Source organism: Streptomyces sp. S.PNR 29 (genome assembly GCF_030386795.1).
In the GTDB taxonomy this organism is placed as follows: domain Bacteria; phylum Actinomycetota; class Actinomycetes; order Streptomycetales; family Streptomycetaceae; genus Streptomyces.
Genome location: NZ_JANUQM010000017.1, coordinates 57,672 through 221,092, shown reverse-complemented (window position 1 = coordinate 221,092; position 163,421 = coordinate 57,672). Strand labels below are relative to the sequence as shown.

At 71.5% G+C, this 163,421-nt stretch carries 158 protein-coding genes, 1 rRNA gene, 7 pseudogenes and 2 riboswitches (1 of these 168 only partly in view); of the genes and pseudogenes, 80 read left to right on the top strand and 86 right to left on the bottom strand.

Annotated elements, in window-relative coordinates; genetic code table 11:
• The 11 genes from rrf to NW895_RS36120 all read left to right on the top strand — a co-directional run.
• Positions 1 to 93, top strand: a 5S ribosomal RNA gene (rrf, locus tag NW895_RS36170); the annotation flags it as partial.
• Positions 94 to 202: 109 nt separating this feature from the next.
• Positions 203 to 811, top strand: coding sequence for a CDP-alcohol phosphatidyltransferase family protein (locus NW895_RS36165; protein WP_289941110.1), 609 nt, complete (start codon positions 203 to 205; stop codon positions 809 to 811).
• Positions 812 to 926: 115 nt separating this feature from the next.
• Positions 927 to 3,422: a mannose-1-phosphate guanyltransferase gene (locus tag NW895_RS36160; RefSeq protein ID WP_289941109.1), complete on the top strand. Its 2,496-nt coding sequence runs from the start codon at positions 927 to 929 to the stop codon at positions 3,420 to 3,422.
• Positions 3,423 to 3,589: 167 nt separating this feature from the next.
• Positions 3,590 to 4,426 carry a DUF881 domain-containing protein gene (locus NW895_RS36155; protein ID WP_289941108.1) on the top strand — a complete coding sequence of 279 codons (837 nt, stop codon included), beginning with the start codon at positions 3,590 to 3,592 and terminating at the stop codon, positions 4,424 to 4,426.
• Entirely contained in the window at positions 4,423 to 4,755 is a 333-nt protein-coding gene (locus tag NW895_RS36150) for a small basic family protein (protein WP_003977440.1), read from the top strand. Before NW895_RS36155 ends, NW895_RS36150 begins: the two co-directional genes overlap by 4 nt.
• 5 nt (positions 4,756 to 4,760) lie before the next feature.
• Complete coding sequence (locus NW895_RS36145) at positions 4,761 to 5,606, top strand: DUF881 domain-containing protein (RefSeq protein ID WP_289941107.1); 846 nt, start codon at positions 4,761 to 4,763, stop codon at positions 5,604 to 5,606.
• Between the two features lie 454 nt (positions 5,607 to 6,060).
• The gene (locus NW895_RS36140; protein ID WP_289941106.1) at positions 6,061 to 6,597 is read left to right on the top strand and encodes an FHA domain-containing protein; all 537 of its coding nucleotides are present in this window, start codon (positions 6,061 to 6,063) and stop codon (positions 6,595 to 6,597) included.
• Positions 6,598 to 6,639: 42 nt separating this feature from the next.
• On the top strand, positions 6,640 to 7,377 hold the full coding sequence (locus NW895_RS36135) for a MerR family transcriptional regulator (RefSeq protein ID WP_289941105.1): 738 nt from the start codon (positions 6,640 to 6,642) through the stop codon (positions 7,375 to 7,377).
• Positions 7,378 to 7,461: 84 nt separating this feature from the next.
• Complete coding sequence (locus NW895_RS36130) at positions 7,462 to 7,935, top strand: bifunctional nuclease family protein (protein WP_003988851.1); 474 nt, start codon at positions 7,462 to 7,464, stop codon at positions 7,933 to 7,935.
• Positions 7,936 to 8,206: 271 nt separating this feature from the next.
• Complete coding sequence (locus NW895_RS36125) at positions 8,207 to 8,890, top strand: MerR family transcriptional regulator (RefSeq protein ID WP_289941104.1); 684 nt, start codon at positions 8,207 to 8,209, stop codon at positions 8,888 to 8,890.
• A 131-nt stretch (positions 8,891 to 9,021) separates the two neighbouring features.
• Positions 9,022 to 10,461 carry a DNA polymerase IV gene (locus NW895_RS36120; protein ID WP_289941103.1) on the top strand — a complete coding sequence of 480 codons (1,440 nt, stop codon included), beginning with the start codon at positions 9,022 to 9,024 and terminating at the stop codon, positions 10,459 to 10,461.
• Positions 10,462 to 10,513: 52 nt separating this feature from the next.
• Here the strand turns inward: NW895_RS36120 and NW895_RS36115 are convergent, their stop codons facing one another.
• The gene (locus NW895_RS36115; protein WP_289941102.1) at positions 10,514 to 10,885 is read right to left on the bottom strand and encodes a PRC-barrel domain-containing protein; all 372 of its coding nucleotides are present in this window, start codon (positions 10,883 to 10,885) and stop codon (positions 10,514 to 10,516) included.
• Between the two features lie 114 nt (positions 10,886 to 10,999).
• Positions 11,000 to 11,095, top strand: a riboswitch (glycine riboswitch).
• A 175-nt stretch (positions 11,096 to 11,270) separates the two neighbouring features.
• Here NW895_RS36115 and gcvP point away from each other — a divergent pair.
• Positions 11,271 to 14,156, top strand: a complete 2,886-nt coding sequence (gcvP, locus tag NW895_RS36110; protein WP_289941101.1) for an aminomethyl-transferring glycine dehydrogenase — start codon at positions 11,271 to 11,273, stop codon at positions 14,154 to 14,156.
• A gap of 53 nt (positions 14,157 to 14,209) precedes the next feature.
• Here gcvP and NW895_RS36105 read toward each other — a convergent pair whose 3' ends face one another.
• The 5 genes from NW895_RS36105 to NW895_RS36085 form a co-directional block, all read right to left on the bottom strand.
• Positions 14,210 to 14,629 carry a TOBE domain-containing protein gene (locus NW895_RS36105; protein ID WP_289941100.1) on the bottom strand — a complete coding sequence of 140 codons (420 nt, stop codon included), beginning with the start codon at positions 14,627 to 14,629 and terminating at the stop codon, positions 14,210 to 14,212.
• A gap of 62 nt (positions 14,630 to 14,691) precedes the next feature.
• A complete protein-coding gene (locus tag NW895_RS36100; protein ID WP_289941099.1) occupies positions 14,692 to 15,789 on the bottom strand; it encodes an ABC transporter ATP-binding protein in 1,098 nt (365 codons plus the stop codon).
• A 127-nt stretch (positions 15,790 to 15,916) separates the two neighbouring features.
• Positions 15,917 to 16,738: an ABC transporter permease gene (locus NW895_RS36095; protein ID WP_289941121.1), complete on the bottom strand. Its 822-nt coding sequence runs from the start codon at positions 16,736 to 16,738 to the stop codon at positions 15,917 to 15,919.
• 35 nt (positions 16,739 to 16,773) lie between these two features.
• Positions 16,774 to 17,598, bottom strand: coding sequence for a molybdate ABC transporter substrate-binding protein (gene modA / locus NW895_RS36090; RefSeq protein WP_289941098.1), 825 nt, complete (start codon positions 17,596 to 17,598; stop codon positions 16,774 to 16,776).
• 166 nt (positions 17,599 to 17,764) lie between these two features.
• Positions 17,765 to 18,160 carry a helix-turn-helix transcriptional regulator gene (locus NW895_RS36085; protein WP_289941097.1) on the bottom strand — a complete coding sequence of 132 codons (396 nt, stop codon included), beginning with the start codon at positions 18,158 to 18,160 and terminating at the stop codon, positions 17,765 to 17,767.
• A gap of 131 nt (positions 18,161 to 18,291) precedes the next feature.
• Between NW895_RS36085 and NW895_RS36080 the strand changes: the two genes are divergently transcribed.
• A complete protein-coding gene (locus tag NW895_RS36080; RefSeq protein WP_289941096.1) occupies positions 18,292 to 18,888 on the top strand; it encodes a DUF1707 domain-containing protein in 597 nt (198 codons plus the stop codon).
• A gap of 289 nt (positions 18,889 to 19,177) precedes the next feature.
• On the opposite strand, the gene NW895_RS36075 is transcribed toward NW895_RS36080, so the two are convergent.
• Both NW895_RS36075 and NW895_RS36070 read right to left on the bottom strand, forming a co-directional pair.
• Positions 19,178 to 21,130, bottom strand: coding sequence for an amino acid transporter (locus tag NW895_RS36075; RefSeq protein ID WP_289941095.1), 1,953 nt, complete (start codon positions 21,128 to 21,130; stop codon positions 19,178 to 19,180).
• 308 nt (positions 21,131 to 21,438) lie between these two features.
• Positions 21,439 to 21,996, bottom strand: a complete 558-nt coding sequence (locus tag NW895_RS36070; protein ID WP_289941094.1) for a hypothetical protein — start codon at positions 21,994 to 21,996, stop codon at positions 21,439 to 21,441.
• Between the two features lie 414 nt (positions 21,997 to 22,410).
• On the opposite strand from NW895_RS36070, the gene NW895_RS36065 reads away from it, so the two are divergent.
• The 4 genes from NW895_RS36065 to NW895_RS36050 are packed head-to-tail and all read left to right on the top strand — an operon-like array spanning position 22,411 to position 26,663.
• Positions 22,411 to 23,703, top strand: a complete 1,293-nt coding sequence (locus tag NW895_RS36065; RefSeq protein ID WP_289941093.1) for an extracellular solute-binding protein — start codon at positions 22,411 to 22,413, stop codon at positions 23,701 to 23,703.
• A gap of 6 nt (positions 23,704 to 23,709) precedes the next feature.
• Positions 23,710 to 24,708 (top strand): sugar ABC transporter permease, encoded by a 999-nt coding sequence (locus tag NW895_RS36060; RefSeq protein ID WP_289941092.1) that lies wholly within the window; start codon positions 23,710 to 23,712, stop codon positions 24,706 to 24,708.
• On the top strand, positions 24,705 to 25,535 hold the full coding sequence (locus tag NW895_RS36055) for a carbohydrate ABC transporter permease (protein ID WP_289941091.1): 831 nt from the start codon (positions 24,705 to 24,707) through the stop codon (positions 25,533 to 25,535). Before NW895_RS36060 ends, NW895_RS36055 begins: the two co-directional genes overlap by 4 nt.
• A gap of 54 nt (positions 25,536 to 25,589) precedes the next feature.
• Complete coding sequence (locus tag NW895_RS36050; RefSeq protein ID WP_289941090.1) at positions 25,590 to 26,663, top strand: endo-1,4-beta-xylanase; 1,074 nt, start codon at positions 25,590 to 25,592, stop codon at positions 26,661 to 26,663.
• Positions 26,664 to 27,119: 456 nt separating this feature from the next.
• On the opposite strand, the gene NW895_RS36045 is transcribed toward NW895_RS36050, so the two are convergent.
• From NW895_RS36045 to NW895_RS36035, 3 genes are all read right to left on the bottom strand, one after another.
• Entirely contained in the window at positions 27,120 to 28,166 is a 1,047-nt protein-coding gene (locus NW895_RS36045; RefSeq protein WP_289941089.1) for a LacI family DNA-binding transcriptional regulator, read from the bottom strand.
• Positions 28,167 to 28,399: 233 nt separating this feature from the next.
• Positions 28,400 to 28,606: a DUF5999 family protein gene (locus tag NW895_RS36040; RefSeq protein WP_289941088.1), complete on the bottom strand. Its 207-nt coding sequence runs from the start codon at positions 28,604 to 28,606 to the stop codon at positions 28,400 to 28,402.
• Positions 28,607 to 28,993: 387 nt separating this feature from the next.
• The gene (locus NW895_RS36035) at positions 28,994 to 29,578 is read right to left on the bottom strand and encodes a hypothetical protein (RefSeq protein WP_289941087.1); all 585 of its coding nucleotides are present in this window, start codon (positions 29,576 to 29,578) and stop codon (positions 28,994 to 28,996) included.
• Between the two features lie 577 nt (positions 29,579 to 30,155).
• On the opposite strand from NW895_RS36035, the gene NW895_RS36030 reads away from it, so the two are divergent.
• A complete protein-coding gene (locus NW895_RS36030; protein WP_289941086.1) occupies positions 30,156 to 31,673 on the top strand; it encodes a glutamate-cysteine ligase family protein in 1,518 nt (505 codons plus the stop codon).
• Positions 31,674 to 31,790: 117 nt separating this feature from the next.
• Entirely contained in the window at positions 31,791 to 32,591 is an 801-nt protein-coding gene (locus tag NW895_RS36025) for a type II CAAX endopeptidase family protein (protein ID WP_289941085.1), read from the top strand.
• A 49-nt stretch (positions 32,592 to 32,640) separates the two neighbouring features.
• Here NW895_RS36025 and NW895_RS36020 read toward each other — a convergent pair whose 3' ends face one another.
• Entirely contained in the window at positions 32,641 to 33,450 is an 810-nt protein-coding gene (locus tag NW895_RS36020; RefSeq protein ID WP_289941084.1) for a PhzF family phenazine biosynthesis protein, read from the bottom strand.
• A 203-nt stretch (positions 33,451 to 33,653) separates the two neighbouring features.
• Between NW895_RS36020 and NW895_RS36015 the strand changes: the two genes are divergently transcribed.
• A complete protein-coding gene (locus tag NW895_RS36015) occupies positions 33,654 to 34,301 on the top strand; it encodes a TetR/AcrR family transcriptional regulator (protein ID WP_289941083.1) in 648 nt (215 codons plus the stop codon).
• 111 nt (positions 34,302 to 34,412) lie between these two features.
• Here the strand turns inward: NW895_RS36015 and NW895_RS36010 are convergent, their stop codons facing one another.
• Positions 34,413 to 35,057, bottom strand: coding sequence for a TetR/AcrR family transcriptional regulator (locus NW895_RS36010; protein ID WP_289941082.1), 645 nt, complete (start codon positions 35,055 to 35,057; stop codon positions 34,413 to 34,415).
• 129 nt (positions 35,058 to 35,186) lie between these two features.
• Here NW895_RS36010 and NW895_RS36005 point away from each other — a divergent pair, with 129 nt between their 5' ends.
• Positions 35,187 to 36,809 (top strand): MFS transporter, encoded by a 1,623-nt coding sequence (locus NW895_RS36005; protein WP_289941081.1) that lies wholly within the window; start codon positions 35,187 to 35,189, stop codon positions 36,807 to 36,809.
• 278 nt (positions 36,810 to 37,087) lie between these two features.
• On the opposite strand, the gene NW895_RS36000 is transcribed toward NW895_RS36005, so the two are convergent.
• Positions 37,088 to 37,723: a TetR/AcrR family transcriptional regulator gene (locus NW895_RS36000; RefSeq protein ID WP_289941080.1), complete on the bottom strand. Its 636-nt coding sequence runs from the start codon at positions 37,721 to 37,723 to the stop codon at positions 37,088 to 37,090.
• A gap of 134 nt (positions 37,724 to 37,857) precedes the next feature.
• Here NW895_RS36000 and NW895_RS35995 point away from each other — a divergent pair, with 134 nt between their 5' ends.
• Genes NW895_RS35995 through NW895_RS35980 form a run of 4 tightly spaced genes read left to right on the top strand, consistent with a single transcriptional unit; the run spans position 37,858 to position 43,557 of the window.
• The gene (locus tag NW895_RS35995) at positions 37,858 to 38,982 is read left to right on the top strand and encodes a VOC family protein (protein WP_289941079.1); all 1,125 of its coding nucleotides are present in this window, start codon (positions 37,858 to 37,860) and stop codon (positions 38,980 to 38,982) included.
• Positions 38,979 to 39,938 (top strand): fumarylacetoacetate hydrolase family protein, encoded by a 960-nt coding sequence (locus NW895_RS35990; protein WP_289941078.1) that lies wholly within the window; start codon positions 38,979 to 38,981, stop codon positions 39,936 to 39,938. Before NW895_RS35995 ends, NW895_RS35990 begins: the two co-directional genes overlap by 4 nt.
• The gene (locus NW895_RS35985) at positions 39,935 to 41,530 is read left to right on the top strand and encodes a bifunctional 3-(3-hydroxy-phenyl)propionate/3-hydroxycinnamic acid hydroxylase (RefSeq protein ID WP_289941077.1); all 1,596 of its coding nucleotides are present in this window, start codon (positions 39,935 to 39,937) and stop codon (positions 41,528 to 41,530) included. The genes NW895_RS35990 and NW895_RS35985 overlap by 4 nt, the downstream gene beginning before the upstream one ends.
• Positions 41,527 to 43,557, top strand: a complete 2,031-nt coding sequence (locus NW895_RS35980) for an acetoacetate--CoA ligase (protein WP_289941076.1) — start codon at positions 41,527 to 41,529, stop codon at positions 43,555 to 43,557. Before NW895_RS35985 ends, NW895_RS35980 begins: the two co-directional genes overlap by 4 nt.
• Here the strand turns inward: NW895_RS35980 and NW895_RS35975 are convergent.
• A pseudogene (locus NW895_RS35975) lies at positions 43,463 to 43,853 on the bottom strand (class I SAM-dependent methyltransferase); the annotation flags it as partial. The gene NW895_RS35980 and the pseudogene NW895_RS35975 sit on opposite strands and share 95 nt — an antisense overlap.
• A gap of 101 nt (positions 43,854 to 43,954) precedes the next feature.
• Positions 43,955 to 44,734 carry an SDR family oxidoreductase gene (locus NW895_RS35970; RefSeq protein WP_289941075.1) on the bottom strand — a complete coding sequence of 260 codons (780 nt, stop codon included), beginning with the start codon at positions 44,732 to 44,734 and terminating at the stop codon, positions 43,955 to 43,957.
• Positions 44,735 to 45,041: 307 nt separating this feature from the next.
• Between NW895_RS35970 and NW895_RS35965 the strand changes: the two genes are divergently transcribed.
• Positions 45,042 to 45,677: a PadR family transcriptional regulator gene (locus NW895_RS35965; RefSeq protein WP_289941074.1), complete on the top strand. Its 636-nt coding sequence runs from the start codon at positions 45,042 to 45,044 to the stop codon at positions 45,675 to 45,677.
• Positions 45,678 to 45,760: 83 nt separating this feature from the next.
• Here the strand turns inward: NW895_RS35965 and NW895_RS35960 are convergent, their stop codons facing one another.
• The gene (locus tag NW895_RS35960; protein ID WP_289941073.1) at positions 45,761 to 46,189 is read right to left on the bottom strand and encodes an SRPBCC family protein; all 429 of its coding nucleotides are present in this window, start codon (positions 46,187 to 46,189) and stop codon (positions 45,761 to 45,763) included.
• 260 nt (positions 46,190 to 46,449) lie between these two features.
• On the opposite strand from NW895_RS35960, the gene NW895_RS35955 reads away from it, so the two are divergent.
• Together NW895_RS35955 and NW895_RS35950 are read left to right on the top strand one after the other, a co-directional pair.
• Positions 46,450 to 46,989 (top strand): Clp protease N-terminal domain-containing protein, encoded by a 540-nt coding sequence (locus NW895_RS35955; protein WP_289941072.1) that lies wholly within the window; start codon positions 46,450 to 46,452, stop codon positions 46,987 to 46,989.
• Positions 46,990 to 47,067: 78 nt separating this feature from the next.
• The gene (locus tag NW895_RS35950) at positions 47,068 to 48,096 is read left to right on the top strand and encodes an EamA family transporter (protein ID WP_289941120.1); all 1,029 of its coding nucleotides are present in this window, start codon (positions 47,068 to 47,070) and stop codon (positions 48,094 to 48,096) included.
• An 82-nt stretch (positions 48,097 to 48,178) separates the two neighbouring features.
• On the opposite strand, the gene NW895_RS35945 is transcribed toward NW895_RS35950, so the two are convergent.
• Both NW895_RS35945 and NW895_RS35940 read right to left on the bottom strand, forming a co-directional pair.
• Positions 48,179 to 48,811, bottom strand: a complete 633-nt coding sequence (locus NW895_RS35945; RefSeq protein ID WP_289941071.1) for an FMN-binding negative transcriptional regulator — start codon at positions 48,809 to 48,811, stop codon at positions 48,179 to 48,181.
• Positions 48,811 to 49,497 (bottom strand): pyridoxamine 5'-phosphate oxidase family protein, encoded by a 687-nt coding sequence (locus tag NW895_RS35940; RefSeq protein WP_289941070.1) that lies wholly within the window; start codon positions 49,495 to 49,497, stop codon positions 48,811 to 48,813. The genes NW895_RS35945 and NW895_RS35940 overlap by 1 nt, the downstream gene beginning before the upstream one ends.
• Before the next feature lie 35 nt (positions 49,498 to 49,532).
• Between NW895_RS35940 and NW895_RS35935 the strand changes: the two genes are divergently transcribed.
• Positions 49,533 to 50,864 carry an aminotransferase class I/II-fold pyridoxal phosphate-dependent enzyme gene (locus tag NW895_RS35935; RefSeq protein WP_289941069.1) on the top strand — a complete coding sequence of 444 codons (1,332 nt, stop codon included), beginning with the start codon at positions 49,533 to 49,535 and terminating at the stop codon, positions 50,862 to 50,864.
• Between the two features lie 188 nt (positions 50,865 to 51,052).
• Here the strand turns inward: NW895_RS35935 and NW895_RS35930 are convergent, their stop codons facing one another.
• Positions 51,053 to 52,063, bottom strand: coding sequence for a DMT family transporter (locus NW895_RS35930; protein WP_289941068.1), 1,011 nt, complete (start codon positions 52,061 to 52,063; stop codon positions 51,053 to 51,055).
• Between the two features lie 74 nt (positions 52,064 to 52,137).
• Between NW895_RS35930 and NW895_RS35925 the strand changes: the two genes are divergently transcribed.
• Entirely contained in the window at positions 52,138 to 53,058 is a 921-nt protein-coding gene (locus NW895_RS35925) for a LysR family transcriptional regulator (RefSeq protein WP_289941067.1), read from the top strand.
• Here the strand turns inward: NW895_RS35925 and NW895_RS35920 are convergent.
• Positions 53,045 to 53,512, bottom strand: a complete 468-nt coding sequence (locus NW895_RS35920) for a pyridoxamine 5'-phosphate oxidase family protein (RefSeq protein ID WP_289941066.1) — start codon at positions 53,510 to 53,512, stop codon at positions 53,045 to 53,047. The two genes, NW895_RS35925 and NW895_RS35920, sit on opposite strands and share 14 nt — an antisense overlap.
• Positions 53,513 to 53,650: 138 nt before the next feature.
• Here NW895_RS35920 and NW895_RS35915 point away from each other — a divergent pair, with 138 nt between their 5' ends.
• Entirely contained in the window at positions 53,651 to 54,301 is a 651-nt protein-coding gene (locus tag NW895_RS35915) for a cysteine hydrolase (RefSeq protein ID WP_289941065.1), read from the top strand.
• Between the two features lie 3 nt (positions 54,302 to 54,304).
• Here the strand turns inward: NW895_RS35915 and NW895_RS35910 are convergent, their stop codons facing one another.
• The gene (locus tag NW895_RS35910; RefSeq protein ID WP_289941064.1) at positions 54,305 to 54,808 is read right to left on the bottom strand and encodes a Rieske (2Fe-2S) protein; all 504 of its coding nucleotides are present in this window, start codon (positions 54,806 to 54,808) and stop codon (positions 54,305 to 54,307) included.
• Between the two features lie 213 nt (positions 54,809 to 55,021).
• Here NW895_RS35910 and NW895_RS35905 point away from each other — a divergent pair, with 213 nt between their 5' ends.
• The 7 genes from NW895_RS35905 (at position 55,022) to NW895_RS35875 (ending at position 61,124) form a co-directional block, all read left to right on the top strand.
• A complete protein-coding gene (locus NW895_RS35905; protein WP_289941063.1) occupies positions 55,022 to 55,786 on the top strand; it encodes a HipA family kinase in 765 nt (254 codons plus the stop codon).
• Positions 55,783 to 56,199 (top strand): DUF3037 domain-containing protein, encoded by a 417-nt coding sequence (locus NW895_RS35900; RefSeq protein ID WP_289941062.1) that lies wholly within the window; start codon positions 55,783 to 55,785, stop codon positions 56,197 to 56,199. Before NW895_RS35905 ends, NW895_RS35900 begins: the two co-directional genes overlap by 4 nt.
• A 175-nt stretch (positions 56,200 to 56,374) precedes the next feature.
• On the top strand, positions 56,375 to 57,136 hold the full coding sequence (gene fabG, locus NW895_RS35895; RefSeq protein ID WP_289941061.1) for a 3-oxoacyl-ACP reductase FabG: 762 nt from the start codon (positions 56,375 to 56,377) through the stop codon (positions 57,134 to 57,136).
• A 12-nt stretch (positions 57,137 to 57,148) separates the two neighbouring features.
• The gene (locus tag NW895_RS35890) at positions 57,149 to 57,907 is read left to right on the top strand and encodes an SDR family oxidoreductase (protein ID WP_289941060.1); all 759 of its coding nucleotides are present in this window, start codon (positions 57,149 to 57,151) and stop codon (positions 57,905 to 57,907) included.
• Positions 57,908 to 58,120: 213 nt separating this feature from the next.
• On the top strand, positions 58,121 to 59,707 hold the full coding sequence (locus NW895_RS35885; protein WP_289941059.1) for an ABC transporter substrate-binding protein: 1,587 nt from the start codon (positions 58,121 to 58,123) through the stop codon (positions 59,705 to 59,707).
• Positions 59,708 to 59,812: 105 nt separating this feature from the next.
• Positions 59,813 to 60,496, top strand: coding sequence for a uracil-DNA glycosylase (gene ung / locus NW895_RS35880; RefSeq protein WP_289941058.1), 684 nt, complete (start codon positions 59,813 to 59,815; stop codon positions 60,494 to 60,496).
• A gap of 118 nt (positions 60,497 to 60,614) precedes the next feature.
• Entirely contained in the window at positions 60,615 to 61,124 is a 510-nt protein-coding gene (locus NW895_RS35875; RefSeq protein WP_289941057.1) for a hypothetical protein, read from the top strand.
• A gap of 15 nt (positions 61,125 to 61,139) precedes the next feature.
• Here NW895_RS35875 and NW895_RS41370 read toward each other — a convergent pair whose 3' ends face one another.
• From NW895_RS41370 to NW895_RS35860, 3 genes are all read right to left on the bottom strand, one after another.
• Complete coding sequence (locus tag NW895_RS41370) at positions 61,140 to 61,274, bottom strand: hypothetical protein (protein ID WP_354670153.1); 135 nt, start codon at positions 61,272 to 61,274, stop codon at positions 61,140 to 61,142.
• 512 nt (positions 61,275 to 61,786) lie between these two features.
• Positions 61,787 to 62,299: a DinB family protein gene (locus tag NW895_RS35865; protein WP_289941055.1), complete on the bottom strand. Its 513-nt coding sequence runs from the start codon at positions 62,297 to 62,299 to the stop codon at positions 61,787 to 61,789.
• Positions 62,300 to 62,342: 43 nt separating this feature from the next.
• Positions 62,343 to 62,933: a TetR/AcrR family transcriptional regulator gene (locus NW895_RS35860; RefSeq protein WP_289941054.1), complete on the bottom strand. Its 591-nt coding sequence runs from the start codon at positions 62,931 to 62,933 to the stop codon at positions 62,343 to 62,345.
• Between the two features lie 87 nt (positions 62,934 to 63,020).
• Here NW895_RS35860 and NW895_RS35855 point away from each other — a divergent pair, with 87 nt between their 5' ends.
• Both NW895_RS35855 and NW895_RS35850 read left to right on the top strand, forming a co-directional pair.
• Entirely contained in the window at positions 63,021 to 64,205 is a 1,185-nt protein-coding gene (locus NW895_RS35855) for an FAD-dependent oxidoreductase (protein WP_289941053.1), read from the top strand.
• A gap of 9 nt (positions 64,206 to 64,214) precedes the next feature.
• Positions 64,215 to 65,120, top strand: a complete 906-nt coding sequence (locus NW895_RS35850; protein WP_289941052.1) for a Gfo/Idh/MocA family oxidoreductase — start codon at positions 64,215 to 64,217, stop codon at positions 65,118 to 65,120.
• On the opposite strand, the gene lnt is transcribed toward NW895_RS35850, so the two are convergent.
• The gene (gene lnt, locus NW895_RS35845) at positions 65,044 to 66,609 is read right to left on the bottom strand and encodes an apolipoprotein N-acyltransferase (RefSeq protein WP_289941051.1); all 1,566 of its coding nucleotides are present in this window, start codon (positions 66,607 to 66,609) and stop codon (positions 65,044 to 65,046) included. The two genes, NW895_RS35850 and lnt, sit on opposite strands and share 77 nt — an antisense overlap.
• Positions 66,610 to 66,677: 68 nt before the next feature.
• A complete protein-coding gene (locus NW895_RS35840) occupies positions 66,678 to 67,166 on the bottom strand; it encodes a nuclear transport factor 2 family protein (protein ID WP_289941050.1) in 489 nt (162 codons plus the stop codon).
• 89 nt (positions 67,167 to 67,255) lie between these two features.
• Between NW895_RS35840 and NW895_RS35835 the strand changes: the two genes are divergently transcribed.
• Positions 67,256 to 67,858 carry a DUF4291 domain-containing protein gene (locus tag NW895_RS35835; protein WP_289941049.1) on the top strand — a complete coding sequence of 201 codons (603 nt, stop codon included), beginning with the start codon at positions 67,256 to 67,258 and terminating at the stop codon, positions 67,856 to 67,858.
• A 41-nt stretch (positions 67,859 to 67,899) separates the two neighbouring features.
• Here NW895_RS35835 and NW895_RS35830 read toward each other — a convergent pair whose 3' ends face one another.
• The 3 genes from NW895_RS35830 to NW895_RS35820 all read right to left on the bottom strand — a co-directional run bounded on the left by NW895_RS35830 (position 67,900) and on the right by NW895_RS35820 (position 69,688).
• On the bottom strand, positions 67,900 to 68,079 hold the full coding sequence (locus NW895_RS35830; protein WP_289941048.1) for a hypothetical protein: 180 nt from the start codon (positions 68,077 to 68,079) through the stop codon (positions 67,900 to 67,902).
• Positions 68,080 to 68,176: 97 nt separating this feature from the next.
• Positions 68,177 to 69,052, bottom strand: coding sequence for an undecaprenyl-diphosphate phosphatase (locus tag NW895_RS35825; RefSeq protein WP_289941047.1), 876 nt, complete (start codon positions 69,050 to 69,052; stop codon positions 68,177 to 68,179).
• A 165-nt stretch (positions 69,053 to 69,217) separates the two neighbouring features.
• On the bottom strand, positions 69,218 to 69,688 hold the full coding sequence (locus NW895_RS35820) for a helix-turn-helix domain-containing protein (protein WP_289941046.1): 471 nt from the start codon (positions 69,686 to 69,688) through the stop codon (positions 69,218 to 69,220).
• Between the two features lie 176 nt (positions 69,689 to 69,864).
• Here NW895_RS35820 and NW895_RS35815 point away from each other — a divergent pair, with 176 nt between their 5' ends.
• The gene (locus NW895_RS35815) at positions 69,865 to 71,034 is read left to right on the top strand and encodes a thiolase family protein (protein ID WP_289941045.1); all 1,170 of its coding nucleotides are present in this window, start codon (positions 69,865 to 69,867) and stop codon (positions 71,032 to 71,034) included.
• A 7-nt stretch (positions 71,035 to 71,041) separates the two neighbouring features.
• Here NW895_RS35815 and NW895_RS35810 read toward each other — a convergent pair whose 3' ends face one another.
• Positions 71,042 to 71,809: a TVP38/TMEM64 family protein gene (locus NW895_RS35810; RefSeq protein WP_289941044.1), complete on the bottom strand. Its 768-nt coding sequence runs from the start codon at positions 71,807 to 71,809 to the stop codon at positions 71,042 to 71,044.
• Between the two features lie 312 nt (positions 71,810 to 72,121).
• Between NW895_RS35810 and tuf the strand changes: the two genes are divergently transcribed.
• Entirely contained in the window at positions 72,122 to 73,291 is a 1,170-nt protein-coding gene (gene tuf / locus NW895_RS35805; RefSeq protein ID WP_289941043.1) for an elongation factor Tu, read from the top strand.
• Positions 73,292 to 73,405: 114 nt separating this feature from the next.
• Positions 73,406 to 74,251 carry a fused MFS/spermidine synthase gene (locus NW895_RS35800; RefSeq protein WP_289941042.1) on the top strand — a complete coding sequence of 282 codons (846 nt, stop codon included), beginning with the start codon at positions 73,406 to 73,408 and terminating at the stop codon, positions 74,249 to 74,251.
• Here NW895_RS35800 and NW895_RS35795 read toward each other — a convergent pair.
• Both NW895_RS35795 and NW895_RS35790 read right to left on the bottom strand, forming a co-directional pair.
• Positions 74,213 to 75,514, bottom strand: coding sequence for an MFS transporter (locus tag NW895_RS35795; protein WP_289941041.1), 1,302 nt, complete (start codon positions 75,512 to 75,514; stop codon positions 74,213 to 74,215). The genes NW895_RS35800 and NW895_RS35795 overlap by 39 nt on opposite strands.
• A 97-nt stretch (positions 75,515 to 75,611) precedes the next feature.
• Complete coding sequence (locus tag NW895_RS35790) at positions 75,612 to 76,649, bottom strand: hypothetical protein (protein ID WP_289941040.1); 1,038 nt, start codon at positions 76,647 to 76,649, stop codon at positions 75,612 to 75,614.
• A 150-nt stretch (positions 76,650 to 76,799) separates the two neighbouring features.
• Here NW895_RS35790 and NW895_RS35785 point away from each other — a divergent pair, with 150 nt between their 5' ends.
• Entirely contained in the window at positions 76,800 to 77,237 is a 438-nt protein-coding gene (locus tag NW895_RS35785; protein WP_289941119.1) for a DUF4442 domain-containing protein, read from the top strand.
• A 68-nt stretch (positions 77,238 to 77,305) separates the two neighbouring features.
• On the opposite strand, the gene galU is transcribed toward NW895_RS35785, so the two are convergent.
• Both galU and NW895_RS35775 read right to left on the bottom strand, forming a co-directional pair.
• The gene (gene galU, locus NW895_RS35780) at positions 77,306 to 78,265 is read right to left on the bottom strand and encodes a UTP--glucose-1-phosphate uridylyltransferase GalU (RefSeq protein ID WP_289941039.1); all 960 of its coding nucleotides are present in this window, start codon (positions 78,263 to 78,265) and stop codon (positions 77,306 to 77,308) included.
• Between the two features lie 428 nt (positions 78,266 to 78,693).
• Positions 78,694 to 79,497, bottom strand: coding sequence for an SDR family oxidoreductase (locus NW895_RS35775; protein WP_289941038.1), 804 nt, complete (start codon positions 79,495 to 79,497; stop codon positions 78,694 to 78,696).
• Positions 79,498 to 79,651: 154 nt separating this feature from the next.
• Between NW895_RS35775 and NW895_RS35770 the strand changes: the two genes are divergently transcribed.
• Positions 79,652 to 80,302, top strand: a complete 651-nt coding sequence (locus NW895_RS35770) for a DedA family protein (RefSeq protein ID WP_289941037.1) — start codon at positions 79,652 to 79,654, stop codon at positions 80,300 to 80,302.
• 6 nt (positions 80,303 to 80,308) lie between these two features.
• Here the strand turns inward: NW895_RS35770 and NW895_RS35765 are convergent, their stop codons facing one another.
• Positions 80,309 to 80,848: a gamma carbonic anhydrase family protein gene (locus NW895_RS35765; protein ID WP_289941036.1), complete on the bottom strand. Its 540-nt coding sequence runs from the start codon at positions 80,846 to 80,848 to the stop codon at positions 80,309 to 80,311.
• A gap of 108 nt (positions 80,849 to 80,956) precedes the next feature.
• Here NW895_RS35765 and NW895_RS35760 point away from each other — a divergent pair, with 108 nt between their 5' ends.
• The 3 genes from NW895_RS35760 to NW895_RS35750 all read left to right on the top strand — a co-directional run bounded on the left by NW895_RS35760 (position 80,957) and on the right by NW895_RS35750 (position 83,028).
• The gene (locus tag NW895_RS35760; protein WP_289941118.1) at positions 80,957 to 81,721 is read left to right on the top strand and encodes an acyltransferase; all 765 of its coding nucleotides are present in this window, start codon (positions 80,957 to 80,959) and stop codon (positions 81,719 to 81,721) included.
• Positions 81,722 to 81,859: 138 nt separating this feature from the next.
• Positions 81,860 to 82,432 carry an XRE family transcriptional regulator gene (locus tag NW895_RS35755; RefSeq protein ID WP_289941035.1) on the top strand — a complete coding sequence of 191 codons (573 nt, stop codon included), beginning with the start codon at positions 81,860 to 81,862 and terminating at the stop codon, positions 82,430 to 82,432.
• 32 nt (positions 82,433 to 82,464) lie between these two features.
• Positions 82,465 to 83,028 (top strand): YbaK/EbsC family protein, encoded by a 564-nt coding sequence (locus tag NW895_RS35750; protein WP_289941034.1) that lies wholly within the window; start codon positions 82,465 to 82,467, stop codon positions 83,026 to 83,028.
• Positions 83,029 to 83,109: 81 nt separating this feature from the next.
• On the opposite strand, the gene NW895_RS35745 is transcribed toward NW895_RS35750, so the two are convergent.
• Positions 83,110 to 84,144, bottom strand: coding sequence for a cation diffusion facilitator family transporter (locus NW895_RS35745; RefSeq protein ID WP_289941033.1), 1,035 nt, complete (start codon positions 84,142 to 84,144; stop codon positions 83,110 to 83,112).
• A 61-nt stretch (positions 84,145 to 84,205) separates the two neighbouring features.
• Here NW895_RS35745 and NW895_RS35740 point away from each other — a divergent pair, with 61 nt between their 5' ends.
• Positions 84,206 to 84,565, top strand: coding sequence for a metalloregulator ArsR/SmtB family transcription factor (locus tag NW895_RS35740; protein WP_289941032.1), 360 nt, complete (start codon positions 84,206 to 84,208; stop codon positions 84,563 to 84,565).
• A 3-nt stretch (positions 84,566 to 84,568) separates the two neighbouring features.
• On the opposite strand, the gene NW895_RS35735 is transcribed toward NW895_RS35740, so the two are convergent.
• The 3 genes from NW895_RS35735 to NW895_RS35725 all read right to left on the bottom strand — a co-directional run bounded on the left by NW895_RS35735 (position 84,569) and on the right by NW895_RS35725 (position 88,087).
• Complete coding sequence (locus NW895_RS35735; RefSeq protein ID WP_289941031.1) at positions 84,569 to 85,792, bottom strand: 4-hydroxybenzoate 3-monooxygenase; 1,224 nt, start codon at positions 85,790 to 85,792, stop codon at positions 84,569 to 84,571.
• A 21-nt stretch (positions 85,793 to 85,813) separates the two neighbouring features.
• Positions 85,814 to 87,454 (bottom strand): APC family permease, encoded by a 1,641-nt coding sequence (locus NW895_RS35730; protein ID WP_289941029.1) that lies wholly within the window; start codon positions 87,452 to 87,454, stop codon positions 85,814 to 85,816.
• A gap of 225 nt (positions 87,455 to 87,679) precedes the next feature.
• Positions 87,680 to 88,087, bottom strand: a complete 408-nt coding sequence (locus NW895_RS35725) for a CoA-binding protein (protein WP_289941028.1) — start codon at positions 88,085 to 88,087, stop codon at positions 87,680 to 87,682.
• 165 nt (positions 88,088 to 88,252) lie between these two features.
• On the opposite strand from NW895_RS35725, the gene NW895_RS35720 reads away from it, so the two are divergent.
• The 6 genes from NW895_RS35720 (at position 88,253) to NW895_RS35695 (ending at position 95,165) form a co-directional block, all read left to right on the top strand.
• Positions 88,253 to 88,975 carry a hypothetical protein gene (locus tag NW895_RS35720; RefSeq protein ID WP_289941027.1) on the top strand — a complete coding sequence of 241 codons (723 nt, stop codon included), beginning with the start codon at positions 88,253 to 88,255 and terminating at the stop codon, positions 88,973 to 88,975.
• A gap of 34 nt (positions 88,976 to 89,009) precedes the next feature.
• On the top strand, positions 89,010 to 89,552 hold the full coding sequence (locus tag NW895_RS35715) for a histidine phosphatase family protein (RefSeq protein WP_289941026.1): 543 nt from the start codon (positions 89,010 to 89,012) through the stop codon (positions 89,550 to 89,552).
• Positions 89,553 to 89,569: 17 nt separating this feature from the next.
• The gene (locus tag NW895_RS35710) at positions 89,570 to 90,196 is read left to right on the top strand and encodes a YigZ family protein (RefSeq protein ID WP_289941025.1); all 627 of its coding nucleotides are present in this window, start codon (positions 89,570 to 89,572) and stop codon (positions 90,194 to 90,196) included.
• Positions 90,197 to 90,323: 127 nt separating this feature from the next.
• The gene (locus NW895_RS35705) at positions 90,324 to 91,487 is read left to right on the top strand and encodes an exonuclease SbcCD subunit D (protein ID WP_289941024.1); all 1,164 of its coding nucleotides are present in this window, start codon (positions 90,324 to 90,326) and stop codon (positions 91,485 to 91,487) included.
• Positions 91,484 to 94,477 (top strand): SMC family ATPase, encoded by a 2,994-nt coding sequence (locus tag NW895_RS35700; protein ID WP_289941023.1) that lies wholly within the window; start codon positions 91,484 to 91,486, stop codon positions 94,475 to 94,477. Before NW895_RS35705 ends, NW895_RS35700 begins: the two co-directional genes overlap by 4 nt.
• A 169-nt stretch (positions 94,478 to 94,646) precedes the next feature.
• On the top strand, positions 94,647 to 95,165 hold the full coding sequence (locus tag NW895_RS35695; protein WP_289941022.1) for an immunity 21 family protein: 519 nt from the start codon (positions 94,647 to 94,649) through the stop codon (positions 95,163 to 95,165).
• 51 nt (positions 95,166 to 95,216) lie between these two features.
• Here NW895_RS35695 and NW895_RS35690 read toward each other — a convergent pair whose 3' ends face one another.
• Together NW895_RS35690 and NW895_RS35685 are read right to left on the bottom strand one after the other, a co-directional pair.
• On the bottom strand, positions 95,217 to 96,905 hold the full coding sequence (locus tag NW895_RS35690) for a DUF885 domain-containing protein (protein WP_289941021.1): 1,689 nt from the start codon (positions 96,903 to 96,905) through the stop codon (positions 95,217 to 95,219).
• A 63-nt stretch (positions 96,906 to 96,968) separates the two neighbouring features.
• Positions 96,969 to 97,463 carry an Lrp/AsnC family transcriptional regulator gene (locus tag NW895_RS35685; protein WP_289941020.1) on the bottom strand — a complete coding sequence of 165 codons (495 nt, stop codon included), beginning with the start codon at positions 97,461 to 97,463 and terminating at the stop codon, positions 96,969 to 96,971.
• A 60-nt stretch (positions 97,464 to 97,523) separates the two neighbouring features.
• Between NW895_RS35685 and NW895_RS35680 the strand changes: the two genes are divergently transcribed.
• Positions 97,524 to 98,801 carry a PLP-dependent transferase gene (locus NW895_RS35680; RefSeq protein ID WP_289941019.1) on the top strand — a complete coding sequence of 426 codons (1,278 nt, stop codon included), beginning with the start codon at positions 97,524 to 97,526 and terminating at the stop codon, positions 98,799 to 98,801.
• On the opposite strand, the gene NW895_RS35675 is transcribed toward NW895_RS35680, so the two are convergent.
• The 6 genes and pseudogenes from NW895_RS35675 to NW895_RS35650 all read right to left on the bottom strand — a co-directional run bounded on the left by NW895_RS35675 (position 98,749) and on the right by NW895_RS35650 (position 108,000).
• A complete protein-coding gene (locus NW895_RS35675) occupies positions 98,749 to 100,215 on the bottom strand; it encodes a GNAT family N-acetyltransferase (protein ID WP_289941018.1) in 1,467 nt (488 codons plus the stop codon). The two genes, NW895_RS35680 and NW895_RS35675, sit on opposite strands and share 53 nt — an antisense overlap.
• Before the next feature lie 210 nt (positions 100,216 to 100,425).
• On the bottom strand, positions 100,426 to 103,101 hold the full coding sequence (locus NW895_RS35670) for a DUF6493 family protein (RefSeq protein WP_289941017.1): 2,676 nt from the start codon (positions 103,099 to 103,101) through the stop codon (positions 100,426 to 100,428).
• A complete protein-coding gene (locus NW895_RS35665) occupies positions 103,098 to 104,504 on the bottom strand; it encodes an SWIM zinc finger family protein (RefSeq protein WP_289941016.1) in 1,407 nt (468 codons plus the stop codon). The genes NW895_RS35670 and NW895_RS35665 overlap by 4 nt, the downstream gene beginning before the upstream one ends.
• 142 nt (positions 104,505 to 104,646) lie before the next feature.
• Positions 104,647 to 106,233: an alkaline phosphatase D family protein gene (locus tag NW895_RS35660; RefSeq protein WP_289941014.1), complete on the bottom strand. Its 1,587-nt coding sequence runs from the start codon at positions 106,231 to 106,233 to the stop codon at positions 104,647 to 104,649.
• Positions 106,234 to 106,657: 424 nt separating this feature from the next.
• Positions 106,658 to 107,047, bottom strand: a pseudogene (locus NW895_RS35655) (GntR family transcriptional regulator); the annotation flags it as partial.
• A 74-nt stretch (positions 107,048 to 107,121) separates the two neighbouring features.
• Positions 107,122 to 108,000 carry an alpha/beta fold hydrolase gene (locus NW895_RS35650; protein WP_289941012.1) on the bottom strand — a complete coding sequence of 293 codons (879 nt, stop codon included), beginning with the start codon at positions 107,998 to 108,000 and terminating at the stop codon, positions 107,122 to 107,124.
• Positions 108,001 to 108,217: 217 nt separating this feature from the next.
• On the opposite strand from NW895_RS35650, the gene NW895_RS35645 reads away from it, so the two are divergent.
• Positions 108,218 to 109,102 carry an RNA polymerase sigma-70 factor gene (locus NW895_RS35645; RefSeq protein WP_289941011.1) on the top strand — a complete coding sequence of 295 codons (885 nt, stop codon included), beginning with the start codon at positions 108,218 to 108,220 and terminating at the stop codon, positions 109,100 to 109,102.
• A 246-nt stretch (positions 109,103 to 109,348) separates the two neighbouring features.
• Complete coding sequence (locus NW895_RS35640) at positions 109,349 to 110,110, top strand: GntR family transcriptional regulator (RefSeq protein ID WP_289941010.1); 762 nt, start codon at positions 109,349 to 109,351, stop codon at positions 110,108 to 110,110.
• Positions 110,111 to 110,143: 33 nt separating this feature from the next.
• On the opposite strand, the gene NW895_RS35635 is transcribed toward NW895_RS35640, so the two are convergent.
• Together NW895_RS35635 and NW895_RS35630 are read right to left on the bottom strand one after the other, a co-directional pair.
• The gene (locus NW895_RS35635; protein WP_289941009.1) at positions 110,144 to 111,298 is read right to left on the bottom strand and encodes an ROK family transcriptional regulator; all 1,155 of its coding nucleotides are present in this window, start codon (positions 111,296 to 111,298) and stop codon (positions 110,144 to 110,146) included.
• 285 nt (positions 111,299 to 111,583) lie between these two features.
• Positions 111,584 to 111,772 (bottom strand): annotated as a pseudogene (locus NW895_RS35630) (LuxR C-terminal-related transcriptional regulator); the annotation flags it as partial.
• A gap of 102 nt (positions 111,773 to 111,874) precedes the next feature.
• Between NW895_RS35630 and NW895_RS35625 the strand changes: the two are divergent.
• The 3 genes and pseudogenes from NW895_RS35625 to NW895_RS35615 all read left to right on the top strand — a co-directional run.
• A pseudogene (locus NW895_RS35625) lies at positions 111,875 to 112,233 on the top strand (ABC transporter ATP-binding protein); the annotation flags it as partial.
• Between the two features lie 34 nt (positions 112,234 to 112,267).
• Positions 112,268 to 112,769, top strand: a pseudogene (locus tag NW895_RS35620) (ABC transporter permease); the annotation flags it as partial.
• Positions 112,770 to 112,810: 41 nt separating this feature from the next.
• Positions 112,811 to 113,254, top strand: a complete 444-nt coding sequence (locus NW895_RS35615) for a hypothetical protein (RefSeq protein ID WP_289941008.1) — start codon at positions 112,811 to 112,813, stop codon at positions 113,252 to 113,254.
• A 97-nt stretch (positions 113,255 to 113,351) separates the two neighbouring features.
• Here NW895_RS35615 and mug read toward each other — a convergent pair whose 3' ends face one another.
• The 11 genes from mug to NW895_RS35560 all read right to left on the bottom strand — a co-directional run bounded on the left by mug (position 113,352) and on the right by NW895_RS35560 (position 125,065).
• Entirely contained in the window at positions 113,352 to 113,900 is a 549-nt protein-coding gene (gene mug / locus NW895_RS35610; RefSeq protein ID WP_289941117.1) for a G/U mismatch-specific DNA glycosylase, read from the bottom strand.
• Positions 113,897 to 115,339, bottom strand: coding sequence for an adenylosuccinate lyase (gene purB / locus NW895_RS35605; RefSeq protein ID WP_289941007.1), 1,443 nt, complete (start codon positions 115,337 to 115,339; stop codon positions 113,897 to 113,899). The genes mug and purB overlap by 4 nt, the downstream gene beginning before the upstream one ends.
• Before the next feature lie 250 nt (positions 115,340 to 115,589).
• A complete protein-coding gene (locus NW895_RS35600; protein WP_289941006.1) occupies positions 115,590 to 116,369 on the bottom strand; it encodes an SGNH/GDSL hydrolase family protein in 780 nt (259 codons plus the stop codon).
• Between the two features lie 67 nt (positions 116,370 to 116,436).
• A complete protein-coding gene (locus NW895_RS35595) occupies positions 116,437 to 117,450 on the bottom strand; it encodes a hemolysin family protein (RefSeq protein WP_289941005.1) in 1,014 nt (337 codons plus the stop codon).
• Positions 117,447 to 118,775 (bottom strand): hemolysin family protein, encoded by a 1,329-nt coding sequence (locus NW895_RS35590; protein WP_289941003.1) that lies wholly within the window; start codon positions 118,773 to 118,775, stop codon positions 117,447 to 117,449. The genes NW895_RS35595 and NW895_RS35590 overlap by 4 nt, the downstream gene beginning before the upstream one ends.
• A gap of 239 nt (positions 118,776 to 119,014) precedes the next feature.
• Positions 119,015 to 119,434: a GNAT family N-acetyltransferase gene (locus tag NW895_RS35585; protein ID WP_289941002.1), complete on the bottom strand. Its 420-nt coding sequence runs from the start codon at positions 119,432 to 119,434 to the stop codon at positions 119,015 to 119,017.
• 177 nt (positions 119,435 to 119,611) lie between these two features.
• Positions 119,612 to 120,364, bottom strand: a complete 753-nt coding sequence (locus NW895_RS35580; RefSeq protein ID WP_289941001.1) for an SDR family NAD(P)-dependent oxidoreductase — start codon at positions 120,362 to 120,364, stop codon at positions 119,612 to 119,614.
• Between the two features lie 23 nt (positions 120,365 to 120,387).
• Positions 120,388 to 121,704, bottom strand: coding sequence for an MFS transporter (locus NW895_RS35575; protein WP_289941000.1), 1,317 nt, complete (start codon positions 121,702 to 121,704; stop codon positions 120,388 to 120,390).
• 3 nt (positions 121,705 to 121,707) lie between these two features.
• On the bottom strand, positions 121,708 to 122,295 hold the full coding sequence (locus NW895_RS35570; RefSeq protein WP_289940998.1) for a DUF5825 family protein: 588 nt from the start codon (positions 122,293 to 122,295) through the stop codon (positions 121,708 to 121,710).
• Positions 122,295 to 124,190 carry a RiPP maturation radical SAM C-methyltransferase gene (locus NW895_RS35565; RefSeq protein ID WP_289940997.1) on the bottom strand — a complete coding sequence of 632 codons (1,896 nt, stop codon included), beginning with the start codon at positions 124,188 to 124,190 and terminating at the stop codon, positions 122,295 to 122,297. Before NW895_RS35565 ends, NW895_RS35570 begins: the two co-directional genes overlap by 1 nt.
• Positions 124,191 to 124,351: 161 nt before the next feature.
• A complete protein-coding gene (locus NW895_RS35560; RefSeq protein ID WP_289940995.1) occupies positions 124,352 to 125,065 on the bottom strand; it encodes a hypothetical protein in 714 nt (237 codons plus the stop codon).
• A 496-nt stretch (positions 125,066 to 125,561) separates the two neighbouring features.
• Between NW895_RS35560 and NW895_RS35555 the strand changes: the two genes are divergently transcribed.
• On the top strand, positions 125,562 to 126,941 hold the full coding sequence (locus NW895_RS35555) for an FAD-binding oxidoreductase (RefSeq protein WP_289940994.1): 1,380 nt from the start codon (positions 125,562 to 125,564) through the stop codon (positions 126,939 to 126,941).
• Positions 126,942 to 127,157: 216 nt separating this feature from the next.
• Here NW895_RS35555 and NW895_RS35550 read toward each other — a convergent pair whose 3' ends face one another.
• Genes NW895_RS35550 through NW895_RS35540 form a run of 3 tightly spaced genes read right to left on the bottom strand, consistent with a single transcriptional unit; the run spans position 127,158 to position 131,487 of the window.
• Positions 127,158 to 128,045, bottom strand: a complete 888-nt coding sequence (locus NW895_RS35550) for an LLM class F420-dependent oxidoreductase (RefSeq protein WP_289940992.1) — start codon at positions 128,043 to 128,045, stop codon at positions 127,158 to 127,160.
• A 45-nt stretch (positions 128,046 to 128,090) separates the two neighbouring features.
• Complete coding sequence (locus tag NW895_RS35545) at positions 128,091 to 130,658, bottom strand: FtsX-like permease family protein (protein WP_289940991.1); 2,568 nt, start codon at positions 130,656 to 130,658, stop codon at positions 128,091 to 128,093.
• Positions 130,659 to 130,662: 4 nt separating this feature from the next.
• Positions 130,663 to 131,487: an ABC transporter ATP-binding protein gene (locus NW895_RS35540; protein WP_289940989.1), complete on the bottom strand. Its 825-nt coding sequence runs from the start codon at positions 131,485 to 131,487 to the stop codon at positions 130,663 to 130,665.
• A gap of 216 nt (positions 131,488 to 131,703) precedes the next feature.
• On the opposite strand from NW895_RS35540, the gene NW895_RS35535 reads away from it, so the two are divergent.
• Positions 131,704 to 131,922 (top strand): toxin-antitoxin system HicB family antitoxin, encoded by a 219-nt coding sequence (locus tag NW895_RS35535; RefSeq protein ID WP_289940987.1) that lies wholly within the window; start codon positions 131,704 to 131,706, stop codon positions 131,920 to 131,922.
• A gap of 4 nt (positions 131,923 to 131,926) precedes the next feature.
• Positions 131,927 to 132,301 (top strand): fic family toxin-antitoxin system, toxin component, encoded by a 375-nt coding sequence (locus tag NW895_RS35530; RefSeq protein WP_289940986.1) that lies wholly within the window; start codon positions 131,927 to 131,929, stop codon positions 132,299 to 132,301.
• A gap of 101 nt (positions 132,302 to 132,402) precedes the next feature.
• Here NW895_RS35530 and NW895_RS35525 read toward each other — a convergent pair.
• From NW895_RS35525 to bioB, 4 genes and pseudogenes are all read right to left on the bottom strand, one after another.
• A pseudogene (locus tag NW895_RS35525) lies at positions 132,403 to 132,495 on the bottom strand (SAM-dependent methyltransferase); the annotation flags it as partial.
• An 86-nt stretch (positions 132,496 to 132,581) separates the two neighbouring features.
• Positions 132,582 to 133,298 (bottom strand): dethiobiotin synthase, encoded by a 717-nt coding sequence (bioD, locus tag NW895_RS35520; RefSeq protein ID WP_289940982.1) that lies wholly within the window; start codon positions 133,296 to 133,298, stop codon positions 132,582 to 132,584.
• A 1-nt stretch (position 133,299) separates the two neighbouring features.
• Positions 133,300 to 134,580 carry an adenosylmethionine--8-amino-7-oxononanoate transaminase gene (locus tag NW895_RS35515; protein WP_289940981.1) on the bottom strand — a complete coding sequence of 427 codons (1,281 nt, stop codon included), beginning with the start codon at positions 134,578 to 134,580 and terminating at the stop codon, positions 133,300 to 133,302.
• Positions 134,573 to 135,733, bottom strand: a complete 1,161-nt coding sequence (bioB, locus tag NW895_RS35510; RefSeq protein ID WP_289940980.1) for a biotin synthase BioB — start codon at positions 135,731 to 135,733, stop codon at positions 134,573 to 134,575. Before bioB ends, NW895_RS35515 begins: the two co-directional genes overlap by 8 nt.
• 146 nt (positions 135,734 to 135,879) lie before the next feature.
• On the opposite strand from bioB, the gene NW895_RS35505 reads away from it, so the two are divergent.
• On the top strand, positions 135,880 to 137,007 hold the full coding sequence (locus tag NW895_RS35505) for an 8-amino-7-oxononanoate synthase (RefSeq protein WP_289940979.1): 1,128 nt from the start codon (positions 135,880 to 135,882) through the stop codon (positions 137,005 to 137,007).
• Between the two features lie 41 nt (positions 137,008 to 137,048).
• Here NW895_RS35505 and NW895_RS35500 read toward each other — a convergent pair whose 3' ends face one another.
• Both NW895_RS35500 and NW895_RS35495 read right to left on the bottom strand, forming a co-directional pair.
• Positions 137,049 to 137,279: a DUF397 domain-containing protein gene (locus NW895_RS35500; protein WP_289940977.1), complete on the bottom strand. Its 231-nt coding sequence runs from the start codon at positions 137,277 to 137,279 to the stop codon at positions 137,049 to 137,051.
• A gap of 15 nt (positions 137,280 to 137,294) precedes the next feature.
• Entirely contained in the window at positions 137,295 to 138,155 is an 861-nt protein-coding gene (locus tag NW895_RS35495) for a helix-turn-helix transcriptional regulator (protein ID WP_289940976.1), read from the bottom strand.
• Positions 138,156 to 138,370: 215 nt separating this feature from the next.
• On the opposite strand from NW895_RS35495, the gene NW895_RS35490 reads away from it, so the two are divergent.
• Positions 138,371 to 138,829 carry an ATP-binding protein gene (locus NW895_RS35490; RefSeq protein ID WP_289940974.1) on the top strand — a complete coding sequence of 153 codons (459 nt, stop codon included), beginning with the start codon at positions 138,371 to 138,373 and terminating at the stop codon, positions 138,827 to 138,829.
• Positions 138,830 to 138,832: 3 nt separating this feature from the next.
• Here NW895_RS35490 and NW895_RS35485 read toward each other — a convergent pair whose 3' ends face one another.
• The 4 genes from NW895_RS35485 to NW895_RS35470 all read right to left on the bottom strand — a co-directional run bounded on the left by NW895_RS35485 (position 138,833) and on the right by NW895_RS35470 (position 141,517).
• Positions 138,833 to 139,426: a DUF6328 family protein gene (locus NW895_RS35485; protein ID WP_289940972.1), complete on the bottom strand. Its 594-nt coding sequence runs from the start codon at positions 139,424 to 139,426 to the stop codon at positions 138,833 to 138,835.
• A gap of 102 nt (positions 139,427 to 139,528) precedes the next feature.
• Positions 139,529 to 140,002: a C40 family peptidase gene (locus NW895_RS35480; protein ID WP_289940970.1), complete on the bottom strand. Its 474-nt coding sequence runs from the start codon at positions 140,000 to 140,002 to the stop codon at positions 139,529 to 139,531.
• 3 nt (positions 140,003 to 140,005) lie between these two features.
• A riboswitch (cyclic di-AMP (ydaO/yuaA leader) is annotated at positions 140,006 to 140,139 on the bottom strand.
• Between the two features lie 426 nt (positions 140,140 to 140,565).
• Entirely contained in the window at positions 140,566 to 140,874 is a 309-nt protein-coding gene (locus tag NW895_RS35475) for a hypothetical protein (protein ID WP_289940969.1), read from the bottom strand.
• A gap of 7 nt (positions 140,875 to 140,881) precedes the next feature.
• Positions 140,882 to 141,517 (bottom strand): ATP-dependent Clp protease proteolytic subunit, encoded by a 636-nt coding sequence (locus NW895_RS35470; protein WP_289941116.1) that lies wholly within the window; start codon positions 141,515 to 141,517, stop codon positions 140,882 to 140,884.
• A 78-nt stretch (positions 141,518 to 141,595) separates the two neighbouring features.
• Between NW895_RS35470 and NW895_RS35465 the strand changes: the two genes are divergently transcribed.
• Positions 141,596 to 141,883, top strand: a complete 288-nt coding sequence (locus NW895_RS35465) for a type II toxin-antitoxin system Phd/YefM family antitoxin (RefSeq protein WP_289940967.1) — start codon at positions 141,596 to 141,598, stop codon at positions 141,881 to 141,883.
• An 81-nt stretch (positions 141,884 to 141,964) separates the two neighbouring features.
• On the opposite strand, the gene NW895_RS35460 is transcribed toward NW895_RS35465, so the two are convergent.
• A complete protein-coding gene (locus tag NW895_RS35460) occupies positions 141,965 to 142,681 on the bottom strand; it encodes a hypothetical protein (RefSeq protein WP_289940966.1) in 717 nt (238 codons plus the stop codon).
• A 208-nt stretch (positions 142,682 to 142,889) separates the two neighbouring features.
• On the opposite strand from NW895_RS35460, the gene NW895_RS35455 reads away from it, so the two are divergent.
• From NW895_RS35455 to NW895_RS35425, 7 genes are all read left to right on the top strand, one after another.
• The gene (locus NW895_RS35455; protein ID WP_103838990.1) at positions 142,890 to 143,192 is read left to right on the top strand and encodes an urease subunit gamma; all 303 of its coding nucleotides are present in this window, start codon (positions 142,890 to 142,892) and stop codon (positions 143,190 to 143,192) included.
• 9 nt (positions 143,193 to 143,201) lie between these two features.
• Positions 143,202 to 143,513: an urease subunit beta gene (locus NW895_RS35450; RefSeq protein ID WP_289940963.1), complete on the top strand. Its 312-nt coding sequence runs from the start codon at positions 143,202 to 143,204 to the stop codon at positions 143,511 to 143,513.
• The gene (locus NW895_RS35445; RefSeq protein WP_289940961.1) at positions 143,506 to 145,227 is read left to right on the top strand and encodes an urease subunit alpha; all 1,722 of its coding nucleotides are present in this window, start codon (positions 143,506 to 143,508) and stop codon (positions 145,225 to 145,227) included. Before NW895_RS35450 ends, NW895_RS35445 begins: the two co-directional genes overlap by 8 nt.
• A gap of 13 nt (positions 145,228 to 145,240) precedes the next feature.
• Positions 145,241 to 145,915 carry an urease accessory UreF family protein gene (locus NW895_RS35440; protein WP_289940960.1) on the top strand — a complete coding sequence of 225 codons (675 nt, stop codon included), beginning with the start codon at positions 145,241 to 145,243 and terminating at the stop codon, positions 145,913 to 145,915.
• Positions 145,916 to 146,678: 763 nt separating this feature from the next.
• A complete protein-coding gene (gene ureG / locus NW895_RS35435) occupies positions 146,679 to 147,356 on the top strand; it encodes an urease accessory protein UreG (protein ID WP_289940959.1) in 678 nt (225 codons plus the stop codon).
• On the top strand, positions 147,353 to 148,111 hold the full coding sequence (locus tag NW895_RS35430) for an urease accessory protein UreD (protein ID WP_289941115.1): 759 nt from the start codon (positions 147,353 to 147,355) through the stop codon (positions 148,109 to 148,111). The genes ureG and NW895_RS35430 overlap by 4 nt, the downstream gene beginning before the upstream one ends.
• A gap of 133 nt (positions 148,112 to 148,244) precedes the next feature.
• Positions 148,245 to 149,849, top strand: coding sequence for an alpha/beta hydrolase (locus NW895_RS35425; RefSeq protein WP_289940958.1), 1,605 nt, complete (start codon positions 148,245 to 148,247; stop codon positions 149,847 to 149,849).
• A gap of 41 nt (positions 149,850 to 149,890) precedes the next feature.
• Here NW895_RS35425 and NW895_RS35420 read toward each other — a convergent pair whose 3' ends face one another.
• A complete protein-coding gene (locus tag NW895_RS35420) occupies positions 149,891 to 150,925 on the bottom strand; it encodes an NAD-dependent epimerase/dehydratase family protein (RefSeq protein ID WP_289940956.1) in 1,035 nt (344 codons plus the stop codon).
• A 58-nt stretch (positions 150,926 to 150,983) separates the two neighbouring features.
• Positions 150,984 to 151,700, bottom strand: coding sequence for a lysophospholipid acyltransferase family protein (locus tag NW895_RS35415; protein WP_289940955.1), 717 nt, complete (start codon positions 151,698 to 151,700; stop codon positions 150,984 to 150,986).
• A gap of 172 nt (positions 151,701 to 151,872) precedes the next feature.
• Between NW895_RS35415 and NW895_RS35410 the strand changes: the two genes are divergently transcribed.
• Complete coding sequence (locus tag NW895_RS35410) at positions 151,873 to 152,328, top strand: RpiB/LacA/LacB family sugar-phosphate isomerase (protein ID WP_289940954.1); 456 nt, start codon at positions 151,873 to 151,875, stop codon at positions 152,326 to 152,328.
• Positions 152,329 to 152,432: 104 nt separating this feature from the next.
• On the opposite strand, the gene rocD is transcribed toward NW895_RS35410, so the two are convergent.
• From rocD to NW895_RS35395, 3 genes are all read right to left on the bottom strand, one after another.
• Positions 152,433 to 153,653: an ornithine--oxo-acid transaminase gene (gene rocD / locus NW895_RS35405; protein ID WP_289940952.1), complete on the bottom strand. Its 1,221-nt coding sequence runs from the start codon at positions 153,651 to 153,653 to the stop codon at positions 152,433 to 152,435.
• Positions 153,650 to 154,462, bottom strand: coding sequence for a dimethylargininase (ddaH, locus tag NW895_RS35400; protein ID WP_289940951.1), 813 nt, complete (start codon positions 154,460 to 154,462; stop codon positions 153,650 to 153,652). The genes rocD and ddaH overlap by 4 nt, the downstream gene beginning before the upstream one ends.
• A 146-nt stretch (positions 154,463 to 154,608) precedes the next feature.
• Positions 154,609 to 155,091 (bottom strand): Lrp/AsnC family transcriptional regulator, encoded by a 483-nt coding sequence (locus NW895_RS35395; RefSeq protein ID WP_289940950.1) that lies wholly within the window; start codon positions 155,089 to 155,091, stop codon positions 154,609 to 154,611.
• A 78-nt stretch (positions 155,092 to 155,169) separates the two neighbouring features.
• Here NW895_RS35395 and NW895_RS35390 point away from each other — a divergent pair, with 78 nt between their 5' ends.
• Genes NW895_RS35390 through NW895_RS35375 form a run of 4 tightly spaced genes read left to right on the top strand, consistent with a single transcriptional unit; the run spans position 155,170 to position 159,224 of the window.
• On the top strand, positions 155,170 to 155,919 hold the full coding sequence (locus NW895_RS35390) for a LytTR family DNA-binding domain-containing protein (protein ID WP_289940949.1): 750 nt from the start codon (positions 155,170 to 155,172) through the stop codon (positions 155,917 to 155,919).
• 3 nt (positions 155,920 to 155,922) lie between these two features.
• Positions 155,923 to 156,285 carry a hypothetical protein gene (locus NW895_RS35385; RefSeq protein ID WP_289940948.1) on the top strand — a complete coding sequence of 121 codons (363 nt, stop codon included), beginning with the start codon at positions 155,923 to 155,925 and terminating at the stop codon, positions 156,283 to 156,285.
• A gap of 15 nt (positions 156,286 to 156,300) precedes the next feature.
• Positions 156,301 to 158,013 (top strand): cation acetate symporter, encoded by a 1,713-nt coding sequence (locus tag NW895_RS35380; RefSeq protein ID WP_289940947.1) that lies wholly within the window; start codon positions 156,301 to 156,303, stop codon positions 158,011 to 158,013.
• Positions 158,010 to 159,224, top strand: a complete 1,215-nt coding sequence (locus NW895_RS35375; protein ID WP_289940946.1) for a histidine kinase — start codon at positions 158,010 to 158,012, stop codon at positions 159,222 to 159,224. The genes NW895_RS35380 and NW895_RS35375 overlap by 4 nt, the downstream gene beginning before the upstream one ends.
• A gap of 3 nt (positions 159,225 to 159,227) precedes the next feature.
• Here NW895_RS35375 and NW895_RS35370 read toward each other — a convergent pair whose 3' ends face one another.
• The 6 genes and pseudogenes from NW895_RS35370 to NW895_RS35345 all read right to left on the bottom strand — a co-directional run.
• Positions 159,228 to 159,401, bottom strand: coding sequence for a hypothetical protein (locus NW895_RS35370; RefSeq protein ID WP_289940945.1), 174 nt, complete (start codon positions 159,399 to 159,401; stop codon positions 159,228 to 159,230).
• A gap of 13 nt (positions 159,402 to 159,414) precedes the next feature.
• Positions 159,415 to 159,597, bottom strand: a pseudogene (locus NW895_RS35365) (serine/threonine protein phosphatase); the annotation flags it as partial.
• A gap of 175 nt (positions 159,598 to 159,772) precedes the next feature.
• The gene (locus NW895_RS35360) at positions 159,773 to 160,723 is read right to left on the bottom strand and encodes a cytochrome c oxidase assembly protein (protein ID WP_289940944.1); all 951 of its coding nucleotides are present in this window, start codon (positions 160,721 to 160,723) and stop codon (positions 159,773 to 159,775) included.
• A gap of 124 nt (positions 160,724 to 160,847) precedes the next feature.
• Positions 160,848 to 161,873 carry a 6-phosphofructokinase gene (locus NW895_RS35355; protein WP_289940942.1) on the bottom strand — a complete coding sequence of 342 codons (1,026 nt, stop codon included), beginning with the start codon at positions 161,871 to 161,873 and terminating at the stop codon, positions 160,848 to 160,850.
• Positions 161,874 to 162,167: 294 nt separating this feature from the next.
• Positions 162,168 to 162,896: a glutamine amidotransferase gene (locus NW895_RS35350; RefSeq protein ID WP_289940940.1), complete on the bottom strand. Its 729-nt coding sequence runs from the start codon at positions 162,894 to 162,896 to the stop codon at positions 162,168 to 162,170.
• Between the two features lie 23 nt (positions 162,897 to 162,919).
• A protein-coding gene (locus tag NW895_RS35345) for a MurT ligase domain-containing protein (protein WP_289940938.1) crosses the window boundary here: on the bottom strand, positions 162,920 to 163,421 show its final stretch. It continues 737 nt past the right edge of the window; the window shows 502 of its 1,239 coding nt (coding positions 738–1,239); its start codon lies beyond the right edge, outside the window; the stop codon is at positions 162,920 to 162,922.

Below are 163,421 nucleotides of genomic sequence, written 5' to 3'. Positions count from 1 at the left end.
ACGCCCGGTTACATTCCGAACCCGGAAGCTAAGCCTTACAGCGCCGATGGTACTGCAGGGGGGACCCTGTGGGAGAGTAGGACGCCGCCGAACTCCTTTTAGAGCTCTGGCTCTTGGGCACACAGCCCAGGGGCCAGAGCTTTTTTGCGTTGAGGTAAGGTCAGGAGGCATCGTTGGCTCGTTTCCCACAGGAGGCTCCCGGGTGGAGGTCCAGGAGACCCGCGTCCAGACTGACCGGGTCCTCACCATCCCCAACATCCTCAGCATGGCGCGTCTCGTCGGCGTGCCCGTCTTCCTGTGGCTGATCCTCAGGCCCGAGTTCGGTGGCCCGCAGAGCGACGGCTGGGCGCTGTTGGTGCTGGCCCTGAGCGGAATCAGTGACTACCTGGACGGCAAGCTCGCGCGGCGGTGGAACCAGATCAGCAGCCTTGGCCGGCTGCTTGATCCCGCAGCCGACCGGCTCTACATCCTGTCGACTTTGGTGGGCCTCACCTGGCGCGAGATTCTGCCTCTCTGGCTGACGATTGTGCTGCTGGCGCGAGAGTTGGTTCTGCTGGTGATGGTGGGCATCCTCAGGCGGCACGGCTATCCGCCGCCGCAGGTGAACTTCCTGGGGAAGGCCGCCACCTTCAACTTGATGTATGCCTTCCCGCTGCTCTTGCTCAGTGACGGAAGTGGATGGATCTCGTCACTCGCTGCTATTTTCGGATGGGCGTTCGCCGGATGGGGTACAACGCTGTACTGGTGGGCAGGAGTCCTCTACGTGGTACAAGTCCGCCGCCTGGTCCGTGCGGACGCCATGGCCGATTGAACTCGCCGCTCGGTGCGGCCGTAGCGCCGCGATGGCCCGCGGTGGAAAAGTGCGGGACAATCTTGGCGGGTGAAGTCGGCTAGACCGTCGTCTCTTAGAGGAGGACGCTTCCGACATGAAGGCCGTCGTGATGGCCGGAGGCGAAGGCACACGCCTTCGTCCCATGACCTCAAGCATGCCCAAGCCGCTCCTGCCTGTGGCCAACCGCCCGATCATGGAGCACGTGCTGAGGCTGCTCAAAAGGCATGGGCTCAACGAAACCGTCGTGACCGTCCAGTTCCTGGCCTCCCTGGTCAAGAACTACTTCGGTGACGGGGAAGAGCTCGGGATGGAGCTCACCTATGCCAACGAGGAGAAGCCACTCGGTACCGCCGGAAGTGTCAAGAACGCCGAAGAGGCGTTGAAGGACGATGCTTTCCTCGTCATCTCCGGTGATGCCCTGACGGACTTCGACCTCACCGAGCTGATCAATTTCCACAAGGAAAAGGGCGCGCTGGTCACGGTCTGTCTGACCCGTGTGCCCAACCCGCTGGAATTTGGCATCACCATTGTCGACGAAGAGGGCAAGGTCGAACGCTTCCTTGAGAAGCCGACCTGGGGACAGGTCTTCTCGGACACCGTGAACACCGGTATCTATGTCATGGAGCCCGAAGTCTTCGACTATGTCGAGCCCGATGTGCCCGTCGACTGGTCCGGCGACGTCTTCCCGCAGTTGATGAAGGAAGGCAAGCCGATCTACGGCTATGTTGCCGAGGGCTACTGGGAGGATGTCGGCACCCACGAGAGTTATGTGAAGGCGCAGGCCGATGTCCTGGAGGGCAAGGTCGACGTCGACATCGACGGCTTCGAGATCTCCCCCGGTGTATGGGTGGCGGAGGGCGCCGAGGTGCATCCGGATGCCGTTCTGCGTGGACCCCTCTACATCGGGGACTATGCAAAGGTCGAAGCCGGTGCCGAAATCCGCGAGCACTCCGTCGTGGGCTCGAACGTCGTCGTCAAGAGCGGGGCGTTCCTGCACAAGGCCGTGGTGCACGACAACGTGTACGTGGGGCCGCACAGCAACCTTCGGGGCTGTGTCGTCGGAAAGAACACGGACATCATGCGCGCGGCCCGCATCGAGGACGGCGCGGTCATCGGCGATGAGTGCCTGATCGGCGAAGAATCGATCGTCCAGGGCAATGTGCGGGTCTACCCGTTCAAGACCATCGAGGCCGGCGCCTTCGTCAATACCTCGGTCATCTGGGAGTCCCGGGGACAGGCGCATCTCTTCGGCGCCCGCGGTGTGTCCGGAATCCTGAACGTGGAGATCACTCCGGAACTGGCGGTGCGTCTCGCCGGCGCGTATGCGACGACGCTGAAGAAGGGCTCCACCGTCACCACGGCCCGCGACCACTCCCGCGGTGCCCGAGCGTTGAAGCGCGCGGTCATCTCCGCACTGCAGGCCAGCGCCATCGACGTACGGGACCTGGAGAACGTACCGCTGCCCGTGGCCAGGCAGCAGACCGCGCGGGGGAGTGCCGGCGGGATCATGATCCGGACGACGCCCGGGGTTCCGGACTCGGTGGACATCATGTTCTTCGACAGTCAGGGCGCCGACCTGTCGCAGGGCAGTCAGCGGAAGCTGGACCGGGTGTTCGCGCGGCAGGAGTATCGGCGTGCGTTCCCCGGCGAGATCGGTGACCTGCATTTTCCGGCCAGTGTCTTCGACTCGTACACCGGATCCCTGCTGCGGAACGTCGACACGACCGGGATCGCCGAGTCGGGGCTCAAGGTCGTCGTGGACGCGTCCAACGGCAGTGCCGGGCTCGTGCTGCCGAGTCTGCTCGGGAAGCTCGGGGTCGACTCGCTGACCATCAATCCCGGTCTGGACGAGTCCCGGCCGACGGAGTCGGCCGACATGCGGCGGTCGGGGCTGGTGCGGCTCGGGGAGATCGTGGCGTCCTCGAGGGCCGCTTTCGGTGTGCGGTTCGACCCGGTGGGTGAGCGGCTGTCTCTGGTCGACGAGAAGGGCCGCATCATCGAGGACGACCGGGCGCTGCTGGTGATGCTGGACCTGGTCGCCGCGGAGCGGCGCAGCGGGCGGGTGGCGCTGCCCGTGACCACCACCAGGATCGCCGAGCAGGTGGCGGCCTACCATGGCACGCAGGTCGAGTGGACGACCACCTCTCCCGACGATCTGACGCGTGTCGGGCGTGAGGAAGGGACCATCTTCGGCGGCGATGGCAAGGGCGGGTTCATCGTTCCCGAGTTCAGCGGCGTCTACGACGGTACGGCCGCCTTCGTACGGCTGATCGGGCTGGTGGCGCGGACGCAGCTCACCCTGAGCCAGATCGACGCGCGGATCCCGCGGGCGCACGTCCTCAAGCGGGATCTGGCGACTCCGTGGGCCGTCAAGGGGCTCGTGATGCGGCGGGTCGTCGAAGCGGCCGGAGATCGCTTCGTGGACACCACGGACGGCGTGCGAGTCGTGGAGACCGACGGGCGCTGGGTGATGGTGCTGCCCGACCCTGCCGAGGCGGTCACCCACCTGTGGGCCGAGGGGCCCGACGACGCCTCCGCGCAGGCGCTGCTCGACGAGTGGTCGGCGGTCGTGGACAGCGCGGGTCGGTAAAACGCGCTGCACGCGTGCGTGCCGGACAAGTGTCCCCAAGGGGGCCTGTCCGGCACGCCGGTGGGGCCGTTCGTGGGTAGTGGTCGCGACGTGCGACGATGTGCGGCATGCCGCAGCAACCCCCCGTTCGGAGCAGTCCTACGCGGCCCGCACGCCCGGACGCGTCCATGTCATTGATCACCAACGTCATGGACCACAGCCTCGACGACGGATACGCCGAGGCCGCCGCGCGGAAGAAGGCCGACGGCTCCGGTGGCATGCCGAAGACCCTCAGGGCCAAGCTCGGACTGGCCGCCGGCCTGGTGCTCGCGGCCCTCGTCGTGACCGTCGGAGCGGCACAGGCGCGGGTCGCGGCCCCCGTCGTCGCCCATGAACGCGAGGAGCTCGTCGACCGCATCGACCGGGAGACGGAGACGGCGGACAAGCTGGAGGAGAGCGTCGACAAGCTGCGTGAGGACGTGAGCGCGCGGCAGCGGGAGGCGCTGGAGAAGAGCGGCGGCAGCGACCAGTCCCAGCTGGTGGGCATCCTCTCGGGGGCCACAGAGGTGCACGGTCCCGGGGTGAAGCTGGTCGTGAACGACGCGAAGGAAGCCACCGCGGGCGGTGAGGGCGATCCGCGGGAGACCTCCGGGTTCTCCGACACCGGCCGGGTGCGGGACCGGGACATGCAGCGCGTGGTCAACGGGCTGTGGGAGTCGGGTGCCGAGGCCGTCTCCATCAACGGGCAGCGGCTGACGGCGCTGTCCGCGATCAGGGCCGCGGGTGACGCCATACTGGTCGACAACAGGCCGCTGGTGCCGCCGTACACGGTGCTGGCGGTGGGGGACGGCGAGCGGCTGAGCACCAGGTTCCAGAACAGCCCCGACGGGCTGTATCTGCACGCCTTGCAGGAGAGCTATGGAATCCGGACCGGCATCTCGGTGGAGGACGACCTCCGGCTTCCTGCCGCGCCGAGTGTGATCGTACGTACAGCACAGCCGAGAACTGAGAAAGGCACATCGTGATCGCCGTACTGGGCCTCGTCGTGGGAGTCGTGGCCGGCCTGTTGGTCCGGCCCGAGGTTCCGGCGGCCGTCGAGCCTTATCTGCCGATCGCCGTCGTGGCGGCGCTCGACGCCGTCTTCGGCGGTCTGCGGGCCATGCTCGACGGCATCTTCGACGACAAGGTCTTCGTGGTGTCGTTCCTGTCGAACGTGGTCGTGGCCGCACTGATCGTGTTCCTGGGCGACAAGCTGGGTGTGGGGGCTCAGCTGTCCACCGGTGTCGTGGTCGTGCTCGGCATCCGCATCTTCTCCAACGCCGCGGCGATCCGACGGCACGTCTTCCGGGCGTGAGGCCGATGAGCGAGCACGAGAAGGCGGACGAGAAGCCCCAGAACCGGCTCCGTGAAGAGCTGCCCGAGGAGGTGCCCGGAACGGCTTCCGCGGCCGCGGAAGCCGTTCCGGAGGAGAGGCAGCCCGAGCTGACCGGCAGGGAGCGGCTGGTGAAGGGACTGTGGCCGCCGCGCGTCACCCGGGCCCAACTCATCGTCGCGGTGCTGCTGTTCGGTCTCGGTTTCGGTCTGGCCGTCCAGGTGGCGTCGAACAGCGACAGCGACAGTGCCCTGCGGGGCGCGCGGCAGGAAGATCTTGTGCGCATCCTCGATGAACTGGACGACCGTACTCAGCGTCTTGAGGACGAGAAGCAGGGGCTCGAGAAGCAGCGGGACGAGCTGGAGAACAGCTCGGACCAGGCCGAGGAGGCTCGCAGGCAGACGGTCGAGAAGGAGCGGCAACTCGGGATCCTGGCGGGCACTGTGGCCGCGCAGGGCCCTGGCATCACGATGACGATCGAGGACACGAAGGGGACGGTTGAGGCGGACATGCTGCTCGACGCGGTCCAGGAGCTGCGCGCGGCCGGCGCCGAGGCGATCCAGGTGAACGGCGTGCGGGTCGTGGCGGGCACCTATCTCACGGACTCGGGCAAGAGCGTGAGCGTCGACGGGAACAAGATCAACGCGCCCTATCGTTTCAAGGTCATCGGCAAGCCGCAGGACCTGGAACCGGCGCTCAACATCCCTGGAGGCGTGGTGCAGACTCTGGAGAAGGAACAGGCCACCGTTACGGTTGAGCGGTCGAGCAAGATCGTCGTGGACGCCTTGCGGGCGGTGAAGCGGCCTGACTACGCTCGGTCGTCCTCCCAGTGAACCGGGGGTGCATGGGGGCCGTCCGGCGGGGGCATGAGGTTGCGGGGGGTCGGCGCACCGAATGGGTGGTGCGTGGTGGAAACTGTCTGGTGGAGACGGACGTTGTCAGGATGTCCGGGTCGGCCAGTAGGTTCAGTCAGGGTTCGTCCTGCCCCACGGGCGGGTCTGTTTCGGTCAAGGGGAATCGCCCGTGAAGTTGTTTGCGAAGTTGTTCGGCAAGAGCGCGCGAGAGGGCAGCGACAACGCGACCGCCCGGCACCGCGCACAGCCTGACGCGGAGGGCCAGCGTCCGCTGTTCCGGGACCAGGTGGCTGGTCAGGGCGCGCCGTCGGTTGACCCTGCGCAGTCCAGCGGCATAGGTTTCGGACAACCGTCAACCTCAGGTACGGGTGGAGGGTTTTCCGGCCCGTATGCGTCGAACGCCCCGGAGGGGCAGCCGCGGCAGGAGGATCCGATGTCGGCCCTGGTGTGTACGAGGTGCGGTAACCGCAACGCGGAGAACAGCCGCTTCTGCTCCAACTGCGGCGCGCCGCTGCGGGCGGGGGCTGCGGCGGAGCGTTCCTCCGAGACGACCTCCACGATCTCCATCTCCGGTCTGGAGGCCTACGACGCCGAGGCCACAGGGCAGACGCAGATGCCGATGCTCTCTCCGGAGGCGCAGGCGGCCGTCGACGCGCTGCCGCAGGGCTCCGCGCTCCTGGTCGTGCGCCGCGGTCCGAACTCGGGCAGCCGCTTCCTGCTGGACAGCGACCTGACCACGGCCGGGCGCCACCCGCAGAGCGACATCTTCCTGGACGACGTGACGGTCTCCCGCCGGCACGTGGAGTTCCGCCGTAGTGCGGAGGGCACGTTCACGGTCGCCGACGTGGGCAGCCTGAACGGCACGTACGTCAACCGCGAGCGGATCGACCAGGTCGCTCTGTCCAACGGTGACGAGGTGCAGATCGGCAAGTACCGGCTGGTCTTCTACGCGAGCCAGCGGGGCTACTGACCGGCCCCCGGGCTCCGTCCGGGGGGACCCCAGGGAAGGTCCATGCGTCAAACACCGAGCGGCGGTGCCGGGCACGGCACCGCCGCCACGGACAGTGGGCTGATGAGCATCGGCACGGTGCTGAACGTGCTGCGCGACGAGTTCCCGGAAGTGACCGTCTCCAAGATCCGTTTCCTGGAGTCGGAGGGGCTCATCGAGCCGCAGCGGACTCCCTCGGGGTATCGAAAGTTCAGCAAGGGCGATGTCGAGCGTCTCGGCCATGTCCTGAGGATGCAGCGGGACCACTATCTGCCGCTCAAGGTGATCCGTGAGCACCTGGACGCCATGGAGCGCGGCGAGGCCGTGCAGCTTCCGGCGCTGAGCCGCCAGCGGGACGGCGAGACCGCGCCGGAGCCCTCCGACGGGCCGGCGGCGGCGCGGATCGGGCGGGCCGAGCTGCTCGCGGCCGCCGGGATCGGTGAGCAGGAGCTCGAAGAGTGGGAGTCGTACGGGCTGATCGCTCCGCTGCCCGACGGGGCGTATGAAGCCGAGGCGGCGACCGTGGCCTCGCTTATCGCCGAGCTGGGGCGGTTCGGGATCGAGCCGCGGCACCTGAGGGTGATGAAGGCCGCAGCCGACCGCGAGGCCGGGTTGGTCGACCAGGTGGTCGCCCCGCTGAAGCGTCACCGGAATCCGCAGACCAGGGCGCATGCGGAGGCCCGGGCCAAGGAACTGGCGGGGCTGACGGTGAAGCTGCACACGGCTCTGGTGCAGATGGCCCTCGGGGTGCGGCTGCCCTGAAACGGGTCGTATCGCGAGGCCGGATCGGCCACCCGTTCCCGGCCCGACTACCCAAACGTCCCGAGCACAGCCTAGGGTTGCTGTGTGAACGAGCTCGATGTCGTAGGTGTCCGGGTCGAAATGCCCTCCAACCAACCGATCGTGCTGCTGCGTGAAGTGGGAGGCGACCGTTACCTCCCCATCTGGATCGGACCGGGGGAGGCGACGGCGATCGCCTTCGCCCAGCAGGGCATGGCTCCTGCGCGACCGCTGACCCACGACCTGTTCAAGGACGTGCTGGAAGCCGTCGGTCAGGAGCTCACCGAGGTACGCATCACGGACCTGCGTGAGGGGGTCTTCTACGCGGAGCTGGTCTTCGCCAGCGGGGTCGAGGTGAGCGCCCGGCCGTCCGATGCCATAGCGCTGGCCCTGCGCACCGGAACGCCGATCTACGGCAGTGACACGGTGCTCGACGACGCCGGTATCGCGATCCCGGACGAGCAGGAGGACGAGGTGGAGAAGTTCCGCGAGTTCCTCGACCAGATCTCGCCGGAGGACTTCGGCAGCAGCAGTCAGTGAGGCGCGTGGGCGGCCGGCGGACGCTGCAGAAGGCACGGTCCGTGCGGGACGCGCCCACAGCCGGTGAGAAAGGACACGTCGGCCTGGGCCGGCGTCGAGTGAGAGCGTCCTGCGCCCTGCTCTGAGCGCATTCGGCTAGCCTTTCCCCGCGGTTGGGCATGGAAAACCACCCCTAGGGTGATTATCACTCGGCGTGCCGAGTGTGGCGGTCGTTGACGCACCCCTGGTGGCTGCCTACCGTCGAGAAGGCAGGTCAAGGACGGAGGTCGGCGTGAGAAGCAGCGGCGACGGTACGGCTGGGGGCGCCTCCGGGCCCAGTCTCGGGGCGAGCAGCGCTTACCCTCCCCCAAGCTCTCGGCTCCGTTCGAGCAGGGGGTACCCCCATCACAGCAGCGCCGCCGATCACGCTCCGCAGCGACCGACGGCCGTGCCGAGCAGCGGAGGGGCGACGTCCATGGCGTCCGAGCAGATCGGCTATCGCGGCCCGACGGCCTGTGCGGCTGCCGGTATCACCTACCGGCAGCTGGACTACTGGGCCCGCACCGGGCTTGTCGAGCCGAGTGTGCGGCCTGCCTACGGGTCCGGCACCCAGCGCCTGTACAGCTTCCGCGACGTCGTCGTCCTGAAGATCGTCAAGCGGTTCCTGGACACCGGGGTCTCCCTGCAGAACATCCGGACCGCTGTCCAGCATCTGAGGGAACGCGGTTTCCGTGACCTGGAGCGCATGACGCTGATGAGCGACGGCGCCACGGTCTACGAGTGCACCTCGCCGGACGAGGTCCACGCCCTGCTTCAGGGCGGTCAGGGGATCTTCGGTATCGCCGTCGGGGTGGTGTGGCGGGACGTCGAGAGCGCCCTGTCGCAGCTGCACGGGGAGCGGATCGACACCGGTGAGACTCTCGTCGGTCACAATCCGGCGGACGAGCTGGCGCGGCGGCGGAACCGGGCCGGCTGAGGCGTCCGGCCGGCTGGGGGTGTGGGGCTTCGTGTCCCGGGAGGCTCCTCGGTCTGTGCAAGCGGTTTCAGCAGCGGGGCTCCGGTCGGTGCGACAGGGCATTGTCAGTGGCGTAGGGCAGCATCGGAGATGTGAGAAACGCGCCCACGATCCTGCATCTCGACATGGATGCCTTCTTCGCCTCGGTGGAGCAGGCGTCCAAGCCGAGCCTGCGCGGGAAGGCCGTCATCGTGGGCGGGCTCGGGCCACGCGGGGTGGTCGCCACCGCGTCATATGAGGCGCGGGTCTTCGGCGTCCACTCGGCGATGCCCATGGCGCAGGCCCGGCGGCTCGCGCCGAACGCCGCGTATCTCGTGCCGCGCTTCGGGTTCTACCGGTCGATAAGCGAGCAGGTGATGGCGCTGCTGCGGGCGCTGTCGCCGCTGGTGGAACCGTTGAGCCTCGATGAGGCGTTCGTCGATCTGGAGGCGGGTGGGGCGGCCTGGGACGCGGAGTCGGCGCGGCTGGCCGGGACGAAGCTGCGTGCGGACATCCGGGAGGTCACCGGGCTCACGGGGTCGGTGGGGCTCGCCGCCTCCAAGATGCTTGCCAAGATCGCCTCCGAGCAGGCCAAGCCCGACGGGCTGGTACTGATCGAGCCGGGGACCGAGCGGGCGCTGCTGGGTCCCCTGTCCGTGCGGACGCTGCCCGGTGTGGGGCCGGCGACGGGTGACCATCTGCGGAGGGTGGGGATCCACACGATCGACGAGCTCGCCGAGGCGGGCGAGGACGAACTCGTACGGCTGCTGGGGAGGGCCCACGGGCACGCGCTGTACGCGATGGCGCTGGCGCGGGACGAGCGGCCCGTGGTGGCCGAGCGGGAGGCCAAGTCGGTGTCGGTCGAGGACACGTACGACGTGGACATCCATGACCGGGTGCGTATCGGTCTGGAGGTGCAGCGGCTGGCCGATCGCTGTGTGCGGCGGCTGCGTGGGTCCGGTCTGTCCGGGCGGACCATCGTGCTGAAGGTACGGCGGTACGACTTCTCCACGCTGACCCGGTCCGAGACGCTGCGCGGGCCCACGGACGACCCGGCGGTGGTGCGGGAAGCGGCCGCCCGGCTGCTGGACGCGGTGGACACGACGGGCGGGGTGCGGCTGCTCGGGGTGGGGGTGAGCGGACTCGCGGACTACACACAGGAGGACCTGTTCGCTCAGGCGGCCGGGGAGGCGGCTGCCGCTGCCGCGGACCATCGGGCCGAGGAGTCCGGCGACGAGCCCGCCGAGCAGCAGGCGCCGGCCGAGCGCCGGTGGTCGGCGGGGCATGACGTACGGCACGTCGAGTACGGGCATGGGTGGGTGCAGGGCAGCGGGCTGGGGCGGGTCACCGTGCGGTTCGAGACGCCCCAGTCGGGCCCCGGGCGGGTGCGGACCTTTCGGGTGGACGACCAGGACCTGGAGCCGGCGGATCCGTTGCCGTTGGTCCGGCGAAGACCCGGGGAGGCCGACTCATCGGCCAGGGGGCAAGGACCTGCGGAGGTGACGCCTGTGGCGCCGGGGCGGGCGGAGGTGGAGAGCGGGGGGTATCTGTAGGGCTTCTCGGTGGCTGTTCGGGGGCGGCAGGGCGGGGTGTCGAGCACGCCCGTCAGGTCTCCTCCTTGCCCGCCAGCTTGCCGACGTGGTGGTCCGGGGGCTGGGGAGGAGAGGCCACGTCGAGGCCGTAGTGGTGGTAGAGCTGGAGTTCCTGCTCGGGCGAGAGGTGGCGGCCGACGCCGAAGTCGGGGGCGTCCTTGATCAGGGCTCGGTCGAAGGGGACGCGGAGGGTGCCGTCGACCAGTTCGCTGGGCTCCAGGGGGACGAACGCGTCCCTGGAGAACAGGCCGGTGCGTATGGCCGCCCACTCCGGCACGCCGGTCGCGTCGTCGAGGTAGACCTCGTCGATGGTGCCGATCTTGTTGCCGTTTCGGTCGAACGCCTTGCGGCCGATCAGGTTGCGCGGATCGATGTCGGTCTGCACGGGCCCTCCACTAGGTCGCAATACATCCGTAAGCACTACCAAAGAGCACAATCAGGAAGGCGGCCACTCGAAGACTCTGGCGTTGCCCTCGCTGGTACGCTGACAAACGGCTGCTGACCCCGTGCGGGAGAGTCCTCCGGACACCATCGGAGGCGCCGAAGGAGCAAATCCTCCCCGGAATCTCTCAGGCACACGTACCGCACGGACGAGGTCACTCTGGAAAGCAGAGCGGGTGTCGACGGCTTCCGCTCTCACCGACGGTGCAAGCCGGCGGCCCTCGGGCGGTCCGGTGAAGCTCTCAGGTTGAGATGACAGAGGGGGAGGCCGTCCGGGTACCCGTCCGTGGTGCCCCTCGAAGGTCGTGTCAGACCAGGAGGCCTCCGCAATGACCGCCCACCGCATTCCGCTCTCCGAGCTCGAAAAGGGCATCCCCTTCGAGCAGCGTCACATCGGGCCCGACCAGGAGGCGTGGGCCAAGATGCTCGCGCAGGTCGGTTACGGCTCACTGGACGAGCTGACGGCCGCCGCGGTGCCGGAGGTGATCAAGAACACCGACGCGCTGGACCTGCCGGGCGCGCGCACCGAGGCCGAGGTGCTGGCCGAGCTGCGTTCGCTGGCCGATCGCAACCAGGTGCTCGACTCCATGATCGGTCTGGGGTACTACGGGACGTTCACCCCGCCTGTCATCCTGCGCAACGTCATGGAGAACCCGGCCTGGTACACGGCCTACACGCCCTACCAGCCGGAGATCTCCCAGGGGCGGCTCGAAGCCCTGCTGAACTTCCAGACGATGGTCGCCGACCTCACCGGGCTGCCGACCTCCGGCGCCTCGCTGCTCGACGAGGGCACCGCCGCCGCCGAGGCCATGGCGCTGTCCCGGCGCATGGGCAAGAACAAGAAGGGCCTGTTCCTGGTCGACGCGGACGCGCTGCCGCAGACCATCGCCGTGATCGAGACGCGTGCCGAGCCGACCGGTGTGGAGGTCGTGGTCGCCGACCTGAGCGAGGGCATTCCGGCCGAGGTCGCCGAGCGGGAGATCAACGGCGTGCTCGTCCAGTACCCGGGCGGCTCCGGTGCCGTACGGGACATCAAGCCCGTCATCGACCAGGCGCACGAGCTCGGCGCGCTCGTCACCGTCGCCGCCGATCTGCTCGCGCTGACGTTGCTGAAGTCGCCGGGTGAGCTCGGTGCGGACATCGCGGTCGGTACGACGCAGCGGTTCGGTGTGCCGATGGGCTTCGGTGGGCCGCACGCCGGTTACATGGCGGTGCGCGAGAAGTTCGCGCGCAGCCTGCCCGGGCGGCTCGTGGGGGTGTCGGTCGATGCCGACGGGAACAAGGCGTACCGGCTCGCCCTGCAGACGCGCGAGCAGCACATCCGCCGGGAGAAGGCCACCAGCAACATCTGCACCGCGCAGGTGCTGCTCGCGGTGATGGCCGGGATGTACGCCGTCTACCACGGCCCCGACGGGCTGACGGGCATCGCGCGGCGCACCCACCGGTACGCCGCGATCCTCGCCGAGGGGCTCAGGGCCGGTGGGGTCGAGGTCGTGCACGGCGCCTTCTTCGACACGCTGACCGTGCGGGTCGAAGGGCGGGCCGCCGAGATCGTCGCCGCCGCGCGCGAGAACGGCGTCAACCTGCGGCACGTCGACGCCGACCACGTCTCGATCGCCTGCGACGAGACCACCACGCGGGCCCAGGTGGGCGCCGTATGGACCGCCTTCGGGACCGACGGGGACGTCGAGGCGCTGGACGCGGCCACGGAGGACTCCCTGCCGGCCGCGCTGCTGCGCACCGACGAGTTCCTGACCCACCCCGTCTTCCACCAGCACCGCTCCGAGACCGCGATGCTGCGCTACCTGCGCAGGCTGGCCGACCGCGACTACGCGCTCGACCGCGGCATGATCCCGCTGGGCTCCTGCACCATGAAGCTCAACGCGACCACCGAGATGGAGCCGGTGACCTGGCCCGAGTTCGGGCAGCTGCACCCCTTCGCGCCGGCCGAGCAGGCGCAGGGCTACCTCACGCTCATCCGTGAGCTGGAGGAACGTCTCGCCGAGGTGACCGGGTACGACAAGGTGTCGCTGCAGCCCAACGCCGGGTCGCAGGGTGAGCTGGCCGGTCTGCTCGCCGTACGCGGATACCACCGGGCAGGCGGTGACGAGCAGCGGACCGTGTGCCTCATCCCGTCCTCCGCGCACGGCACCAACGCCGCCAGCGCGGTGATGGCGGGCATGAAGGTCGTCGTCGTGAAGACCGCCGAGGACGGCGAGATCGACGTCGAGGACCTGCGGGCGAAGATCGAGCAGTACCGTGACGAGCTGGCGGTGCTGATGATCACGTACCCCTCGACGCACGGCGTGTTCGAGGAGCACGTCGCCGACATCTGCGCGCAGGTGCACGAGGCCGGCGGGCAGGTGTACGTCGACGGAGCCAACCTGAACGCACTGGTGGGGCTGGCCGCGCCGGGGCACTTCGGCGGTGACGTCTCCCATCTGAACCTGCACAAGACGTTCTGCATCCCGCACGGCGGCGGTGGTCCCGGCGTCGGTCCGGTGGCGGTGCGTGAGCACCTCGCGCCGTACCTGCCGAACCATCCGTTGCAGCCCGCCGCCGGGCCGGAGACGGGTGTGGGCCCGATCTCGGCGGCGCCCTGGGGGTCGGCGGGCATCCTGCCGATCTCGTGGGCGTACGTCCGGCTCATGGGCGGTGAGGGGCTGAAGCGGGCCACTCAGGTGGCGGTGCTCAGCGCCAACTACATCGCCAAGCGGCTGGAGCCGCACTACCCGGTGCTGTACACCGGCCCCGGCGGGCTGGTCGCGCACGAGTGCATCATCGACCTGCGGCCGCTGACCAAGGCGACCGGAGTGAGTGTCGACGATGTGGCCAAGAGGCTCATCGACTACGGGTTCCACGCGCCGACGATGTCGTTCCCGGTGGCCGGGACGCTGATGATCGAGCCGACCGAGTCGGAGGACCTGGCCGAACTCGACCGGTTCTGCGAGGCGATGATCGCCATCCGCGCGGAAATCGAGAAGGTCGGTTCCGGCGAGTGGCCCGCGGACGACAACCCGCTGCGGGGCGCCCCGCACACGGCCGCCACGCTGGGCGGCCAGTGGGAGCACGCGTACAGCCGCGAGGAGGCCGTGTTCCCGGCCGGGGTGTCGGCCGCGGACAAGTACTGGCCGCCGGTGCGCCGCATCGACCAGGCCTTCGGCGACCGGAACCTGGTCTGCTCCTGCCCGCCGCTGGACGCGTACGAGGACTGAGCCGGCGTAGCCGGGCGGAAAGGGCTCCGCTTCCGGGCGGAGCCCTTTCTGTGTCACGGCGTCGCCAGGGAGACCTCCGTCGACTTGATCAGTGCGACGACGGGTGAGCCGGCTGTCAGAGCGAGGTCGGTGACGGCCTCCTTGGTGATCGCCGCCGTCAGGTCGCCGCCGTCCACCGAGATCTTGACCGATGCCATGGCGCCGCCGGTGGTGACGTCGGTGACCGTGCCGGGGAGCTGGTTGCGGATGGAGAGGCCGTCGGTCCGGCCTGTGGCGAGGGACACCTCCGTCGACTTCACCAGGGCGCGTACGGCGGTGCCGGTGGTGAGGGCGAGGTCCTGGGCGGCCTCCAGGGTGATCACCGCGGTGAGGTGCCGGCCGCCGGTCAGACGGACCTTGACCGTGGCCATGACCTCGCCGGTGGTGACGTCGGTGACCGTGCCGGGGAGCTGGTTGCGGATGCTCAGGCTCATGGAGGGCGCCTCGCAGACAGTGGGGGGCGTGGTCTCGACCCACCGTAGCCCTGAGAGGCGCTTCAGGCCGGGTATGCGTGGGTCTGCGCCGCTTTGACTGTCGCCCAGACCTGGGCGCCCGGGTGCAGGTCCAGCTCGGCCGCGGCGACCGTGGTGAGGTCGGCGGCGAGGGGGATGTCGCCGGTGAGGCCGGCGCGGATCTGGTCGCCGTGGGTCTCCAGACCGGCGACCTCGCAGTGCCAGAGGTTACGGGCGCTGGAGCCGGTGGGCCGGTCCCGGTGAAGGGTGACCGCGCCTGGGGGGAACGCCACGAAGACCGGCCCGGAGAGGCGCTCGGTGGTGGTGATGGCGGGGCCCGTGTCGAGGTGGACGGTGTGGCCGTCGGCCTGTCCCCGGTAGAGGTTCAGGCCGACGAGTTGCGCGATGTAGTCCGTGCGCGGGTGGCGGGCGATGTCGGACGGGGTCCCCTCCTGGACGACCCGGCCGTGCTCGACGACGACCAGGCGGTCCGCCAGCACCATGGCGTCGAGCGGGTCGTGCGTCACCAGGACGGCGACGGCCTCGAAGTCGGACAGGTGGCGGCGGAGCTGGGCGCGTACCTCCAGACGGGTGCGGGCGTCGAGAGCGGCGAGGGGTTCGTCGAGGAGCAGCAGCCGCGGGTGGGTGGCGAGGGCGCGGGCCAGGGCGACGCGCTGGGCCTGTCCGCCGGAGAGGCGTCGGGGCTTGGCGCCGGCGTGGTCGGCCAGGCCCATGCGGTCCAGCCACGTGGCGGCCTGAGCGCGGGCCTCGGCCTTGGTGGCGCCATGGCAGCGCGGGCCGAAGGCCACGTTGTCCAGGGCGGACAGGTGGGGGAAGAGCAGGTAGTCCTGGAAGACGACGCCGACCGGGCGGGACTCCGGGGGCGTACGTTCCAGTCTCGCTCCGTCGAGTCGGAGGTGGCCGCCGGTGAGCGGGGCGAGGCCGGCGAGCGCGCGCAGGGCGGTGGTCTTGCCGGCGCCGTTGGGGCCGAGCAGGGCGACGACGTCGCCGGGGGCGGCGGTGAGGGTGACGTCGAGGCGGAAGGCGCCGCGGTCGATGACGAGGTGGGCGTCGAGGCCCTCACCGCGGGAGCCGTTGGAGGGTGGGGCGGCGGTTGTTGTCGTGGCGGCGGGGTCGGTCATGAGGGGGTGTCCTGGGACGCGGGGGACGCGGGGGCGAACGTGTGGGTGTGGGTGCGGGAAGGGAGGGGGCGCCCGGCCTCCGGCCGGGGTGGTTCGGCGCCGTCGGCGAGTGCGGGTGGTGCGGGGGTCATGATGGTGTCATCCAGCGGTCTCGCAGGCCTGCCAGTACGGCGATCGAGACCGCCAGCAGTACCAGGCTGAGGGCGATCGCCGCCGCCGGGTCGTTCTGCAGGGCCAGGTAGACGGCCAGCGGCATGGTCTGCGTACGGCCGGGGAAGTTGCCCGCGAAGGTGATCGTCGCCCCGAACTCGCCGAGGGCCCGGGCCCACGCCAGGACGGAGCCCGCGGCGACGCCCGGGGCGATCAGCGGCAGGGTGACCCGGCGGAACGCGGTGAAGCGGGAGGCGCCCAGGGTCGTGGCCGCCTCCTCGTAGCGCGGGTCGGCGGCCCGTAGCGTGCCCTCCACGCTGATGACCAGGAACGGCATCGCCACGAAGGTCTCGGCGAGGACGACGCCGGTTGTCGTGAACGGCAGCGTGATCCCGAACCAGGAGTCCAGCCACTGCCCGACCACGCCGTTGCGGCCGAAGGCGAGCAGGAGGGCCACGCCGCCGACCACCGGGGGCAGGACGAGCGGCAGCGTCACCAGGGCGCGGACGAAGCCGCGGCCGGGGAAGTCGGTGCGGGCCAGCAGCCAGGCCAGCGGGACGCCGATGACCAGGCTCAGCGCGGTCGCCGCCGTGGCGCAGACGAGGGAGAGGCGGAGTGCCTCCCAGACCTCGGCGCTGGTCAGCTGCTCCGGGAGGCTGCGCCAGGGGGCTCTTACGAGCAGGGAGATCAGGGGGAGCAGGAGGAACGCCAGGCCCACGAGGGCGGGCACCAGCAGGGGCAGCGGGACTCCGCGGGCACCGCCTGCCCGGGCACGGCCGCGCCGCGATCCGCCCTCCAGCGTGTCGGGAGGCGGCACGGCTTCGGCGGGGCGGCTCACGGCTTGAGGAACCCGGCTTCGGTCAGCACCTTCTGGCCTTCTGCGGACTTCACCAGCTCGATGAAGGCCTTCGCCGCATCGGCGTTGGGCGCGTCCTTGAGCAGGGCGATCGGGTAGTCGTTGACGGCCTTGGCCGACTCGGGGAACTCCACGCCCCGCACCCTGCCGCCCGCCGCCCTCACGTCGGTCCTGTAGACGACGGCCGCGTCGGCCTCGTTCAGCTCGACCTTCGTCAGCGCGCTCTTGACGTCCTGCTCGTACGACACCGGCGTGAGCCTGAGGCCGCCGGCCTTCAGGGCGGTCTGCGCGGCGGCGCCGCAGGGCACCGTCCTGTCGCACAGGACGGCCTTCAGACCCGACCTGGTGAGGTCCTTGAGGGAGGAGATCTTGTCGGGGTTGCCCGGCAGCGTGGCGATCTCCAGCTGGTTGCGGACGAAGGTGGCGGGCGGGCCGACCGCGTCGCCCCGGCCCGTGACGATCTTCATCGTCTTGGCGCTGGCGGCGGCGAACACGTCCGCCGGGGCGCCGTTCGTGATGCTCGCTGCGAGGGTGTCACTGCCACCGAAGTTGAAGGTGACCTTGGTGCCCGGGTGCTCCTTCTCGAACTGCTTGCCGAGCGTAGTGAAGCTCTCCTTGAGCGAGGCGGCGGCGAAGACGGTGACCGTGCCGGAGAGTCGCGGTGACGCCGAGGACGAGGGACCGGTCTTCGCGGAGTCGGAACCCGGGTCGGAGGAGGAGCAGGCGCTCAGGGTCAGCAACGCGGCGGCTCCCGCGCCGGCCATCTGCAGGGTCCGGCGGGTCCGGCGTGCGGAACGGGTCATCACGAGGCCACTCCTCTGGGGTCCGGTGGAAGAGCGTGACGGACTTCTCCCATGCGCCGATCATACTTCCGCAGGTGCGAGGTGTAAGTGTGCTGTTGCATCGCATGAGCCCGCTCACATGGCGAGTGAGCTGGCATGTGCGTGTCGACGGAATGGGTGGCGCGTGTCAGACCCTGTCGATGTGTACGTTTGTCGACTTCACGCGGGCGGTGGCCTCCATGCCGACCTCCAGGCCCAGCTCCTCGACGGCCTCGCGGGTCAGCAGGGAGACCAGCCGGTGCGGGCCGGCCTGGATCTCGACCTGGGCGGCGACGTCGCCGAGTTTGATCGCGGTGACGATTCCAGGGAAGGCGTTGCGGGCCGAGGTGTACGGGGCGGCGCCCTCCTCGCCGCCGGACCGCGCGAGCTGCACCGAGAAGGCGGCCAGGTCCCGTCCGTCGATGAGGCGCCGCCCGTTCTCGTCGCGGTGGGTGGTGATCCGGCCCGCGTCCGCCCAGCGTCGGGCGGTGTCCGGGCTGACGCCGAGCAGCCGCGCCGCCTGGCCGATCGTGTAGGACTGCATGCCGGTCACGATAGGGGGACGACCGGGGAACTGTGGACGTGGGGTTGGCCGTTGGGTATAACGCGATATAGCGTTAGTTTTGTCGAGCGGGTGAGCCCGGGAGAGATCGCCCGGGGGGATCGGGGTGGAGCATGTCCGGGGACTTCTTTCGCACCGCTGAGCCGACCGAGCTGCGGGCCTCTCACGCGGACCGGGACCGCGTCGTCGATGTGCTCAGCGCTGCGGCGGCAGATGGCCGGCTGACCGCCGAGGAACTCGACGGACGGGTGGAGGCCGCCCTGTCCGCGCGCACGATGGGGGAGCTGGCCGTGCTGACGGCGGACCTGCCGACGGTGCTCGGTGGGGACCCGGTCGAGGCCAAGGAAGTCGTCCGGATCGAGCAGGAGGGCGCATCGACGCGGCGTGACGGGGACTGGGTGGTGCCGCGGCGGATGGAGATCCAGTCCGCGTGGGGCGAGGTGACGCTCGACTTCACACGGGCGGTGATCGTGTGCGACACCCTCCACCTCGATCTCGACATACGGGGCGGCGCGCTGAAGCTGGTGACCAGGCCCGGCATCGTGGTGGACACCGACTCCCTGGTGACGCACTACGCCACGACCAAGACGCGTCACACCGGCGGTGCTGATGTGCCGGTGGTGCTGCGCGTGGAGATCACGGGGGAGATCAGCTTCGGGAAGGTCGTGGTGCGGCAGCCGTCGCGGCGCGTGTTCGGCAGGAAGGCGTAGGGGGAAAGCGAGGGCCGGGCACGGCGAGCTGGTGCTCACGGTGCGAGGCCTGTGCCCTGTGCCGCCGAGTCTGCTCCGGGCGTTCAGGTGCTCGCCGGGTGTGGATGTGATGCCCGTTCACGGCTTGTGCCCCACGGCCCGTGCTCGACCGGTGTGTCCGGCCGGCCGCTGGGCCCCGGTAGGCCGCCGGGTCCCGACCGGCTCACGCCCGGTGTGCCCGGTGTGTCCTGCCGGTCCTCAGCCGCTGTGCCCGCCCCGCTCTCACCCGGTGCGCCTGGAAGACCCGCTCTCACCCGGTATGGACCCGAGGCCGTCGCTCCCGGTCTGGTTCTGCCTCGCGCAGTACCTCTCGGGTGACCGGGGCGACCTCGCCCTGACCGAACAGGAAGAAGCGCAGGAAGTTGGAGAAGGGGTTGCCCTCGGTCCACTCGAAGTAGATGTGCGGGATGCGGCCGGTCGTGTCACGGACGTGGAGCAGCAGGGCGGCCAGGGCGTTCGGTATCGAGGAGGACTCCAGCGTCAGGACGCGGTAGCGGTCGTGCAGGACCTCGCCGCGCACCGTCAGGCCCGCCTCGAACTCGGAGGGGTCGACGACCGTGACTTCGAGGAAGACGAAGTCCTCGCCGGGGAGGTCGTTGTCGTTCTGTATCTGCTCGATCTTGTCGCGGTACTCGGCCTTGTCCCGCTGGTCGGGTTCGTTGGCGATGAACCGCATCTTCCGGCTGGCCATGTCCCGGATGAACCGCTCCGCCATGTCGTCCAGCGTCACGCTGGTCACGCGCAGCTCGAAGGCGCGGGCCAGCCGGGACAGCAGGGAGACCAGAATGATGCCGGCGATGAAGCAGGCGCCGATCTTCACACCGTCCGGACGCTCGATGACGTTCACGACCGTCGTGTAGAGGAACACCGCCGATATCACGGCGAATCCGATGGTCCAGTTCCGCTGCCGCGCCTTGCGGGCGGCGATGGTCACCGCGATCGCGGCGGAGCTGATCAGCACCAGCACACCGGTGGCGTACGCGCCGCCCTGGGCGTCGACGTCCGCGTCGAAGATCCAGGTGACCAGAAAAGCGATCAGGGTGAAGACGATGACCATGGGCCGTACCGCGCGCGCCCAGTGCGGGGCCATGCCGTAGCGGGGGAGGTAACGCGGCATCAGGTTGAGCAGGCCGGCCATCGCGGAGGCGCCGGCGAACCACAGGATGGCGATCGTCGAGATGTCGTACACCGTGCCGAAGACACTGCCCAGGTAGTCGTGCGCCAGATATGCCAGCGCGCGCCCGTTGGCATTGCCTCCCGACTCGAACTCCTTCTCGGGAATGAGGAGCGTGGTGATGAAGCTGGTGGTGATCAGGAACACGCTCATGATCACGGCGGCCGCGGTCAGCAGCTTCTTCGTGTCCCGGATGCGGCCGACCGGCCGCTCGTCGGTGTCGCCCGGGTCGCCCTTGACGTGCGGCATCACGGCGACGCCGGTCTCGAAGCCGGAAAGGCCGAGGGCGAGCTTGGGGAAGACGACCAGGGCCACACCGATCATGACGAAGACGTTGCCGTGTTCCGTGGTCAGGGCGCTCGACCAGTCGGTGACGACGTGGCCCGCGGTGACGACGTGCCACAGGCCGACCACCACGACTACGGCGTTCAGCGCGAGATAGCCGCCCACCAGGGCGACCGCCACGCCGATCGCCTCCAGGAAGCCCTTGAGGAACACCGCGCCGAGCAGGGCGACGAGGAGCAGGGTGATGAGCATCTGCTTGTCGTGCAGGGCGCCGGTCAGATGGGGGTTCTCGATGAGATGGGTCGAGGCGTCCGCCGCCGACAGGGTGATGGTGATCAGGAAGTCGGTGGCGGCGAAGCCGAGCAGGGTCAGCACGAACAGCTTGCCCTGCCAGAAGGAGAGCAGTCGTTCCAGCATCGCGATCGAGCCCTCACCGTGGGGGCTCTCCTCCGCCACCCGCCGGTACACGGGCAGGGCGCCCGCCAGAGTGACGAGCACCAGCACGATCGTCGCGATGGGTGACAGCAGACCGGCGGCGAGGGCCGCGATGCCCGGCTGGTAGCCGAGCGTCGAGAAGTAGTCGACGCCGGTGAGACACATGACCCGCCACCAAGGCTGGCCCTTGTGGGCGGGCTCGGGCTCGGCGTGCGGCCCCTGATGGCCGCCGCTCCTGCCCATGTCGGACAGCCCCTCCAGCATCCAGGCGCGCAGTCGGCCGGCTGGCTGCTGCTCTGTGGTGGCCATCGGTGTGCTCCTGATGTGCGGCTCAGCTTGCGGTTCCGGCCATCACGCGGACGGCGGGTTCAGCGTAAGCGGAGAGTGACGCGTGGGCCCACGGATGAGGGGGGTGAGCGCGTCAAGCTTCCGTTAAGACTGGGCCGACGGACGTCGACGGACCATCGAGAGCCGAGATGGAGGCCCGGTCGAGCACCCGATCGGGGCGTACGGAGGGGGTGGCGCATGTCGGCCAGGGGTGGGTACCCAGCGTCATGGCGTATGGCGTGGCCCTCGGCTCCCGGGACCGGCGCGGCGCCGAATCACCGCCGCTGTTTTCACTCCATCCCCGACAGCCTGAGCACGGTCAACGCGGTCTCGCGCTCGATCCGCTCCGAGACGCGGCGCAACTCCGGCGTACCGCAGGTGAGCGAACCGCGGGCCGCGGAGCTGCGGGCGTCCTCGGCCAGGCGGTGCCACAAGTCCGGGTTGTCCAGAAGGACCTGAGGGTCGATCTCGACCCGACCGCCGAACACGTCCCGCAGCACCAGCCGTTGCTCCACCCCGTCCAGGCAGTGCACGGACTCCAGCAGGTCGGTACGGACCCGTCGTTCGCGCAGCAGTCCACGGGAGGCCAGCCAGCCCCGGCCGGCGCGGATCCGGGGCGGACAGAGGACGCCGAAGAGCAGTGCCGCGAGGCCCAGCCAGAGCGCGCTGTGCCAGGCGGCGAACTCGCCCCCGCCCCAGTCGGTGACCAGGAGCAGTACGAGGAGAGCGGCCGCGCAGCGGGCGGAACTGCGCACGTCCTTCACCCAGCGGCGGTCGTACACCGCCACGCCCGGTTGCCACGGCCAGGTGCCGGCCGGCTCGCGTCGCACGTCGTCGGGGCGCCCCATGGTGCTGACGGTAGGGACTTCGGGCACCGGGGCAAGACCTCTTGACGCAACTCTGCGGGTATTCGGCGGTTGTTGACGCAGTCCCGGCTCCCCGGCACGGCCGTTGCCGCCCTGCGGGAGGCCGGTCCGCACGGAACTGCTGCCGGCGTGCGGGGTGCGGCGGCGTAACGTTCGGCCGGAGATCCGAATGTTTCGCGCACCCTACCCTCGCCGACTGCCGATCAGGAGGCGTGCGGCGACCCATTATCCCGAGTGCGGCGGACGATGGCTAGAGATTCACCGCGTACAGGGGGTTGCCACCGTTCGGAAAGTGTCTCTAGGGTGCGGCAGCAACGCAGCTTTCATAAAGAATTACGAAACTTTCGGTCCATCGGACGGGCGTGGACGCGCCGTCCTGTACCCAAGGAGCGCATGATGGGCGACCCGGCACTGTCCCGCCGCGGCTTCCTGGCGGCCTCCGCCGCGGCCGGTCTGGGCATGACGGCACTGAGCGGATGCGGCGGAGATTCGGACGGAGGGTCGTCGGGGACGACCACGATCGAATGGTGGAACATCTCCACCACCGAGCCGGCGAAGACTGTCTGGGCGGCTCTCGCGAAGAAGTTCGAAGCCCAGAACCCCAAGGTCAAGGTAAAGATCGTCCAGCTGGAGAACGACGCCTACAAGTCGAAGATGACCGCGCTGACCGCCTCCGGGAAGCTGCCGGACGTCTTCCACACCTGGGGCGGCGGCGTACTCAAGCAGCAGGTCGACGCCGGGCTCGTCGAGGATCTCACGGAGAGAACCAAGGAGTGGTCCGGGGGTCTGCTGTCGGTCGCGAAGGAGCCGTACCTCCTCGACGACAAGGTGTACGGCATCCCGTTCGACATCGGCATGATCGGCTTCTGGTACAACAAGGCGCTCTTCCGGCAGGCCGGCATCAGCACGCCCCCGACCACCTGGAGCGGCTTCCTCGACGCCGTACGCAAGCTGAAGGCCGAGAGCATCACGCCGCTCGCCCTGGCCGGCAAGGAGAAGTGGCCCGGCATGTACTACTGGGCCTACCTCGCGATGCGCACCGCCGGTGCCGAGGCCCTGCAGAAGGCTTACGACGCCAAGGACTTCACGGGGGCCGCCTTCGTGGAGGCGGGGGAGCACCTCAAGGAACTGGTCGATCTCCAGCCCTTCCAGAAGGGGTTCCTCGGCGCCGCCTACTCCACCCCCACCGGCCAGGCCGCCGCCGTCGGCAACGGCAAGGCCGCGATGGAACTCATGGGCCAGTGGGCGCCGGTCGTGGAAGCCGACGCGGGCAAGGGCCTCGGCAAGGACCTCGGCTTCTTCCCGTTCCCGGCGGTCGAGGGCGGCAAGGGCGCCATCACCGAGGTGTTCGGCGGGGGCGGCGGGCACGCCGTGCGCAGCGGCGCCCCGCAGGCGGCCGTCGACTTCCTGAAGTTCTTCGCCTCCGAGACCACGGACGTCGAACTCGTCAAGAAGACCGGCGTCCTGCCGGTGGTCCCGGCCGCCGAGAGCGCCCTCACCGACCCCAACCTCAAGGCCGTACAGAAGCAGTTGAGGGCCGCCACCGGCTTCCAGCTCTACCTCGACCAGGCCTACGCGCCCGCCGTCGGCCAGGAGATCAACGACAGCGTCGCCGCGCTGATCGCCGGCTCCAAGTCTCCCGAGCAGGTCACCACGTCGATCACGCAGACCACCAAGGAAGAGCAGTAGCCCGCGATGACCTCGACGTTCCTGCCGGACAAGCGGACCGGCCCCGACACCGACCTCGCGCCCCCGCCCGCCGCGGCGGGCCGGGGGCGGTCCCGGCGGCGCGTGCTGCACTGGCTCACCGCGGTCGGCTTCCAGGTGCCCGCCCTGGTGCTGTTCATCGGGCTGGTCCTGCTGCCGATGCTGTTCGCGCTGTACGCCGCCTTCTTCCGCTGGGGCGGCTTCGGCATGCCCTCCGACTACATCGGCGGCGACAACTTCACCCGGCTGCTGAAGGACCCGGTCTTCCTCGGCGACCTGTGGCGCTGCCTGGTCCTGGTCGTCCTCTCCCTCGCACTCCAGCTGCCGTTCGCGCTCGCCATGGCCGTCCTGCTCAACCAGAAGCTGCGCGGGCGGGCGGTCTACCGGATGCTGTTCTTCGCGCCGTACGTGCTGTCCGAGGCCATCACCGGCGTGCTGTTCAGCATGATCTTCGCCCCGGACGACGGACTCGCCGACCATGTCCTGGGCAGCGTCGGGCTGGACGGGCTGGGCGGGGAGTGGTTCGCCGACCCCTCCACCGTCATGGCGACCCTGTTCCTGGTCATGACGTGGAAGTACTTCGGCTTCCACATGATGCTCTACCTGGCCGGACTGCAGTCCATCCCGGCCGAGTTGACCGAGGCGGCGCTGATCGACGGCGCCGGGCCCTGGCAGCGCTTCCGCAGCGTGACCCTGCCGCTGCTCGCGCCCACCCTGCGCATCAGCGTCTTCCTGTCCGTCATCGGGGCCATCCAGCTGTTCGACCTGGTGTGGGTGGTCACCCAGGGCGGTCCCGACCACCACTCCGAGACCATGGCCGTGACCATGTTCCAGTACGGCTTCAAGCGCTACCAGGTCGGCTACGCCAGCGCGATCAGCGTGGCCATGTTCGGCATCAGCCTCGTCTTCGCCCTCGCCTACCAGCGGTTCGTGCTCCGCCGTGACCTCGAAGGAGCCACCACGACGATGAGGGGAGACGCCAAGTGACGGCCAAGTCCAGCAAGAGGACCCTGCCCCTGCATGTGGTCCTCGTCGTCGTCGGCGCCGTGATGGCCGTGCCGCTGCTGTACGCCGTGCTGTCCGGCTTCAAGTCCACCGACCAGCTCTCCCGCAACCCCGTCGGGCTGCCCGACCCGTGGGTGTTCGGCAACTACTCCGGAGTCCTCGGCTCGGGGGACTTCTGGCGGATGGTCGGCAACAGCACGCTGATCGCGGTGGTGACCACCGTCCTCGTCGTCGCGGTCTCCGCGCTCGCCGCGTTCTCCTTCGCGCGGTTCGCCTTCCGCGGGCGGGAGTTGCTCTTCACCCTCTTCACGATGGGGCTGATGTTCCCCTTCGCGGTGGCCGCGCTTCCGTTGTTCCTGCTGCTGCGCTCCATGGGCCTGCTGGACAACCCGCTCGGCGTGATCCTTCCGCAGGCCGCCTTCGGACTGCCGATGACGATCATCATCCTGCGCGGCTTCTTCCGGGAGATCCCCGGCGAGCTGGAGGAGGCGGCCACCCTCGACGGCTGCGGCCCCTTCGGCTTCTTCTGGCGGGTACTGCTGCCCATGGCGCGGCCCGCGCTCGGGACGGTGTCGGTCCTCGCCGTCGTCACCAGCTGGAACAACTTCTTCCTGCCGCTGCTGGTCTTCACCGAATCCACCTGGTGGACCATCCCCATCGGCGTCCAGCAGTACCAGGGCCAGTACTCCACGGACACCGCCCGGGTCTTCGCCTACCTGGTCCTCGCCATGGTCCCCGCACTCGCCTTCTACTCGGTCGCCGAGCGCCAGCTCGTCGGCGGCCTCACAGCCGGCGCCACCAAGGGATGACACGCGCCCGCGGACGTACGGCTCACCCCCTTCCCGACCGTGAGGAGTCGCACCATGCGCACCATCCGTACGACCATCCGCTCCCGCACCCGGCTCAGACTCGCCGGCGCGCTCGCCTGCGTCCTGGTGGCCGCCGGTGTCGCCACGGGACCGGCCGCCCAGGCGGGTGAGAAGCCGACGACGCTGGCCGACCTCGCCCAGCGTCACGGCCGCTACTTCGGCAGCGCCACCGACAACCCCGAGCTCACCGACGCCCCGTACACGGCACTGCTCGGCAGCGAGTTCGACCAGATCACCCCCGGCAACGGAATGAAGTGGTACGCCACCGAGCCCCAGCAGGGCGTCTTCGACTGGTCCAAGGGCGACGAGATCGTCGACCTCGCCCGCGCCAACCACCAGAAGGTGCGCGGTCACACCCTGGTCTGGCACAGCCAGCTGCCCGACTGGCTCACGAGCCGCCAGTGGACCGCCGCCGAGCTCAGGGCCGTACTGAAGAAGCACATCCAGGCGGAGGTACGGCACTACCGCGGCAAGGTCTTCGCCTGGGACGTCGTCAACGAGGCGTTCAACGAGGACGGCACCTACCGGGAGACGATCTTCTACAACACGCTCGGCCCCGGCTACATCGCCGACGCGCTGCGCTGGGCGCACCAGGCCGACCCGCGAGTGAAGCTGTACCTCAACGACTACAACATCGAGGCGATCGGCCCGAAGAGCGACGCCTACTACCGGCTGGCCAAGGAGCTCAAGGCGCAGGGCGTCCCGCTCCACGGCATCGGGCTCCAGGCCCACCTGGCCCTGCAGTACGGCTATCCGGCCACCCTTGAGGACAACCTCCGCCGCTTCTCCCGGCTCGGCCTGGACACGGCCCTCACCGAGGTCGACATCCGCATGCAACTGCCCGCGGACGAGGCGAAGCTGGCCACGCAGGCCGAGTGGTACCGCGACCTGACGGAGGCCTGCCTCGCGGTGCGCCGGTGCGTGGGCATCACGCTGTGGGACTACACCGACAAGTACTCCTGGATCCCGGCGTTCTTCCCCGGCGAGGGCGCGGCCCTCCCGTGGGACGAGCAACTGCGCCCGAAGCCGGCGTACTTCGCGATCCGTGAGGCGCTCGGCGGGAAGTAGCGGCGCGCTGAGCGGGGCGGCCTCCTCGGGTGATGGGGGCAGATGTGGCCGGGTCGGGTGACGGTGTCGCGTGCTCGGGCCGGTGGCGGGCGGCGTGCGTATGCCGGGGCCGCCCGACAACGGGCTGCCGTCCACTGTGCTCGTCGGGCGCCGCGCTCGGCGTCGGTGCCGCCCTCGGCGCTGCGTGTGTGGTGGTCGGCCTCGCGGTCGGCGGCCGAGTGGGGCCCGCCTTCGCCGACCGGACGGCCGGCCACGATCGTCGCGCGGCCCAGCGCAGTGCCGAGGGCCCGAGGGGCCGTGGCGAAAACGGCCGTACGAGTGCGTCCGCGGCGTCCGGCGCCGGGCAGTCGTCTGCTCCGCCCCGAGGCGCGTCGCCCCGCATCAGAGGCGGGGCGCCCCCATCACCCGTCCCGCCTCCCTCAGCTCGCGTCGGCCCGCCCCCTTCCCTGCCCCCTCCTACGCCTGGGCCGGGGGCGCCGTGCTGGCCCGGACCACCAGTTCCGTGCCCAGCTCCACCCGTGCCGCGTCCGGCTGTTCGTCGCGGGTCAGGCGGAGGACCGTGCGGGCGGCGAGCTTGCCCATGTCGGCGAGGGGCTGGCGGACGGTGGTGAGCGGCGGAGCCGACCAGCGGACTTCCGGAAGGTCGTCGAAACCGACCACGCTCATGTCCTCCGGCACGCGCAGCCCGCGCCGTCGCAGCGCCTCGATCGCGCCGAGTGCCATCTGGTCGCTGGCCGCGAACACGGCGGTCGGCGGCTCGGGCAGGTCGAGGAGGGCGTCGCAGCCGGTGAAGCCGGACTCCGGATGGAAGTCGCCGGGCTGGATCAGGGACCCGTCCACCGTGACTCCCGCGCCCTCCAGGGCCGCGCGGTAGCCGTCGAGCCGGGCCCGGGAACACAGCAGGCGGGGCGGCCCGGCGATCAGGCCGATCCTGCGGTGGCCCAGCGCCAGCAGGTGCTCGGTGGCCGCCATGCCGCCCGACCAGTTGGCGGCACCGATGGTGGGCACCTCCAGGGCGGGGGAGCCCGCGGGATCGACGACCACCAGCGGCACGCCGAGGATCCGCAACTCCTGGTGGAGCACGGGCTCCAGGACCGAGGTGACCAGGACGACACCGTCGGAGGCGCGCGCCCGCAGGTTCCGCATCCACTCGCGGGCGTCCCCCGAGCGCCCGTGGATGGCGGACACCACGGTGCCCACCCCGGCCGCGTGGGCGACCTCCTCCACGCCACGGATGATCTCCACCGCCCAGGGGCTGTCGAGGTCGTTGAAGACCAGGTCGAGCAGGGCGGCCCGGGAGCCGGAGGCCGCGGTGCGTCTGCGGTAACCGTGACGGCGCAGCAGATCGTCGACCCGGGCCCGGGTCTGCGGCGACACGTCGGACCGGCCGTTGACGACCCGGGACACGGTCGGCACGGAGACCCCGGCCCGCCGGGCGATCTCCGTGATCGTCACCCTGCCCCGCACCTCGGAAGCCCCGGCACCGTCCTCGCGTGCTGCCACTGCCCACCTCCGTCGACGCCCACCGCGAAACTTCCAGGAGTCTTCCGGAAAACAGGCAGGTGTGGGAAGCGGTCTCCACGCAACACCGTGCCGGACAACGGGACACAGACAGGCCCCGTCACGAGGCACTACCGGGAGGGACCACCCCTGGACATGCGTCGGGGCCGGGTCGCAGGAAACCTGCGGCCGGCCCCTCCTGTCTCCGGGCGGGACGTCACCCCGCCCGGCGGTGCTCAGGCGGCGGTCATCACCCGGCTGGGGTCCAGCAGGCGGTGAGGGGCGATGACCTGGCCGTCCGGCAGGAGCTCACCGGTGTCCTCGAAGAGGACGACGCCGTTGCACAGCAGGCTCCATCCCTGCTCCGGGTGGTGCGCCATGAGGCGGGCGGATTCCCGGTCGGCGGAGTCGGCTGAGGGGCACGGTGGCTGGTGCTGGCACATTGGTGGGATCTTTCGCTCTGTCGTGTCGTGTGAGATGGCTGTGATGTCTGACCCGCGGCGTGAAGTATCGCTCATGGCCGCCCCCCGTTGTCATAAGTCGGTCGGAACCAAGTGTTGCCCCACGGGCGTCAATCCGCAGGGATTTCGCATCACCGCTTCTTCACAGGTTGATGACGCATCGCCCAGGTGGATGGTTCACCCCAACTGCCCTGTCACTTCGGGTGGTTCGTAGTGGCCGTATAGGGCTAGTCCGGTCGGGCGGCAAGGTTTTTGTGGCTCGTACGAGCCTTTAAGTGCTCGTACGAGCAATGGGCGCCGAAAACGGCGTCGTACCCCGCCACCGGTGAAACGGTGACGGGGTACGCGTGGTCGTGCGCGGTGCGGTGCTCAGGCGGGCGAGCGGAGCAGTCGTGTCGGAGTCACCCGATGGGTCAGTAGCGGCAGCAGGTCCGCGACCTGGTGCGGACGGTGGGCCGCGATGCCGGGTGGCGCTGGCGCCAGCGGCACGAGCAGGTCGGTGGCCGCGGGGTGGCCGGTGGCGGCGTCCGCGGTGCAGTCGCCGTGCAGCCACAGGGTGAGCATGTACAGACCAGGGACCGACAGCAGGCGGGGCTGGTAGGACTGCGTCATCGTCTCGGCCTGACGCAGGGCGCGCTCGGTCGAGGCGATGTACGGGCCTTCGAAGAAGTGCGAGAACGCCCAGCCGTCGGGCGTCAGCATCGTCTCCGCCGCGGCCACCGCACGATCGCCGCAGCGGATCAGGAACCGCCACCCCGTCAGCCGGGTCGCGGCCGCGCCCTCGGCGGTGATATGAGGCAGGACGTGCACCGGCAGGGGGAGCTCGGGTGTGGCGGGTCCCTGCGCGCCGAGCAGGGAGGGAGTTCGGGCTTCGCGAACCGCGGTGGGCGAGGAGAGCGCGGTGAGGACGGAGCGAAGTGCGGGCGCGGGTGCCGGGGGTACATGCAGCGGCATGATGGGTCGCCTCTCATTTGAAGGCACAGTGGCGCGAGGGCGGGGTGGGGCGGACGACGCTGTCAGCTCACGGGGTCAGAGAGGCAGGGGCCGAGGTCCGAAGGGCTGGGGGAACTGAAGAGAACGCGGAGTGAGGGGTGAGGTCTGCCGCGTGACACCTCGGCGGCAGGAGCCTTCGACCGTGGGCGCCAACCTTCTCTGCCTTGTCGCGGAGTTTATACGACGTATGTTCAGACTGTGTTTCAACTAGCCGATTCCGGCAAGCAGAACAAGGGTACATTCGGTCGGCGATACGCGGTAATCATCCCGATTTCGGGCCGACTGCGCAGCGGTGACCTCGGGAAATGTGCGCGAAGCGGTCGGCCAATTGTCATCGGCGTTTTTCACGAGTTCGCTGATCCCCGAAACTGCGCGGTGCGCCATGCCCGGTGAATGTGCCGCCGGTCACGTCAGGTCAGCGTAGCGGCTGCCGGACGGGTCCGGGGACGTTATCGATCGTCTCGGCTGGGCATCATCCCACCTGACCGGGACACCGGCGGCGGGATCCCCGGCCCGCCACGCGAGGAAGGACGCTTCGATGGGGGAGAAGGTCGTGGCAGGTCACTTCGACCTGTCCGATCGCCAGCGCTACCGCGACAAGCTCGGGCGGTGCCTGACGGGCCTGCGGCGACTCCTGGCGGAGAAGCGGTTCGATCGCCCCAAGAACCTGATGGGGCTGGAGATCGAATTGAATCTCGTGGGCGAAGACGGCTTGCCGAAAATGTTGAATGCGCAAGTCCTGGAACGCATCGCGAGCCGCGACTTCCAAACAGAACTCGCCATGTTCAACCTGGAAGTGAACATAGCTCCACACCGCTTGGGCGGGCGCGTATTCGACCGGCTAGGCGAGGAACTCCGGACGTCTCTGGCATATGCCGACCGTAAAGCCGGCGAGGTGGACGCGGGAATCGTGATGATCGGTATTCTGCCGACTCTCGACCGTGACGACCTGGTGTCCTCCAACCTCTCCGACGTCGACCGCTACACGCTGCTCAACGACCAGATCGTGGCCGCCCGTGGAGAGGACTTCACCCTCGACATCGACGGCGTGGAGCACCTCACGTGCACGTCGAGGTCCATCGCGCCCGAGGCTGCCTGCACCTCCGTGCAGCTGCACCTCCAGGTCACGCCGGAGCGTTTCGCCGACGTGTGGAACGCGGCCCAGGCGGTCGCCGCCGCCCAGGTCGCCATCGGCGCCAACTCGCCGTTCCTGTTCGGCCATGAGCTGTGGCGCGAGTCCAGGCCCCCGCTGTTCCAGCAGTCCACCGACACCCGCCCGCCCGAACTGCAGGCCCAGGGCGTGCGGCCGCGCACCTGGTTCGGGGAGCGGTGGGTGACCTCGGCGTACGACCTCTTCGAGGAGAACCTGCGGTACTTCCCGGCGCTGCTGCCGATCTGCGACGACGAGGACCCGCTGGAGGTCCTGGACGCCGGCGGCGTCCCCGGTCTCGCCGAGCTGGTCCTGCACAACGGCACGATCTACCGCTGGAACCGCCCGGTCTACGGCATCGCCGACGGTGTCCCGCACCTGCGTGTGGAGAACCGGGTGCTGCCCGCCGGCCCCACCATCACCGACGTCATCGCCAACGCGGCCTTCTACTACGGCGTCGTCCGCGCCCTCGCCGAGGACTCCCGGCCGGTGTGGACCCGGCTGCCGTTCGAGGCTGCCGCCGCCAACTTCGACGCCGCCTGCCGCCACGGCATCGACGCCCGCTTCGAGTGGCCCCGGCGTGGACGGTACGGCGGCACGGCCGAGGTCGACGCGGTCAGCCTCGTACGCGACGAACTGCTGCCGCTCGCCGAAGCCGGCCTCGACGCGTGGGGCGTCGAGCCCGCCGACCGGGACCACTATCTGGGCGTGATCGACGAACGCTGCCGGCGCCGGGTCAACGGAGCGTCCTGGCAGGCCGCCACCTTCCACCGGGCGCTGGAGTCGGGCCTCACACGCGATGCCGCGCTGGCCGCTACGACCCGGCGGTACTGCGAGCTCATGCGCAAGGGCGAGCCGGTGCACCTGTGGCCGGTGGGCCTGCCGGAGCCGGTGGCGCTGGGCTGAGGGCGAGCGGGCCCTACTCCGAGGGGCCGCCGGTACCCGCCTCGAAGGGATCGGGCAAGCTGTGACGTCCGATCCCCGCCGTACGGTGGGCGGGGGGCGACCCGAGTGGAGGCAGGTGTGCAGGAGGCAGCGGGCCCGGAGGCCGAACCCTTCCCCCAGGAGCGGCCGACGCGACGGGTCCTCCGCCAGGAGACGCTGCTCGTACTGGCGCTCTCCCTCGGGGCGAGCGCGGTGTCCGCCCTGATCAGCTTTGTCGGCTCGGTCACCAAGCCGGGAGGCCTCAAGGACCAGGCGGCCACCCTCAACGCCTCGGCCGCGCCCGGCCGCCCCTGGCTGGACCTCGCCTGGCAGCTCTTCGGGATCACCACGGCACTCGTGCCGGTCGCGCTCGTCGCGCACTTCCTGCTGCGCGAGGGCCAGAGCCTGCGCACCCTCGGCTTCGACCGTACCCGCCCCTGGCCGGACCTGGGCCGCGGAGCCGCGATCGCGGCCGTCATCGGCAGCACCGGCATCGCCTTCTACCTGGCCGCCCGGGGGCTCGGCTTCAACCTCACCGTGGTGCCCGAGGCGCTGCCCGGCGTGTGGTGGAAGTACCCCGTGCTGATCCTCTCCGCCGTGCAGAACGCCGTGCTGGAGGAGGTCATCGTCGTCGGCTACCTGCTGCGCCGCCTCGGCCGGCTGGGCTGGACGCCGGGCACCGCGCTGGCCGCCAGCTCCGTCCTGCGCGGCTCCTACCACCTCTACCAGGGCATCGGCGGCTTCATCGGCAACATGGTCATGGGCGTGGTGTTCGTGCTCCTGTACCGGCGCTGGGGCCGGGTGGGCCCGCTGGTGGTGGCGCACTCCCTGCTCGACATCGGCGCCTTCGTCGGGTACGCCCTGCTGGCCGGGAAGGTCGGCTGGCTGCCGACGGCGTGAGCGGCGAGAAGAGGGGCGTACGAGCGTTCCGCACGCCCCTGCCGGCCTGTCAGGCCAGCAACTCGCCGTCGATGACCGTCACCGCGCGGCCGCTCAGCAGGGTGCGCTCGCCGCGCAGCTCCGTACGGACGCGGCCGGAGCGGGGCGAGGCCTGCAGGCCCGTGAGGTCGGGCCGGCCCAGGCGCTCGGCCCAGTAGGGCGCGAGGGCGGTGTGGGCGCTGCCGGTGACCGGGTCCTCGTCGATGCCGACGTTCGGGAAGAAGCAACGGGACACGAAGTCGTAACCCTGTGCGGGGTCCTCGGCGCGGGCCGTGGCGATGAGGCCGCGCTCGGAGTAGGCGGCGAGGGCCTTGAGGTCGGGCGTCAGGGCGCGGACCGTCTTCTCGTCGGCGACCTCGACGAGCAGGTCGCCGACGTCGGGGCCCGTGTCGCGGGCCGCCTGCGGCTCCGCTCCCAGGGCCTCGGCGATCCCTTCGGGAACGTCGACCGGCGTGAGCGGGGCGGTGGGGAAGTCCAGGGTGATCGAGCCGTCCTCGCCGGGCGTGGCGATGAGGACGCCGCTGCGGGTGGCGAACCGCACCGGACCGTCGTGGGCGCCCGTGGTGTGCAGGACGTGGGCGGTGGCGAGCGTGGCGTGGCCGCACATCGCGACCTCGGTGGCCGGTGTGAACCAGCGCAGCGCCCAGTCGGCCTCGCCGCCCTCGGGCAGGCGGTGGGCGAACGCGGTCTCGGCGTGATTGACCTCCAGGGCCACCTTCTGGAGCCAGTCGTCGTCCGGGAAGGCGTCGAGGAGCAGGACCCCGGCAGGGTTGCCGGCGAAGGGCCGGTCGGTGAAGGCGTCGACGATTCGGATTCGCATGGCCTTGACGCTAGGGGCCCGTAGAGCCACAAGCCAAGGCCAATCCTGGACCACTGGACCGGTTTTCCCGGTCCGGTACTCGGTGCGGGGCTTCCGGATCGGGTTCCGGACCGTGGAATCCCCCCGTGTCAGAATGGACGCGCCGTTGGACGCGCCGTTCAACCTCCTCCGTTCGTCCGCCGCACCGACCCACCGAGGTTTCCGTGACCAAGCCCGTCGCCCGCGAGCCGCTGCGGCGCAATGCGCGCTCCAACCGGGCGCGCATCCTGGAGACGGCCCGCCGGGAGCTGGGGCGTGACCCGGACATCACCCTGGAGGAGCTGGCGCGCGCCGCCGGTGTCGTGCGACGCACCCTCTTCGGTCACTTCCCCGGACGTACGGCGCTGCTGGAGGCTCTCGCCGAAGAGGCCTCCGACTCCCTCCGCAGCGCGCTGGCAGCCGAGGTGGATCCGGCCGAGCCGGCCGGGCGGGCGCTCGCACACTTCGTGTTCTCCCTGTGGCCGGTGGCGGACCGCTACCGCCTGCTCCTGGCGCTGGCCCGGCACGACCTGGGCACGGAACGCGTGGCCGAGATCCTGGCCCCGGCCCGCGACGAGGCCACGGCCATCCTGGCCCGAGGGCAGCGGGACGGCGTCTTCCACACCCATCTGCCGCCCGCCGTGCTGAGCGCCGGGCTGGAGGCGATGACGGTCGCTCTCCTGGAGGAGGTCAACACCGGGGCGCTGGAGGACGACTGGACCCGGGTCGCCGTCGCCAACCTCATCGCGGCCGGTGTGCCGGAGAAGCAGGCGCGTGTCGTGGTCGACGACGTCGCGTCGACCGCGGGAAGGCCCGTCGACAGCGCACGGTGAACGGGCGGACGCCCGTCAGGCGTCCCCGGCGGATGCTCGCGGATCTTGTTGAGCACATGCTCGCGCCGACCTGTCCGGGGCTGTGCCCCCGGAGATCTCCAGGTCCCCCCTTCAACGCGGCGGTCGCGTCCCGCCCGTGCCGCGCACGCGATGCACCGTTGCGGCCGCTGCGTCGCTCGTGACGCCCGCGGCGATCAACGCCGCGGTGGCGGCGCCCGTGCCGTCGTCGGCCCACTTCCCGGAGTTGACGCTGTCCAGGAGAGCCAGCAGGTGGGCTTCGAGCGCCCTGCTGAGCGGGCCGGCCGGAACGTGGGTGTGGAAGACGCCCTGCCGCCGGCCGAGGCGGAGGATCGCGGCGACCGTGTCGCGGGCGGGGGCGAGGAGTTCGCTCACCCGGTCGGGGCCGAGGTCCTGGTGGGCGAGGCCGAGCAGCGTGCGATAGCGGTCGCCGACCGGCCACAGGGTGAGGACGAAACGGGCCAGCGCGGTCGCGGCGTCGGGGGTCGGCGTACCGGCGACGGCGACTGCCAGTCGTACGGCTTCCGCCGCGTCCGCGGCGAGTCCCTCGACGAGCGCGGCCCGGCCGGCGAAGTGCGTGTAGACGGTGCGCCGCGCGACACCGGCGGCCCCGGCGATGTCGGCGAGGCTGCTGTCGGGGTCGCGGCCCAGTTCCCGCCTGGCCGCTTCCAGGATGCGGGCGCGCGTGATGCGCGTCGTACGGCGCTGTGGTCGGTGCGGCGCTGGTCGGCTGGTCACATCGGGTACCTCGGAGCGTCGGGAGGAGAGGGCCACCGAGATGTTTGCACATCGATGGGCAGGAAACTAGTCTGCACATCGATGAGCAATTAACGTGCCTTCTGGTCCCTCGTCCCCTGGGAGCCTCCTATGCCCTTCCTTGTCACCACACCCGTCGAGAAGATGACCGGCCCGTACGCGCGGCGCTGGTGGGCGCTGCTCGTGCTGTGCCTGAGCCTGCTGATCGTGGTCATGGCGAACACATCGCTGATCGTGGCCGCGCCCGACATGACCAAGGACCTGGGTCTGAGCAGCAGCGACCTTCAGTGGGTCATCGACGGCTACACCGTTCCGTATGCCGCGCTGATGCTGGTCCTGGGCTCGATCGGCGACAAGTACAGCCGTCGTGGCGCGCTGATCACCGGACTGCTGGTCTTCGCGTGCGGTTCGGTGATGGGCAGCCTGGTCGACCGGACGGAACTGGTCATCGCCGCCCGGGCGATCATGGGCGTCGGTGCGGCCGTGGTCATGCCGGCGACGCTCTCCCTGCTGGTCGCGATCTTTCCCAAGCGTGAGCGGGCCCGCGCCATCACGGCCTGGACCGCCACCTCAGGTCTGGCCATCGCCGTCGGTCCGCTGGTCGCCGGTTATCTGCTGGAGGATCACGCCTGGGGCTCGACCTTCCTGATCAACGTGCCCATCGCGGTCGTCGCCGTCATCGGCGCGCTCGTCCTCGTGCCGCCGTCCCGGGCGCAGGGTATGGGCCGGATCGACTACGTGGGCGGCCTGCTGTCCATCGTGTCCGTCGGCAGCCTGGTCTACGCGACCATCGAGGGCCCGCACTTCGGCTGGGGCACCGGCCCGATCACCGCCGCCGTGGTGGCCGGCGTGGGACTGCTGGCCTTCGTGGCCTGGGAACTGCGCCACCCCCGCCCCATGCTGGACGTGCGCAGGTTCAGGCAGCGCCCGTTCAGCGGCTCCATGATCGCGGTGCTGTTCTTCTTCTTCGGGACCTTCGGCGCGATCTATTACTCCACGCAGTTCCTGCAGTTCGTCCTCGGTTACGGCGCCCTGGAGACCGGCGTACGGCTGCTGCCGCTGGCCGGGGCCGTGTTCGCCGGCGCCGCGGTGACCGGGCGCCTGACCCCCAAGCTCGGCATGAAGCCGATGGTGACCGCCGGCATGGCCATCGGCACTGCGGGCGTCTTCCTGCTCACGCAGATCGACAAGGGCTCGGTCTACCCGGACTTCCTGCCCTCGATGCTGCTGCTCGGCTTCGCGGTCGGCCTGAGCGTGTCCCCGGCGACGGACACCATCATGGACTCCTTCCCCGAGGCCGAGCTGGGCGTCGGTGGCGGCGCCAACGACACCGCGCTGGAGCTCGGCGGCTCCCTCGGTATCGCGATCCTCGGCTCGCTGCTGGGGACGGCCTACCGCGACGAGCTGACGGATCTGGTCGGCGGCCGGCTCCCGGCTGCCGCGCTGGACACCGCCAAGGACTCGGTGGGCGGCGGCCTGGCGGTCGCGGAGCAGATCGCGCAGAACCCCGCCGCCGGACCGCAGCAGGCGCAGGCCGTCGTGGACGCCGTCCACCAGGCCTTCGCCCACGGCGTCGCCCAGACCAGCCTGGTCGGCGGGATCATCATGGCCGCCGGCACGATGATCGTCCTCGCCGTCCTGCCCGGCCGCAAGGCGGCTGCACGGCACCAGGCGCCGCAGCAGCCGACGGAGGCCTCCGACGAGCGCGTGGAGGAGTACAGCGAATCCCGCTGATTCCTGTTCTTCGGATCGGCGGGCCGTGAGGGGTGGTGCGTTTCGGCCGAGCCGGGGGCGCCGGGGCCCCGCGCGAGGTTGTTCGAGCGTGCAGCCGCACGGCGGGGGAGGCTGTGACATCAGCCGCCCCGCTCGCCTGCACTCGGGCGGGGGCGCCCCCATCCGCGACGGGCGACGTGATGGTGGTCCCGCCCTGTCCTGCCCGAAGAGCGGGGGCGTGCCAAGTACCGCGACGCCGGGATGATCCGGACGACAGGGCCTGGTGCTCCTCGGCCTCGTCAGCCGAGGTCGGGCAGGGGGCGCCGGGCCACCTCGCGGGCCTCGTCCGGGGGGACGCCCAGCATGCGCAGGACCATCTCGGCCAGGTTCGCCGCCGCCTCGTCGCCGTCGAGTTCGGGGCGGGCGAACCGCAGTTCCAGCAGGCACAGCAGGGAGCCGCCCAGCGCGGCCAGGGCGACGGTCGGGTCGACGGGGGAGAAGCGGCCCGAGGTGATGCCGCGGTCCAGGTCGCGCAGGGCACGGGGAGCGAGGCCCCGGGGGGAGTGCAGGTGGCCGAGGCCACGGTGGCGCAGGACCTGCATCAGCTCGGGGTGGGAGTCGGCCATCCGGACGCTGAGCCGGAAGCCCCCCGCGACCAGCTCGGCGGGGTCGTCGACGTCGCGCAGCCGTTCGTCGAATGCCTGCCCGAACTCCTCCAGGGCGTCCACCACCGCCGCGTCGAACAGCTCCGCCTTCGACTCGAAGTGGTTGTAGAAGGAGCCGAATCCCACGTCCGCGCGCTCCGCGATCGCCTGGATGCTCGCGCTCGTCTCCCCGGTCTCGGCGAGGATCTGCCGGGCCGCGCGGACCAGCGCCTGACGGGTCTCGGCGCGGCGCCGCTCGAAGCGGTTGCTGGGCGGAGCTGACGTAGGCATGCCGGAAGTCTAGCCGGGGGACGATCGCGACCGCAGTTCTGATGAATCCATCACTTCTCGTCGGTGAGCTATTGACGACGAGATTGTCAAAGTTGATGATTTCCTCATTACAGCGATGTTGCTTGGAGGACGCCATGTCCAAGACGGCCCACCAGGACCTCCACAGTGAGCGGGGCGCCCTGCGCGGCGAGCACCCCGGGCGCTCCCGGAACCCCGTGATCAAGGTGGCCGACCTGGCCTGGCTGGAGTTCGAGAAGCCCGACCTGGACCGGGCGGAGGTCTTCGCCCGCGACTTCGGCTTCGCGATCGCCGCCCGTACCGAGCGCGAGCTGTGGCTGCGGGGCACGTTCGCCGGCTCGCCCTGCATGGTGATCCGCAAGGGGCGTACGTCCCGCTTCATCGGCCCGGCGTTCCGTGCGGCCGAGCGGGCCGACCTGGACCGGCTGGCCCGCGCCACCGGCACCGCCGTACGAGCCGCAGAGGAGGCGGCCGCCCCCGGCGGCCGCACGGTCGACCTGCTCGACCCTTCGGGCTTCCCCGTCCGGGTGGTGCACTGCGCCGAGGAACTGCCCGCGCTGCCCGGACAGCTGCCGCTCACCCTCAACTTCGGCACGCGGCCCGCCCGTGTCGACGTCACACAGCGCCCGCCCCGCGAGCCGTCCCGGATCCAGCGCCTGGGGCATGTGGTGCTGGAGACACGGGTGTTCGCCCGTGCGCTGGACTGGTACCTGGAGACGCTCGGCATGATCGTCAGCGACTTCCTGTTCCTCGACGGGCAGCGCGAGCGCGGGCCGACGATGGCCTTCCTCCGCTGCGACCGGGGCAGCCTGGCCGTCGACCACCACACCCTGGCCATGCACTTGGGCCCCGGCACGGGATACGTCCACTCCGCCTACCAGGTCACCGACCTGGACGCGATCGCCGCCGGCGGCGAGTACCTGGCCGAACGCGGCTACCGGCGCAGCTGGGGCATCGGCCGGCACATCCAGGGCAGCCAGCTCTTCGACTACTGGCGCGACCCCGACCACTTCATGCTGGAGCACTACGCCGACGGCGACCTGTTCTCCTGCGACGTCGAGCCCGGCTGGGCGCCCATGTCGGCGAGCGGGCTCGCCCAGTGGGGACCGCCGGTCACCCGTGACTTCCTCGGTGCCTCCCCCTCGCCCGCCAGAGTCCGCGAGGTCCTCCAGGCCCTGCGCGGCGACAACGAACTCGACCCGGCGCGTCTGCTGGGCCTGCTGAAAGCGATGAACTCATGAGCACCAACGTCCTGCGCACCGCCGACGGCTGGTGGGCCGTCATCGGCGACCGTGCCGTCCCCGTCGCCACCAAGGCCGCCACCACCGCCGAACTGCTGGCCGACCGCGCCGCCGTACGTGAGGCCGCCGCGAGCGGCGAGGCGGGCACGCCCGTCGCCGGCCTGACAGCACTGTCCCCGGTGACCACCCCCTGCCGGGTGGTCGCGCAGATGGTCAACTACCGAAGCCACGCCCGCGATTCGGGCTTCACCGGCGACATCCCGCCCGCCTTCTTCCGCAAGGCCTCCGGCTCGGTCAGCGGCCCCCGCGAGGCCGTCGTCCGGCCCTCCCACGTGCGGTTCCTGGACTACGAGGTCGAACTCGGCCTGGTCATGGGGGCACCCCTGCCCGTCGGCACCGTCGTCACCGAGCAGGACCTGCCCTCCTACGTCGCCGGGCTCGTCATCACCAACGACGTCAGCGCCCGCGACGTCCAGCTGACCAAGACGCAGTTCTACGAGAGCAAGTCGTACCCGACCTTCACACCCACCGGGCCCCACCTGGCCCTGCTGGAGCCGGAGGACTTCGCCCATCTCCCCGACCTGCGGCTGAGGTTGTCGGTCAACGGCGAGCTGCGCCAGGACCGGACGCTGGCCGACATGATCGTCCGTCCGGCCCGGGCGCTCACGCTGCTCGCCCGCTTCCAGACCCTCGACCCCGGCGACCTGCTGCTCACCGGTACCCCCGGCGGCACGGCCCTGAAGGCCCCGCCCAAGCCGGTCGAGAAGATCGGCGCACTGCTGCCGCCCGCGCTGAAGTGGAAGGCGTTCTTCAAGAGCCAGAACCGCAATCCGCACTACCTGCGCGAAGGCGACCTGATCACCGCCACGATCGCCACCCCGGACGGGCGGATCGACCTCGGCGAACAGCGCACGCCCGTGACCGACGGGAACCGAGCCGAGGTGAGTCGCACATGACCGCCGACCAGGCCGGACCACGGGACACCACGCCCGGGCCGGACCACATACCCGTGGTGATCGTCGGAGCCGGGCCCGTGGGCGTCACCGCCGCGCTCCTGCTCGCCCGGTACGGAGTGCGGACCGTGGTCCTCGAACGCCACCGGGACGTCTACCCCCTGCCGCGTGCCGTCGCCATGGACGACGAGGTACGCCGGATCCTCCAGGCCGCCGGCGTACACGAGGAGTTCGCATCCGTCGCCCGGCCCGGCAGGGGCCTTCGCCTGCTGGACGCCCGGCACCGGCTGATCGCCGAGTTCCAGCGGTCCCCGCACGGCCATCACGGCTTCCCGGAGACGAGCATGTTCGACCAGCCCGAGCTGGAGCGGCTGCTGCGCGCCGCTCTGGCCCGGCGCCCGGAGTGCGAGCTGCGGGGCGGAGTCGAGGTGACCTCCGTGGAGCAGGACGAGGCCGGGCCCGTCCACGTCACCTTCCGCGACGAGGACGGTCAGCACCGGCTCCGGGCGGACGCCGTCCTCGGCTGCGACGGCGCGGGCAGCCCGACCCGCGAGGCCGTCGGCGCCCGGTGGGAGGACCTGCGCTTCGAGGAACGCTGGACCGTCATCGACGTGACGACGAAAGCCCGGGTCCGCTGCTGGGAGGGCGTCGACCAGGTCTGCGACCCGCACCGTCCGGCGACCTTCATGCGCGTCGGAGAGGACCGCTACCGCTGGGAGTTCCGGCTGCGGGACGAGGAGGAGCTCGACCACGAGCGGCTGCGCGAACTGGTCGCGCCGTGGGTGGACACCTCGTACGCCGACGACTTCCGCGTCATCCGGCAGGCGCGGTACACCTTCCGCGCCCGTGTCGCCGACCGGTGGCGCCGCGGCCGGATCTTCCTGCTCGGCGACGCCGCCCATCTCACCCCGCCGTTCGTCGGGCAGGGGTTGTGTGCGGGCCTGCGGGACGCCCGCAACCTGACCTGGAAGCTGGCCCGGGTCCTCCGACAGGGCGCGGACGAGCGGCTGCTGGACACCTACGAGCACGAACGCAAGCCACACGCCCGCCGGCTGATCCGCCTCGCCGTCACCACCGGCTGGGCCATGACCGGCGGCCAGGACGGAGCCGCCGCGCTGCGCCGCACGGCCGTGGGCGCGCTCTGCCGCATCCCCGGCGTGACCTCCGCGGCCGCCCACGCCCTGAGACGCCCCCTGCCCGCAGGCCCGCTGGTACGCCGCACCCGTCTGCGCGGCCTGGCGGGCACCTTCTGCCCGCAGACCTGGGTGACCGCCGAGGGCGGGCGGACCCGCCTCGACGACATCCTCGGCGACTCCTTCGCCGTCCTGACCGCCGTCCCCCTCCCGCCCGCCCCGCGCGCCCTCACCGAGGGGCTCGGCGCCCGGGTCGTGGACGTGCTGGAGACCGGCGACGACGGCACCCTCGCCGCCTGGCTGCGCGCCGGCCGCGCGGACGCCGTCCTGCTGCGCCCCGACCGCGTCGTGGTCGACGTCCTCCCCTCGGGCGGCGACCACTTCACGGACACCGCCGCCTGGGCGCCCCTGCTGTGCACCTCCCGCCTTCCCGTCCCCTCGCCGAGGAGCGCCACGCGATGACCACGCCGTCAGCAGAACCCTGCTGGACCCCCGACCCGGACTCCGTCGCACGCAGCCGCATCGTCGACTTCGCCCGCTGGGCCGCCCGGCACCGGGGTGTGGAGACGGGCTCCGACTACGCGGCCCTGCACCGCTGGTCGGTGACCGACCTGGAAGGCTTCTGGGGAGCCGTCTGGGAGTACTTCGGCATCGAGGCGGCCACGCCGTACGAGCGGGTGCTGGCGGAGGAGAGGATGCCCGGCGCCCGCTGGTTCCCCGGCGCCGGACTCAACTACGCCCACCACGCCCTGCGCGCCTTGGCGTCCGACGGCCCGGCGATCGTCGCGCTGGACGAGACCGGCTCCGGCTACGAGGTGACCGGAGCCCGGCTGCGCGCTCAGGTCGCCTCGGTCGCCGCCACCCTGCGCGACCTGGGAGTGGGCACGGGAGACCGGGTCGTCGGGTACCTCCCCAACACCCCCCACGCCATCGTCGCCTTCCTCGCGGCGGCCAGCCTCGGGGCGGTCTGGTCGGTGTGCGGCCAGGACTACGCCCCCGAGGCCGCCGCCGCCCGCTTCGCCCAGCTCGAACCCACGGTCCTGATCGCGGCGGACGGGTACCTCTTCAACGGCACCACGCACGACCGCCGCGAGGCCGCCGTGGATCTGGCCCGTGCGCTGCCGACGCTGAAGGCCACGGTGCTGGTGGACCACGTCGGCCGGCCGTGGTCCGACGCGGACTTTCCCTCCTCTGCGCTGCCGTGGGAGGACGCGGCCACCCGCGCCGAGGAACTCGCCTGCACACCGGTACCGTTCGACCACCCCCTCTGGGTCGTCTTCTCCTCCGGCACCACCGGCCTGCCCAAGGGCATCGTGCACGGCCACGGCGGCGTCCTGCTGGAGCACCTCAAGACGCTCGGCCTCCAGTCCGACCTCGGGCCGGGCGACCGCCTCCTGTGGTACACCACGACCCACTGGATGATGTGGAACCTGGTCGTCTCCGCCCTGCTGACCGGCGCCACGACCTGCACCTACGACGGCAGCCCGGCGCCGCACGCCCAGCCGGACATCCTCTGGCAGCTGGCCGCCCGCCACCGCGTCACCCTCTTCGGCACCAGCCCCCAGTACCTGCTGGGCATGGCCAAGTTCGGCATCGATCCGTCCGTGCACGACCTGTCGTCGATCCGCGCCGTCGGCTGCACCGGCTCGGCCCTGCCCGCCTCCGCCCACCCCTGGGTCCGCGACCACGTCGGTGAGCGCGTCCAGCTCGTCTCCGTCAGCGGGGGCACGGACGTCGTCTCCGGCTTCGCGGGCGGCGCGCCCACCACGCCGGTCCGGGCGGGGGAGCTGTCCGCGCCCCACCTGGGCGTGGCGCTGGCCGCGTACGACGCCGAGGGCCTGCCGGTGGTGGACCAGGTCGGCGAGCTGGTCGTTACCCGGCCCATGCCGTCCATGCCGCTGTACTTCTGGAACGACCCCGACGGCAGCCGCTACCGCGAGGCGTACTTCTCGGTCTACCCGGGTGTGTGGCGGCACGGCGACTGGATCACGCTCACCTCGCACGGCTCGGTGATCGTGCACGGCCGCTCCGACTCCACTCTCAACCGCAACGGCGTGCGGCTGGGCAGCGCCGACATCCACGACGTCGTCGAACGGCTCCCGGAGGTCGCGGAGGCCCTGGTCATCGGCGCGGAGGAACCGGACGGCGGTTACTGGATGCCGCTCTTCGTGGTCCTCACGGCCGGGGCGGTCCTGGACGACACCCTCCGCGACAGGATCCTCGACGCCGTCCGCACCGGCGCCTCCCCCCGTCACGTCCCCGACGAGATCCTCGCCGTACCGGCCATCCCGCACACCCGCACCGGCAAGAAACTGGAGGTCCCCGTCAAACGCCTCCTCCAGGGCGCCCCCGCCGGGCAGGTCGTCGACCCGGCCGCCGTGGACGCCCCCGGCCTCATCGCCTACTACGCCCGCCTGGGCGCCGAACGCCGCGCCGTGCGGTCAGCACGGGCTGGTGGTAACCGGTGGAGTCCGGGGTGTGCCAGGTGATGTCGGTGAAGCCGGCTGCAGCCACGAAGTCGGTCAGCTGCCGGCGGTCAGCGCCCAGTAGGTGGTCCGGCGGTGCCGTACCGCCCAGGTGTGCGCTGCGGGGATGAGCTGGAAGTGCTCCAGGTCGTAGTGTTCGCCGTCCTCGTGCCAGTGCCACAGCTGAAAGGTGATCACTCTGCCGTCGGGGGCTTCCGAGACCTGGGGAGGTGTCGCTGTGGGGCGGGTCTGCCGGCCTCGTCGTAGGCCCGGACCGTGATCATCAGCAGCCCGTCATCGCGGAGCACCCGTCGTCCCAGTCCGGGAAGATCAGGTGGTAGTCGGAGGCCAGATCGTCGTAGAAGTCCCTCGCTGAGGCTGCGGACATGCGCCCCACGGTAGCGGCTGGGCTTGTTCGGCCTCAGTGGACGGAGAATCCGCCGTCGACGAAGATCGCCTGCCCGGTGACATAGCCGGAGGCGCGGCCGGCCAGGAAGACAGCGGCTCCGGCGAAGTCCTCGGGCACGCCGTTGCGCCCGGCCATCGTGCGCGCGGCGAGCGCCGCGACCCTCTCCGGATCGGACGACAACCGGGCGTTGAGCGGGGTCATGACGAAGCCCGGCACCAGCGTGTTGCAGGTGACGCCGTGGGGCGACCACGCCTCGGCCTGTGAGCGGGCCAGCGACTCCAGTGCCCCCTTGGACACTCCGTAGGCGCCGCTCTGGACGAACGCCCGGTGTGCCTGCTGGGAGGTGATGTGGATGATCCGCCCGAAGCCCCGCTCGGCCATGCCGGGCCCGAACCGCCGGCCCAGCAGGTAGGGCGCCTCCAGGTTCACCGCCATCGTGGCGTCCCACACGTCCTCGTCCAACTCGCCCATCGGCGGCCGCAGGTTGATCCCGGCGCTGTTGACGAGGATGTCGGGCTCGCCGAACGCCTCGGCTGCCTGCTCGGCCGCCGCGCGCACCCCGTCGCGGGTGCTCAGATCGGCGCTCACCCAGGCCGCCCGGCAGCCGTCCGCCGTCAGTTCGTCGACCGTGGCGGCCAGCTCCGACTCCCTGCGCGCCACGAGCACCACGCTCGCCCCCGCCCGCGCCAGAGCCCCGGCAATGGCCCGGCCGATGCCGGAACTGCCGCCCGTGACGACGGCGACCTGGCCGTCCAGTGAGAACAGTTGGGCGAGGTAACTCTGCGAGGTCATGCCCGCACCCTAGACGTCGCGTCCACGGCGACAGCTTCCGGGGCGGCACGGACAGCAAGCGACGACGCGTGAGCTGACGGGTTGCGCCGACTCGCCCGAGCGTCGGTAGCTGGTGGCTGTCAGGGCTCTTCACCTACGCCTCCAGCCGGGCACCCGCCTCTCGTGCAGCCACTCCAACGAACACCCGTGGCAGGAGCTGTTCGCCACCCTCTCGTGTCGAGGGCGAAGGAAGACCCTTGTCATTCGAACACTCCCGATATATCGTTGAGGTATCGCGACTGATCAACGATGGAATGGAGTGATGGTGATGCGCACCCACGGTTTCGAGCGTGAGCATGGACAGGGCGGCCCCTTCCGGCACGGCCGGGGCGGCTTCGACGGGCGGCGTGCGGCCTTCGGTCCCTTCGGGCCGGGCGGCCCCGGCGGCCCCGGCGGCCCCGGCTTCGGTCCGGGTTTCGGTCCGGGCCCCTGGGGTGGGCGAGGGCGCGGCGGACCGAGGGGCAGGGCGCGGCGCGGTGACGTACGCGCGTCGATCCTGGCCCTGCTGAAGGACCGGCCCATGCACGGCTACGAGATGATCCAGGAGATCGCCGAGCGCAGTGGCGGGGCGTGGAAGCCCAGCCCCGGCTCGGTGTACCCCACGCTCCAGCTGCTGGAGGACGAGGGGCTGATCGCCAGTGAGACCGAGGGCGGCAAGAAGCTGTTCTCGCTCACCGAGGCGGGCCGCGCCGCGGCCGGCGAAGGTCCCGAGGCGCCCTGGGAAGAGGCCTCGCGCGGGGTCGACTGGGAGGCTCTGAACGACATCCGGCAGGCCGGTTTCGGCCTGATGGAGGCCTTCGGGCAGGTCTGGAAGACCGGCAGCAAGGAGCAGCGCGAGAAGGCGCTCGGCGTCATCAACGAAGCGCGCAAGAAGCTGTACCTGATCCTCGCCGACGAGGACTGACAGCGTGCAATGCCGACGGCCTCACCGCCGTCGGCCCGGCGCCCCGCGGAGTGATCCGCGGGGCGCCTCGTCGCATGCGGCCGTCAGGTCACCAGGCCGTCCAGCCTGCGCAGCGACTCGTTCAGGGCCGCCGTCGCCGAGTCCTTGAGCTTGCCCGCCATCAACGACACCGCGGCGCCGGTGAACTCGCCGTCGATGCGGACCGCCGTGGCGTCGCCGTCGGGGGTCAGCGTGTAGCGCGTGGCGACGGTCACGGCCATCGGGCCCTTGCCGCGGACGGCCAGCAGCCGGCCCGGCTCCAGGTCCTCGACGGTCCACTCGACCTCCGCCGGGAAGCCCATGAGCTTCATGTTCTCCTGAAAGGTCCCGCCCACCGCGAGGGGGTCGGGACCGCCCCGGGGGAAGCTGGTGTGGGTCGCGTTCCACTCCCCGTACGAGGACCAGTCCGTCAGCCGCGCCCAGACCTTCTCCGCGGGTGCCTGGATGCGTGCCTCCGCGCTGACTTCGGCCATGCGACCACCTCTCCGTGTCGTCCCGGGTGTCGCGGAACGTAGCCGCAGGGCCTCCAACATTCAATACTGATGAACTGTCAGACAGCGATGCCGGACGGTGCCGTCAACGCCGCAAGGCGGCGCGCCCCTGCGGCGGAGAAACGACGGGATCTCATCCGTAAGGAGGAGATCCCGGCCGGCGACGTCCACTCTGCGTGGGACGCGAAAATGGTTCCGGTCGAGGATGACCCGAGCGCCGCGGGACTGATGGGGTAGGGGACGTGCAACCCCGTATCCCCCGGCAGTCGGCCCGCGAGCAGGACGGCCGCCGACCGGACAGCTTCGACTGTGACGCCCGGTTCAGCGACGAGCTGGCATCGGTGGTCTCCGGTGCCCGCCGCCGGGCGGTGCGGGACGGGGACCGGCAGATCGACACGGCCCATCTGCTGCACTCCCTCCTGGAGTGCGACCCCGAGGTGCGCGCCCTGTTCGACGACGAGCCGCAGACCGCCCGGCTGCTCGGCTACCTCGTGCAGCGCAGCATCGGCTACGGCCTGCGCTGGCAGGGAACCGTCGAGGACTCCGGCGCCGTACCCGTGGTGACGGCGGCAGCGGGCTTCTCGCCGCTGGCCGCGGCCGCGATGGAGTACGCCTGCGCCCGCGCCGCACGACGCGGCGATGGCCGGGCAGGCGGCATCGACCTGCTCGCGGCCGTCGTCGCGGACCCGCAGGCGCGGGCCGTCGAGGTGCTCACCCGCGCCGGCGTCGACCCGCTCGTGGTGTACAGGCGGATCGAGGAACGCCTGGGGAGGACCGTCTGACAAGACGGCCGGGGCGACCGGTCCCGGGCCGGTGAGACAGGTGCTTCAGGGATGACGCTCATGTCATCCCCTGGCATCATGTGCCGGGTGCGCACACATGCCAGCAGTCACGGAGGTCACCGCAAGAGTGTCGGGCTCGGTCTGGCGCTCGTGTCCGCGGTCGCCTTCGGAGGATCCGGTGTCGCGGCCAAGCCGCTGATCGTGGCGGGCCTCGACCCCCTCCAGGTGGTGTGGCTGCGCGTGACGGGCGCGGCCCTGGTGATGCTGCCCCTGGCCGTGCGCCACCGCGCCCTGCTGCGCCGCCGCCCAGGGCTGCTCGCCGGGTTCGGGCTGCTCGCCGTGGCCGGTGTGCAGGCCTGTTACTTCGCCGCGATCTCTCGTATGCCCGTCGGCGTGGCCCTGCTCGTCGAGTACCTGGGTCCCGCTCTCGTCCTCGGCTGGGTGCGGTTCGTGCAGCGGAGGCCGGTGACGCGCGCCGCCGCGCTCGGCGTGGTCCTCGCGGTCGGCGGACTCGCCTGTGTCGTCGAGGTCTGGTCGGGCCTGAGCTTCGACGCCCTCGGGCTGCTGCTCGCGCTCGGCGCCGCCTGCTGCCAGGCCGCCTACTTCATCCTGTCCGGCCAGGGCGGCGACGACGGCGACAGGGCGCCCGACCCGCTCGGCGTCATCGCGTACGGCCTGCTCGTGGGCGCCGCCGTGCTCACCGTCGTGGCCCGCCCCTGGGCCATGCACTGGTCCGTGCTCGCGGGCACCGCCGACCTGAACGGCACGCCCGTGGCGGCTGCCCTGCTGCTGGCCTGGATCGTGCTCCTCGCCACGGTCCTCGCCTACGTCACCGGCGTGTTGTCCGTGCGGCGGCTCTCGCCGCAGGTCGCCGGTGTCGTGGCGTGCCTCGAAGCGGTGATCGCGACCGTGCTGGCCTGGGTGCTGCTCGGCGAGCACCTCTCGGCGCCGCAGATCATCGGTGGCGTGGTGGTCCTGGCGGGCGCCTTCGTCGCACAGTCGCCGGCGCCCTCGAAGGCGTCCGCGCGGCCGGTGGCGAGCGGCGGCCCGGAAAGGGAGCTGCCGGCCCGGGGGACGGCCACCCAGGGTGTCGATTTCCCGCTGTGACGGTTCCTGCCGTGACGGTTTCCCGCTGTGGCGGTGTGGGGCCCCTCCACCGGCGTTCCACGCGGTCGGGCAGAACCCCGGATCACGCTTCGCGGCGGCGCAGCAGGTGCTCGCTCGCCGCCGCGTCCCGCGGACCGCGCCGGCCGGCCAGACCCGCCACGATCCGGTCCTTGACCTCGTCCGGCCGGTGACCGGCGTACTTGAACTTCGCCCGTACGTCCGTCACTTCGAGCCGCAGTCCGCGGATCCCGGACAACAGCCGCCCGTACGGTGCCTCGCCCACCGCCGCCCGCGCGGAGCCGCCCTCCGGCTGGAAGTGGCCCAGCTGGCGGTTGAGCAGCTCGGCCTTCTCGACGGGATCGTCCACGACATGGGCCCGGCAGCGGAGCTGGACCGCCGCGTAGAAGCTGGTCGGGGTGCCGTGCTCGGACGGGGTGCCCGGCGGGGCCTGCCAGGGGCCGGGTATGTACACATAGTCGTCGACCACGCTCAGCAGGACGTCCGGGTTCGCCTCCAGCGCGGGCCACAGCGGGTTGGGGCGCGCGAGATGGGTCACGGCCTCGCCGCGCTCGGCGTCGTAGGCGAAGTGCAGGGGCTGGACCTGTGGTGGCTCGCCCGGCAGACCGTTGACGGCGAGCTGCCCGAAGTCGTGGACGGCCAGCCACCGCTGCCACTCGGCGTCCTCACGTGGCGCGTCCCACGGGTGGACCAGCATCACAGCACCGTCAGGTAGTCCGGAAGCCCGGTCCCGGGGGCCAGGCCCGGGTCGGCGACCGGAGGCTCGTAACCCTTGCGCAGCGGGACGAGGCCTGCCCAGTGGGGGAGGGAGAGGTCCTCGGGCTCGTCGTTCACCCCGCCCGTGCGGACCTTGGCGGAGACCTCGTTCAGATCGAGGCGGATCACGGCGGTGGCGGCCAGTTCCTTCTTGTCGGCCGGACGGGAGTCGGCGGCGCGGCCCGGTACGACCTGGTCGACCAGCGCGTCCAGGGCCTGGCGCTTCTCCTCGGGGTCCGTCACGTCGTGGGCGATCCCGTGCACCACCACGGACCGGTAGTTGATCGAGTGGTGGAAGGCCGAGCGGGCCAGCACCAGCGCGTCGACGTGCGTGACCGTCAGGCAGACGGCGAGGCCCGGGTCGGCCAGGCCCGCCATCCGCAGCGGGCGCGAGCCCGTCGAGCCGTGCACGTAGAGGCGCTCGCCGACCCGGCCGTACAGCGTGGGCAGCACGACCGGCGCGCCGTCGCGGACGAAGCCGAGGTGGCAGACGTAGCCCTCGTCGAGTATCGCGTGCACCAGGTCCTTGTCGTACGAGGCCCGGCCGGGGGAGCGCGTGGGGACGGTGCGGTCGGTCGGCGGGTAGGCCGTGGTGGGCTGCGACGGCGTCTGATCGGTCCGCTGCATGGCGCTCTCCATTGCACTAGTGCATAATAAGTTTTGTGCTAGGAGAGTATCCGATCAAAGGGCGTGGCGCAGCAGACATTGCCGCGAGCATCGAGCGCGCGGTGGGCGCCGGGGAGCTGGAGCCGGGCCAACTGCTGCCACCGATGCGCGAGTTGGCCGAGCGACTCGGGGTGAATCCCAACACCGTCGCGGCCGCGTATCGCACCCTGCGGGAGCGCGGGGTCATCGAGACAGCCGGACGGCGGGGGAGCCGGGTGCGTGCCACACCGGCCACCACGGGACGCGAGTTCATCCGGGTGGAGGTGCCGGAGGGCGTGCGGGACGTGTCCAGCGGCAACCCCGACCCGGCGCTGCTGCCGTCGCTGGCCGGGGTGTTCGCCGCGGCCGCCGAGCAGGGCGACCGGGAGCCGGTGCTCTACGGGGACGCCCCGGTGGAGCCGGAGCTGGCGCGACTCGCGCGGGCCGAGCTGGACGCCGACGGGGTGCCGGAGGGGCCTGTGGCCGTCACCTCCGGGTCGCTGGACGCCATGGAGCGGGTGCTCGCCGCCCACCTCAGACCCGGGGACGCCGTCGCCGTCGAGGATCCGGGATGGGGCAGCCTGCTCGACCTGGTCCCGGCGCTCGGGCTGCGCACGATTCCGGTCGGTGTCGACGACGAAGGGCCGCTCCCGGAGGACGTGCGCCGCGCTCTGGCCGGCGGTGCGCGCGCCCTGATCGTCACCGACCGGGCGCAGAACCCGACAGGTGCCGCGCTGAGCGCCACGCGCGCGCGTGCCCTGCGGTCGGTGCTCGCGGAGCACCTGGAGATCCTGCTGATCGAGGACGACCACGGCCACCGGATCGTCGACCTGCCCCTGCACCCCCTCGCGGGCCGCACCCACAGCTGGGCCTTCGTCCGCTCCGCCGCCAAGGCCTACGGCCCCGACCTGCGGCTCGCCGTGCTCACCGCAGACCCGGTCACCCTCGACCGGGTGCGGGGACGGCAGCGGCTGGGGCCCGGCTGGGTCAGCCGGATCACCCAACGGGCGGTGGCGCGGCTCTGGGCCGACGGGGCGGTGGACACGCGGGAGGTGGCGGCGGCGTACGGGCGGCGCCGGAACGCGCTGATCGGCGCGCTCGCGAAGCGCGGGATCACGGCGCACGGGCGCAGCGGCATGAACGTGTGGATCTCCGTCCCGGACGAGACCGGTGCCGTCGCGCGGCTGTTGCAGGCCGGGTGGGCGGTGGCACCGGGCGCCCGCTTCCGCATGAGCGCACCACCCGGCATCAGGATCACCGTCTCGACCCTGGGGGAGGACGAGGCGGGTCCGCTGGCGGAGGCCGTTGCCTCCGTGCTGGGGGCCGGCGGGCTGCGGAGCTACGTCTAGGGCCTGTTGCGACGGCCCTGCCTGCCCTGCGACGCCTGGCAGTTCCCCACGACGCCGCGTGGCGCGCCCTTCGGGCGGACGACGGGACTTTCACAGCAAACCCCGGTGCGCGCCCCCATGCCCCGGACCGCGCGGCTCGGCTGCAAGGCGCTGTTGCCTCGCAGCCGGCCTGATCCAGAAGCTCCCCTCTAACGCGTCGCCTCCAGGCGGCCCCGTCCCCGGCTGTCGCTCACGGTCCCCGTCGGAGTGTTCCGCCTGTCACCGGCAGCGTCACCGGTCGCCCTGGGCTTTGCCTGCGTCAGGGCCGCCCCCGCCAGGACGATCAGCGCGCCCACCGGCGTCGACCAGGTCAGCGACTCGCCGAGGATCGCGACGCCGGCGGCCGTGGCGATGACCGGGATGAAGTACGTGACCATCTGGGCCGTCGTCGGGCCGACCTCGGCGACCAGGCCGTACTGGATGAGGACGGCGATTCCGGTCCCCAGCGCACCGAGCGCCGCGATCGCCAGGAGGGGCAGGACGGGGAAGCTGGTCGGCAGCGTGGTGAACAGCGGGGTCACCACGGCCAGTTGGAGCGTGGCCAGGAGCAACTGGGCCCCGGTCAGGGACAGGTGGGACTGGCTGGAGCCGGCCAGCGTGCGGCGGACGTAGATCCAGCCGATCGGGTAGCTGAGCGAGGCCAGCAGGGCCATCGCCGTGCCCCTGGCGTCCAGGCCGGTGAAGCCCTGCCAGGCGCCGAGCACCGTCAGGACGCCGAGGAAGCCGACGCCCAGACCGGCGACCCTGAGCCGCGTCGGCCGGTCCTCGGAGAGGGCCACCAGGGACAGGGCCATGCCCCACAGCGGTGAGGTCGCGTTGCAGATGCCGGCGAGCGTGGACGGGATCGTCAGCTCCGCGAAGGCGAACAGCGAGAACGGCAGTGCGTTGAGCAGGAACCCGGCGACGGCCAGATGCCCCCACGTCCGCGCGCCGCGCGGCAACCGCTCCCGCTTCATCGCCATCGCCACCGCGAGCACCGCCGTACCGAACACCAGGCGTCCGAGCGTGACCTGGAAGGGGGCGTAGCCGTCGGTGCCCACCTTGATGAGCAGAAAGCTGAATCCCCAGACGAGTGAGAGGGCGGCGAAGCGCAGACGCCAGTCGAGGGCGGGGCGGGACGTGGTGCGGGCAGGGGTTCGGGAGGTGGTGAGGCTGCTCATGGGGAAACCATGACGCACCGCGACCTCGTAGCACAATCGAGATTTCACGCCCGGTATCTCGTAGCATTGCTTACATGTTGAACCTGGAGCGCCTGCGCACCCTCGACGCCCTCGCCCGGCACGGATCGGTCAGCGGCGCCGCCGAGGGGCTGCACATCACGACGTCGGCCGTGTCGCAGCAGATGTCCAAGCTGGAGCGGGAAGTCGGGCAGCAGCTCCTTGCCAAGAACGGGCGGGGCGTGCGGCTCACGGACGCCGGCCGGCTGCTCGCCGAGCACGCGGCGCGCATCCTGTCGCAGGTCGAGCTCGCCCAGTCCGACCTGGAGGCACAGCGCGGACAGGTGGCCGGCGAGCTCAGGCTGTCGGCGTTCCCGACCGCCGCGCGCGGGCTGTTCCCCACCGCGCTCGCCACCCTGCGCGCGCGGCATCCGGCGTTGCGGGTGCGGTCCAGCGAGCTGGAGCCGGAGCGGGGCATCGCCGGCGTGGTGCGCGGCGACCTCGACCTGGCCGTCGTGCTCGACTGGTACAACAAGCCGATGTCGCTGCCCGACGGCCTGGTCAAGGCGCCGATCCTGGACGATCCGGCCGACGTGGCGATGCCCGCCGGGCACCGGCTCGCCGGCCGTGACGAGGTGGACCTCGCCGAGTTCGCCGAGGACGAGTGGATCACCTGGGCCGAGGGCGAGTTCTGCCACGAGTGGCTGATGTTCACCCTGCGCTCGAAGGGCATCGAGCCCGTCATCGGTCACCGCGCCGCCGAGACCCACACCCAGCTCGGTCTGGTCGCCGCCGGGCTCGGTGTGTGCGTCGCCCCCCTGCTGGGCCGCCATCCGATGCCCGCCGGGGTCGTCACCGTCCCGCTCAGGCAGCGGGTGCGGCGCCATGTCTTCGTCGTCTGGCGCGCGGACGCCGACCGCCGCCCGTCGATCCGGGCGGCGGTGGAGTCCCTCCAGGCGGCGGGGGAGAAGCTCGGCGGACCGGCTACCGCGAACTGAGTTTCCGGAAGTCCCAGGAGACGACCTTCTCGGGCGTCAGCCGTATCCACGCGTGCCGGCCGTCGTGCGGCATCTCCTCCATGCGGAAGTTCTTGCGGGCGAACAGCATCTCCGGGACGTCGAGTTCGGCGCGCAGCTCGCCGGTGCGGGGCACCTCGCCCACGAACTCGGCGGTCCCGGACAGCTCGACCCCCCGCAGCTCGTCGTACTCCTCGCCGGTGTCGACCACGATCGCCACCCTCGGATCACGGCTCAGGTCGGCCCAGCGCTTGCTGCGCACGACCGAGTACAGCCATATCGAGGTGCCGTCCCAGGCGAACCAGAGCGTACTCACATGCGGGGCGCCGTTCGCCGACACGGTGGCGACCCGGCAGGTGCGCTGGTAGGTGAGAAACTCGTCCAGCTCACCCGGAGTCATCATGATCTTGCGGCCACGGCGCTGAGTGACGGTCATGCGGCCCCCTCTTTCTCTCACGTCGTGCCAGAGGAGAGATCCTCTGACATCACGTCAGAAAAGAATGGGTCGTCTTCCGCCCCCACGCAATGGCCGCTACGCTCGCCCGCCCCACACCACCGGCGACCGGGAGGCCCAGTGCCGTCGTTCGAGCAGCTCGGAGCCCTCCTCGACCCGGCCACCACGGTCCTGCTGACAGTCGAGTGCCAGCAGGGTGTCGTCGGACCGGGCAGCGCACTGCCCGAACTGGCGGACCAGGCCCGCTCCTCGGGCGCGCTCGCCAACGTCGCCCGGCTGGTGGCCGCCGCCCACGCGAGCGGGGTCCAGGTGATCCACGCGATCGCCGAGCGCCGCCCGGACGGCCGGGGCGCGAGCCGCAACGCCCGCCTGTTCCGCGCCGCCGAACGGCTGCCCGTCCAGCAGCTGACCGGCAGCACGGCCGTCCGTGTGGCGCCCCCGATCGAGGTCGCCGAGGAGGACCTCGTGGTACGACGGCTGCACGGGCTCTCGCCCCTCCAGGGCACCGACGTCGACGCGCTGCTGCGCAACCTCGGCTGCCGCACGCTGATCGTCACCGGCGTCTCCGCCAACGTGGCGATCCCCAACGCGGTGTTCGACGCAGTGAACCGCGGCTACACCGCCGTCGTGCCGAGGGATGCCATCGCGGGGGTGCCGTCCGACTACACCCCCGCGATGATCCACAACACCCTCGCACTGGTCGCCACGGTCGCGACCACGGACGAGGTGCTGGCCTGCTTCAGACGGCCCCGGCGGGCGGGACGCGTCTGACCCTCATGCGAGGGTGATCGAGTCCCCGCTCACGCTGATGTTCACGGCGGGCAGCGGCTTGGTCGCCGGACCGCTCTTCACGCTGCCGTCGGTGATGGAGAAGTTGCTGTTGTGGCAGGGACAGTTGATGACGCCGTTGGCGATGCTCTTCACGGCGCAGCCCTGGTGGGTGCAGGTGGCCGAGAAGGCCTTGAACTCGCCCGCGGTCGGCTGTGTGACCACGATCTTCTGGTCCGCGAAGACCTTCCCGCCGCCCTCGGGGATGTCGGCGGTCGAGGCGAGCGCGGTACCGCCTCCGGCGCTGTCGCCGCCGCTCGAAGGGCTGCTGCTCGCCCCGCTGGTGTCCTGGGCGGCGCCGGACGAACCCGAGGAGGCGGAGGAGCTCGACGAGTCGTCCTCGGAGCCTCCGCACGCGGTCAGCGCGACGGCGAGCCCCGCCGCTCCGGCCGCCGCCACGACGGTACGGCGGGCCGGTCCTGCTGCGGGCTGATGCGATGCGCTGCTCATGCTGACGTTCCTTCCGCGGTGCTTACATGATCTGCTTGCGTGATCTGAGGAGAGTTACGGACCGTGCGTCACGGCTGTTCAAGGATGTCGAAATCCTGAGGGGTTCGGGGTGAGGACCGGATTAAACGGAGTTATCGATTCCCTGTCACCCTGTCCGACGGTCAGACGGGCCGCCTCGCGCGTCCCTCGCGGACTCCCCATTAACCTGGGGCGATGCTCAAGGAAGTCTTCGCGACCCGCTACATCACTCCGCTGCGCGAGGGCGGCTCGCTGCCGGGACTCGTCGAGGTCGACGACCTTGGCACATACGTCCTGAAGTTCACCGGTGCGGGACAGGGCCGCAAGACGCTCGTCGCCGAGGTCGTCTGCGGAGAGCTCGCCCGCCGGCTGGGGTTCCGGGTGCCGCGACTGGTGGCGATCGACCTGGATCCGGTGCTCGGCCTCGGCGAACCCGATCCGCAGGTGCAGGAGCTGCTCAAGTCCAGCGGCGGCACCAACCTCGGGATGGACTTCCTCTCCGGAGCCATCGGCTTCGACCCCCTCGCCTTCGGGGTGAGCCGCGAGGAGGCCGGGCGGATCGTCTGGTTCGACGCGCTCGTGAACAACGTCGACCGGTCCTGGCGCAACCCCAACCTGCTGATGTGGCAGGGCGGGCTGTGGCTCATCGACCACGGCGCGACCATGATCTGGCACCACAACTGGCCGGGCGCGTCGAACTCCGCCGCCCGCCCGTACGACGCCTCCGACCACGCGCTGGCGCCCTTCGCGCCGGATGTCGCCTCGGCCGCCTCGCACCTCGCGCCCCTCGTCACCGAGGAACTCCTGGCCGAGGTCACCGCCGAGATCCCGGACGCGTGGCTCGCGGACGAACCCGGCTTCGACACACCGGACGACCTCCGGCGGGCCTACGCGCAGCCGCTGGTCGCGCGGGCCGCCCTCATCCATGAGCGCGTCACCGGCATCGAGGAGACCAAGTGAGCGAGCGCCACATCATCAAGGCGGGGCAGGGCGGCGGCCGGGACGTCTTCGAGTACGCCCTGCTGCGCGTCGTCCCCCGCGTGGAGCGCGGCGAGTGCGTCAACGCCGGCGTGCTCGTGTACTGCCGTGCCAAGGCGTTCGTCGCCGCGCGCACCCACCTCGACGAGACCAGGCTGCTGGCCCTCGACCCGAACGCGGACGTGGCCGGCGTACGGGCCGCGCTGCGTGGCGTCGAGGGTGTGTGCACCGGCGGTGCGGCGGCGGGGCAGGCCGCCCACGACGACGCCGGGCGGCGTTTCCGCTGGCTCGTCGCACCCCGCTCCACGGTGGTCCAGCCGGGGCCCGTGCACACCGGACTCACCACCGATCCGGCGGCCGAGGCGGAGCGGCTGCTGGAGCTGCTGGTGAAGTGACCCGTCCGGTCACGGATGGGGTCACGGACCGGGTAATGGATCACACGCGCCGGGTGGGCCGTTGACACGGGGTGCCAGGGCTTCTAGCGTCACGTCTGCTGAAGGTACTAAGCGGTCGCTCACCGCAGGGCGCCGCCCCGCACGAGCCGCATCCCGAGCGCGAGGAGAAGCAGCAATGTCCACCACTGAGCAGCGGGTCGCCGTAGTCACCGGCGCAGCGCGCGGCATCGGCGCCGCCACCGCCGTACGCCTGGCCGCCGAGGGCCGCGCGGTCGCCGTGATCGACCTCGACGAGGCGGCCTGCAAGGACACCGTGGAGAAGATCACCGCGGCGGGCGGCAAGGCGATCGCGGTCGGCTGCGACGTCTCGGACGAGGCGCAGGTCGAGGCGGCCGTCGCGCGCATCGCCGAGGAGCTCGGCGCGCCGACGATCCTCGTCAACAACGCGGGCGTGCTGCGCGACAACCTGCTGTTCAAGATGAGCGTCTCCGACTGGGACACCGTCATGAACGTGCATCTGCGCGGCGCCTTCCTGATGTCGAAGGCCTGCCAGAAGCACATGGTGAACGCCGGCTTCGGCCGCATCGTCAACCTGTCGTCGTCCTCCGCGCTCGGCAACCGCGGCCAGGTCAACTACTCGGCCGCCAAGGCCGGTCTGCAGGGCTTCACCAAGACCCTCGCCAAGGAGCTCGGCAAGTTCGGCATCACCGCCAACGCCGTCGCGCCCGGCTTCATCGCCACCGAGATGACCAAGGCCACCGCCGACCGTGTCGGCATGGGATTCGAGGACTTCAAGGCCGCCGCCGCGACCCAGATCCCGGTACAGCGCGTCGGCGAGCCGGAGGACATCGCCAACGCCATCGCCTTCTTCACGGGCGAGGCGGCCGGGTTCGTCTCCGGCCAGGTGCTGTACGTCGCCGGCGGACCGCTCGACTAGGGGGACGGCACCATGACCGCAGTGGAACTCTCCGGCAAGGTCGCCCTCGTCACGGGCGCCAGCCGCGGCATCGGTTACGGCGTCGCCGAGGCGCTGGTGGCGCGCGGGGACCGGGTGTGCATCACCGGCCGCAACGAGGAGGCCCTGAAGGAGGCCGTCGAGAAGCTCGGCGCCGACCGGGTCATCGGCGTCGCGGGCAAGGCCCACGACGAGGCCCACCAGGCCGCCGCCGTCGAGCGCACGATGGAGGCCTTCGGCCGCGTCGACTTCCTGGTCAACAACGCCGGTACCAACCCGGTGTTCGGGCCGATCGCGGACCTCGACCTGAACGTGGCGCGCAAGGTCTTCGAGACCAACGTGATCTCCGCGCTCGGCTTCGCCCAGCGGACCTGGCACGCCTGGCAGAAGGACAGCGGCGGCGCGATCGTCAACATCGCCTCCGTCGCGGGCGTCTCGGCCTCGCCGTTCATCGGCGCGTACGGGGTCAGCAAGGCCGCGATGATCAACCTGACCCTGCAGCTCGCGCACGAGTACGCGCCCAAGGTGCGGGTCAACGCGATCGCCCCGGCCGTCGTGAAGACCAAGTTCGCGCAGGCCCTGTACGAGGGCCGGGAGGCGGAGGCCGCCGCGGCCTACCCGCTGGGCCGGCTCGGCGTGCCCTCCGACATCGGCGGCGCCGCCGCGTTCCTCACCTCGGAGCAGTCCGACTGGATCACCGGCCAGACACTGGTCGTCGACGGCGGCATCTTCCTGAACGCCGGCGTGGGCTGATCCGCACGACCAGGAGGCACGGGCGCCGACGGAAACGCGCCCGTGCCGGCCTGACGAATCGGCTCGTTGCCGCCTCCGCGAGACGTGCACAGGCCGATGACAACGTCGTCACAGCCGAGTCGATCAAGAGGCGTGCTCCCTGGGAGGTCCGGCGGGCGGAACGCTGCGGTATGGTCTGCCGACCCTTGGTACGGCAGATCGAGGAGCGTGCGCGTGTTCAACCGGAACCGATGCCTGCGGAACGTGGCGGCCATCGCGTCCATATCGTCCCTGGTCACCGGGTGCGGCGTCCTGTCGTCGGACGCCTCCCAGGACGAGGGACCGATCGTCGTGGGCACGACCAGTGCCCCCAGCACGCTGGACCCTGCCGCCTCCTGGGACAGCTCCTGGGAGCTGTTCCGCAACGTCTACCAGACCTTGCTCAGCTATCCGAACGGGGCGACCACGCCGCAGCCGGACGCCGCCGAGAGCTGCGCCTTCACCGACAAGTCGAACCAGGTGTACCGCTGCGAGCTGCGCGACGGCCTGAGATTCTCCAACGGGAACACCCTCGACGCCCGGGCCGTGAAGTACTCGATCGACCGCATCAGGGACATCAACATCAACGGTGGTCCCGCCGGCCTGCTGGGCAGCCTCGACCGCGTCCAGGCGCCCAGCGAGCACGAGGTGGTCTTCCACCTGAACAAGCCCGACGCCACGTTCCCGTTCGTGCTCGCCACGCCCGCGATGTCGATCGTGGACCCCGACAGCTACCCGGCGAACTCCCTGCGCAAGAGCAGCGGCATCGTCGGCTCCGGGCCCTACACCCTCAAGTCGTACCAGGAGGGCAAGCAGGCCGAGCTGGTCGGCAACGACCGCTACAAGGGCTTCGCGAAGCGCGAGAACGACGCGGTGACCATCCGCTACTTCCAGGACTCGGGCACCATGGTCAAGGCGCTGCGGGACAAGCAGATCCAGGTGACCTACCGCGGTCTCGCCGCCGGCGACATCATCGACCTCCAGGGCAGGACGGCCAAGGAGCAGGACATCCAGCTGATCGAGGGCTCCGGCACCGACATCAACTACCTGGTGTTCAACCCGAAGGACCCGTGGGCGCAGAAGAAGGCCGTGCGCCGGGCCGTCGCGCAGGTCGTCGACCGGTCGGCGATCGCCCACAAGATCTACAAGGACACCGTCGACCCGCTGTACTCCATGGTCCCCAAGGGCCTCACCGGCCACACCACGGGCTTCTTCGACGACTACGGCGACCCCAGCGTCCCCAAGGCCCGCAAGATCCTCTCCGAGGCGGGCATCAGCGGGCCCGTCCCGCTCACCCTGTGGTACACGACCGACCGCTACGGCTCCGAGACCGCCCTGGAGTTCGCCGAGCTCAAGCGTCAGCTGGAGGACTCCGGCCTGTTCAAGGTCACTCTCAAGAGCCGCCCCTGGAAGACCTACGTCGAGGGCTACCAGAAGGGCGAATACCCGGTGTTCGGGCGCGGCTGGTTCCCCGACTTCCCGGATGCCGAGAACTTCATCGCGCCCTTCGTCGGCGAGCAGAACGCGCTCGGTACGCCGTATCCGGAACCCAGGATCACCGACGACCTGCTGCCCCGGTCGCGCGCCGAGAGCGACCGCGGGAACGTGGTGAAGGAGTTCGAGGAGGCCCAGCAGATCCTCGTGGAGGACGCGCGGCTGCTGCCGCTGTGGCAGGGCAAGCAGTACGCGGCCGCCAGCGAGGACATCTCGGGCGTGGAGCGGGCGCTGGACCCGGCGACGATCATGATGATGTGGGAGCTGCACAGGAAGACCAGCTGGTAGCCAGGACGGGTCGACGGCGTCGGCTTCCGGCCCGTGGGGTCCGTTGTCAGTGGTCGCCTGTAGGTTCTGTGGCCTGAAGCGACCGCACAGCGTAAGGAAGTTGACGTGACCGACATCGCCATGCTGCCCGAGTCCTGGCGTGCCGTGCTGGGTGACGAACTGCAGCAGCCCTACTTCAAGGAGCTGACGGAGTTCGTCGAGGAGGAGCGGGCGAAGGGTCCCGTCTATCCGCCGCGCGAGGAGGTCTTCGCCGCGCTCGACGCCACGCCGTACGACCAGGTGAAGGTGCTCATCCTCGGCCAGGACCCGTACCACGGCGAGGGCCAGGGCCACGGTCTGTGCTTCTCGGTCCGTCCGGGAGTGAAGGTCCCGCCGTCCCTGCGGAACATCTACAAGGAGATGCACGAGGAGCTGGGCACGCCGATCCCGGACAACGGCTATCTGATGCCGTGGGCCCGGCAGGGCGTCCTGCTGCTCAACGCGGTGCTCACGGTCCGGGGCGGCGAGGCCAACTCGCACAAGGGCCGGGGCTGGGAGAAGTTCACCGACGCCGTGATCCGCGCGGTGGCCGACCGCCCCGACCCGGCGGTGTTCGTGCTGTGGGGCAACTACGCGCAGAAGAAGCTGCCGCTGATCGACGAGACCCGGCACGCGGTGGTCAAGGGCGCGCACCCCTCGCCCCTGTCGGCGAAGAAGTTCTTCGGTTCCCGCCCGTTCACACAGATCAACGAGGCGATCGCCCGGCAGGGCCACGAGCCGATCGACTGGGCCGTGCCGAACCTGGGCTGAGCGGCGCGGGGGCAGGTCCACCGGGCCGGTCCCGTGTCGTACGGAGGCGCCTGACCGGGATTGCCGATGGCTGCCGCTAGCGTCGTCCGGGACGACCGGCGAGTGCGCGGAGGACACGGTGGCCAAGGGACCGGAGCAGGCGGCACCGGATGCCGTGCTGACGCGGATCGGGCAGGTCGTCATGCTGCACCACGCCGGGGACCGCGAGGAGGCCCGGCACCGCTTCCTCGGCCTGTGGGCGGAGCTGGGCGAGCACGGCGACCCGCTGCACCGTTGCACGCTGGCCCACTATCTGGCCGACACGCAGGACGACCCTGCGGACGAGCTGGCCTGGGACCTGCGGGCACTGACGGCCGCCGAGGAACTCACCGGTGACCCCCTGGCCGAGCACGAGGGCGCGCTCGCCGTGCGCGCCCTCTATCCCTCGCTGCACCTGAACCTCGCCGCCGACTACGTCAAGCTCGGTCACCCCGAGGCGGCCCGCACCCATCTGCGCCGGGCTCGCGGAGCGGCGGACGCCCTGGGGGACGACAGCTACGGGGACGGGGTGTGGGCGGCGATCAGCCGGCTGGAGACGCGGTTGGGCGACGGGGGGTCCGGCTGGGCGCCGCCGCGGCAGCGGCCGTAGCTCAGCGGCGGTCGCTCAGCGGCCGTACGTCTGCCGGCAGATCGTCGCCTCCGGGCTGTCCGCCCGCCAGCCGCCGTACTTTCTGCCGAGCGCGCACACGTCGGTGTTCCTGCGGACGTTCTTGCGGACCGACTCGGCGGTGTCGGGCATCTCGGCGTGCGGCCATTGCGGGTGAGGGGGTACGAGTTCGCGGGGGCGGGGTCGGTCCGGCCGGGGGTGCGGTTTCGGGCGAGCGGCGGGCGGTTTCCGCTTCGGCGAGGGCGCCGGGGCCCCGGCGGGGGCCGTACCCTCCGGTGCGGCCGTGGGCGGGGTCCGTTCCGGGCGCCGGGAGGAGACGATGAGTTCCAGGGCCTCGCGGGCCGGGGCCTGCACGACTTGCGGCCCTGACCGGACGTCCGGACGCCGCACCACCGGCGCGGACGGGGCCGCCGGTGGACGTAACGCCGTCGGCGGGCCGGGCACGGGCGGGTGCCGGACGGTCATACAGCCGGAGAGGGCCGAGACAGCCACGGTCACCAGGAGCGTTGCGGTGGTCGTCGTTCGATGCACCCGCGCCACTCTGCTGACTCCGGCGCGTTTCGGGTACAGCGGAGCACCGCAGGATGCCCCGTACGGGTGATCTCCGTCCCCGCACGGGGGTTTCTCGCATACCGAGGGTGACGTCAGTCGCCGGTGGCGCCGTCGAGGCGCTCGCGGATCAGGTCGGCGTGGCCGTTGTGCCGCGCGTACTCCTCGATCATGTGCGTGTAGATCCAGCGCAGGTTGTACCGCTCGCCGGTGCGGCGGTGCCTGCCCTCGGAGATGTCGTCCAGACCGAAGCGGGCCGCGTTGCGCCGGGCGATCTCGATCTCGGCCTGCCAGGTGGCGTACGCCTCCTGCCAGGTGTCCGCCTCGGTGAGGTGGAACTCGCCGTCCGGGTCGGCCTCGCTGTAGTAGATCGGGCCGGCGTCGTCGTCCGCGAGTACCTTGCGGAACCAGCCCCGCTCCACCTCCGCCATGTGCCGCACCAGACCCATGAGAGACAGTTCGGACGGCTCCACCGAGGCGGTCCTGAGCTGCGCGTCGCTCAGGCCCTCGCACTTCCACGCGAGGGTCTGCCGGTGATAGGCCAGCCAGCCCTCCAGCATGGTGCGTTCGTCGGCGGTGTTGGCGGGTTCATGTCGTTCGGTGGTCATCTCCGTATCGTCACCCACCTCGCCCGACCCACACCATGAGTTTTCAGTCGAGAAGCATGCCGCTCAGCAGCTCGCGCAGCCCCGCCCGTACCTCCTCCAGGCGTGGCACCTGAGCGCTGAACGACCCGGCCACGCAGGAGAACATCAGCCCGTCCGCCCAGGCCACCAGCGACAGCACATGCCGGGCCGGGTCCGTCGAGCCCATCGCGGTGACGAGGGCGCCGAGCTGGTCGCGGAAGCGCGCGCCGGTCGCGTCGAAGTAGGACCGCAGCTCCGGGCGGCGTGTCGCCTCCAGGGCCAGTTCATAGCGGGCGAGGGTCAGCTCGCGGTTCCGGGTGAGGGCGCGGTGCGTCGCCAGGGCCAGCGCGTCCACCAGGGAGTCCAGGCCGGCGCGTGGGTCCGGCATCTCGTGCAGCGCCAGCACACGCGCCTCCCGCTCGGCGAGGCGCCGCACCGCCAGCTCCAGCAGCGCCTGCCGGGTGCGCGCGAGGTTGGACGTGGAGCCCTGCGGAAGGCCGGCCGCCTCGTCGACCGCCCGGTGGGTGAGCCCGCGCATGCCGCGCTCGGCGAGCAGGGCCAGAGCGGTGTCGGCGACGAGATCGGCGCGCGCGGCGCCCGCGGTGCGTACGGACATGGACGTCAACCTACCTCTCTCACTACATCTGTAGTAAGGTCGGCGATGTCATCGAACTACATCTGTAGTACCGATCGAGGAGGAGCCATGGCACAGTCGAGGCGGGTCGTCGTGATCGGCGGTGGGATCGGTGGCCTCACCGCGGCGACGGCCCTGCAGCTGCGCGGCTGGGAGGTGACCGTGCTGGAACGGGCGCCGTCCCTGGAGCCGGCCGGTGCGGGCATCTCCCTCGCCCCCAACTCCCTGCGCGCCCTGGACGTCGTCGGCCTCGGCGAGGAGATCCGCGACCTGGCCGCCTGGCAGGGCGACGGCGGGCTGCGCACCCCGGGCGGGCGGTGGCTGGCCCGCGCGAGCGCCGACGCGGCGGCGGAGCGTTTCGGCGGCCCCCTGGTCCTGCTGCACCGCGCCACCCTCATCGCGGGCCTGGCCGCCCGGCTCCCCTCGGACGCCGTCCGCACGGCATGCCCCGCGACCGTCACCGACCCCGGAGACACCGGCCGCCCGGCCCGTGTGAGCACACCCGACGGCGAGCTGGAGGCCGACCTCGTCGTGGCCGCGGACGGCGTCCGCTCCGCCGTGCGCCGGGTGCTCTTCCCCGACCACCCCGGTCACGTCCACTCCGGCTTCACCACCTGGCGAGTCGTGATCCTGGTGCCCGGCGTGCGGTTCGCCTCGCACGAGACCTGGGGGAGGGGCCGCATCTGGGGCACGCACCCCCTGAAGGACGGCCGGGTCTACGCGTACGCCGCCGCCGTCGCCCCCGCCGCACAGCGTGCCCGCGACGACGAGAAGGCCGAGCTGCTGCGCCGCTTCGGCGACTGGCACGCGCCGATCCCCGCCGTCCTCGCCGCCGCCCGCCCCGAGGACGTCCTGCGCCACGACGTCCACCACCTCGCCGAGCCGCTCCCCTCCTACCACCGCGGCCGGGTCGCCCTCCTCGGCGACGCCGCGCACGCCATGCCGCCGACGCTCGGGCAGGGCGGCAACCAGGCCATCGAGGACGCCATCGTGCTCGCCCACCACTGCGACGACCTCCCCGCCTACACGGCCGCCCGCCTCCCCCGTACGACCGCCGTCGCACGCAGGGCCCTGAAGGTCGCCCGCCTCAACCTGATGACCAACCGCGCCGGGATCGCCGTACGCAATCTGGCGGTCGCCGCGCTGTCCAGGACCGGACCGGCGCTGTTCCTGCGCGGCTTCGACGGCATCGCCGACTGGCGGCCCCCGCAGCAGCCGTATGCTTCGGTCGGAGCAGGCACAGGCGAGCGGTAGGGAGACCCCGTGAAGGTCGGCTGCATCGGACTCGGCGACATCGCGCAGAAGGCCTACCTGCCGGTGCTCGCCTTCCAGCCCGGCGTCGAGCTGCACCTGCAGACCCGTACGCCCGCGACGCTCGCCCGGGTCGCCGACGGCCTCCACCTCCCCGCCGGACAGCGGCACGACGACCTCGACTCCCTCCTCGCCGCGGATCTCGACGCCGCCTTCGTGCACGCCCCGACCGTGGCGCATCCGGAGATCGCCGGCAGGCTGCTGGAGGCGGGCGTGCCGACCTATGTCGACAAGCCGCTCGCCTACGAACTGGCCGGTTCCCAGCGGCTCGTGGCGCTCGCCGAGGAGCGGAACGTCTCCCTCGCCGTCGGCTTCAACCGGCGTTATGCGCCCGGGTACACGCAGTGCGCCGACCACCCGCGCGAACTGATCCTGATGCAGAAGAACCGGATCGGGCTGCCCGAGGAGCCGCGCGCGATGATCCTCGACGACTTCATCCACGTCGTCGACACCCTGCGCTTCCTGGTGCCCGGCCCCGTGGACGACGTGACCGTGCGGGCCCGCGTCGAGAACGGCCTGCTCCACCACGTCGTGCTGCAGCTCGCCGGGGACGGCTTCACCGCGCTCGGCGTGATGAACCGGCTGAGCGGCTCGGCGGAGGAGGTCCTGGAGGTCTCCGGGCAGGACAGCAAACGGCAGGTGGTCAACCTCGCCGAGGTGATCGACCACAAGGGGCAGCCGACCCTGCGACGGCGCGGCGACTGGGTGCCGGTGGCCCGGCAGCGCGGCATCGAGCAGGCGGCACTGGCCTTTCTGGACGCGGTGCGTGCGGGGAAGGTGCTCAGCGCCCGGGACGCGCTGGAGACCCATGAGCTGTGCGAGCGGGTGGTACGCGCGGTTCAGGAGCGGTCCGCCTGAGCCGCAGCGTCCGTACGCCCTCGGTGACGCCCCAGACGGCGAGGATCAGCACGGCCGCGTGCACCGTCCAGTCGCCGAAGCGGACGTACGGCGTGGTGCCGTGCGCGAACGGAACCTCGTAGACCTGTGCGGTGCTCGCGTCGGTGCCGAGCCACGGGCCGATGCGCTGTCCGCTCGGGCCGTAGACCGCGGAGACCCCGGTCAGCGTCGCGTGCACCATCGGGCGGCCGGTCTCGGCGGCGCGCAGGGCGGCGAGCGAGGCGTGCTGCTCCGGGGCCCAGCTCTGCTGGAACGTCGACGTCGACGACTGGCCGATCAGCAGGTCGGCGCCGCCCTTGGTGAGACGGCGGGTCATGTCGGGGAACGCGGTCTCGAAGCACACCATGGGGCCGAAGCGCAGGCCGTTCCCCGCGTTCATCACCACTTGCTCCGTGCCGCGCCTGCGGTCCTCGCCCGCCGCCTTGCCGACGGAGGTGGCCCAGCCCAGCAGTGAGCGGGCCGGGATGTACTCGCCGAAGGGGACGAGCCGCATCTTGTCGTAGCGCTCGCCGGTGAGGCCGTCCGGGCCGACCAGGATCGAGCTCTTGTAGATCCCGGGCTTGTCGGAGCGGCGCGCGTCCACGTTGACCAGGATGTCCGCGCCGGTCTCGCGGGACAGTGCCGCGAGCCGGTGCGCGTACTCGGGACGGTCGTCCAGGTCGAAGCCGACACTGCTCTCGCCCCAGACGATCAGGTCGACGTCCTGGCCGGCGAGCCGGCGGGTCAGCTGCTCCTCGCGGTCGAACCGGCGGTCCCCGCCGGTCACCACGCCCGGCTGGACGACGGCGATCCTGGCCGTGTCGTCGACGGCGGGGCGCGGGGATGCCACCCAGGCGCCGGAAGTGGCGGCGGCGGTGGCGACCAGGCCGGCCACGGCGGGCACGCGGGCCCGGGGGAGTGCGACGAGGACGGCGACCGCGACGTTGACGGCCACGATCAGGAAGCTCAGCAGCCACACGCCGCCGACCGAGGCCAGCCGCAGCGCCGGCTCGACCTGCCACTGACTGGAGCCGAGCATGCCCCAGGGGCCGCCGAGCCCCTGCCAGGACCGCACGAGTTCGACGGCCAGCCAGCCCGACGGCAGGACGACCAGCGCGGCCGCGACCCGACCCCGCGAGGGCGTCCCGGCCAGCAGGCGGCGCACCAGCCAGCCCCACAGCAGCCACAGCGCGCCGAGCAGCGCGGCGATGACGAACGTGAACACGTGCAGGAACGGCAGCAGCCAGTGGTGCATGGCGAGCATGAACCCGAAGCCGCCCCACCAGCCGTCGTACGCCGCCCGCTTCCCGGTCGGCGCCGAGCGGGCGAGCAGCAGCCAGGGGACCAGCGCGACGTAGGCGAACCACCACAGGGACGGTTGCGGGAAGGCGAGTACGGGCAGGGCGCCCACCAGTACGGCGGCGGCCGAGCGCCGCCACGGGGAGGCGAGCCAGTGGCCGAGCGTCTTCATGGGCGCCTCCTACCCCGTGGTGCTTCCAGTGTGCGCCCTGCGGACGATCTAGGACCAGACGCGCCGGCTCAGTTGATCACAGGTGCGGCTTCGCGGTCGGCGATGTGCCGCCACTTCTCCCGCACGACCACCTCGCTCAGCCGCCAGCCGTCGCCCGTCCGCAGCAGCCCGAAGGCGTACCGGCCGCCGCATACGAGGTCCGGTGCGGCCGGGCCGCCCCCGTCCCGGCCGACGAAGCCCATCGGATTGACGTAGTCGGCCTGGACCTGGGCCGTGTCCCCAGTGTCCTGTTCCCACAGGCCGAAACGCACGCGGCGATTGACGATCAGATGCTGCCGTACCGGGAACAGCCGCAGGTTGTCGGCGAGCCACGCGGCGACCTTCCCGGCGTCACCCTCGATGCCTCCGGCCGACCGGTAGTCCGCCCGCCCGTCCGGGGCGAACAGCTTCCGGTACGCCTCCCAGTCGCCGTCGTCCACCGCCACCGCGTAGTCGGTGATCAGCTCGTCGACGGCCAGCCGGTCCCTCACGGTCGCGAGCTCCACACGCTGCGTCATCGGCTCAGTGTTGGGCATGGGACCGCCGGCGCCAAGGGCCCCGACGATAATCGGTGGCCGTGGCGGTCGCCAGGACGGATTCTGTCCCTGTGAATGATCAGCAGGAGCCCAAGTTCCGCATCCGCGCCCGGCATACGGAGTCCACGGTCACCGTCTACCAGGCCTACCGGCCGGAGATCGGCCGCCCCGCCGCCCGGAACGGCCGCTTCCCGGCGTCCTGGAAGCGCGACCGCATGACGTGGATCAAGCCGTCTTTTCTGTGGATGATGTACCGCTGCGGCTGGGGCGCGAAGGAAGGCCAGGAGACGGTCCTTGCGGTGGAGATCAGCCGGGAGGGATTCCTCTGGGCGCTGCGCAACGCCTGCCTCTCGCACCACGTCCCCGCCCTGCACGGCGACAGCGCCGCCTGGAAGCGGCAGTTGCGGCGGGCCCCCGCGCGCGTGCAGTGGGACCCGGAACGGGACCTGCACCTCAACCCGCTGCCCTACCGGTCGCTTCAGCTGGGGCTCGCGGGGCAGGCGGCGGCCCGGTACGCCGACGACTGGATCGTGGGCATCGAGGACGTCACACCGCTCGCCTCGGAGGTCCACGCGCTGGTGCGGGCGGGCGAACTCCAGCGCGCCGCCGGGCTGCTGCCCGAGGAACGGCCGTACCCGGTCGACGAGGACGTACTCGCGCATCTGCGGGCCTGAGGCGAGGTGATCGCTGACGGGCCCGGGCGCCGGTGCGTCGCCTAGGCCGCCTCGATGACCTCACCGCGGAGCGCGGTCGCCCACTCGACGACCAACAGCTCGTACTCCTCGCGCTCCTGGGCCGAGAGGGACCCGCCCGCACGCCGCCACAGGGCTCGAATCTGCTCGTTGACTTCGGCAGCAGACCGCACGGAACCAGGGGTCACGGAATCGGGGGACATGCCGACAAGCCTAGGGGCAGGCACTGACAGTGCGCTACCGGACGGCTACCCGATCCGTATGGGTTTGGTCACGAGACCGGGATCACATGGGGTCAGGTCAGCCCGCCGACTCCGCCGCGTGCGGGCTCAGGGCGCCCATCGTCACCAGGACGATGATGACCACGCCGAGGGCGATGCGGTACCAGACGAACGGCATGAAGCTCTTGGTCGAGATGAACTTCATGAACCAGGCGATCACGGCGTATCCGGTGCCGAAGGCGATGACGGTCGCGAAGATCGTCGGGCCCCAGGAGACGTGGTCGCTCTCCATCGCGTCCTTGAGCTCGAACAGACCCGAGGCGAGCACCGCGGGAATGGCGAGCAGGAACGAGTAGCGGGCCGCGGCCTCGCGCTTGTAGCCCATGAACAGACCGCCGCTGATGGTGGCGCCGGAGCGGGAGACGCCGGGGATGAGGGCCATGGCCTGGCAGAGGCCGTAGATCAGGCCGTCCCGGACGCCCAGGTCCTGCAGGCTCTTGCGCTGCTTGGGCGCGCGGTGCCGACCGCCGATCTCGTCGCGCGCGGCCAGCCGGTCGGCGATACCCAGGACGATGCCCATGCCGATCAGCATGGTCGCGGTGATCCGCAGGTCCCGGAACGGCCCCTCGATCTGGTCCTTCAGCGTCACGCCGAGCACGCCGATCGGGATGGAGCCGACGATCACGAGCCAGCCCATCCGCGCGTCGGGATCCTTGCGCAGCGCCTTGTTGGTGAGCGAGCGGGTCCAGGCCGAGAGGATCCGTCCGATGTCCTTGCGGAAGTAGATCAGCACGGCGGCCTCCGTGCCGATCTGCGTGATCGCCGTGAAGGCGGCGCCCGGGTCCTTCCAGCCGGAGAAGGCCGCAGTCAGCCGCAGATGCGCGCTGGAGGAGACGGGGAGGAACTCGGTCAGCCCCTGGACGAGTCCGAGGATGAGGGATTCAAACCAAGACATGAAGTTACGGAGTCCAAGAGCCGGCGAGGAACGGGCGACGGGCACACCGAACCGCCGCGTGCGGTGATCGGGAGTGCTGAGGGGCAGCGTAGCGCCCCTCGGTGACAGGCCGGGCACAGGGGTTTCGAATACCGGACACCCGAGGGACCGCGCCCGAGGTGCGGTTCACGCCGCGGTGGGTCCCCCCACCGTCCACCCGGGCACCTGCGGATGGGCGGTCAGGTCGTCGTGGTGGACCGTGTCGCCGCAGGTCCGGCAGGTGACGACCGGGACGAGTTCGTGGCCGCAGACGTGCTCCAGCACCATGGGGCGGTCGTCGTCCCCGCGCAGATGGCGGTCGCCCCACGCCATGAGGGTCAGCAGCACCGGCTCCAGTTCCAGCCCCGCCCGGGTCGGCAGGTACTCGAAGCGCTGTGGGCGCTCGCTGTAGGGCCGCTTGGTCAGGATCCCGGCGTCCACGAGACGGCGCAGCCGCGTGGCCAGGATGTCGCGCGGGGCCCCGATGTTGCGCACCAGCTGGTCGAAACGGCCGTTGCCGAGGCACACCTCCCGCAGGACGAGCAGGGAGTACTTCTCGCCGACGAGTGCGAGGGTGTCGGCGATCGAGCAGGGGCGGGGGTCTTTGGTGGCGGCCATGACGCCAGTCTAGGGGAGGGTCCGTTTTTCCAACCCGCATGCACGCTCATGGGTTTGATTTTCCAACCTGGCGAGCTATGGTGAGTTCGGATTTCCTACTCACCAGTAATCGCCCAGGAGAAAACGCCCAGGAGACCGCTCCGGTCATCGCCCCGGCGGCCAAGGAGGCCCGCATCATGCGTGACGCAGTCATCGTCGAAGCCGTACGCACGCCCATAGGCAAGGGCAAGCAGAACGGCGCCCTCGCGCACGTCCACCCCGTGGAGCTGCTCGCCCACACCCTGCGCACCCTCGTCGAGCGCTCCGGCGTCGATCCGGCGCTGATCGACGACGTCATCGGCGGCACCGTCGACCAGGTCGGCGAGCAGGCCATGAACACCACCCGCTACGCCGCCCTGTCGGCCGGATTCCCGGAGTCGGTCCCCGCGACGACGGTGGACCGTCAGTGCGGCTCCTCCCAGCAGGCCGTGCACTTCGCCGCGCAGGGTGTCATCGCGGGGGCCTACGACCTCGTCGTCGCCTGCGGGGTGGAGTCGATGAGCCGGGTGCCGATGTGGTCGAACGTGCCGCCCGGCAAGGACCCCTTCGGCCCCGGGGTCGCCGAGCGCTACCCGGAGGGGCTCGTTCCGCAGGGCATCAGCGCCGAGCTGATCGCCGCCAAGTGGTCCATCTCACGGGAGCGGATGGACGCCTTCGCGGTCTCCTCGCACCAGAAGGCGGCCGCGGCATGGAACGCCGGACTGTTCGATGCCGAGATCGCGCCACTGGACGGCGTCTCCCACGACGAGTGCGTACGGCCGGGCAGTACCACGGAGGTCCTCGCCGGCCTCAAGCCCGCCTACTACGACCCGGCCTTCGCCGAACGCTTCCCGCAGATCGAGTGGAACGTCACCGCGGGCAACGCCAGCCCCGTCAACGACGGTGCCTCGGCGGTGCTCATCACGTCCGGCGACACCGCGGCCCGCCTCGGGCTGCGCCCGCTCGCCCGGCTGCACAGCTTCGCCGTCACCGGCTCCGACCCGCTGCTGATGCTGACCGGCGTCGTCCCGGCCACCGAGAAGGTGCTGCGCAGGGCGTCCCTGAGCCTCGACGACATCGACCTGTTCGAGGTCAACGAGGCGTTCTCCAGCGTGGTCCTGGCCTGGCAGCAGGAGACGGGCGCCGATCTGGCCAAGGTCAACGTGCACGGCGGGGCCATCGCCATCGGCCACCCGCTCGGCGCGAGCGGCACCCGTCTGACCACGACTCTGGTGCACGCGATGCGGGAGCGCGGCGCCCGGTACGCCCTGCAGACGATGTGCGAGGCGGGCGGGCTGGCCAACGCGATGGTTCTGGAACGGGTGTAACGGGCCGTCAGTGGCCCCGCAGGTGGTGGCGCTTGCGCCAGGCCACCACCGCGCCGACGAGCCCCGGCAGGGCGATGCAGGCCAGCGCGATCAGGAAGGCCGGGGACGTCGGCGTCGAGGCGCGGGCACCGGCGACGACGTACGCGGCCGTGTTCGGGATGGACCCGAGGCCCGTCGCGAGCAGGAACGGCAGCAGACCCATGCGGGAGATGGCGGCGCAGTAGTTCGCGGCCCAGAACGGCACACCCGGGAACAGCCGCGCCGCCAGCATCGAACGGAAGCCGTGACGGCTCAGCTGCCCGTCCGCGGCCTTGAGCCACCGGCCCCGCAGCAGCGGGCGCAGGGCGTCCTGGCCCAGCACCCGGCCGAGGCAGAACGCTATGCCGGCGCCGAGGACCGTGCCCGCCAGGGCCGAACCTGTGCCCAGCTGGGAGCCGAAGAGCGCACCGGCCGCCAGGTTCAGCAGCGGCCGTGGCACGAACGCCACGGTGCACAGCCCGTACGCCACCGCGTACGCCACCACCGCCGCGGCTCCGCCGAGCTGCTGTGGCCAGCCGTCCGTCAGCACCTTCTGCGGCTCGAACAGCAGCACGACCGACGCGGCCGAGGCGAGCAGCAGGACGAGCAGGGACAGCCGCGACCACGGCGAGAGCAGCACTCTGCTGCAGCGGGCGGTGAATCCCGTGGTGGTGACGGGTGGGACGGGCATGGCTGTGGCGGCGGCCCGGGGAGAGGCCGTGCCGGTGCCGCCAGAGCGGGTGGTGGCATCGAGCATCCGGCGACACTAACCGACACATGTGTGTGATCGCCGTATGGTTCGTCTCACGAGCGTCACAGGGATCGAAAAATCATTCGACTTGTAGCGCGGTGCCGACGAGGATCGGCGTCATGTTCCGGCACGCCTTCGTCCTCGCAGCATCCGCCGTCGCGGATGCCCCGAAGGCTGCCGTCGCCGTCCTCACGGCTGTTGCCGACGGCGCCCGAAGCTGACCCTCTCCGGTTCGTCCGGCGGACCCCGCAGGGGGAGGGTCGGGCAGCTCCCCGGGGTCCACGCCACGTTCACCACGAGACGCTTCGAGGTACAGCCATGCCCAAGACGGCGTACGTCCGTACGAAACCGCACCTGAACATCGGCACCATGGGCCATGTCGACCACGGCAAGACCACGTTGACCGCCGCCATCACCAAGGTGCTGGCCGAGCGCGGCACCGGCACGTTCGTGCCGTTCGACCGCATCGACCGGGCGCCGGAGGAGGCGGCGCGCGGTATCACCATCAACATCGCGCACGTCGAGTACGAGACCGACACGCGGCACTACGCGCACGTCGACATGCCGGGCCACGCCGACTACGTCAAGAACATGGTCACCGGCGCCGCACAGCTCGACGGGGCGATCCTCGTCGTCTCCGCGCTCGACGGGATCATGCCGCAGACCGCCGAACACGTCCTGCTCGCCCGGCAGGTGGGCGTCGACCACATCGTCGTCGCCCTCAACAAGGCCGACGCGGGGGACGAGGAGCTCGCCGACCTCGTCGAACTGGAGATCCGCGAGCTGCTCACCGCGCACGGTTACGGCGGCGACACCGTGCCCGTCGTACGGGTCTCGGGGCTGAGGGCCCTGGAGGGCGACCCGCGGTGGACGGCGTCCATCGAGGCGCTGCTCGACGCGGTGGACACGTATGTGCCGATGCCGGAGCGGTATCTGGACGCGCCGTTCCTGTTGCCGGTGGAGAACGTGCTGACCATCACCGGCCGGGGGACGGTGGTGACCGGCGCCGTGGAGCGCGGCACCGTCCGGGTCGGCGACCGGGTCGAGGTGCTCGGCGCGGACGTGGAGACCGTCGTCACCGGGCTGGAGACCTTCGGCAAGCCCATGGAGGAGGCGCAGGCCGGGGACAACGTGGCGCTGCTGCTGCGCGGTGTGCCGAGGGACTCCGTCCGGCGGGGGCATGTCGTGGCCGCGCCGGGGAGTGTGGTGCCCCGCCGTGGTTTCTCGGCGCAGGTGTATCTGCTGTCGTCGCGGGAGGGCGGGCGTACGACGCCCGTCGCCACGGGGTACCGGCCGCAGTTCTACATCCGGACCGCGGATGTGGTGGGTTCCGTGGACCTGGGAGAGGTCGCCGTCGCCCTGCCCGGTGACACGGTCGCCATGGCGGTCGAGCTGGGGCGTGCGGTGCCTCTGGAGCCCGGCCTCGGTTTTGCCGTCCGTGAGGGTGGGCGGACCGTCGGGGCGGGGACCGTGACGGCCCTTCTGTGAGAGGGGATCTGCGCATGGGGGGCTGCGGGGCCGTTGTAGCTGGTCACGCCCAGGCGGCGGAGCCGCATATCGACACAGCCCCGCGGCCCTTTGGGGCGCGTCACAATGGTCCTCGTGAACGAACCCATGCCCGTCACCGCGGTCACCGACCAGGGCACCGTCAAGCTCATGCCCGACATCGACCGCAAGCGCGCCTGGCTGCTGACCGTCGACGGGGCCCCGCAGTCGTACGTCGATCTCGACGAGCCGGCGCATCTGGAGTTCGAGTACGCGCGGCGGCTCGGGCACGTCCTGGACACCGTGGCGGAGCCGGGGCGGCCACTGGACGTGCTGCACCTCGGGGGCGGTGCGCTCACGCTGCCCCGGTACGTGGCCGCGACCCGGCCCGGCTCCCGGCAGGACGTGGTGGAGGCCGACCGGGGGCTGCTGGAGCTCGTCGCCGAGCACCTGCCGCTCCCGGTCGGCGCCGATATGCGCCTGCACGCCGCGGACGCCCGAGCCTGGCTGGAAACCGCCCCCGCCGACTCCACCGACGTCCTGGTCGCCGACGTCTTCGGTGGCTCCCGCGTCCCCGCGCACCTGACCTCCGTCGCCTACGTCCGCGAGGCCGGGCGGGTGCTGCGGGCCGACGGCGTCTACCTGGCCAACCTTCCCGACGCGGCGCCGTTCGCCTTCCTGCGCTCGCAACTCGCGACACTCGGTGCGGTGTTCGAGGAGCTGGTGCTCATCGCCGAGCCGGGCGTGCTGCGCGGCCGTCGTTTCGGCAACGCCGTGCTCGTCGCCGCACACCGGCCCGTCGACACCGCCGCCCTGACCCGGCTCACCGCAGCCGACGCCTTCCCCGCCCGGGTCGGACACGGCGCCGCCCTGCGGGACTTCATCGGCGACGCCCGGCCGGTACGGGACGAGGACGCCGTACCGTCACCCGAGCCCCCCGACGGGGCGTTCGGCATCGGCTGACTCGCTCCCGCCGCCCTGTGCCACCTGCCTGCTCCTCCGGCGCAGGTTCCGCACGTCCGGCACGCACAGCACGGCCGCCGTCATCACCACGACCAGCGTCGCGCAGCCCCACAGCGACGCCGTCCGCCCGAACGCCGACTCCGACGGGCCCGCCAGCGCCGTCGCCAGCGGCACCAGCGCCACCGAGCCGAACCAGTCGTAGGCCGAGACCCGGGAGAGCTTGTCCTCCGGGATCTCCTGGTGCAGCGCGGTCATCCAGGAGACGCCGAACACCTCCAGGGTCACCCCGGTCACGAACATCACCGTGCACAGCACACCGACCGGCACCGGCACCGCGAGCGCGGCGGAGGGCAGGGCCAGGGGGAAGACGCACAGGGTGCCCGCGAGCAGCAGGCGGCGGGGTTTCCAACGGGTCATCAGCAGCGCGCCGGCGACCGTGCCCGCGCCGAAGAAGCCCAGGGCCAGGCCCCAGGGGCCCGCGCCGCCCAGGTGGTCGCGGGCGACGAGGGGGCCGTAGACCGCGTCGGCGGCGCCGACGACCGCGTTGGCGATGGAGAACTGGACGACGATGCTCCACAGCCACGGCCGCCCGGCGAACTCCCGCCAGCCGTCCCGGAGGTCGGCGAGCATGCCGCCGCCCGGTGCGCGCGGCGGGATGTGACTCACGTCGAGGAAGGCCCGCAGTGCCCCGGCGAGCGCGAACGCCGCCGCGTCGGCGGCCAGGACCCAGCCCGGGCCGATCGCGGCGACCATCGCGCCGCCGACTGCGGCACCGCCGAGCGCCGCACCCTGCATCGCCATCCGGAACACCGCGAAGGCGCGGGCGGCCTGCTCGCCGTCGACCGAGGACATGAGCATGCCTTCGGCGGCCGGGCTGAAGAAGGCCTGGCCGGTGCCTCCGAGCGCGGTCAGCAGCATCATCTGCCACAGGTGCGGCTCACCGGCGAGGACCAGCGCCGCGAACGCGGCCTGCGACAGGCAGTTGAGGGCGTTGGCCGCGACCATCACGCGATGCCGTGGGAGCCGGTCCGCGACGGCGCCGCCGATCAGCAGGAACAGCACCAGCGGCAGGGTGCGGGCGGCGGCCACCAGACCCACGTCGCCGCCGTCGCCGCCCGCGTCCAGCACGGCGAACGCGGCGGCGATCAGCGCACCGTGGCTGCCGAGGTTGGTGACGACCGCGGCGGCGGTCAGCAGGCTGTAGTTGCGCCCTGCCCAGAGGGGTGTGCGGGGGCGTCGGCGGGAGGCGGCGGCGGAGGTCACGGGGCGACTATCGCCGCCCGGCCCCCGCCTTGCCACCTCTTTTCCGTCAGTCCGTTCTTGAGGCCGGCCCGTTCTTGAGGTCAGCCCGTTCTTGAGGTCAGCCCGTCGGTTCGCCGTGCAGCCGTACCGTGCTGAGGATCTTCATGATCGTCTTCTCGGGCACCTCGTCCTTGACGCCCTTGGCCCCGTAGAAGGTCCAGGAGACGAAGTCACCCGCCGAGTTCTTGAAGGCGAACGTGGTGGCCTTGCCGTCGGAGTCGCATTTGTCCTTCTTCGGCACGCCCGAGGAGTAAGCCGCCGCGACGCTGCCCTTGACGCCGGACGCCGTGGTGAACGCCTTCGGCTTGACCAGGGTGAGCAGCTTCTTGGAGGCGTCCTTCTGGTCGGTGTAACCGCCGAAGACCCACCAGGCCGAGTCGTTGCGCGCGATGTCGTCGGTGTTCTTGGCGCCGTCCTGGCCCTTGGTGCCGGCCGCCGCCAGCCTTCTGTCGCTGCTCCGGCCGTCCTTGTCGGGGTCGGACGTGCACCACTTCTCCTTGAAGTAGGCGGGCGCCGACATGCCGATGAGCGCCTTGCCGTCCTCGTCCTCGAAGCCGATGAACGTACCGGGAGTGTCGACCGTCCAGTCCGCCGGGACGTCGAAGGCGGTGCCCCACTTGGGGTTGACGACGACCTTCCAGCCCGGAACGGTCGCCTTCTCCGCCTCACCGCCCCGCGGATTGTCCTCGGAGGCGGTCGCCGTGGGCTCGGGGGACGTGTTCGTGGACGCGCTCGCCGACGGCTTGTCGTCCCCGCCGCCGCCCGCCGTGTCGTCCTTGTCGCCGCCCAGTACCAGGAAACCGGTGACGCCCGCGGCGACGACCACGGCCGTGGCCGCCACGATCGCGACCAGCTTGGTCCGGTTGCCGCCCCCACCGCCCTGGGGCGGCTGCGGAGCCCCCGCCGGCTGGGGAGCGCCCCACTGCGGCTGCTGCGCATAGGGGTTGGGCTGCGGGTAGCCGGACTGCTGCGGGTAGCCGGGCTGTTGTTGGTAGCCGGGCTGCTGGTACGGATTCGGCTGCTGGTACCCCGGCTGCTGGTACGGGTTGTTCTGCGGGTTCTGCTCGCCCCCGGGCGGCTGCTGTCCTGGCCACATGGCCAGCAACCCTAGTGCCGCCGGGGACACGATTCGGTCACCGGGGCTTGTCAGGGACGTAGCAAAGGCAGCTCTGGAGCGCTCGGAGGCGCACAGATCTGGCCAGGCGAGGCTACTCGCGGGTAACCTCGCGCCATGAGCGCAGACCAGATGTCGATCGGCGAGATGCTCGCCGCCACGGTGCCGATGGCCAGGACCCTGAACCTGGAGTTCCTGGAGACCACGCCGGCCAAGGCCGTGGTGGCCCTGCCCGACCAGAGCGAGTACCACAACCACGTCGGCGGGCCGCACGCCGGAGCGATGTTCACGCTGGGCGAGTCGGCGAGCGGGGCGATCGTGCTCGCCGCGTTCGGGGACCAGCTCTCGCGTGCCGTGCCGCTCGCGGTCCGCGCGGAGATCGCCTACAAGAAGCTGGCGATGGGCCCCGTCACGGCCACCGCCACGCTCGGCCGCCCCGCCGCGGAGGTCGTCGCCGAACTCGACGCCGGACAGCGCCCCGAGTTCCCCGTGTCCATCGCCATCCAGCGCGGCGACGGCGCCGTCACCGGTGAGATGACCGTCGTCTGGACCCTGCGCCCCAACGGCTGAGCCTCGGTCGGAGCGTGAGCGGCGGCCCCGGTCGGGCATCCGTCCCGGCCAGGGCCCAGGCCCTCCGGTCAGGCCGCGAGCCGTCGGCCCCCGGCCTCCTCGCCGGCGCCGCTTCCTGCCAGGCTGCCGACGAACTCCTTGAGCCACGCCATGAACTCGGGCCCCAGGTCGGGCCGGTCGCAGGCGAGCCGTACCACCGTGCGCAGATAGTCGGCCTTGTCGCCGGTGTCGTAGCGCAGTCCGTCGAAGACGACCCCGTGCACCGTGCCGCCCGTGGCCAGTTCCTGGAGGGCGTCGGTCAGCTGGATCTCCCCGCCCCGGCCCGGCTCGGTGCGCTCCAGGACGTCGAAGACCGCGGGGTCGAGGACATAGCGGCCGATGACCGCGTAACGGCTGGGTGCTTGCTGTGATGACGGCTTCTCCACCAGGCCGGTGACGCGGACGACTCCGTCCTCCCCGGTCGGCTGCACGGCCGCGCAGCCGTAAAGGTGGATCTGCTCCTCGGGAACCTCCATGAGGGCGACCACGCTGCCGGCGTGCCGTTCGCGGACGTCGAGCATGCGGCTGAGCAGGGTCTCGCGCGGGTCGATCAGGTCGTCGCCGAGGAGAACGGCGAAGGGCTGGTCGCCGACGTGCCGGCGGGCGCACAGCACGGCGTGCCCGAGGCCGAGGGGGTCGCCCTGCCGGATGTGGTGGATGCTGGCCAGGCGGGCCGGGTCGCGCACCGCGTCCAGTCGTACGGTGTCGCCCTTGGCCGCGAGGGTCTGCTCCAGCTCGAAGGCGTTGTCGAAGTGGTCCTCGATGGCCCGCTTGTGCCGGCCGGTGACCATCAGCACGTCGTCGAGTCCCGCTGCGGCCGCCTCCTCGACCACGTACTGGATGGCCGGCTTGTCGACGACCGGCAGCATCTCCTTGGGCGTCGCCTTGGTGGCGGGCAGGAACCGCGTCCCGAGCCCGGCGGCCGGGACGACCGCCTTGCGGACGGTGCGGACGGGGGTGGACTCGGTCGAAGAGTGGGGGACGATCATGCGGCCCATGCTGGCGTGGCGGGATGGGAGTACGCCGAGAGGGACATGGGAGATCGCTGTGGGTCGCGCGGCGGTCGTCCGGCGCCCTCGGAGGTGGGAGATTTCGTGTGCCGACGGGCTTTTGGCGGGCACAAGTCGAACGCGCCGTCCCGGAGAGTTCGAATGCCGGTGCGGATACCGCCGGTAACTTATCTGAAATTCCGGCTTTTTGAATCCCGGTCATTCGCACTCCTTGTTTCCTGTGACACGCCTGTGCGAGGGTGACGTCCCCGCGAGAGGGCAAAAGCCGGGCTCGCGGAAGGTATGCACCAATCAGGCACCTGCTTTCCGACGGACGCGCGTTTCGCCGTGTGCTCTGCGGCTTGGAAGGAAATGGTTCAGTGCAATCCAAGCCCGCCGGGCCCGACGCACCTGGACAGCACACCTGGCTAGGCGATACCACCGTTGCTTTTCAGCAACTGGCCGTTGATCCATCCGCCCTCCCGGGAGCACAGGAAGTCCACGAGGTGCGCGGTGTCCTGCGGGGTGCCCAGCCGGGCGAGGGGGGTGTGGCGGACGCATTCCGCCTTGATCTCGTCGGTCATCCACCCCGTGTCAACCGGCCCCGGGTTGATCACGTTGGCGGTCACGCCCAGGTGGGCGAACTCGTGGGTGGCGGCCAGGGTGATGCGGTCGAGTGCCCCCTTGCTCGCTCCGTAGGGCAGGTTGCCGACGGTGTGGTCGCTGGTCAGAGCGATGATCCGGCCGGTTCCCCGTTCCGCGGTGAAGCGGCGCCCGAACTCGCGGATCAGCAGCCAGGTGGCGCGCGCGTTGACGGCGAAGTGCCGGTCGAAACTCTCCACGGTGGTGTCGAGCAGCCCGGAGTCGACCGACTCGCAGTGACACATCACCAGCGCGGTGACCCCGCCCAGCCGTTCCTCGACCTCGTCGAAGACGCGTCCGGGCGCCTCCGGGTCGGCGAGGTCCGCCTCGATCGCCACGCTCGACGCGCCCTGCTCGGCCAGGTCCCGACCGACCGCTTCAGCGGCGCCTTGCTCTCTGCCCCAGGTCATGCGGTCGTCATAGGCGCCCCAGTAGGTGTACGCGATGTCCCAGCCCGACGCCGCCAGCCGGCGGGCGATGCCGGCGCCGATACCGACGGTGCGTCCCACACCGGTGATCAAGGCGAGCGGGCGGGCGGCGGAGGGCGTCCGCTCCTGGTCGTGCCGGGCCTGTTCGTTGCTCTTCGTCACGGTCCGGGATCGTCCATGAGCGGAGTCGGAGCGTCAAACGTATGGTGACGGAGTGCAGAGGAGACACCGGCGCGTTCCATGGGACGCCGGAGCCGCCAGGTGACCGGGTAGGCTTCCCGGGACCGCAGGGATGCGACATGGGGAGGAACCGGCGTTGCACGTCCAGGAGTGGCTCGACACGGTGCCCGCGGCAGCCGTCTACGCCGTGGTGGGCCTGGTCATCGGTCTGGAGAGCCTGGGCATCCCGCTGCCGGGCGAGATCATCCTGGTCTCGGCCGCCCTGCTGTCCTCCCAGCACGCGGGCATCGACCCGGTGATCCTCGGTACGTGCGCCAGTGTCGGCGCCGTCGTCGGTGATTCCATCGGCTACGCCATCGGCCGCAAGGGCGGACGCCCGCTCCTCGCCTGGCTCGGCAAGAAGTTCCCCAAGCACTTCAGCGAGGGGCACATCGCCACCGCCGAGAAGTCCTTCGAGAAGTGGGGCATGTGGGCCGTCTTCTTCGGCCGTTTCGTCGCCCTGCTGCGCATCTTCGCCGGCCCGCTCGCCGGCGTGCTGCGGATGCCGTACTGGAAGTTCCTGATCGCGAACGTCCTCGGCGGCATCCTCTGGGCGGGCGGCACGACCGCCGTCATCTACTACGTCGGCATCGTCGCCGAGTCCTGGCTGAAGCGCTTCTCGTGGCTGGGCCTGGTGCTGGCCGTGCTCATCGGCGTCACGTCGATGCTGGTCCTCAAGCGCAAGGCGAGGAAGACACAGGCCGAGCAGCACCAGGCGGAAGCGGAGCCCCTCCCCGCCGCGGACTGAGACGCCCTACTGCCGGTCCTCCGCATGCGCTTCCCGGTGCGCCTTCGCCAACTCGGCGTACATCGTGCCGTTCAGCGAAATGCCCTGGCGCTCCTCCTCCGTCAGCTCCCGCCTGACCTTCGCCGGCACCCCGGCGACCAGCGAGCCCGGCGGCACCTCCATGCCCTGGGGCACGAGCGCCTGCGCGGCGACCAGCGACCCCGCCCCGATCACCGCGCCGTTCAGCACGGTCGCCCCCATCCCGACCAGGCAGTCGTCCCCGACGGTCGCCCCGTGCACCACGGCGTTGTGGCCGACGGAGACCCGCTCGCCGATGGTGACGGGGAAACCGGGATCGGCGTGGAGGGTGCAGTTGTCCTGGATGTTGCTCTGCGCCCCGACGGAGATCCGCTCGACGTCGCCGCGGACCACCGCCCCGTACCAGACGCTCGCCCCCGTCCGAAGCGTCACGTCCCCGATCACCGAGGCCGTCGGCGCCACGAACGCCTCCCCGTCGATCGTCGGCTCCTTGCCGCCGATGCCCGTGATCAACGCCCTGTGCGCCATCGCTCTCTCCTCGTCGTCGACAACAACGGCACCGTACGCCACCCGGTGGGGCGAAGATCACAGCAGTCCTGCCGCATGACCGCGCCGCCCGCTGAGTACCGTGAGCGGGTGCCGAAGAGCAAGAACACGTTCTCGTCCTGGGGGCGCCGCCTCGCGCAGCGGGCCGTCCACGCGGGCTGGGCCTGGGTGCAGCGCACGGGCTCCGTCACCGCCGAGCATCCGGGACGGTTCCGCTTCGGCGCCATGGGAGCCGGCACCAGGCTGGCCTTCCCGCTCGGCACGGTCTTCGGCGAACCGTGGATCCACCTGGGCGCCCACTGCATCATCGGCGAGCAGGTCACCCTGACCGCCGGTCTGATGCCCGACCTCGACCTCGGCCCGGAGCCGATCCTGCGCATCGGCGACGGAGTCGTGCTGGGCCGCGGCAGCCATGTCATCGCCGACACGACCGTCACCATCGGCAGCGACTGCTACGTCGGCCCGTACGTCTACGTCACCTCCACCAACCACTCCTACGACGATCCGCACGAGCCCATCGGCAAGCAGTGGCCCCGGATGGAGCCGGTGGAGATCGGGCCCGGGTGCTGGATCGGCACCGGTGCCGTGATCCTGCCGGGCGCGCGGATCGGGCGGAACGTGGTGGTGGCCGCCGGTGCGGTGGTCCGGGGCGCCGTGCCCGACCACGCCGTCGTGGCGGGCGCGCCCGCCCGGGTCGTACGGCGGTGGACGCCCGCCGACGGCTGGCAGCCGCCCCTGCGGACCCCGGCGCCGGTGCCGATACCCGAGGGCGTCACGCCGGAGCAGTTGCTGGCGCTGTCGGAGCTGGACGAGGAGACGACGGCCAGGCTGGCCGAGCTGGAGGCCGAGGCCTGAGTCGTGCCGCGGTCGGCAGCGGCGACGCGCCTCGCAGTACAGTTCGGTGAACGATCGGGTGCACCACACCGTAGTTCAGCACGACGAACGCCATAGTTCAGCGCAATGAACTCTGTCATCCAGCATATTGGACGGAATGTGTCGGACCTCGACCTGCTGACCCAGTCCCTGGCGCGCAGCGTCAAGCACTGGCGCGCGGTGCGCGGCTTCACCCTGGACGTGCTCGCCGCCCGGGCGGGTGTCAGCCGCGGCATGCTCATCCAGATCGAGCAGGCACGCACCAACCCCAGTCTCGGCACCGTCGTCAAGATCGGCGACGCCCTCGGCGTCAGCATCACCACGCTCCTCGACTACGAGCAGGGCCCGAAGGTCCGGATCGTCCCCGCCGAGCAGACCGTACGGCTGTGGCACACCGAGGCGGGCAGCTACAACCGGCTGCTCGCGGGCGCCGAGGCCCCCGGCCCGCTGGAGATGTGGGAATGGCGCCTCATGCCCGGCGAGAGCAGCGCCTCCGATCCGCATCCCGGCGGCACGGCCGAGCTGCTCCACGTCATCGCCGGGGAGCTGACGCTCACCGTCGACGGCGTGGAGCACCGGGTCCCGGCGGGCGCGAGCGTCTCCTTCGAGGCCAACGCCCCGCACATGTACGGCAACAGCGACGAGGTGCCGATGGAGATGATCATGGCCGTCTCGGTCCCGCCCGTGCGCTGAGCCGCCCGCGGCCGTGCTGTTAGCGTGCGGTCATGGACGCACCCATCGGACACTTCGACAACGCCAGGCCCGCGCCCGGCTGCCTCGACGAGCTGACCCGCCCGGTCGCCGACGCCGTACGGCACTGGAGCGGCAGCGTCCCCGCCGACCGGATCGTCTACGTCGAGACCGACCCGCAGTGGGCCGACACGGCCGTCTTCGTCGAGCACTACGGCCGGGAGCTGCTTGAGCAGTCCGCGAACTGTGTCGTGGTCGCGGCCAAGCGCGCCGGTGAGACCACCCTCGCGGCATGCGTGGTGCCGTCCACCGCCCGAGTCGACGTGAACGGCGTCGTACGCCGCCACTTCGGCGCCCGCAAGGCCTCGTTCGCCTCGATGGAGACGGCGACGGGGGAGACCGGTATGGAGTACGGCGGCATCACCCCCATCGGACTGCCCGAGGGCTGGCCGGTGCTGGTCGACTCGGCCGTCGTCGACCTGCCGTACGTACTGGTCGGCAGCGGACGGCGGCGCGGCAAGCTGCTGGTGCCGGGGAAGGCGTTCGCGGAACTGCCCGGCGCGGTGGTGCTGGAGGGGCTGGGGACCGCCCAGTCCTAGCGAGTGGGGGTCCCCCTGCCCGCAGCAGCTTGGGGAGCGTGCCGGGCGTCGCGGGGCAGGCGCGACTGTGCGGACCCCCCCCTAGGGCGCCGCATGGTGGGCGAGGGCCAGATGCGGGTCCGTCTCGCCCGGGGCCGGCTCCGGGTCGGCGTGGACCAGGGCCGCGGTGAGGCGGGGCACGGCGTGCAACAGGGCGTGCTCGGCGTCGACGGCGATGCGGTGGGCCTCGCGGACCGTCGCCTCGCCGTCCACGACGACCGCCACCTCGGCGCGCAGCCGGTGGCCGATCCAGCGCAACCGCAGCTCGCCCACCCCGCACACCCCGGGGACCTCCGCGAGGGCCTGCTCGGCGCGGTCCACGAGCGCCGGGTCCACGGCGTCCATCACCCGCCGGAACACCTCGCGCGCCGCGTCCCGCAGCACCAGCGTGATCGCGGCCGTGATCGCCAGCCCCACGATCGGGTCGGCCAGTTGCCAGCCCAGCGCCGCACCACCCGCGCCCAGCAGCACGGCCAGTGAGGTGAAACCGTCCGTACGCGCGTGCAGCCCGTCCGCGACCAGCGCGGCCGAGCCGATCGCGCGGCCGACCCGGATGCGGTAGCGGGCCACCCACTCATTGCCCGCGAATCCGACCAGGGCGGCCACGGCGACGGCCGGGATGTGCGCGACGGGGCGCGGGTCGAGGAGCCGGCCGACGGCCGTCCACGCCGCGAAGGCCGCGGACGCGGCGATCGTCAGCACGATCACGATGCCCGCCAGGTCCTCGGCGCGCCCGTAGCCGTAGGTGAAGCGCCGGGTCGCGGCGCGGCGGCCCAGCACGAAGGCGATGCCGAGCGGTACGGCGGTCAGCGCGTCCGCGGTGTTGTGCACCGTGTCGCCGAGCAGCGCGACCGACCCGGAGGCCAGCACCACGACCGCCTGCGCCAGCGCCGTCGCGCCCAGCACCGCCAGCGACACCCACAGCGCGCGCATGCCGCGGGCCGAGGACTCCAGGGCCGGGTCCAGCTTGTCGGCGGTCTCGTGGGAGTGGGGGGTGAGGAGGTGGGCGAGGCGGTGGCGCAGGCCGGGGGAGGCGGGTCCATGGTGGTGATGGTGGTGTTCGTGCCGGTCGCTCACGTGACTCCCCTTCCGGTACTGGAGCTGGACGCGGGAGCGCCCACGGCGTCATTATGTGCGTATGAGCGCACGCATGCACCTGTCACCTGCGCACGATGCGCACCCGCGCAGCCCGGGCGAGGAACAGTTCGCGCTCGCCGCCGAACTTCTCGCCCTCCTAGGCGACCGCACCCGCCTCACCCTGCTGCACGCCCTGACCAGAGGGGAGGCCGACGTCACGACTCTCACGGAGGCGTGCGCGGCGGCGCGGCCCGCCGTCAGCCAGCACCTGGCGCGGCTGCGGCTCGCGGGGCTGGTGAGCACCCGCAAGGAGGGCCGCCGCGTCGTCTACTCGCTCCGCGACGGCCATCTGCGCCGGCTCCTGGACGAGGCACTGAACGTGGCCGACCACAGGCTCAGCGACCGGCCCGTCCACGACTGAGTCTCAGTCCGCGCCGCCCGCGCCGAGATACTGCTCCGCGAACGCGGCCCCCGCGGCGGGAGAGGCGAAGAGGCGGCGCAGGCGGGCGAGGGTGGTGCCCGCGCGGTACGGGTCGCCCGAGGCCGTGCCGTGGTACACCTCGGACAGCCACTGCGAGAACTCCTGGTAGTCCCACACCCGTGCCAGACAGGCCTCCGAATAGCCGGTCAGCCCGCTGTCCTCCCCCTTCGTCAGGTACGCGACGAACGCATCGCCCAGCAGGAAGGCGTCGTGCAGGGCGAGGTTCATGCCCTTGGCCGCGATGGGCGCGGTGAGGTGCGCGGCGTCTCCGGCGAGGAAGAGCCGGCCGAACGCCATGGGCTCGACGACGTAGTTGTGCATGTCCAGGACACGCTTCTCGATCAGCCGCCCCTCGGTGAGCGGCGCGGCGTCCACGGCCCCGAGCCGCTCCTGCAACTCGGTCCAGACCCTGTCCTGAGACCAGTTCTCCGGGTCGTCGCCGGGCGGGCACTGCAGGTAGTAGCGGGTGACCTCGGGGCTGCGGGGCATGTGCCCGGCGAACCCGCGCGGATGCATGCCGAACAGCACGCAGTCGGAGGACGGCGGCGCCTCGGCGAGGAGCGCCAGCCAGCCGATGCCGTAGTCGAACCGCGCGATGCGGGCGCGCTCCGGCGGCAGCGCCGCCCGCGTCACCCCGCGCGCCCCGTCACAGCCCGCGATGAAGTCGCAGTCGACGAACTGCCGTTCACCCGTCTCGGAGCAGAGGTACGACACCGAGGGCCGGTCGGAGTCCATGCCGTGCAGCTGGACGTCCTGGACGCCGAACCGTATCTCCCCGCCCCGCACGTCCGCGTACTCCCGCACCAGGTCCGTCACCAGCAGGGGCTGCGGATAGACGAAGTGGTGACGCCCCGTCAGCTCGGCGTAGCGGAACCGGTACCGTTCTCCGGCGAAGCGGAACTCGCACTCGGTGTGCACCTCCGCGCGCTCCAGCAGGTTCCCTGCCAGGCCCCGCCGTTCGAGCCCACGGACGGCGCCCTCCTCGATCACACCCGCCCGCGGCCGCTGCTCGATGAACTCCCGGGTCTCGGTCTCCAGCACCAGGCAGTCGACGCCGGCCGCGCGCAGGATGTTGCCGATGGTGAGTCCTGCGGGGCCGGCTCCGACGATGACGACCGGAAAGCGTTGCTGGGACGGGCAGTTGGGGTGGGCAGTGGTGTCGGTCACCGGCTCATTATGCGGTGCGTCTCAGTGCGCGGGGACTTCGGTGACCTCGATCTCGCGGATGCTCCGCTGGATCTCCTCCGGGCGGGACGCGGAGGTCTTCGCCCAGTAGTAGATGCCGAGTGAGAAGGCGGCGACGACCACGATGTCCCACCACAGGCCGATGTGCCCCCGGCCGCCGAAGCCGCCCTGCCAGGAGATGACCCCCATGCCCAGCAGGTACACGGGCAGCCACCGGGCGGCCTTCCAGTCCAGGCGCGGCGCGTCCGGCCGGCCCGTGCTGGTGGCGTACCAGGCGTAGCCGCCCAGCAGCAGGTACCCGAGCACGATCGCCACTCCGAGCCGCCAGAGGGTGTCCCACGTGGACCAGTAGATGATGAGGTTGGCCACCACGAACGACAGCGGGGAGAGCACCTTTCCGCCGGGCAGCCGGTAGGGACGTTCGTGGTGGGGCAGCCGGTCGGCGAAGACGCCGTACGCCAGGGGCGCGCCCGCGTACATCAGGACGCTCGCCGAGGTGATGAAGCTGACCAGTTGCTGCCAGCTCGGGAACGGCAGGAAACAGATCACGCCGGTGACGAACGAGATGACCAGGCCGAACCACGGCACGCCACGGGCGTCGGTGCGCGCGAAGATCTTCGGCGCGTAGCCGTTCCTGGCCAGGCCGTACGAGACGCGGGAGGTGGCGGTGGTGTAGATCAGGCCGGTGCCGCCGGGGGAGACCACGGCGTCCAGATACAGCACCACGCTGAGCCAGCCCAGGCCGACCAGGGTGGCGAGCCCGGCCCAGGGTCCGCTGATGCCCGCGTAGTCCAGCTTCGCCCAGCCGTGCGCGAAAGTGCTCAGCGGCAGCGCGGCGATGAACACGATCTGCAGCAGGACGTAGATGGCCGCACCGATGGCGACCGAGCCGAGGGTCGCCCGCGGCAGGTCCCGCTTCGGATCGCGGCTCTCGCCCGCCAACTGGATCGCCTGCTCGAAGCCCAGCAGGGCGAAGATGATGCCGCTGGAACTGATCGCGCTCAGCACGCCCTTGGCGCCGAACGGGGCGAAGCCGTGGACGGTGAAGTTGTGCGGGTGGAAGTTGATCACCGCGATGACGAAGATCGCGGCCAGCGGCACGGCGACCTTCCACCAGGTGGCGGCGCTGTTGGTGTGTGCGAGCACCCGCACGCCGAGGAAGTTGACCACGACGAAGACGGCCATCAGTACGACGGCGACGACGAACCCACTGGTCGTCAGCGTCCCGTCCTTGGCGTGCTGGAAACCCTGCGCCCAGCGCCAGTGCCCGGCGTAGCCGATCATGGCCTCGACCTCGATGGGCGCCACGGTCGCCGCCTGGAGCCAGGAGAACCAGCCGAAGGACATGCCGGCCAGGCCGCCGAAAGCGTAGTGCGGATAACGAGCCGTGCCGCCCGCGATCGGGAACATACCGCCGAGTTCGGCGTGCACCAGTGCCAGCAGGACGATCGCCACGGCGCCGATCACCCACGATATGACCGCAGCGGGGCCGGCCATCACGACGGCGTTCTTCGCGCCGTACAGCCAGCCGGAGCCGATGATGGATCCGACCGACGCCCACATCAGCCCGACCAGCCCGACATCCCGCCGCAGGCCACCAGGGATCCCCTTTGTCTCCGGAATTGCTTGGCCGACGCTCACCATAAATTCAGGGGCCTCTCACAAAAGCACAGATGCGTATCCGCACGTGCCACGTACAAGAGGCCTCAGATTAGGAATCGGACGCCGTCCCGCCGAAGAGCACCGGCGCAGTTTTGACTTGTCTGCGGGTGTTTCCTGGACGGTGTTTCAGGAATTCCGGGCGCAGTGAAAACCTTGGGCGCGGACGGATGCCGTTCCTGGCAGTCGGCCCCATCCGCCGGGCAGGCCCTATCGCAGCCGCGGTATCTCGATCGCGGGGCAGCGGTCCATGACCATGTCCAGGCCCGCCGCCCGGGTCCGGTCGTAGGCGGCCTCGTCGATGACGCCGAGCTGGAACCACACCGCCTTGGCCCCCTTCGCGACCGCCTCGTCGGCGATCGGCCCGGCCAGGTCGCTGTTGACGAACACGTCGACCACGTCCACGTCGAACGGGATCTCCGCCAGGGACGCGTACCCCCGCTCCCCGTGTACCGTCTCCGCCTTCGGATGCACCGGCACGACACGCTTGCCGAAGCGCTGCAGCACCTCCGCGACGCCGTACGCCGCACGCTGCCGGTTCGACGACAGGCCCACCACGGCCCAGGTGTCGCCGAGCTCGGTGAGGATCTTACGGACGGTTGCCTCGTCTCCGTACACCGACGGCCTCCCTGAACTCCCCGAACGCTGTCTCGTCCGGACAACGGCGCACACCGCCCGATGATTCCCGGGCGCCCGCGCTCGGGCCGTCGAAGGCGGGGCGCCGTGCCCGGAAAACGCACCGCATACCTGCGCACAACGGTTCGGCCGCCTACGCTCGGCCCCGTGCTGCGCATCATCGACACCCGAACCGGAGAACCCGTCGTCGCCGCCCCCGCCCGCCGGGGCCTGACCCGTGTCCAGGCGCACGCGTCGGGCTTCGACATCACGAACCTGCGCGTGCTCCTCGTCGCCGACCTGCTCGTCCGAGCCCTGGAGCTCGGCGGCACACCGGTCTGGGCGCTGATGACCGGCGAGCGGCAGCAGGCGGAGCTGCGGGCGGGCGCCGCCTCCCTGGGCATCCGGCCGTTCGAGGACAGCCGGGACGTCAGCGCCGGGCTCGGCGAGGCCCAGGTGGTGCATGTGGTGGGCGAGGGCCGTACGGCACCGTCCGAGGGTGTCCGGGTCGCCGTCGCGCCCGTCCACGAGCCGCACACCGCGACCGGCACCGACCCCTCCGCCCTGCGCCTGGCCCTGCTCGCCCGGCACCGGGACGAACCCCTGCGGCTCGACACGGAGGAGCTCGGCGAGGCCCACCGAACCCTCGTCCGCTGGCGGCACGCCGTCGCCGTCTGGGCGCGACAGCCTTCGCGGCCGGTCCCCGACGAGGTGCGCGGACAGCTCCGTACCGCCTGGGAGGACGATCTGGACGCTCCCGGAGTGCTCCGTGTCCTGCGCCGCGTGGAGACCGAGCCCGGCCTGCCGGACGGTGCCCGCTTCGAGACGTACGCCTACGCCGACCGGCTCCTCGGCCTGGAGCTGACCCGCGACCTGGGAGCGCCGGCGTGACCGGGGAGCGGACCCGCGGCCCGGGAGGGGCCGCATGACCGCCGGCGCGGAAGCGGACCCGCTGCACCGCCTGGTGGTTCTGCGACATGCCAAGTCCGCATGGCCCGACGGCGTCGCCGACCACCAGCGCCCACTCGCCCCGCGCGGCCGCCGCGACGCCCGGGCCGCCGGGCGTGCCCTGACCGAGGCCGACTGCCTGCCGGACCTCGCGCTGTGCTCCACCGCCGTACGCGCGCGGGAGACCTGGGAACTGGCCTCGGCCCAGTGGGGCACGCCGCCGCCGGTGCGTCACGACCCACGGCTGTACGCCGCCGGCGTCCCCGACCTGCTGGCCGCGGTGCACGAGGTCTCCGCCGAGATCGGGACACTGCTGCTCATCGGGCACAATCCCGGCCTGGAGGAACTGGTGCTGGAACTGGCCGGGGACGGGCTGGACGACACACTGGACCGGGTCCGCGTGAAGTTCCCCACCTCGGCGATCGCCGTCCTCTCCTGGTACGGCGCCTCCTGGCGGGCCCTCGCCCCCGGCACGGCACTGCTGACGGCGGTGACGGTGCCGCGGGGTGAGAAGGGGTGAGCGCATAGGCTGGCCGGATGCAGGACGAGTACCGCACGGTCGCCCGCGCGGGCGTGCACGAAACCGAGGTCAACCGCTCGCGCTTTCTGTGCGCCCTCGCCCCGGCGGCCACCGAGCAGGAGGCCCAGGACTTCATCGCCACGGTCCGCAAGGAGCACGCGGACGCCACCCACAACTGCTGGGCGTACGTCATCGGCGCGGACGCCTCGGTGCAGAAGGCCAGCGACGACGGTGAGCCGGGCGGCACCGCCGGCGTCCCCATGCTCCAGATGCTGCTGCGCCGTGACATGCGGTACGTCGTCGCCGTCGTCACCCGCTACTACGGCGGCGTCAAGCTCGGCGCGGGGGGCCTCATCCGCGCGTACGGCGGAGCGGTCGGCGAGGCCCTGGACGCGCTCGGCACCCGCACGCGGCGGCGCTTCCGGCTGGCCACGGTGACCGTCGACCACCAGCGCGCGGGCAAGGTGCAGAACGACCTGCGCGCGACCGGGCGGGACGTGCGGGACGTGCGGTACGGGGAGGCGGTCACCATCGAGATCGGGCTGCCGGATGCCGACGTGGACGCCTTCCGGGCGTGGCTGGCCGACGTGACGGCCGGGACGGCCGGGTTCGAACTCGGGGGAGAGGCCTACGGCGACGCGTGACGTCCGGACAGGACACGTGACGTTCTGGGCAAGCGGCGCGCAACGGACATGCGCGGGGGCCGTCATGACGTGGCGATACGGGAGTTACCACCCGTGATGTCAGACCCGGCCGTTAGTCTCGGGGATCATGAGGCTGCTGCACACTTCCGACTGGCATCTCGGCCGGGCCTTCCACCGGGTGAACATGCTCGGCGCCCAGGCCGAGTTCATCGGCCACCTCGTGACGACCGTGCGTGAGCGCGAGGTCGACGCGGTGGTCGTGTCGGGAGACGTGTACGACCGGGCGGTCCCCCCGCTCGCCGCGGTCGAGTTGTTCGACGACGCCCTGCACCGCCTCGCCGACCTCGGCGTGCCGACGCTGATGATCTCCGGGAACCACGACTCGGCCCGCCGCCTCGGCGTGGGTGCCGGGCTGATCGGACGCGCCGGCATCCATCTGCGCACCGAGCCCTCGGCGTGCGGCACGCCGGTGGTGCTGGAGGACGAGTTCGGGGAGGTGGCCTTCTACGGCCTGCCCTATCTCGAACCGGCCCTGGTGAAGGGAGAGTTCGGCGTCGAGAAGGCGGGCCATGAGACCGTGCTCGCCGCCGCCATGGACCGGGTCCGCGCCGACCTCGCCACGCGCGCGGGGGGCACGCGTTCCGTGGTCCTCGCGCACGCCTTCGTCACCGGCGGCGAACCCAGCGACAGCGAACGGGACATCACGGTCGGTGGGGTGGCCGCCGTGCCCGCCGGGGTCTTCGACGGCGTCGACTACGTGGCGCTCGGACATCTGCACGGCTGCCAGACCATCACCGAGCGCGTCCGCTACTCCGGCTCCCCGCTGCCGTACTCCTTCTCCGAGGCCGAGCATCGCAAGACCATGTGGCTCGTCGACCTGGGCGCCGACGGCTCGGTCACCGCCGAGCGCGTCGACTGCCCCGTGCCGCGTCCGCTGGCCCGGCTCCGGGGAAGCCTGGAGGAACTCCTCGCCGACCCCTCGTTCGCCCGGCACGAGGAGGCGTGGGTCGAGGCCACGCTCACCGACCCGGTCCGCCCCGCCGAGCCCATGGCCCGGCTCACCGAGCGCTTCCCGCACACCCTCAGCCTCGTCTTCGATCCCGAGCGGGCTCCCGACGACCCGGAAGTGTCCTACGCCCGCCGCCTCGCGGGCCGGAGCGACCAGCAGATCGCGGAGGACTTCGTCGCCCATGTGCGGGGCGCCGGGCCCGATGAGCGGGAACAGGCCGTGCTGCGGGACGCGTTCGACGCGGTCCGCGCGGACGACGCCGTGCGGGAGGTGGCGCGGTGAGGCTGCACCGGCTGGACATCACCGCCTTCGGGCCCTTCGGGGGATCCCAGACGGTCGACTTCGACGAGCTGTCGGCGGCCGGGCTCTTCCTGCTGCACGGCCCGACGGGCGCAGGCAAGACCTCCGTCCTGGACGCTGTCTGCTACGCGCTGTACGGCTCGGTGCCCGGGGCCCGCCAGAGCGGCCAGGGGATCGGCCTGCGCAGCGACCACGCCGCCGTGGGCACCCGCACCGAGGTGCGCCTCCAACTCACCGTGGCCGGGCGACGCCTGGAAGTCACCCGGCAGCCGCCCTGGGAGCGCCCGAAACTGCGCGGCAAGGGCATGACCGTCGACAAGGCCCAGAGCGGGCTGCGCGAGTACGACGCGGCGGCCGGGGCGTGGAAGGACCTCAGCCGTTCGCACCAGGAGATCGGCGAGGAGATCACCCAGCTGCTCGGCATGAGCCGCGAGCAGTTCTGCCAGGTCGTCCTGCTGCCCCAGGGCGACTTCGCCCGCTTCCTGCGCGCCGACGCCGAGGCACGCGGCAGACTGCTGGGCCGCCTGTTCGACACCCGCCGCTTCGCCGAGGTGGAAAAACGCCTCGCCGAGCGGCGCAAGGCCACCGAGACGCAGGTACGGGACGGCGACGCGGCGTTGCTCGCCGACGCGCACCGCATGCAGCAGGCCGCGGGCGACGCCATGGAGCTGCCGGAGCTGGCGCCGGGAGATCCGGGGCTGGCGGAGGCCGTCCTGAGCGCCGCCGCCGTCGCCCGCAGCACGGCTCGCGAGCAGCTGACCGTCGCCCACTGCCGCCTGGCTGCCGCCGAGTCCGCCCAGGCCGCCGCCGAACGGGAGCTGGCCGACGTACGCGAACTGAACCGGCTGCAGCGCAGGCTCGCCGAGGCGCGGGAGCGGGCCGCGCGGCTGGAGGAGCGGGCCGGCGCCCACCGGGAGGCGCAGGCCCGTATGGAGCGGGCCCGCAAGGCCGAGGCGGTGGCGCCCGCCCTGGACCTGCGGGAGTCCGCCGACGCCGAACACCGCAGGGCGGCCGCCGCCGAGGCACGCACGCGTGCCCTGCTGCCGGACACCTACGCGGACGCCGGGGCGGCCGGGCTCGCCGCCGGCGCACGCCGGGCCGCCGAGGAGCTGGGCGGCCTGGAGTCCGCCCGCCGCGCGGAACAGCGGCTGGCCGAACTGGTCGCGGAGCGCGACGGCCTGGACCGCCAGGAGCGGGCCGACGAGGACGCCCTGCAGGAGGCGGAGGCCTGGCTCGCCGGGTGGGAGGCGACCCGAGCGGGCCTCCAGGCCCGGATCGAGTCCGCCCAGGAGGCCGCCACCCGCGCCGAACAGCTGGCCGTGCAGCGCGAGCCCGCGCAGAAGCGGCTGGGGGCCGCCCGGCTGCGGGACCAGCTGTCAGGGGACACCGACGAGGCCCAGAAGCGGGCCCTCGACTCGGGCGAACGCGCGGTGCGGGCCAAGGCCCACTGGCTCGACCTCAAGGAACAGCGCCTCAACGGCATCGCCGCCGAACTGGCCGCGCAGCTCACCGACGGCGAGCCGTGCGCCGTCTGCGGAGCGACCGAACACCCCGCCCCCGCACGCAAGGTCGCGGGTCATGTCGACCGCGAGGCGGAGGAACGCGCCCTGGCCGTCTACCAGCGCGCTGAGGAACAGCGCGCCGAGGACGAGCGGCGCCTCGGCGTCGTACGGGAGGCGCTCGCCGCCGCCACCGCCGAGGCGGGGGACACGCCCACCGACCGACTGGCCGACGAGGCCGAGGAACTGGAGCGACGGTACGCGCAGGCGCGCGCCGAGGCCTCCGGGCTGCATGCCGCCCACGAGGAGCTGCGCCGGGCCGAGCGCGAACGCGACCAGCGGCTCGCCGCGCAGCAACAGGCCGCGGTCCGGGCAGCCTCCCGAGTGGGCCACCGCGAGCGGCTGGACCGGGAACGGGCCGCGCTGGAGGCGGAGTTGACGCAGGCCCGAGGCGCCGCCGGCAGCGTGGCCGCGCGGGCCGCACAGCTGGAGCGGGAGGCCGCGCTGCTGACCGAGGCCGCCGACGCGGTCCGCGCCGCCGAGGACGCCGCCCAGCGCCTCAAGGAGGCCGACGCCCGCCTCGCCGACGCCGCCTTCCGGGCCGGTTTCGACACCCCGCAGGCCGCGGCCGCAGCCCTCCTCGACGGCACGGCCCACCGGGAGCTGCAACGGCGCCTGGACGCCTGGCAGTCCGAGGAGGCGGCCGTCCGCGCCGTCCTGGCCGAGCCCGACACCGCTGCCGCCGCCCAGCAGCCGCCCGCCGACCTCGCGTCGGCCGAGGGCGCCGCCGCTGCCGCCGCCCAGCGGCTCCGCGAGGCCGCCTCCGCGCGGGACGCGGCCGACCGGCGCTGCGCCGAACTCGACCGGCTCTCCGCGCGAGCGGCCGCCTCCGTACGAGGGCTGGCGCCCCTGCGGGAGGAGTACGACCGGGTGGCCCGTCTGGCCGGCCTCGCCGCCGGTACCTCGGCCGACAACGAGCGCAGGATGCGCCTGGAGTCCTACGTGCTGGCGGCCCGTCTGGAACAGGTCGCCGCCGCCGCGACCGTACGGCTGCAGCGCATGTCCTCCGGCCGCTACACCCTCGTCCACTCCGACGACCGCACCGGACGTGGCCGCAGCGGCCTCGGCCTGCATGTCGTGGACGCCTGGACCGGACGGGAGCGCGACACGGCGACGCTGTCGGGCGGCGAGACGTTCTTCGCCTCGCTCGCGCTCGCCCTGGGCCTCGCGGACGTCGTCACGGACGAGGCCGGCGGGGTCCGTCTGGACACCCTCTTCATCGACGAGGGCTTCGGCAGTCTCGACGACCAGACCCTCGACGAGGTCCTCGACGTGCTCGACTCCCTGCGCGAGCGGGACCGCAGCGTCGGCATCGTCAGCCACGTCGCCGATCTGCGGCGGCGGATCCACGCACAGCTGGAGGTGGTGAAGGGACGCTCCGGGTCGGTGCTGCGGCAGCGGGGCGCCGGCTGAGGCGTCTCACCGGCCCAGCGTGCGGCGGGGCGGCGACGCTGGACGACGCTCGTGGAGGCGGCGGACCGCGGCTGCGACACCGCGTTTCACGTCGTGGGAGTTGAGTGAGAGTACGGGGAGGGTTGGAGGACAGGGACCCGTGCGGATTCCCTGCGTATAGGTTCGGCGCATGGTGCGATACGCGGAGCCGGGCGTGGCGGAGTGGGTGGAGTCGGGCGGCGGACCGCTCATAGCGGTACCGGAGGCGGTGCTGCCGTTCTGGACCGGGGCCGACGGCGAGGAGACGGCCTCGGACTACGACCGGGCCTGCGAGGTCGACGGGTCCGTAGGACTCCTCCCGGTCGGCGACTCCACGGCCCTGGTGCTCGGGGACGAGCCCGCCTCGACCGCCTTCCTCCCCGACCACGGCACCTTCGTACGGTGGTGCGCCGGGAACTCCGAGGACGAACTGCTGGCGAGCGTCCCGGTGGCGCTGCATGCGGCCGAGTGGGAGCCCGAGATCTCCTGGGACGTACCCGGCGCGGTGCTCCTGTTCGACGCGGCCTGGCCCGGCGACGACTCCACGAGCGCCGAGCACGTCCGGGTCGTCCTGGAGCCCGGCCGGTACGCCGTCCGCGCGGCCCAGGTGCAGCCCGGGCCGGAGACCTGGGTGGGCCTGGTACAGCTGAGACGGCTCGCGCACCGCTAGGGGGCATGGGGCGGCCCTCCGCTGCCGGCGGTGGCCGCCCCCTGACGCCCGCTACAGCGCCGACAACTCGTCCACCAGGTCGTCCAGACCGAGGGAACCCTGGGAGAGGGCCGCCATGTGCCAGGCCTTGAGGTCGAAGGCGTCCCCGTGCCGCTTGCGCGCGTTCTCCCGGCCCAGCAGCCAGGCCCGCTCACCGAGCTTGTAGCCGATCGCCTGACCGGGGATGGTCAGGTAGCGGGTCAGCTCGCTCTCCACGAAGTCCGCCGGGCGGCTGCTGTGCGCGCCGAAGAACTCCTGGGCCAGCTTCGGCGTCCAGCGCTCCCCCGGGTGGAAGGGGGAGTCCGCCGGAATCTCCAGCTCCAGATGCATGCCGATGTCGACGATGACACGGGCGGCCCGCATCATCTGCGCGTCGAGGTAACCGAGCCGCTGCTCCGCGTCCGTGAGGAAGCCGAGCTCGTCCATCAGACGCTCCGCGTACAGCGCCCAGCCCTCGGCGTTGGCACTGACCATGCCGACGGAGGCCTGGTAACGGGAGAGGTTCTCGGCCACGTGCACCCACTGCGCCAGCTGCAGATGGTGGCCCGGGACGCCCTCGTGGTACCAGGTCGAGACCAGGTCGTAGACCGGGAAGCGGGTCAGGCCCATCGTCGGCAGCCAGGTGCGGCCGGGGCGGGAGAAGTCCTCCGACGGGGGCGTGTAGTACGGTGCCGCCGCGCTGCCGGGCGGCGCGATGCGGGACTCCACCTTCCGTACCCGCCCGGCGAGTTCGAAGTGGGTGCCGTCGAGCGCCTCGATCGCGCGGTCCATCAGCCCCTGCAGCCACTCGCGGACCTCGTCGACGCCCTCGATGTGCTTGCCGTGCTCGTCGAGGTGCGCCAGCGCCACCCACGGCGTCTCGGCGCCGGGCAGGATCTTCTCGGCCTCCTCCTTCATCTCGGAGAGGAGACGGTGGAACTCCGACCAGCCGTACGCGTACGCCTCGTCCAGGTCGAGGTCCGTGCCGTTGTAGTAGCGCGACCAGCGGGCGTAGCGCTCCCGGCCCACCGTGTTCGGCGCGCCCTCGATCGTCGGCGCGTACACGTCCCGCATCCAGTCACGCAGCTCCACCACGGCCGCGGTCGCGGCCCGGGCGGCCTCGTCCAGCTCCGCGCGCAGCACCTGAGGTCCGGCCGCCGCGAAGTCCTCGAACCAGCCGCGCCCCTCACCCGTGTCCACCCACTCGGTGAGCTGGTCGAGGAAGGTGGCCGTCGGGCGCGGCCCCGCGTACAGCTTGCGCTCCAGGCCCAGAGCGAGGGACTCGCGGTAGCCCGCCAGCGCGGCCGGCACCGCACGCAGCCGCTCGGCGATCTGTGCCCAGTCCTCGTCCGTCTGCGTCGGCGTCACCGTGAACACCTCACGCACGGAGTGCGCGGCCGTGCCCATGTTGCCGACCGAGCGCAGGCCCTCGTCCGCCTCGTGCACGGCCAGCTCCGCGGTGAGCCGCTCGCGCAGCAGGCGGGCGCACCGGCGCTCGATGTCACTGTCCGCGCCCGGCCGGGCCTCGGCCTCGTCGAGCCGCGCGAGCGTGGCCCGCGCCAGCTCCGCCAGCGCCTCCTGGCCCGCGGGCGAGAGGTCGGGCAGACGGCTGGAACTCTCCTTCACACCGAGGTACGTACCGGTGACCGGGTCGAGGGCGACGAGCTCGTCGACGTAGGCGTCGGCGACCTCGCGGGGCAGCGGGCTCTTGGTCTCTGACATGCGGACCATCCTCGTACGCCGACCGGGGCCGCGTCAGCCTGGTTTACCAGGTCATGTACGGCGTCAGCCCGATTTCGCCGAGAGCGTGGCGGGCGGCAGCAAGGGCCCGCAGTCCCACTGCTGGAAGATCAGCCGGGTCTCCACGCGGGCCACCTCACGCCGCGCCGTGAACTCGTCCAGGACCAGCCGTTGCAGATCCGTCATGTCCGCGACCGCGACATGGACGAGATAGTCGTCCGGCCCGGTCAGATGGAAGACGGTCCGTGACTCCGGCAGCGCCCGGATCCGTTCCACGAACGGTCCCACCAACTCCCGCCGGTGCGGCCTGACCTGCACGGACAGCAGCGCCTCCAGGCCGCGCCCCAGTTTCGCCGGATCGAGTTCGAGCCGATGCCCGAGGATCACGCCCGAGCGGCGCAGCCGGGTCACCCGGTCCAGACACGTCGACGGCGCCACGCCCACCTGCGCGGCGAGGTCGCGATACGTCATCCGGGCGTCGTTCTGCAACAGCCGCAGCAGGTGGAGATCCACCGGATCCAGTACGACAGATTGGGACACCGGCCGAACGTAGCACGGTGTCCGGCCCCGATGACCCGGTCGGTGTTCACTCTTCCGCCCATGGACTCAGCGAGCATGCACGCGTCATCCGACGGCATACGCGTCACCGCGTCGAGAGCACTGGCCACCGAGGCCGTGCACGCAGGGCGGGACGACCTCGCCCGGCAAGGACTGCACGCCCCGCCGATCGACCTGTCCACCACCTACCCGTCGTACGACAGCCAAGGCGAGGCCGCCCGCATCGACGCCTTCGCCGCGACCGGGGCACCCCTGGAAGGTCCGCCCGTCTACGGGCGGCTGGGCAACCCCACCGTCGCCCGCTTCGAGACCGCCCTGGCCCGCCTGGAAGGCACCGAGGCCGCCGTCGCCTTCGCCAGCGGCATGGCCGCGCTGACGGCCACCCTGCTCGTACGGTCCTCGATGGGCCTGCGCCACGTCGTGGCCGTACGTCCCCTGTACGGCTGCAGCGACCACCTGCTGACCGCCGGACTGCTCGGCTCGGAGGTGACCTGGACCGATCCGGCGGGCATCGCGGACGCGCTGCGCCCCGACACCGGACTGGTGCTGGTCGAGTCCCCGGCCAATCCCACGCTCGCCGAACTCGACCTGCGGGCCGTCGCCCATGCCTGTGGGTCGGTCCCGCTGCTGGTGGACAACACCTTCGCCACGCCCGTGCTCCAGCGCCCCGCCGAACAGGGCGCACGGCTGGTGCTGCACAGCGCCACCAAGTACCTCGGCGGGCACGGCGATGTGATGGCGGGCGTGGTGGCCTGCGACGAGGAGTTCGCGGGACGGCTGCGGCAGGTCCGGTTCGCCACGGGCGGCGTCCTGCATCCGCTGGCCGGCTATCTGCTGCTGCGCGGCCTCGCGACCCTGCCGGTGCGGATGCGGGCCGCGTCCGTGAACGCCGCCGAACTGGCCCGCCGCCTCACCGCCGACCCGCGTGTCGCCCGCGTCCACTATCCGCGCATCGGCGGCGCGATGGTCTCCTTCGAGGTCCACGGCGACCCGCACCAGGTCATCGGTGGCGTCCGCCTGATCACTCCGGCCGTGAGCCTCGGCAGTGTCGACACCCTCATCCAGCACCCGGCGTCCATCAGTCACCGCATCGTGGACGCCACCGACCGCCGCGACGCCGGGGTGAGCGACCGGCTGCTACGGCTGTCGGTGGGGCTGGAGGACGTCGAGGATCTGTGGGCCGACCTGGACCAGGCGCTGGGAACGACGGCGGGGAACCGCACGACCGGCCGCGGCGCACCCGCAGCCGCCGGTCGGCCCTCAGACGCTACGGCGCCTCGGCCTTCCCGAAGCCATCCGCACGCGACAACCGCCCGGTGACCCCTACGGCGCCCTCCGGCTTTCCCAGCGGAGCGTCCAGGCGGGCCGTGATGACCAGGGTGCCCTCCTCGACCTGGTAGTCGAGGGGCAGTTCGAGGCCGCGCATGGCGGCGACCATGCCGGTGTTGGACGCCTGGGTCACCGCGTACACGCTCGTGCAGCCCGCCTCGGCGGCCATCGCCACCAGACGGCCGAGGAGTTCGCCACCGATGCCACGCCGCTGCCAGGCGTCCTCGACGAGCAGCGCGACCTCCGTTTCGTCCCCGTCCCACAGCAGGTGACCGAGCCCGACGATGCGCCCCGACGCGGTCTGCACGGCGAGCGTCCGCCCGAAACGGGGGCTCAGCAGGTGGTTCAGGTAGCGGTCCGCGTCACCGACCGGCCCGTGGTACCGCATCCCCAGCGTCCGCGCCGAGCACCGCTGGTGCATGGCCTTGGCGGCCTCCAGGTCGCTCGGGTCGGCCCGGCGCACCGTGATGTCACTGCCCTCGGGCAGGGTCAGCACGTCCTGGCCGGCGGGGACCCGCGGGCCGAGTCGCGCGTCCAGCTCCACCAGTGCACGCGCCCGGGCGAACTCGGTCGGCGTGAACGGCAGATACGGCCGCTCCACCGTGATCACTCCGCCTTCCGGCGCACGCAGCCGCATCACGGTGTCCTCCAGGGCCCCCTCCACCGGCACGGCGTCCGGCCCCCGGCCGCCGCCGGCCGGTGTGGCGGGCAGCGACCGGATCGTGCACCGGCCCAGCAACTGCCGTAGCGACAGCGGTAGTTCCGCAGCGTCCAGGGCGGTACGGGCGGCCAGCCCGAGCACCCGGGTCGGCGCGTCCACCAGATCGTGGGCGTCGGCCCGCTCGACCCAGGTGTCCGCACCGCCCGCGAGCGACACCGCCCGGGTGAGCTCGGCCCCCGCGAGCTCACCCGGGGCCCGCAGCAGGAACTCGTCCACGGTGCCCTCCGCCAGCGGATGCGTCTGCAGGCTGAGGATGTCGACCCGCCGCTCGGCGAGGGCCGTGCACAGCGCCGCCAGCGACCCCGGTTCGTCCTTCACCGTCGTCCGCATCCGCCACAGCGCACTCTCCTCGGCCACGACCTCGGACGCCTCCGGCGACGGGTCGGACGGCCCGGCCTGCCGCCCCGAGGACAGCGGCCGGGCACCGGTATGGTCCGTCGGCGGCGCATGACCGTGTCGCCGTGCCCACCAGATGTGGAACACCGCGGTGGCGACCAGGACGACCGCCGAAGACAGCAGCAGCTCCGGGCCCTCGGGGCCGTGCCCGACCAGGTTCGCCACGGCGTCCGCCACCGCCACCGCCGTGAACAGAGCGGCGAGCTCGACAACGTCCCGCCGCCAGTGGTGTACGGGACGACCGTGCCTGTGCTTCACAGGCGTCACATCAGAAACTTCTCGACTCATGCAGCCACTGTGAAGGAATGGTGTTGCGTGATCACGAACGCTTTGTGACTGATCGGTAAAGAGTGTATCTGCACCTTTTGTTGCTCTTTTTACAGATGTGTTGCAAGGGTGGGGGCGGAGGCCGAGTGCCTGGCGAACGTGCCTGCTCAGGCCCCGTGACACCCGGAGCGGGGTGGACGACCACCGCCCGATGACTACGTCACGTCTACGTCATGCGGCCACCTGCTCCACCAGCGCACTGCGCAGCCGACGGGCCTCGGCCACGAGCCGGGACGAGCCGCGCCGGGCCGCCGTCTGCGCCAGGTGCGGCAGTTCGCCCCGGGCCCCGGACCGCTCGGCGCACTCGGCGGCCACCGCCAGCAGGTCCCCGAGCCCGCGGGCGGGCGTGGCAGCCCCGGCGGTCGCGAGATCGGCGAGCAGCACGGGCAGGGTGTGGCGCAGCACGTCCCAGAGGGTGGCGTACGCCCCGGTGGCCGCGGTCGTCCGTGCCGACTCGGCGAGCCGAAGCGGCTTCACCGCCCCGCACCGCACCAACTGCCCGAGATCCGCGCCCAGCCGGGCCGGGTCGAGCCGACCGCGCGCCGCGAGCACCAGCAGGGCGTCCACGGCGGCGAGCCGGTCCTCCGGGTGCCGTGCGCCGAGCCCGTACGCCACGCACAGGTGCACGGCCTCGCCCGCCTCGCCGCCGGACTCGGCGAGCTGCGGCAGCACGGCGGCGGAGCCACGGGTGTCGTCCACGGCGACGGCGGACAGGTCGCACAGCATCCGGACCGCCACCAGTTCGCGCTGCTCGGGGAGCAGGGCGAGCCAGTGCTGTCGTACGGACTCGTCCCAGTGGGAGCAGTAGCGGTGTTCCGCAAAGCCCCTGACCGGCCGGCCCAGTGTGCGGAACTCCGGCGGGAAGTCTTCCTGCAGCTCCGGAACTTCCCCCAAATCGACCAGGATGCGGTCGTTAGAGGTCCGCTGAGCCGTCGGCAGCTCGGGAGCCCCGGAGGTGAGCCACCTGGCGAGCCGCGCTCCCTCCGCGGTGCCGAGAGCCTCCGCGCGCTCCGCGGCGGCGACGGCCGCCGTACGGTCCCCGCGCCGGACGCGCAGCAGTGCCTGGGCGAAATCGGCCGCCGATGGCCGGGCGCCCAGCCGGCGGTAGTCGTCGAGTCGCTTCACCAGGTCGTCCGGCTCCAGCAGGCCCGTGCTCCAGGTGGGCGTCGAGAGCAGGAACGGCAGCGGCTCCGTCCGGATCCGGTAGGCCACCTCCCACAGCCGCGCGTCGAAGGCCCGGGACAGCGGGCGGTGGACGCAGTCATGCGTCGCCGTCCAGCGCCGGGCTTCGCTGTGGAGCGTGGTGGTGAGGACCTTTCCGCACAGTGTCGCCAGGAGGAGATCGAGACCGAACTGCGCGTTGACCAGGCCGTGATGCCGGAAATAGTCGCTCTCGGGCCGCACGGACACGCTGTCCGCGTAGTTCGCGTAGTTCGCGTAGTTCGCGTTGTTCCACCAGCGGCGTGCGACCACCGGGCTCAGCGCCTCCAGCAGAGCGTCGCGGTTCCTGTGGGTGTGACGGACCAGTCCGTCCAGCGCCCGCTCGAACGCGGCCACGTCACCACCGGACGCCAGCAGCGCCCCTGTCTCTTCGGCGAGTTCGGTCGTCGACCCGGCAACGGGCGCGAGGCGCGTCGGCTCCGGCGCGGGCGGCAGCGTCTCCTCGTACACCACGGGCTCCGCAGCCGATGCCGCGACGCCCAGGGTCCGGGCTGCCCGATCCCGCAGGGCGGGGATCAACTGACCGGCGGCTGCCGCCAGTTCCTCGTGGATACCGGTCGCCTTGCCGGCATGGCGCTCCACCAGCTTCAACGCCCGCTCCTGTACCTCCGAGTCCTCGTGCCCGAAGGCCTGAGCCACGGCCGGCAGCAGTTCCCCGGCCGTGGACGCGTCCCGTGCGAGCACCTTGCCCAGCAGCACGAGCTGTGCGCGCACGAGCTTCTTCTCGGTGCGGAACAGCACGGCGCCCGACATCTCGGCCAGGTGGCGCGGCGGCAGGTCACCCTCCAGGGCGAGGGACCCCAGCACCGACTGCGCGTGCGAGGCCACCGTGGACGGGGCGTCCGAGGCGAGCGCCACCCAGTCGGCCGTCCGCTCCCGCTCCTCGCCACGGGTGAGGGCGAGAGCCTTCAGCAGACGCAGGAACACCCGGAGATCGGCGGGCGCGCCGCCCCGCAGCAGCCGGGCCACGCACGCCTCGACCATCGTCTTCCGGTCGAGCGCACCCTCGGCGGTGAGCTGCGCGAGGGCTCCGGTCCAGCTGTCCGGGCCGTCGCCGGACAGCCAGCCGAGCAGGGAACCGATGTCGGCGGTCTCGAAAAGGGCAGCCACGAGCTGTGCCAGATGCGGGTCCTGGCGGAGGCGGTCGCACACGGTGCCCCCTCGCTGCCAGCTGCCGCCGACGTGGATCAGCCAGCCCCGCACGTAGGCGTCCGTCGTGGGCACCGGGCAGCCGGAGAGCCGGACGAGACCGGCCATCAGCTCGTACGGCACCTGGGCGCTTTCCGGGCGCTGCGCCAGCCGGTGCGCCACGTCGGCCAGCCAGTCGCGGTCCCGGTCGCCCAGCATGTGGAGCAGCAGCGCGGGCGACGCCTGCGACCAGCGCATGTCGGCGGCCGCCAGCCAGCTCGCCACACCCGCCGCACCGGTCTGGCAGGCCGCCCCCGCCATGTGCAGGGCGGGGTACGCGCGGCGCGACTCCGCGTTCCACGGAGCCCCCCGCAGCTCCTTGCGGAGCGCCTTCAGCTCGGGGAAGGCGGAACGCCGCTCGGCGTCCGTCATCCCGTCCAGCAGACGCACCACCTCGTCCGTCCGCCCGGCTCGTACCGCATCCGTCAGAGCGCTCACCGCACACCCCCGTCGACCCGTACCGTCTCCCGCTCCACCGCGGCGCCCCGCCGCACCATCCGCACCGCCAGCGCGTGCTTGCACGGCCCACGCCCGCCCCGGTACCGGGCCCACCACAGGCAGCTGCAGCTGAGCACGCCCCCCTCGTCGCGCACCCGGTGCACGTGCCCGTCCTCGGCCGTCACCGTCCCGAGCGTGCCGTCCACGGTGACCGCGCCCGCCGCCACCAGATCGCGGGCCGAGCGCAGCCGTGGGTTGTGGCGCTCCACGCGCTCGGCGTCGTACGGCAGTTCCCGGTGGAAGTAGGCCGCCTCCGCCGTGTCGTACCCGACCCGGCCCGAGGTGCCCAGGCGGATCAGGGCGGCGCGGACCCGCTCGGCGCTCAGGCCCGACGCGGTGGCGAGGTCGGCGACGTCGATGCGGGGCTCCCAGCTCAGGAGCACCGAGATCAGCTCGGCGTCCGCGGCGGCCTCGTCGGTGGCGAGCGCGTTCAGGACACCGCCCTCGCCGGAGAAACCGCGGGAGGCGTCGGGGGACAGAGTGAGGGTGAGCCGCATGCCGGGCAGGACGGCCTCCCAGGCGGACGACGTGGCGGCGGAGCCGACGGCGGTGGCGGGGCCGTACACCCGCAGGGCCGTCGCGTGCCGCAGCACCCGCTGGAGCGCGACCAGCCGCTCCGGTTCGGGCAGGCAGACCGCGCCGGGCACGGCCCGGGTCGTCGGACGCAGCCCCCGCCCGGCAGGCACCACCCACCGCGGGTGCACGGAGGTGCCGCGGGTTCCGCCGCGCGACAGCGAGCGCAGGAACCGTACGGCCTCGGCGGCGGGCAGCTCGGCCCGCAGGTCGAAGCCGGCCGCGATCACCTGGGCCTCCGCGAAGCCGCGCAGCCACCGGTCCGGCAGCGGCACCTTCTTCTCCACGACCGGACCGTCCAGCGTGGTCACGGCCATCTCCTCCGGCCCGACGCGAAGATGCAGCGGGTCGTCCCCACCGATCCTCGACAGTGCCTCGCGCAGGGGATTGTTGACGTCGACGTTGGTCGTGCCGTGTCCCACCTCGTCACCGTCGAGGCCCGTTTCCAGCACGTCCAGACGCGCGTACACCCCGCCGCAGCCGGAGAAGGACTCGAAACGCAGCCGGTCTCCGTTGCCCGTCACCACCGGGTCGAGCAAGGCGCGCAGCTGCCGCTGGAAGTAACGCGCGGCCGCCACGTCCGCCACCGCGAGCAGGCCCGCCGAGGCCACCTGAGGAGAGGTCAGGAAACCGGAGAAGAACCGCGGATGGTCCACGGCACCCGAGGGCGTCGAGCCACCGGAGGTTTCGAGCCCCAGGAGTGCTCCACCCGCCGCGGAGGTGAGCACGGAGGGTCGTCGATAGGCCACGGCCTGCAAGGATCGCGTCATGGAGAAGACCGTAGAGGCGACCACTGACAATCGGCCCTGACCTGCAAAAAACGCCGTGGATGGCGGCGAGTTGGCGGCCGTGTGCACGTGCCGCGCACCGGGGGATGACGCCGGCGCGCGGCCACGTCTCAGGCTACGGGAGTCACTGGCCGACCCGGCCCGGCTGCAGCACCTGCGTGAACAGCACGGTGCCGTCCTGCTCGCGCAGCCGTACCGTCATCTCGCCGCTGTCGCCGTCGATGTCGACCTCGCCGAAGAACTGGTAGCCGCCGGCGGGCGAGACGTTGGAGGCGGTCGGCGCCTTCACGAACACACGCTCGGGACCGAAGGTGCCATCGAGCGCGCTCGCCGGGAAGGCACCGGCGTTGAGCGGGCCGGAGACGAACTCCCAGAACGGCTCGAAGTCGGTGAACGCGGCCCGCGACGGCTGGTAGTGCTGAGCCGAGGTGTGGTGCACGTCGGCCGTCAGCCACACGGTGCCGGTGATCCGCCGGTGCTTGATGTGCCGCAGCAGCTCCGCGATCTGCAGCTCACGCCCGAGCGGCGCGCCCGGGTCGCCCTGCGCCACGGCCTCGATGTTCTTCCTGCCCTCGGTGGTGTCGGGGACGACCAGGCCGACCGGCATGTCGGCGGCGATCACCTTCCACACCGCGCGCGACCGGGACAGCTCCCGCTTGAGCCACTCCAGCTGCTCCCGGCCGAGGATGCCCTGCGGGTCCACGGTCTGGTCGTCGGGCGAGTTGGCGTTGCGGTACGTCCGCATGTCGAGCACGAACACGTCGAGCAGCGGGCCCTGCCGCAGCACCCGGTACACGCGGCCCTCCCGCGCGCCCGGCCGCAGCGTCGAGATCGGGAAGTACTCGCTGAACGCGCGCCGGGCCCGTCCGGCCAGCACGTCGATGCTCTTCTCGGTGTAGCGGGTGTCGGTGCCGGCGATCATCTGCCCCGGGTACCAGTTGTTGCGCACCTCGTGGTCGTCCCACTGGACGATGGACGGCACCTGGGCGTTGAACCGCCTGAGGTTGTCGTCGAGGAGGTTGTAGCGGAAGTTGCCGCGGAACTCCGCCAGGGTCTCGGCCACCTTGGACTTCTCCTCGGTGGTGATGTTCCGCCAGGTGCTGCCGTCGGGCAGGGCCTGCGTCGCCGCGATCGGGCCGTCCGCGTAGATGTTGTCGCCGCTGCAGAGGAAGAAGTCGGGGTCCAGCCTGGCCATCGCGTCGTAGATGCGGTAGCCGCCGAGGTCCGGGTTGATGCCCCAGCCCTGGCCCGCCAGGTCGCCGGACCACAGGAAGCGCACCCCGCTGCGCCGGCGTGCGGGGACCGTGCGGAAGGTGCCGGTGACCGGCTCACCGGTGCGGCGCGGGTCGTCCGGATCGGCGAGCAGCACGCGATAGTGGACCTGTTCACCCGAGGGCAGCCCGTGCAGCCGGGTCGTGCCGGTGAAGTCCGTGTCCGCGCCCAGCAGCGGACCGTGCCATCTGCGCGGGTTGCGGAACGACTCGGTCGCGGACGTCTCGACGATCATCCGGGCCGGGCGGTCGGAGCGCACCCACACCAGCCCGGAGTCGGAGGTCACGTCCCCGGTCTGCACACCCCAGCCCGCCTTGGGGCGGCCGGACAGGGCGAACGCCGGCGCCGCGCCGAGGGCGGTGGGCAGGGTGAGGGCCGCCGATGCGGCGAGCGAGCCGCGCAGGACGCCGCGGCGGCCGGGGAACGGACGGTGTGACATGGATGCGCCTCCAGGGACGGGATCCGGCCAATGTGCAGTGCCACACCTACTGGTACGGCGCTGCGCACACGGAAACCCCAAGTGAACAACTGGGCGCGGGGACAGGGGAACAGGCGCGCGCCGGACGCGCGACGGCAGGCGGCCAGCCGTGGACGGCCTCGGCCATCAGCCGTACACCCTCCCGGATCCGCACCGGCGACAGATGCGCGTGCCCCAGCGCCAGCCGCACCTCCTGGTCCTCCTCCCCGGCCTTCCCGTCACCGGCACGCGCGTGTACTCCGCCAGGGGACGCACCGCCACTCCGGCCGCGGCCACGCGCGCGAGGAAGCGCTCCTCGGGGCGTAGAGCCCGGGCAGTGCGGCCGATGACACGCAGTCCAGCGGCGATCCCGGCGACCTCGGTGCCGGGAAAGGGCTCCTCCTGGTGCGGCCGCCCACGCGGAGCGGGGGAACAGCGATACGTCCGGTGCCCCGGGCACCCAGCCGATACGGGCACCGGGGGAGCGCGGCGCGAGGTCACGCGGGCTCCGGCGGGCGGCCCGGACGGCACCGCTCACCCAGGTCCCCGCACCCCGGTCGCCGCGCAGACAGCCCTCCGCCGTCACCTGCTCGTACGCCTCCGTCACCAGCCCGCGGGACCCGCCGAGGTCGGCGACGAGATCCCGGCCCGACGGCAGCCGGGTCCCCGGTGCGAGCCGCCCCGAGCGTCACGCTTCCCGCAGCGCCGCCTGCGGTGACCGGCCACGCGCGCGTGCCGGTGCCGAGGCGGCCGGGAGCGGCAACTCACAGGCGGCGGTCCGGGCCCCGGAGCGCAGGGGGCCACCCGGACCGGGCTGTGCCGACGCCGTGGAAGGGGACCTTGGACGCCGGGTGCTGACCGCGTCCTGCCCTACGACACGGCGGTGCTGGGGGAAGTCCTGGAAGCACCGGCGTCCTGCTTCCGGCTGCCGTCGAGGATCACGCGGGCGACCAGGGCCGGGTCGTCGTTCATCGGGACGTGACCGCAGCCCGGAAGCCGTATCAGCCGGGCGCGCGGAATGACGTGCTTGGCGCGGACGCCTTGCCGGGGGACGAGGAGCCGGTCCCTGTTGCCCCACGCCACGGTGACGGGTACTCCGGACACGTCGTCCGTGAACTGGACGTCCCTTCCGGACCGGAGTGTCTCGTGGAACCCTTCGGCGCGGGCCAGCGCCAGCGTCTCGGCGACCACGGCCTCGGGCGAACGGCGGCCCGGGCGGGCGTAGATGGTGCTCGTCAGGACCGCACGGCCGACCGCCGTACGGGACAGCAACTCGACCAGGGGCAGCGGCAGGCGCTGGGCGGTGTGCCGCATGCCCATCAGAACGCCGAAGGCATACAGCCGTTCGGCCGGTACCCAGAACCCGGCCGGAGACAGGGCCGTGACGGAACGTACGAGACGGGCGCTGCCGAGGTTCAGCGCGAGCAGCCCGCCGAGCGAGTTGCCCGCCACGTGCGGTCGCTCGATCTCCAGTGCCACGCAGAACGCGCCGAGCGCGGCGTTCATCGTCGCCAGGTCGTGGGCCATCCCGTCGGGCAGGGCGGGGGACTCGCCGCATCCGGGCAGGTCCACGGCGATCACATCGCGCTCGGCGGCGAGGAGGTGCACCACCGGGTCCCAGGCCTGACGGTGGTGGCCGATGCCGTGCAGCAGGAGCAGCGGCTCGCCGGTGCCCACGCGCGCGTAGGCCAGGGTCATGCTCCGTGGGCCGGACGGAGAGGGGACCTGGAAGGAGACGGTGCTGGACATGGTGCTCCTCGTCGGGGCTCGCAGGCGTTCGTGGCGTAGACAGAGTGTCAGCAAAAGCTACCGCCGGGTAGCCCCTGGTTCCGGTGAATTGCGGGCCGCGCGCCCCTCGACGTGCCCCGCGCACCTGCGGGGCACGTGAAGGATCTCACCTGTCCGGCCGGCGCCCCGGCCCTGATTCCGCCTGGACACGTCCGCGGGCGTCCGCTGGGATGGAAAAGTGACCACCGACATCGCGACCGACGTCTTCGAACAACACCGTCCCGTCCTGGTGGGCGTCGCCTACCGGATGCTGGGGCGCGTGGCCGACGCGGAGGACGTGGTCCAGGAGGCCTGGCTGCGCTGGGCCGGCGCCGACCGGTCCGCGGTGCGCGAACCGCGCGCCTACCTGGTGCGGGTCACGACCCGCCTCGCCATCGACCGGCTGCGCCAGATCAAGGCACGCGGTGAGACGTACGTCGGCCCGTGGCTGCCCGAGCCGTACGTCACCGACTTCGGTGACACCGTGCCGGACACCGCGGAGCGGGCCGTGCTCGCCGACTCCGTCTCCCTCGCGGTCCTCGTGGTCCTGGAGTCGCTGTCGCCGCTGGAGCGGGCGGTGTTCGTCCTCAGGGAGGCCTTCGGTTATCCGTACGCCGACATCGCCGCCATGCTCGACCGCGCTGAGCCGGCGGTGCGCCAGCTCGCGGGCCGGGCCCGCAAGCACGTCGACGAGCGGCGTCCGCGCTACGAGGTGGACCCCGCCCAGCGCCGCGACCTCACCGAGCGCTTCCTCGCCGCCGCGGCGGACGGCGACCTGGAAGGGCTGATGTCGCTGCTCGCGCCGGACGTCCGCCTCGTGGGCGACAGCGGCGGCAAGGCCAAGGCGCCGCTGCGGGTGCTGGAGACCGCCGACAAGGTGGGCCGCTTCCTCGTCGGCGCCACCCGCAAGAGCCTGCCGGACCTGTCCGTCCGTGTCCTGGAGCTCAACGGCGGGCCCGCCGTGCTGGCCCTGTCCGGGGACAAGCCCGACGCGGTCTTCCAGCTCGACGTGGCCGACGGGCGCATCCAGGCGGTGTACATCATCCGCAACCCCGACAAGCTGCAGGCCCTGGCCCACGTATAGGCCCGGTCCACCGTTCGGCCGAAGCCCCCGTTTCGTGACGGAGGCTCTGCCGCGGTGTCACGAACACGGCCCTGTACGAACGTCTCGTGAACGCTGCGCGGCACCGCGCCCGGGCGGTGCTCCAGCGATCGAGGATTGGTCTTGACCAAGGGTGAGGGCCGCCTTATGGTCGCAGATAAGTGCAACAACCTTTAATAAACAAGGGCGCGAAAAAGCCGCCGGACCACGGCGATTGCGGAGGACAGGGTGGGGACCACGCAGTTGGAATCGGTGCCGGAACCGAAGTACTGGCACCTCAGGACCGTGCTCAGCGAGGCGCTGGACTCGGAGTTCACGGTGGGCGAGATCCTGCCCAACGAGCGTGACCTCGCCGCCCGCTTCGGCGTCGCCCGCGCCACGCTCCGCCAGGCCCTGGAACAGCTCGAACTGGAAGGCCGGCTGCAGCGCCGCCGCGGTGTCGGTACGACCGTGGCGCCGCCCCGTGTCGGCGTGGCCGTCGGCACCGAGCAGCACGCCTGGCCGGGAACGGCCGGGGACGACTGGCAGCCCGTCGACAGCACCCTGGCGGCTCCGCCCGCCGCCGTCGCCGGCGTGCTGGGGACCGACGGCGACGAGCCCGTGCACACCGTGCGCCGTTCCCGGATGACGCATGGCCAGCCCGTGGCCGCCGAGCTGCTCTACATCCCGTCGTCGTCGGTGCCCGACCTCTCCGCGATCGACGCCCCGTCCGGGGCGGCACGCGCGCGTGCCGTGCTGCGCGAACTGCAGCGCCTGGAGCTGGAGCGGCAGGAGAACGCCGTGGAGCTCGGCTCGGCCCGCGCGGACGACGCCAAGGAGCTGGACCGCCTCCCCGGAGCGCCCGTCCTCGTCGTCACCACCCGCTACGTCGCCGAGGGCCGCGTCGCCGCCCTCTCCGTCGCCACGTACCGGGCCGACACCTGCCGGCTGACCTTCGGCGACTCCGGTGGCGTGGAGATCCACCACGGCCCGCAGAGCCGGGCCTCCTGACCGCAGGCAGTCGGTGCGCCGCCGGCCTCGCCGTCAGCGGCCCGTCACCGTGCCCTCCACCGCGAAGAGCTGTTCCTCCACGTGGTCGAGGGCCAGCCGCAGCGCGCCCGTGGCGACGGCGGCCTCGCCGAGCAGCGAGAGCGTCACCTTCGGCGGCCGCAGGCAGTAACGGGCCAGCTCGGCCCGCAGCGGTTCGAGCACGCCGTCCAGCCCGGCCGCCCAGCCGCCGATGACGACCAGCTCCGGGTCGAGGGCCAGCGCCAGCGCCGCCACGTCGTGCACCAGACGCTGGATGAAGCGGTCGACGGCCGCGCGGGCCCGCTGGTCGCCCTCGCGGGCCCGCGCGAACACCTTGGCGACCGCCTGCTCGTCGAGCGGGTGCAGCGGCTCGTCCGTCGTCGACAGAAGTCTCTCCGGAGCCGCCTCCCGGCCCAGCAGATGCAGCGCACCGATCTCACCGGCCGCTCCGCCGAACCCCCGGTGCAGCCGCCCGCCGATCAGCGAGCCTGCGCCCGGGCTCAGCCCGGCCAGCACGAACACCACGTCGTCGGACTCGGTGGCGGCCCCCTTCCAGTGCTCGGCGACCGCCGCCGCGTTGGCGTCGTTCTCGACCAGCACCGGGCACTTGAAGGACCGGCTCAGCCGCTCGCCCAGCCGCAGTCCCGACCACTCCGGCAGCGCGGTACCCAGCCGGACCGTGCCGTCGGCCTCGACGATCCCGGGCGTGGCGACCCCCACCGCCCGCAGCGAGCCGCGCGCCACACCCGCCCGGCGCAGCAGCTCGGCGACCGCGGTGCGCGACCGCTCCAGGCGCTCGTCGGCACAGGCCGTCTCGTCGACGTCCCTGGCCTGGGCGCCGATCACCCGGCCGTCCAGGTCGGCCAGCAGTGCGGCGACGCGGTGCGCCCCGATCTCCAGACCCAGCAGATGCCCCGCCTCGGCCCGGAACCGGAACCGCCGCGCGGGCCGCCCCTGGCGCCGGGCCGCGCCCTCCTCGGCCGCCTTCTCGACGACCAGACCGGCCTCGATGAGCCCCTCGACGACGCCCTCGACGGTCGGCCGGGACAGTCCCGTCACCCGGGTGATCTCGGTCAGCGTGGCACAGTCCGTGGCACGCAGCGCGTGCAGCACCACCGCGGAGTTGATCCTTCGCAGCAGCGAGGGATCCCCGCCGGTCAGCCGCCCCACCGTCCGTCCTCCCAGCTCGTGCCCGTGTTGGCCGGATGGTACTCGGGACGGCGGACCCGGGCGAGGGCCGACCGCCCCCGACGCGACCGGCCCGCTCAGCCCGGCGGGACCGAGGCGGGAGCGCACCGCCGACCCTGCCGGTCCAACCCCCTGCTGGGGCGGCACACAGGCCCCGGGCTCGCCCGAGCAGGCCCCCGGCCGGCCCGATCCGAACCCCGGCCCACCGACGCCACCCCCGAGCCCCGCGCACCCGGCGGATCAGCCCGGCGTCACGAACCCCGACTCCTACGCAGCGATGACTGCCTGCGTGCGGTCCCGTGCCCCCAGCTTCGCCAGCAAGGCGCTGACATGCGACTTCACCGTCGCCGTCCCGACGACCAGCCGAGCGGCGATCTCCGCGTTCGACAAGCCGCGCGCCATCAGCCGCAGCACCTCGCCCTCCCGCTCGGTCAACCGGGCCCGCTCCACCACCGCCCATCCGGTACCTCACGGGACACCGGGCCCGGAACGGTCTCCAGGGGCCCGACCGCTCGGCGTCGATCTTGGCCCCCGAGGCCCGCGCGGACTCCAGAAGGCGATACCGCCTCCTTCGCCGACCACCTCGTGGTCCTTGGCCGAGGCCGCCTGCTGGCGGACACCCCGATGCGGGAGTTCAACACCGCGCGCGTGCAGCCGAGCGTGCGGATCCGCACGACCGATCCCCTCGCCCTCAAGCCCTCAAGAGCGTCCTCGCCCGGCACGGTCACGACGCCGTGCAGCACGACGACGGCCACTGGACCGTGCCCCACGCGCGCGTGGACGACATCGGGCTCCTCACGTCCGCGGCAGGAGTGCAGCTCCTCGAACTGGCCGCGGAGGAGGGCACCTTGGAGCAGGCCTACCTGGACCTGACCGCCGCCGAAGCCGAGTTCACCGCACAGCGCCAGGAGGCCTGACCATGCCGTTCGCAGCCATCCTCCACTCCGAGAGGAGTTCCACAGGGGCGGGCTCCGGCTGTCGCTCGCCGCGGTCCCGCAGCGCGGACGGTGGTTCGCGGCCAAGGTGACGGCCATCGCCGTACCGGTCCTCGCGGTGGGGTGGGTGACCGCCTTCGCGGCGCTCGTCGCGGCGCGCGTGGGCATGGGTTCCGCAGCGACCGGGCTCACGGTCGGCGAGCAGGTGCGCGGCGTGGTGGGCTGCGGGATCTGTCTGATGCTGATGGCCCTGTTCGCGGCCGGACTCGCGGTCCTGCTCCGCAGCGGTGTCGGCACACTCTCGATCATGATCCCCTTCATCCTCATCGTCTCGTTCGTGATCCGGACCCGTGGCAGGCGGTGCGACCGACGTCCTGCCCGACAAGGCGGGGCAGGTGGTTCTGTACGAGTCGTACGACGGCCCCCTGGGGCCGTGGACGGGCCTCGCGGCGACCGCGCTCTGGACGGCCACGGCGCTCGTGGCGGGTGCCCGGAGCCTGCGGCGTCGGGACGCCTGACCCCCCGCCAATTGTCAGTGGTCGGCGCTTTACTGGATCACATGGACATCGCGCAGTACCTCGCCACCATCGACCTGCTGTGCACGCGGGGCTTCCCCGCGGAGCACGGCAGGACGGATGCCGGCACGGGAGGACCCGGGTACCTCGTCGCCGAATTAGCGACGAGCGGCGACTTCTGGGAGGACGACGGGACGGAGCGGGAGGAGACGGAGGCGCAGTACGAGTGCGACAGGGACGGCTTGAGCGAACGACTGGCCGAGCGTTGGGGACGGCCGCAGGTCTTCAGCCTGGCCAGTGTCTTCGTGCGCGCGCAGAGCGGCGAGGACATACCCGAGCCGTGGGCCTCGCTCAGCTCCCACGTGCCGGACCTGCACCTGTGGAAGACACCGGAGTCGGGCCGCTGGGTCGCCCTCGGCGTCTCCCAGTGGGACAAGGAGCTCCCGTTCCAACTCCTGGCCGTCGTCACGGAGACAGACCCGCCGTGACGGGCTCGGGTGTGGTGTGAAAGCACCGACCGCACCGCACGACGATGTCCGACTCGGCGTGCCGATGCTGCAACGAGGTCGCCGGCAACCGCACCAGTCACAGCCCCTCGGCCGCTTCCCGCAACCGCCCGAACTCCTCCGCCATCGTCTGCGCCGTCCAGTGCGCGTTCAGCCCGCTCGGGTTGGGCAGCACCCACACACGGGTGTCCCCGATCATCCGCGCCTGCGGGCCCACCTGGGCCTTGCGGTCGCCGAATGCCGCCCGGTACGCGGTCACGCCCACCACGGCCAGCCAACGGGGCCGCAACCGCGCCACCTTCAGCGCCAGTTGCCGGCCGCCCTCCCGGTACTCCTCCGCCGTCAGCTCGTCGGCCCGCGCGGTCGGCCGCGCCACGACGTTCGTGATGCCGAGCCCGTAGGACAGCAACTCCCGTTGCTCCGACGGCCTCAGCAGCCTCGGCGTGAACCCGGACAGGTGCAGCACCGGCCAGAAACGGTTGCCGGGACGGGCGAAGTGGTGGCCTGTCGCCCCCGTCATCAGACCGGGGTTGATTCCGCAGAACAGCACGTGAAGGCCGTCCGCGACGACGTCCGGCACGAGACGGTCGCGGGCGGCCTCCAGTTCCTCCGGTGTGAAGCGCGTCAGAGGATCGCTCCCGGCGTGTAGCCCGCGGCCTCCGGGTGCTGCTTCACGATCTCCTCGATGCGGCCGACGATCAGGCCGACCTGGTCGGCCGCGGCCCCCGTGAAGGACAGCTTGTCGGCCATCAGCGCCTCCAGCCGGGCCCGGTCCAGCGGGATGCGCTCGTCCGCGGCCAGCTTGTCGAGGAGGTCGTTGCGCTCCGCGCCCTGCTCACGCATGGCCAGCGCCGTGGCCACCGCGTTCTCCTTGATCGCTTCGTGCGCGACCTCCCGGCCGACGCCCGCGCGCACCGCGCCCATCAGCACCTTGGTGGTGGCGAGGAACGGCAGGTAGCGGTCCAGCTCACGGGCCACGACCGCCGGGAAGGCACCGAACTCGTCGAGCACGGTCAGGAACGTCTCCAGCAGGCCGTCCAGCGCGAAGAACGCGTCCGGCAGCGCGACCCGGCGCACCACCGAGCAGGACACGTCGCCCTCGTTCCACTGGTCGCCCGCCAGTTCACCGGTCATCGAGGCGTACCCGCGCAGGATCACCATCAGGCCGTTGACGCGCTCGCAGGAGCGGGTGTTCATCTTGTGCGGCATCGCGGAGGAGCCGACCTGGCCCGGCTTGAAGCCCTCGGTGACCAGCTCGTGCCCGGCCATCAGCCGGATCGTCTTCGCCAGCGAGGAGGGCGCGGCCGCCAGCTGCACCAGCGCGGTCACGACCTCGTAGTCGAGCGAGCGCGGGTAGACCTGGCCGACCGAGGTGAACGCCTGGGAGAAGCCCAGGTGGTCGGCGATCCGCTGCTCCAGCTCGGCCAGCTTCGAGGCATCGCCCCCGAGCAGGTCCAGCATGTCCTGCGCCGTGCCGACCGGGCCCTTGATGCCGCGCAGCGGATAGCGGCCCAGCAGCTCCTCCACCCGGCCGTACGCGACGAGCAGCTCGTCGGCGGCGGTCGCGAAGCGCTTGCCGAGGGTCGTGGCCTGCGCCGCCACGTTGTGGGAGCGGCCGGCCATGACCAGCTCGCGGTACTCACCGGCCAGCTTGCCCAGGCGCGCCAGCACGGCGACCGTGCGGTCCCGCATCAGCTCCAGCGACAGCCGGATCTGCAGCTGCTCGACGTTCTCCGTCAGGTCGCGGGAGGTCATGCCCTTGTGCACGTGCTCGTGCCCGGCGAGGTCGTTGAACTCCTCGATCCGTGCCTTCACGTCGTGCCGCGTGACCTTCTCGCGCTCCGCGATGGAGGCCAGGTCCACCTGGTCGAGCACCCGCTCGTAGTCGGCGAGCGCCGCCTCCGGCACCTCGATGCCGAGATCCTTCTGAGCCCTCAGCACGGCGAGCCAGAGCTGCCGCTCCAGCTTCACCTTCTGCTCGGGCGACCAGAGCGTGGCGAGCTCGGCGGAGGCGTAGCGTCCGGCGAGGACGTTCGGGATGCGGGGCTTGGCGGGCGCAGAAGTCACGTGTATGGATTCTACTGGCGATTCCTGCAGGCCAGCGCCGCGGGTCTGTTCGGCGGATCCTACGAGAGCGGCGTCACCCCGGAATCGGCGAGCTCGGTCAGTACCTGTGCGTGGCACAGGTCCGGCGCACACCGCCCCGAGGAAGGTCCCAACATCCCAGCGTCCAGCGGCGGCCGACGTGGACGACGTCCGCGGGGGCGCGTTCGAGCCGGGGTCCGTACTCGTGCGGCCGGCCCCTGACGTTGAGGACCTACGCCGGACCCTCGTACGGCAGCAGCTCGGGCCGCTTCGGCGGCAGGCCGTCCCCGGACGACCGGCCCGTCAGCCGGCGGCCTATCCAGGGCAGCAGGTGCTGCCGGGCGAACCGCGCGTCCGCGACCCGCCGCATGACCCATCCGGGTGGCGCCGTGGCCGGTATCGGCGCGTGCCACTCGGGGTCCTCGGGCTCGTACCCGAGCGCCTGCCACACGGCCTCCGCGACCCGGCGGTGCCCCTCGCCGGTCAGGTGCAGCCGGTCCACGTCCCACAGGCGCGGGTCGGCCAGCGAGGGCGCCCCGTACAGGTCGACGACCAGGGCGCCGTGCCGCTCGGCGAGCTCGTCGACGCAGGCGAACAGTGCCTCCATGCGTGGCCGGAAGCGCTCCAGGACCGGGCCCTGGCGGCCGGGGCTGCGCATCAGCACCAGCTGCTTGCAGCTGGGTGCCAGGCGCTCCACGGCCTCCGTCAGCAGGCCGCGGACCCGCCCCATGTCGCACTTGGGGCGCAGCGTGTCGTTGAGCCCGCCGACCAGCGTGACCACGTCGGCCCGCATGGCCGCCGCCGCGTCCACCTGTTCGTCGACGATCTGTGCGATCAGCTTTCCGCGCACCGCGAGGTTGGCGTACCGGAACCCGGGGGTACGGGCGGCCATCCGCGCGGCGAGGAGATCGGCCCAGCCCCGGTAGGAACCGTCGGGCAGCAGGTCCGACATGCCCTCGGTGAAGGAGTCGCCGACCGCGACCAGGCTGGTGTGGGTGGGATTCGTCTGCATGGCGGCAGAAAGGGTATCCCGTGCACATACCCGTCGGTCGGTCGGCCCTGAGCACCTCCTGGACGGCTCACGCACGCTGGCCGAACAGCTCCCGCAGCACGTCCTCCATGGTCACCAGCCCAGCGAGCCGCCCGTCGGTCCCCAGGACGGCCGCGAGGTGGGTACGGCTGCCCCGCAGCGCCGTGAGCACGTCGTCCAGCGGCGTGCTCTCCCGCACCCGTGCGATGGACCGCATGTCCCGCAGCCGGAACGGCAGGTCCCGCGGAGAGGCGTCCAAGGCGTCCTTGACGTGCAGATAGCCGACGATCCGGCGCCCCTCGTCCACCACCGGGAAACGGGAGAACCCGGACTCGGCCGACAGGTGCTCCAACTGCTCCGGGGTCACGCCCACGCGCGCGTAGACGACCTTTTCCAGCGGCAGCACCACGTCGCGCACCGGGCGGCGGCCCAGTTCCAGCGCGTCGTGCAGCCGCTCCGTGGCGCGGTCGTCGATCAGGCCCGCCTCACTCGCGTCCTTCACGATCTCGGCCAGCTCACGGTCCGAGAAGGTCGCCGAGACCTCGTTCTTCGCCTCGACCCGCAGCAGCCTGAGCACGGCGTTGGCGAAGGCGTTGACGGTGAAGATCACCGGCCGCAGTGCCCGGGACAGCGTCACCAGCGGCGGACCGAGCAGCAGCGCACTGCGCACCGGCTCGGCGAGCGCGACGTTCTTCGGCACCATCTCGCCGAGCAGCATGTGCAGATACGTCGCCAGCGTCAGCGCGATCACGAAGGAGACCGCGTGTCCGGCACCGGTCGGCACGCCCACCGCGTGGAACACCGGCTCCAGCAGGTGCGCGATCGCCGGCTCCGCGACCACACCGAGGACCAGGGTGCACAGCGTGATGCCGAGCTGCGCGGCCGCCATCAGCGCGGACACGTGCTCCAGGCCCCACAGGACGCTCTTCGCGCGCCGGTCGCCCTGCTCGGCGTACGGCTCGATCTGGCTGCGGCGCACCGAGATCAGCGCGAACTCGGCGCCCACGAAGAAGGCGTTGACGACCAGCGTCGCCAGACCGATCAGGATCTGTACGGCGGTCATCGGGCACCCTCCGCCTGGTCGTCCAGCGGGGCGTGCAGCAGCACACGGGCCGCCCGGCGTCCCGTCGCGTCCACCACGTCCATCCGCCAGCCGGCGATCTCGACGCTGTCACCGACGGCGGGTATGCGGCCGAGCTCGTTCGCGACCAGTCCGGCGAGGGTCTCGTACGGCCCCTCCGGCACGCGGAGCCCGACACTCGCGAGATGGTCGACCCGTGCCGAACCGTCGGCCGAGTACAGCGCGTGCCCGTCCTGGTCCGTGCCGGCCGGGGCGAGGTCGGGCGTCTCGTGCGGGTCGTGCTCGTCCCGCACCTCGCCGACGACCTCCTCGACGATGTCCTCCAGCGTGGCCACGCCCGCGGTGCCGCCGTACTCGTCGATCACCACGGCCATCGTGCGCTTGCCGGAGAGCCGGTCCAGCAGCCGGTCGACGGTGAGGGACTCCGGGACGAGGAGCGGCTCGCGCATCACCTCCGAGACGGGCACACGGGGCCGGCGCTCCGCGGGCACCGTCAGGACGTCCTTGACATGGGCGGTCCCCACGACCGAGTCGAGACTGCCGCGGTAGACGGGGAACCGGGACAGGCCGGTCGCCCGCGTCGCGTTCGCCACGTCCTCGCAGGTCGCCATGGCGTCGAGGGCGATGACCTGGACACGCGGGGTCATCACGTTCTCCGCGGTGAGGTCGGCGAGGTTCAGCGTGCGGACGAACAGCTCGGCGGTGTCGGGCTCCAGGGCCCCCTGCCGGGCGGAGTGCCGGGCGAGAGCCGCCAGCTCCTGCGGTCCGCGCGCGGCGGCCAGCTCCTCGGTGGGTTCCACTCCGAGTCGCCGCACGACGCGGTTCGCCGTGTTGTTGAGGTGGGTGATGAAGGGCCGGAATCCGGCGCTGAACCAGCGCTGCGCATTGCCCACGGTCTTGGCGACGGCCAGCGGCGAGGAGATCGCCCAGTTCTTCGGCACCAGCTCGCCGACGACCATCAGGAACACGGTGGACAGGGCCGTGCCGAGCACCAGCGCGAGGGAGTGCGCGGTGGAGCGCGAGATGCCGGCGTCCTCCAGCGGACCCGCGATCAGCGCGGCGATCGACGGCTCGGCGAGCATGCCGATCACCAGGTTGGTGACCGTGATGCCGAGCTGGGCCCCGGAGAGCTGGAAGGTCAGGTTCCGTACGGCCTTCAGGGCACCCTGCGCACCCCGCTCGCCCCTGGCCGCGGCCCGTTCCAGCTCGCCGCGCTCGACCGTGGTCAGCGCGAACTCCGCCGCGACGAAGGCGCCACACGCGAGCGAGAGGAGGACCGCCACCAGGAGGAGGAGCACTTCGGTCATCGCGTCGTCACCTCCGTCCCATGGTCGGTCCTGGCGGGGAGGAACGCGCGATGTCCGCTGCCGGGAGGCTCGCCCATGGGCGGACGCTCACAACCTTTCATGGTGGACCGAGTGGCCCACCCTTGGTAAAGGATGGGCAAAAAACGCGTGGCGGTGAACCGCCGGCGCAGCCGTCGAGCGGCTTCACCCGGCGTCGCCGGTCCTGATCGCTCCCGGACACCCCGAAGCGCTGCCCGCGCCTACAGCGGCTTGACCCAGCGCCGCCAGTGGTCCTCGCGCTGGTAGCCGGCCGCGGCCCACGTGTGGTGGGCCCGTTCGTTGGCCTCCAGGACCATGGCGTCGACCCGTCGCCCGCCCAGGGCGGCGAAGCGTTGTTCGGCGGCTTCCAGCAGCGCGGTGGCGATGCCCTGCCGGCGGTGGTCGGGGTGTACGGCCAGTCGGTAGGCGGAGCACCGCCATCCGTCGAAGCCGGCTATGACGGTGCCGGTGAGGATGCCGTCGCGCTCTGCGAGGAGCAGGGCTTCGGGGTCTCGCGTGATGAGCCGGCCCACTCCGTCGTGGTCGTCGCTGATGCTCGTTCCTTCCGCGGCGTCACGCCAGAACCGCAGCACGGTGTCGATGTCCGAGAGGGTGGCGTGCCGGATGTGGAGATCGCTCATGGGACGAGCCAAGCAGAGCGCCGGCCTGTCTGGCGAGCGGTTTCCATGCCGGGGGAGCACGCAGGGTGGGCTTGGTCCCGGTGCCGCAAGCCGCGAGCTCGTCGGCCGGACCCCCGTGCTTCGCGGGTTCCACCGGATCGAGGAGCAAGCGTATTTCCCTGGTCGGGTGCGAGGCGTTCAGTACCGGGCATCGATGGGATCGACCGTGAGTTCCGTCACGCGTGCGTGCGCGGGGCGGTCCATCACCCATTCCACGCCTGCCGCCACGTCCTCGGCGAGCAGCGGGTGATACGGCCAGTCCGTGACGTCGTGAACGCGCGGATCCCGGGCCCCCGCCAGAACCGATGCGAACTCGGTGTTGGTCGCGCCGGGCGAGATCAGACAGATCCGGCAGCCACCGGAGGGCCGTTCCTCCTCGGCCAGCGAACGGACGAAACCCGCCAGCCCGTATTTGGTCGCCGCGTACGCCGCGTAGCCGGGTGACGGCCGGGTGCCGAACAGGGAGCCGATCACCACCAGGTCCCCGCCGGTGGCGTCCAGTTCGGGAAGGAGCCGACGCACCAGGAGCATCGGGGCGAGGAGGTTGACCCGCAGCTGCGACTCCCACGGCCCGGCGTCGGCCTCCCGCACCGGCCCGTGGCCGCGGCCGTGCCCCGCGGCCAGCACGGCGGCCGCGAGCGGGCTCGGCGCGGTCGCGAGAACGTCGGTCAACGCGTCCGACAACTCGTCCGTCTGCTCCAGGTCGAGGGGCACCGCGAGGCCGGCGACGCCGTGCTCGGCCGACAACTCCCCGGCCAGCGCCTTCAGCCGCTCCTCGCGCCGGGCGATCAGGATCAGGTCGTATCCGCGGGCGGCGAGCCGGCGGGCCGTGGCCGCTCCGATGCCGCTGCTCGCCCCCGTGATGAGCGCCGTCCCCGCTGTACCGGGCATTCGCGTGCTCCTGTTCGTCGTGACTAGGACTTCTGCGCCGCTCGCTCGACGTCGGCGAGCAGATCGCGCGGGAACCACAGACTGCTCGCGCCCGCCAGGGCGACGGCCGCCGCCCCGATCAGCACCGGCACGATGCCGACCCGGGAGGCGAGCCACCCTCCCGCGAAGGCGCCGAGGGGCAGGGTGGCGGTCAGGACCGCCTGGAGGAAGGAGTTGACGCGGCCCAGCAGGTGGGCCGGGGTGATGAGCTGCCGCCCCGTGGTCATGGCGATCGACCACACGGTGGCCAGCAGCCCGAACAGCAGCTCGTACAGCACCAGCACCGGGAACGCCGGCCCGAGGGAGGCCGCGGGGATGAGGAAGAGGGCCGCCCCCGCGCCCAGGGCGCACACCTGGATGGTCCGGGCCATGCCCAGCGCACGGGTGGCCGCGGTCGCGACGAGCACACCGGTCCCCATGCCGACGGCGTACGCGGCGTACACCGTGCCCAGCTGCCATGGAGGCAAGCCCAGTTCCTGGTCCGCGTACAGGATGAACAGCCCGCTTCCCGCGCCGCCGCCGAGGTTGAGCCCGGCCGCGGCCAGGGCCTGCCGGCGCAGCAGCGTCTCGCGCCGGATCACCGCCAGTCCTTCCTTGAGGGCGTCGATCCGGGACTTCGCGTTCGCGTCGGCGTCGTTCACCGACCGGTTCAGCGCCGTCGGCAGCGCGAGGAACAGTGCCCCGCCGATGACGTAGGCGGCGCACTCCACCAGCAGGGCCGGTGCCGGGTCGACGATGCCGATCAGGATGCCGCCGAGCGCCGGGCCGCCGATCAGGCCGACGGTCCGGGCCCCGGTGAGCGAGGAGTTGGCCGGCAGGAGCCGTTCCGACGGCACCACGCGGGGCAGGCAGGACTGCAGGGCCACGCTCTGCGTGGAGTTCAGGGCGCCGGAGACGGCGGCCGCGGCGAGGAGGTGCGGCCAGGTCAGGCCGTCCAGTGCGGCCGCGAGCGGCACGCTGCCGATGACGGGGACCTGGGCCCAGGTGACGCTCACCAGCAGACGGCGCAGCCGGGCCCGGTCGACGGCGACCCCGATCAGCGGACTCAGCAGGACACCGGGCAGATAGGTCATCGCCATGAGCGCGGAGGCGCCCAGCGGACCGGCGCTCAGATGGGCGATGGCCAGCAGCGGGAGTGCCAGGGCGGTGACCTGGCGCCCCACCGAACTCGTCAGCTGTTCTGTGAGCAGGAGCAGCAGCGGCCGGTGCCGGCGCAGTGGCACCGGCCTGCCGTCCGGGGGCGGTGCGGGCGGGCCGGACTCCGGGGGCACGGACGGTTCGGTGGTCGGGGACGATCCCATGGGTCAGATTCCTGTGTCGGGCACGGGCCAGTGGCGGATGCGTGGCGGCAGAGTCACTGCCCAGCCCCGGGTGACGAGTACGAGGCCCTCGGCAGCCAGTACGGACACCGCCTCCCGCTCTGTACTGCTGAGATCGTCCAGGGGGGTCGGCTGCAGGCAGGTACCGAACGTGGACACCAGGTCGGGGTGGTCCACGGTGAGGCGGACCGCGGCGTCCGGGTCCCGGCGGTCCTTGATCTGGACGAAGCCCGGTCCTTGCCGGTGGTAGAAGCGCCCGTAGGCGTAGGCGGATCGCCAGTCGTCCGGCACCGGCCCGTCCGGCGGCGGCAGGTGGCGGAGATGGTGGAGCGGGAAGTCCAGGGCCGACGGGGTGCGGCACAGGGCGTCGTCCTGCGGCACCGACCAGGTCACCGTGAGCGCGTGGCTCTGGCACTCCCGCAGGAACTGGACGGCCTGTGCCGTGGGCCTCCCGCCCGCGCCGAGCGGCACCGGCTCGACGACGACCACGTGGTGGCCGTTCATCCGGTACGGCAGGACATCGGGCAGGTCCGGCCGGTCGGGCGCCTCCAGTGACGGCTTCGCGATGGGCATTACGCCACCCCTTCGGGAGTGGGGCTGCCGGTGCGCAGCCAGATGTCCTGGCCGGGGGCGCGCACGGCCACCGCCTGGGTGGGCAGCGCGAGGAACGTGTCCCCGTCCCGGAACACCAGCCCTTGCGCCAGGAGTTCGCGGCTCCATTCCCTGAGCGTGTCCAAGGGGACTTCGTACCCGGCCCCGGCCAGGTGCCGCTGGAGGGCGGGGAGCGTACGGCCGTGGTCGAGCTCCCGGAACGCGGCTGCCTGCCAGTGCGTCAGCCGGTGAGTGCGCCGCGGCCAGCCCTCGCGTTCGTCGTGGATGACCAGGGCGTCGTCGCCGTCCGCCGACGGTTCGAGGAACAGCCGGGACGACGGGTAGGCGGCCGCCCATCGGTCGATCTCCTCCACCAGCCGCTGCTCGACCTCGCCCCGGATACCGGCTGCCGGTGCGTCGAACAGGAAGACGAGGTCTTCCAGTTCCTCCGCGGGCAACTGGTAGACGTGCTGGTAGATGTCGGCGGGGCGACGGGTGGTGAAGCCCAGAGCGGGGTTCATGAAGTGGGGGCTGAACCGCTCCAGTGCGATGCGTGTGGCGCCGTTCGGCGGCTGGAGATGGCGCAGCGCCGGTAGCTGGTCGATGATGTCCGTGTAGTCCTCGTCGCGTTCGCCGGGGAAGCCGTAGAGGTAGTTCCACACGCAGGTGAGCGCGTGGTTCTCGCACTCGCGCATCGTACGGACGTTGCGAGCGCCGCTGACCCCCTTGTCCATCAGGCCGAGCACCCGGCTGTTCAGACTCTCTATGCCGGGCTGGACATGGGTGACCCGGGCGCGGGCCAGGAGGGCGATCTGTTCCCTGGAGAGGTTCGACTTCACCTCGTAGTGGATGCGCAGGTCCCATGGGCAGTCGGCCACCCGTGGCAGGAAGTCACGGAAGTAGTCCATGCTGATGATGTTGTCCACGGTGATGATGTCCAGCAGCTTGTGCCGCTCCACCAGCCGCTTGATCTCGGACCACAGCTGTTCACCGGACTTCGATCGGAACTCCATGAGGCTGCCGTTGAGTCCGCAGAACGTGCAGTGGTGCTTCTCTCCCCACCAGCAGCCCCGGGCGCCCTCCACCACGAGCTTGGGCTCCACGAACTCGGCCACCGGCGAGGAGTCGATGTCCTGTTGCCAGGCGTCGTAGTTCGGGCTGGGCAGCAGCCCGATGGGAAGGGTCCCCTGGGCCTCCCGATTGGCGCGCGACGTGCCGCCGTCCCACCAGCAGACTCCGGGGACGTCGGCGGGTGCGGTGCCGTGCTCGACATGGGCGAGCAGCGCGGGGAAGCTCTTCTCCGCCTCGCCCCGTACGACGTAGTCCAGGAACGGGTGGTTGCGGTGCAGTGCGTGTCCCATCACACCGTCGCAGTTGCTCCCGCCGAGCACGGTCAGGACCTCGGGCCGGATGCGCTTGATCTCCCGGGCGAGGGCGAGCGACGGCACGTTCTGGAGGAAGGTGCTGGTCATACCGACGACATCGGGGTCCGAGGCGAGCACCTCCCGCGCCGCCTCGGCGATGAACCCGGAGGCGTACGGCCGCATGCGCAGCACACTGTCGACGGACGTCCCGGTCCTGGCCGCGTAGGCGGTCAACTGGTCGACGCCCCATTGCTCGTCGTCGTAGAGACAGCCCGAGAAGACCCAGTCACCGAAGCCGTCGAACACCTGGTCGTCCGCGACGGTCATGTACTCCCGGGGCGTCAGTTCACCGTCGCTGTGCGTCAGCAGGAACTCGGCCCAGCGCAGCCACCCGTGATATTCCGTGACCTGGTCGGCCGGCCGTTCCCTGGTGAGGAGAGAGTGCAAGAGGCCCACTTGAAGCGACGGCATCTCAAGTGCGTGCCACGGCATGGAGACGAGCGCGATACGCATTCCTGGCCTTTCCGGCTGTCAAGAGGCGGCCGTACCGTCACGGTACGGCCGCCTGGGTGCGGACTAGCGCTTGGTGTTGTCGTTCACACGGCGGGTGGTGCCCACGCTGTACTTGTTGGCCGCCTTCGTCTGGGCGCGTACCGCAACCTTCTTGATCTCCATCAGACCTCCATGATCTGTCGAATGTGTTTGCGGCGCCGGGACAGTTCTGCGCGGTCGTCCCGGACATTCAGGAGCACCCGCATGCGGGTGGTGTGGCGTGCTCGGAGCCAGGCGGCGACCTGCTCCGCCGGCGTGCCGGGAAGCAGACGGTGCACCAGCGCGGCCAGGCCGTCCACGTCGTTGTGCTTCAACACGATCTGCTCGCCGGCGAGCAGCAGATCGGCCGGCAGGCGGCGCAGCTGCTCCGCGCCGGGGCCGTGGGTGAGGTAGGCCATGCCGAGTGCGACATGGCGGGACTCGTCCCGGCGCACCAGCCGGTACACCTCGCCGAGGCCGTCCTGGCGCAGTCCCTGGACGAACCACCGGAACTCGTCGGCCGCGAAACCCTCGGCCAGGGTGTGAGCCAGGAAACGGGCGATGTAGTCGTCCAGGGACCACAGGTCGCGCGAGAGTTCCTGCTGGGCCTCGCCGGGCTCTTTGACGGATCCGGCGACGGCGTGTGCGTAGTGGTGGAAGACGGCCGAGTGTTTCGCCTCGTCGGCCACGGCCGTGGCGAGCACCAGTTTCATGTCGCCTTCGCGGCACTCGTGCAGCAGCCCGGCTGCCACGTCCATGCCGACCTGTTCGGCGTACGTGCTGCCGCTGGCGAGCAGCCAGGAGAGCTCGGAGGGAGGGGCGGGCTCGGGCCGGTCGCGCAGGGCCCGGCGCACCACTTCGGCCGGTTCCCAGTCGTGCGACCTGGCATCACGGATGAACCGGTGATGGAGATCGGGGACGCCACGATCACGGTAGCGGGCAACTGTGGGCCGACGTGGCCCACGCAGAGCATCTCCGGTACCAGCCATCCATCTCCCCGCTGCTGCTCCGTGGTTGATGCCAACTGCAAGCAAGCAAAGCACGGTGGGTCCACCAGTTCGACCCCGTGTGTCGCTCGGGCCATGGGAATGCGCCACCGTCTCGGTGGTCCCGGAATCCTCCGGAGCAACGCGGGTGATCCACCGCTGGACTGCGGCGCTTCGCGCTGAGCGGGTTGCCGGCGGTGGCCGCCGAGGGGCGCGCGCGACGGCAGGGATGATGGCCGGAACCGGACGACGAGCCGGCTGTGCGGGCCGCCCGTCGCATTTGCGCCATGTATCGATCATGGGGTGGCCGGCCCCGGCTGACGGGGCATGCTGCCCTCACTCGTCTGTGAGGGAGAGAGATCACCACATGCAGGAGGACACGTCCCGGGATCCGGCGCCGCCCGCACACTGGCTGAGCCCCGGTGACCCGGGTTACGACGAAGCCCGAAGGGTGTGGAACGGCATGCACGACCGCCGCCCCGCCCACATCGCCCGGTGCCGCACCGCGGCGGACGTGAGCGAGGCACTGCGGTACGCGGCGGCCAGGGGCCTCGACGTGACCGTGCGCGGCGGAGGCCACAACGTCGGGGGAAGCGCGGTCGCCGACGGCGCGGTGATGATCGACCTGTCGCCCCTGCGTACGGTCACCGTCGATCCGGTGGCCGAGGTCGCCGAGGCGGGAGGCGGATGTCTGCTGCGCGACCTGGATACCGCCACGGCTCCCTATGGGCTGGCCTGTCCTTCGGGCGTCATCAGCCACACCGGCCTGGGCGGACTGGCCCTCGGCGGCGGATACGGCTGGCTCGCCCGTCAGTGGGGTCTGACCTGTGACCACATCCTCGCCGCCGAAGTCGTCCTCGCGGACGGAACGGTGGTCGAGGCCACCGAGGAAAGCCATCCCGAACTGCTGTGGGCGCTGCGCGGCGGGGGCGGAAACTTCGGTGTGGTCACCCGCTTCACCCTACGGCTCCGTTCCGTCGGGCCCGTACGGTTCAGCATGGGCGTCTACGCGTTGGACGAGGTTCCGCATGCGCTGGCCGCCTACCGGAAGTACACCGAGCGTCAGCCGCTCCCCATGCACACGGTCGGTGGGCTGAAACGCGCGGGTCAGCAGGAGTGGATTCCTCCCCACCTGCGGGGAAAGCCCGTGCTCTTCCTCATCGCTGTGTGGTCCGGAGATCCCGAGGACGGCCCGGCGCGGACCGCGGAGCTCTTCGAGGAGGTCGTGCCCGCGGCCCACGTGAGCCATACCATGTCGTATCCCCAGCTCCAGGCGCTCGGAGACGAGAGCGAACCCAAGGGCGACCGGTACTTCATCAAATCCTGCTACCTCGACGACCTTTCCCCCGAGGCCGTGCGCCGGCTCGTCGAAGCAACCCTGGACGAACCGTCCGCGCTCTGCTCGATCGATTTCGAATTCCTGCGCGGAGCCATTTCCGACGTGCCGGACGAGGAATCCGCGTTCCCCGGCCGCGATGCCCCCTATCAAGTGACGGTGGAGTCGCACTGGACCGACCCGGACCTCGACGAGGAGCACATCGCCTGGGCCAGGGAAACGGTCGCACGCATACGGGAATTCGGTACGGGTGGCGCATACGTGAATTACGTCCAGGAGGAGGGCGACAGGAAGGCGTCCGCCATCTACGGCCGAGGCCGCCACGCACGGCTCATGGCCGTGAAGAAGAAGTACGATCCGGGCAATGTCCTGCGCGGCAACCTGAACATCCGGCCCGAGGGCGACGTCTAGTCCACCGCGTCGAGTCCATGGCGCCCGGAGGTCGTGGCACTGGTCTTCGACCGTTCAGGACAGGCGAGCCGGACGTCGGGGCGCTTCGCCGAGGAGGTGGACGCTCTGCCCGCCGAGGCCCGCGATCGCCGTGCCGGCCGGCTCCCCGTCTTCCGGGAGTACGGCGATCACATCTCGCGCGAGGATGCGTCACGGTGTATTCCGGCGTGCGGACGGTCACGCGCCGCGCAGCGCCTCCATGACCGGCGCGAACGCCTCCATGTACGGCTCCAGGACCGTGAGGTAGGTGAACCCGTAGCGCTCGCGGTGCGCCAGGATCTGCGCGGTGATCTGCTCCTCGGTGCCGACCAGGCCGATGGGCAGGTCCATGACCTGCTCCGGGGTCAGGTCCGGCAGGTATTCGAGGAACGGCTGGACCGCGGCCTCGCGATCCTCGGTGACGATGACCATCTGGAGAAGAAGGTTCAGTTCCGCCGGTTCCTTGCGGCCGGCCGCGAGCTCCCTGTACCGCGCCACACGCTCGTCGAGCTCCTCGGCGGTGAGCGGGGCCAGCCCCGCCGGGCTCCCCGGCGCCGGCCGCGCGCCGGTGAACGCCGCGACGTCCGCGTGCTCGGCGACGAGCCGCAGCATCCGGTCGCCGTTGCCGCCGATCAGCAGCGGGATCCGGGGCCGCTGGACCGGCTGGGGCCGGTGCTCCGCGGAGCCGAGCAGCCGGTCCAGCTCCTCGATCGTGCGCCGCAGATGGTCCACCCGTTCGCGCGGCGAGCCGAACGGCAGCCCGGCCGTCTCGTGCTCCGCCTCCACGTAGCCGGTGCCGAGCCCGAGTTCGAGGCGCCCACCCGTCAGGGCGTCCGTCGTCGCCACCTCGCGGGCCAGCAGCGCCGGATTCCAGAACCCGGCGTTGAGCACGAACGTGCCGAGCCGCGGCCGCTCGGTGGCCTCGGCCGCCGCGACCAGCGCCGGGAAGGGCGCGACCATGCCGAGGTGGTCGGGGACGAGGATCACGTCGTAGCCGAGCTCCTCGGCGCGGCGGCACTTGGCGCGCCACTCCTCGGCCGGGGCCGGAACCGTCAGATTGACGCCGAAACGGAACGGGTGGGTCATGAACTCTCCTCCGCGGCAAGCTACTTGAGGCCGCGGACGAGTCAATCACTCGTGGGCGATGGCCGCCAGCACATTCATGCGCGATGCACGCAACGCGGGCAGCAGCGCCGCCACCACGCCCACCACCGCAGAGCCGATCACCACCGCGACGATCGTGCCCCAGGGCACGGCGAACGCCGTCATGCCCTGCAGCGCCAGCACCTGCTGGGTGCACACCCCCCACACCAGCCCCAGCGCCAGCCCCAGGACCGCGCCGAACACCGCGATCACCACCGACTCCAGCCGGATCATCCGGCGCAGCTGGCGCCGGGCGAGTCCGATCGCCCGCAGCAGCCCGATCTCCCGCGTGCGCTCCACCACCGACAGGGCGAGGGTGTTGACCACGCCGAGCACCGCGATGACGATCGCCAGTCCGAGCAGTGCGTACACCAGGTAGAGCAGGACCGCGATCTGGTCGTGCACGAGGTCCTTGTAGTCGGCCAGGTCCCGCACCTGCACCTGCGGATACGGATCGAGCGTCCGCTCCAGGTTCGCGCGCAGCTCGCCGTCGCTCGTGCCCGGGGCGGCGTTCACGTACAGCGCGGACTCCTGACCGCCCGGCGCGTACCGCTCCAGCGTGTCCAGACCGAAGTACATCCCGCCCTGAGTCCCGAACCCCTCGGCCTGCTCCTGGTCGGTGAGGGCGCCCACCCTCAGCTCGGCGGTGCGCCCGCCCTGGAACTCGACCGGGAGCGTGCTGCCGAGCCGTACGCCGTGGTCCCGCGCGAAGTCCACGTCCATCGCCATGCGCCCGGCGGCGAGCGCGGCGGCGGTGCCGCCCTGCGCGTACGTGATGTTGGCGACCTCGTCGAGCCGCAGGTCGTAGCCCGCCGCCGTCGTCTCCACCCGGTCGCCGTCCGGCAGCCGTACCGCCACCGGCGTGAACCGCGACCGTACGACGAGCCCGGCGCCCGGCGTGTCGCGCACCTTGTCGGTGACCTCGCGCGGGAACGGCTGGAAGTTGGAGTTCTGCACGACGAAGTCGGCGCCCAGCGTCCTGTCGATCTGCTGGTCGAAGGACTTGGTCATGGAGGCGCTCGCCACCGACATCCCGCCGACCAGGGCGAGCCCCACCATGAGGGCGGCGGCGGTGGCGCCGGTACGACGGGGATTGCGCAGGGCGTTGCGCTGGCTCATCCGGCCGACGGAACCGAACAGCGCGGGGAAGGCCGCGCCGAGGACACGGATCACCGGGCGGACGAGCAGCGGCCCCGCGATCACGGTCGCGATGAGCGTCAGGACGATGCCGAGCCCCAGCAGGGAGGCCGCCGACCCGGTCCTCGACGACCACGCGCACCCCACGAGTGCGGCCACGCCCGCCGCCCCGACGACCACTCCCACCACGGCCCGCACCCGCAGCGGCCGGCCCACCCCGGCGACCTCGGCGTCCGCGAGCGCCGCCATCGGCGAGACACCGGCCGCGCGACGGGCCGGTGGGTACGCCGCGACGAAGGTCACGCCGACGCCGACGACATAGGCGATCACCGGTGTCGCCCAGCCGATCACCATCTCGTCCGAACCGATGTTCATGCCGAGCAGGCCCATCAGCTCGATGAGCCCGGCGGCCAGCCCGATGCCCAGGATCAGGCCCAGCGTGGAGCCGACCAGTCCGAGCAGCAGCGCCTCGGTGAGGACCGAGCGGCGGACCTGGCGCCGGTCGGCGCCCAGTGCCCGCAGCAGGCCCAGCTCACGGGTGCGCTGGGCGATCAGCATCGAGAAGGTGTTGACGATCAGGAACACGCCGACGAGCACGGCCACCCCGGCGAAGCCGAGCATGACGTACTTGATGACGTCGAGGAATCCGCCCAGCTGCTCGACGTCGGACTTGGCCTGCTCGTCGGCCGTCCGGTACTCGTACGTGGCCGGGCCGAGCGCGGCGGCGACCCGCTGCTTGAGCCGGGCGTCGCTCACCCCCTCCTCGGCATCGACCGAGATGCTGGTGGCCGCCCGGGCGTCGCCCAGCAGCTTGGTCTGCGCGGTCGGGGTGTCGAGGAAGAGCAGGGCGGCGCCGGGGTTGGTGGTGGTGAACGTGGCGATGCCGACGACCTCGACCCTGAACGAGCCGGGCGCCGCGATGACGGTGAGGGTGTCACCGATGCGCACGTTCTTGCGGTCGGCCGTCTCCGAGTCGAGCAGCGCCTGAGCCGGCCCCCGGGGTGCGTGCCCCGAGGTGAGCTCCACCGGGCTGCGCTCGGTCGGGTTCCAGTCGGTGCCGATGGTGGGGGCGTTGGTGGTCGGGCCGACGGGCTTGTTGTCCCGGTCGACGACGGTGATGTTCTCGGCCTCCGCGTCCACGCGCGCGGACGCGACCCCGTCGACCCGTGCCACGCGGTCGGCGACCGCGGCCGGCAGGGTGGCCGTCATACCGGAGGGGAACGCCTCGCCGAGGCCCTGCTTCGGGCTGACGGTGACGTCGGCCGCGGTCGAGGCGAACAACCGGTCGAAGGTGCGGCTCAGGGTGTCGGAGAAGATCAGGCTGCCCGCGACGAACGCCACGGACAGCACGACGGCCAGCGCCGAGAGCAGCAGCCGTCCCTTGTGCGCGAGGAAACTCCTGAGTGTCGCCTTCAGCACGGCGTCAGTCCTTGCCGGGCGGCGGGTCGCCGGGACTGTCGCCGTCGAACTGGCCGCGGATCACATCGAAGCGCTTCATCCGCTCCAGCACGGCCTCCGCGGTAGGCCGCCCCATCTCGTCCACGATCCGCCCGTCCCCGAGGAAGAGCACGAGGTCGGAGTGGGCGGCGGCGCCCGGGTCGTGGGTGACCATGACGACGGTCTGCCCGAGCTCGTCGACGGCCTCGCGCAGAAAGCCGAGCACCTCCAGCCCGGCCCGCGAGTCGAGGTTTCCGGTCGGCTCGTCCGCGAAGATCAGCTCGGGGCGGGAGGCCAGCGCCCGGGCGCACGCCACGCGCTGCTGCTGGCCGCCGGAGAGCTGGGACGGCCGGTGCCCGAGCCGGTCCCGCAGCCCCAGCGTGTCGATGACCTGGTCGAGCCACTTCTCGTCGGGCTTCTGGCCCGCGATGTCCATGGGCAGGGTGATGTTCTCCAGGGCGTTCAGCGTCGGGATGAGGTTGAACGACTGGAACATGAAACCGATCCGGTCGCGGCGCAGCCGGGTCAGCTCGCGCTCCTTCAGACCCGTGATCTCGGTGTCACCGAGCCACACCTGACCGGCGGAAACGGTGTCGAGCCCCGCCAGGCAGTGCATCAGCGTGGACTTCCCGGAGCCCGACGGCCCCATGACCGCGGTGAACCGGCCGCGCGTGATGTCCACGTCCACCGAGTCGAGGGCGAGCACCGCCGTCTCGCCCGAGCCGTACGCCTTGGTCAGACCGCGGGCGCGGGCCGCGATCCCGTCGGCCGACGCGAGTCCTGGGGCGTGCTCCGCAGCAGGTGTGGACAAGGCCGCCTCCTAGCCGGGGGAGATGTAGCTCGGGGAGATGCAGGACTTCCTTGTTCTGCCCGAGGGTAATGTGATGCGTCCCACACCCGGAATCCTCCAGGGGTCCAGGCCTGGTCTCCACCCCAGGTCGGGCACCTGATGCCCGTGTAAGGGGCACTCTGTTGTCCCCCGTGTGACCACTTGCCGGTGCTAGCAATCCGGCGCTAGCTTCAAGGTATGGCGAAGACCCAGCTGAATGTACGGGTGGACGAAGGCACCGCCCGAGCGGCACGCGAGCGCGCGCTGGCGCGCGGCATGAGCGTCAACCGCTACATCGAGGAGCTGGTCAGACAGGACACCGGCGAGGTCGGCCAGACGTTCGTGGAGGCCGCCGCCGACTTCATGAAGCAGTACGAGAAGGTGTTCTCCGAGGAGGTCGGCGAGCCCCGCCGCTGATCCGTTGAGCAACCTCAGAATCGACCTCGCCTGGCTGCTGATGCTCGCCGAGCAGCGGACGCCGGGAGACCCCCAGGTCACCGACTGGGGCGCCCTCGTCGCCGCCGTCGCACGCCACCAGGCCGAGATCTTCGACGTCCCCGTCTACGACAGCCCGCACGCACGCGCAGCCGCGCTTCTCCAGCTCCTGATCCACGTCCCCGCGCTGGAGCGTTCCAACGCCCTGTTCGCCTCCGCCGTCGCCTACGCCTACCTCGTCGCCAGCGGCCTGAAGGTCACCACCTCGCCCGAGCAGGTCCGCGAGCTGGCCCGGCTGGTCAAGAGCGGTGAGGCGTCGGTGTACGACATCGCGGAGGAGCTGCGCCAGTGGAGCCTGTGATCACGCCCCGGCGGCCGGTTCGCTGAACTCCGGCACTCAGGGCGGCCACCGGGTCCCGGGCCAGAGGGCAGCCGCCGTTCAGCGGTGGCCACACGCTGCGGTTCGGAGACGGTGCCCGGACAGTGCGCGAAGTTCAGGCCGTTGCCCGCGCCGACCTCGATCACGCGCCCGGGCAGCCCGGCGAGCAGCTTCTCGCACCCCGCCCAGGCATGAGGACCTCCGCCGCTGGGCGGGACCTACCGGGATTCCCCCCGGTAGGGGGCCGCTCCATCCCAGTCGTTCAGGGAGCGTGCCGCATCCGGAACGCCTCGGCGTCCCACGTCCCGTCCAGCCGTGGCGCCAGCCAGTGCCGTGCCGTCGCGCGGAAGTCGGCCGGGGCGAGGGCTCCCACCCCCGCGGGCAGGGCGCCGAGCAGCGGTGTCCCCGCCACGTCCGGCAGGTCGGCGAGGTTGCAGCAGGAGGCGAGGTCCGGCGCTTCGGGCCAGCTGCCGATGACGATGCCGAGGGGGTCGACCCCGCGGGAGCGGAGTTCCCGTACCGTCAGCTCGGTCGAGTTCAGCGTGCCCAGGCCCGCCGACGCCACGACCAGCACCGGCGCTCCCAGCAGCTGAGCGGCGTCGGCCAGCGTCCCGCCCGCCGCGTCGAACCGGACGAGCAGTCCGCCCGCCCCCTCGACCAGCACCAGGTCGTGCTCGGTGGCCAGCTTGGCGGCGGCCTCGGCGACCTCCTGCGGGTGCACCGGCGCGCGACCGGCCCGCCGCGCGGCCGTCGCCGGAGCGAGCGGTTCCGGGTAGCGGGCGAGCTCCGTCGCCGCCACCTCACCCGCGAGCCGCGCGACCTCCTGGGCGTCCCCCGGCTCGTCCGGCCCGACGCCCGTCTGCGCCGCCTTCAGCACGGCCACCGACCGGCCGGCTGCCAGCGCCGCGGCGGCGACGGCGGCCGTCGTGACCGTCTTGCCGACCTCGGTGCCCGTGCCCGTGATCACCAGTACCGGCATGTCATCCCTCCCGCGCGGCCGCGCACACCGCGCGCGCGATCCGCGCCACATCCGCGTCGCCCGTGACGTAGGGCGGCATCGTGTAGATCAGGTCGCGGAACGGCCGTAGCCACACGCCCTCGCGTACGGCGGCCTCCGTGGCCGCCTTCATGTCCACCGGGTGGTCGAGCTGGACGACCCCGATCGCACCGAGCACCCGCACGTCCCGCACGCCGGGCACCTTGCGGGCGGGAGCCAGTCCGTCCCGCAGCCCGGCCTCGATGCGCTTGACCTCGGCCGGCCAGTCCTGGCCGAGCAGCAGCCCGATCGACGCGCACGCCACGGCCGCCGCCAGCGGGTTGCCCATGAACGTCGGGCCGTGGGCGAGCACCGGCACCTCGCCCCGCGAGATGCCGTCGGCCACCCTCGGCGTGCACAGCGTCGCCGCCATGGTCAGGTAGCCGCCGGTCAGGGCCTTGCCGACGCACATCACGTCCGGCGTCACCGCCGCGTGCTCCGCCGCGAACAGCGCGCCCGTGCGCCCGAAGCCGGTGGCGATCTCGTCGAACACGAGCAGCACGTCGTGCGCGTCGCACGCCTCGCGCAGCACCCGCAGATACGCGGGGGAGTGGAACCGCATCCCACCCGCGCCCTGCACCACCGGCTCGACGATCACCGCGGCCAGCTCGTCGGCGTGCCGCTCGACGAGCGAGCGCAGATGATCCGCGTACGACTCCTCGTACTGGGCCGGCGGCGGGTCCGCGAACACCTGACGCTGGAGCACACCCGCCCACAGCTGGTGCATGCCGCCCTCGGGGTCGCACACCGACATCGGCTGCCAGGTGTCGCCGTGGTAACCGCCGCGCCAGGTCAGCAGGCGCTGCTTGCCGGGGCGGCCCAGCGAACGCCAGTACTGCAGGCACATCTTGACCGCGACCTCGACCGACACCGAGCCGGAGTCGGCGAGGAAGACATGCTCCAGACCGTCGGGCGACATGTCGACAAGGAGCTTCGCGAGCCGTACGGCGGGCTCGTGCGTGAGCCCGCCGAACATCACATGGCTCATCCGCGCCAGCTGCTCGCGGGCGGCCTCGTTGAGCACCGGGTGGTTGTAGCCGTGGATCGCCGACCACCAGGACGACATGCCGTCGACGAGCTCGCCCGAGCCGTCCGCGAGTCTGAGCCGCACCCCGCTCGCCGACTCCACGACGAGCGGTTCCTGACGGCCGGGCATGGGGCCGTACGGATGCCAGACGTGCCGCCGGTCGAGCTCCAGCAGGTCCGGCACGCCGAGCTCAGGCATTGGGCGCGAGGTCCGTTCCGGCACCTCGGCGGCGTACGGCGACCAGGTCCGTACGGGGCTCGCCGGCCGCCTGCGGGGCGGGGGCGGACCCGCAGACACCGCCACCCTCCGAACCACAGGCCCCGCCGCCGTCGTGACAGCCGGTGGCGACGCGGTGCTCCGGCAACGTCACCTGGTCGGTGCCCTCCACCTCGAACCCGGCGTCCGCGATCATCTCCAGGTCGGCCTTGCCCGCCTGGCCCTCACTGGTGAGGTAGTCCCCGAGGAAGATCGAGTTGGCCAGGTGCAGGGCCAGCGGCTGCATCGTGCGCAGATGGACCTCGCGGCCGCCCGCGATGCGCACCTCGACGTCCGGGCAGACGAACCGCACCATCGCGAGGATGCGCAGGCACCGCTGCGGGGTGAGGTTCCACTCCTTGGCGAGCGGGGTGCCCTCGAACGGGATCAGGAAGTTGACCGGAACGGAGTCCGGGTCCAGCTCGCGCAGCGAGAAGACCACGTCGACCAGGTCCTCGTCGCTCTCGCCCATGCCCGCGATCAGCCCCGAGCAGGCGGACAGCCCGGCCGCGTGGGCCTTCTGCACGGTGTCGACGCGGTCGGCGTACGTGTGTGTGGTCGTGATGTCCCCGTACGTCGCCTCGGACGTGTTGAGGTTGTGGTTGTAGGCGTCCGCACCCGCCTCACGCAGCCGCTCCGCCTGGCCCTCGGAGAGCAGACCGAGGCAGGCGCACACCTCGACGCCCTCGTTCTGCTCCTTGATCGCCTTGATCGTGTCGGAGACCCGGTCCAGGTCACGGTCGGTCGGACCCCGGCCGCTGGCCACCAGACACACCCGCTTGGCGCCCCCGGCCACGCCCGCGGCGGCGGCCTCGGAGGCCTGGTCGGGTTTGAGCCAGGTGTACTTCAGGATCCCGGCCTCGGAGCCGAGCCGCTGGGAGCAGTAGGAGCAGTCCTCGGGGCACAGCCCCGACTTCAGGTTCACCAGATAGTTGAGTTTCACCCGTCGGCCGAACCAGTGCCGGCGCACCTTCCCGGCCGCGGCCACCACATCGAGCAGTTCGTCGTCGGATGTGGCGAGGACGGCGAGCGCCTCCTCGCGGGTCGGCACCTCGCGCCGAAGCCCCTTGTCCACCAGCGTGTTCAGCAGGTCCATGAGAGCCGATCCTGTCCTACGGAGCGGCCTCGGGCCAAGGAGAGTTCGCACAACAGAGGCACTTCGACGTGTGGGTATTGCCACACCGTGCCCCGCCGACCGTGCCGCTAGTGTCTGTGCACTGCCTACAAAAACCCGGAGGAGCCATGGCGTTCGGCTGGATCGACGAGCAGGCGGAGCTGCGCCGCCGCGCCGGCCTCGTACGGACCCTGCGCCCCCGGCCCGCCGACTCACCGCTGCTGGATCTCGCGAGCAACGACTACCTGGGCCTGGCCCGCCACCCCGAGGTCGTCGAAGGCGCCGCCCGGGCCGCGCGGACCTGGGGCGGCGGCGCGACCGGGTCCCGGCTCGTCACCGGCACCACCGAACTGCACGGGGAACTCGAACGCGAACTGGCCGGTTTCTGCGGCTTCGAGGCGGCCCTCGTCTTCTCCTCCGGGTACGCGGCCAACCTGGCCGCGGTCACCGCGCTCGCGCCGCACGGCTCGCTGATCGTCTCCGACGCGGGCAACCACGCCTCGCTGATCGACGGTTGCCGGCTGGCCCGCGGCACCACCCAGGTCGTCGCGCACGCCGACCCGGACGCGGTGCGCAAGGCACTGACGACGCATGACGGGCCCGCCGTCGCCGTCTCCGACACGGTCTTCTCGGTCGACGGGGACGCGGCACCCCTCGCCGCGCTCGCCCAGGCGTGCCGGGAGCACGGCGCGGGGCTGGTCGTCGACGACGCCCACGGCCTGGGCGTGCTGGGTGACGGCGGCCGGGGCGCCCCGCACGCGGCGGGACTCGCGGGCGCCGGCGACGTCGTCGTGACGGTCACGCTCTCCAAGTCGCTCGGCAGCCAGGGCGGCGCCGTGCTCGGCCCCGCCCGGGTGATCGAGCACCTGGTCAACGCGGCCCGGACGTTCATCTTCGACACGGGCCTCGCCCCCGCGGCGGCGGGCGCGGCTCTCGCGGCCCTGCGGCTGCTGCGTCGCGAGCCCGGGCGGGCGGCACGGGCGCGGGAGGTGGCGGCCGAACTGCACGCACGCCTGACCACCGCGGGTCTGGAAGCGGTACGTCCGGATGCCGCGGTGGTCTCCGTGCGTGCGCCCTCCCCGGAGGAGGCCGTGCAGTGGGCGGCGGACTGCCGTGCGGCGGGCCTGTCCGTGGGCTGTTTCCGTCCTCCTTCCGTGCCCGACGGCATCTCACGGCTCAGGCTGACCGCCCGCGCGGATCTGACCGGGGAGCAGATGGAACGCGCTGTACGGGTGATCGGCGAAACGCGACCGTGAGTCGGCGTGACACGGCCGTGCGTCGCGCTGGGCCGGACTGATCAGATGTGGTGAACCCCGGCCGTGAAGCCCGCCCAGCTCTCGGCGGAGAAGAGCAGCGCGGGTCCGGCCGGGTCCTTGGAGTCGCGCACGGCGAGCAGCCCGGCCCACGGACCGGTCTGTGGCCGAGCGGTCTCGACGCAGTTGTTCGCTCCCGTGCTGTAGCTGCTGCGCAGCCATCGCACGCCGTGCAGATCGGTGGAGGAAAGGACGTTACGAGGCAGTGCGGACATGGGGGGTGTGCCTCCTTACGCGCCCTCAGCGATCCCGGCGATGTAATCCAACGAGTCCTCGGGCGAAAGGGCGTGGATACGAAGGGTGTTGAAGGCCTCGGTGTAGGCCTCCAGGTCTTCTTTCCGTTCGAGGTAGAGGCTACTCGTCAAGTGGTCGAGAACAACCACGTCCAGATCGGAAGTGCTCGAAAATGAGAAAATAACGAAAGAGCCGGTGACGCCAATGTGCGCCCCGGCACCGAACGGCAGAACCTGCAACCGCACTTGGGGCAGACGTGCCGCCTCCACCAGTCGCCGCAGCTGACAGGCCATGACGTCGGGTCCGCCCACCTCCCGGCGCAGCACGGCCTCGTCCAGAACGGCGCTCAGCCTCAGCGGTGGATCCGTACGGAGCACGTCCTGCCGGGCCAGTCGCACCTCCACCAGCGCGTCGAGCTGGTCCTCCGACAGCCCGTCCACCGCGGCCCGCGTCACCGCCCGGGCGTACTCTGACGTCTGCAGCAGCCCGGGGACGACGGTGGTCTCCAGCGTGCGCATCGCGCTCGCCTGGGACTCCAGACTGATGAAATCCCGGTAGGTCGGCGGCAGCACCCCGCGGTAGGCGTGCCACCAGTGGTGCCGCCCGCCGATGTCGTCGGAACCCGCCAACACCAGGAGCAGTTCGCGTAGTTGGGGATCACCCACTCCATAGGCGTCGAGGAGTAACCGGACATCGGCCGGTTTCACCCCGCTCGTGCCGGTCTCGATCCGGCTCACCTTCGACTGGTGCCAGCCCACCAGCCGGGCCGCCTCACCACTGGTGAGTCCCGCTGCGGCGCGCAGTGCACGCAGTTCCGCGCCCAGCTTCCGGCGGCGCACCGCAGGACCGTGCTGCATGGGCTACTCCTTTACTCCTTCCGGGCCGCCCAAATACGTGCTCGGGTCGTAGAGTTCACCGCTTCGAGCGACAGATATATGCATATCTTGGTGGATCGCCGCCCTTCATCGGCGTGATGATGGCACTCTGGCGACCAAGCACCAGTCCGGGACCGTACTCGAACCATCCGGCTCCGTGTCGGACTGCGGTCCCGTGGGAAAGGGACGACGTCGCCATGGCAGATCATCTGGAAGCATCCGTCACTCTGCCGAGCGATCCCGCCTCGGTCTCCGCGGCCCGGACCTACGTGGTCGGCACGCTCGTGGAGTGGGGCCTGCCGGCGGACACGGAAGTGGCCGACACCATCCGGCTCATCGTTTCCGAACTCGCCACCAACGCCGTCCAGCACACTTTCGGGCAGTCACCCACGTTCACGGTCGGCATCGAGCTCGACCGGGACGAGCAGCTGCGGATCGGTGTCACCGACAGTCATCCGCGCTTTCCGAAGCGGCTGCCCGCCGCCGTGCAGCAGGACAACGGCCGCGGCATGGTGATCATCCGCTGGCTGACCGCGGAGTGCGGCGGCAGGCTGAGAATCCGCCCCACCCGGGAAGGCGGCAAGACCGTCTCCATCGAACTGCCGTGGACGGTCCCGGCCGAGCCGGTCACGGCCGCGGGCCAGCAGGAGCCCTAGGGCTCATCCCCGCTCACGCACCGGCAAGGGCGTCCGGTAGCGCACCGACGGCTCGCGGTGCGGCTCTGTGCCTCGAATCGTCACCGCCGGCGTCCTGACGGCGGTGTCCCGCTCGTCGGCGAGGCCCGCTCGCCGGACCAGCCGGGGCAGCAGCCCCCACAGCCCGAGGCACACGCACAGGGTCGCCGCACCGGCGGCCACCCCGCCGGCCCTGCCGGTGGTGACGTCCACGACGAGCATGACCGATCCGGTGAACGCGAACACCAGTACGCCCATGCCGATCGTGGCGAGCCGTGAGGAGACCTGCACGATGCGGGGCTTGGCGCCCTTCTGGAAGAGCGAGCGGTGCAGGGCGGCCGGCGCCGTGAAGAGCGCCGCGGCGAGGACCGCGAGCAGCAGCGTGGTCACGTACGTGGCTCGCTGGACCGTGTCGAGGTCCTCGAAGCGCTGGGTGAAGGCCAGGGACAGCAGGAAGGCGAAGAGGATCTGCACCCCGGTCTGGGTGACGCGCAGCTCCTGGAGCAGCTCGCCGAAGTTGCGGTCGGCGCGCTCCAGCGGTGTCTCGTTGCGAGCGGTGCACGGACGATGGTCGGCCATGCCGTACGGGTAACCACTTGAGCCCATGTCACGCCAGGGCGCAACCGGGGAGGCCCAAGGGGGTGCCGGCGTCCCGATGCGTCGGCACCCCCTTGGGAAGGGTCAGCTGACCCGGCCGTACCAGACGCTCTTGGTCCAGAGCTTCTGCAGCTTCACCACGTCCCCGGACTTCGGGGCGTGCCAGATCTTGCCTTTACCCGCGTAGATACCGACGTGGTAGACGTTGCTGCCCGAGTGGAAGAACACCAGGTCTCCGGCCTTGCGGCTCTTGGCGGAGATGTGGCGCGTCTTGTTGTACTGCTGGGCCGCCGTGCGGGGCAGCTTCTTGCCCGCTTTCTTGAACGAGTACAGCGTCAGCCCGGAGCAGTCGAACCTGTTCGGTCCGGTGGCGCCCCACTTGTACGGGGAGCCCTTCTTGGAGGCCGCGACCTGAAGTGCCTTCGTTGCCGGGGTGGCCGCCGATGCTTCGGAGGCGACACCCGGGACCACGATCGAGCCGCCCACGGCGGCGATGGTCAGGGCCGAGGCCGTACCGGCCCGGGCCATCAGCGACGGGACACGATTGAGCGCAGTCATGCGCAACCCTTCGTCAGCCGCCTGTGAAGGATGACCTGTCGGATTCGGGCTGGCGAAGTTGCCCGGCCGCTGACGCGGCTTCACCCCAAGGGCTGCTCGGTCCGGCGCCTCCTGTGCGGAGTCGGTCGTTCCGGCGACCCGTCGTGCTTGGGTCCTCCACTCCTGCCGATCCACTCCTGTCGACCGGTCATCCGGGCGGCGGCAGGACTCGGCGTCCGCCCGGACCGCCCCGCCGCGGTGGCGGGGGCTTGTCGTCAGACACGGATCTTGGCGCATGGATGTCCGAAAATCCCAACGGAACCGGGGATTTGTGTTGTTACTCACCACTCGCCCGTTCGGGTGGACACCCGTACGTTCGGGACGGTGTCAAGAGGGCCGAACACCCCCGGACCAGGGATGGAATGCCCCATTCCGCCCTCCGGGTGCGGGGTTTGCGCAACCGTGGCGGCCCCGAAACAGGATCTCCGTCTACGCCGAAAGGAGGTACGTCGTTCAGCCCGTTTCAACTCAGGTCCGGGACGCGCCGTCGCCGGACGGGCGGCCCGGACCGGATGCGGTGTGACTCAACTGTCGGAGCGCGGTGGCAGGGTGACACGCGCCGTGCGGCGCTCACCGTCCAGCACGCGCAGCGCCCGCGCCAGGGTCGGGGCGTGCAGCTCGTTCTCGCCGCGGTTGTGCATCAGCGTCAGCGCGTCACGCAGGGCGGTCGCCTTGCCGACCAGCGCCTGTGCGGCGCGCAGTCCGCGGTAGGTGTCCCCGTGGTGCGCCGGGTTGATACGGCCGAGCAGGTCGACCACGTCGAGGTAACGGTCGATCAACTCGGCCTCCGCCCGGGTCAGGGCGGGCAGCGGCGGCAGTTCCGGTGGCAGCATCGTCGGTTCACCTCGTGCCGGGAGCGGGGCGCGACGCCTTGCGGCTGGGGATGATCCGGTCCGCCAGCCCGTAGTCCAGCGCTCCCCGCGCGTCCAGGATCTTGTCCCGCTCGATGTCCGCGCTGACCTGCTGTGGCGTCCGTCCCGTGTGCCGTACGAGCAGGTCCTCCAGGAGGGCCCGAACGCGCGTCAGCTCGTCGGCCTGGATGGCCAGATCGCTGGCCTGCCCCTGCACCGGCTCGGTCAGCGCCGGCTGGTGGATCACCACCCGGGCACCCGGCAGTACGGCACGCTTGCCGGGCGCGCCCGCCGCCAGCAGCACCGCGGCGGACGAGCCGGCCTGGCCCAGGCAGGTCGTCTCCACGTCGCAGGTGACGTACTGCATCGTGTCGTAGATCGCCGTCATCGCGCTGAACGATCCGCCGGGCGAGTTGATGTACAGCGAGATGTCGCGGTCCGGGTCCTGGTGCTCCAGGTACATGAACTGCGCCATGACGTCGTTCGCCGAGGTGTCGTCGATCTGCGTCCCGAGGAAGACGATCCGCTCCTCCAGCAGCTTGGAGTACGGATCCATGGAGCGGGTGCCGAAGCTGGTGCGTTCGGTGAACTCGGGCAGGACGTAACGGGCGGACGGTCGGGTCATGGCCATGGCTGGTACCCCTCCTCGGAGAGCGCTGTCTGTAAAAAATGTACAGGACGTACGTGACGTTATGATGGGGATATGGCCTACGAGATTCCGGTGACGCAAGCCAGGGCTGAGCTCGCCGACCTGATCAACCGCGTGGTGTACGGCGGTGAGCGCGTCGTCGTGACCCGCCACGGCAAGCCCCTTGTCGCCCTCGTGTCCGCCGCTGACCTGGAACGACTCGACCAGCTGGAGGAGTCGAAGGAGGCTGCGGAGGAGCAGGTGATCAGCGCGGTCTCCAGCGTCCGCGAGGTCGCGTCCGCTCCTCGCGAACGGCAGCGCTTCGGGATCGCGGCGGAACACCGGGGCCCGACGCACTCCTAGTGCGGCGACGGGAGAGGCACAGGGCCCCCGGTCATCCGTTCCCGGACGCGGCTCCGTGAGGGCGGTGGCCGGCCCGGAGCCTCACCAAGGCTCAGCGGTCTTGCGGGGGTCGTCCCCCAGGATGCGCGCCGCGAGCTGTCGTACCTGCTCTTCCACGGGCCGGTCGGGGGTTACGAACAACTCGTACCGGTAGAAGTCCGTGCGCCCGCCCGGCCCCTGGACCTGGTGGAACACGACGTCGACGCCCTCGGCGATCCGGAGCTCCTCGGGGAGGCCGGGCTCCTCGCGGCGTGGCGAGACACTCGTGAGGACGCATCCCCACCGCTCGAACCAGCCGCTGTCCGCGAGGGTCTGCTGGAGGAGCCGGGCGGCCGTGTCGACCGGCTCCTCCCAACTGCGGTCCCCCGCGGCCCGCGCGAGTTCGGCCTCGTACTGGGCGGTGTCGAAGTGGAAAGCCGCGGGCACGGGCGCAGCGATGTCGCTGGTGTTCTCCCAGGAGTCCCAGATCACCCGATCGCCCTCGCGGCGCATGGTGACGTACAGGGCGCCGCAGCAGCCGGCGGTGCACACCGGCTCGGTGATCATGACCCTGCGGGGTTCCTCGGTGACCGCCAGCGGCCGGCTCTCGGCCGGGCCCGTCCAGTGCCGGCAGCTGGGTGCCACCCCTTCCGGGTGGACCTCCTTCAGCACGTCCACGCCGTCGATCAGGGGCCGCACCTCGGCCCAGGGGTCCGCCGCCCAGTCGTCGGGGATCCGGTGCTGCAAGGTCAAGGTACTGATCGCCGGCTGATCGGTCATACCGACATGATCGGTCGGTGCCGCGCCGCCGTGTACTCGTTTTCGAGGGGGGTGCTCCCCGAGGCGAGGGACTGAATGGATCACAGCTCGGTTAACGTGCCCGAAACCCGGTCCAACTAGCCTGCCGATCCACGCCACCAGGGACGTCGGCCCGGGGCTGCGGCAACCGGACCCCGCACGGTCCGGAGCGAGGACTGTGAGGTGGGACGTGCAACTGACCCCGCACGAGCAAGAGAGGCTGCTCATCCACGTGGCGGCCGACGTCGCCGAGAAGCGCCGGGCCCGCGGGCTGAAGCTCAACCACCCCGAGGCGGTCGCCCTCATCACGTCGCACATCCTCGAAGGTGCGCGTGACGGCCGTACCGTCGCCGAGCTCATGGCCTCCGGGCGCAAGCTGCTCACCAGGGACGACGTCATGGAAGGCGTCCCCGAGATGATCCACGACGTCCAGGTCGAGGCGACCTTCCCGGACGGCACCAAGCTCGTCACCGTCCACGACCCGATCGTCTGAGGGAGCCTGATGATTCCCGGTGAGATCCTCTTCGCCGACGGGCCGATTGCCTACAACGAGGGCCGCGAGATCACCCGAGTGACCGTCCTCAACGCCGCCGACCGGCCCGTCCAGGTCGGCTCCCACTACCACTTCGCCGAGGCCAACCCCGGTCTGGAGTTCGACCGCGCCGCGGCGCGCGGCAAGCGGCTCAATATCGCCGCCGGCACGGCCGTGCGCTTCGAGCCCGGGATCCCCGTCGACGTCGAACTCGTCCCCCTCACCGGTGCCCGGTTCGTGCCCGGGCTGCGCGGGGAGACCGGAGGTGCCCTCGATGCCTGAGATCTCACGCGCCGCGTACGCCGACCTGTTCGGGCCCACCACCGGCGACCGGATCCGGCTCGCCGACACCGACCTGCTGGTCGAGATCGAGGAGGATCGTTCCGGCGGACCCGGGCTCGCCGGGGACGAGGCCGTCTTCGGCGGCGGCAAGGTCATCCGCGAGTCGATGGGCCAGTCGCGCGCCACGCGCGCGGACGGCACACCGGACACCGTCATCACCGGCGCGGTGATCGTCGACCACTGGGGTGTCGTGAAGGCCGACGTCGGCATCCGCGACGGCCGGATCACCGGCATCGGCAAGGCGGGCAACCCCGACACCATGGACGGCGTGCACCCGGACCTGGTCATCGGGCCGGAGACGGAGGTCATCGCCGGCAACGGGCGGATCCTGACGGCCGGTGCCATCGACGCGCACGTGCACTTCATCTGTCCGCAGATCGCCGACGAGGCGCTGTCGGCGGGCATCACGACGCTGGTCGGTGGCGGTACCGGTCCGGCGGAGGGCTCGAAGGCGACGACCGTGACGCCCGGCCCCTGGCATCTGGCGCGGATGCTGGAGGCGATGGAGGCCTATCCGCTCAACATCGGTCTGCTCGGCAAGGGCAACACCGTTTCGCACGAGGCGATGCTGTCGCAGATCCGGGGCGGTGCGCTGGGTCTGAAGCTGCACGAGGACTGGGGATCGACCCCGGCCGTCATCGACGCCGCGCTGACCGTCGCCGGGCAGACCGGCATCCAGGTCGCCATCCACACGGACACGCTGAACGAGGCCGGGTTCGTGGGGGACACGCTCGCCGCGATCGCCGGGCGCGGCATTCACGCGTACCACACCGAGGGTGCGGGCGGCGGGCACGCGCCGGACATCATGACCGTGGTGTCCGAGCCGCACGTGCTGCCCAGCTCGACCAACCCGACCCGGCCGTTCACCGTCAACACCGCCGAGGAACACCTCGACATGCTGATGGTGTGCCACCACCTGAACCCCGCCGTGCCGGAGGATCTGGCGTTCGCCGAGTCGCGGATCCGGCCGTCGACCATCGGGGCCGAGGACATCCTGCATGATCTGGGCGCGATCTCCATCATCTCGTCGGACTCCCAGGCGATGGGGCGCGTGGGCGAGGTCATCATGCGGACCTGGCAGACGGCCCATGTGATGAAGCGGCGGCGCGGGGCACTGCCGGGGGACGGGCGGGCGGACAACCGCCGGGTGCGTCGCTATGTCGCCAAGTACACGATCAACCCGGCGCTGGCGCAGGGGCTGGCTCGGGAGATCGGCTCCGTCGAGAGCGGCAAGCTGGCCGACCTGGTGCTGTGGGAGCCGGCGTTCTTCGGGGTCAAGCCGCAGCTCGTCCTCAAGGGCGGGCAGATCGCGTACGCGCAGATGGGTGACGCCAACGCCTCCATCCCGACGCCGCAGCCGATCCTGCCGCGCCCGATGTACGGGGCGATCGGGCGGGCGCCGGCGTCGAATTCGTTCAATTTCGTTGCCCCGTCGGCGATCGAGGACGGGCTGCCGGAGCGGCTGCGGCTCGGTAAGCGGTTCGTGGCGATCGAGTCGACGCGGGGTGTCACCAAGGCCGACATGCGGGAGAACGACGCGCGGCCCGAGGTGCGGGTGGATCCCGACAGCTTCGCCGTGCACATCGACGGGGAGCTGGTCGAGGCGACTCCGGCTGCCGAACTGCCGATGGCCCAGCGGTACTTCCTGTTCTGAGGGCACGGTGGTGATGTCACGAGCAGCGCTTCTCGTCCTGGCCGACGGCCGCTTTCCCGCCGGGGGGCATGCGCACTCCGGCGGGGCCGAGGCGGCCGTCAAGGCCGGGCGGGTCACCGGGGCGGCGAGTCTGGAGGAGTTCTGCCGGGGGCGGTTGCATACGGCGGGACTGGTGGCGGCCTCGCTGGCCGCGGCGGCGGCGCTGGGCGTCGACCCCGTGGAGCTGGACGCGGCGGCCGATGCGCGGACGCCGTCGCCCGCGTTGCGGGGGGCGGCGCGGAGGTTGGGGCGGCAGCTGATGCGGGCCGCTCGTGCGACGTGGCCGTCCGGGGAACTGGACGCCGTGGCGCGGCAGTTCCCCAAGGGGGCGCACCAGCCGGTGGTGCTGGGGGTCGCGGCTCGGGCCGCGGGGCTGGGGGCCGTGGATGCGGCGTACTGTGCGGCGTACGAGAGTGTGAGCGGGCCGGCGACTGCGACGGTGCGGTTGTTGAGTCTGGATCCCTTTGACGCCACGGCGGTGCTGGCTCGGTTGGCGCCGGAGCTGGACCGTGTCGCGGATCAGGCGGTCGAGGCGGGGCGGAGGGTGGTCGGTGAGGGAGTCGACGCGCTGCCTGCGGCTTCTGCGCCGTTGCTGGAGATCAGTGCGGAGGTGCATGCCGCTTGGCCCGTACGTCTGTTCGCGTCCTAGGGTGCCTCGCCCCCGCCGCCCCTACCCATTCCCATCCCCAGGGGCTCCGCCCCTTCAACCCCACCGGGGGCTCCGCCCCCTGGGCCCCGTGGGGCTCTGCCCTCTGGGCTCCGGCCGGAGCTTCGCCGCTGGACCCCTCGGCGGGCTTCGGTCTTGGTTCCTCGCCGGGGGTTCTGCTTCCGCGCTCGGCGGCGGGCTTCGCCGCTGGACCCGCGCGGGGCTTCGCCCCTGCGTCCCGCTGGCGGGCTTCGGCCTTGGACCCGCGCAGGACTACGCCCCTTCAACCCCACCGGGGGCTCCGCCCCCTGGGCCCCGGTGGGGCTCTGCCCTCTGGACTCCGGCGGGAGCTTCGCCGCTGGACCCCTCGGCGGGCTTTGGCCTTGGTTCCTCGCCGGGGGGTTCTGCTTCTGCGCTCGGTGGCGGGCTTCGCCCTTGGACCCGCGCGGGGCTGCGCCCCTGGGCCCCACCCGCGGGGCTTCGCCCCTGGGCCCCACCCGCGGGGCTTCGCCCTTGTACCTCGCCGGCGGGCTTCGCCCCTGCACCCCGTCAGGGGTCTCCGCCCCTGGACCCCCGCCGGACTGAACCGTCCCCTCCTCAAACGCCACCCGGTCGGGCTCGTTGAGCCCGACCGGGTGGGAGAGGGAATGGACAGAGACCAGCGCGACGGCGAACCGCACAGGCACCGTACAGCGGCAAACCGACCCGGCACCCCCTAAAGCCGACCGGCACAGGCACATCAGAAGGACAACAGGAGCCGTATCCCATGCACCTCGATCACTCTCACGACGGCCCCGCCGCCCTCGGCGCCGATGCTCGCCGTCCCGATGGCACGCGTCGGGCGTTGCGTATCGGGCTCGGTGGGCCCGTTGGTTCCGGTAAGACCGCCACCGTTGCCGCGCTCTGCCGGGCGTTGCGTGACGAGTTGTCGCTGGCTGTCGTGACCAACGACATCTACACACGCGAGGACGCCGAGTTCCTGCTGCGTGAGGCCGTGTTGCCGCCGGAGCGGATCACCGCCGTGGAGACGGGGGCGTGTCCGCACACCGCGATCCGGGACGACATCTCCGCCAATCTCGAAGCGGTGGAGGATCTGGAGGACGAGGTCGGGCCCCTTGACCTGATCCTCGTCGAGTCGGGCGGGGACAACCTGACCGCCACCTTCTCCAAAGGTCTCGTCGACGCTCAGATTTTCGTGATCGACGTCGCCGGCGGCGATGACATCCCCCGCAAGGGCGGACCCGGCGTCACCACCGCAGACCTGCTCGTCGTGAACAAGACCGACCTCGCACCGTACGTCGGCTCCGACCTCGCGCGGATGGCGGCCGATGCCAAGGCGCAGCGCGCGGAACTGCCGGTCGTCTTCCAGTCGCTGAGGAGCGAGCGCGGCGTGAAGGACGTCGCCGAGTGGGTGCGGGCGCGGCTCGCCGCGTGGACGGCATGAACGCCGGCGGGGTGCGGGCCGTCGCCAGGATGCGCGCTCGGAACGACGGCCGGGGCGGTACCTGCCTGCCCGAACTGGAGGGCGACGGCCCGCTCGCGCTGCGGCGGACCCGGGGGAGTGGCGCCGAGGCGCGGGTCATGCTCGTCGGAGCGATGAGCGGGCCGCTCGGCGGGGATCACTTCGCGGTGCACACCGAGGTGGAGGACGGGGCCCGGCTGCGGGTCGGTTCGGCCGCCGCCACCATCGCACTGCCGGGACAGGCCAAGGGCGAGGCCCGCTACGACGTACGGATCACCGTGGCCGACGGGGGCGAACTGCACTGGCTGCCCGAGCAGTTGATCTCCGCCCGGGACAGCGATCTGCACGTCTCCACGCGCGTGGAGCTCGGCGCGTCGGCACGGCTCGTGCTGCGCGAGGAGCAGGTGCTCGGGCGGGCCGGCGAGGAACCGGGACGGCTCGTCAGCCGTCTGACCGTGCGGATCGCCGGGCGGTGCGTCCTCGACCAGGAACTGGCCTGTGGGCCCGGGGCGCCAGGTGGATGGGACGGGCCGGCTGTGCTGGCCGGGCACCGTGCAGTTGGCCAACTCGTCGTCGTACGACCCGAGTTCGCCGACCTCCCGCCGGTGGCGCGGGTGCTGGGTGACGGGGCGGCAGCCGTACCCTTGTCCGGGCCCGCCGTGCTCGTGACCGCTGTTGCGTCGGACGCCCTGCGGCTGCGGCGGCTGCTGGACGAGGCCCTGGTGATCCTGGGATGAGCTGAAGTCCGCCGACCGAACGCCTCTCTCCGTTTATCGGATTGGCAAAGAAGTCCGGTCGCCCCTGTCCTCGGAGAACGCACAGCCGCGAAGATCCCCGTACCCATAGCAACGAGGTACGGGGAGAAACCTCTTGACCAAGAGAACACTGAAGCGGAGGGCGACGGCGCTCGGTTCGGCCGGTGCGCTCGTCACCGCGACGCTCATAGCCGGCGCTTTCGCGGCACCCTCGGCGAGCGCGAGCCCGACCACCGCTCGCCACGGCCAGGACCGCGAGGCGCTCGGCGCCACCATCGCCGCCGCCCGGGCCGCGAAGGCCGGGATCGACTGGCAGGACTGTCCCGCCGACTGGGGCCTGGAGAAGCCGATCCAGTGCGGCTGGGTCACCGTGCCGCTCGACTACGCCAAGCCCAACGGCAAGCAGATCAAGCTCGCCGTCGACCGGATCGGGAACACGGGAACGAAGGCGGAGCGCCAGGGCGCGCTCATCTACAACCCCGGCGGCCCCGGCGGCTCCGGCCTGCGTTTCCCTCGCCGGGTCACCACCAAGGCCCCGGTGTGGGCCAACACGGCCAAGGCGTACGACTTCGTGGGCTTCGACCCGCGCGGCGTCGGCAAGTCGGCGCCCATTTCCTGTGCCGACCCGCAGGAGTACGTCAAGGCGCCGAAGATGGACCCCGTGCCCGACTCCGAGGCCGACAAGCGCGCCCAGCGCAAGCTGGCCCGCGAGTACGCCGAGGGCTGCTACGAGCGCAGCGGCGAGATGCTGCCGCACATGACCACGCCGAACACCGCGCGCGACCTCGACGTCATCCGTGCCGCGCTCGGGGAGAAAAAGCTCAACTACCTCGGCGTCTCCTACGGCACCTACCTCGGCGCGGTCTACGGCACCCTCTTCCCGGGGCACGTGCGCCGCATGGTCGTCGACAGCGTCGTCGACCCCTCCCGGGACAAGATCTGGTACGAGGCCAACCTCGACCAGGACATCGCCTTCGAGGGCCGCTGGAAGGACTGGCAGGACTGGGTCGCCAGGAACGACGCCACCTTCCACCTCGGCGACACCCGCGCCGAGGTCCAGGCGAAGTGGCTCGAACTGCGCGCCACCGCCAAGAAGAACCCCATCGGCGGGGTCGTCGGCCCGGCCGAGCTGATCTCCTTCTTCCAGAGCGCCCCGTACTACGACTCCTCCTGGGTGCCGGTCGCCACCGTGTTCAGCAAGTACGTCGCGGGGGACACGCAGGCTCTCGTCGACGCGGCTGCCCCGGACATGTCCGACACCGCGGGCAACGCCTCCTCCGAGAACGGCAACGCCGTCTACACGGCCGTCGAGTGCACTGACGCCAAGTGGCCCACCAGCTGGCGGAAGTGGGACCGCGACAACACGCGGCTCCACCAGGACTACCCGTTCATGACCTGGGCCAACGCGTGGATGAACCTTCCGTGCGCCACCTGGCCGGTCAAGCAGCAGACCCCGCTGAACGTCAGGACCGGCAAGGGACTGCCGGGCGTGCTCATCGTCCAGTCCGAGCGTGACGCGGCCACCCCGTACGGGGGCGCCGTCGAACTGCACAAGCGGTTCAAGGGCTCCCGCCTGATCACCGAGAAGGACGCGGGCTCCCACGGCGTCACCAGCCTGGCCAACCCCTGCGTCAACGACCGGGTGGACGCCTACCTGCTCACCGGGAAGCTGGACGGCGCCGACGTGACGTGCGCGCCGCACGCCACGCCGAAGCCGTAGAACAGCCGGAGGGGGCGGCAGGATCTCCTGCCGCCCCCTTCTCATGCGCCGAGCGCGCCGAACCAGGCGTCCTCCGCCGCATAGTCGAAGAGATCCGGATAGACCCCGGCCAGAGTCGGAAACGCCTCCCGCCAGTCCTGCTCCTCCAGTCGGCGCTCCAGCCACGCGACCGTCTCCGGCAGGCTTTCGGCGTAGCCCACCACCGGGCGGTATCCCAGCTCCCGTGCCGCGGCGGACATGTCGCACACAACGGGACGCTCCGCCGACCACGGTGACCTGCCTACGGAAGGGCTGGGCGGAGGGCCGTCCAGCAGCACGGTCTCCGTGCGCACGCCCATCACCGCATCGACCGCCGCGCCCATCTCGGCCACCGTCAAGGCCTCCGGGTCACAGGCGTTGAGCACCCGCGGGCCGGGCCGGGCCGCCGCCAGCCGGACGAGCTCCGCGATGTTGCGCGCGCTCGCCCCGTGGAACCGGCTCTGACCGCCGAACGCGAGGACGCGCCTGCCCCGGCCGTCGAGATTGCGTTTCACGAAGTACAGCTCGCGGGGGATCGGGCTGTACGGCCCGTGCACCGCGCCGGCGCGCAGCAGCGTCGTCGGCAAGCGCACGCCGGCCGCGAGGAGTTCGTGTTCCAGCGCGGCCTTGCGCGTGCTGTACGTGGCGTCGCCGGCCGCGACCGTCGGCTGGCTCTCGGGGATGGGCACCGGGTACTCGGGATGCCCGCCCGGGTCCGCCATCGTGTCGAAGTTCCGGCCCTTGCCGTCCTCGTACACCGAGACCGTGGAGATCACCACCGCCGAGCCGATCCGATCGGCGAGCGCGGTCAACTGCCGCGCGTGCCGGGCCCCGTAGGCCACCATGTCGACGACCAGGTCGCAGCCGTCGCCGATCACCGCGGCCAGCGCCGCGTCGTCCTCCCGGTCCAGCCGCACCGCCCGCACGTCCTCGGGCCACGACGCGTCCCGGCCACCGCCCCGTGACGTGGCGGTCACCTGCCAGCCGTCCCCCGCCAGCGCGTGCACGGCAGGGCGTCCGATCTGGCCCGTCGCTCCGATCACCACCGCTCGTTTCATGGGGCGACCGTACGGGTCGACGAGCCCTCGAACCAGGTCGCTCGGCTCTCAGCAGAGCTCAGCTGAGCGGCATCCGCGGGAACTTGCGCTCCTTGTCGGCAGCCTCCGCCGCCTTCACCACGGCCGCGTACTCGTCGACGTACTCCTGCTGGGACAGCGACAGGATCGCGTACATGATCTCGTCGGTGACCGCGCGCAGGACGGCCTTCTCGTTCTCCATCCCGGCGTAGCGGGAGAAGTCGAGGGGCTCACCGAAGCGGATCACCACGGGGTGGATGTTCGGAATGACCTTGCCCGGCGGCTGCGCCTCGAACGTACCGATCATCGCGCAGGGGATGACCGGTACCCCGGCCTTCAGCGCCATCACCGCGACGCCGACCTTGCCCTTGTAGAGCCGGCCGTCGTGCGAGCGCGTGCCCTCGGGATAGATGCCGAGCAGCTCGCCCTTGCTGAGCACGCCGAGCCCCTCGCGGATGGCGGCCTGGCCCGCCTCCTTGCCGGAGCGGTCGACCGGGATCTGCCCGGCGCTGTGGAAGAAGAAGGCGGTCAGCCGGCCCTTGATGCCGGGGCCCGTGAAGTACTCCGCCTTCGCGAGGAAGGTGATACGCCGTTTGAGGACCGCGGGCATCAGGAAGTGGTCCGAGAACGACAGATGGTTGCCGGCGACGATGGCCGCTCCCGTCGACGGCACATGCTCCAGCCCCTCGATCCGAGGTCGGAAGAGCAGTCTCAGCAGCGGGCCCAGCAGCACGTATTTGAGCAGGTAGTAGAACAAGGGGGGCGCTCCTCACTCTGCCGGGGCAGGCTCAACCGCCGCGTTCGAGGCCCAGGTCAACCGGCATGCCGTGGGGTGCCAGTGTAGATCCCGACGCAGCCGCCCGGAACCGCACCGGCATGCGGAGGCTCCCGGCTCGTCCGATGAGGGTCCGGTGAGTAGGCTCCTGAGCATGCGGATCGCCGTTTCCTCGGACATGGACGAACCCGTGGCCCGCCTCCTCGTCGACGAGTTGCGCAGGCGCGGCCACGATGTGCTGACCCACGGGGCGCTGCACCCCGGGGCGGACCCCCAGTGGGCGGTGTGCTCGGAGGCGGCGGCCCGTGAGGTGGCCGCCGGGACGGCGGACCAGGCCGTGGTGTGCTGCTGGACCGGCACGGGCGCGTCGATCGCCGCGAACAAGGTGCCCGGGGTGCGGGCGGCCCTGTGCACGGACGCGTACACGGCGGACGGGGCACGCCGCTGGAACGATGCCAACGTGCTGGCGCTCAGCCTGCGGCTGACGTCCGAGCCGCTGCTGAAGGAGATCCTCGACGCCTGGTTCGCCGGCCAGGCCAGCGAGGACGCCGAGGACCGGGGGAACGTCGAACGCGTGGAACGGCTCGACCGCAGCCGAGCCGTTCCGTAGAGACGCACCTGAGTGTGCGAGTGCCGCCTCGGTGTCATGGGCGTCCGTTCAGCTCCCGCTGGTGATGGCGGGCAGGGTGCCGAGCGGTTCCGTAGGCATGGACGTCAGAGCGCGAGCACCTTCTCCAGCGTGCCGAGGGCCTCTTCGAGCTCCCCGCCGGTGATCGTCAGCGGCGGCGCCAGGCGGATCGTGGAGCCATGGGTGTCCTTGACGAGGATGCCCTCCCGCATGAGGCGCTCGCTGACCTCACGGCCGGTGCCGAGGGCGGGATCGACATCGACGCCCGCCCACAGCCCGCGCGCGCGGAACCCGACGACACCCTTGCCGGCCAGCGCCGCCAGGCCGTCCCGCAGGACCTCGCCCAACTCGGCCGCCCGGCGCTGGAACTCGCCCGTCTCCAGCAGTTCGACCACCGCCGTGCCGACCGCGGCCGCGAGGGGATTGCCGCCGAACGTCGAGCCGTGCTCGCCCGGCCGGAGCACGCCGAGCACCTCCCGGCGGGCCACCACCGCGGACACCGGCACGATGCCGCCGCCCAGCGCCTTGCCCAGCAGCAGCACGTCCGGGACGACCGACTCGTGCTCCACGGCGAGCGTGCGCCCGGTGCGGCCGAGGCCCGACTGGATCTCGTCCGCGACGAACAGGCACCCCTTGCGGCGGGTCAGCTCCCGTACGCCGGTGAGGTAGCCGTCGTCCGGGATCAGCACGCCCGCCTCGCCCTGGATGGGCTCGATGAGCACGGCCGCCGTGGTGTCGTCGATCGCCGCCTCCAGCGCGGCCAGGTCGTTGTACGGCACGATCCGGAAGCCGGGCGTGAAGGGCCCGAAGCCGGACCGGGCCGTCTCGTCCGTGGAGAAGCTGACGATCGTCGTCGTACGGCCGTGGAAGTTGTCCGCCGCGACCACGATCGTCGCCAGGTCGGCCGGGACGCCCTTGACGTCGTACGCCCACTTGCGGGCCACCTTGATGCCGCTCTCGACGGCCTCGGCGCCGGTGTTCATGGGCAGCACCATGTCCAGGCCGGTCAGCGCGGCCAGCCGCTCGGCGAACTCGGCGAGGCGGTCGTTGTGGAAGGCGCGGGAGGTGAGGGTGAGCCGGTCCAGCTGGCGGTGCGCGGCCTCGATCAGCGCGGGGTGGCGGTGGCCGAAGTTCAGGGCCGAGTAGCCGGCCAGCATGTCCAGATAGCGGCGGCCCTCGACGTCCTCCACCCAGGCGCCCTCGGCGCGGGAGACGACCACGGGGAGCGGGTGGTAGTTGTGCGCGAGTACGGGCTCCTCGGCGCGGATGAGGTCCGCCGAGCTGCGGGAGTGAGCGGGTGCGGTCATGAGCGGATCTCCTGGGTGCAGCACTTGATGCCGCCGCCGGCCTTGTGGAACTCGGACAGGTCGACGGGGACGGGGACGTAGCCGCGGTCGGCGAGCTGGTCGGCGAGGGCGGTCGCCCCCGGTGAGATGAAGACATGGCGTCCGTCGGAGACGGAGTTGAGCCCGAACGCCCTCGCGTCCTCGCCGGTCGCGATCACCGCGTCCGGATACAGCCGGGCGAGCACCTCGCGGCTGCCGGGCGAGAACGCCTCGGGGTAGTAGGCGACGTTCTCCTCGTCGAGGGGGAACAGCGCCGTGTCCAGGTGGTAGAAGTACGGGTCCACCAGAGTCAGGCTGATCACCGGGACGCCGAAGAACTCCTGCACCTCGCGATGGGCCTCCCGGGTGGTGCGGAACCCGGTGCCGGCCAGGATCCAGCGGCCCGTGGGCACCAGGTCGCCCTCGCCCTCGCAGACCGACTCGGGGTGGTAGACGTCGAAGCCCGCCGACTTGAACCACGCCTCGTACGGCAGGGACTCGGGGCGGCGCTCCGGCGCGTGGAAGAGGGAGCCGAAGACGCGGCCCTCGACCACGACCGCCGCGTTGGCGGCGAAGACCATGTCCGGCAGACCGGGGACCGGTTCCACGGTCTCCACGGTATGGCCGTGGGCGCGGTAGGCACGCATCAGCGCCTGCCACTGAGCCTGGGCGCGGCCCACGTCGACGGGTGCGTCGGGGTGCATCCAGGGGTTGATCGCGTACTGCACGGCGAAGTGTCTGGGTTCACAGACGAGGAAGCGCCGCCGGCGCGGCACACGGGAGTCGGACACAGAGGGGTTCCTCCGCTTCCTACAGAGTGTGACGGTGTGATGACACCACGGTAGGAAGTCTCGGAGACGGGCCACAAGCAACGAGCACTGCGTGTTCGCGCAGGAATGCTGCGTTCTCACCGGTGTCGGCGCAGGTCTGCTGCGCCTTACGGGGCGGGATGGCTCGCGCCCGCCTCCGGGCTCTCCGGAATCAGGTGGGACAGCACCATCACGCTGATCGTCTTCCGGATGAACGGCTCCGCCCGGATCCGCTCCAGCACCTCCTCGAAGTGCTCCACGTCCCGCGCCCGCACGTGCAGCAGCGCGTCCGCGCCGCCGGTCACCGTCATCGCCGCGGTGATCTCCGGATGGTTGCGCACCACCTCGGCCAGCCGCCGGGGCGGAGCCGCGCCCTCGCAGTACACCTCCACGTAGGCCTCGGTGCGCCAGCCCAGCGCCGACGGCCTCACCGTGGCCGTGAACCCGGTGATCACGCCGGTCTCGCGCAGCCGGTCCACCCGGCGCTTCACCGCCGTCGCCGACAGCCCGACGTCCACGCCGATCTCGGCGAAGCTGGTCCTGGCGTTCGCCATCAGCGCGGTGATGATCTTCCGGTCGAGCTCGTCGAACGGCGTGGGCCTGCTGTTCATGTCGGCACTGTATCCAGCGGAAACGTCCATCCCCCGGCACATGTCCAGACGTACGGATTGCACCTACACTCCGGGTTCATGCTGCGCGCCCTCGCTGTCGACGACGAACGCCCCTCGCTGGAGGAACTGCTCTACCTGCTGAACGCCGACCCCCGCATCGGCAGCGCGGAGGGCGCCGGTGACGCGACCGAGGCGCTGCGCCGCATCAACCGCGCCCTGCAGTCCGGGCCGGACGGGCCCGAGGCGATCGACGTCGTCTTCCTCGACATCCAGATGCCCGGCCTCGACGGCCTGGACCTCGCCCGGCTGCTGACCGGGTTCGCCGATCCGCCGCTGGTCGTGTTCGTCACCGCCCACGAGGACTTCGCCGTGCAGGCCTTCGACCTCAAGGCCGTCGACTACGTTCTCAAACCCGTCCGCAAGGAGCGCCTCGCGGAGGCCGTGCGCCGGGCCGCCGAGCTGCGCGGCACCGCCCCGCGCATACCCGTGCACGAGCCCGACCCCGACCACATACCCGTGGAACTGGGTGGCGTGACCCGTTTCGTCGCCGTCGACGACATCACCCACGTCGAGGCGCAGGGCGACTACGCCCGCCTCCACACCGACAAGGGCAGCCACCTCGTCCGGATCCCGCTGTCCACCCTGGAGGAGCGCTGGCGCTCCCGCGGCTTCGTCCGCATCCACCGCCGCCATCTGGTCGCCCTGCGCCACATCGGCGAGCTCCGCCTCGACGCGGGCACCGTCAGCGTCCTGGTCGGCACCGAGGAACTCCAGGTCAGCCGACGCCACGCGCGCGAACTGCGGGACCTGCTGATGAGGAGGCCGTGAGACGTGCCCCAGGACCACACCGAACGCCGCGTCGTCGTCACCGGTCCGCCCCGCCGCACCCGCCGGAGGGCCTCCGGCTACTACCGCCCACGCACCGAGATCGACGAGCAGACCACCCTCGGCCACACCTACGTCCGCTCCCTGATGCGCACCCAGCTGCGCGCCGCCCTGGCCGTGTTCGCCGTCCTCGGGCTGCTCGTCGGCCCGCTGCCGCTGCTGTTCGCGGCGATGCCCGACGCCCGCCGCCTGGAATGGGCGGTGCTCGGCTTCGGCCTCTACACCCCGCTGGTCCTGCTCGCCCGCTGGTACGTGCGCCGCGCCGAGCGCAACGAGCGCGACTTCGTGCGCCTCGTCGAGGACCGATAAGACCGAGGACCGCGCGTGAACTCCAGCTATGCCGTCCCCGCCGTCGCCCTCGTCGTCGTGGCGACCGTCCTCGTCGGCGCCTTCGGCCTGCGCATCTCCCGCACCACCTCCGACTTCTACGTCGCCTCCCGCACCGTCGGCCCCCGCCTCAACGCCGCCGCCATCAGCGGCGAGTACCTCTCCGCCGCCTCCTTTCTCGGCATCGCGGGCCTGGTCCTGGTGCAGGGCCCCGACATGCTCTGGTACCCGGTCGGCTACACCGCCGGATACCTGGTCCTGCTGCTGTTCGTCGCGGCCCCGCTGCGCCGCTCCGGCGCCTACACCCTGCCCGACTTCGCCGAGGCCCGGCTCGCCTCCCAGGCGGTACGGCGGCTGGCGGGAGCGTTCGTCGTCGGCGTCGGCTGGCTGTACCTGCTGCCCCAGCTGCAGGGCGCCGGGCTGACACTGACCGTGCTGACCGGGGCGCCCGCATGGCTCGGCGGAGTGATCGTCGCCGTCGTCGTGACCGCGACCGTCGCCGCGGGCGGCATGCGCAGCATCACCTTCGTACAGGCCTTCCAATACTGGCTCAAGCTCACCGCCCTCCTCGTCCCCGCCCTCTTCCTGGTCCTCGCCTGGCAGGGCGACGGAGCTCCCCGTCACGCCTTCGACGAACCGGCGACCTTCCGCGAACAGCGGGTCGTCCGCGTCGACGACAGCCTCGACCTGAAGCTGGCGGAGCCCCTGACCGTCACCGTGGACGGCACCGTCGACGGCCGCCCCCACGAAGGCACCGAACTACGGCTTCCTGCGGGCACCCACCACATCGACGCCGGTACCCGCCTGACCTTCGCCCAGGGCAGCACGGTCCCCCGGGCGGAATCCCGCAGCAGCGGCGGTCTCGCACCCTCGCGGGCCGAGAACCGCGAGGAACGCCCCCTGTACGCGACGTACGGACTGATCCTCGCCACCTTCCTCGGCACCATGGGCCTGCCGCACGTCGTGGTCCGCTTCTACACCAGCCCGCACGGCGTCGCCGCCCGCCGCACCACCGTCGCCGTGCTCGGCCTGATCGGCGCCTTCTACCTGCTGCCGCCGGTCTACGGCGCGCTGGGCCGCCTGTACGCCCCCGAACTCACCCTCACCGGGGACGCGGACGCCGCGGTCCTGCTGCTGCCCGACCGCATGATCGGGGGAGTGGGCGGCGACCTGCTCGGGGCGCTGGTCGCCGGGGGCGCCTTCGCCGCGTTCCTGTCCACCGCCTCCGGGCTGACCATGGCCATCGCGGGCGTCCTCACCCAGGACGTCCTGCCCTCCCGCGGCGTACGGCACTTCCGGCTCGGCACGGTGCTCGCCATGGCCGTACCCCTCGCGGCGAGCGTCCTCGTCGGCGGGCTGCCGGTCGCCGACGCCGTCGGGCTCGCGTTCGCCGTGTCGGCGTCGTCGTTCTGCCCGCTGCTGGTCCTCGGCATCTGGTGGCGGCGGCTGACCCCGCCGGGCGCCGCCGCCGGGATGCTGGTGGGCGGCGGCTCCGCGCTGCTCGCCGTCACCGCGACCATGGCGGGCATCCCGGGCGGCGGGGCGCTGCACGCGCTGCTCGCCTGGCCCGCGCTGTGGTCGGTGCCGCTGGCCTTCCTCACCATGGTGCTGGTGTCCCTCGCCACCCCGGGCCGGGTGCCGGCCGGGACGGCGGCGATCCTGGCCCGGTTCCACCTGCCGGAGGAACTGCGGACGGAGGTGACGGCATGAGCGGTTTCCTCGCGGGCCTGTGCGTGGCCGTGCTGCCGTTGCTGGCCGCCGGGTTCTGGCTCGGGCGGCGTACGGCCCGGCCGCAGAACCTCGGCGGGCTCGGCACCCCCGTCGAGCACGCCACCTTCCAGACCCTGCACACCGCCTCCCTCGCCGCGCCCCCGCTCAGAGCGGGACTGACCGAGGAGACGGCCCGCAAGTCGGCCCGCAAGCTGCGCTCCCTGCTCGGCACGGACGCGCTGTGCCTGACCGACGAGAAGGAGGTCCTGGTCTGGGACGGCGCGGGAGCACACCACCGCACGGAGATCATGGCGCGCCTCGCCGGGCCGCTGGAGACCGGCCGCGGCGAGGCCTTCCGGCTGACCTGCGACACGCCCGACTGCGCGGTGCGCTGGGCCGTGGTCGCCCCGCTGACCGTCGACGACCGGGTGCACGGCGCCCTCGTCGCCTGCGCGCCCCGCGAGTCCGCCGTCCTGGTCCGGGCCGCCGGCGAAGTCGCCCGCTGGGTCTCCGTCCAGCTGGAGCTGGCCGACCTCGACCAGTCCCGCACCCGGCTGATCGAGGCCGAGATCAAGGCACTGCGGGCCCAGATATCCCCGCACTTCATCTTCAACTCGCTCGCGGTGATCGCCTCGTTCGTCCGCACCGACCCCGAACGCGCCCGCGAACTCCTCCTGGAGTTCGCCGACTTCACCCGCTACTCGTTCCGCAGGCACGGCGACTTCACCACCCTCGCCGACGAACTCCACGCCATCGACCACTACTTGGCGCTGGTCAGGGCACGCTTCGGCGACCGCCTCTCCGTGACCCTGCAGATCGCCCCCGAGGTGCTGCCGGTCGCCCTGCCCTTCCTGTGCCTGCAGCCGCTCGTCGAGAACGCCGTCAAGCACGGCCTGGAGGGCAAGGCCGTGTCCCTGGGCAAGTGCCACATCCAGATCACCGCGCAGGACGCCGGCGCCGAGGCCCTGGTCGTCATCGAGGACGACGGCGCGGGCATGGACCCCGGACTGCTGCGCCGCATCCTCGCCCGCGAGGTCAGCCCCTCGGGCGGCATCGGCCTGTCCAACGTCGACGACCGGCTCCGCCAGGTCTACGGAGACGACCACGGCCTCGTGATCGAGACCGCCGTGGGCGCGGGCATGAAGATCACCGTCCGGCTGCCCAAATACCAGCCGGGCGTGCACTCGGCCGGGCGGCTCACCCGCGAGTGAACCTCAGGTGCTGCGGGTGGTGACGATCATGCCGAGGGTGATCAGCCCCAGGACGACCCAACCGAACCACAGCCATCCGTTGCTGCCGAGCGCCACCGTGTAGGCCGTCACCACCACGAGCCCACCCAGTGTGAGCGCCCCCATCGTCTTCGTTGAACCGTCCGTAGAACCGGGCATCGCAACACCCTCCTCATGGTTCGTCCCTCTCCATGGTGCCCCCGTTCTGCTTCCGCACGGTGCACACGACGTAATGTGTGCCGGATTTCCTGGGGCCGTGGCCGGTCCACGACCCCGCCTCGTAGACCGAGGGGTCGAATCCGTAGTCGGACGGCGGCACGTCCCTCGCGGCCCTCGACGCCGAAGTAGAGCGTGCGGCCCAGCGAGAACAGGTCGGCGGTGGGCGTCCCACCGGAGTCCGGCGGCCCCGAGCCGCCGTGGCCGGCGAGCAGGACCCGGCCGTACGGCGACCCCGTGCGGTCCGGCGTGACGCCCCAGGGCAGCCCGTCGAGCGCCAGCACATCGGGCACGCCACTGAAGGGCGCCGCCCTTCACCGCCCGCGTGCGTGCAGTGAGGCCAGATAGGCGTTGTACGCCTCAAGTTCCTTGTCCCCGTCACGGTCGGCGGCCCGGTCCTGGCGCCGGGCCTGCCGCTGGTCCGACGCGTACCACTGGAACAGCAGCGCGATCAGCACCAGCACGGACGGAACCTCGCTGAACGCCCACGCGATCCCGCCGGCCGCGTTCTGGTCGGAGAGCGCCTCGATACCCAGCGAGGCGGGCGGGTTCTGGAACGTCTCCACCATGGGCGCGGACGCCATCATCAGCGCGATGCCGAAGAACGCGTGGAACGGCATGCCCGCGAACAGCTCCAGCATCCGCAACAGATAGCCGGGCCGGTGCGGACCCGGGTCCACCCCCATGATCGGCCAGAAGAACACCAGGCCGACGGCGAGGAAGTGCACCATCATCGCGATGTGCCCGGCCTTGGAGCCCATCAGGAAGTCGAACAACGGGGTGAAGTACAGCCCGTACAGGCTCGCGATGAACAGCGGGATGGTGAACGCGGGATGCGTGATGATCCGCATGTACCGGCTGTGCAGCAGCATCAGCAGCAGCTCCCGCGGCCCCTTGCGGCCACGGCCCGCCGTCGGCAGCGCACGCAGCGCCAGGGTGATCGGAGCGCCGAGCAGGATCAGGATCGGCGACACCATGCTGATCACCATGTGCTGGACCATGTGCACGCTGAACATGACCATGCCGTAGTCGTTCAGCCCGGTGCACATCATGAGCCCGATGCTCAGCACCCCGGCGACGTACGCGACCGTCCGCCCCACGGGCCACTTGTCCCCACGCCGCACGAGCCGCACGACGCCCCACCCGTACAGCGCCAGCCCCAGCAGGCAGGCCGTGAGAAAGAACGGGTCCGCGGACCATTCGAGCCCTCGTCCCAGCGTGAACGGCGGCAGATCCGTCATCATGCCGTGCCCGCTGTGATCCATCCGCGGCTCCTGTTTCGTGGGGGTTGAGCGCAATCTGTCCGGCACAAGACTAGAACCGCCCCCGGCCGCAGCTGCGGCCGGGGGCGGATTCTTCAGTTCCGGACGACGTGGTTCCCAGGACGATCTACAGGACGCACTCGGCCTCGGCGTACCGGTCCTCCGGCACCGTCTTCAGCGTCTCCACCGCCTCCGCCAGGGACACCATCACGATGTCGGTGCCACGCAGCGCGGTCATCTGCCCGAACTCCCCGCGATGCACGGCCTCCACCGCATGCCATCCGAACCGGGTGGCCAGCACCCGGTCGTACGCCGTGGGCGTCCCACCGCGCTGGACATGGCCCAGGATCACCGGCCGCGCCTCCTTGCCCAGCCGCCGCTCCAGCTCCACCGAGAGCTGCCGCGCTATCCCGGCGAAGCGCTCGTGGCCGTAGATGTCCTTGCCGCCCTCGTCGAAGTCCATGCTGCCGGGCTTCGGCTTGGCGCCCTCCGCCGCCACCACGATGGCGAACCGCTTGCCCGCCTCGAACCGCTCGCCGACCTTCCTGGTCAACTCGTCGATGTCGAAGGGCCGCTCGGGGACGACGATGGCGTGGGCGCCGGCCGCCATGCCCGAGTGCAGGGCGATCCAGCCGGTGTGGCGGCCCATGACCTCCACGATCAGCACACGCTGGTGCGACTCGGCGGTGGTCTTCAGCCGGTCCAGCGCCTCGGTCGCGACGCCGACGGCCGTGTCGAAACCGAAGGTGACGTCCGTGACGGCGATGTCGTTGTCGATGGTCTTCGGCACGCCGACTATCGGCAGGCCGTTGTCCGACAACAGCCGGGCCGCCTTCAGCGTGCCCTCACCGCCGATCGGGATGATGGCGTCGAGGCCGAGTTCCTCGACATGGCCCTTGGCCCGGGCCACGCCGTCCCGCAGATGCTCGGGACGGACCCGGGAGGAGCCGAGGATGGTGCCGCCGCGGGCGAGGATGCCGCCCACCGCGTCGAGGTCGAGCTTGAGGTAGTCGCACTCCAGGAGGCCCTTCCAGCCGTCCCGGAAACCGATGACCTCGTCGCCGTGGTCGGCGACGGCACGGTGCACGACGGACCGGATGACGGCGTTCAGGCCGGGGCAGTCGCCGCCGGACGTGAGGACACCAATGCGCATAGCCCGAAATACCTTCTCAACGTGGGCACGGGGACCGGACCACGCTGTCCGGCTCGATCCCCGACACCCTAGCGGCACAAGGGGGCGGGGCAGCACCACGCGTCCGCCTGCTGGACGGGGCCGCTCACCTGTGCGGATGGGCCGTCAGACGGGCCGTTGACAAGGCGGTTGACACCAGGTGTACGGCAGCTCACGCGGGCTGCCGTACACCCCTGGTCACGCAGGCTGCTGCGCAGCTGTACCTACGCAGGCTGCTGCGCAGCTGTACCTACGCAGGCTGCTGCGCAGCTGTACCTACGCAGGCTGCTGCGCAGCCGCGATGCGCTCGTTGCGCAGGGCCTCGTACCAGCGGTCGTCGGTCGGGGGCAGTGCGTTGACGTCGAGGGCCAGCTTCAGCAGCAGGTCCGCGATCAGCGGGTTCCGCGCGAGCACGGGACCGTGCATGTACGTGCCGAAGACCGTGTCGTTGTACGCGCCCTCGGTGCCGTCACCCGTGCCGTTGCCATTGCCGAGCTGGACCCGGGCGAGCGGACGGGCGGTGGGGCCGAGGTGGGTCACGCCCTGGTGGTTCTCGAAGCCGGTCAGCGGGGGGAGGCCCAGGCGCGGATCGATGTCGGCCAGCACGTCGCCGACGCAGCGCGCGCCCTCGCCGCGCACCGAGACCACGTCGAGCAGGCCGAGGCCGGGCTCGCGCTGGCCGAGGTCGTTGATGAACTCGTGGCCGAGGATCTGGTAGCCGGCGCACACCGAGAACACGATCGCGCCGTTCTCCACGGCCCGGTGCAGACCACCGTCACGCCGCAGCCGCTCGGCCGCGAGCCGCTGCGGCCGGTCCTCGCCGCCGCCGATCAGGTAGATGTCGCCGGACGTCGGGATCGGCTGGTCGCTGCGCACGTCGAGCCGGGCCACGTCGAGACCGCGCTGCCGGGCCCGGCGCTCCACGACGAGGACGTTGCCCTGGTCGCCGTACGTGCTGAGCAGGTCCGGGTAGATCCAGACGATCCGCAGCTGGTTGTCGCTCACAAAAGTCCCCTGAGTGTTCGTGGTCAGTTGCCGACGCGGCGGCGCAGGTCCTGGAACGCGGTGTAGTTCGCGATGACCTCGATCCGGCCGGGCGGGCACAGCTGCACCGCCTGGTCGAGGTCGTCGCACACCTGGAACTGCTGGTTCGCGACCTCCAGACGCACCGCGAGGTCCAGCTTCCGGTCGCCGATCACGCAGATCGGGTGGCCGGTCAGACGCGCGTAGTCGACGTCCCACAGCCAGGAGGTGTCGGTGCCGTCGGCGGAGCGGGCGTTCACCGAGAGGATCACCGGGGTCGGCGGCGGGTCGATCAGGGAGAACGTCTCCAGCCAGCCCGCGGGGTTCTTCGCGAGCAGCAGCCGCAGATCACGGCCCTGGAACTGGACGACGTCGTAGCGCCCGGCCACCGCCTGCACCTGGTACATGCGTTCCAGCGCGACCTGCGGCGGCACCCCGAAGACGGCGGCGACGGCGGCGGAGCTGGCGGCGTTGGCCTTGTTGGCGCGGCCCGGCAGCTGGAGGTGG

Excerpts from the sequence above, each read along its gene's own strand:
- NW895_RS36160 (WP_289941109.1), top strand. The coding sequence starts at position 927 with ATGAAGGCCGTCGTGATGGCCGGAGGCGAAGGCACACGCCTTCGTCCC.
- NW895_RS36155 (WP_289941108.1), top strand. The coding sequence starts at position 3,590 with ATGTCATTGATCACCAACGTCATGGACCACAGCCTCGACGACGGATAC.
- NW895_RS36145 (WP_289941107.1), top strand. The coding sequence starts at position 4,761 with ATGAGCGAGCACGAGAAGGCGGACGAGAAGCCCCAGAACCGGCTCCGT.
- NW895_RS36140 (WP_289941106.1), top strand. The coding sequence starts at position 6,061 with ATGTCGGCCCTGGTGTGTACGAGGTGCGGTAACCGCAACGCGGAGAAC.
- NW895_RS36135 (WP_289941105.1), top strand. The coding sequence starts at position 6,640 with ATGCGTCAAACACCGAGCGGCGGTGCCGGGCACGGCACCGCCGCCACG.
- gcvP (WP_289941101.1), top strand. The coding sequence starts at position 11,271 with ATGACCGCCCACCGCATTCCGCTCTCCGAGCTCGAAAAGGGCATCCCC.
- NW895_RS36105 (WP_289941100.1), bottom strand. The coding sequence starts at position 14,629 with ATGAGCCTGAGCATCCGCAACCAGCTCCCCGGCACGGTCACCGACGTC.
- NW895_RS36100 (WP_289941099.1), bottom strand. The coding sequence starts at position 15,789 with ATGACCGACCCCGCCGCCACGACAACAACCGCCGCCCCACCCTCCAAC.
- modA (WP_289941098.1), bottom strand. The coding sequence starts at position 17,598 with ATGACCCGTTCCGCACGCCGGACCCGCCGGACCCTGCAGATGGCCGGC.
- NW895_RS36085 (WP_289941097.1), bottom strand. The coding sequence starts at position 18,160 with ATGCAGTCCTACACGATCGGCCAGGCGGCGCGGCTGCTCGGCGTCAGC.
- NW895_RS36080 (WP_289941096.1), top strand. The coding sequence starts at position 18,292 with ATGTCCGGGGACTTCTTTCGCACCGCTGAGCCGACCGAGCTGCGGGCC.
- NW895_RS36075 (WP_289941095.1), bottom strand. The coding sequence starts at position 21,130 with ATGGCCACCACAGAGCAGCAGCCAGCCGGCCGACTGCGCGCCTGGATG.
- NW895_RS36070 (WP_289941094.1), bottom strand. The coding sequence starts at position 21,996 with ATGGGGCGCCCCGACGACGTGCGACGCGAGCCGGCCGGCACCTGGCCG.
- NW895_RS36065 (WP_289941093.1), top strand. The coding sequence starts at position 22,411 with ATGGGCGACCCGGCACTGTCCCGCCGCGGCTTCCTGGCGGCCTCCGCC.
- NW895_RS36060 (WP_289941092.1), top strand. The coding sequence starts at position 23,710 with ATGACCTCGACGTTCCTGCCGGACAAGCGGACCGGCCCCGACACCGAC.
- NW895_RS36050 (WP_289941090.1), top strand. The coding sequence starts at position 25,590 with ATGCGCACCATCCGTACGACCATCCGCTCCCGCACCCGGCTCAGACTC.
- NW895_RS36040 (WP_289941088.1), bottom strand. The coding sequence starts at position 28,606 with ATGTGCCAGCACCAGCCACCGTGCCCCTCAGCCGACTCCGCCGACCGG.
- NW895_RS36035 (WP_289941087.1), bottom strand. The coding sequence starts at position 29,578 with ATGCCGCTGCATGTACCCCCGGCACCCGCGCCCGCACTTCGCTCCGTC.
- NW895_RS36030 (WP_289941086.1), top strand. The coding sequence starts at position 30,156 with ATGGGGGAGAAGGTCGTGGCAGGTCACTTCGACCTGTCCGATCGCCAG.
- NW895_RS36020 (WP_289941084.1), bottom strand. The coding sequence starts at position 33,450 with ATGCGAATCCGAATCGTCGACGCCTTCACCGACCGGCCCTTCGCCGGC.
- NW895_RS36005 (WP_289941081.1), top strand. The coding sequence starts at position 35,187 with ATGCCCTTCCTTGTCACCACACCCGTCGAGAAGATGACCGGCCCGTAC.
- NW895_RS36000 (WP_289941080.1), bottom strand. The coding sequence starts at position 37,723 with ATGCCTACGTCAGCTCCGCCCAGCAACCGCTTCGAGCGGCGCCGCGCC.
- NW895_RS35995 (WP_289941079.1), top strand. The coding sequence starts at position 37,858 with ATGTCCAAGACGGCCCACCAGGACCTCCACAGTGAGCGGGGCGCCCTG.
- NW895_RS35990 (WP_289941078.1), top strand. The coding sequence starts at position 38,979 with ATGAGCACCAACGTCCTGCGCACCGCCGACGGCTGGTGGGCCGTCATC.
- NW895_RS35985 (WP_289941077.1), top strand. The coding sequence starts at position 39,935 with ATGACCGCCGACCAGGCCGGACCACGGGACACCACGCCCGGGCCGGAC.
- NW895_RS35980 (WP_289941076.1), top strand. The coding sequence starts at position 41,527 with ATGACCACGCCGTCAGCAGAACCCTGCTGGACCCCCGACCCGGACTCC.
- NW895_RS35970 (WP_289941075.1), bottom strand. The coding sequence starts at position 44,734 with ATGACCTCGCAGAGTTACCTCGCCCAACTGTTCTCACTGGACGGCCAG.
- NW895_RS35965 (WP_289941074.1), top strand. The coding sequence starts at position 45,042 with ATGCGCACCCACGGTTTCGAGCGTGAGCATGGACAGGGCGGCCCCTTC.
- NW895_RS35960 (WP_289941073.1), bottom strand. The coding sequence starts at position 46,189 with ATGGCCGAAGTCAGCGCGGAGGCACGCATCCAGGCACCCGCGGAGAAG.
- NW895_RS35950 (WP_289941120.1), top strand. The coding sequence starts at position 47,068 with ATGTGCCGGGTGCGCACACATGCCAGCAGTCACGGAGGTCACCGCAAG.
- NW895_RS35945 (WP_289941071.1), bottom strand. The coding sequence starts at position 48,811 with ATGCTGGTCCACCCGTGGGACGCGCCACGTGAGGACGCCGAGTGGCAG.
- NW895_RS35940 (WP_289941070.1), bottom strand. The coding sequence starts at position 49,497 with ATGCAGCGGACCGATCAGACGCCGTCGCAGCCCACCACGGCCTACCCG.
- NW895_RS35930 (WP_289941068.1), bottom strand. The coding sequence starts at position 52,063 with ATGAGCAGCCTCACCACCTCCCGAACCCCTGCCCGCACCACGTCCCGC.
- NW895_RS35925 (WP_289941067.1), top strand. The coding sequence starts at position 52,138 with ATGTTGAACCTGGAGCGCCTGCGCACCCTCGACGCCCTCGCCCGGCAC.
- NW895_RS35920 (WP_289941066.1), bottom strand. The coding sequence starts at position 53,512 with ATGACCGTCACTCAGCGCCGTGGCCGCAAGATCATGATGACTCCGGGT.
- NW895_RS35910 (WP_289941064.1), bottom strand. The coding sequence starts at position 54,808 with ATGAGCAGCGCATCGCATCAGCCCGCAGCAGGACCGGCCCGCCGTACC.
- NW895_RS35905 (WP_289941063.1), top strand. The coding sequence starts at position 55,022 with ATGCTCAAGGAAGTCTTCGCGACCCGCTACATCACTCCGCTGCGCGAG.
- fabG (WP_289941061.1), top strand. The coding sequence starts at position 56,375 with ATGTCCACCACTGAGCAGCGGGTCGCCGTAGTCACCGGCGCAGCGCGC.
- NW895_RS35890 (WP_289941060.1), top strand. The coding sequence starts at position 57,149 with ATGACCGCAGTGGAACTCTCCGGCAAGGTCGCCCTCGTCACGGGCGCC.
- NW895_RS41370 (WP_354670153.1), bottom strand. The coding sequence starts at position 61,274 with ATGCCCGACACCGCCGAGTCGGTCCGCAAGAACGTCCGCAGGAACACC.
- NW895_RS35865 (WP_289941055.1), bottom strand. The coding sequence starts at position 62,299 with ATGACCACCGAACGACATGAACCCGCCAACACCGCCGACGAACGCACC.
- NW895_RS35860 (WP_289941054.1), bottom strand. The coding sequence starts at position 62,933 with ATGTCCGTACGCACCGCGGGCGCCGCGCGCGCCGATCTCGTCGCCGAC.
- NW895_RS35855 (WP_289941053.1), top strand. The coding sequence starts at position 63,021 with ATGGCACAGTCGAGGCGGGTCGTCGTGATCGGCGGTGGGATCGGTGGC.
- lnt (WP_289941051.1), bottom strand. The coding sequence starts at position 66,609 with ATGAAGACGCTCGGCCACTGGCTCGCCTCCCCGTGGCGGCGCTCGGCC.
- NW895_RS35840 (WP_289941050.1), bottom strand. The coding sequence starts at position 67,166 with ATGACGCAGCGTGTGGAGCTCGCGACCGTGAGGGACCGGCTGGCCGTC.
- NW895_RS35830 (WP_289941048.1), bottom strand. The coding sequence starts at position 68,079 with ATGTCCCCCGATTCCGTGACCCCTGGTTCCGTGCGGTCTGCTGCCGAA.
- NW895_RS35825 (WP_289941047.1), bottom strand. The coding sequence starts at position 69,052 with ATGTCTTGGTTTGAATCCCTCATCCTCGGACTCGTCCAGGGGCTGACC.
- NW895_RS35820 (WP_289941046.1), bottom strand. The coding sequence starts at position 69,688 with ATGGCCGCCACCAAAGACCCCCGCCCCTGCTCGATCGCCGACACCCTC.
- NW895_RS35815 (WP_289941045.1), top strand. The coding sequence starts at position 69,865 with ATGCGTGACGCAGTCATCGTCGAAGCCGTACGCACGCCCATAGGCAAG.
- NW895_RS35810 (WP_289941044.1), bottom strand. The coding sequence starts at position 71,809 with ATGCTCGATGCCACCACCCGCTCTGGCGGCACCGGCACGGCCTCTCCC.
- tuf (WP_289941043.1), top strand. The coding sequence starts at position 72,122 with ATGCCCAAGACGGCGTACGTCCGTACGAAACCGCACCTGAACATCGGC.
- NW895_RS35790 (WP_289941040.1), bottom strand. The coding sequence starts at position 76,649 with ATGTGGCCAGGACAGCAGCCGCCCGGGGGCGAGCAGAACCCGCAGAAC.
- NW895_RS35785 (WP_289941119.1), top strand. The coding sequence starts at position 76,800 with ATGTCGATCGGCGAGATGCTCGCCGCCACGGTGCCGATGGCCAGGACC.
- galU (WP_289941039.1), bottom strand. The coding sequence starts at position 78,265 with ATGATCGTCCCCCACTCTTCGACCGAGTCCACCCCCGTCCGCACCGTC.
- NW895_RS35765 (WP_289941036.1), bottom strand. The coding sequence starts at position 80,848 with ATGGCGCACAGGGCGTTGATCACGGGCATCGGCGGCAAGGAGCCGACG.
- NW895_RS35750 (WP_289941034.1), top strand. The coding sequence starts at position 82,465 with ATGGACGCACCCATCGGACACTTCGACAACGCCAGGCCCGCGCCCGGC.
- NW895_RS35740 (WP_289941032.1), top strand. The coding sequence starts at position 84,206 with ATGAGCGCACGCATGCACCTGTCACCTGCGCACGATGCGCACCCGCGC.
- NW895_RS35730 (WP_289941029.1), bottom strand. The coding sequence starts at position 87,454 with ATGGTGAGCGTCGGCCAAGCAATTCCGGAGACAAAGGGGATCCCTGGT.
- NW895_RS35715 (WP_289941026.1), top strand. The coding sequence starts at position 89,010 with ATGACCGCCGGCGCGGAAGCGGACCCGCTGCACCGCCTGGTGGTTCTG.
- NW895_RS35710 (WP_289941025.1), top strand. The coding sequence starts at position 89,570 with ATGCAGGACGAGTACCGCACGGTCGCCCGCGCGGGCGTGCACGAAACC.
- NW895_RS35705 (WP_289941024.1), top strand. The coding sequence starts at position 90,324 with ATGAGGCTGCTGCACACTTCCGACTGGCATCTCGGCCGGGCCTTCCAC.
- NW895_RS35695 (WP_289941022.1), top strand. The coding sequence starts at position 94,647 with ATGGTGCGATACGCGGAGCCGGGCGTGGCGGAGTGGGTGGAGTCGGGC.
- NW895_RS35690 (WP_289941021.1), bottom strand. The coding sequence starts at position 96,905 with ATGTCAGAGACCAAGAGCCCGCTGCCCCGCGAGGTCGCCGACGCCTAC.
- NW895_RS35680 (WP_289941019.1), top strand. The coding sequence starts at position 97,524 with ATGGACTCAGCGAGCATGCACGCGTCATCCGACGGCATACGCGTCACC.
- NW895_RS35675 (WP_289941018.1), bottom strand. The coding sequence starts at position 100,215 with ATGAGTCGAGAAGTTTCTGATGTGACGCCTGTGAAGCACAGGCACGGT.
- NW895_RS35665 (WP_289941016.1), bottom strand. The coding sequence starts at position 104,504 with ATGACGCGATCCTTGCAGGCCGTGGCCTATCGACGACCCTCCGTGCTC.
- NW895_RS35660 (WP_289941014.1), bottom strand. The coding sequence starts at position 106,233 with ATGTCACACCGTCCGTTCCCCGGCCGCCGCGGCGTCCTGCGCGGCTCG.
- NW895_RS35650 (WP_289941012.1), bottom strand. The coding sequence starts at position 108,000 with ATGTCCAGCACCGTCTCCTTCCAGGTCCCCTCTCCGTCCGGCCCACGG.
- NW895_RS35615 (WP_289941008.1), top strand. The coding sequence starts at position 112,811 with ATGGACATCGCGCAGTACCTCGCCACCATCGACCTGCTGTGCACGCGG.
- NW895_RS35600 (WP_289941006.1), bottom strand. The coding sequence starts at position 116,369 with ATGCAGACGAATCCCACCCACACCAGCCTGGTCGCGGTCGGCGACTCC.
- NW895_RS35595 (WP_289941005.1), bottom strand. The coding sequence starts at position 117,450 with ATGACCGCCGTACAGATCCTGATCGGTCTGGCGACGCTGGTCGTCAAC.
- NW895_RS35590 (WP_289941003.1), bottom strand. The coding sequence starts at position 118,775 with ATGACCGAAGTGCTCCTCCTCCTGGTGGCGGTCCTCCTCTCGCTCGCG.
- NW895_RS35585 (WP_289941002.1), bottom strand. The coding sequence starts at position 119,434 with ATGAGCGATCTCCACATCCGGCACGCCACCCTCTCGGACATCGACACC.
- NW895_RS35580 (WP_289941001.1), bottom strand. The coding sequence starts at position 120,364 with ATGCCCGGTACAGCGGGGACGGCGCTCATCACGGGGGCGAGCAGCGGC.
- NW895_RS35575 (WP_289941000.1), bottom strand. The coding sequence starts at position 121,704 with ATGGGATCGTCCCCGACCACCGAACCGTCCGTGCCCCCGGAGTCCGGC.
- NW895_RS35570 (WP_289940998.1), bottom strand. The coding sequence starts at position 122,295 with ATGCCCATCGCGAAGCCGTCACTGGAGGCGCCCGACCGGCCGGACCTG.
- NW895_RS35565 (WP_289940997.1), bottom strand. The coding sequence starts at position 124,190 with ATGCGTATCGCGCTCGTCTCCATGCCGTGGCACGCACTTGAGATGCCG.
- NW895_RS35555 (WP_289940994.1), top strand. The coding sequence starts at position 125,562 with ATGCAGGAGGACACGTCCCGGGATCCGGCGCCGCCCGCACACTGGCTG.
- NW895_RS35550 (WP_289940992.1), bottom strand. The coding sequence starts at position 128,045 with ATGACCCACCCGTTCCGTTTCGGCGTCAATCTGACGGTTCCGGCCCCG.
- NW895_RS35535 (WP_289940987.1), top strand. The coding sequence starts at position 131,704 with ATGGCGAAGACCCAGCTGAATGTACGGGTGGACGAAGGCACCGCCCGA.
- bioD (WP_289940982.1), bottom strand. The coding sequence starts at position 133,298 with ATGCCGGTACTGGTGATCACGGGCACGGGCACCGAGGTCGGCAAGACG.
- NW895_RS35515 (WP_289940981.1), bottom strand. The coding sequence starts at position 134,580 with ATGCCTGAGCTCGGCGTGCCGGACCTGCTGGAGCTCGACCGGCGGCAC.
- bioB (WP_289940980.1), bottom strand. The coding sequence starts at position 135,733 with ATGGACCTGCTGAACACGCTGGTGGACAAGGGGCTTCGGCGCGAGGTG.
- NW895_RS35505 (WP_289940979.1), top strand. The coding sequence starts at position 135,880 with ATGGCGTTCGGCTGGATCGACGAGCAGGCGGAGCTGCGCCGCCGCGCC.
- NW895_RS35500 (WP_289940977.1), bottom strand. The coding sequence starts at position 137,279 with ATGTCCGCACTGCCTCGTAACGTCCTTTCCTCCACCGATCTGCACGGC.
- NW895_RS35495 (WP_289940976.1), bottom strand. The coding sequence starts at position 138,155 with ATGCAGCACGGTCCTGCGGTGCGCCGCCGGAAGCTGGGCGCGGAACTG.
- NW895_RS35490 (WP_289940974.1), top strand. The coding sequence starts at position 138,371 with ATGGCAGATCATCTGGAAGCATCCGTCACTCTGCCGAGCGATCCCGCC.
- NW895_RS35485 (WP_289940972.1), bottom strand. The coding sequence starts at position 139,426 with ATGGCCGACCATCGTCCGTGCACCGCTCGCAACGAGACACCGCTGGAG.
- NW895_RS35480 (WP_289940970.1), bottom strand. The coding sequence starts at position 140,002 with ATGACTGCGCTCAATCGTGTCCCGTCGCTGATGGCCCGGGCCGGTACG.
- NW895_RS35475 (WP_289940969.1), bottom strand. The coding sequence starts at position 140,874 with ATGCTGCCACCGGAACTGCCGCCGCTGCCCGCCCTGACCCGGGCGGAG.
- NW895_RS35470 (WP_289941116.1), bottom strand. The coding sequence starts at position 141,517 with ATGACCCGACCGTCCGCCCGTTACGTCCTGCCCGAGTTCACCGAACGC.
- NW895_RS35465 (WP_289940967.1), top strand. The coding sequence starts at position 141,596 with ATGGCCTACGAGATTCCGGTGACGCAAGCCAGGGCTGAGCTCGCCGAC.
- NW895_RS35460 (WP_289940966.1), bottom strand. The coding sequence starts at position 142,681 with ATGACCGATCAGCCGGCGATCAGTACCTTGACCTTGCAGCACCGGATC.
- NW895_RS35450 (WP_289940963.1), top strand. The coding sequence starts at position 143,202 with ATGATTCCCGGTGAGATCCTCTTCGCCGACGGGCCGATTGCCTACAAC.
- NW895_RS35445 (WP_289940961.1), top strand. The coding sequence starts at position 143,506 with ATGCCTGAGATCTCACGCGCCGCGTACGCCGACCTGTTCGGGCCCACC.
- NW895_RS35440 (WP_289940960.1), top strand. The coding sequence starts at position 145,241 with ATGTCACGAGCAGCGCTTCTCGTCCTGGCCGACGGCCGCTTTCCCGCC.
- ureG (WP_289940959.1), top strand. The coding sequence starts at position 146,679 with ATGCACCTCGATCACTCTCACGACGGCCCCGCCGCCCTCGGCGCCGAT.
- NW895_RS35430 (WP_289941115.1), top strand. The coding sequence starts at position 147,353 with ATGAACGCCGGCGGGGTGCGGGCCGTCGCCAGGATGCGCGCTCGGAAC.
- NW895_RS35420 (WP_289940956.1), bottom strand. The coding sequence starts at position 150,925 with ATGAAACGAGCGGTGGTGATCGGAGCGACGGGCCAGATCGGACGCCCT.
- NW895_RS35410 (WP_289940954.1), top strand. The coding sequence starts at position 151,873 with ATGCGGATCGCCGTTTCCTCGGACATGGACGAACCCGTGGCCCGCCTC.
- rocD (WP_289940952.1), bottom strand. The coding sequence starts at position 153,653 with ATGACCGCACCCGCTCACTCCCGCAGCTCGGCGGACCTCATCCGCGCC.
- NW895_RS35395 (WP_289940950.1), bottom strand. The coding sequence starts at position 155,091 with ATGAACAGCAGGCCCACGCCGTTCGACGAGCTCGACCGGAAGATCATC.
- NW895_RS35390 (WP_289940949.1), top strand. The coding sequence starts at position 155,170 with ATGCTGCGCGCCCTCGCTGTCGACGACGAACGCCCCTCGCTGGAGGAA.
- NW895_RS35375 (WP_289940946.1), top strand. The coding sequence starts at position 158,010 with ATGAGCGGTTTCCTCGCGGGCCTGTGCGTGGCCGTGCTGCCGTTGCTG.
- NW895_RS35370 (WP_289940945.1), bottom strand. The coding sequence starts at position 159,401 with ATGCCCGGTTCTACGGACGGTTCAACGAAGACGATGGGGGCGCTCACA.
- NW895_RS35360 (WP_289940944.1), bottom strand. The coding sequence starts at position 160,723 with ATGGATCACAGCGGGCACGGCATGATGACGGATCTGCCGCCGTTCACG.
- NW895_RS35355 (WP_289940942.1), bottom strand. The coding sequence starts at position 161,873 with ATGCGCATTGGTGTCCTCACGTCCGGCGGCGACTGCCCCGGCCTGAAC.